At 37.6% G+C, this 174,811-nt stretch carries 163 protein-coding genes, 1 tRNA gene, 1 pseudogene, 1 riboswitch and 4 other annotated features (1 of these 170 only partly in view); of the genes and pseudogenes, 41 read left to right on the top strand and 124 right to left on the bottom strand.

Features of this window, described 5'->3' with window-relative positions:
* From AB3I00_RS06365 to AB3I00_RS06295, 15 genes are all read right to left on the bottom strand, one after another.
* Nucleotides 1-562 (bottom strand): ArdC family protein (locus AB3I00_RS06365; RefSeq protein ID WP_368024962.1); only part of this gene is annotated, 562 nt, incomplete at its 3' end.
* Nucleotides 563-667: 105 nt separating this feature from the next.
* Complete coding sequence (locus tag AB3I00_RS06360; RefSeq protein WP_368024961.1) at nucleotides 668-2,293, bottom strand: DUF3991 domain-containing protein; 1,626 nt, start codon at nucleotides 2,291-2,293, stop codon at nucleotides 668-670.
* A gap of 247 nt (nucleotides 2,294-2,540) precedes the next feature.
* Nucleotides 2,541-4,346 carry a VirD4-like conjugal transfer protein, CD1115 family gene (locus tag AB3I00_RS06355; RefSeq protein WP_368024960.1) on the bottom strand — a complete coding sequence of 602 codons (1,806 nt, stop codon included), beginning with the start codon at nucleotides 4,344-4,346 and terminating at the stop codon, nucleotides 2,541-2,543.
* A 9-nt stretch (nucleotides 4,347-4,355) separates the two neighbouring features.
* Nucleotides 4,356-4,862 carry a DUF3801 domain-containing protein gene (locus AB3I00_RS06350; protein ID WP_368024959.1) on the bottom strand — a complete coding sequence of 169 codons (507 nt, stop codon included), beginning with the start codon at nucleotides 4,860-4,862 and terminating at the stop codon, nucleotides 4,356-4,358.
* Nucleotides 4,863-4,978: 116 nt separating this feature from the next.
* On the bottom strand, nucleotides 4,979-6,184 hold the full coding sequence (locus AB3I00_RS06345; protein ID WP_368024958.1) for a hypothetical protein: 1,206 nt from the start codon (nucleotides 6,182-6,184) through the stop codon (nucleotides 4,979-4,981).
* Nucleotides 6,153-6,437, bottom strand: coding sequence for a hypothetical protein (locus tag AB3I00_RS06340; RefSeq protein WP_165007253.1), 285 nt, complete (start codon nucleotides 6,435-6,437; stop codon nucleotides 6,153-6,155). The genes AB3I00_RS06345 and AB3I00_RS06340 overlap by 32 nt, the downstream gene beginning before the upstream one ends.
* On the bottom strand, nucleotides 6,438-7,166 hold the full coding sequence (locus AB3I00_RS06335; protein ID WP_368024957.1) for a hypothetical protein: 729 nt from the start codon (nucleotides 7,164-7,166) through the stop codon (nucleotides 6,438-6,440).
* A 60-nt stretch (nucleotides 7,167-7,226) separates the two neighbouring features.
* Entirely contained in the window at nucleotides 7,227-9,953 is a 2,727-nt protein-coding gene (locus AB3I00_RS06330) for a phage tail tip lysozyme (protein ID WP_368024956.1), read from the bottom strand.
* 10 nt (nucleotides 9,954-9,963) lie between these two features.
* The gene (locus AB3I00_RS06325; protein ID WP_368024955.1) at nucleotides 9,964-12,339 is read right to left on the bottom strand and encodes a VirB4-like conjugal transfer ATPase, CD1110 family; all 2,376 of its coding nucleotides are present in this window, start codon (nucleotides 12,337-12,339) and stop codon (nucleotides 9,964-9,966) included.
* Nucleotides 12,293-12,649: a hypothetical protein gene (locus AB3I00_RS06320; protein WP_368024954.1), complete on the bottom strand. Its 357-nt coding sequence runs from the start codon at nucleotides 12,647-12,649 to the stop codon at nucleotides 12,293-12,295. Before AB3I00_RS06320 ends, AB3I00_RS06325 begins: the two co-directional genes overlap by 47 nt.
* Before the next feature lie 3 nt (nucleotides 12,650-12,652).
* Nucleotides 12,653-13,432 carry a hypothetical protein gene (locus AB3I00_RS06315; RefSeq protein ID WP_368024953.1) on the bottom strand — a complete coding sequence of 260 codons (780 nt, stop codon included), beginning with the start codon at nucleotides 13,430-13,432 and terminating at the stop codon, nucleotides 12,653-12,655.
* A gap of 18 nt (nucleotides 13,433-13,450) precedes the next feature.
* Complete coding sequence (locus tag AB3I00_RS06310) at nucleotides 13,451-13,678, bottom strand: hypothetical protein (RefSeq protein ID WP_165005792.1); 228 nt, start codon at nucleotides 13,676-13,678, stop codon at nucleotides 13,451-13,453.
* A 22-nt stretch (nucleotides 13,679-13,700) separates the two neighbouring features.
* The gene (locus AB3I00_RS06305; protein ID WP_368024952.1) at nucleotides 13,701-14,120 is read right to left on the bottom strand and encodes a type III secretion system protein PrgE; all 420 of its coding nucleotides are present in this window, start codon (nucleotides 14,118-14,120) and stop codon (nucleotides 13,701-13,703) included.
* Nucleotides 14,121-14,122: 2 nt separating this feature from the next.
* Nucleotides 14,123-14,278: a hypothetical protein gene (locus AB3I00_RS06300; RefSeq protein ID WP_368024951.1), complete on the bottom strand. Its 156-nt coding sequence runs from the start codon at nucleotides 14,276-14,278 to the stop codon at nucleotides 14,123-14,125.
* Between the two features lie 110 nt (nucleotides 14,279-14,388).
* On the bottom strand, nucleotides 14,389-14,697 hold the full coding sequence (locus tag AB3I00_RS06295; protein WP_368024950.1) for a hypothetical protein: 309 nt from the start codon (nucleotides 14,695-14,697) through the stop codon (nucleotides 14,389-14,391).
* A gap of 188 nt (nucleotides 14,698-14,885) precedes the next feature.
* Here AB3I00_RS06295 and AB3I00_RS06290 point away from each other — a divergent pair, with 188 nt between their 5' ends.
* Nucleotides 14,886-15,077 carry a hypothetical protein gene (locus tag AB3I00_RS06290; RefSeq protein ID WP_002300033.1) on the top strand — a complete coding sequence of 64 codons (192 nt, stop codon included), beginning with the start codon at nucleotides 14,886-14,888 and terminating at the stop codon, nucleotides 15,075-15,077.
* 143 nt (nucleotides 15,078-15,220) lie between these two features.
* On the top strand, nucleotides 15,221-17,278 hold the full coding sequence (locus tag AB3I00_RS06285) for a CAP domain-containing protein (RefSeq protein WP_368024949.1): 2,058 nt from the start codon (nucleotides 15,221-15,223) through the stop codon (nucleotides 17,276-17,278).
* A 35-nt stretch (nucleotides 17,279-17,313) separates the two neighbouring features.
* Here AB3I00_RS06285 and AB3I00_RS06280 read toward each other — a convergent pair whose 3' ends face one another.
* The 13 genes from AB3I00_RS06280 to AB3I00_RS06220 all read right to left on the bottom strand — a co-directional run bounded on the left by AB3I00_RS06280 (nucleotide 17,314) and on the right by AB3I00_RS06220 (nucleotide 30,016).
* Nucleotides 17,314-19,404 carry an isopeptide-forming domain-containing fimbrial protein gene (locus AB3I00_RS06280; protein WP_368024948.1) on the bottom strand — a complete coding sequence of 697 codons (2,091 nt, stop codon included), beginning with the start codon at nucleotides 19,402-19,404 and terminating at the stop codon, nucleotides 17,314-17,316.
* Nucleotides 19,401-19,661: a hypothetical protein gene (locus AB3I00_RS06275; RefSeq protein ID WP_002293489.1), complete on the bottom strand. Its 261-nt coding sequence runs from the start codon at nucleotides 19,659-19,661 to the stop codon at nucleotides 19,401-19,403. Before AB3I00_RS06275 ends, AB3I00_RS06280 begins: the two co-directional genes overlap by 4 nt.
* A 12-nt stretch (nucleotides 19,662-19,673) precedes the next feature.
* Nucleotides 19,674-20,435, bottom strand: a complete 762-nt coding sequence (locus AB3I00_RS06270; RefSeq protein WP_081156888.1) for a pilin N-terminal domain-containing protein — start codon at nucleotides 20,433-20,435, stop codon at nucleotides 19,674-19,676.
* 5 nt (nucleotides 20,436-20,440) lie between these two features.
* A complete protein-coding gene (locus tag AB3I00_RS06265) occupies nucleotides 20,441-21,202 on the bottom strand; it encodes a class C sortase (protein WP_368024947.1) in 762 nt (253 codons plus the stop codon).
* Nucleotides 21,203-21,216: 14 nt separating this feature from the next.
* Nucleotides 21,217-23,193 (bottom strand): SpaA isopeptide-forming pilin-related protein, encoded by a 1,977-nt coding sequence (locus AB3I00_RS06260; protein ID WP_368024946.1) that lies wholly within the window; start codon nucleotides 23,191-23,193, stop codon nucleotides 21,217-21,219.
* Nucleotides 23,194-23,244: 51 nt separating this feature from the next.
* Nucleotides 23,245-23,916 (bottom strand): class A sortase, encoded by a 672-nt coding sequence (locus AB3I00_RS06255; RefSeq protein WP_368024945.1) that lies wholly within the window; start codon nucleotides 23,914-23,916, stop codon nucleotides 23,245-23,247.
* A gap of 79 nt (nucleotides 23,917-23,995) precedes the next feature.
* Nucleotides 23,996-25,162 carry an EpaQ family protein gene (locus AB3I00_RS06250; protein WP_368024944.1) on the bottom strand — a complete coding sequence of 389 codons (1,167 nt, stop codon included), beginning with the start codon at nucleotides 25,160-25,162 and terminating at the stop codon, nucleotides 23,996-23,998.
* Nucleotides 25,163-25,167: 5 nt separating this feature from the next.
* The gene (locus AB3I00_RS06245) at nucleotides 25,168-25,857 is read right to left on the bottom strand and encodes a sortase (RefSeq protein ID WP_368024943.1); all 690 of its coding nucleotides are present in this window, start codon (nucleotides 25,855-25,857) and stop codon (nucleotides 25,168-25,170) included.
* A 571-nt stretch (nucleotides 25,858-26,428) separates the two neighbouring features.
* A complete protein-coding gene (locus tag AB3I00_RS06240) occupies nucleotides 26,429-26,701 on the bottom strand; it encodes a hypothetical protein (RefSeq protein WP_368024942.1) in 273 nt (90 codons plus the stop codon).
* Nucleotides 26,702-26,730: 29 nt separating this feature from the next.
* Nucleotides 26,731-27,033, bottom strand: coding sequence for a hypothetical protein (locus tag AB3I00_RS06235; RefSeq protein WP_368024941.1), 303 nt, complete (start codon nucleotides 27,031-27,033; stop codon nucleotides 26,731-26,733).
* Nucleotides 27,034-27,583: 550 nt separating this feature from the next.
* Nucleotides 27,584-27,871, bottom strand: a complete 288-nt coding sequence (locus tag AB3I00_RS06230; RefSeq protein WP_368024940.1) for a type III secretion system protein PrgR — start codon at nucleotides 27,869-27,871, stop codon at nucleotides 27,584-27,586.
* Between the two features lie 58 nt (nucleotides 27,872-27,929).
* Nucleotides 27,930-29,348, bottom strand: a complete 1,419-nt coding sequence (locus AB3I00_RS06225) for a primase C-terminal domain-containing protein (protein ID WP_368024964.1) — start codon at nucleotides 29,346-29,348, stop codon at nucleotides 27,930-27,932.
* Between the two features lie 230 nt (nucleotides 29,349-29,578).
* Nucleotides 29,579-30,016, bottom strand: coding sequence for a DUF1934 domain-containing protein (locus tag AB3I00_RS06220; RefSeq protein ID WP_002334869.1), 438 nt, complete (start codon nucleotides 30,014-30,016; stop codon nucleotides 29,579-29,581).
* Nucleotides 30,017-30,178: 162 nt separating this feature from the next.
* Here AB3I00_RS06220 and AB3I00_RS06215 point away from each other — a divergent pair, with 162 nt between their 5' ends.
* The 3 genes from AB3I00_RS06215 to yidA are packed head-to-tail and all read left to right on the top strand — an operon-like array spanning nucleotide 30,179 to nucleotide 33,188.
* Entirely contained in the window at nucleotides 30,179-31,009 is an 831-nt protein-coding gene (locus AB3I00_RS06215) for a lipoate--protein ligase family protein (protein WP_368024939.1), read from the top strand.
* Entirely contained in the window at nucleotides 30,993-32,360 is a 1,368-nt protein-coding gene (locus AB3I00_RS06210; RefSeq protein ID WP_002292830.1) for an HD domain-containing protein, read from the top strand. The genes AB3I00_RS06215 and AB3I00_RS06210 overlap by 17 nt, the downstream gene beginning before the upstream one ends.
* An 18-nt stretch (nucleotides 32,361-32,378) precedes the next feature.
* Nucleotides 32,379-33,188 carry a sugar-phosphatase gene (gene yidA, locus AB3I00_RS06205; RefSeq protein WP_002292832.1) on the top strand — a complete coding sequence of 270 codons (810 nt, stop codon included), beginning with the start codon at nucleotides 32,379-32,381 and terminating at the stop codon, nucleotides 33,186-33,188.
* 48 nt (nucleotides 33,189-33,236) lie between these two features.
* Here yidA and AB3I00_RS06200 read toward each other — a convergent pair whose 3' ends face one another.
* Complete coding sequence (locus AB3I00_RS06200) at nucleotides 33,237-33,680, bottom strand: NUDIX hydrolase (protein WP_002314659.1); 444 nt, start codon at nucleotides 33,678-33,680, stop codon at nucleotides 33,237-33,239.
* Between the two features lie 133 nt (nucleotides 33,681-33,813).
* On the opposite strand from AB3I00_RS06200, the gene AB3I00_RS06195 reads away from it, so the two are divergent.
* A complete protein-coding gene (locus AB3I00_RS06195; RefSeq protein ID WP_002308538.1) occupies nucleotides 33,814-34,185 on the top strand; it encodes a VOC family protein in 372 nt (123 codons plus the stop codon).
* Between the two features lie 167 nt (nucleotides 34,186-34,352).
* On the opposite strand, the gene AB3I00_RS06190 is transcribed toward AB3I00_RS06195, so the two are convergent.
* Nucleotides 34,353-35,135 carry a PhzF family phenazine biosynthesis protein gene (locus tag AB3I00_RS06190; RefSeq protein WP_368024938.1) on the bottom strand — a complete coding sequence of 261 codons (783 nt, stop codon included), beginning with the start codon at nucleotides 35,133-35,135 and terminating at the stop codon, nucleotides 34,353-34,355.
* Nucleotides 35,132-36,103 (bottom strand): ornithine cyclodeaminase family protein, encoded by a 972-nt coding sequence (locus tag AB3I00_RS06185; RefSeq protein ID WP_368024937.1) that lies wholly within the window; start codon nucleotides 36,101-36,103, stop codon nucleotides 35,132-35,134. The genes AB3I00_RS06190 and AB3I00_RS06185 overlap by 4 nt, the downstream gene beginning before the upstream one ends.
* 91 nt (nucleotides 36,104-36,194) lie before the next feature.
* Between AB3I00_RS06185 and AB3I00_RS06180 the strand changes: the two genes are divergently transcribed.
* A complete protein-coding gene (locus AB3I00_RS06180) occupies nucleotides 36,195-37,589 on the top strand; it encodes a PLP-dependent aminotransferase family protein (RefSeq protein ID WP_002320265.1) in 1,395 nt (464 codons plus the stop codon).
* 198 nt (nucleotides 37,590-37,787) lie between these two features.
* Here the strand turns inward: AB3I00_RS06180 and AB3I00_RS06175 are convergent, their stop codons facing one another.
* Genes AB3I00_RS06175 through AB3I00_RS06130 form a run of 10 tightly spaced genes read right to left on the bottom strand, consistent with a single transcriptional unit; the run spans nucleotide 37,788 to nucleotide 47,705 of the window.
* Nucleotides 37,788-39,143 (bottom strand): TrkH family potassium uptake protein, encoded by a 1,356-nt coding sequence (locus AB3I00_RS06175; RefSeq protein ID WP_002292840.1) that lies wholly within the window; start codon nucleotides 39,141-39,143, stop codon nucleotides 37,788-37,790.
* A 29-nt stretch (nucleotides 39,144-39,172) separates the two neighbouring features.
* A complete protein-coding gene (locus AB3I00_RS06170) occupies nucleotides 39,173-39,808 on the bottom strand; it encodes a V-type ATP synthase subunit D (RefSeq protein WP_002292841.1) in 636 nt (211 codons plus the stop codon).
* Nucleotides 39,809-39,814: 6 nt separating this feature from the next.
* Nucleotides 39,815-41,191 (bottom strand): V-type ATP synthase subunit B, encoded by a 1,377-nt coding sequence (locus AB3I00_RS06165; protein ID WP_368024936.1) that lies wholly within the window; start codon nucleotides 41,189-41,191, stop codon nucleotides 39,815-39,817.
* Nucleotides 41,184-42,965: a V-type ATP synthase subunit A gene (locus AB3I00_RS06160; protein WP_002292843.1), complete on the bottom strand. Its 1,782-nt coding sequence runs from the start codon at nucleotides 42,963-42,965 to the stop codon at nucleotides 41,184-41,186. The genes AB3I00_RS06165 and AB3I00_RS06160 overlap by 8 nt, the downstream gene beginning before the upstream one ends.
* A gap of 21 nt (nucleotides 42,966-42,986) precedes the next feature.
* On the bottom strand, nucleotides 42,987-43,298 hold the full coding sequence (locus AB3I00_RS06155) for a V-type ATP synthase subunit F (protein ID WP_002292844.1): 312 nt from the start codon (nucleotides 43,296-43,298) through the stop codon (nucleotides 42,987-42,989).
* Nucleotides 43,288-44,274, bottom strand: a complete 987-nt coding sequence (locus AB3I00_RS06150; RefSeq protein ID WP_368024935.1) for a V-type ATPase subunit — start codon at nucleotides 44,272-44,274, stop codon at nucleotides 43,288-43,290. The genes AB3I00_RS06155 and AB3I00_RS06150 overlap by 11 nt, the downstream gene beginning before the upstream one ends.
* A gap of 14 nt (nucleotides 44,275-44,288) precedes the next feature.
* Nucleotides 44,289-44,873, bottom strand: coding sequence for a V-type ATP synthase subunit E (locus tag AB3I00_RS06145; protein ID WP_002308528.1), 585 nt, complete (start codon nucleotides 44,871-44,873; stop codon nucleotides 44,289-44,291).
* Between the two features lie 20 nt (nucleotides 44,874-44,893).
* Nucleotides 44,894-45,364, bottom strand: a complete 471-nt coding sequence (locus AB3I00_RS06140; protein ID WP_368024934.1) for a V-type ATP synthase subunit K — start codon at nucleotides 45,362-45,364, stop codon at nucleotides 44,894-44,896.
* Between the two features lie 18 nt (nucleotides 45,365-45,382).
* A complete protein-coding gene (locus AB3I00_RS06135; RefSeq protein WP_002314651.1) occupies nucleotides 45,383-47,386 on the bottom strand; it encodes a V-type ATP synthase subunit I in 2,004 nt (667 codons plus the stop codon).
* Nucleotides 47,373-47,705 carry a hypothetical protein gene (locus AB3I00_RS06130; RefSeq protein WP_002320976.1) on the bottom strand — a complete coding sequence of 111 codons (333 nt, stop codon included), beginning with the start codon at nucleotides 47,703-47,705 and terminating at the stop codon, nucleotides 47,373-47,375. The genes AB3I00_RS06135 and AB3I00_RS06130 overlap by 14 nt, the downstream gene beginning before the upstream one ends.
* 99 nt (nucleotides 47,706-47,804) lie before the next feature.
* Nucleotides 47,805-47,852: a sequence feature (sodium ion sensor (DUF1646 type); this cis-regulatory element may regulate processes involved in with the transportation of sodium ions), on the bottom strand.
* A 189-nt stretch (nucleotides 47,853-48,041) separates the two neighbouring features.
* Here AB3I00_RS06130 and AB3I00_RS06125 point away from each other — a divergent pair.
* On the top strand, nucleotides 48,042-48,761 hold the full coding sequence (locus AB3I00_RS06125) for a gamma-glutamyl-gamma-aminobutyrate hydrolase family protein (protein WP_368024933.1): 720 nt from the start codon (nucleotides 48,042-48,044) through the stop codon (nucleotides 48,759-48,761).
* Nucleotides 48,762-49,429: 668 nt separating this feature from the next.
* On the opposite strand, the gene AB3I00_RS06120 is transcribed toward AB3I00_RS06125, so the two are convergent.
* From AB3I00_RS06120 to zapA, 8 genes are all read right to left on the bottom strand, one after another.
* Nucleotides 49,430-51,328, bottom strand: coding sequence for a fructose-1,6-bisphosphatase (locus AB3I00_RS06120; RefSeq protein ID WP_070769809.1), 1,899 nt, complete (start codon nucleotides 51,326-51,328; stop codon nucleotides 49,430-49,432).
* 160 nt (nucleotides 51,329-51,488) lie between these two features.
* On the bottom strand, nucleotides 51,489-52,751 hold the full coding sequence (locus AB3I00_RS06115) for an ABC transporter permease (RefSeq protein WP_002377488.1): 1,263 nt from the start codon (nucleotides 52,749-52,751) through the stop codon (nucleotides 51,489-51,491).
* Nucleotides 52,744-53,643 carry an ABC transporter ATP-binding protein gene (locus AB3I00_RS06110; RefSeq protein ID WP_002314648.1) on the bottom strand — a complete coding sequence of 300 codons (900 nt, stop codon included), beginning with the start codon at nucleotides 53,641-53,643 and terminating at the stop codon, nucleotides 52,744-52,746. The genes AB3I00_RS06115 and AB3I00_RS06110 overlap by 8 nt, the downstream gene beginning before the upstream one ends.
* A 143-nt stretch (nucleotides 53,644-53,786) precedes the next feature.
* A complete protein-coding gene (gene uvrC, locus AB3I00_RS06105; RefSeq protein WP_002320257.1) occupies nucleotides 53,787-55,565 on the bottom strand; it encodes an excinuclease ABC subunit UvrC in 1,779 nt (592 codons plus the stop codon).
* A gap of 181 nt (nucleotides 55,566-55,746) precedes the next feature.
* On the bottom strand, nucleotides 55,747-56,061 hold the full coding sequence (gene trxA, locus AB3I00_RS06100) for a thioredoxin (protein ID WP_002290803.1): 315 nt from the start codon (nucleotides 56,059-56,061) through the stop codon (nucleotides 55,747-55,749).
* Nucleotides 56,062-56,147: 86 nt separating this feature from the next.
* Nucleotides 56,148-58,508: an endonuclease MutS2 gene (locus AB3I00_RS06095; RefSeq protein ID WP_368024932.1), complete on the bottom strand. Its 2,361-nt coding sequence runs from the start codon at nucleotides 58,506-58,508 to the stop codon at nucleotides 56,148-56,150.
* A 142-nt stretch (nucleotides 58,509-58,650) separates the two neighbouring features.
* Entirely contained in the window at nucleotides 58,651-59,199 is a 549-nt protein-coding gene (locus tag AB3I00_RS06090) for a CvpA family protein (RefSeq protein WP_002333754.1), read from the bottom strand.
* Between the two features lie 57 nt (nucleotides 59,200-59,256).
* A complete protein-coding gene (gene zapA, locus AB3I00_RS06085; protein WP_002290800.1) occupies nucleotides 59,257-59,694 on the bottom strand; it encodes a cell division protein ZapA in 438 nt (145 codons plus the stop codon).
* Between the two features lie 201 nt (nucleotides 59,695-59,895).
* Here zapA and rnhC point away from each other — a divergent pair, with 201 nt between their 5' ends.
* The gene (gene rnhC, locus AB3I00_RS06080; RefSeq protein ID WP_002314644.1) at nucleotides 59,896-60,813 is read left to right on the top strand and encodes a ribonuclease HIII; all 918 of its coding nucleotides are present in this window, start codon (nucleotides 59,896-59,898) and stop codon (nucleotides 60,811-60,813) included.
* Between the two features lie 543 nt (nucleotides 60,814-61,356).
* Here rnhC and AB3I00_RS06075 read toward each other — a convergent pair.
* From AB3I00_RS06075 to AB3I00_RS06015, 13 genes are all read right to left on the bottom strand, one after another.
* The gene (locus AB3I00_RS06075; protein ID WP_368024931.1) at nucleotides 61,357-62,271 is read right to left on the bottom strand and encodes an N-acetylmuramoyl-L-alanine amidase; all 915 of its coding nucleotides are present in this window, start codon (nucleotides 62,269-62,271) and stop codon (nucleotides 61,357-61,359) included.
* A gap of 122 nt (nucleotides 62,272-62,393) precedes the next feature.
* Nucleotides 62,394-64,685: a glycosyl hydrolase family 18 protein gene (locus AB3I00_RS06070; protein WP_368024930.1), complete on the bottom strand. Its 2,292-nt coding sequence runs from the start codon at nucleotides 64,683-64,685 to the stop codon at nucleotides 62,394-62,396.
* A gap of 432 nt (nucleotides 64,686-65,117) precedes the next feature.
* On the bottom strand, nucleotides 65,118-65,696 hold the full coding sequence (locus tag AB3I00_RS06065) for a TetR/AcrR family transcriptional regulator (RefSeq protein WP_070769780.1): 579 nt from the start codon (nucleotides 65,694-65,696) through the stop codon (nucleotides 65,118-65,120).
* 19 nt (nucleotides 65,697-65,715) lie between these two features.
* On the bottom strand, nucleotides 65,716-66,384 hold the full coding sequence (locus AB3I00_RS06060; protein WP_002290906.1) for an ABC transporter ATP-binding protein: 669 nt from the start codon (nucleotides 66,382-66,384) through the stop codon (nucleotides 65,716-65,718).
* 14 nt (nucleotides 66,385-66,398) lie between these two features.
* The gene (locus AB3I00_RS06055; RefSeq protein ID WP_123837920.1) at nucleotides 66,399-67,469 is read right to left on the bottom strand and encodes an ABC transporter permease; all 1,071 of its coding nucleotides are present in this window, start codon (nucleotides 67,467-67,469) and stop codon (nucleotides 66,399-66,401) included.
* 197 nt (nucleotides 67,470-67,666) lie between these two features.
* On the bottom strand, nucleotides 67,667-69,031 hold the full coding sequence (locus tag AB3I00_RS06050) for an NAD(P)/FAD-dependent oxidoreductase (RefSeq protein WP_368024929.1): 1,365 nt from the start codon (nucleotides 69,029-69,031) through the stop codon (nucleotides 67,667-67,669).
* Nucleotides 69,028-70,587 carry a helix-turn-helix domain-containing protein gene (locus tag AB3I00_RS06045; RefSeq protein ID WP_002308495.1) on the bottom strand — a complete coding sequence of 520 codons (1,560 nt, stop codon included), beginning with the start codon at nucleotides 70,585-70,587 and terminating at the stop codon, nucleotides 69,028-69,030. The genes AB3I00_RS06050 and AB3I00_RS06045 overlap by 4 nt, the downstream gene beginning before the upstream one ends.
* Nucleotides 70,588-70,642: 55 nt before the next feature.
* Nucleotides 70,643-73,123 (bottom strand): WxL domain-containing protein, encoded by a 2,481-nt coding sequence (locus tag AB3I00_RS06040; protein WP_368024928.1) that lies wholly within the window; start codon nucleotides 73,121-73,123, stop codon nucleotides 70,643-70,645.
* Nucleotides 73,107-73,442, bottom strand: a complete 336-nt coding sequence (locus AB3I00_RS06035) for a hypothetical protein (RefSeq protein ID WP_002290899.1) — start codon at nucleotides 73,440-73,442, stop codon at nucleotides 73,107-73,109. The genes AB3I00_RS06040 and AB3I00_RS06035 overlap by 17 nt, the downstream gene beginning before the upstream one ends.
* Before the next feature lie 10 nt (nucleotides 73,443-73,452).
* A complete protein-coding gene (locus AB3I00_RS06030; RefSeq protein ID WP_002340910.1) occupies nucleotides 73,453-74,490 on the bottom strand; it encodes a DUF916 and DUF3324 domain-containing protein in 1,038 nt (345 codons plus the stop codon).
* Nucleotides 74,491-74,580: 90 nt separating this feature from the next.
* Nucleotides 74,581-75,261, bottom strand: coding sequence for a WxL domain-containing protein (locus tag AB3I00_RS06025; protein WP_002318581.1), 681 nt, complete (start codon nucleotides 75,259-75,261; stop codon nucleotides 74,581-74,583).
* Between the two features lie 283 nt (nucleotides 75,262-75,544).
* Nucleotides 75,545-76,648, bottom strand: a complete 1,104-nt coding sequence (locus AB3I00_RS06020; RefSeq protein WP_002314634.1) for an alpha-hydroxy-acid oxidizing protein — start codon at nucleotides 76,646-76,648, stop codon at nucleotides 75,545-75,547.
* 221 nt (nucleotides 76,649-76,869) lie between these two features.
* Entirely contained in the window at nucleotides 76,870-77,340 is a 471-nt protein-coding gene (locus tag AB3I00_RS06015; protein WP_002290894.1) for a DUF4809 family protein, read from the bottom strand.
* A gap of 328 nt (nucleotides 77,341-77,668) precedes the next feature.
* Here AB3I00_RS06015 and AB3I00_RS06010 point away from each other — a divergent pair, with 328 nt between their 5' ends.
* Nucleotides 77,669-79,309 (top strand): malolactic enzyme, encoded by a 1,641-nt coding sequence (locus tag AB3I00_RS06010; RefSeq protein WP_002295057.1) that lies wholly within the window; start codon nucleotides 77,669-77,671, stop codon nucleotides 79,307-79,309.
* A gap of 153 nt (nucleotides 79,310-79,462) precedes the next feature.
* Entirely contained in the window at nucleotides 79,463-80,785 is a 1,323-nt protein-coding gene (locus AB3I00_RS06005) for a 2-hydroxycarboxylate transporter family protein (protein WP_002308483.1), read from the top strand.
* 61 nt (nucleotides 80,786-80,846) lie between these two features.
* On the opposite strand, the gene AB3I00_RS06000 is transcribed toward AB3I00_RS06005, so the two are convergent.
* From AB3I00_RS06000 to AB3I00_RS05970, 7 genes are all read right to left on the bottom strand, one after another.
* Nucleotides 80,847-81,281 carry a GNAT family N-acetyltransferase gene (locus AB3I00_RS06000; RefSeq protein WP_002290890.1) on the bottom strand — a complete coding sequence of 145 codons (435 nt, stop codon included), beginning with the start codon at nucleotides 81,279-81,281 and terminating at the stop codon, nucleotides 80,847-80,849.
* A gap of 63 nt (nucleotides 81,282-81,344) precedes the next feature.
* Complete coding sequence (locus tag AB3I00_RS05995) at nucleotides 81,345-82,181, bottom strand: sulfite exporter TauE/SafE family protein (protein ID WP_368024927.1); 837 nt, start codon at nucleotides 82,179-82,181, stop codon at nucleotides 81,345-81,347.
* 189 nt (nucleotides 82,182-82,370) lie between these two features.
* The gene (locus AB3I00_RS05990) at nucleotides 82,371-82,676 is read right to left on the bottom strand and encodes a DUF1292 domain-containing protein (RefSeq protein WP_002308458.1); all 306 of its coding nucleotides are present in this window, start codon (nucleotides 82,674-82,676) and stop codon (nucleotides 82,371-82,373) included.
* A 25-nt stretch (nucleotides 82,677-82,701) separates the two neighbouring features.
* The gene (gene ruvX / locus AB3I00_RS05985) at nucleotides 82,702-83,133 is read right to left on the bottom strand and encodes a Holliday junction resolvase RuvX (protein WP_002290886.1); all 432 of its coding nucleotides are present in this window, start codon (nucleotides 83,131-83,133) and stop codon (nucleotides 82,702-82,704) included.
* Entirely contained in the window at nucleotides 83,130-83,396 is a 267-nt protein-coding gene (locus AB3I00_RS05980; RefSeq protein WP_002290885.1) for an IreB family regulatory phosphoprotein, read from the bottom strand. The genes ruvX and AB3I00_RS05980 overlap by 4 nt, the downstream gene beginning before the upstream one ends.
* Nucleotides 83,397-83,649: 253 nt before the next feature.
* Nucleotides 83,650-84,375, bottom strand: a complete 726-nt coding sequence (locus tag AB3I00_RS05975) for a DNA/RNA non-specific endonuclease (protein WP_002290883.1) — start codon at nucleotides 84,373-84,375, stop codon at nucleotides 83,650-83,652.
* A 365-nt stretch (nucleotides 84,376-84,740) separates the two neighbouring features.
* Nucleotides 84,741-84,811: transfer RNA gene (locus tag AB3I00_RS05970), tRNA-Gly, on the bottom strand.
* Nucleotides 84,812-84,927: 116 nt separating this feature from the next.
* On the opposite strand from AB3I00_RS05970, the gene AB3I00_RS05965 reads away from it, so the two are divergent.
* Both AB3I00_RS05965 and AB3I00_RS05960 read left to right on the top strand, forming a co-directional pair.
* Entirely contained in the window at nucleotides 84,928-85,680 is a 753-nt protein-coding gene (locus tag AB3I00_RS05965) for a threonine/serine exporter family protein (RefSeq protein WP_002308449.1), read from the top strand.
* 15 nt (nucleotides 85,681-85,695) lie between these two features.
* A complete protein-coding gene (locus AB3I00_RS05960) occupies nucleotides 85,696-86,175 on the top strand; it encodes a threonine/serine exporter family protein (RefSeq protein WP_002290881.1) in 480 nt (159 codons plus the stop codon).
* Nucleotides 86,176-86,436: 261 nt separating this feature from the next.
* Here AB3I00_RS05960 and AB3I00_RS05955 read toward each other — a convergent pair whose 3' ends face one another.
* The 3 genes from AB3I00_RS05955 to AB3I00_RS05945 form a co-directional block, all read right to left on the bottom strand.
* Entirely contained in the window at nucleotides 86,437-87,213 is a 777-nt protein-coding gene (locus tag AB3I00_RS05955; protein WP_002333150.1) for a LytTR family DNA-binding domain-containing protein, read from the bottom strand.
* A gap of 264 nt (nucleotides 87,214-87,477) precedes the next feature.
* Nucleotides 87,478-88,320, bottom strand: coding sequence for a TIGR03943 family protein (locus AB3I00_RS05950; protein WP_368024926.1), 843 nt, complete (start codon nucleotides 88,318-88,320; stop codon nucleotides 87,478-87,480).
* A 10-nt stretch (nucleotides 88,321-88,330) separates the two neighbouring features.
* Nucleotides 88,331-89,260 (bottom strand): permease, encoded by a 930-nt coding sequence (locus tag AB3I00_RS05945; protein WP_368024925.1) that lies wholly within the window; start codon nucleotides 89,258-89,260, stop codon nucleotides 88,331-88,333.
* A gap of 192 nt (nucleotides 89,261-89,452) precedes the next feature.
* Here AB3I00_RS05945 and AB3I00_RS05940 point away from each other — a divergent pair, with 192 nt between their 5' ends.
* On the top strand, nucleotides 89,453-89,806 hold the full coding sequence (locus AB3I00_RS05940; RefSeq protein ID WP_002308437.1) for a thioredoxin family protein: 354 nt from the start codon (nucleotides 89,453-89,455) through the stop codon (nucleotides 89,804-89,806).
* Between the two features lie 73 nt (nucleotides 89,807-89,879).
* Here the strand turns inward: AB3I00_RS05940 and AB3I00_RS05935 are convergent, their stop codons facing one another.
* The gene (locus AB3I00_RS05935) at nucleotides 89,880-90,536 is read right to left on the bottom strand and encodes a redox-sensing transcriptional repressor Rex (RefSeq protein WP_002287746.1); all 657 of its coding nucleotides are present in this window, start codon (nucleotides 90,534-90,536) and stop codon (nucleotides 89,880-89,882) included.
* Between the two features lie 225 nt (nucleotides 90,537-90,761).
* Here AB3I00_RS05935 and AB3I00_RS05930 point away from each other — a divergent pair, with 225 nt between their 5' ends.
* Together AB3I00_RS05930 and AB3I00_RS05925 are read left to right on the top strand one after the other, a co-directional pair.
* Nucleotides 90,762-92,696, top strand: coding sequence for an ABC-F family ATP-binding cassette domain-containing protein (locus AB3I00_RS05930; protein WP_104764632.1), 1,935 nt, complete (start codon nucleotides 90,762-90,764; stop codon nucleotides 92,694-92,696).
* A gap of 194 nt (nucleotides 92,697-92,890) precedes the next feature.
* On the top strand, nucleotides 92,891-94,504 hold the full coding sequence (locus AB3I00_RS05925; protein ID WP_368024924.1) for an FAD-dependent oxidoreductase: 1,614 nt from the start codon (nucleotides 92,891-92,893) through the stop codon (nucleotides 94,502-94,504).
* Nucleotides 94,505-95,154: 650 nt separating this feature from the next.
* Here the strand turns inward: AB3I00_RS05925 and AB3I00_RS05920 are convergent.
* The 6 genes from AB3I00_RS05920 to AB3I00_RS05895 all read right to left on the bottom strand — a co-directional run bounded on the left by AB3I00_RS05920 (nucleotide 95,155) and on the right by AB3I00_RS05895 (nucleotide 100,954).
* A complete protein-coding gene (locus AB3I00_RS05920; RefSeq protein ID WP_368024923.1) occupies nucleotides 95,155-96,285 on the bottom strand; it encodes a 5-methyltetrahydropteroyltriglutamate--homocysteine S-methyltransferase in 1,131 nt (376 codons plus the stop codon).
* 59 nt (nucleotides 96,286-96,344) lie between these two features.
* Nucleotides 96,345-96,572 (bottom strand) — a binding site (T-box leader).
* A 213-nt stretch (nucleotides 96,573-96,785) separates the two neighbouring features.
* A complete protein-coding gene (locus AB3I00_RS05915; RefSeq protein WP_024635596.1) occupies nucleotides 96,786-97,487 on the bottom strand; it encodes a thioredoxin family protein in 702 nt (233 codons plus the stop codon).
* Complete coding sequence (locus AB3I00_RS05910) at nucleotides 97,484-98,917, bottom strand: hypothetical protein (RefSeq protein ID WP_368024922.1); 1,434 nt, start codon at nucleotides 98,915-98,917, stop codon at nucleotides 97,484-97,486. Before AB3I00_RS05910 ends, AB3I00_RS05915 begins: the two co-directional genes overlap by 4 nt.
* The gene (locus AB3I00_RS05905) at nucleotides 98,898-99,665 is read right to left on the bottom strand and encodes an ABC transporter ATP-binding protein (protein WP_002308425.1); all 768 of its coding nucleotides are present in this window, start codon (nucleotides 99,663-99,665) and stop codon (nucleotides 98,898-98,900) included. The genes AB3I00_RS05910 and AB3I00_RS05905 overlap by 20 nt, the downstream gene beginning before the upstream one ends.
* Before the next feature lie 131 nt (nucleotides 99,666-99,796).
* Entirely contained in the window at nucleotides 99,797-100,009 is a 213-nt protein-coding gene (locus tag AB3I00_RS05900; protein WP_002308423.1) for a hypothetical protein, read from the bottom strand.
* Between the two features lie 39 nt (nucleotides 100,010-100,048).
* Complete coding sequence (locus AB3I00_RS05895) at nucleotides 100,049-100,954, bottom strand: PqqD family peptide modification chaperone (protein WP_368024921.1); 906 nt, start codon at nucleotides 100,952-100,954, stop codon at nucleotides 100,049-100,051.
* A gap of 207 nt (nucleotides 100,955-101,161) precedes the next feature.
* Here AB3I00_RS05895 and AB3I00_RS05890 point away from each other — a divergent pair, with 207 nt between their 5' ends.
* The gene (locus tag AB3I00_RS05890; protein WP_368024920.1) at nucleotides 101,162-102,061 is read left to right on the top strand and encodes a helix-turn-helix domain-containing protein; all 900 of its coding nucleotides are present in this window, start codon (nucleotides 101,162-101,164) and stop codon (nucleotides 102,059-102,061) included.
* Nucleotides 102,062-102,596: 535 nt separating this feature from the next.
* On the opposite strand, the gene AB3I00_RS05885 is transcribed toward AB3I00_RS05890, so the two are convergent.
* From AB3I00_RS05885 to AB3I00_RS05865, 5 genes are read right to left on the bottom strand one after another with little or no spacing between them, the layout of a single operon-like run.
* Entirely contained in the window at nucleotides 102,597-103,670 is a 1,074-nt protein-coding gene (locus AB3I00_RS05885; RefSeq protein ID WP_024635601.1) for an ABC transporter substrate-binding protein, read from the bottom strand.
* Entirely contained in the window at nucleotides 103,667-104,494 is an 828-nt protein-coding gene (locus AB3I00_RS05880; protein ID WP_002308417.1) for an ABC transporter permease, read from the bottom strand. Before AB3I00_RS05880 ends, AB3I00_RS05885 begins: the two co-directional genes overlap by 4 nt.
* Nucleotides 104,495-105,301 (bottom strand): ABC transporter permease, encoded by an 807-nt coding sequence (locus tag AB3I00_RS05875; protein WP_002287038.1) that lies wholly within the window; start codon nucleotides 105,299-105,301, stop codon nucleotides 104,495-104,497.
* Between the two features lie 11 nt (nucleotides 105,302-105,312).
* Nucleotides 105,313-106,398, bottom strand: coding sequence for an ABC transporter ATP-binding protein (locus tag AB3I00_RS05870; protein WP_002320231.1), 1,086 nt, complete (start codon nucleotides 106,396-106,398; stop codon nucleotides 105,313-105,315).
* Nucleotides 106,399-106,414: 16 nt separating this feature from the next.
* Nucleotides 106,415-106,957, bottom strand: a complete 543-nt coding sequence (locus AB3I00_RS05865; protein ID WP_002287040.1) for a helix-turn-helix domain-containing protein — start codon at nucleotides 106,955-106,957, stop codon at nucleotides 106,415-106,417.
* 268 nt (nucleotides 106,958-107,225) lie between these two features.
* Here AB3I00_RS05865 and AB3I00_RS05860 point away from each other — a divergent pair, with 268 nt between their 5' ends.
* The 6 genes from AB3I00_RS05860 (at nucleotide 107,226) to AB3I00_RS05835 (ending at nucleotide 111,866) form a co-directional block, all read left to right on the top strand.
* On the top strand, nucleotides 107,226-108,215 hold the full coding sequence (locus AB3I00_RS05860) for an oxidoreductase (protein ID WP_368024919.1): 990 nt from the start codon (nucleotides 107,226-107,228) through the stop codon (nucleotides 108,213-108,215).
* Nucleotides 108,212-108,949: a phosphopantothenate--cysteine ligase gene (locus AB3I00_RS05855; RefSeq protein WP_002312164.1), complete on the top strand. Its 738-nt coding sequence runs from the start codon at nucleotides 108,212-108,214 to the stop codon at nucleotides 108,947-108,949. The genes AB3I00_RS05860 and AB3I00_RS05855 overlap by 4 nt, the downstream gene beginning before the upstream one ends.
* Nucleotides 108,946-109,497 (top strand): phosphopantothenoylcysteine decarboxylase, encoded by a 552-nt coding sequence (gene coaC / locus AB3I00_RS05850; protein ID WP_368024918.1) that lies wholly within the window; start codon nucleotides 108,946-108,948, stop codon nucleotides 109,495-109,497. Before AB3I00_RS05855 ends, coaC begins: the two co-directional genes overlap by 4 nt.
* Nucleotides 109,498-109,513: 16 nt before the next feature.
* Nucleotides 109,514-110,146, top strand: a complete 633-nt coding sequence (locus tag AB3I00_RS05845; protein ID WP_002308409.1) for an ECF transporter S component — start codon at nucleotides 109,514-109,516, stop codon at nucleotides 110,144-110,146.
* An 84-nt stretch (nucleotides 110,147-110,230) separates the two neighbouring features.
* Nucleotides 110,231-110,878 carry an NAD(P)-binding oxidoreductase gene (locus AB3I00_RS05840; RefSeq protein WP_002334895.1) on the top strand — a complete coding sequence of 216 codons (648 nt, stop codon included), beginning with the start codon at nucleotides 110,231-110,233 and terminating at the stop codon, nucleotides 110,876-110,878.
* Nucleotides 110,879-110,882: 4 nt separating this feature from the next.
* On the top strand, nucleotides 110,883-111,866 hold the full coding sequence (locus AB3I00_RS05835) for an NAD(P)H-quinone oxidoreductase (protein WP_024635605.1): 984 nt from the start codon (nucleotides 110,883-110,885) through the stop codon (nucleotides 111,864-111,866).
* A gap of 528 nt (nucleotides 111,867-112,394) precedes the next feature.
* On the opposite strand, the gene AB3I00_RS05830 is transcribed toward AB3I00_RS05835, so the two are convergent.
* Nucleotides 112,395-113,909 (bottom strand): flavocytochrome c, encoded by a 1,515-nt coding sequence (locus AB3I00_RS05830; protein ID WP_368024917.1) that lies wholly within the window; start codon nucleotides 113,907-113,909, stop codon nucleotides 112,395-112,397.
* 138 nt (nucleotides 113,910-114,047) lie between these two features.
* Between AB3I00_RS05830 and AB3I00_RS05825 the strand changes: the two genes are divergently transcribed.
* The gene (locus tag AB3I00_RS05825; RefSeq protein WP_002340928.1) at nucleotides 114,048-114,854 is read left to right on the top strand and encodes a hypothetical protein; all 807 of its coding nucleotides are present in this window, start codon (nucleotides 114,048-114,050) and stop codon (nucleotides 114,852-114,854) included.
* A 174-nt stretch (nucleotides 114,855-115,028) separates the two neighbouring features.
* On the opposite strand, the gene AB3I00_RS05820 is transcribed toward AB3I00_RS05825, so the two are convergent.
* From AB3I00_RS05820 to AB3I00_RS05800, 5 genes and pseudogenes are all read right to left on the bottom strand, one after another.
* On the bottom strand, nucleotides 115,029-115,598 hold the full coding sequence (locus AB3I00_RS05820; RefSeq protein WP_368024916.1) for a GNAT family N-acetyltransferase: 570 nt from the start codon (nucleotides 115,596-115,598) through the stop codon (nucleotides 115,029-115,031).
* A gap of 82 nt (nucleotides 115,599-115,680) precedes the next feature.
* Complete coding sequence (locus tag AB3I00_RS05815; RefSeq protein WP_368024915.1) at nucleotides 115,681-117,744, bottom strand: bacterial Ig-like domain-containing protein; 2,064 nt, start codon at nucleotides 117,742-117,744, stop codon at nucleotides 115,681-115,683.
* A 265-nt stretch (nucleotides 117,745-118,009) separates the two neighbouring features.
* Nucleotides 118,010-119,488: pseudogene (locus AB3I00_RS05810) on the bottom strand (helix-turn-helix domain-containing protein).
* A 306-nt stretch (nucleotides 119,489-119,794) separates the two neighbouring features.
* The gene (gene murB / locus AB3I00_RS05805; RefSeq protein ID WP_368024914.1) at nucleotides 119,795-120,706 is read right to left on the bottom strand and encodes a UDP-N-acetylmuramate dehydrogenase; all 912 of its coding nucleotides are present in this window, start codon (nucleotides 120,704-120,706) and stop codon (nucleotides 119,795-119,797) included.
* A gap of 72 nt (nucleotides 120,707-120,778) precedes the next feature.
* The gene (locus tag AB3I00_RS05800; RefSeq protein WP_024634976.1) at nucleotides 120,779-121,699 is read right to left on the bottom strand and encodes a Gfo/Idh/MocA family protein; all 921 of its coding nucleotides are present in this window, start codon (nucleotides 121,697-121,699) and stop codon (nucleotides 120,779-120,781) included.
* Nucleotides 121,700-121,811: 112 nt separating this feature from the next.
* On the opposite strand from AB3I00_RS05800, the gene AB3I00_RS05795 reads away from it, so the two are divergent.
* Both AB3I00_RS05795 and AB3I00_RS05790 read left to right on the top strand, forming a co-directional pair.
* A complete protein-coding gene (locus tag AB3I00_RS05795; RefSeq protein ID WP_123838250.1) occupies nucleotides 121,812-122,564 on the top strand; it encodes an exodeoxyribonuclease III in 753 nt (250 codons plus the stop codon).
* 616 nt (nucleotides 122,565-123,180) lie between these two features.
* The gene (locus AB3I00_RS05790; protein WP_368024913.1) at nucleotides 123,181-123,714 is read left to right on the top strand and encodes a 3'-5' exonuclease; all 534 of its coding nucleotides are present in this window, start codon (nucleotides 123,181-123,183) and stop codon (nucleotides 123,712-123,714) included.
* 494 nt (nucleotides 123,715-124,208) lie between these two features.
* Here the strand turns inward: AB3I00_RS05790 and AB3I00_RS05785 are convergent, their stop codons facing one another.
* From AB3I00_RS05785 to AB3I00_RS05770, 4 genes are all read right to left on the bottom strand, one after another.
* A complete protein-coding gene (locus AB3I00_RS05785; RefSeq protein ID WP_104764873.1) occupies nucleotides 124,209-124,733 on the bottom strand; it encodes a GNAT family N-acetyltransferase in 525 nt (174 codons plus the stop codon).
* Nucleotides 124,726-125,199, bottom strand: a complete 474-nt coding sequence (gene tsaE / locus AB3I00_RS05780) for a tRNA (adenosine(37)-N6)-threonylcarbamoyltransferase complex ATPase subunit type 1 TsaE (RefSeq protein WP_002308391.1) — start codon at nucleotides 125,197-125,199, stop codon at nucleotides 124,726-124,728. The genes AB3I00_RS05785 and tsaE overlap by 8 nt, the downstream gene beginning before the upstream one ends.
* A gap of 124 nt (nucleotides 125,200-125,323) precedes the next feature.
* Nucleotides 125,324-126,304 (bottom strand): phosphate acetyltransferase, encoded by a 981-nt coding sequence (gene pta, locus AB3I00_RS05775; RefSeq protein ID WP_104764872.1) that lies wholly within the window; start codon nucleotides 126,302-126,304, stop codon nucleotides 125,324-125,326.
* A gap of 152 nt (nucleotides 126,305-126,456) precedes the next feature.
* Complete coding sequence (locus AB3I00_RS05770) at nucleotides 126,457-127,137, bottom strand: uracil-DNA glycosylase (protein ID WP_368024912.1); 681 nt, start codon at nucleotides 127,135-127,137, stop codon at nucleotides 126,457-126,459.
* A 125-nt stretch (nucleotides 127,138-127,262) separates the two neighbouring features.
* Between AB3I00_RS05770 and AB3I00_RS05765 the strand changes: the two genes are divergently transcribed.
* Together AB3I00_RS05765 and AB3I00_RS05760 are read left to right on the top strand one after the other, a co-directional pair.
* Nucleotides 127,263-128,132: a Cof-type HAD-IIB family hydrolase gene (locus AB3I00_RS05765; RefSeq protein ID WP_024635858.1), complete on the top strand. Its 870-nt coding sequence runs from the start codon at nucleotides 127,263-127,265 to the stop codon at nucleotides 128,130-128,132.
* A gap of 25 nt (nucleotides 128,133-128,157) precedes the next feature.
* The gene (locus AB3I00_RS05760; RefSeq protein WP_002375323.1) at nucleotides 128,158-128,673 is read left to right on the top strand and encodes an LURP-one-related/scramblase family protein; all 516 of its coding nucleotides are present in this window, start codon (nucleotides 128,158-128,160) and stop codon (nucleotides 128,671-128,673) included.
* 227 nt (nucleotides 128,674-128,900) lie between these two features.
* On the opposite strand, the gene AB3I00_RS05755 is transcribed toward AB3I00_RS05760, so the two are convergent.
* Together AB3I00_RS05755 and AB3I00_RS05750 are read right to left on the bottom strand one after the other, a co-directional pair.
* Nucleotides 128,901-129,245 carry a hypothetical protein gene (locus AB3I00_RS05755; protein WP_002308382.1) on the bottom strand — a complete coding sequence of 115 codons (345 nt, stop codon included), beginning with the start codon at nucleotides 129,243-129,245 and terminating at the stop codon, nucleotides 128,901-128,903.
* The gene (locus AB3I00_RS05750; RefSeq protein WP_368024911.1) at nucleotides 129,246-129,650 is read right to left on the bottom strand and encodes a hypothetical protein; all 405 of its coding nucleotides are present in this window, start codon (nucleotides 129,648-129,650) and stop codon (nucleotides 129,246-129,248) included.
* Nucleotides 129,651-129,789: 139 nt separating this feature from the next.
* On the opposite strand from AB3I00_RS05750, the gene AB3I00_RS05745 reads away from it, so the two are divergent.
* The gene (locus AB3I00_RS05745; protein ID WP_002308379.1) at nucleotides 129,790-130,284 is read left to right on the top strand and encodes a hypothetical protein; all 495 of its coding nucleotides are present in this window, start codon (nucleotides 129,790-129,792) and stop codon (nucleotides 130,282-130,284) included.
* A 236-nt stretch (nucleotides 130,285-130,520) separates the two neighbouring features.
* Here AB3I00_RS05745 and AB3I00_RS05740 read toward each other — a convergent pair whose 3' ends face one another.
* The 4 genes from AB3I00_RS05740 to AB3I00_RS05725 all read right to left on the bottom strand — a co-directional run bounded on the left by AB3I00_RS05740 (nucleotide 130,521) and on the right by AB3I00_RS05725 (nucleotide 132,382).
* Nucleotides 130,521-131,087, bottom strand: a complete 567-nt coding sequence (locus AB3I00_RS05740; protein WP_002346106.1) for an N-acetyltransferase — start codon at nucleotides 131,085-131,087, stop codon at nucleotides 130,521-130,523.
* Between the two features lie 54 nt (nucleotides 131,088-131,141).
* Nucleotides 131,142-131,321, bottom strand: coding sequence for a hypothetical protein (locus AB3I00_RS05735; protein WP_002308376.1), 180 nt, complete (start codon nucleotides 131,319-131,321; stop codon nucleotides 131,142-131,144).
* 76 nt (nucleotides 131,322-131,397) lie between these two features.
* Nucleotides 131,398-131,907: a hypothetical protein gene (locus tag AB3I00_RS05730; RefSeq protein WP_368024910.1), complete on the bottom strand. Its 510-nt coding sequence runs from the start codon at nucleotides 131,905-131,907 to the stop codon at nucleotides 131,398-131,400.
* Between the two features lie 94 nt (nucleotides 131,908-132,001).
* Nucleotides 132,002-132,382: a VOC family protein gene (locus AB3I00_RS05725; protein WP_002313429.1), complete on the bottom strand. Its 381-nt coding sequence runs from the start codon at nucleotides 132,380-132,382 to the stop codon at nucleotides 132,002-132,004.
* A gap of 330 nt (nucleotides 132,383-132,712) precedes the next feature.
* On the opposite strand from AB3I00_RS05725, the gene pnuC reads away from it, so the two are divergent.
* Nucleotides 132,713-133,462 carry a nicotinamide riboside transporter PnuC gene (pnuC, locus tag AB3I00_RS05720; RefSeq protein WP_002287078.1) on the top strand — a complete coding sequence of 250 codons (750 nt, stop codon included), beginning with the start codon at nucleotides 132,713-132,715 and terminating at the stop codon, nucleotides 133,460-133,462.
* Nucleotides 133,463-133,504: 42 nt separating this feature from the next.
* Here the strand turns inward: pnuC and AB3I00_RS05715 are convergent, their stop codons facing one another.
* Nucleotides 133,505-134,782, bottom strand: coding sequence for a hypothetical protein (locus tag AB3I00_RS05715; protein ID WP_368024909.1), 1,278 nt, complete (start codon nucleotides 134,780-134,782; stop codon nucleotides 133,505-133,507).
* A gap of 78 nt (nucleotides 134,783-134,860) precedes the next feature.
* Nucleotides 134,861-135,505: a pyroglutamyl-peptidase I gene (pcp, locus tag AB3I00_RS05710; protein ID WP_002344495.1), complete on the bottom strand. Its 645-nt coding sequence runs from the start codon at nucleotides 135,503-135,505 to the stop codon at nucleotides 134,861-134,863.
* 234 nt (nucleotides 135,506-135,739) lie between these two features.
* Between pcp and AB3I00_RS05705 the strand changes: the two genes are divergently transcribed.
* The 3 genes from AB3I00_RS05705 (at nucleotide 135,740) to AB3I00_RS05695 (ending at nucleotide 139,017) form a co-directional block, all read left to right on the top strand.
* A complete protein-coding gene (locus AB3I00_RS05705) occupies nucleotides 135,740-136,201 on the top strand; it encodes a lactococcin 972 family bacteriocin (protein WP_368024908.1) in 462 nt (153 codons plus the stop codon).
* Nucleotides 136,202-136,286: 85 nt separating this feature from the next.
* A complete protein-coding gene (locus AB3I00_RS05700) occupies nucleotides 136,287-138,323 on the top strand; it encodes a bacteriocin-associated protein (protein WP_368024907.1) in 2,037 nt (678 codons plus the stop codon).
* A gap of 7 nt (nucleotides 138,324-138,330) precedes the next feature.
* On the top strand, nucleotides 138,331-139,017 hold the full coding sequence (locus AB3I00_RS05695; protein ID WP_002344498.1) for a putative bacteriocin export ABC transporter: 687 nt from the start codon (nucleotides 138,331-138,333) through the stop codon (nucleotides 139,015-139,017).
* Between the two features lie 179 nt (nucleotides 139,018-139,196).
* Here the strand turns inward: AB3I00_RS05695 and AB3I00_RS05690 are convergent, their stop codons facing one another.
* Both AB3I00_RS05690 and AB3I00_RS05685 read right to left on the bottom strand, forming a co-directional pair.
* Nucleotides 139,197-140,141 carry a DUF979 domain-containing protein gene (locus tag AB3I00_RS05690; protein WP_002308361.1) on the bottom strand — a complete coding sequence of 315 codons (945 nt, stop codon included), beginning with the start codon at nucleotides 140,139-140,141 and terminating at the stop codon, nucleotides 139,197-139,199.
* 1 nt (nucleotide 140,142) lies between these two features.
* Nucleotides 140,143-140,829: a DUF969 domain-containing protein gene (locus tag AB3I00_RS05685; RefSeq protein WP_368024906.1), complete on the bottom strand. Its 687-nt coding sequence runs from the start codon at nucleotides 140,827-140,829 to the stop codon at nucleotides 140,143-140,145.
* A gap of 468 nt (nucleotides 140,830-141,297) precedes the next feature.
* Between AB3I00_RS05685 and AB3I00_RS05680 the strand changes: the two genes are divergently transcribed.
* The 3 genes from AB3I00_RS05680 (at nucleotide 141,298) to AB3I00_RS05670 (ending at nucleotide 143,454) form a co-directional block, all read left to right on the top strand.
* Nucleotides 141,298-141,618, top strand: coding sequence for a multidrug efflux SMR transporter (locus AB3I00_RS05680; protein ID WP_002308356.1), 321 nt, complete (start codon nucleotides 141,298-141,300; stop codon nucleotides 141,616-141,618).
* Between the two features lie 160 nt (nucleotides 141,619-141,778).
* On the top strand, nucleotides 141,779-142,684 hold the full coding sequence (locus AB3I00_RS05675; protein ID WP_070770404.1) for an ABC transporter ATP-binding protein: 906 nt from the start codon (nucleotides 141,779-141,781) through the stop codon (nucleotides 142,682-142,684).
* Nucleotides 142,681-143,454 (top strand): ABC transporter permease subunit, encoded by a 774-nt coding sequence (locus AB3I00_RS05670; protein ID WP_002308353.1) that lies wholly within the window; start codon nucleotides 142,681-142,683, stop codon nucleotides 143,452-143,454. Before AB3I00_RS05675 ends, AB3I00_RS05670 begins: the two co-directional genes overlap by 4 nt.
* A 175-nt stretch (nucleotides 143,455-143,629) precedes the next feature.
* Here the strand turns inward: AB3I00_RS05670 and AB3I00_RS05665 are convergent, their stop codons facing one another.
* Nucleotides 143,630-145,054: a basic amino acid/polyamine antiporter gene (locus AB3I00_RS05665; RefSeq protein WP_368024903.1), complete on the bottom strand. Its 1,425-nt coding sequence runs from the start codon at nucleotides 145,052-145,054 to the stop codon at nucleotides 143,630-143,632.
* Nucleotides 145,055-145,263: 209 nt separating this feature from the next.
* On the opposite strand from AB3I00_RS05665, the gene nrdI reads away from it, so the two are divergent.
* Complete coding sequence (gene nrdI / locus AB3I00_RS05660) at nucleotides 145,264-145,710, top strand: class Ib ribonucleoside-diphosphate reductase assembly flavoprotein NrdI (RefSeq protein WP_002308351.1); 447 nt, start codon at nucleotides 145,264-145,266, stop codon at nucleotides 145,708-145,710.
* A 69-nt stretch (nucleotides 145,711-145,779) separates the two neighbouring features.
* On the opposite strand, the gene AB3I00_RS05655 is transcribed toward nrdI, so the two are convergent.
* The 6 genes from AB3I00_RS05655 to AB3I00_RS05630 all read right to left on the bottom strand — a co-directional run bounded on the left by AB3I00_RS05655 (nucleotide 145,780) and on the right by AB3I00_RS05630 (nucleotide 153,424).
* The gene (locus tag AB3I00_RS05655; RefSeq protein ID WP_024634965.1) at nucleotides 145,780-147,762 is read right to left on the bottom strand and encodes a glucose PTS transporter subunit IIA; all 1,983 of its coding nucleotides are present in this window, start codon (nucleotides 147,760-147,762) and stop codon (nucleotides 145,780-145,782) included.
* A 13-nt stretch (nucleotides 147,763-147,775) separates the two neighbouring features.
* The gene (gene murQ, locus AB3I00_RS05650) at nucleotides 147,776-148,672 is read right to left on the bottom strand and encodes an N-acetylmuramic acid 6-phosphate etherase (RefSeq protein ID WP_002306098.1); all 897 of its coding nucleotides are present in this window, start codon (nucleotides 148,670-148,672) and stop codon (nucleotides 147,776-147,778) included.
* 2 nt (nucleotides 148,673-148,674) lie between these two features.
* Complete coding sequence (locus tag AB3I00_RS05645) at nucleotides 148,675-149,736, bottom strand: DUF871 domain-containing protein (RefSeq protein WP_024634964.1); 1,062 nt, start codon at nucleotides 149,734-149,736, stop codon at nucleotides 148,675-148,677.
* 211 nt (nucleotides 149,737-149,947) lie between these two features.
* Nucleotides 149,948-150,475 (bottom strand): histidine phosphatase family protein, encoded by a 528-nt coding sequence (locus AB3I00_RS05640; protein WP_104764836.1) that lies wholly within the window; start codon nucleotides 150,473-150,475, stop codon nucleotides 149,948-149,950.
* Nucleotides 150,476-150,541: 66 nt separating this feature from the next.
* Nucleotides 150,542-152,044 (bottom strand): ABC-F type ribosomal protection-like protein Eat(A), encoded by a 1,503-nt coding sequence (eat(A), locus tag AB3I00_RS05635; RefSeq protein WP_368024901.1) that lies wholly within the window; start codon nucleotides 152,042-152,044, stop codon nucleotides 150,542-150,544.
* A gap of 258 nt (nucleotides 152,045-152,302) precedes the next feature.
* Nucleotides 152,303-153,424 (bottom strand): glycerate kinase, encoded by a 1,122-nt coding sequence (locus AB3I00_RS05630; protein WP_368024899.1) that lies wholly within the window; start codon nucleotides 153,422-153,424, stop codon nucleotides 152,303-152,305.
* Nucleotides 153,425-153,549: 125 nt separating this feature from the next.
* Here AB3I00_RS05630 and AB3I00_RS05625 point away from each other — a divergent pair, with 125 nt between their 5' ends.
* Nucleotides 153,550-154,491, top strand: a complete 942-nt coding sequence (locus AB3I00_RS05625) for a 2-dehydropantoate 2-reductase (protein ID WP_368024897.1) — start codon at nucleotides 153,550-153,552, stop codon at nucleotides 154,489-154,491.
* Nucleotides 154,492-154,633: 142 nt separating this feature from the next.
* Here AB3I00_RS05625 and AB3I00_RS05620 read toward each other — a convergent pair whose 3' ends face one another.
* Nucleotides 154,634-155,530, bottom strand: coding sequence for a hypothetical protein (locus AB3I00_RS05620; RefSeq protein ID WP_010732040.1), 897 nt, complete (start codon nucleotides 155,528-155,530; stop codon nucleotides 154,634-154,636).
* A 268-nt stretch (nucleotides 155,531-155,798) separates the two neighbouring features.
* Between AB3I00_RS05620 and AB3I00_RS05615 the strand changes: the two genes are divergently transcribed.
* On the top strand, nucleotides 155,799-157,139 hold the full coding sequence (locus AB3I00_RS05615; protein WP_368024895.1) for an amino acid permease: 1,341 nt from the start codon (nucleotides 155,799-155,801) through the stop codon (nucleotides 157,137-157,139).
* A 438-nt stretch (nucleotides 157,140-157,577) separates the two neighbouring features.
* Nucleotides 157,578-158,021, top strand: a complete 444-nt coding sequence (locus tag AB3I00_RS05610; RefSeq protein WP_024634958.1) for a DUF305 domain-containing protein — start codon at nucleotides 157,578-157,580, stop codon at nucleotides 158,019-158,021.
* Nucleotides 158,022-158,215: 194 nt separating this feature from the next.
* Here AB3I00_RS05610 and nhaC read toward each other — a convergent pair whose 3' ends face one another.
* The 7 genes from nhaC to mgtA form a co-directional block, all read right to left on the bottom strand.
* Nucleotides 158,216-159,634 carry a Na+/H+ antiporter NhaC gene (gene nhaC, locus AB3I00_RS05605; protein ID WP_002293789.1) on the bottom strand — a complete coding sequence of 473 codons (1,419 nt, stop codon included), beginning with the start codon at nucleotides 159,632-159,634 and terminating at the stop codon, nucleotides 158,216-158,218.
* A 403-nt stretch (nucleotides 159,635-160,037) separates the two neighbouring features.
* Nucleotides 160,038-161,261, bottom strand: coding sequence for a M20 family metallopeptidase (locus AB3I00_RS05600; protein ID WP_002320010.1), 1,224 nt, complete (start codon nucleotides 161,259-161,261; stop codon nucleotides 160,038-160,040).
* A gap of 31 nt (nucleotides 161,262-161,292) precedes the next feature.
* Nucleotides 161,293-162,132 (bottom strand): MetQ/NlpA family ABC transporter substrate-binding protein, encoded by an 840-nt coding sequence (locus tag AB3I00_RS05595; RefSeq protein ID WP_081186096.1) that lies wholly within the window; start codon nucleotides 162,130-162,132, stop codon nucleotides 161,293-161,295.
* A 16-nt stretch (nucleotides 162,133-162,148) separates the two neighbouring features.
* Nucleotides 162,149-162,829 carry a methionine ABC transporter permease gene (locus AB3I00_RS05590; RefSeq protein ID WP_368024892.1) on the bottom strand — a complete coding sequence of 227 codons (681 nt, stop codon included), beginning with the start codon at nucleotides 162,827-162,829 and terminating at the stop codon, nucleotides 162,149-162,151.
* 1 nt (nucleotide 162,830) lies between these two features.
* A complete protein-coding gene (locus tag AB3I00_RS05585) occupies nucleotides 162,831-163,904 on the bottom strand; it encodes a methionine ABC transporter ATP-binding protein (protein WP_024634955.1) in 1,074 nt (357 codons plus the stop codon).
* Nucleotides 163,905-163,962: 58 nt separating this feature from the next.
* Nucleotides 163,963-164,201: a binding site (T-box leader), on the bottom strand.
* A 42-nt stretch (nucleotides 164,202-164,243) separates the two neighbouring features.
* Nucleotides 164,244-164,477, bottom strand: a binding site (T-box leader).
* A 76-nt stretch (nucleotides 164,478-164,553) separates the two neighbouring features.
* Nucleotides 164,554-165,225, bottom strand: a complete 672-nt coding sequence (locus AB3I00_RS05580) for an HAD family phosphatase (RefSeq protein ID WP_024636204.1) — start codon at nucleotides 165,223-165,225, stop codon at nucleotides 164,554-164,556.
* An 87-nt stretch (nucleotides 165,226-165,312) separates the two neighbouring features.
* Complete coding sequence (gene mgtA / locus AB3I00_RS05575) at nucleotides 165,313-167,961, bottom strand: magnesium-translocating P-type ATPase (protein ID WP_242617190.1); 2,649 nt, start codon at nucleotides 167,959-167,961, stop codon at nucleotides 165,313-165,315.
* A 341-nt stretch (nucleotides 167,962-168,302) separates the two neighbouring features.
* Nucleotides 168,303-168,477: riboswitch (M-box (ykoK) riboswitch) on the bottom strand.
* A gap of 171 nt (nucleotides 168,478-168,648) precedes the next feature.
* On the opposite strand from mgtA, the gene ndk reads away from it, so the two are divergent.
* Nucleotides 168,649-169,086 (top strand): nucleoside-diphosphate kinase, encoded by a 438-nt coding sequence (gene ndk / locus AB3I00_RS05570; RefSeq protein WP_024634952.1) that lies wholly within the window; start codon nucleotides 168,649-168,651, stop codon nucleotides 169,084-169,086.
* 21 nt (nucleotides 169,087-169,107) lie between these two features.
* Here the strand turns inward: ndk and AB3I00_RS05565 are convergent, their stop codons facing one another.
* From AB3I00_RS05565 to AB3I00_RS05545, 5 genes are all read right to left on the bottom strand, one after another.
* Nucleotides 169,108-169,974, bottom strand: a complete 867-nt coding sequence (locus AB3I00_RS05565) for a helix-turn-helix domain-containing protein (RefSeq protein ID WP_368024888.1) — start codon at nucleotides 169,972-169,974, stop codon at nucleotides 169,108-169,110.
* A gap of 218 nt (nucleotides 169,975-170,192) precedes the next feature.
* Nucleotides 170,193-172,286 carry an LTA synthase family protein gene (locus AB3I00_RS05560; protein ID WP_368024887.1) on the bottom strand — a complete coding sequence of 698 codons (2,094 nt, stop codon included), beginning with the start codon at nucleotides 172,284-172,286 and terminating at the stop codon, nucleotides 170,193-170,195.
* Nucleotides 172,287-172,599: 313 nt separating this feature from the next.
* Nucleotides 172,600-173,223 (bottom strand): hypothetical protein, encoded by a 624-nt coding sequence (locus AB3I00_RS05555; RefSeq protein ID WP_002346113.1) that lies wholly within the window; start codon nucleotides 173,221-173,223, stop codon nucleotides 172,600-172,602.
* 155 nt (nucleotides 173,224-173,378) lie between these two features.
* The gene (locus tag AB3I00_RS05550) at nucleotides 173,379-174,776 is read right to left on the bottom strand and encodes a glycoside hydrolase family 1 protein (RefSeq protein WP_024634949.1); all 1,398 of its coding nucleotides are present in this window, start codon (nucleotides 174,774-174,776) and stop codon (nucleotides 173,379-173,381) included.
* A 21-nt stretch (nucleotides 174,777-174,797) separates the two neighbouring features.
* Nucleotides 174,798-174,811, bottom strand: the end of a protein-coding gene (locus tag AB3I00_RS05545) for a LacI family DNA-binding transcriptional regulator (RefSeq protein ID WP_104764737.1). The gene runs 958 nt beyond the window's last position; only the last 14 of its 972 coding nucleotides appear in the window; its start codon lies beyond the right edge, outside the window; it ends in the stop codon at nucleotides 174,798-174,800.

The following is a 174,811-nucleotide window of genomic DNA, read 5'->3' as shown; positions in this document are numbered from 1 at the left end:
GCGCAATTTCGTGAGCAAGCGTTTTCAATGTCATTTCATGACCTAAACCTTCTTGAATGATAATCTCTTTTTCTTCCACACGATAGAATCCATTTGCCTCAGAATCTATTGCTTCAATTTTCACTGGCACAGGGGATAATTCACTTAATCCTTTAAATAATTGTGAGAAACGTTTTGGGTCTTTTAAATTATCTTCTAAATGATAAACAGGTTTTGGTATTTCTTTTTCTCCTTGTGTTTGACTAACATCAAACACAGGAACCAAAAAAAATCGCTGTTCTTTGATGATATTTCCATTTTCATCTTTAACAGGATTCCCGTCTTTATCTTTTTTTATAACTGTACTTGGCGCATAGACATAAATTGCTTTTGAACCTTTTTTTACCTTTCGCTCCATTTCATTCCATTTTTTAAAACTTGCAACATAACGTGCATCTGGCTTCTGTTCCAAAATCAAGCGAACATTTTTTGAAGAATATTTATGAAATTGAGAAATAAAATTCAGATAGTTTTTAAAAGTATCACTTTCAAGATAAGCACTTATGCCTTCTTTTAAATGCATAGACAATCCCTTATAGTTTTTTGATTTTATTAATTCTTGAATTGTTGGCTGTTCATTTTTTTTCGTAAGTTGCTGCATTTCAAAAAGTTGCTCCTCTCTATGTTTTTATTTTTTTCTAGTAGAGCCTTTTTTAACTTCAGGTGTTTCTTTTGAAAGAGTTGCTTGTTCTTTCTCTATGATTGCTTGTTTTGCTCTAGCTCGTTCAACACGCTCTTCAAATTTATTTTTTGGTCTGTTCTTTTTAGTGTTAGTCAAATGAATAGTAGTTTTATGCTCTTTACCATCAATTGTTTTGTTCTGTTCCTCAGAAGTAATTGCTGATTCACTTTTGTTCGTACTCCATTGTTGATATTTTTCATTTGGATGTACCCGATGAATTTTTTCTTCAATCGCAAATTTACGTTCTATTTTTTCCGCAAATTGTTTAATCAAGTCATTAATCCGAAGCATACGTTTATTAATGCCATTCTTTATAAACAAACGAAAATCGTCTACATGTTCTTGTAAGTTATAAACCACATCATTTTTCTTCATAATTAGAGCGGTTCTTAATGTATCAGTAAAACGTTCATTTTGATGTTTCAATTCTTGGGAGAGTTTTTCTGTGACTTCTACTGCTTGTTCAATCGTTGGCTCTTTTATTTCATCTACACTATTTATATATTTTGATAGTAGTTGTTCAATTTTTGAAAAATGTTCATCAAGCATTTTTTGAACTTCATCTTTTGACAGATAGTGATTTGCTGGTTGTCCTAATTCTGAAACAGTCTCTTCTAAACTTTTTTCAACTTCCCGAACAATTGCCTTATTTGCTTCTTCGATTTTCGATGAGGTAAAATTTTCTAAAACGGTTCCTTCTTGTGAATGTTTTTTTATTACGTTTTTTGATTCCATAGAAAGACCCTCCTTTTCTAATTGCTTTTTTTCTTGGTTTGATTTTTTTCGAACTAACACATCATTCCAATCGCTTTTCTTTTGTCCTGGCTCTAGTGGTGGTAAGGGAGTATCAACGGAAAAAGGCACATTCTGGAATTGATGAATAAATTCCTTGCCTGCTGAGTCATTATCTGTAGCCAAAACAAGTTGAATCAAATCATTCCTTTTCATTCTTTTTGATAGCGTATCAATAAACTCAGGCTTTTCTTCTTCAGATAAATCGACATTCATCTGATTAGCCAAAAGCTTGGCTATCGTGCTTTTTTTCAATCCATCCATCGCAAGTAGTATCACATCGCCTAATTTTTCCTTATACAGTTCGTAATAACTCATCAAATCGATAGGTGCTTCAAAGGCAATAATTCGTAACGGGCGCGCTTTTGAAATTTCTGCCCCTTCAGGAGGATTTCCTACTTTTAAAGTTAGTCCTGTGTATCCGTCTCCTAATACACGACGAAGATACCCATTCCCTTCATGCTTCTCTTGCTTCCAAAGACCACGCAATGAAACACTGGTAATTTTATTTTTACGATCTCTAGATTTAAACACCATTACTGGTTCCGTTTTACCGTCTCGTGGATCTCGATAGGTTGCTTGTGATAACAACCCTTGACGAATAAAGAAATCAACAGTTTCTTGACTGATTTTCCGTTCTTTCACCAAATAATCTTTTGTAAGAGTCATTTTTGTATGATCTTTCATAAAATAGTTGAATTCTTTTGTTTCATCTTTTCTAACTACTGCTTGACCTATCTCATAGGTAGGATCATTCAAAAACTGAATCGCTTCTTTCACACTGCACTCTTTCATTAATTGCACTAACTCAATTGGACCACCCCCTACTTGCCGAGAATTCCAATAAAAATAATTTTTTTTCAAATAAAAACGAAAGCTATCATGTTCAGCCCAATACAAGTGAGAGCCTCTACCTCCAATAGCCATACCAAGTGATTCTGCAACTGCAATAATGTCTTTTTGTCGTGCTTCTTTTAACTGCTTTTCGCGCTCATCATGCGTTCGAGTCATTTTATTTCCTCCTTATTTAACTTGCTTCAGATTCAACTGTGCCGTAGTCAATGACTTCAGGTTCCTTCGTTTGATCAAATAGTTTTTCAACCTCATTTCGATAACGTTTGTAGCGATACCAATTCGAATCTTTTGGACTATTTGCAAGTTGATCAGCCATCGGATGATTTTCCAATGAGTATTTACGATCTTTGAATACATTTTCTTTTGATATAAAAACCAAACATTCGTCACCTCCGATTCGGCTAATTTCATCTGGTGTAAGTAAATCCCTGCCTTGTCTTTGACGATTTTCCGAACCTCCAGATCGACTTCCTATACTATGATTACGAACAGAAATCGTTTGTTTTCCAGCTCTTTGAGAAAGATATTTCATAGTAGCTTCTTCCTCGCCGCCTAAAAAAAGTAAGCTAGCACAAGTAGTTACCATGGAAGCCCAAGTGTTCCTGTACATTCCTTTCAGCTGATCCAGTGCTTGTAAAACCATTACAATCGACATATTCCGACTCCTAAACGTTGATAAAAATTTCTCGATGTTCGGAATACGACCGATATTCGCAAATTCATCAAGTAAAAAACGAAAAGGGAGCAACTTCATATTATCGGGTAGTTTTGTTTCTCCAGTGAGAACTTTATCAATTTTAGAACGTAGAACTTCTGCCACTGTCGCAACAAAAATAGCTGATAAAAAGTTATAGGCTGCGGACGTTTCAGGAATGATCACAAAAACAGCTGTTTTCTTCTCTATCCAACTTTCAATATCCATCGTGTCCTCTTTGACCATATCGACAACTTGCTCATGATCGAAAACAGAATAGCGACCTGATGCTATTGCGAGTACACTTGCACGTGTTTCAGCTTCAAATAAATCGTTGAATAATGTCCACTGTTTATAAGCGTAATTATTTGGCCGAATCTGATTCTGTTCTTCAAACCACTCTTCAACTGGACTTGGTACCTTAGGATCTTTTCGTTTCGTAAACCGCAACATTTCCCCAATCATGGAAAGATTTGGCGTATAGTCATTGTCTTGACCGTCAAACCATAAAAAAGCAATGAAGGCACGAATTAAAAGGGCTTCTGCTTGAATCCAGAAGTCCTCTCCTTGTTGTTCAGTTTTTTTAGTCCCTTCTGTTATTGCTTCTAACACACGATCAATATCCAATTCATCATGGATATAATTAAATACATTGAAATGATCACTAGTGGTTAATCTCGAAAGATCAAATATTTTGATTTGATAATCATGATCTTTTAACATTTGCCCAGTTTCTCCAACTAATAAGCCTTTGGGATCTGTCACAAAAAAGCTAGCATTCATTTGCATAATATTCGGTTTAATATAATAACGTGTCTTCCCCGAACCTGGATCTCCGATAAGACAAGTGTTTTTATTCCGTTGTACAGAATAAGGTAACCGCTCATTTAACAATCCCATTGAAACCCGCTCAGATAAAATCATATTGTATGATTTATCTTTGTCCGAATACTTCTGCATTTCAGCTTCCGTTGCATAGCGCGCAGAACCATGTTCCTCATTCGGTCGATAAATTCCTTTATCGTTCCGATAAGAATAAGCCATCATACCAAGTAAGAACCCTGTCATACTGGCTATAATCGTTAATGGTTGAACCATTAATAAATAGGTTACAAACCCATGGATAAAGTGTTGTAAGCCCTTCGTAGAAAGAACAAAATTCATTTTTTCATAGAAATCTGAGAATGGAAGAGTCAGAATCCAATTACTCCCTGCCCAAAAGATAATTGCTAACACAATAGAAAAATAAAAATACGGTTTAAAAGGTTTCTTATAATGTTGCATGATTTCCTCCTATTTCGCTATTTTAGGGGCTTTTAAATTTGGTGCCTTTGAAAGAACACCCGTGTATTTTGCTTGGTGTTTTCGTGCATAAGCAATTCGTTCTTCAAAACTCATTGTTCCAGGGCGTTTTAATACTTTACGAGAAAAACTATCCAAATCTTTCGTAATATCCTTTAAAATCGGCTTTAAAGCTTCTGTAAGTAACTGCTGATCTTTCGTTTTAAAATACATTTTTACCCCATTCTCATCCTGTTTAAACGCAAATGAAATATCATGTTGATTTAAATACGAGCGTATTTTGTCTAAATCTACTTTTTGAGAAAGAAATTGGACACTCACTGGATCAGATTGATTTAGCAATTTATATAGCTTAGTTTCACCAGTAGAATAACGATTCAATACTTTTTCAGCCAATAATTCAGCTTTATCATTCATAATCAATAAAGACTGAAAAAATGCCTTCAGAGTGACAACTCCTTTCACATAAATTTCATGTATCGTTTCTTTTTGATCCACTCATAATCCCCTCTTTCAACTAAAAAAGACGCCAGTTGCTAAAATCGCAACTGTCGCCTCTTTTAATTCCATAGACTTTGAATTGTAAACGAAGTTAAATATCAAACTAAACGCCATTACATCAATACTTGCCGCTCTTCCATACTCTCAGTTTGTAGGGGTGGACTATTTTTTATTTGCTTCAAATGCTCCGAATCTTCTTCAGATACTTGATTTCCTTGTCGAACCGTACTAAGAATTGTATTTAATTTTTTTTCAAAGTTTTCTCCTAATTTTTCGCGTCTTTCTTGCAACATAGATATCCGAAGTTGAACAATCTGCTCTATTTCTTCCGTTTGACGTTGATATTCTTCAATAATCCGTTTTTTCGCTTCTTTTTCATATTGTCTTATTGTATCCATACGTTGCTTCTGTGTTTCCTGTTCAAAACATGCATTAATCGCTTCTAATTCCTTCTGATGCCTTAAATTTTCTTCTTCAATTGCCTTTACACGTTGATTTGTAAGCGTCTGATCAATCAGTTCCAACATACGTTCTTCCTCTTGACGAACAGTCGAGGAAACTTCTGTCTCAATTAAGTCTCGTTTATCGATCAACTGGATTTCATTCTGAATATTCTTCAACTCTTGATCAATAAAGGCATTTAACCGCTGTTCAAAACTCTTGGCTGTAAAAGTAGTCGGTTGCTTAATTACTTCTCGCTCAATGATTGTTAGTTTGCTCATTTCTTCAGACATTGATTCTTTAGTTAAAGGTTCAGAAACCAAATTTGAATGCTTAATTTCTGAAATAACTTCTGTTACAGGTAATTTTGATTCAAAATCTGTATTCGAATGTTCAATCGCTTCCACTTGCCAGTTCATATCCTTCTCGAGAGAAGATTTTTCATGAATTAATCTTTCTTCTTCAGATTCTTCTAAGGGACTATCTAGAATTTCAGGTACTGGGGCATAATCTCCTACTTCTTTTTGAGCAGAAAAAACAGAAGTAGACTCTTGTTCTGTTTTTTCTTCCACATTCAAGATAGATTGATCAAACGGTACTGGTTTCTTTGTATAAAATTCATACAAATGCTCATCAAAATCTGTTTCAAGAGATATAGGTAAGTCGATTTTAGTTGCAAATAAAGTTTTTCCTTTATGATTTTTTTTCACTGCTACAACAGAACCACATTCCCCTCGTTCAAAAAGGCGTGCATTTTCTTGTTCTACCCAAGAAATAAGTTCAGACACACTCGTAATTTCTTCTAATTCTAAGTTTTTTACAGAAATAAATTCGAAAATCTCTTTCTTACGATTCATTAGTAGTGATAATAGTTTCATGAACAAATTCCTCCTGAACCATACTTTCTTTTGAATCTATTCGGCCATTATTTTCTGAGAACATAGCGGTTAATTCTGACATAGTCATATCATTTTCAACCAAAAGACTAGAGATAAGATCTGCGTTTAAAAACTTCAACTCTTCTTCTTTTTTCTTTACCAGTTTTTTTGCCTTTTCTAAACCTATTTTGGCTTTTTCTAGTTCTTGTTCGACTTTTTGTTGCTTCTTTTCAAGATCTTTCAACTTAGCCATTTACTGTACACTCCCTTCTAACTGTTCGTTCCTTTCAACGGATTCCTTCGTTGATTGATTTTCTGTCGAATCAGATGTCTTTTTATCTGTTTGTTTTTCATCTGTGAATGTTGATTCTTCTGGGTACTCAACTTCCTCATACGTATTACTTGAACTTCTGACACCAGTAGAAGTCAATAGGACACTTTCAATCGCATTAACTAAATATTTGTCACCTTGCTTCGTGAAGGTAATTTTTAATGTTTCCTCTTCTTTATTATCGATCAAAGCTCCTTTTGTCGTGCCTTTTTCTAAAAGTTGTGTGTTATGATATTGTACTTGAGCAATTGCTACGGATTCTAATGGGTCAATGTAGATAGTTGCATTATCAAACACTTGATTGATCACATACCCCTTATAGGCTTGATTAATCGGTAAATCTTCGTTGCTTGTTTCTTGCTTGTACATTGCTTCAGTCATAAGCAGTTTATATCGATTACGGTTCTCGCCAAGATCCCGCTTAGTAAAATAGGCAATCAAGAAGGTTTCAACATCTTCAGTTTCCAATAATTTTTCGTCTGACATTTCTTGAATTTGTTGCTCAATTTTTTCCGCCTTTTTCGTCTCTTCCGAATTTTCTTTCATATTCGGACTCGCTTGTCCTAATACAAAACCAAACACAATTGAAATCGCAGCAACTCCGATTAAAATCGCTTTTTTTAATATCTGTATTCTCTTTTCGTTATACATAAAAAAGTCAAGGCCCTCTCTTTCAAGCATGGTCCTTAACCGTTTTTCCCTCCTAATCCATTATTTTTTTATGCCCAAAATTACAGCTGGATCCATCAAACTATTAACGGATAAATCCGTGGAAGTAGAATACTCAAGGTGCAAGTGAGCACCAAAACTATTTCCTGTATTCCCTACAAGACTTACGATATCTCCTTGCTTCACTTGATCACCAACTTTAACTTTCAGTTGAGAATTATGAGCATACAAACTACAATGACCATTTTTATGTTTTATTCGAACGTAATTCCCCCAAGAATAGTGATACTCAGCAGCAATAACTTCTCCATCGGCAATCGCTTTAACAGGAGTCCCTTGAGTAGATGCAAAATCAAGTCCTCTATGAAAATCTACAGATCCGCCTAAATATCGATTCCCATACCAAGAACTAATTTTCGGTGGATCAATCGGTAAAATATAATTTCCATCACCTGCAGTACGAGTGAAATATTGATACCAATTTTCAGCTGCTTGAATGCGTTCTTGAAGTTTATCTCCAGGGTTGCCTTCCCACCTCATCAAAAAATATCTAGTAAGCTCGGCAACGGTATCCCCTGCTTTAGCACTTAACGTGTTTTTCAATATTGTTCGATACCCTGGCGTATCTCCATTCAACATAAAATCTAGTTGTAATGGTAATGTATACCACTTCTTTTTCTTTTGCTTGGCAAAGTCCAGTAACAATGTATGGCGTGTGCTACCATCCGTTGTATCGGTCCATTGGCCTAATCCTAACCCTCGATGTAAAATATTAGGGTACTTCCCATAAATATCCATTCCGCCCATAGACAACCAAGCTGAATTATCCCAAGAATCTTTTGAGGCCCCAACTGGTGGAGAAAGATAGTCTCCCTCTGCTCGCTTAGGATTAATAGAACTTTCGACATCAAGATTCCCTAACATTGCCGCAATTCCTTTGTCGTCATAGCCTAGCTTTTTCAGTTGAGTACGAATATATTTCGCATTCTTTAAACGATCTCCTTCTGGTTCAAAATTTTCCGTTATAACTGTAGTTTGCAGATAAGTCACTTTAGGAAAATAAAAAGCAGGATTTACACGTCGCCACTTATTCTGTTCCGTATCATATTTTTCATATGATATGGTTATTACGTCACCAGAGGCACGACCAATCGTTTCCTCTGACTCAACAGTCTGATTGTTTTCATGTCGTGGAGCAGTAACTCCTGTAAGAAAAATTCTTTGATCCTCTTCACTTTCTATAATTACCTGCTTTTGATCCTGAGTCCATCGAATTTTTCCACTCATGGGTGCTAAAATATCTTTATTAGATTCTACCTTCACCTGTATGTTTTTATGAAGAACCAGTTGCTCTCCAGCTACTTCATACCCATATCTTCTAGCAATTGGTAAACTGTCGGTTTCATACGGAAAGCTTAATGAACTACTCATCAAATAACCAAATTCATTGACTAGCTCTCGAAGTTCCTCATATTCCTCTGGTTTTAAATAATAGGGCGAATCTTTATCCTTCATTAGGTCATCCATAGAGGTAAACGTATAGTCCCCCTCTAAATTATTCATATCTTTCCATAGATCAGATAAATATTCTTGAAATGTTTTGAAACGATACCAAGCAATTCGGTCTGTCAGTTTATAATCCTCATACTTATAATTCATATAAAACATAACATCATCAAAGTTCGTATAAAACAAATACGTATCATCACTATGTTCAGCATCTTCTTTTGTCATATAAGTCCAAGAGTCAGTTAAATCAAACTCATCTTGATAAATTGTACTTGGCATTGAAGAGCCGAAAATCGCAAACAAGAACATTAAGAAAAGAAGAACACTACCTATTATTGCTGCGTTTTTTAATTTTAATGGCGCATTGAGCACACGGACAATACTTCCAGTAATCCTTGAAGTACTCGAAGCCGTACGTCCCAATCGACTCATTTTCAAACGATGTCTGAAATTTCTTAGTTTTTTTGCTGTTTGACGTACTTTTGAATACTCGACTGGCGTTTTTTGAAATCCTTTTCCTCTAACAAAATTATAGGAACGATTAGCCACCCCATAAGTACCTTTCCCTGCTTTTATAGTAACTCTATGAGAACCTTTAACTAAATATTTTGTTGATTGGTAAATATGTGTGCGTTGCCGGCTTCCTTGGCGAATCTTTACTCCCTCGCCCAAAATATCATCTTGCCCAGCAGATTTTTCTACTTTTCGGCGAACTGCTGCAACCGTTGTTGTTTTTACTACATTGTTTAATCTTGTTGGATCAGCTTTTTTTGTGCGCATGTAGATGTTTTTAGCAACTTTACGATCAATTTTACTGCCTTTAGCAGTCGCTGCTGATTCTTCTGCTTTCTTTTCCAGTTTTTCTTTCGAATAATCAAATGCTTTTCGTATACTACTTGACTCATCTGGAGCAGATTTTGAAAAAGCATGAACTAACTTCCGATCCGCTTGTGCCTCTTTTTTCTTTAACTTATAATGTCTCTTTGCTTGTTTATAGCTTTTCCGACTATTTCTCGTTGCTTTTCTAGGATTTATGGTCATGTTCGCTTTTACTCCGAGCTTTACTCTTTCACGAACACTTTTAAAGTCACTTGGATGAATTTTTACTCTATTACGCGTTCCTTGGTATTTGTTAGAAACTTTATTGTTGGTAGATTTTTTCTTTTTTCTGCTAGATGAATAACTAGAAAAAGCAGAGGAATACTTCTTTCCTTCTGCTTTTTCCTTTTCAAAATAATCGAATTTATCTTTTTTACTCATAAGAAATTCCTCAATTAGCGTCCGTATTCATCAACTCAAACAATTCTGTATTTTCAGGAATAGGATTTTGGAATGGCACAACAACGCCTCCAGCTGAGATTAAACCTGTTCCTTTCGGGACTTTTTCCCCAATATATTTCATCAGATTTGGCGGAAGCTTGATTGCTCTTTGTAAATGCTCTTGATCAACTAATTTTTGTCGCAATAGAACAATAAATTCAGTATTCGAAATCATTTTTTGTCCTTCCGACGTTTCTAAAAGTGTAGAAATATTTTGAGTGATTCCAGTAGGAATTGCTCCATATTTCCTTACACGTGACCATAATTTCATGAACCATGACGCATTTGCTTCCGTATCAAAATTCAACTGCAATTCATCAAAATACAAGTATGTCGTTAACTTTCCTTGATTCATAACGACTTGCTTCCAAATTTGATCCAAAATAACTTTCATAGCGAATGGTTTCATGTGTTCATCTAAATGTTTGATATTAAAAATAATGAAAGGAGCATTCAAATCAATATTTGTTTGATGAGCAAATATATCTTGTGAACCAATTGCATAAGGCTCAACTTTGAGCGCTAGCTGCCTAGCTTCAGCTTCTGGTTGTTTTTTCAAAATTTCATACCAATCTACAAGTGTAGGTGTGTATTGGTTATCTGAAAATACCTTATATGTCTCACGAGTAACACGGTCAACAATACTCGCATCTAAATCAGAAAAGTCTTTTAGAACAGATTCAAATAAGCTAACAAGTAAATTCGCTTTTTCTTTTACTAAATCGTCCTTTTTATCTTCTTGATCTAGAAATCGCTGATCAGCCATATCTAAAATATTTAAATAGTGTTCTGTGCCTGTTGAAATTTCCAATATCTGCGCACCAAATGCTTTTCCGATTGGCAAATACTCACTTTCAGGATCTACAATGATCACATTTTCACGTCGATTATTTCTATTTTTCAATAAACCAAAAATCATCGACCATTTGACTGTCATTCCTTTGCCTGAACCTGAAGATCCTAAAATCAGACCAGACGGTGTGATTAAATCTTTTTTTCGATCAATAGTAATCATGTTATTACTCATTTGATTCTGTCCATAATATTGACCAGTAGGACTTTGCAATTCTATATTGGTAAATGGTATTTGCGTGACCACATTGCTTGTCGTCATATCTCGCATGTAATTTCTTTCCACATCTAAATACGGTTTTCCAATTGGTAAAATCGTATTTAATGCTTCTTCTTGCATCTTATAGACATCGTCAAATTCAACATGCCATGTATCTGCTATATCTTTGATTTCTTTTGCTGCTAGCCTCAACTCTTCCAAAGTATCCTCTAGTAATAACACAGCAAAAATACCTGAAAAAGTTTTTTGCCCATTTTCTCTTAATTCATTCGTAATTTCTTCTGTAGTGGACTGAATTTCAGCTGCTAGACCAGAAACCATGTCTTCCGATAATCCATCTTTGAAATTCTTACGTTGCTGATTAACGATGTCTTTTTTGTTCAACGCAGCTTTGTTTCTTAAATCTTTCTTGAATTTTGTCATGTCATAAGGCTTAGCATGAATTGAAATAGCTATTTCCCTTCCTGACTTACATAGTTCATGAATAAGTTTATCTTCTAAGTGCTTAGGATATTCTCGAATATATAGAATCTTTCCAAACTTGTTATCCATTTTGAAATGTTCATCAAAGAAATGGAATCGATTCGGCGCAATAAAAGCTTTACTTGATAACCCAGATAAAGCAATGTCCTTATAATCAATAGTAAAATGTTTATTAGGACACAAAATACCAGCCATCAGCTCTAATCTCTCAAGGCCATCCAATTTTTTCATAGTTAGATCAACATCTGTTTCGTTAAAACGTTTTTCAAAGTTCTGGAACATCGTTGAAAGTCTCTTACTAGCTTGTTTTGGATCTTTTGCTTCTGTAGAAAAGATCGCAAATTTTTTAATCTCAAAGTTCTTTTGATCATGCTCGAATCGGTCAGCAATAATTGTGTTGATTTCAGAACGATACAAATCAAATCCGTCTGATTCATAAGACAAAAGAATATCATCCAAAACAGACGATTGAATTCGTTTGTTTAAAACTAATAATTGATAGCGGGAGTTTTTATCAAGTGAATTTAAAGCTTCCGCATAGCTGACAACAATTTCTAATTGATCGTCTTCACTTGCTACTTCATAATCTAAGTTACCTAACTCATACATTTGTGAATATTCATTACCAACAATGTGCATGAGTCCTGACTGAAAATTACTAGTATAATTAATCGTATTTTGTGTAGTAGCTGCTTGTTTGATTAAACGTTCTTTTTTTCTTTTCTCAAAATTCGTCAGTTTCTTTGATTTCTTGTTTTGGAATAAATTCATGCTTTTCATACCTCCGTATTTGTCCTGATTGATAGAAACGTTCTTGATATTTGACAGAAAATTCTAATCCCCTTTGAATTTCAGTCCATTTTCCAAGACCAACTAAAACTGGATAACTTAAAAAGAGAATTGCCGTAATAATTGATAAAATCCAAAACGAAATTCCTTTAATAAATATTGCTTCAGCAATGATCAAAGCAATTCCTGGAATCATTCCTATTCCCATTTTTAATTGTCTTTTTGTGAAACTTCCTATAAAAGGCGGTTCATATTTTGACATATCTTTATGAAATTGTGATTGTATTGCCATGCTTTAAACTCCCATCCAGCGTTTAGCCATTTGTTGCGAACCAATTAATACAAATATCAGTACACCTGATTTTAATAATGTTAAGAAACATGTAGCTAAATTCTTCAAAAAGCTCCCTTCCGCAGCAATCTTAAACATATCGTTCGTCATTAGTGCGGGATAGAGTTTTAAAATGATTATCAATAAAAATCCTTGAATACATAGTGCTGAAAATTGTTTGATATAGCCAATTGCAATAGATCGCCATTCTTCACTTATATAACCGGCAACCATTATTGGAGCTGCAGCTTTATACAGAAATAGTTGGAAGAATCGTAGAAAAATCAATACTTTTACGACAATATCAGCAAACCATAATGTCATAGTAGAAATCCCCATCATAGCATTAATAAAAAGTCGCTCCATCATGCTTAGTTTTCCTTGAATCTTTGGAATGACTAATTCTACATTTGCATTATCAACCATTACTTTATCGATAATTGTGGCAATTGCGCCATTTAACCACATGATTGTGTCAATTAAATAGCCACTAGTCATCACTAATACATAGGCAACAACATATTTCCACATTACAGACATAAGCATGTCTACATTGACTTGCCCATGTTCTACTGCAACTCTTTTATTGTTTTCTGTTAATTCTACATACATCAATATAGATAAAATGACCAAACCAACAGGGACAAGCGCTGTAGCAACTTGTCCCATCAATTCGTATGCAGTTGGGTTATAGTCTTTTAGCCCTGAAACAAGAGTTTTTAATGTACTTTGATCGAGCTGCATACTTCCCATCCTTCTTTCTTAAAAATTGATTGCATTCATAGCGGCAATAACTGCAGCTGCAACCCCACCTGAAATTGCGGCCATTGTTCCACCAGTAATCATTGCTTCCATTCCGCTATCCATCTTTGTAGGATTATCATTTTTACGCCCACTAAAGAAATCCATTGCTCCTGTCATAACAGAAAACAACCCTCTTACTGCAAAAACTGCTCCTAAAATTCCTACCATTTTCACTGCAATATCCATATTCTTTTATCCTTCTTTCTTTTTATTCGTTTTCTTCTTCAGCATCTAAAATCGTGTCAAGTTCTTCTTGACTCAAAAATGTTTTTACTGAAGAACACAGTTCATCTTTGAATAATGATTCTTCGACTTTGATATAGACTTTTTTATTTTTCAAAAAATCAGCTGTTTCTTTGTTATACCCAAAATCAATTGACGGTATTTCTATGCCATTATCTTCAATACTCGCTATAAGAAAAGTAAGCGTTGTATCTGTAAAATCTGTCCCAAATGTTAAACAAAAAACGCCTGACTCGTCACCGCCAGCGTTTTCTAAAATAATTACAAACATATCTTTATCTTTTTTTGATTTTTTCATAATTACTCCAGTGATCATTGCTTCATGAACACCTGGAGAAAATGGAATCCTCACTTCTCTATTTTTTATTGGTCTTTGATATCTCATGTTCATTCTGACTCCTTGTCTTTGGTATTAAATTGTGATTTTGAATCCCAATTCATTTGTTGATCTGCTCGTCCTGCTACTACACAACATGCATATACAGCAATCAAAATGAGCCCCAACATAATAAGCAAACTAGCTATTAAAATAAATTTGCTCAAATCGTTTCACCTCCTCATAAACAATCAATAAGGTATAAAATTCTTAAATATTAAAAAAAGCACTCTTATTCTAAAAAAGACTGCTTATAGATTAACTAATTGTATTTAATTTAAATAAAATTTTTATCTTTTACAGTAAAGGGACAGGATCTATAAAACAATTCTTGTGCCAAAAATTGATATTCTGGTTTAATGTTTCTTCTAATTTTATCAAAAAGTTCTGGAATACTTTTATCAGAATCAAAAAAATCTCTATCCACAATTTCAAAGAACGGATCAACAATTATTCCTCTGTAAATAAAAAAAGTAGATTGATTTATCTTTTTTAAATATCGAAGCATTAAGTCTTTTTCATAAAAGAAAAGATGATCTTTAACATATTCATTTCTATAAAATTTTTGAACAATATACAATCGCATTTATTTTATTCCTCCTGTCAATAACCATCTTTTTAACAAAAAAATAAGATCGTTAACAAACCTCATTTTGATTCATGGGGAGCGAATCCTCATAACATTCCTTCCTTTCTATAGAAATTATTTTCTTGATATTTTGATTTATTACAAAAAAGAGCTATAATAAAGAAAAAATGAGAGGGAGCATTGCAATGTACGCTGATAAAGAGAAAATCGAATGGTTACTATTTGAAACTGGCAAGACAGCATATGAAATTAGCAAACATTCTTCAGTCGCAGAATCAACGATTGCGGATTTAATAAAGAAAAAAAGTGCGATTGAAAAAATGCGATTTGATAATGCTGCCAAACTAACCAAATACGCCGAATCCATTTCTTCATAGCATATAAACAGCCATCCTTACACTTTTCATAGGACGGCTTTTTTATTTCAAAATTTCCACGGTATACCGTTGACCACCTCGGCATACCGTGGTATATTATGAATGTAAACAAAATATTTAATCATTAAATAGGAGTTGAAAACATGAAATTATTAAACCCCAAAATTGTTATAGCTATTGGAACATTTGCTGCCACACTTGCACTTGCTGGATCTGTTGACGCTGCTTCAACTAACGTCATGTATCGCCTTTATAATCCAAATAACCATGAACATTTTTACACCTCTAGCACAAAAGAACGTGATCACCTGGTGAAGATTAAGTGGGGTAATTATGAAGGCCCCGCTTGGGAAGCACCGACTAGCGGTGGCCATCTTGTCTATCGCTTATACAATAAAGGCCTTCGTGATCACCATTACACAGCTAGTTGGGATGAAGTGAAATGGTTGACAAAAAATTACGGTTGGACTTATGAAGGGCCTGCATGGCGTTCTGCCGAAAAAAATAATAAACCGATCTACCGCCTTTTCCTTCCAGGTGTCACCTCTGGTTCGCATCACTACACTGCAAGTTGGAAAGAAGTACAATGGTTAACCAAAGACTATGGCTGGAAATACGAAGGTATTGGTTGGTATGGCGCTGACACCTCTAAACCCAAAGTGAATAAATCAGCTTTAGAAGCTCTTTATACAAGCGTTAAGGGAACGAAAAAAGGTGACTATACCGACAATACATGGAACGCATTTCAAACCGCTTTAAACAATGCTAAGAAAGTGTTAAATGACGCAAAAGCGACTCAAAAACAAGTGGATACTGCCAAAAACACATTAGATTCTGCTTACAAGGAATTAAAGAAAAAACCAGTACCTACTGTGAACAAAACGGAATTACAAGCCTTGTACAACCAAGTAAAATCGACTGCTAAAGGAGATTTTACAGAAGGATCTTGGAATAATTTTCAGATTGCTTTATCCAATGCTAAAAAAGTACTAGACGATTCTAAAGCTTCTCAAACCCAAGTAAATAATGCTAAAAATAGTCTTGATTCTGCATTTAAAGAGTTACAACACAAACCTAAACCTTCAGAATATGCGGTAACCGTCCGTCATATGAATCGACAAACTAGAACGCTGCTAAAAGAAGAACATATCTCAGTAAAAGCTGGTACAAGTTACACTGCAAAAGCTAAAACCGACTTGACTAACTTTGAAGCACCACAGTACCAAGTAAACGGGAATGAAACACAAACACAAACGATTAACACAAATACCACATTTACTTTTTACTACGATGAAGTCTTTCTAGTTGAAGTGAAAGCTCGTCCAAATAAAGTGTCGGATACTGATCCGAATATCCAAGAGCTCTATAATTATAGTAAGAGTTATCCTGTCGTTTATGGACAAAGCATCACAATTGAAGCACCTACGTTCACTAATTTTGTTCTTGACCCTAGAGAAAGCTCTAGCAACACTGTGACTTTAAACAACGTTACAAGCAATCAAGGAATCAATTTTGCCTATACTCATCAATACAACGTCACTGTGAACCATATAAACGTTGACACAAGCGCTGTTTTATCTACTGAAACACAAACAGTTTACGAGGGAGATAGTTTCTCTACTTCTTGGAAAAATATGACCGATCAAAACTACTTCTTGTGTAGAAATGACGATTCATCTGTTACCGTTGATAAAAATGGACAACGTATAATCAATAATGTTGACCAAAATCGAACGATCACTTTCAAATACAAAAATATCTCATTAAGTGATTTAAACAACTATGTGCGTCAAAAAGAACTTGCTTGGTTAAATAGCTACCGTCAACAAAATGGCGTTGCTCCAATGCAATTTAACGACGTCGTACAAAAAGCTGCCGATATACGTGCAAAAGAATTGCAAGTAAGCTTCAGTCACTATCGACCTGGTGGTGGTACATTCCAAGATCTCTTAGAAAGTTTAGGCTGCTACGGCGCTAAGGGAGAAAATATCAATAGTTTCTACCTTTACGTTGACGAGATCCTTTCAGATACAGGAGCAGTAAATGCTATGGTTATGTGGAAAGATAGCGCTGCTCATAACGCAAACTTGCTTTACAACAATCAAAGCATCGTTGGTTTATCCCATGCTTATGAAGTTTCTGCAGACGGATCACTTTCTTCAGATAATGTATTTATTAGCGCCAACCCAATTTTCAAATAGAAAAACAAGGCTGATTTTCAGCCTTGTTTTTTTGCTTAATTAAACTTAAGAACCACATAACTTAAAGTAGCTAACACAAGTAATAGTAAGCTGACCACTAAAGTTGTTACTAAATGTATAGAACCTGTTTTAGGAACAATAACTTGTGGCAAGTTAGGATCAACCCCAATTGTCACAACATTTGTTTTATTAGAAACATTATCTACTGCTACTACGGCTTGGTTATCAATATTTTTTTCTGATTGTAATGGAGTTTTAGCTGTGAATATCAGCTGGATTTCTCGTCCATCTAAAAGATTGTTACTTAAGAAATCAGCGGAAGCTTCCCACTTCAATGTTCTCGAATTGCTATCATAGGTTAGTGTGCCTTCAGAAGTAATATCTTTACCTGTACTCTTATCTATTACTTGCGCAGAGCCTTCTTTATACGTCAAACGAGCTTCAATCGGATCTTGAATACTAAATTGCTTGTAGTGATCTGACGCAGCGTCTACGCCTTTTGTGTGCCATTTTTGTGTGACTAGATATTGTACTTCAGACCCTGCATTTAAAGGAGCTGTCGGTGTACCCTTCTTACCGTCATTTCGTCCGTTTACATCTTTTCCAGCTTGTTGCACTTCTTTCACTGGAATTTTAGGGAAATAAACGGTAATGATATTTGTATCCTTTTCTACTTTATTAATGATCGAAGTTCCCTGATTTTTGGCTACACTATTTTGATTGGCCAATTCATTGACTTTTACATTAATCACTAATTCGTAAGTTTCACCGTTATACTTCATTCGATTTTTTAATGTATCAGCTTTCGCTGCATATTTTACTTGGTGTTTTGTTTTGTCATAGGTCACTTCACCAGATACATCGAATTTTTTATTTGTACCACTTTCAACGTGTGCATCGACGTAATCTACTTCTTTTGGTAAATTATCGATTAACTCAAATCGATCATAAACTGCTAGTAAATCCACTCCTAATCGATTCACCTTCTGTTTGATTCGATATTGAATCGTGTCTCCTATTTGCAACATTTTATCGTTCACATTACTTCCGTTTTTATCAACCCCTGTTTTTTCAGGTTGATCAGGAACAATGCTAAAGATTGTCGCAGAAGATAAAGTAAACCATGTTTGAACACTAGAAGAACCAATCACAAACGTCGGATTTGCTTCAGATATTTTAAAGGACACAGTACCTTGACCAAACTTCGAATCTCCTAATTTATCATGCGATTTATTAAACTCTTTAGCAGCAGCACTAAGCTTCGAATCACCACCAGGCTGTCCTCCTACAACGTTTAAATTATTATAAAAAGATTTAAATTCAGATAGTACGGTATCTTTTCTTACATACCAATCAATCGTATCCATTTTATCGTAGCGAGCATACTCGCCTTTTAAATCGGTACTTACACCTATAGCTGGATTTAATGAGTTAAAACTGATAAATGTATCTCCTGAGAATTGAACGGGACTACCGTCCTCATATGTGGCTACTAGTTGCACGTTCATTTGTGTTGAATGATAGACTATTCCTGAGAATAAATTATCAGAGATCCACAGCACTGTACGTTTTTTGGCTTTACTCATTGCACCGTTCGTATTTTTATAGCCATCATCTCGAAAATGAGTCTTTGTATAGTTGTTATCTAGGATATTCCATGGTAACGTATCTGAATATAAGTGGATATTAGATAGAACTAACTTGATATTCACTTTTTTCCCGTTATACGTACCGATTTTTCCATAGTCAATATTGACTTTGGTGTTGGTTGTTACGCCTTCTAAAACAAGGTTTGTTTCACCGTATTCTTTTTGGAAAGAAGGATAGCGTATATTTTTGTTTCCCTCCACTAATCCTACGTAGTCGTCTGTAAAACCACCTTTGTTGGCATCAACATGATATTTGTAAACTTTTGACGCTCCGTTTACAGTAATATTTGTTTTTGCATTAGGAACATCTTTTGGAATAATAAAATTATTCTTTACGTTCTGGATTGGATTTGACGGATCGACAATAACTTTTTCAGCAAAGACATTGGCTGTTTTTAACCCAAACAATGTACCTAACATTATCATTATGGGAAAAACATATTTTAACCGTCTTGTCCACGAGTGTTTAAAATTCATCCCTTCATCCCCTCTTTTTTATAAATGACTAGTGAAATTCCGACAATAACGATCAAATTAATCGTAGTAAATAATGGATTCCTAATGAGCTTTTCCATAATATCTAGCGGCATGGAAGCAGCTGGTATGTTTAAAATCCTCATTAGGTATAGTTGGTAGCTTGGCAAAATAGATAGTTGAGAAAATAATAAACCGCAGTACAAAAAGACTGCGGTTAAACAAGAAAGATTGAATAATAATAATTTGATCAGTTTCATCTTATTTCTTCCTTAATCTCTAGAAAACAAGTGAGTAACAAAATCCCAACAATTCTCAAAGAAGTTTTTCTTTACGCCAGTAGAAACGATTTTTTTTACTTCTTCTTTAGGTTGCGAAGCTTCTGATTTAGGATAAATCCACACATCTTTTAAGAATTCACCGTTTTTATCAGAAACAGGTGTTAATAGCAAAATATCCTCGCTATTAGAAATGTTTTCAGGACTTGATTCATTGACAATATAATAAGCTTGTTTCTGATTTGCCTGTACTTCTACCGAGAATTCAAAGACACCTGTTTGTTGACCAATTGTCTTTGTTTCTCCATTAGAAACTAGCTTCAATTGATCACTGGATAATTTTTTCACTCGATCTTTCAATTGGGATTCAATTTGGTCAGTAGTGAGATTCTTAACATCCATCTTTTGTAAAATGTCCGATACATCATAAACAGAAAACTTCGCGCCATTTACTCCTTCTTGTTTTTCAAGCTTTTGCCCCTGGTTGTCTAATTGTTCGGAAGAAATAATCTTTTGAACGTGAATAGTCTGTTTGACTATTTGATCGTCTTCAGCAATTTTCGGTTCTTCTGAAGAATCAACTGTTGACGAATCGACGGTTTCATCGCTGCTTTGAATCGTGCTGCTATCTGACGTTTGGATTGTTTGTTCTGTGCTATCCGTGCTTTCTTGACTGTCTGCAAACGTTAACTGTGTGTAGGCAGTGAAAGAAAAAAGAGCGGATGCACAAACAAATAGCCATTTTCTATTTCTCATATTGGTTACCCTCCTTTATTTTTCTTTTTATAAACAAATAGCGAACCAATGATCATGACTGAAAGAAAAACAGTACTTCCTAAAAGCCATTTCCAAGATAATTTTTGTTTCCTATTTTCTTCATCTTTTAATTCTGATTTTGTAAAGGTTACTCGTTTCCCATACACTAGGAAACGGTGTGTATTGATTCCTTTAGGCGTGCATGTCATTAGCGTTACTCGATCTTCATTGGGATTTGGTTCTAAGTAAGTGACAAAGTTTCTTTGTAGTTCGTCTTTTTGCACTTCCTCAATCCGATCGATTTGATAAGCGTGTTGCTCACCATCAACTTTGATATAAAACTTTTCTCCTTTTTTTACTGAAGGTAAATCATCAAAAAGATTATCTTTATAAAGTCCACTATGACCTGCGATTAAAGGATTTTTACCGTTTCCTCCTGCAATATCACCAGTTCCTTCCGTAATACCTACACCATTTTCTAAAATTTTGTCGGACGTTCCGTCATAAATTGGTAGTTTTAAAGAAATACTTGGAATTGTAAGAATACCAACAGGATCGCCTAACTCAATCTTAGCAACATCCAAAGAAGAATCCGTTTCTGCTGCCGTTCCTGTTCGATCGATTGCGGCAATCTGCTGATTTTGCTGGTATTTCGCTACGCTCGCCTCAGCAGGCATTAATAGTAAGACTCCTACAGCTGAAAGTAACCAAAAAGCAATAATCCACTTCCCCATGATTCGCCTTTTCTTAGGCTTCCTGATAATCATTGGTTTTGATCCTTTTAAGCTTTCTTCTTAAAGTAAACAACTGCAGAGATTGCTCCTGCGCCTAGCAACAAGCAAGAGATCAATGCATACGTTTGGAAACCTTTGCTACCGGTCATAGGTACAGAAGCTTTTTGATTATTCTTGATTGTGATACGGTTTTCTTCTTTGTATGAATCTTTGTTTACTGTGAAAGTGATCTCTTTCGTTAATTTTTGATAGTTTTCAGGCGCTTTTGTTTCTTCTAATGAATAATCACCTTCAGTCAAACCAGTAAGTTCAAAATGACCTTCTTTGTCTGATTTTAGGATCGCAGCATTTGCTACATCGTCAACCCACACAGCTTCTTTGACACCGTCTTTATCCGTATCAACTAATCCACCATAATATTTTCCTTCGGCATTTTTAGCGGCAAATTCTGCACCTTCAAGCGGTGTTGCTTTGATACCAGTTCCAAACAATCCGCTATCGACTTTTAAGAATTTTGCGCCATAAGTTACCACGTCTGCTTTTGTTTTCTCATGGTGTTCTTCCTGGTTAAATGGATTATTGTTATAGACAAAATCAACGCTATTTGTTAAAGGATTGGCAACAGCTGCGCTGTCATTTACATACATGTTATAAGTCATTTGAAGATCTTGCCCGTGTAAACTTGCGACAGTATCACTAACTTGACCATTATTCACGATAAAATCGATCACAAAGCCATTTTCTGAATTTTGAATCTTGTAATCTGTATTTTCTTTTAATACTACTGATCCATCTTTGTTTGTTACTTTGATATTTGCTTTAGCAGCAACATAAGAAAGTCCTTTTCCTGCCGTATCCCCCCATTTAAATACACTGTAAGGAGAAGTTTCACTTTTCACACCATTTACTGTAATTCCGTCTGTTCCACCTGCAATATCTGTTGGAATATGAATCGTTCCTTGATAATTAACGGCATCGCCAACTTGGAAAGAATGTTCGTCACCTGTTCCGTTGGTTACTGTCTTATCGATTATAGGAGCTTTGTAGTTTACGTAGGAAGCCTTTAGATCACTTGTCACACCGTCATTTGTAATTTCAAAGGTTAACTTATTATGTTCGTCGTTTCGAGCATCAGCTCCCAATAAATATTGATCAGCAGTAGGTTCTTGATCTGGTCCAACTACTACTTCTGAAAGAACTTCTACAAAATAGTATTTACCCAGTGTTAAATCTGTTGCAGTCAATTTTCCTTGATCATCCGATACGAGATCTCCTAATTTTGTTCCTTTTCCAGGTTCACCCTTGTATAGCTCAAATTTTGCCCCTTTTAAAGGTGTTTGCTTGCTTTGAGCTGTGCCATCGTCACCAAATTTCGTTAATTCAAAACTCAACTTAGAAACAATGTTCTTTGGATACAAATGGATATCTTTTAAAAATCCTGATCCTGTGTTGTCTGTCATTGGCGCAATCACAACCATTGGTTTTGCTTTTTGCGTAACTAATCCAGCAGCGGATTTACTTTCATAAACCACATAGACATTCCCTTTGGAATTGACATAGGCTGGTTGATCAGCAAAAGTGATTTCACCATTTTCATCTACAGCTGAAGTGATTTTGTTGATTGCATTCTTAACGTACTCACTGTTAGATCCCTTGTCTTCTACATCTTTAACGATTTCGTCCACTTTCGCGTTGGTTAGATCAGAATCTTCAGTCGGTAATACTTGATCCGTAATATTTCCTAACGTAAACTCAACATCACCATAATCTGCTTTGTTGTATTTCGTTACACCTGTAGGGTATTGATCATGCGTATAACCATCATTTTTGATCCCGTCAATATCAACGTTCAATTGTGTATCTTGATCATACATTAATTTATGAACCGTGATATTGATCTTTTCTGGTGGTGTTTTTTGCGTTACATCTTCTGCATATGCTCGATACCCCTGAAAGCAGCCTGCAATGATTCCTACCATTCCAACAAGCATTCCAGCTTTTTTTAAATACCGATTGATTGTCATTTTTTATCTCCTTATTTTATATTTCAACGACTCACGTTGATTAAAATCTTGTTATTGTAGCTCTCCCTGTACCACGTATCTTTCTTTTCCTTGTGACGTATAAACACAAGTAAACAATGTTAATAAGGGTTTCTCTCCTTTCTTTGGCAAAGACAAGAAAGAGTTCTCTTCAGGAACGCCATCGATTAATTTAAAGTACTCAGGTACGATAAATTTACGCGTTACCTTGTAACGATAGACGCCATCGTTACTAACTAAGTCCATCACCTCCCCTACTGATAACTTTTGAATATCTGAAAATAAAACACCTGGCATTTCCATGTTATGACCTGCTAGGACATAGTTTCCTTTGCCCATTTCAGCATCCTCATAAAAATAGGTAGCCGCTCCAAGACTCAACGTGTATTGATTGGCGCCTTTAAAAATCGGTAAGGCTAAACCAAGTGCAGGGATCTGAAGTTGTGCAAAGGTTTGTTTATTGACACCCATTTCGATTGCTTCTTTTTGTATGGACAACATTTGACCCAAAGACATATCATTATTGACGTTTGTTGCATCGTCTTTATAACTCTTTGCATGTGCATTGATTTGATTTATGGGCATCTTTGTTTCTATATTTTGCTTAAACACCTCTCCTTCATGTTTTTGGTAGCTAACATAGCCAAACACACTGCAAAATACGATTAAAGTAACTCCTAAAAAAACAAATAACCATTTTTTCATCCATCTGCCTCCTTTCAGACAAAACAAAAACACTTTTTCACAACGAAAAAGTGTTTTCTCTTATGTTTTTCTATTTCATTTATCTGGTGGTTTTATATTGATGTGTTGCCATTGCTAACATTAAGAACACAATTGGTACCCAACTGATTGTAGTTAATGTTTCTTCCATGAATGATTGACACATGATCGCTAAAAAAGCCCACAAGAATGTTAGTTGTCCATTTGTCAGCTCACATTTTCTTACGAGCAACCATAAGAAACTAAGCAAAAGAATAATCGATAGAACAAAACCAATCAATCCATAGTGATTGACGAGTGCGTGATACGTATTATGATTACCTAGAATCTGATTTCCTCTATGGAAAAAGAAAGGTTTCATCCCTACAAATATTTGTCCTGTTTTTTCGCCTAATGTTTCATAGAATTTGCGCCAAATTTCTTCTCGTCCTGTAAATAAGTGAACTTTGTCTGACATTGCAGCAAAATAAGAAATCGGTAAAGCTAGAACCGAAACTGCTGCATACATCCAAAAGAACAAGTGTGTATTTCGAAAAACCTTCTTAGGTAAAATTTCTAAGATAATGAAGATAACAAGCGCATATAATGCTGCTTTCGATTGGCAAACCCAAATCGTTGCCCCAGCAAGAATCAACGCTGGTAATGATAGCAATCGCATGTACCATTTTCCAAATGAACTAGCAAATCCTGTGATAAGAAGGGCTAATGTCATTAAAGAACTACCTATCGTATTTGTATTGATCCAAATATCTGATAATTTGTTCGATGGATTCCAAATACTTTGTCCTTCTGGTACTGGTATCTCGGTAAATACTCGATAAACCGTTACGAGTAAAAAGACATAGAATACTACAAGATACAAGCTACGATCAAATACAGTAAATTCCGTCCATTTTACAATCAAAATAATGGCAATAATTGTCGGAACGATCAGATCACCATAGAAAGTATCTCCTCGGTAGCTTCTAAAAAAAGAAAAGAAAAGGTAAAAAAGAATGCCTGCAACAATGAAGAATAGATCGTTTCTCTTTACCTTGTATAGATTCAAAAGAAACAAACAGCCTACGAAAAACGTCACTAACTGTGCAGCATTATCATAAATAAATAATATCATAGGAGGATTTAATCCCACCGTCCATATTAAATATAGAATCGATACCAACAGTAACAGAAAAATGGCACTCATTTTATTGATCAATTTTTCTACAAGTTCTTGAATGTGACTCACTTCCCTTAGTTATTGATTTTTTCTACATTGACTAATTCACACTGGATAACATCGCACTTTTTCATATTATTTGCTTGAAAGCCTAACAATGTGAGTAGCGGTTTTTCCCCTGCTTTTGGCAAGGATAAAAAGGAATTGTTTTCCTTAGCTTGAGCGACCTGGTTGTAATCAGAAATTTTTCCTCTTTTGGAGAATTCATACTGATACTTGTAATGCGCATCGAATAAATCAATTTCTTCTCCTTCAGATAAATCAGTCATATCAGATAATAAAACGCTTGGTGTATCTACGTTATAACCAGCAAGAATATAATTTCCATTTCCCATTTCAGCATCTGAATAATAAGTAGAAGCTACTCCTAAACCAAGCGTGTCGCTATTCGCTCCTTGAAAAACAGGGAGAATAAATCCTGTAGAAGTAAAAACAAGTTTTCCAGCAATTTCACCTTTGAGCTCCTTTTCTAATGCCTGTTTTTGATTAGTAATCAGTTGTCTCTTAGAAATATCCGTTAAACTGGTTAAATTATCTTGATAGGTTTTAGCCTGTTCCTGAATATGGATTGTTTTTGTTATACCATCTACTTTTTCAGCGATTTTGTCCTTTTGATAACCTTGATAAGCAAAATAACTAAAAAGGAAAAAAACAATGATTACGCCCACGTAAGGATTAAATAAAGTTTTATTGTTTTTATTCATCTATCTACCTTCTATTTTTAAATTAATTTACGTATATTTAACCAAAATAAACCACATTCAATTTTACTATTTTTTCTATTTAATAACAATAAAAATTGCTAAACGAATACTTGCAAACAAAAAAAATGAAACACAAGCAAAACTTCCATATTCTAAAACTCCCTTCCTAAAAACTTCACCCCCAGCCATGACAAACACGTCGTCAATCGACTTTTAATAGATTCTCAAACTTCCTTTGCACAATATAATAAATACCTATAAAAATAAAAAATGCAATCCATTGACTAATCATAGTGTATTTAATACAAAACACACATCCCATAAAAATACCTTAGAAGAAAAAATCACCCCCTTTTGTTCAAGATAATAAACATACTCTGTAGAAATTTCTCCAATACGAAAATCATCTGGATCCGAACCTTCTCTTCCTAACATTTCACAAATTAAAAAAATGCTCTTTCTCAGTCGTATCAGGAAATTGATTAATGCTTTCTAACGTCAATAAATTCCCTTCAAATTGGCGACAAACCGCATATTCTGACATAAAAACACCTCTTTTTTATCTTTATCCTTACGCTATAATCAAATATTGCCGCGTCATCCCTTCTTCAAAGCAATAACTGATTTTCACATGCTCAAACCGTTTAATTAAGCCTAGAAAGCGTCGCTTTTCTTTTGGTGATAAATCAGATATATATTTGTTTACAGACACTTGTTTTTCTTTACTACAATTGATTTTTCGTAAAATATCTGACTCATAATATCTAACACTTTGTTGCTCTTTTTTTAAATCACATGATTGGTCAAATCCATCAATGAATGAATGATAATTATAATTTTTCATCAACTTGTACTCCCCTCATTTTTTTCAAATTAATTCGGATTTTCACAACGTACATATTTCAACGCATGCTTAAATAGTGTCATATATATGCCTGTTCGCTGTTGCGTTTCTTTTTCTAATTGTTCAATCATGATATCGTACGTAGAAATAAATGCTAAAATTCCCTCTATTCGCTTACTATCCATGGTCACTACAGTTACTTTTCTGTTCAAGAAAAAGTTCAATCCTGACGGCGTGCGTTTAAGTCTGCGCTCGTCCGTTAGAGTGTTTACTGGACTTTTGCTTTTCATTTTTGGACGTTGGTTCGTATTCGTTACTTTTTTATTCGACATTCTTTCGTTCCTTTCGATTTTTCATCATTTTCTTTATTTCCCTAGCCTTTTTTCGTTTGCTAGTTTATCTTTTTCACTTGTTTTAACAGAAAAAAATGTCTGACTTCGCAAGGTTTCTAGCGTTCGCAACCTCAAACTCGTAGAAAGAAAGAATTGCTCCCTTGAAAACGAGCGGACGATTTCTCGTCATCTTTTGTTTTCGTGCTAACTGAGTCTTCGCAATTCCTCTTTCTAGTATGTGCCTCACCCATCCAAACGCACCGCTTCTTCTAGCCGTACTATTTTAGGCGTTTTATCCTTCCTAAGCCCCGAATAGGCACGCTGATCAGCTTAGAAAGTTCTGTTCGTATTCAGTTGTCAAGGATCTGGAAAAGCACATCAAAAATCAGTGTACGTGTGTCGCTTCGGTTCAACTCTCGTTTAAGAGATCTCCTCCACCCACAAATAAGGCCTATCTGCTTCGTGTACGTGTGCTGCTTTTAATAGCTTTTCCTTTGCTAGTTTGAGTAAACTAACAAACGAAAAAAGGCTAGGGCGTTGGTTCAATGGTTTATCTTTGTTTTAATTTTGCATAGTTTTCACGCAAAATTTTTAAGGGTTGTTGTGAACAACCACGACAAGCCACAATCTTTCCATCTAGAAAAATAGACTTGATTTGTGTAAAAAACAATTCCACATCTTCGTCGATACCTAGTTCTCTTGTGACAATTACTTGCTTATTTCCTGAACTATCCACAATAATTCGTTGAACCTTTTGTTGAGAAATCCTCCATCGTTGGCGATTAAATAAAGTAACCTCACAACAGATTCTTTCTAAATGTAAATGCGTTAATTCCATTGAAATACTCCCTCCTTATCATAGATATATTGTAAAAGGCAATTGGCGCATTTTATTTTTAGCCTGTATTAGCTTCAAATAAATCTAGTTGTTCACTTTTATATTCTTGCTTCGCATAAGGTGCTAGAAGCATTTCTAACTCTTCGGGCATTACTGAGAACAACTGTTTCAAACGACACAAATACGCTTGTTGTTTCTCTCGTGTCCGTTTCAAGCACTGCTTTAAAAACATTCGTATCGACATCAGAATAATTCCTCCTCCTTTTCCACGCTTGCTATAATAGAAGATTTTTCTTTCTTTTCTCAATTCCTTCAAGAGCCGGTCAAGACTCCGTGTAGGAATCCCAATCTCTTCTTGTAGCTCTTTCCTTGTACTCTCTATGTAGCCTTCCCCTTGAGCTTCTACTTGATCCAAATAGCTCATAAGATCCGCTTTCCATTCTTGTTGGTGGTTGTATTTTCGTTGATCTCTTGGCTTTTTGAATTTCCACCATCCCCGACGTTGGGTAAAAAGCTCTTTTTCTTGAATATCTGAAGCAATCCATTCCTGACATAATTCCAAGATAAAATCTCGTTGAGCTGCTTGATAATTGCTAGAATATGCGCTCTTTATAATTATTTCGACTTCTTTTTCAGTCAACGGTTCTTTTAAACGTTCGTTAAACTCAAACATGTTATACGCACATGTTTCTTGACTATAACCAGAAGAGAAATAGGCAAGTGAAAGTGTAAAGATCACATTATTTCGTCCTAATCGTCCCTCCCCACCGATAATATCTGCTTTTCGTAACAAAAGATCAAACCAAGGTTCATCAACTTGGCAATAAGCCTTTTTCTCTGGAAAAACAATCAACTTCCCTTTCTTCTCTGTCTTTTGATCAGACGCTTGTTTCATCGACCAATTGATCCACTCTGAAAAAGAATACTGATTCTCTGATTCGTAATACACGATATTTCTTTTGCTCGGAAATCGTGCAATACCAAAATGGTTGCAGCCAATATCTACACCAACTAATTGTTTTGCCAACTGTGATCGAATAGTCATTGAAATTCGCTTTGCTACTTCTATCACTTTGAAATTGCTTTTGCTTGTAACATAAGCAGGTGTACTTAATACAAAATAGACCTGATAACCAAAATCTGATTCTAAAATCAACGTTGGCATGAAACCTAGCTGATCGATACATGCGAGAATGATCTCTCCTTCGTGATTTTCTTTTGAATCGATATCAACGACAAACGTATTGATTTGACGTAGATTTTTTTCAAAATGTCCTTTAACAACTAATCGGCTGGAGTCAGTATATTCTCCATATCGATAAACATTTGGCGTCCAATGTGTAATTTGGTCAGTCTGTTCTTCAATCGCTTCTAAAGAAGTAATGACGATCCCTCTTGAAACAGATAATGCTTTTTTTGAATAATAAATAAAAATTGATCCTTTCTTTTCTTCTTCAACAAAGCCTATCGGCTTCAGCTGGCTATTCCTAAATTTGTAAGTACGCAATCCATTCTTCAAAAAAATCTGAAGCACTTTTTTCCCTCCTTTCTGTTTTGAAAATTTAGCAAACAAAAAAACTCTGTATAAGGTTGCTTACACAGAGTTTTTAATCATTGTTATTTAATTTTCCGAGAGAATTCCAATCATTAAAATCTTCTAATTTTACGATTGACGTTCGGGTAAAAACTAGACACTTACTTTTATATTTACGCTGTAAAATCCAATGTCAAATAATATTCGCCGATTTTTTCTAGTCCCATGAACAAATCATAATCGATCCGAACCTTTCCTGCTGTGGGACGGTCTTTCAAACTTACATGCAGTTCTTTCGTAAAGGTAGCAATCTGGATCATACCGTATGGTGTTCGATAGGCTGTTTCTAATCGTTCTTTGTAACCAAATTTCAAACGCATTCGCATTTCTCCTGCACGGATCAGCTGTACATGACCATCTGGAACTAATTTGATCGTTACAGGGATTTCATCGCCTGTTTCCTCCTGAATCTCTTTATACCGTATGTACAGCGTATCGCCAATCGTCACCATTTGCCCTTTCAAATCAAAATAAAAATCTTGCACTTCCCCTTGTTGTTTCACTTTTGTACGCAATTTGATCGAAATCGGTGTTCCTTGTGATAATTCCATTCTTCATTCTCCTTTACTTCTCATAGCTACATTGTTCCTAGTTTCTTTTGTTTTGTCAACCAACTTGTCCATTTTTACAGAAAACCTTTTTTTCAAAACAACTCCTTGAATTTAGAGTATAATATTGTAGAAAATATGAATTTATAAAAAGGAGCCGGTTGAATGAACCCTGCGATTCGACTAGATCAGCACATTTATCGAAAAAACGACTTTTCCCCTTTCGCATTAACAGATATATTAACGGAATATTCCAAAGAACACCAGCAGATCTTTTTGCATTTCTGGCAATATGACTGCACCGTCATCTTAGGTATGAAAGATGTTCGGACACCTTTTCTTAGAGACGGGATCCAAATACTGAAAGATGCAGGTTATGCTCCGGTAATCAGAAACTCAGGTGGATTAGGAATCGTATCAGACGAAGGGATTTTGAATATTTCTTTGATTTTCCCCCAGAATGACAAAAAAAAAATAACCATCGATGAAGCTTACGAGCAAATGCTTCGATTGACTAAATACGCCTTTCCGAAGGCACCGATTCAAGCATTCGAAATCACCCATTCTTATTGTCCTGGAACTTATGATTTAAGCATACATGGCAAAAAATTTGCCGGCATCGCTCAGCGTCGCATCAAAAATGGGATTTCTGTTATGATGTACTTAAGTGTCAACGGTAATCAGGAAAAGCGCGGGCAAGTCATGAAACGGTTTTATCAATCTGCTTTAAAAGAAGACTTTGGTACAAATGGCTATCCTGCAGTTGATCCTGCCACAATGGCAACACTTGAAGAATTGCTTGACCACCCCCTTCTCGTAAAAGAAGTCAAAGAAGCATTTGCAAAAGCTTTTGAAAAGCTGTATTCTGCAAGTGATTTACTGGATTCTACCGACTGGCTAAAAAAAGAAATCCAGCTGGAGCAATGGAACAACCAAATCCAGAGAATGGAACAACGCAATAACATAAAGGAGCTACAATATGACAACCCCTTATAAATATCAAATGCTGCCTATGGAGAAAGTTTTTCGTGACCCAGTCCATAACTATATCCATGTCCAGCATCAAGTAATCTTAGATTTGATCAACTCGAAAGAAGTCCAACGTCTGCGACGAATCAAACAATTAGGCACTGCTTCTTTCACTTTTCACGGAGCAGAACATAGCCGTTTTACCCATTCATTAGGTGTTTATGAGATTTCAAGACGAATTTGCGATATCTTTTCTCGAAATTTTCCAAAAGAAAAGATAGGCAACGGAGGCTGGGATGATCAGGAACGGCTAGTAACTTTATGTGCGGCACTATTGCATGATGTCGGTCACGGTCCTTACTCTCATACATTCGAGCATATCTTCCACACGAATCACGAGGCTATCACTGTAGAGATCATTACTTCTCCAGAAACAGAGGTGTATCAGATCCTTAACCGAGTAGAAGAAGGTTTTCCTGAAAAAGTAGCGAGCGTGATCCAAAAAACCTACCCTAATCCGCAAGTTGTCCAAATGATTTCCAGCCAGATCGATGCAGATCGAATGGACTATTTACTTCGGGATGCTTATTTCACTGGAACGGAGTATGGAACATTTGACCTTACCCGAATATTACGTGTGATTCGTCCATATGAAGGTGGGATCGCCTTTTCCATGAGCGGCATGCATGCAGTGGAAGATTATATCGTTAGCCGATATCAAATGTATGTGCAAGTGTACTTCCATCCTGTTTCCCGTGGTATGGAAGTGATCTTAGAGCATCTGCTTCATCGCGCGCACGAGTTGTATCAAGAAGATGCCAGCAGTTTTGAACTTCACTCTCAACTACTCTTGCCATTTCTTGACGGAAGCTTTACTTTAGAAGAATACCTCAAACTTGATGATGGGGTCTTGGGTACTTACTTTACTCAATGGTCTGAATCTGCTGATCCTATTTTAAATGATTTAGCTAAACGTTTTTTGAATCGTAAACCACTGAAATCCGCCACTTTTTCTGGCAACCGGGATTCAAATTTGATTCAAAAACTCACTTTGTTAGTAGAAAAGGTCGGCTATAACCCTGTTTATTACACTGCTGTCAACTCTAGCTACGATCTGCCTTATGATTTTTATCGCCCAGAACAAGGCAGACATCGCACGCAAATCGAGATTTTGCGAAATGACGGAACTTTGATAGAATTATCACAGGTTAGTCAGCTTGTTGCCGCTTTAGCGGGACAAGAACAAGGGGATGAGCGATTTTTCTTTCCAAAAGAAATGGTTGACCCATCCTTGCGTGATCATTATGATTTATTTGATGAAACTTATCAAGAATTTGCCAGCCATATCCGTAATGGCGCATTGATTGAAATAAACTGAAATATATTGGAGGAAATTATGGCTATCAAACTAGTCGCTATCGACATCGATGGTACTTTATTAAATGAGAAAAGAGAAGTAACAAAAGAAGTAAAAGAAGCGATTGCCGCTGCTGTTGCAAAAGGGGTCTCAATCGTTTTATGTACTGGTCGCCCCTTACCAGGTGTCCAAGAACAGTTAAATGAGCTGGACCTTTTTCAAGATAATGATTACGTTATTACTTATAATGGGGCACTCGTACAACAAACAAAATCAGGTAAAATCATTGCCCGTCACGGTCTGACTCATGAAGATTTTCTAGAGATCGAAGTGATGGCACGCCGTGTTGGCAGTCATCTCCATTCGATTGATGACAAAGCGATCTACACACCTAATCGAGATATCAGCGCTTATACGATCCACGAAGCAAGTTTAGTCAAGATGCCGCTAAAATATCGAACACCTGAAGAAATGACACCAGACATGAACATCGTCAAAATGATGATGATCGACGAACCAGAAATTTTAGACGCAGCAATTGCACGCTTACCACAAACTTTCCGTGATAAATACACAACGGTCAAAAGTGCACCCTATTACTTTGAAGTACTAAATAAAGAAGCAAGTAAAGGTGCGGCAGTTGCGAATCTCGGACAGCATCTTGGTATTGATCAAGATGAAATCATGGCTATCGGAGATAACGAGAACGACTTATCCATGATTGAATATGCTGGTCTAGGAGTAGCTATGGGAAATGCCGTTTCTCTTGTCAAAGAAGCAGCAAATGTCATCACTTCATCGAACGACGAACACGGCGTAGCTGAAGCAATCAAAAAATACGTTCTGTAATAAATAAAAAACTGAGAGAAAGCTGGTCTACTCGCTTTCTTTCAGTTTTTATTTTTTATTTTTTTCGACCCATCTCTCGACTGCCCATCGATGGCTGCCACGTTTCAATTTTTCAAGTGCTTCTTGGGGGCTGACCCACCAGATTTTATTGGTCTTTTCTGTGGGTTCTCCTATACGCTTCCAAGAATCAGCAGCAAAGAAATATCCTGGATTATAGTAATAAGTTGCACGATAATTCGAGTAAAAGTACTCATCTGCTTCTCCCAGATAGAAAGCAATTTCTGCCGCAATCCCCATTTCTTCTACTAGCTCACGAACGATTGCTTGTTCTTTCGTCTCATCTCCTTCAATTTCCCCGCCAGGAAGAAAAAAAGCACCATTTGGAGCCTCGATTACTGCAATCTGCTGATCTCTTTCTATGACGATATATGCTGCATAACGGGTTTGATAATCAGCAAATTGCTTTTTTTCACCAAAAATTGGTTTATCCATGAATAGTTTCCACCTTAACAGTTTTATTTTCTATCCATTTTACATGAGAAATTTCTCATGAACAAGCACAAATCAACTATTTCCTTACTTCTTTTTGTTATGATTAAATAAAAGGAAAGGGAGAGATGAATCTATGAAAATGGCTCACACATGTGTTCGAGTGAAAGATCTTGAAGCATCGATCGAATTTTATCAAAAGGCATTTGGTTTTGAAGAAAGCCGCCGCCGTGATTTTCCAGAAAACAAATTTACACTTGTTTATTTGACACTTCCTGGGGATGACTATGAATTAGAGTTGACTTATAACTACGATCATGGTGCCTATGATTTAGGAAATGGTTATGGTCATATCGCTATTGCAGCTGATGATTTAGAAAAATTACATGAACAGCATAAAGCTGCAGGTCTTGAAATTACTGACTTAAAAGGATTACCTGGCACTGCGCCTTCTTACTACTTTGTCATTGACCCTGATGGTTATAAAATCGAAGTCATCCGAGGCTAGTTAGTAGGGGGCATTTTGCTCTTGATTGAACAAAAAACAAACGCCAATAATTAAAATGAGACGCAAACTTTCTTTAAATTGAAAAAGTTTGCGTCTTTTTTTAACAACTATTGTAGCTATAAGGCTGCCACTCTACACTTATTTATTTTTAGTTCATTTGAAAGAAATCAAATAAACGAGGTACCTTTAGAAAACAAAACTGCTTTTCCTCCTATTATCACACGATCTTCTTTTAATTCACACTCTAGATACCCGCCCCTTGATGACATTTGGTAAGCTGACAATTTTGTTTTACTCATTCTTTTTGCCCAATAAGGAATAAGATTAGAATGTGCTGATCCACATACTGGATCTTCATTAATTGTTAATTTTGGAAAGAAGGTTCTAGAAACAAAGTCTTCTTGCACACTTTCTGCTGTCACGATGACCCCTATTCCTAAATCAAAATTTTTGATACTTGTGAAATCTGGCTGCAATTTAGCCACTGTTTTTTCATCTTCTAATACGAAAAATAAATCACGTGCTAAGTAGGCTTCTTTAATCTTAGCCCCAATCGCTTCTTCATATTCAGACAATATCGATACTTTTTTTGGCATAATACTAGGAAAATCCATGTAATAATAATCATCAATTCTTGTCACAAATAGATTACCGCTTTGAGTAGAAAATTTAATCGTTTCATCAAGTATTTTGTAATAGTTAAATAAAACAAATGCTGTTGCTAATGTCGCGTGACCACAAAGATCGATTTCTCGATCTGGTGTAAACCATCTAAGCTCAAATCCTTGATTTTTCTTCACTGTAAATGCTGTTTCAGATAAATTGTTTTCAATGGCAATTTTTTGCATCGTACCTTCTGGCAGCCATTCTTCTAGAACATACACTGCTGCTGGATTTCCTTTGAACACCTCATCTGCAAATGCATCAACTACGTAATAATCTAAGTTCATTTTAAAGATCCTCTCTCTAATTTGTTATAAATATATTCTGCACAGCAAAGATCTTCAACAGCTAGACCAACTGCGTCGAAAATCGTCGGACTCGATTCTCCTTTGTAAACTGTTTTTTTCCCAGAAACTAATTCGCCTAATGTACCAACAATACAAGATTCCTCTAAATCTCCTTCTGACATGGCTATAAGTAGGTCTCCGCTTTCTGTTAAGGCAGCTGAGTAATCATCTACATAGATTTGAGAAGTTTCCATCAATGGTGTACTTATCTCTCTTGTATCAGGAGTAAACGTGCCCACAGCATTGATATGTGCGTCTTCCCTTACCCACTCTTTTTGAAGAAATGCCTCTTTACTAGGGGTCAACGTACAAATGATTTCCGCTGAGCGTACTGCATCTTCTACTGATATTGCATTTATAAACGTCATTTTAGGATACTGATTTTTAGCATTAGCGATAAAAGCATTTCGTCTTTCTTCTAAAATATCGTAAACAAACACTGTAGTGATGCGACGAATGGTAGAAATCGCAGCCAAATGCGACAATGCTTGTTGACCAGCTCCAATTAAAGCAAGTGTTTCTGCATGCTGATCTGCTAAGTAATCTGTTGCTAGCGCAGATACAGCAGCTGTTCGAATCCAAGTGACTGCATTTGCGTTTATCAATGCTCTGGGTAGTCCGTTTTGAGCATCAAACAAGAAAATCTCTCCTAAATGAGAAGGTAAATGATACTGATGATTATCCGGGAAAGCGGTAATGACTTTTGTTCCAAAATATCTATTCTCTCCCAAATAGGCAGGCATCATCGCAAACACATTTTTGTCTTTTCCGTCCGGTAAAATTTCCACCAATCGAGGATTTTGGCTGATTTTACCACTTTCATAATCAAAGAAACATTTTTTAATTACTTGGATCGCTTCTTCAAAACTAAAAGAAGCTACTACTTCCTCAAAATTAATAATTTTCATAGACAATTCCCTCCTCACAAAAGATTAACTTCTAAAATCAATACAATCAATGGTAAAATTGTATGGTATACAATTTTAAGGAGTGGAGAAAATGCCTATTAATTCTTATGACAACTACCCGTTAACTTGGCGGCCAGACAAACAAAAATTGAAGCGTCCTTATTATCGATCATTGATTCAACAATTAGAACAAGATATTTTAAAGAATAAATTACAGAAAAACACTCAATTACCCTCCCAAAGAGAGCTAGCTGATTATTTAGATTTAAATTTTACTACCGTTGGCAAGGCTTATAAATACGGAATTGAGAAAGGTTTGCTGTATACGAATATTGGAAGTGGCACTTTTATTTCTCCCAATGTCTTTGAATCCATTACCATCTCTACCAATGAAGTAACCGAACATATCATTGATTTTGGTCTGGTTAGTTCTTTTGAAGAATGTAATAAATTCGTTGTCCCGTTTATTCAATCAACTGGTAATAACCCAAATCTTGTTGGTTTGCTTAATTACCAAGATCCCAAAGGCACAAATTTTCAATTGACTACTGCAGCAAATTGGTTAAAAACTCAAGGAGTCATTCCGTCTTTAGAATCTCTGTCTATTGTTTCCGGTGTTCAAAATGGATTGGCTATCACACTTTCTGCACTTTTCTCTCCAGGTGATAGAATAGCAACAGACCGATATACGTACGCTAATTTCATTGAATTGGCTCAATTATATCATTTAGAGATCGTTCCAATTGATTTTGACGAGCAAGGAATGCGACCTGATATATTGATTCAGGAATGTAGAAAAAAGAAGATCCATGGTGTCTTTCTTATGCCTTCTTGCAATAATCCTATAGGGTTTCAAATCTCTCACCAAAGACGAGAGCAATTAGCCGAAGTAATTGAAAAAGAAGGTCTATGGGTTATCGAAGATGATATCCATTCTTTTTTAACAACTTATTATCAACATAAGATCATTCCTCCTTTCCAAAAATTGTTACCTAACCAAACAATCTACTTAGCTGGAATGACAAAATTTATTTGTTCTGGATTGCGAGTTGCTTATCTTGTAGCCCCAGTACATGTCCAAAGCAAGATAGAACAAGCAATTTTTAATATAAATGTGAAAACTTCTGGATTAGATGTGGAGGTCATCACTCAAATCCTCCATTCAAATGAAGCAAATAGAATCTTAGAAACTAAATTAAATCTTACGAAAAGAGCTAATCAGCTTTTTGATTCTCTTTTCAAAGTAGAAAAACCAACGAATCGTGTTCCTTATTATCGAATTCTTCCAGTTGATCCTGAGATTGATCCTAAGAGGATTGAGAATGACTTTCTGTCTAACGGCATCCGACTCTATCATTCCCGACGCTTTACTACGCGAGCACAACCGGATGCATTCGTTCGTATTTCCCTATCTTCAAACAACCTTGAGATTTTAGCTTCTGGACTAAGTATCGTAAAAGAAAAAATAAAAAAATATGAATTATAATCTATTGATAAATAAAGGAATCATAGCTGATTGATTCCTTTCGATAAAAAAGAGGCACTACCCGAAGTTCAACAACGGATAGTGCCTCAAAAAGCAAATGAACATTTTGCACTTAAAGTAACCAAACAGCAAAAAAATTTGTCTTATATTTTATTTTCTTATTTTGCTAGATCACTAGATTTCTGTCAGAAGATGAAATTATCCAATCATGACACTTTCTTCTGGATATTTGTATTTTGATTGAGTTCTTTGTGCTTTTGTCATCAGAGAGAAGACCACAGTCAATACCCCAACTCGTCCAATGTACATAAGCGCTATAATGATCAATTTCCCTATTGCAGTCAAGTCTGGCGTCAATCCCATCGTAAGTCCTACTGTTCCAAATGCAGAGAAGACCTCAAAAGCAATATATTCGATGCCAGAAGTTTTAGGTATCGTTTCAGTCACTGATAAAATCATGATGGCGACTACACACAGTGTCAACGTGATAAAAAACAACGTGAGTGCTCGCAACACTGCGCCTTGACGGATTGTACGGCCAAATGCTTCCGCTCTCGTACGTCCTTTAAGCATCGAACGCATCTGGATCAGCAACACACCTAACGTAGTTGTTTTCAATCCGCCGGCAGTCGACCCAGATGTTCCGCCAATGTACATCAAAAACATCGTTAAGATCAGACCAGCATGACTCATATGGAGGTAATCAACTGAATAATATCCAGCCGTTCTAGGTGTTACACTCATAAAAAAAGTATTTGCCAATCGTTGAAACATATTCCCTTCCACTAATGTTGCCCCATTGTGTTCTGTGAAAAAGAACACAACGAAACCGCCTAATAAAAGGGTACCTGTAACGGTTAATGCGATTTTTGAATGAATCGTCATCTTCTTTTTCTGATGATATTCCAATAAGTCACGCCAAACGATAAAGCCTAATCCGCCAGAAATAATCAAAGCAGATACCACCATAATCAAATAAACATTTTGCTGGTGATTGGCTAGACTGTCTCCTAACAAATCAAACCCTGCATTACAAAAACTAGAGATTGCGTGGAACAAACTGTACCAGATCCCTTTCAACCAGCCAAATTCAGGCACGAATACAAAAGATAAAGCAACCGTACCAATCAATTGGATCACAAAGGCCAATTTCAGGATGTAAAGCATGAGCTTCATCACACCTGATACTTCTTCTAGATTTAGCGCTTCTTTTAATATAATACGTGTGCTGAGACTGACTTTTTTCTTTATCAATGCAAAGCATAGAATCGGAACCATCATAAAGCCAAGACCGCCAATCTCAATCAAAAGCATGATCAAAAACTGACCAGCACTGTTCCAATGTTCTGCTGTATTCAATGTCGTCAATCCCGTCACGCAGACGGCAGAAGTTGCAGTGAAAAGCGCATCGATAAAATTTGTCCCATGCCCACTATTACTAAAAAATGGCAGGGTAAGTAGGCCGCCGCCAACTAAAATCAGGAGAAAAAATCCTAATGCGAGAAGCTGAACGGCCGGCAAGCGTTTCTTTATTTGTTTGTTTTGTTTAATCATCGTTTTCCTCTTTTAAAAAAGGATACCACTTAGTCAGTGGTACCCATATTTTTTACTTTGATCAACCTTGTTACTTCTGCGCGCTCGTTTTCTTCTAGCTTCATACGAATATAATAGATCGTTTCTTCTAATTGAGGGATCGTCATATATTCTAATGCATTGACTCGCCGACGTGTCTTTTCGATCTCACTTGCCATTAGCTGACAAGTTTTTTCGATTTCTGTCAGTTCCAAAAGTTTTGGAAGCAAGGTAGTAAACCGATCGATTGACCGATCCAGTTCGGCACTGGAATTCAAATACCCGTATTCCAAAGGGGTGTCTGTCAGCTGTTCATCATATTCAAAATTCATCACAGGTACTTTTACACTCATGATATTTTTGTCTACGATAGATAAATCAACGTTTTCCGCCGGCAAAGCAAACAATTCTTCGATGAAAGGTTCCGTGATCGAAGCATTTGCCAATACAAAATCAGACATTGCTTCTGTCATGGACTCTTCCATTTCTTGACGCAGTTGGTTGTTCTTTCGAATCAACAGAATGAATTGACGCATCAGTTCATCTTGCTTATCTTTTAATAATTTATGCCCTCTTGTGGCAGTTGTCAACTGTTTTTTCAATCGGGTCAATTCCATGCGGGTCGGATTCACATTCAATCGTGCCATCAGAACTCACTTCCCTTCTGGCAGATATTTGTCCAGCATGTCGTCTTTGATTCGTTTTAATTCGGTTCTTGGCAACATCGATAGCAGTTCCCACCCTAGATCAAGTGTTTCAGTAATCGAACGGTTCGTGTGGAATCCTTGATTGACATATTCTTTTTCAAACCGCTCAGCAAACTTCGCATAGATCTTATCTACATCAGATAAAGCAGATTCTCCTAAAACTACGGCTAATTCTTTTGCCTGTTTTCCTTGTGCATAGGCTGCAAAAAGCTGATTCATCGTAGCCGCATGGTCTTCTCTTGTCTTTCCGGGTCCAGTTCCTTTATCTTTTAACCGCGAAAGAGACGGAAGTACATCAATTGGTGGTTGTATCCCACTCTTGTAAAGCTCTCTAGTCAAGATGATCTGGCCTTCTGTAATATAACCAGTCAAGTCAGGGATCGGATGAGTCTTATCGTCTTCTGGCATTGTTAAAATCGGAATTTGAGTAACTGATCCTTTTAGTCCGCGGATCCTTCCTGCTCGTTCGAACAAAGTAGCTAAGTTCGTGTAAAGATACCCAGGATAGCCTCTTCTTCCTGGAACTTCTCGCCGTGCTGCAGAAATCTCTCGCAATGCCTCTGCATAGTTGGTCATGTCTGTCATGATAACCAATACATGCATTCCTTTTTCATAAGCAAGATATTCTGCAGCAGTCAAAGCCATACGAGGAGTAGCAATACGTTCGATTGCAGGATCGTTTGCTAAATTCATGAACATGACAGAACGGTCGATTGCACCAGTTTGTCGAAAATCTTCCATGAAAAATTCTGCTTCTTCAAAAGTGATCCCAATAGCAGCAAAGACTACGGCGAAATCATCTGATGAATCAAGTACCGTTGCTTGTCGCGCGATCTGAGCAGCTAATTCTTTGTGAGGAAGACCAGAACCAGAAAATACTGGTAATTTTTGTCCACGAATTAATGTGTTCAAATGATCGATTGCAGAGATACCTGTTTGGATAAACTCATCTGGGTAATCCCGAGCTACTGGATTGATTACTTCTCCGTTAATATCCAAATACTTTTCAGGCAGGATTTCTGGTCCATTATCTTTTGGACGTCCCAAGCCATCGAATACTCGACCGATCATGTCTTCCGATACACCTAGTTCTAAAGGATGTCCTAAAAATCGTACAGAAGAGTCACGTAAATTGATTCCACTTGTTCCTTCAAATATTTGGACCATTGCTTTATCTTCTTGGACTTCCAATACTTGTCCACGACGAATCTCGCCATTTTGCATACGGACTTCGATTAATTCTTCATATTTGACACCAGCAACTTTTTCAACCGCCATCAATGGACCGACGACTTCACCGATCGTACGATATTCTTTAATCATTGCTCATGCCTCCTTCTGAAACGATTGTTTGCATCGTTTGTTTGATTTCACCGATAATTTGATCTAGTTTTTCTAATTCTGTTTCCGGGATATATTTGCTTCGTCCGATTCTTTCACGAATCGATACGGTACCGTCCATGATCTCACTTAAATAAGCACCTAACGACAACGCACGGCGTCCTTCTTCACCAAAGGTCAAGATCATCTTCAACATTTTGAATTGTTTCTCTCTTGAAGTGAATGTATCGACATCATCAAAAGCATTTTGCTGCAAATAATCTTCACGAATGGATTTTGCCACTTCTAATGTCAGACGGTCATTATCTGAAAGGGAATCAATCCCTACCAAACGCACGATTTCATTCAGCTGCTGTTCTTCCTGCAAAATACGCATGCCCTCAGTGACCATGGATGCCCAGTCAGCTTGAAGGATATGATCCATGTACTTCCCTACTTCTGTTGAATAAAGAGAATAACTTTGGATCCAATCGATCGAAGGAAAATGTCTTTTTTGGGCTAAAGTCGAATCAAGTCCCCAGAATACTTTTACGACCCGCAATGTATTTTGTGTGACTGGTTCCGAAATATCTCCTCCAGAAGGCGATACAGCACTGATTGCGGTTATACTTCCTTCGCGACCTTCTGATCCTAAAGCAATGACTCTTCCAGATCGTTCATAGTATTCCGCAAGACGGGAACCAAGATAAGCTGGATAACCTTCATCACCAGGCATTTCTTCCAAACGTCCGCTCATCTCACGAAGTGCTTCTGCCCATCGCGAAGTGGAGTCTGCCATGATAGCAACGTCATAACCCATATCACGGAAATATTCCGCAATCGTGATTCCCGTATAGATAGAAGCTTCTCGAGCCGCTACCGGCATGTTAGATGTATTGGCAATCAATACCGTACGTTCCATCAATGATTCTCCTGTATTAGGGTCAATCAATTCAGGAAATTCATTTAAAACATCCGTCATCTCATTTCCGCGTTCACCGCATCCCACATAAACGACCATGTCCACATCGGCCCATTTTGCGATTTGATGCTGAACGACTGTTTTTCCTGCACCAAATGGACCAGGAACAGCTGCTGCTCCCCCCTTTGTCACTGGGAAGAACGTATCGATCACTCGCTGTCCGGTGATCATCGGTGCATCAGGGTTTAATTTTTCTTTGATTGGCCGACTACGTCTGACTGGCCATTTTTGGAGCATCGTCAAGTTTTTGTCACCATTTTCAGTTTCAACGACACATACGGTTTCATCAATAGTGAACGATCCTTTTTCGATTGTTTTGATCGTACCTTTTATCCCATTTGGCACCATGATTTTGTGTTTGATAACTTTTGTTTCTTCTACGATTCCAATCACATCGCCAGCACTAACCGTTTCTCCGGCTTCTAATGTTGGTTCGAACCACCATTTTTTCTCATGATCCAATGCAGGCAATTGGACTCCCCGTCCTAAGAAATTACTTTGTGTGATTTCCATAAAGGTATCTAATGGCCGTTGGATTCCGTCAAACATTTGTGAAATGATCCCTGGTCCTAATTCAACAGATAAAGCTTCACCAGTAGAGCGAACCGGTTCGCCTGGACCAATTCCAGAAGTCTCTTCATATACTTGAATAGACGCCACATCGCCACGCATCTCGATAATTTCTCCGATAACTCCTAGATCTCCCACTAGACACATGTCTTGGATACTGGCATCAGACATGTTCTCAGCCATTACAAGAGGTCCGGAGACTTTTATGATTTTTCCAATTTGCAAAATTTCTATCTCCTTTTCATACTATAAGATATTTTGACCTACTGCTTTTTCTACGTTCTTTTGAATTTCTTCCAGCCCAATCCCTAATGATCCTTGATGATTGGGAATCAATACGATAGCAGGTATCATTTGTTCCTTGTAACGTTCGATCGTTTCTGGGCTCAATGCTGCACATTGCTCCGTGACATAAATCACGCCATACTCATTCTTTGCCATTTCTTCAATTGCCTGACGAACGGTTTGCTTGGTTGTACCATAACGAACATCAAAGCCAAACAATTTGAATGGCAAAACAGAATCTTTGTCGCCAACTACACCGATCTTATGCGTCATAGACTTGTCTCACCCGCTTTCTGATTGTTTCTGGTTCGAAATGGCTTCTTTTGCCGATAACCAGTAAACGAAGGTTTTTGCTTTCTACCTCTTTTGCGTTCAAAAAGGCTAGTAGTGGCAGTGGTCCGAAAGCCTGGGTTTGTGCTTCTTGATACAATGAACTTAGATAATCATCTTTCAACTGTTCAAGCTTTACGAGATCAAGATTTCCCTCACGGATGACAGGACGCAGAAACTCAGCATAATCTGTCTCTAATAGAAAATTCGTGTAAGCTTCCATGTCTTTATCTACAAAGTTCAAAAATACTTCTTTTTCGATACTTCCCGAACTGGAAAGCACCGTCGTCATGAACCCATATGTTCTTTTCTGCAATATTCCTCGAGCCATCGTTGTGATATTGGTCAAGTCAATAAAAGCAATGACTTCTGTCAGCAATTCTTGATATCCTAGCTTATCGGCAAGCCGTCGCTGCTCTGTCAAAAACTGTCGATCATAGATCACATCGATTCCCTGAAGAATGGTAGACTCTTCAAAATAATCGCGGACTTCTCGTATACTGTCCATAATGCTTTCAGGGAGTTCATTTGAAACTTGCGTATGAACGGCATCCTTCAAGGTTTCTAATGAATAAAACCCATCGTCGATATACAAATGGTCCAGATTTTGATTTGTCATCTCGGCTTTTGTCAAAACCTTCAGATTATGGAAAGTATAACGCATCGTATAGATCCAAACGATTTCAGGCTCCGGTGCTGATTCCTTTAACCAGCGAAATAGACGGCTCTGCTCCTTTAAAAGATTCTGTTCGAAGTCATATTCATATCCGTCATAGATATATGGACTGTAAATCGTGGATTTCAATATTTCACCAAGTGCTTCGACAGAATTGGTTTGAATCATCCGTTCAAATGTCTCATTGGACAAAAGTTCAAGCTCTCTTCCGCGAATCAAGGGATTTAGTTCGTGGTATTCCATACACTGATCCCTCCTTATTCGAATAATTGATTGGCAATCTCAAAACTCATCGTTCCTTGGATATCTTGTACAAGGCTGCTGAAAAGAAAATTATACTGAACTCCTTGATCGTTTATCAGAAACCCAGCTTGACCAGCAACAGATTCATCGCTTAAAACCATCGTAAAGGGAAGTTCATTGTTCCATTCATCCAGCAATGTCTGAGAAAGATAAGCTGCTGATTTTTCTCCAGCAATGAATGTTACTTTGCCTGTCAAAGGTAATGAATACAATGAATTTTTGATAAACTGGATTTGTTCAGATTCATCCCAATTCTCCATTTCAGCTATTGCATCTGCAAACAATCGTCGTAAAAATTCCTGCTTCGCGTTCAAATTTTCTTGTCGTACTTCTACTTGTTGGCGATTCCTAAGCTGACGGTATTTTTTTTCAAGTAATTCGATTTGTTTTTCTTTTTGTTTTTGATGTTCTGTTTCGATTTGCGTACGTTTTTGTTCAAAGTTTTGATCGATCTTCATTCGCTCTTCTTGCTCTAACGCCGCTCTTTCTTGCTCTGCTGCTTCATTCATCTGAGAGATGATTTTTTCAATGGCGTTCATCTGCTTTTCCTCCTTTATGCTTAGGCATTCAATACTAATAGGAAGGAAATAACGAAACCTAAAATCGCATATGTTTCAACCATCGCAGCAAAAATGATTCCTTTTGTAGCATGTTCAGGTTTTTTCGCTAAAATTTGGATACCTGCTGCTGCAACTTTCCCTTGGGCAATACCTGAAAACAAGCCTGTAAAAGCAATCGGCAGAGAAGCGCCTAAATAGTTCAAACCTTGTACAACTGACATATCATTTCCTAAGTTGATAAAAATCAAAAAGGCGATAACGAATCCATACAACCCTTGCGTACCTGGAAGCAATTGCAGAATCAGAGCCTGTCCGAATTTTTCGGGTTGACTTGTTGTTAACGCTGCTGCTGCCTCACCTGTCATTCCAACACCTTTAGCTGAACCGATCCCTGAAAAAATCGTCGCTGTTGCCATCGCTAATACTGCAAATACCATTCCACCATTTTGACTAATTAAGTAATCCATCATTGTATAAAAATCCTCCAATTATTTATTGTTTTTTTTCTTATGATTGATGTTGACGTATTTTTCCGCCGTTTTCAGCGGGTCAAAGGCACGTCCGCCTCCTGTATAAAATTTTCCAAAAAATTCGACATACTGCAATCGTGCACCATGGACATAGGCACTCAACAGTGTCAAAAACATATTCAGTGCGTGTAAAGCGATGATCAAAAGGATCCCTACACTGAATCGAGCGGCTGGCGGCATGAAAGCAACCAGCATATTGAATGCCGCGCCAATACTTCCGCCTGAAATACCTAATGCCATCAAACGTGTATAACTGACTAAATCACCGATATAACCCGTCAATCCGTAAAGATTATACGCTCCTTTGGCAGCACCCTTGACTTTAGACGGCGATTGGATAATCGGCACGATTAAGATACATAAAGCAGCAATGATCGATAGCCCCGCGCCAAGATAAACAAATGCTGTATTTTTTATCAACATGGCACCAATCAATGCAATAACGATCCCAATCAGGATCCCTTGCCAGGCAAATCCATCACTGACAGCACTCAAGTAATCTTTTCTCCTGATATTTTCCTTTGCTGCCACAAATAATCCAACCAAGATCTGTATCAGACCGAAAATCACGGATAAAATCAAAATCGTATTGACGTCATCCGTTGTAGATAGGATTGGGAAAGGCAAGCGGATGCCAAATAGTTCTTTTGGTAATGCCTGTCCGAAAAATGAACTGTAGATCAATCCCCAGATGATCGATGGTACCGAGAGAATCTCAAAGAATTTTACGAAACGTTTCATCCCACGTGGTAAAACAAGTAGTTTTTGAGCTAGTATTGTCCCAATGAGCATCAGCAATCCGTAACCAACATCTGCGACCATCATCCCGAAGAAGACAAGATAAAATGGTGTCATCCAAGGCGTTGGATCTACTTCTTCATATTTTGGCAGACTGTACATTTCAGTCAGCAATTCAAAAGGTTCGATAAGCGGATGGTTTTTCAATTTAGTAGGGACTTCCTGCTGAATCTCTTCTGAGTTTGGTGTTTCGAAACTAATATATATATCTTCTTCTGATACAGTTTCGGTTAACACATGCATCAAATTCTGTTTTTCTTCTGCATCTACCCAACCTTGCAAAACGATCAGATAAGTCGCATGGATAAACCGTTCTTTTACTTTTTCCCGTTCTGCAACGGCAAGTGTGACTTCTTCTACCCATTCAAATTCTTGGATATAGCCGCTGCACTGACCTAACGCTGTCGTTATCTTCTTTTGGTGCTCGTGAACAACGGACAATTGCTGTTTGGTTTCTTGCAGTTTTTCTTTAGGATTTTGTTCATAAGGATACGTTTCTTTATTGAACCCGTATTTCCCAGCAATTTCTTCTATAGCAGCAGCTGATTTTTTTAAAGCAACATACGAAAGATAAACTTGTTTTGGCGTATAATCTATTTCTTCCATATAAACGTCATCAAGCTTACTTAGTTCTTCCTTGAAACTTTCAAAATTTGCTGCACTCACAGTCCCCATCTCAAAAATGGTCGTCTTACTTGCATACATACTTGGAGCAATATCCAGCTGTTGCCAATGAAGAAGCCATTCTTCCTCTTCTTCTAAACGATCACGTTTTTCAGTTAGCTGTTCCCACTTTTCTTTTAAATCAAGGACTTCTTCTAATTTATTCATGAAATTTTCTTCGGAATAATTTGCTTCCAAGTCTTGTAAGGAAAGTTCTTGACGTTTCAAATGGAGTTTCTTTTGACGGCTATCGCCGTGGTGTTGTATGAATTGGATAGCTTCTTGGATGTCTTTCAGCCGATTGCCTAAAGCGCTTAATTTTGCTTCTTTATCAATAATCGTGGTATCTGGAAAATATTTTTCTACCCACTGGTTGTTTGTTCTATTTTGATACAGATCCCGGATTTCAACATTTTGGATTCCTTGTACTGCTTGTAAAATCCTCTCCTGATTTCTTTTATCTGAAATGAGGGTCACTTTTTCCATCTTAGTGACGGCCATAAGTTTCTTTCACCCTTTCAATGATTGCACCGATTGCTTGACTCTGATGCTTTTGATATTGGTCTTTCAAAGTTGCTTGCACCTTGTCTGCTTCTGCTTTCAATTTCATTTTTTCTTTTTCTAATTCTTGCTTTTCGAATTGTTCTTTTTCTTCTACCAACTGTTTCAGCTGTTGCCGACTGTTCGTTTGGATTATCTCCAATTCTTGCTCTTTTTCTTCTGCATAGGTCTTCAACTGCTGCCGTAGGGTTCGAGCACGCTTCTCATTTTCTTCTTCTGCTTTTCGGATTTGTTCCAAAGCTTCTAACACTTGCTTCACTTCCTTTCGATTTAAAAAAGAGGTACATGCTTTCTTTTTTCATTGAAAGTATGTACCTCTAAAGATAACTTAGTATAGGCAGGCCCCTTCAATAAAATGTCCTTCTCACCCCTTGAAGAACTAGATCCTTGAAGCTTACGCCCAACCTTTTTATTTCTGCTTACTTTTTATTATAACAAATTAAGCAATATTTTCAACTATCGTCATGAATTTCACACGAAAATTCTCTTTACAGATAGTAACACAGCAAGAACAGATAAGTATAGGGGCAAGTCTTACATAGTTTAAATTTTTTTAAATCCTTGTTACAATTAGTCTACTTTAGGGGGAATAAAAATGAAACCAATCATCGGCATTGCCGGGAATCAACTGATTCGAGCGACAGATACTTTCCAAGGAAATCAAGTAAGCTATACACCGCAGGGATTTGTGGATGCAGTTTTAGATGCTCAAGGATTACCTCTTATTCTGCCAGTCATGTATCCAGATTCAGCGCCTCAACTAATTGAGAAAATCGACAAACTCATTCTTGCAGGCGGTCAGGATGTTAGTCCGCAACTTTACATGGAAGACCCTCATCCCAAACTGACGGAAACAAATATTCAACGAGACCAATTCGAACAGGCATTGATCTTGGAAGCATTGAAACAAAGAAAACCGATTTTTGCAGTCTGCCGAGGACTTCAACTATTGAATGTCGTGTTGGAGGGAACACTTTATCAAGATCTTTCATTATATCCAAAATGGTCCGTAAAACACGAACAACAGCCCACTGCCCCGCAGTTTGCAACTCACGAAGTCAAAATCGTTTCGGACAGTTTATTAAGTGACCTTCTCCCTGATTCATACTTTGTGAATTCCTATCATCATCAGGCAGTCAAAGATCTTTCTCCTTTGTTAAAAGCCATCGCCTTTTCCAACGATGGACTCATTGAAGCAGTCCAAAGTAAAGATAATATGCACAAAATCCTTGGTGTCCAATGGCATCCGGAACTTTCTCATCGTGTAGTTTCATCTGAACAGCGTTTATTCGATTTCTTTGTGAATGAATTTTAATCGTTTTTCTGAGGAAGTTGTGAAAAAGCTGTTTAGTTTCGAGTATTAAGAAAAATTTTGTGAAAATGGCTTTCAACATTTTTACATAAATTTGGCTTAATACCGAGAAACTGGCTTTTGAACACCGTTTATACCAAGAGGTCGTGAGCCTGCCGTTTAACTCTGAGTCACAAGGAGCAATTTCAAAAAACAGCTTCTCATGTTTGTTGGATATTGTGACTTGTGACCGAGGAGTTGGCAGGAGAACGCCGTTTAAGGAAGAGGTTGTGAAAAAGCTGTCCTGCATCAAGTAATAAGAACAGCCAAGTAAAAACAGCTCCTTATGTTTTTAAATTGGTTGGACTTATTACCGCAGATGCAAGCTTTTGAACACCGTTTAAGGAAGAGGTCGTGAAAAAGTCGCTTAGTTTCGAGTATGAAGAAAAATTTTGTGAAAATGGCTTTCCACATTTTTACATAAATTTGGCTTAATACCGAGAAACTGGCTTTTGAACACCGTTTACCCAGAGGTCGTGAAATCAGCGCCCTGACCTGAGTATTAGAGAAATAAACGGAAAAATAGCTCCTCATATTTTTCCGTTTTTTGAGCTAATTCCGAAGGAGACTGCGACACGCCTTTTGTTGCAGTCCTTTTTTAGTCTATTGAGCAATGTTGGCTAGCATTTTTCTCAATCGTCCTTTCGATAATCCAACAGCCTTTGGAGCTGAGTAATCTGTTGCTGTAATTCCATTCCTTTTGTCGTATCCCGATTAAGTTTGCGTGGGAGCTGCTGCTCGATCACTTTTTTTACATTCGTTTGATCAGATTTTTTTGCAAATTGTTGTTCAATAGGCAAGAACGGATAATGTGTCACGATTTGGAAACCGTAAGAATTGCATAGTAATGAGTAGCCAGCAATCCCGGTTGTTTTTTGATAAGCTTTGGATAGACCTCCGTCAATAACAAATGCTTTTCCGTTTGCTTTGATCGGTGACTCCCCTTTTTTTACTTTTACTGGCGTGTGCCCATTGATGATTGCTGAACCTTCTTCTTTTGCATCGAATTCTGCCAAAATTTTTTCACTGAACCACTCTTCATCTCGCAAGTGATAATAGGGATTGCTTTTTTCGACGTGCGTATGAGGCTCTGTGAGAAAATAGCGCTCAAAAGTGGCCATTTTACTCTTGCCGAATAAAGGCGAAAATGGCCCGCTCCACGCATACCAAATCAAATCGGTCGCCAAATCTTCTTTTGCAGTCAAATCTTTTGCGCTTTCAGTTATCTGTTTTTCAAAAAATCCCAGTAGTTCTCTTCCGCGATAAGATTGGTCTAATTCAAATGCTAAGAGCTGCCCCTTTTCATCTACAGGTATACAGCCATGAAACAGTACATGCTGATTGTTTGTGAGATACATTCCCCCTTTTTCAATCAAAAACGTCATGTGTTTTTGCATTCTTAACGAGTGCTGGAATGAATACATCAAACTATCGATCACTTTTTGTTCCTCTTCCAAGAACTTTTTAGGATCATCTGGCTGGATCGTTTGAAAACAAGTCCCTTTCAACTCATAAAGCTGACCTTCTAAATCGATCGTTGATTCCTCATAGTTGATTTTTTCCAACAATTTACGATCGTCCATTTTAAATTCAGGTCGTCGATCCAACAACTGATGTTCTGATTTGAATTGGAGGATAGAAAGTGCTTGATGGATCTTTTCTAATTCTTCTTGCTCTCTTTCAGATAGATCTTTCCTGTTTTTAGGGGTAAATACTGGATTCTTCTGATAGGTTTGATGGGCAAAAGAAAATAATGGACGTAAATTTAATCCATATTCTTTCTCTAATTCAAATAAATAGTTGTAGCGTGCGGCAATCCGTAAAAGCGTCAATAAACATGCCTCAGAGCCGCAATACGCACCAATCCACAAAATATCATGATTCCCCCACTGGATATCTACAGAGGAAAAATCCATGATTCGATCCATTACTTTGGCTGCTTGAGTTCCTCGATCAAAAATATCACCCACGATATGCAAATGATCGATGACAGATTTTTGGATCGTCTGCGCAAGTTTTGTTAAAAATTTTTCTTCTTCCTTCATCAAGACAAGTTGTTCAATGATTTTTTTTACATAGTCTTTTTTCCCGTTGATACGATCATCGATATACAAGAGTTCCTCAATGATATAGCTATATTCTTTCGGCAATCCTTTTCGAACTTTTGATCGAGTGTATTTGACTGTCGTAAACCGTAAAAGATCGATCAAACGATGGATCAGCTGGGATTTATCTTGTTTTTTGTACCAATCAGTCGTCAATACATATTCTGGATAAGCCGTAAAAATAGTGAATTGGCTGATCTCCGTTTCCGTCATTTGTTCAGAGAAAAGGTCTTTGATCTTTTCTTTAAGATTTCCTGAACCGATACGCAGAATATGATCAAAAGCAGGAAATTCGCCATGTATATCGCTCAAAAATAACTCTGTTCCTTTTGGAAGCTGCAAAATTGCTTCGAGATTGATGATTTCCGTGATGACATCTTCCGTTGTAGGGAACTTCTCTGAAAGTAAATCTAAATAGCGGTCCATTAAAACGCCTCCAAAAATTGGTATACTCAACATTATAAAGTTGTTATACGCTATTTTCAATGAATATATATCCAATATAATAAAAAAACAGAAATAGGTCTATACAAAAAAGAAGCTGGGAACAATAAATGTCCAGCTTCCTTCTATATTTTTCTATATTTTATGCTTTTTTTCGTTCATTTCTCATAATTGAAATCGATTGTTTCAATGAACTCCATAATCCGCCTTCGCTATACACGAGTACATTCGATTTGTACATGTTTGCAGACAAGATCATCAATAAGAATGTCACGGCTACAAGTACCAACAAGGAAATCAATGCTCCACCCATACCGACTGTCTCATTTGCCAAGCGAACCGGCATAATATAGGAAGATAAGAATGGAATATACGAAGTGATCCGAATAACGATATTATTTGGATCTGACGCACCTAATATCAACCCAAGCATGTATCCGCCTAAAGATAAATAAGTCACTGGCAAGATTGCTTTTGCTGTATCTTCTGCTTTGTTGACCAAAGAGCCACATAAAGCTGCCAAAACAGAAAAAATCAAAATGCCAAAGATCATAAATAGAAGAGAATACCACAAGAATGGTCCAATCAAATTATCTAATGAGATACCGTCCAATATATTCTTGACCATTTCCATATCTTTGAATTGATTGTATCCTACACCAAAAATAATGCCGTATAATGCCATTTGCGTTAATGCAACAAGCAAAACACCAGTTAGTTTCCCGTAAAAATGCTTTTGTGCAGTCGTACTGGACAGGATCACTTCCATGATCCGCGTGCCTTTTTCAGAAGCAATCTCTTGTGCAATGATTTGTGCATAAGTCAGAATGATAATGAACAAGACAATCGTCGCCACATAGCTGACGACATATTGGACTGTCGAATTATCTTCTCCTACCGACATTTTTCCTTTTGAATCAAAGTTGACTTTTTGTCGAGTCAAACTTGCCTGTTGGCTCAAACTTGCCACTTCTTCTGGAGAAATGCCTAATTCACTTGCTCGAATCATTGATTGCAAGCCAGTCAATTGTTGTTGTATCAGCAGTTGTGTACTTTGTCCCAATGAATTTTCACTATAAAGCGTCCCATTTACTTTATCTTTATCAGTTGAGACTACTAAATAAGCATCAATTTTTTCTTCCGAAAGGTCTTTTTGTGCGTTTTCTTCAGAATCCACTGCTTTGAACTCAAAATCATCTGTTTTGACTTGGCTCAATTGCTGACTGATTTGCTCATTATCAGCCAATACGCCGATTTTATTGACATCACTATTTTGCTGGGCAAAGTTTCCTGCTACATAAATAATACCTAGCATGATGAAAGGGACTAATATCATAATCAAGAAAGAAATCGACTTGACATTTTTTAAATAGACATCTTTGGTAATAATCCAAAACTTACGCATCGATTTCACCTGCTTTCAATTTGAAAATCTCTTCCAAAGTTGGCGGCTGCTGGTTGAACATAGGGATATAGCCGAATTGTGTCGCACGAGTAAAGATTTCTTTCCCAGCTTCAGGATCTTCTAATGTGATCTCTAACGTATTATCCTCACGAAGGATCACTTTTTTCACGCCTTCGATTTCTTCTACTTCCTGTTGACTTAATCCAGATTCCAAGAATAACTTCGTACGGCCAAATGATTCACGGATCTCATGGACTTTTCCATTTAAAACCATTTTTCCGTTTCGCAGCATGATCAAATGATCACAGATTTTTTCTACATTATCCATATTATGGCTAGAAAAAATGACACACGAACCGTGTTTTTTCAATTCCAATATTCCATCTTTCAGTAATTCCGCGTTTACCGGATCTAACCCGCTAAATGGTTCATCCAAAATGATCAATTTAGGTTCATGGATCAATGTGGCGATGAGCTGGACTTTTTGCTGATTCCCTTTAGACAAAGATTTTACTTTATCCGTCTTTTTCCCTTTTACCTGAAATTTTTCCATCCAAAAATCGATTTTTGGTTCAATTTCTTTTCTTGATTTCCCTCTAAGTTCTGCAAAATAAAGCAGTTGGTCTTGAATCGTTACTTTTGGATAAAGTCCTCGTTCTTCTGGAAGATAGCCGATGATATCATAATCTTTCTCCCCAAGATGATGACCATTCCATAACACTTCTCCCTGATCTTGTGTCAAAAAATCCAAGATCAAACGAAAAGTCGTTGTCTTCCCAGCACCGTTTTGACCAATCAGCCCCATGATTTTTCCGTCTGGGATTTGGAAAGAGACATGATCGACAGCTGTGTAGTTCCCAAAAGTTTTAACAAGATCCTTGACTTCTAACATTTCTTCACTCCTTCTTCAATAAATCCATATATCCTAAGATACCAGATGTAAGCGATTTATTATTTACCAACAAAACGTATACTCTCTTGTTGTTGTAAATAAAATGATAGGACACTTTACTTTCTTTGTAAAGTGCCCTTTTCTCATTCCTGATGTAATTTATCAAATACGTTTTGTGCGACATTTTTCGGTAGTCCGATTTCTTGTAATTCTTCTATCGTAGCTGCTGTGATATTTTTCAATGATTTGAATTCTTTAAGCAACATTTTTTTTCGTTTCGGTCCTAGCCCTTCGATTTCGTCTAATCGGGAAGCAAAACTGTTTTTACTACGCAGCTGCCGATGGAAAGTGATCGCGAATCGATGGACTTCATCTTGGACCCGCTGGAGCAAGAAAAACTCAGGTGAATTTCGTTCAAGTGGTACTACAGCCAAATCTGTACCGAATAGCAACTCATTTGTTTTATGTTTATCGTTTTTTGCCATACCAGCAATAGGAATATCGATTCCTAATTGATTTTCTAAGACATCTTTTGCTACATCGACTTGTCCTTTTCCTCCATCGATCAAGATCAAATCAGGTAAAGGCAACCCTTCACGAATCACTCGTGAATATCTGCGATAGATGACTTCTCTCATCGATGCATAATCATCCGGTCCGTTGACTGTTTTTATTTTATATTTCCGATATTCTTTTCTTGCTGGTTTTCCATCAATGAATACGACCATCGCAGCCACAGGATTCGTCCCCATGATATTGGAGTTATCAAATGATTCAATGCGTATTGGGGTCGGGATATTCATTGCGTTTCCTAAACGTTCCACTGCTCCGATCGTCCGTTCCTGCTTTCTAGCAATCAGATCAAATCGTTCATTCAAAGCAACTGAGGCATTCTTATTCGCCAATTCCACTAATTTTTTCTTTTCGCCTCGTTTCGGTTGTAGAACTTTCGTATCCAACAAAGCTTCTACACTTGGCTTGTCGATCGTATCAGGAATCAAGACTTCTTTAGGAATGAAATGTTCATTTTCCTGATAAAACTGACCAATATAAGTCAAAAAATCTTCTTCTGCTTCGTTATAGAAAGGAAACATTGAAACATCTCGTTCAATTAACTTTCCTTGTCTTACAAAAAACACTTGGACACACATCCAGCCTTTATCAATCGCATAACCAAATACATCTCGATCCAGTAAATCAGTATTTGTCATTTTTTGGCGAGTCATGATTGTTTCGATAGCACGGATCTGGTCTCGGTATTCTGCGGCTTTTTCAAATTCCATGTTTTCAGCAGCTTTTACCATTTTCTGATGGATCTCTGACTCGATTTTTTCGTGTCCTCCGTTTAAAAAGTTTTTCACTTCATCAACGATTTTCGTATAGACTTTCGGATCTACGTCGAAATAATAAGGACACAGACATTGCCCCAAATGATAGTAAAGACAAGGCTCCTTCGTCTGACTAGGTTTGCATTTTCTCAGAGGAAATAATCGGTCGAGGATCTTCTTTGTCTCATTCGCCGCACCGACATCTGGATATGGTCCAAAATACAGTGCTTTGTCTTTTAGTACTTTGCGAGTAATCACCAAACGGGGATATTTTTCATTCGTTATCTTAAGGAAAGGATAGGTTTTATCATCCTTTAACATAATATTGTATTTAGGATCATTTTTCTTTATCAGATTGATTTCTAAGAGCAAAGCTTCTATATTCGATTCTGTAACGATGTATTCAAAGTCTTCAATTTCACTAACAAGCCGTTCCGTTTTCGTATTATGGCTGCCAGTAAAATATGAGCGGACGCGATTTTTCAATATTTTGGCTTTTCCGACATAAATGATCGTTCCATTTTTATCTTTCATCAAGTAACAGCCGGGCTGATCAGGAAGTAAAGCTAGTTTGTTTTTGATTCGTTCGTTCATCTGGTACTCCCCTTCATATTCAATTAAAGTTATTATAGCATGACTGTCAAAAAAACAATCCAGCCTGACAACGTAATTATACTCAAAAAATGTTAATTTGAATAACCTTAACTCAACCGCAAAAAAACTGAGGACGGAACTGAATTCAGTCCCATCCTCAGCTTATTTTTGCTTTAAGCTTTTATAAATATTGGTCGATCATTTGACGTAGTTGTTCTTTTGAATGAACACCAACAGCTTTTTCTACTACTTGACCATCTTTTTTCAACATTAATGTTGGAATACTCATGATTCCGAATTGTTGAGGAGTTTCTGGATTTTCATCCACATCCATTTTAGCAATTCTGAATTCTTCTTCATCATATTCTTGTTCCAATTGATCCAAAATCGGTGCCTGCATACGACATGGACCACACCAAGTTGCCCAAAAATCAATTAATACAAGTCCTTTGTCTGTTTCTTCATTAAATGTCTTATCTGTAATTACTTGTGACATATCAAAGACCTCCATTTTTAAAATCTATGACCAGTATAGCATTTCTATCCTTGGATAGCGAACCATCTGCTTACCTTTAGTAAGTTTTACTTAAATTTAACAATTGTTGCACCATTTCCGCCTTGATTTGCCGGTGCAAACTCAAAGCTTTTGACGCTCCGATGGTTTTTAAGATAATCAGTAATTCCCTTGCGAAGTGCGCCTGTCCCCTTTCCGTGGACAATAGTCACTTGAGGATAACCTGCTAGGATGGCAGAATCCAAATACTGATCTACTTCACTTAGCGCTTCCTCATATCGTTTTCCTCGAAGGTCCAATTGATTTGGCACATGACTGCTAGATTCAGAGCGTACAGCATGGACAACTCGTTGTGTCGGCTCTTTTTGAGGAGCAACAGGCGTCAGTTCGTCTTCGGACACATTCATTTTTAGTATACCGATTTCTACTTGCCACTGATTCCCGTTTTTACGTAAAAGCGTCCCTCTTTGGCCGTAAGTCGTAACCAACACTTCGTCTCCCGGTTTTAATGTTTTTTGTTCTTTCGCCTTCTTCAATACTTTATTTTTCTTCAATGTTTCTTCTTGATGTAGATTTGCTAATTGGGTCTTTGCATCGATCAACTGATGCTCTTTCACATTTCCTTGCCCGATCTGCTGTTGCATTTTACGAATATCAGCAATGATTTTTTCTGCTTTTTCTTCCGCCTCTGACACGACTTCATTTGCTTTTTTCTTTGCCTTCTCTATTTCTTTTTCACGTTCTTCAAAGAAATAGCTGTAAGCTTCTTTCAAATCATGATGCAGTTCTTGTGCCTCAGAAACAAAATGTCGCATTTCCAGATATTCGGTCTCTGCCATTTTCCGGCGATTCTCTAAATCTGTGATCATTTCATTTAAATCTTGACTCTCATCATTCATCAACTGCTTTGCTTCATTAATAACATCTGTATCAAGGCCTAATCGGCTGGAGATTTCAAACGCATTGCTTCGTCCAGGCACACCGATCAGTAAACGATACGTTGGACTTAGTGTATCCACATCGAACTCCATACTAGCATTAATCGTATTTGCCCGATTGTATCCATAAACTTTCAATTCAGGATAGTGTGTTGTTGCCATCACATAAGCAGACTTTTTACCAAGATCATCTAAGATCGCGATTGCTAGAGCAGCACCTTCTTGCGGATCTGTTCCTGCACCAAGCTCGTCAAATAGTACCAGACTTTTTTCATTGACTTTTGATAAAATCTCTACAGTGTTCGTCATATGAGAAGAAAAGGTCGATAGACTTTGCTCAATCGACTGTTCGTCTCCTATATCCGCAAATACTTCTTCAAAAATACCGATTTGGCTTTCTTCTCCTGCAGGAATCGGCAACCCTGCTTGCCCCATCAGCTGTAACAGACCTAAAGTCTTCAACGTGATCGTTTTCCCACCTGTATTAGGTCCTGTAATGACAATGGCTTGATAGTCTTTTCCAATTGCGATGTCATTAGGAACTACTTTTTCCTGATCGATCAGCGGATGTCTTGCTTGTTTCAAGACGACATGATTGTCTTCACTGATTCCCGGCACGATGGCTTTTACTTCTTTACCAAATCGTGCTTTTGCATTCATCAGGTCCATTTTACCAATCACATAAGCATTGTGGATGATTTCTTGACGATGTGGAACAAGTTCTGCAGAAAGTTCACTTAAAATACGTTGAATCTCATTTCGTTCAGCGATTTGATATTGACGCAAACGATTATTCAAATCCACCACTTGTTTTGGTTCAATAAATAAAGTCTGTCCTGAAGCACTTTGATCGTGGACTACACCGCCAAATACACCGCGGTATTCTTGTTTGACTGGGATAACGTAGCGGTCATTTCGCATGGTGATGATTGCATCGCTCAAATATTTTGCGTTCTTCCCGCGGACGATTCCGTCTAACTGTTCACGAACAGCTTGTTCACTGCGACGAATGTTCTGTCTTATGATTTTTAGCTCAGGAGAAGCATCGTCGGTCACGCGTCCGTCTTCATCGATTGCTTCCTTTAAACGGCGACTTAAAACAGGAATCGTGACTAGCTGATCTGCCCACATATACAAACGCGCAAATTCAATTTCACTGTCAGAAAGATCATCAATGAACCGATGCAATTCACTTGTCGTAGATAACACTCTGGAAACTTGTGCAAGCTCCACTCCATTCAAGTCTGCCCCGATTTCGATCCGTTTCATATGAGGGCGGATATTTTCAAGTTTTGGTATAGGAATCCCGCCTCGCAGACGTTGTACTTTCAACCCATCCTCAGTTTCTTGAAGCCATTCTGTGATCGTTTGTTTCTCGCTCACTGGTACCAATTCTGCCAGTTCTTCTTTTCCTTGTGCAGTCACTACAAATTGTTTGACCATCTGTTTGACTTTTTCAAATTCCAATGTTTCAAGGATTCGGTTATTCATTTTATCACCTTATCTTTCACTATGAAAAAAGGGCTGTGCCGGACATACGTTGCGCAGCCTTCTTAAATAAACTACTGTGTACAAAAAACAAAACATTCTTGTAAAAGTTTTTCTAAAAAAATATTTTCTAGCCCTATTTTCCTTAATTCAAAATATTCGTTACCCAAAGCTCATACATCTTGTTGGTAAGAAAGGGCGTTCTCTCAACGATAAAACGAGCGAAACTATGCTCGCCGAATTGATTTTGGACCACATCTAATGGAACAAAGGCAAGTAACTGCAAAATCAAAAATATAGTAACGTAAGCCATGATTAGTGACAGGATACCTCCTGCAATCCAGTCTACCTGTCTCAAGATCGGCACATATGTCAATCCATGGACAAAGACCCCCACAAATCGGGTGATCAGCCAGCCAATCAGCAAAATGATCAGAAAAGCCGTTCCTGCATAAAAAGCTTCATCTAGGTGAAAGGCAAATACTTGATCAAAAAATGCTAACTTTGATGTCGGGGTGACAGCTGGGTATGGAATGTATAATTCCAAATGACTTGCTAATGGTTTGTAAAAATGCTGGGCAGCAATAAATGACAACACATATCCGATTGCGAATATGACTTGTAAAGCAAACCCGCGACGTGCTCCAGAAAAAAACGCAATTAGCAATAAAAATAAAATCAGCAAACTCAGCATGCTACGTTCCTTTCTCTTCTAACTTTTTTAAATTTTTCTTATTTTGATAAAAGGATCTTAATTAGAAGATTTTTGTTTGATTTGTCCTTTTCGTTTTTCATTTAAAATCTGTTGTGCTTCCACATGATTTTTAATAGTATAATCTGCTTGACCATTTTCTTTCAGTACTTCTCGAGCTTCATTCTCGATTGCTTCCATGCGTTTTACGCGATTTTCAAGCTCTGTAAATTTGATCATTTTTTTCTTTAATTCTGCTGTTTCTTCTTCTAGCTCCAAGATTCTTTCTTGTTTCTTCAATTGATCCGAAAGCGCATTGACAGCCATCAAGATCGCTGCTTGTTCATTATCCATTTGTGGTGATAATTGTTTCAATTCTGCTAACTGCTCATTGATCAGCTTCGTTACGATATCCATATGATGCTTGGTTTCCCGTCCGATAATAGTATATGTTTGGTTGGCAATCACTGCTTTGTAGCGTGTTTTTTCGTGCGCCATACGAATCATTTCCTCCTATTTGATGAAAGTTTTATTTAGTGTACCATGAAGTTGGTTCTTTCACCGTTCTCCACAAATATTTTTCACATACTTAACTATTATATGATAAACTTTAAAAAAATGCTATGTCTCGCAACCTCTTAGAAAACGAAAAGTCAGGAGTTGCGGTATAGATTTATGTATAAAAACGAGGAGAATTTTATGAGCAACGTCATTATCAAAGCAACGAACGACCAACTTAGTCAAATGAAAGCATACTATCGCTCTTATTTGTTAAATAAACAGATTCCTTATACTATCTTTGCTGCAAAAAAAGACGGGACGACCATCACTGCTTACACATCAGGAAAAGTGATGTTCCAAGGGGCAAACGCAGAAACGGAAGCTCAGCGCTGGGGACAGGCACAGGATAAACAGGCCAAACCAGCAAGAACGGTCTCTTCTTTGCCAAAAAATATCAGTCAATTATCCGTTTTAGGTAGCGATGAAGTCGGAAATGGCAGCTATTTCGGTCCACTAACAGTATGTGCTGCTTATGTGAAACGTGATCAGCTTGCAGAATTACGTAAACTTGGTGTTCGAGATTCAAAAGAGTTAAAAGATAGCCAAATCATCCAACTTGCTGATATCTTAAAAGAAACTATCCCTTACAAACTACTTGTCTTGCCCCCAGAAAAATACAATGAGATCCAGCCAAAATACAATGCCGTTCGGATGAAAGTCGCTTTGCATAATCAAGCAATCCATTTGCTGTTAAAAAAAATCGCACCAGAAAAACCAGAAGCGATTTTGATCGATCAGTTTACACCAGAAGCAAATTTTAAAAAATATGCGCGTTTAGAAAAAAATCACTTGCAAGAAAAACTGTACTTCGTTACTAAAGGAGAACAATATCATTTAGCTGTTGCTGCTGCTTCTATCATCAGTCGTGCCAGCTTTTTAGAAGAGTTAGACAAAGCATCAGCTGAAGCTGGAATCACCCTTCCCTCAGGAGCTGGAACGAAATCTGATCAAGTAGCGGCAAAACTATTGGAAAAAGGCGGCATGCCTATGCTTGAAAAATATGCCAAACTTCACTTTGCCAATACAGAAAAAGCGTTGAAGCTACTAAAAAAATAAAAAAAACTGTGACATAAATCGTGTCACAGTCCCTTATTCCGAATAAACGGTGTTCAATTAGCTGACCCTCGATATTAGCTCAACAAACGGCAAAATATGAGGAGCTATTTTTCCGTTTGTTTCTCTAATACTCAGGTCAAAACGCTGATTTCACGACCTCTTTCCTTAAACGGTATTCAAAAGCTTGCATCTGCGGTAATAAGTCCAACCAAACGAAAAATATGAGAAGCCATTTTTGTTTGGCTGTTCTTATTACTTGATGCAGGACAGCTTTTTCACAACCTCTTTCCTTAAACGGTGTTCTCCTGCCAACTCCTCGGTCACAAGTCCCAATATTCATCAAACATGAGAAGCTGTTTTTTGAAATTGCTCCTTGTGACTCGGAGCTGAACGGCAGGCTCACAACCTCTTTCTTAAACGGTGTTCCAGAAGTAGCTTCTTCGAAAAATAAGCCGAAATTTTACAAAAATTTGAGAAGCAATTTTCGTAAATTCCTTCTTATTTCTTGAAGCTGACCACTTCTGTCACAACCTCTTTCCTTATTTATTGCTGAAAATAGGTGGTCAATGCTTGTGTCAAACTTGCAGCGATCTGCTGCTGATAACTGTCTGTTACTAATTCCTCTAAATCACCATCATTATTCATATAACCCATCTCGACTAAAATAGAAGGTTGAAGATTTTCTCGAAGAACTTGATAGTTCCCAGTGGAGATTCCTCTTGAATCCAGAGGCAGATCAGTGAAGGAATCAGCGATTGTTTGTGCTAATGTTTCCTCTTGTCCATAGTAATAATATGTCGTGATCCCAGTTGCTTCATTCGCATATTCCGTAGAGTCTGCATGTAAGCTGATAAAGACATCTGCCTTTTTTTCTTCACTGTAGTCGCATATATCTCCAAGCTGTACTAATTCATCTGTAGTGTGGGTCAAATAAACCGTTGCTCCAGCATCCTCTAGCGCCTTTTTTACTTTTATGGCTGTACTTAATGTTATATTCTTTTCTTCTGTTTGTTCATCATTGCTTAATGCCCCAGTATCATTTCCGCCATGCCCAGGATCTAATACAATCACTGCATCAGATAACTCTTTCGGTTTTGTTTGTATATTCTTTGTGACTTTGGTTCCATCTTCGAGGGCTAAATATCCAGTATAGCCATCATTTGTCTTGATCTGATAAGCATTTTTTGTTTCGGAAAGAAACTCCGTCAGTTCTCCGCCGTTTATAGTTGCTAATGGGGTCGTTAGCGAGTCATCTGTATATAGTGTACGGTCATTTTTTCCGATTTTGACTAATGTCTCTTGTTTTGTGTCATCAGATGATTCCTTTGTCTTTGTAACCGTACTGTTCGTACTGCTGACTGTTTGCCCAACTATCTTTTTTTGACCAAAAACATCTATTTGAAAACAGATAATAATGATAATGATTGCACATACAAAAGCTCCAATTATTTTTTTCATGCTTGACTCTCACCTCGTAGATCCAGACTAAGGGTCAAAACTTAAAATCAGCTTAAGTACGCAAAAAAGGAGCTGCGACAAACGTTTTGTCACAGCCCCGTGTTTTCAAATAAACAGCAAATTTAACCAATCAGTTCCCATGCGCCCCACTCATTAGAACCTGGTTCTTCCCCTTGATTCCACCACTTTGCCTGATAAACTTTCCCTTTATAAGTGACGATGTCTCCCTTGACATAAGCTTTTTCTGGGTTCCATTCTTCGTATCCTGGAGCAGGGTCTTCGCTTTTCGTTGTGATCGTTATCGGCAAGCTTTTCTCAGATACATTTCCAGAAGCGTCAAATGCACTGACTGTATAAGTGTACGGTGTATTTGTCTCCAAACCTGTATCTGTATATCGAGTATGAGCTGTTTGTGCTACACGCTGACCATCACGATAGATGTAATAACCTGCCACCTGATTATTGTCTGTTGATTCTTCCCAACTCAAAGTAACTTGTGTTCCTTGAATATCTGAAACAGCTAGATTTTCGGGTACAGATGGGGGTTGCGTATCGGATGGATCCGGTATCAGTTCTTTTCCATAGATGACTTGCCGATTGATTTCCGCTCCTTCATCTCCGATTCTTTGGACTAACGCAATATGGCCAATTCGATCGACTGTTGGATTTTCATCACTTGATCTTAATCTAAATTCATAAGAAGCATCTGGCTCGATATGTTTACCGTCATATACAGAAGCTAAATCAATCACGACATACCCATTTTCTATCGTTACTGTTCCAGCTTTGTAATCTCCGGCACTTAGGCTTTCAGCTGAATGGATTGGAATATATAGTTTAGGGAATTTGATTGTTTCTTGGGCTAATTCCACTGCACTCAATACACTAGAAGTTTCGTTAAGCTGCTCGTTGTTCTTGATAGTGATGTTATAACCATTCGCACCATATTCACTATAAGTAGAAATATCCACATCAATCGCTAACGGGGAGGAAACTATTTCTTGTTCTGACAGTTTTTCGTCACCGAATAATCCTTGTTTGATCGCATTAGTCAGCTCGTCTCTCTTACTACTGTTGGTTTCCTTATCTTGTGATTGCATCCAGGAGATTACTCCACCTAATTCATTTTCTTTTACATATTCTGCTTTGTAGCTGACAGATTTGACATTGTCATAAGTAAAGAATTCTCCTGTTGTTTTACTGTACATATAAGGTGCTTTCGCTACATCATCCCAATATTCTTTTAAGTCTGCTGTTTGATCAATCAAATCAGCGATATTCCGATAAGGCCAGACGCCGCCAGCTCTACCACCATTTCCTGAAACGAGATCGTTTTTGTTTTTGGCACCGTAAGAAGGTGTTTGATCGGCATCTTGGTTGCTTGCTTTTGCTGATTGGAACAAACCAGGTAGCTCTTTGTTATCCCCGCTTTCTACCTCATGCCAGCCGCGTGTATAAAAAGCTGCACCAATCACGATTTTGTCGGAAGGAGCTCCTTCTTTTTGTAAAAATTTGACTGTCTGATCGACAGAAAGACCTTCTTCATAATTAGGATCAGCTGGATTGCCATATAGTGCCGTATGGTGAGCACTGTTTGGACTCCATGCCCCATTCAAATCATAGGTCATGATATTGGCAAAATCGACCACAGAGAATAATTTAGGAATGTCAATCCCATCATTTAATTTTTCTCTGGAAGAAGGAAGCGCTACAGATAATTCATATGTTTTCCCTAACTTTTTTCCTTGTTGATCAATTGACTCGCGAATCTCTTTTAAAAGCGTGATGTAATTCTCTTTGTCTTCCGGTTTGGCATGTGGTGTTCCTTCATCGTTTACATTATCTACTAGATCTGGCTGACGGACATCAGCTGGATATTCCCAATCGACATCGACAAAATCCATATTGGTGTACTTAATAAATTTCGTGATATTTTCTACTAGATTTTTACGTTTTACTGGATCAGCTGCCACTTCTGAAAAGTCTCCTGATTTTGACCATCCGCCTAAAGATACGCCTATTTTTAGATTTTTATTTTTGCCGCGTAAATCTTGAATTGCATTCAAAATCCCAGAACTTGGTGTGTTCCATCCTACGCCAGGTTGTTCTAAAGATGCACCTACAGCAGCATCTGCATCTGTAAATGTCAGATTCCCCTCGCTATCAAAATCTAAAAAGGCAAAGTTCAAATGTGTTAGCTGATCCGCTGGAATATCTTGAGGAAGAAATTTCCCTTCACCATCCCAGATGGACCAATCTCCATAATACATGACATTCCGGTATTCTTTTGCTTGAACAACTTGAGCTGTTTCTTCGGCATAGACAGAGTCTTTTTGTCCTAATAACGGAGATGTGACAGACATCACCGAAGAAAATAACATTACGGCTAAACTGATTTTTTTCATTTTTGACATATTTTGAACCCTCCTTTTGTCTATTCGTTATGATTCATCCACCAAATAAATAGTTTCTTTCATTCTACAACTAATTAATTATTTGTGTTATTAAATAAAAACACCTCCTAGATCACCGACAGAACAAACGCACCAGAAACATTGACTTTATAATTACAACTAAATAGTAACATTCTGGAATTCTGTTTGCAAACGTTTTCTTTTATATTGTTTGCGTTATTTATAAGTAAACAAAAACTACTTTTTAGTTAAATCCCTTTTGATAACGATTCAATTAGAATGAAATAATAAATAAAATATCCCTTGATAATTATGAGAGAATAACAAAGTTTTATGCATGAAAAACTAGCCGTATAAAAAAGAAACAAGATACAACGATTTTCGTCATATCTTGTTTCTTTACCTAACTGTTTTTCTCCACATATAACAGCTTTACGTTTGTCCTAATACACCATTCAAATATAAATCGATCAATTGTGCCACATTTAGCGGTTCTTCTACAGGTCTTTTTGATCGAGTGATGTACGGTGCCAACACTAAGAAAAAATGCCTTGCTGCAATTTCTTTGGAAATCCCACTTCTTAACACGGATTGGTTTGTTGAAAAAATTTCTTCAAATGGTTCACGATAATTTTTCTTCCATAGAAAGAAAAGATGATCTCTCGTTTCATTGGAAAGATTGCTTTCAAGGTCGTGAAGCATCAGAAATAAATCAACAAGATGCGTCTCAATCAAAAATTGAGCCATTTTTGTCAACATCACTTGAAATGTCGTTTCGCTTGTTTGGACGATTTCTCTCAACGCTTTCCCAACATCTTCTAAGTGCTTTTCTAATACTGCTGTATATAACTTTTCTTTATCACTAAAATAGTGATAAAGATTGGGCTGGGTGATCCCAACTTTTTGTGCGATCTCTCTTGTTGAAGTACCAAGATAGCCCTTGGACATGAACAAGTCAGCCGCTTCTTTTAAAATTTTTTGTTGCGTGTCTTTATTGTATCGATGGACCATTTTTCCACCTACTTTTTGGTTATTCTTTTTCTTTCAATACACCATCTTCCATCATAAATATTCTATCGCATTTGTCAATCAACCGTGTGTCGTGCGTCACCATGATCGTTGCTTTATTTTTTTCTTTTGATTCTTTTGCCAAAATATCGACTACTTCTCTTGCCTTTTCTGAATCCAAACTGGCAGTTGGTTCATCTGCTAGAATAATAGACGGATCATTGTACAATGCACGAGCAATTGCCACCCTTTGTCTTTCACCACCAGATAGTTCTTCTGGATACTTGTTGATCAGCTTATCCACGCCAAGCTGCTCAAATAATTCTTTTGCTTCTTTTTGCCGATGTTCATGTTTGATTTTATCTACTAATAATAACTGCTTTTTTACTGTCAGAAAAGGAACCAGATTTGATGCTTGCAAGATAAAACCAATTTCTTTGAAGCGGAGTTTAACACGTTCGCTTTCTTTTTGATTACTGAATTCCTGATCATTGATAAATACAGAGCCGCTGCTAGGTGTCTGCAATCCGCCTGCTAAAGTCAAAAAGGTACTTTTTCCTGAACCCGAAGGACCGATGATCGCAACAAATTCCCCTTTATCGATACTCATTGTTGTTTCTTTCAATGCTTTTACTACTTGGTCGCCATCTTGGAAACTTTTTTCTACTTCTTTAAATTCTATTGCTTTCATGTTCTTCCTCCTTCTTATCCAATGGCCTTCAGCGGATCGATTTTCACGATCGTCCGAACAGAAAATAGTGCGCCTAACACAGCCACTACCAACATCAACAAGCTAATGACGCCAAAAAATAGCCAATTGCTTTGGAATGGAACCGCATCAGGTAGAACAAGAGATGTTCCCACTGTTCCCACTAGACCAAGAAGAATACCAACAAAGGATAAAATGAATGTTTGTGCCACTACAGAGCGTGCAATAAATCCTCCCGTGATTCCTTGGGCTTTCATTACACCAAAGATATTGATTTTTTGCATCGTCAGTACATAAATAAAAATCCCGATCACGATAGCCGCAATAACAATCAAAAAGCCAATCATAAACCCAAAAGTCAATACTTGTGCATTGTATCCAGGTAATTCATTGATGAATTTAGAAATTTTGATCTGTTCCAAGTCTTCAGGTAAATCGTTGATTTTTCCTCTGACAACTATTGCATTGATCCGTGCATTCTCACTTGTGTCTTCTTTTTCGAAACGGATTTGTTGGTAAGCATTAATGGTCGTATAAAGAACCGGTGAAACATTAAACTTGGCATGATCCGTAAAACCAGTTAGTTTAAACGTCTTATCACTACCAGATAACTTGACCGTATCTCCTACGGCTAGACCATATTCTTCCTTCAGGCTACTATCGCCTATTGCCTCATCATCGTTATTAAAAGCTTTTCCTTCAACAAGATTCGGCATGATGAACTGATCTTTATCGATACCAAAGAAGCTAACATTGATTTTTCCTTCTTCTGTACTGTCTTTACTAGTCACGACTCCAGGTGTTTGGGCAAGATACGCCACTTTCCCACCTTCGACTTCTTCTGCGGTCTTCTTAGTAATCATGGACATCCCTAGATTTGAATTTGCATCTTTTGAAAGAACGATCGAATCTGCCTCCCACTTGTCAACCGCCGTTCGATTGTCTTGAGCTAAGCCATAAGCTAACCCGGTCAAAAAAAATACCAAGTAGGCGATTAAAAACATCACCCCTGCAACTAATGCGTAACGTAACTTTGAATGCATAATTTCATTTAATGCTAAAAACATTTAATTCCTCCTCTTGAAATAATTATTTTATACAATAATTTTATCACTTGATAAATTTTTGGCGAATATTATGCTCAAAATACATTTTCGCTTTTTTATTATCTCTCCTTATGATGTCTAAACGCTTTTTAGTTAGTAGTTTTCAGTTTTTTTATTATAAAAATAGCATTTCACATAATAAAAGACCGTGATGTTTCTCACGGTCTTTTTTCTACTCTATTGCGATTGGCTCTCTTAGCTAGTACTTTAAAAGCTAACTCATTGAGATAGTGAAAACGTGGGGTATATTCAGCCAAAAATCCAAAGTTTTCAACTGCTAACTCTGGAATCGTGGTTTTTTGTTTCACGATATCAGCAAGCAAGTTCAAATCTGATAATAAAAATTCTTTGCTTATCAGCTGTCCGCCAATGATTTCTAATGTATCTGGATGATAGATCAGCTTTGCATTTACTGTTTTATTTTCTTCATAGTATTGTGGAAATAGGTCAAACTCTCCTGAACAAGAACAGGCACTTTGTTCCAAAAATGGTGCTTCGTCTTCTGTCAACCCAACAGTTCCTAAAAAGTGGTCGGTAATGACCGTTGCTGTTATCTTTTGTTTGAGATCATAAGCAGTCGGCTGCTCGCACAAAGTCAACGCTACCGCTCTCGCCATATGTACAGCTCGAGTAACTAAGGGCAAAAAGAGATGCCGTTCTTTTTTGTCAAAACTGACTGGAACGATATCGCCAATCGCATAGATATCCGAATCACTTGTCTGCAGGTATTCATTGACCATCACAGTGTCGTCCTCATACAATGCCACTTTGTCTTTTAACAATGACGTATTTGGACGAGTTTGAGCAGAAAAAATGACGATATCTGCCTTCAGTGTTTGAGACAAAAGTTGTACGGATACTACTTCTTCTCCTGATTTTTTCCAATCAATCAAAAATTCATTTGGATGAAAGTTGATTTGCTTGGTTTTCAGCTGATTTTGAAAACTGCCAATCATATCTTTATCGAAATATCTTGATAAAACATTCGGCATGTAATCAACTAAATGAATCATATGTCCCTTATTTCTCAAAGCATCTGCTAATTCTAACCCAATATAACCAGCACCAAAAATCACTACTTCTTTTGCTTCTTTCAAAGCGGCAAGTACTTGTTTAGATTGCACTAGATTTTTATAGGTGTAGACATTTTCAGCTTCAATTTGTTTATATAAAGTAGCAGGAGATGAACCTGTTGCCACGATTAGTTTATCATAGGTTAGGGTTTCTTTTTTTCCTTCCTCAGAAGTAAGGATGAGCTGATGTTTGTCTGGATCAAGTTCAGTTACTCTCCATTCGGTGATCAGTTTTGCACCACTTGCTTGAAGAGTCCGCTCGTTGTTTGCAGCTTCAGCTAAACTATGTATCTTTCCTTTTAAATAAAGATTGATCCCATTTGAAACATAGCCTAATCCATCTTTGTGATCTTCATCGATCAACAGAACTTCTGCCTCCGGTTGAAGTTTGCGTAGATTTAGGGCAGCGGTGATGCCTGCATGGGAAGCACCAATGATCACGATTTTCATGTTTTATTCATCCTTAAATTCAATTTTTCTAAATAGCATTCTTTTAAAAATTGGTTCAAATAGGGAAAATCATAGTTAAATTCATTACTCGTAAATACAAAAACTTTAGCGGACTTCTGTGACGGGTATTCTTTCAATTGGCTAGTCAAAATAACATCATATTGCTTGTCTTTCTCGTATTCCACTAAATCATATTTGATCGTATTCAACAATTGTTCTTGAATGATTTCTTTCACGATATCCGCCATTAGCCTTTCGTACGGAAGATCATAAGCAATTTGCAAGCGCAATTCCAATTGCTTGATTAGCGTTCGTAAAATAGATGCATAGCGAGCAAATAATTCAAAACGGGCATTTTCCTCGTCTGCTTCAGTAAAATCCACAATAGCAAATGTTTGTCTGACCAGTCTTTCACATAAAACAAGGAATTGTTTATCTTCTACTTCAGTTAACCGTTGTTTCAATCCTTCTTGACCAAAAATATTCATCCATCCTCTAAAATAGGCAAAATGAGCGTGATTTTGCATCACTGTCAACGCAATCTTTTGCGAAATCTCTTCTGGAAAAACATAGAAAGAAAAATATTCTTCTATCGATTGTTTAAACGTTCGATTCAATTGAGCCACTACGTCATCTTTGTATTTTTCGCTTATCAAAAATTCCTGAACATGTGAATTATGTGTATCTAATGTAAAGTTACTGATCATGAAAAGATAAAAAACCAACGTTTCGTTTTGATCCCAAGGAAAGGCATATTGAAAGAAATAACGAGTCAAAAATGTATGGAGCTCCAATAAAAATTGTGTCGTTTGAAACAATCCAACAGGAAGATTACTATAATCTGGTTTGGCTTTTTTCGTACAGCGCATCCGTTTCTTCATAATGGAAAGCCATATTTCAAATTTCAGTCGCCCTTCTTCTGTAATGGCAAAACTGAACTCTTTTTGTAGCAGATCTAAAAAAGTGTTTCCTGATAAATCGCTGTATTCTTTTTTATTTTCAAGGTAGGGGCGACCAAACCAAAATAATTGAAAATAGAAATAGCGGATTTGATTTTCTGGGCCAGTCAAACGCCCGCTTTTTATTTTCAAATGAAACTCTTTTAAAGAATCATTTAATTCCTTCACTCTACGCGACAAAGTAGCCGAACTGATATTAAGTTCCATAACAAGTTTCTGCCGATCAAATGAGCCATATTCTAACAGATAAAGAAGGATTTGATATTTTGTAGAATAGCGCAAATAGCAATGATAATAAACATCGATAGCTGCTATATTGCCATGTCTGATCAATAAAATGTATCCTTCTTGGATAACGATTTCCAGTTGTTCGATGTTTTCTAAACTAGCTTGTAAATAAAATAAATCTTCTTTCAAGGTAGACCGATCGATTGATAAGCGGGCTAGTACGTTATTAACAGAGATCTCTCCTTTTTCCTCTAATAAAAGTTGAAAAAGTTTGATTTGCCGTTGTTCATTTTTTTCAAGCAAACTGAAAAGTTCCAAGTCCACTCCTCCAAGCATTTCTGATTTTAACAGCAGAAGTTTCCTTCTCATCCTTGAAAAAGAGGATCTGCGACAGTTGTCACAGATCCATACAAATTCTGATCACTTAGCTGATTGGCCCAGCTGACAGTTCCCATGTGATCGTGCCTTGATACCTTACGCCAGGTTGAGCGTTCGTACTGCTATTTACCTCTAAGAGTAAACCATCGGTATCGGGAAAGTCAACGAGAACCTCTCCTTTAGCTGTGCCATCACTTTGATAAATCATCGTGTTTTGTCCTTGTTGGATCAATTGCTTTGATCCAGCATGATTAAAGTACAATTTTGTTCCGCTTAATTCTTGACCTTGATCATTCTTAAATGAAGAAGTCAATGTACCTGTCAGTTGCCAAGGAGACGTGCTTGGAAGCCGAGTATCCCGTACATCAAAAGAAAAATCGCCTTTTGCTTCATAATAACTTGTCTTCAACGGTTTGGGGAGATCGTTGCCAAATGTAAAATCATCTGGTACATCAACTAATGTCAATTCTTGTTTGGGGACAAGAATTGTTTTGGAAGATGTTTGGACAACTGGATTAGGAAGCTTAGCACCATCTGCTAATGTAATATTGCTAGAAAGTACAGCTGCCTTTGTCGGTATGCTGACAGATTGCACAGAAGTATCTACAGTATTTAATTGATAGTTGTAAGTAAGATGAATAGTATCGCCGACTTTGCTCAATAAATCTGCTGGGACAGATACTCCTTGTTGAACGCCGGTATCTGCGACAGTTGTACCATTTAATTTTAAGGTACCATTGATATAAGTAGTATTTTCTGGAAGTGAGATCGTGATTTTTTTGTCGGTGATCGCATCCCCAGATTTTGTCAACGTGAATGTCACATTTTCTTGTATCGTATCCCCTGATAGTGCAGATAAGGGAGTTCCTTCATCCGGTTGTCTGCTAAGATTTTTTAGCTGGCTGTCTGCACTCACTGATGGAAAATTAGCCACTGTTATTTGGGGAAGAGTGGTGATTCCCGCTTGTTCAGACTGCCATTTGTACGCAAAAGAAGGATACAGGTTAGTAAGTACGTCGTCCACCAAGCGATAATCAAAATAATATTGCCCTGAAGCCAATGCAGGTAGTGTAGAAGTAGCTGTAGTTGTGCCGCCATTATTTGATGAGATCGTTTGGAAAAGTTGATCTGTCCATCCTGCCGCTAATTTTTGGGTTCCTTTCGAATAAAGCCTGTAATGGATCGACCCCGTTTTTAATTCAGTTGCTGACCAATTGGCCGTGACTTGGTACGGCGCAGGAGAAAGGAGCTTTCCCCACTGACTATCGGCTGTTAAGTTTGTTGGTAGAACCGTACCGTCTAGCTTGTACTGCTCCAATACCTTTAAAGCAACGGGAGAAAGCAATCCACCTTGCGCATCTTTCCCGCTATATACAATATTGGTTGACTGATTCAATCCACTTGTGCCTGCTGGAGTATGAGTCAGTGTTGCTCCTTGTGTGACGTTTTTCCCTGTAAAATAATTGACTACACGTTCAAAGCGAGTAGACGGTAATTGATCAAAACGTCCTTCAGTCAACCCCATCGTTAGTGTTCGATTATTGGTTGAGCCTGGAAGGTTCTGGTTATTCCCATCCACGTATTCTGTAGTATCAGCAAATGTATTATATTTTCCTGTTGAATCACTTGGTGAAATGTAACTATTCCACGTATTTATCTCTGCACTTGCAGAAAATGCATACGCTCCTGGATTCAATTTTCCACCAGTTAATTTAGGATAAAATCTACCTGCAGCTGGAGCTAAGATCGAATTGAACATACGATCTTGGATAATATTATTCGAGTCATAAAAATCAACAGAAAAAATAGCTTTTTTAGATATAGAAGGTTGTAATTTACCTTTGGTCAAAATTTTGTTTGGACTCGTATCATATTTATCTCCGTTTTCTGTCATCTTCGCGACATTAGCTGTAATATCAAATTGAAGCGGGACATCGTCAACATTGAACTCGCCTCGCGTAATAATAGCGATGATATCTGGCAGGAGAGTATTTGTATCCCACGAACCCATCCCAAAACGTAAAGTATGGCTTCCTGCTGATAATAAACTTCCGCTAGTAACCTTGATGGGGGCACCGGCAATATACAAGTAGGCGTTGTTCCAGTCAATTGCTTTTAATACATCACTACTTGATACATGTTCCGGTAAATTGATGATTGCAACGAAGGCAAAACCTTGTGCAGTGATATTCACCAAATCAAGTACATTTGTTAGTTTCACATGACTTTCCCAATGAAAACGGACCGTGCCACCTTTCCAAGGATCATTTGAACCATCGTTTAAATAAGTAGCAGTCAATTTAGGCAACTGGTTAGCCCCAGTTAGTTGGACAAGCTTCCCGCCATTCACTGCACTACGTCCACCATTTGGAGGTACGATATTTTCGTATGTGTACGGATCATAAGAAATGGTAGGAGGCGTTGCTCCAACAGCTTCTGCCGAAGGTGAAAAGATAAATATACTTAAAACAAAAAGCGAAGTAAAAAAGAAGGAGCGAAAAAATGTAAATTTATTTTGTAGCAACATGTTCATCCTCCTTTTCCTTTCTTCTCCATAACAACAACCACACAAGAAGCCATAATTCTATACCAATGATCAAATAAAGAAAACGGATCCTTTGTTCATTCGTCTCCGGAAATACGCCATGTTGATTAGCCTCTTTATAAATCGATGGCTGTGTCTGCTGTTTTGATGTGCCATTGACTGAACCACTTGGATGCGGAACTGGACTTAGATCATAAAATGTAATCGTGCCTGAACTTTTGGTATCTGCTTGGACTGGCTCTTGCCAGCTGAAGAACAGCAAACTTGCAATAATCCCTCCTAATAAGATTGATGCTTTCAACGAAATCACCTCATCGTGTTGTTTCTCCTTTTTTCTTTTTCTTGTGGATCCACAAAAACAGCAAAATCAACAGTAATACAAGAACTGCAGCAACCAATCCTGCATAAAGCCATGGGAAAGATTGTTCTTGTACTGCAAAAACGGAATTTTCATTTACTTTCTGTGCTTTTTCTTTTTTGATCGTAAAGTTTTGTGTAAATCGCCATTCATTACTGTCACCTGATTTTGCTATGATTTCTGCGCGGTAATCGCCGGCTTTTGCTTTATCACCAGCTAAATCAAGATTCAAGTGAAAATTCGAATTTGGTGCAACTAAAAATGCATTAGACGTATTTTCAATATAAAGCTGATTTTCATAATAGATCTTGCTCGTAAATATCAAATTGCTGATAATCGTAGGCTGAGGATTTTGGAAACGAAGCTGGACAGTGGGCTTTGCATTGACCTCGTTCAAATCTCCTGATAAAAGTTTCAGATCCGGTTCTATCGTCTCTTGACTTTCTTGTAAAACGACTGCGAGATTATAAGCAATACGATTTTTTATTTGTGCACCTTCTGTAGCATTTTCTGTTTCAGCTTCTTCTTTAGGTGAAACATGAATACCCGCTAATACACGTCCCTTAAAGCTTTTAGCTGGGATTTTTACTTCTACAGGTACAGTTGTTTCAGCATGCGCTGGTACATTGACTTCCTTTTTGGCAACGGTCAAAACGTCACGGACATCAAACGGCAAGGTCCCATCTAGCGTTGGATTTTTTTGACTATAATCGATCGTTCCACCATCACTCGTTACCGCCGGATTAACAGAGACCTCAAATGTTCGTTCTTGATCTAAAGAATTGCTGATAATTACTTCCAGTGTCTGATTTTGTTCCGGTGCCACTAATAAATCAAAATAACCGATTGCTTTATCTATTTGATTCTCTGGAAATACCGGTTTGATCCCAAAGTCTCCTGCTGAATCCTCTGCTTGACTGATTGACGGAAAAATGAAAAATAGACTTAAAATAGAAAAAAACGAAACAAACAGTCGTTTACTTTGATTCATTGTCCACCACATCCTTTCAACAACAACTGCGGTAAAAAGATTCTTCACCCATAGTATTTTCACCGCAGTTTGTTGAATTCATTTCATATTCTATGCTACTGGGCCAGCCACGAGGTTCCAAGTCAAATCAGCCGTGAATGTTCCAGCTGCTGCTTTAGGTACTTTCAGCGTGATATTTGCTGGATCATAAACAGAAAGCCATGTTCCTAGACCTTGGTCTTTTGCTGCTGTAAATATTGGTGTCGCTGCACTTGCTTTACTTAATCCAGTCACAGCTTGACTAGTTGGGGCAGTGGCTTCGTTATCTGAGGTACTTTTCACAGTGGATGTCCCAAAATCCAATTCAGCCCCTTGCAAAACTTGTGAACCGTTTACAAAATCTGAAACCGAAACTGTCACGTTCCATCCTTGCGCTTGCCCGTCTGCACCTACACCTCGACGATCTGATACTTGAAGATAAGGTGTATCATTTTTTGAAGCGTCTATTTGATATGTTTTTGTTCCGCTTTCAATCTCGTGTGTACCAAACGGCAATTCGGGAACTACATCCAGCGTTAAAGGACCTGTCTGGCCAGTTCCTGGATTTTCCGGATCTGCCGGCTCTACTGGTTTAGAAGGATCAGTAGGATCAAGGGGTACGACAGTATTTGTTGGCTCAGTAAAGGTAATATCTCCTTTTGAAGTTGCTTGACCTTCAGCAAAAGCTGGGGTTGCCAAGCCGCCTAGAAGAAGTGTTGAAAGTAATAATGTCCCAATCATGTTCTTTTTCATAATAAATCACTCCTTTTTCTTAGTGAGCTAAGTATAGTAGAGACAGCATGCAAAAAATCCTCATGAATTCATCCGCTTACTTGAAATTCTGACCCTTTTTGTATAAAAGAGAAAAAAGCAATAAAATCGTTTACATGAATATTCTTATTTTTTTATTAAGTATGAAAAAACATTTCAATTTTCTTTTTTTCATTTCAACTTATTCTATTAATGCTTCTCTGACCCATACAAATAGGAGTACGGCATCAACTGCCGCACTCCTATTGTTTTCGTCATTTGTATCTTAAATAAAACGATTCTCACGCAATTTTATTTTTTTGATATCTTCTACTGTTTGTGTTCCAGCTAATTGCATGACCATTTCCAATTCTGTTTTAAAGAAATCAAACACTTGACGGACTCCTGTGCTTCCTCCTAAAGACAATCCATAAATAACGGGTCTGCCAATAGCAACAAGATCTGCACCTGATGCGATTGCTTTGAAAACATGCTGTCCGCGTCGTACACCGCTGTCAAACACGATTGGTACACGTTTATCTACTGCTTCTGCCACATATTGCAACGAATCAAACGCTGCTGGACCACCATCTAGTTGACGGCCGCCATGATTAGATACCCAGATTCCGCCAGCACCAGATTCTAATGAACGATAGACATCTTCTTCTGACTGGACACCTTTCACATAGACTGGCAAATCAGAATGAGCAGCAATAAATTCTACATCTTTTGGACTAAGCTTCTGTTTGGAAGATTTGTACACAGCATCCATCGTTTGGCCTACTCCTGATTGATAAGCCTGAACGATCGGCATTGGCAGTGGGAAGGTAAACCCATTTCTGCGGTCTGTTTCACGGTTTCCGCCAACTGTTGCATCCGCTGTCAATACGATTGCTTTTGCTCCATTACGCTTGGCCACTTCAAGAATATCCAAATTGATCCCATCATCTTTGCTCATATAAAATTGAAACCATTGCGGTGCTTTCTCCCCGCCTGCTTCTCTTATCTCTTCTAATGTACAAGAAGCGTAAGAACTTGCTGTATAGATCGTCCCAAAATCTGCTACACCTTTTGCAGAAGCTTTCTCCGCCTTCACATGAGCTAAGCCATGAGCAGCAACTGGTGCCATGATGATTGGTGCAGTCAGCGTTTCTTCGTCAAAATGTGTAGTTGTATCGGGTAATTCTACATCTCTTAATACATGAGGAATAATCAGCTGATGATTGAATGCCCGTTCATTTTCTTGATAAGTAAATAAGTCGCCAGCACCACTGCTGATGTAACCATAACCACCAGCTGGAATCACTTGTGAAGCGGCTATTTCTAAATCTTCCATATTGATAAAATCCACTATTCCTTCATTTGTACCTGCTTGATACGTTTTTTCCATTTCAATGCCTTCCCTCTATAAAAAATTGAATGAATAATATGATAGCGTTTACACATTTTATATTACTCTTCCGTATTGATACAGGCAAATAATCTGTTTACATTTCAGTCATTCCAGTTGTTACTACTCTGAAAGAAATGTTTAGAACACAAATAGATAAAAAACGATGGGACTTTGACAAAAGTCGTGTCAAAGTCCCTTTTACGAAATACTGTGGATGCCTATTGAAATAAGTGCGGGTTGTTTCTTTGTGTTTCAATCGTTTCTTGCCATTCTTCGTTTAATTTTGGATTACCGTTTTCTTCCTTGAACGCATAAGGTCCCAATCCAAAAAGCTCAGTTAGTATTTGATTCACGATTCCATATAGCTCGGTGTGATCGGACACATGATTATTGAAGATCATCTCATTATCACCACGTTTGAATCTCACATTCGGGCTCTCATGATGAACCTCTATGCAGTTTTCCCCTTTTTTTAACTGACGGATTTCTGAAAACATCTCATAAATATCTTCTCCAATAAAACCTTCAGCAAGCGCCAGACTGTCCACAAGACCGCCTACTGTCAACTCAGAGATTATCGCTTTGTTGGCACCAAGCTTTAATGTATAGCTTGTTGCTTCTACTACGCCGCATGCATTGCAACCACCTTCTGATAGTTCGCTTTTTCTGATCAATTGAACTTCTTTCATTTTCTGTTCCTCCTCTTAGTTTTCTACTTATGTATTTTTTATCATCTGACGTAAGTGTATTTTATCGTCACGATCACGTGATTTATTCTTCAGAGATTCTATTTATCTATCTAACATATCCTTTATTCTTCTACTTTTCTTTAGCATATAAGAGATACGCATAGTAATCAAGCAAGGATTGTTGATATAAAAAGAACAAATACCGCTATTTTGATTTCTTTTGACTCTATTACTCATATAAATAAAATTTATTATACCTGCTCTTTTTGACTATAACCTCATCTGACTCCTATACTTCGTTTGTATTAAAACTTAGGAGGAATCATTCATGCTTACAGGGTTAAACTTATTAAATAATCCTTTTCTAAATAAAGGAACAGCTTTTACAAAAGAAGAACGGGCAAAATACGGAATCACTGGTATGCTTCCAAGTACTGTCCAAACATTGGAACAACAATCTGTCCAAGCTTACGGTCAATACTTAAGCAAACAGACCGATTTGGAAAAACGTATCTTCTTAATGAATCTATTCAATACGAACCGGACATTGTTTTATAAATTGATGGGCGAACATTTAGTTGAATTCATGCCTGTCGTTTATGATCCTGTCGTTGCGGATTCAATCGAACAATACAACGAAATTTTCTTGAAACCACAAGATGCTGCATTTCTTTCAATCGACGAACCAGAAAATATCAAAGCAAGTTTGAAAAACGCAGCAGATGGACGCGACATTCGTTTGATCGTTGTGACAGATGCAGAAGGAATCTTAGGTATGGGTGACTGGGGTGTGAACGGTGTTGACATCGCTATCGGTAAATTGATGGTCTACACTGCTGCGGCTGGTATCAATCCTGCACAGGTCTTACCTGTATCGATCGACGCTGGTACTAATAACGAAGAATTATTGAATAATCCATTATACTTAGGGAATCGTCATGCTCGTGTAGAAGGCGAAACTTACTACGAATTCATTGATCAATTCGTTCAATCAGCTACTGAATTATTCCCAGAATTGTTATTACATTGGGAAGATTTTGGACGAGGAAATGCTGCAACGATCTTAGAAAAATACGAAGATAAAATCACTACTTTCAATGATGATATCCAAGGCACAGGAATCGTTGTACTAGCTGGTGTATTAGGTGGATTGAATATATCAGGTGAGCAATTGAAAGATCAAACAATCTTGACATTTGGTGCTGGTACTGCTGGTGTAGGTATCGCAAACATCCTTTTAGATGAAATGATCCGTCAAGGTGTACCTGAAGAAGAAGCACGCCAACATTTCTATCAAGTAGATAAACAGGGTTTATTGTTTGAAGATACAAAAGGATTGACTCCTGGTCAAATCCCGTTTGCTCGTAAACGCTCAGAATTCACTAATGCTGATGAATTGACAAACTTAGAAGCAGTTGTAAAAGCAATCCATCCAACGATCATGATCGGTACTTCTACCCAACCTGGAGCATTCACTGAAGAAATCGTGAAAGAAATGGCGGCTCATACCCCACGTCCAATCATCATGCCTCTGTCTAATCCAACAAAATTGGCAGAAGCAAAAGCAAAAGATTTGATTGAATGGACGGACGGAAAAGCTTTAGTTGGAACTGGTATCCCTGCTGCTGATGTGGAATATAACGGTGTAACTTACCAAATCGGTCAAGCAAATAATGCGTTGATGTACCCAGGTTTAGGGCTTGGTTTGATTGCTTCAACAGCTACACGAGTAAATGCTGAAATCATTTCTCAAGCTAGTCGAGCATTAGGCGGAATCGTTGATGTAACAAAACCAGGAGCAGCTATCTTGCCTCCAGTAGCAAAAATCACTGAATTCTCTCAAACGATTGCTGAAACTGTCGCAAAATCAGTTGTTGCACAAAAATTGAATCGTGAAGAAATCACGGATATCAAAGAAGCTGTTGAATCTGCTAAATGGGTTCCTGAATATAAATCTTTAGAAGATTAAGATTGTTATAGTAAAAGAACATACAGAAACTTTGTATGACGTCTAAAAAGAAAAAAGCGACTGCGGCAAAACAGCAGCCAGCCAACTACTGCTCTTTTGCCGCTTCTCTTTGGCTTTTTTCATACGATACAGAATAAGAAAGGATCTGTAAAAATGGCACAAAAAACAACAACTGCAACTGCAGTTGAGGAAAAGAAAAAAGAAGGGTTTTGGTCAACAAAAATTACCGGCGTAAGTTTGCCCCTTTATTTGATCATGGTCCTTGTCCTGATCATTGCAATGGCTTTAGGAAAATTACCGACGAATATGATTGGCCCAATCGCTGTTTTGGTCATTTTCGGTAATTTATTTCATTTTATCGGAACAAAAATCCCTATCGTCAAAAGTTATTTAGGTGGTGGCTCCGTTTTTGCGATCTTTGCCTCTGCCGCGATTGCTACATTTGGGATCTTACCTGAGTATGTAGTAAAATCCACAGAAAACTTTGTCAGCAATATGGGCTTTTTAGACTTTTATATTGCTGCCTTGATTACTGGTAGCATCCTTGGTATGAACCGTAATCTATTGATGAAAGCTTCTGTTCGTTTTATTCCCGTTGCACTTATTTCAATGGTCGTCTCCTTTTTTGCCGTAGGACTCGTAGGTATGCTTATCGGAAATGGTTTTGCAAATTCCGTTTTATATATCTCATTGCCCGCAATGGCTGGTGGTGTTGGAGCCGGAGCTGTACCTTTATCAACGATTTATGCAAATGTTTTAGGTACGGACGCTTCTTCTATCATTTCCCGCCTGATTCCTGCTACAGCAATGACAAATGTCCTAGCTATCATTGGTGCAGCGTTAGTTGCTCGTGCGGGACAATCAATGCCAAAATTCAACGGTAATGGTAAATTAATGGAAAAAGGCGACCTTGGCGATGGAAAACCTAGAAATGTAAAACCTTCCATTCCACAATTAGGTGTCGGCTTGATGGTATCATTGACTTTCTTCATCTTAGGACAAATCGGTAACTATTTTGTTCCTAAAGTCCATGCTTACGCATTCATGATCATTATCGTTGTTATCTGTAAAATCGCAAACCTATTACCAGAATATTACGAAGATGCAGCTATCATGTTCAACAACTTGATTGTCAAAAACTTGACAGCAGCTGTTCTTGCCGGTATCGGTATTGCGTTATTGAATCTAAATGTATTGGCTTCTGCTTTGACATGGCAATTTGTTGTCTTATGTTTGACAAGTGTTATCGCGATTTCAGTAGTTTCAGGATTTGTCGGTCGTTTGTTTGGTTTATATCCAATCGAATCAACTATTACTGCTGGCTTATGCAACAACTCGATGGGTGGTACAGGAAATGTTGCTGTCTTATCTGCGGCTAATCGGATGGAACTTATTGCTTTTGCTCAAATGGGCAATCGGCTTGGTGGTGCCATCGTTTTGATCATCTCAGGTTTCTTGATGCAATTACTTTCTTAGTCAAAAAAATACCTGATCATCAAGTATCGGCTTGATGATCAGGTATTTTTTTGATAAAAATTTACAGGATTTTCAAAAATCTTTTTTGCATTTTATCGGAATGATAACCGATGCGTTCATAAAATCGGTGTGCTTCTACTCTGTATTCTGCAGAATTAAGTCTTATTGCTGATATTCCTCGTCTTTTCGCTTCTTCTTCTACGCCAGTCATCAAGGCCTTTCCGATTCCTCTTTTTTCAGCATGTTTAGACACAGCAAGTGCCATAATATTGAACATCGGATCGCTGAAAATCGATTCATAGGACTCCGCTTGTACATAGCCAGCTGCTTTTTTAGAAGTAGGATCTTCATAAACCAAGAAAAAATTTTTTTCTGGCTCCTTCAACAGTTTCTTCATTTGTCTCACCGTAACGGTTAATGGTACATCATATCCTAATTGTTCCGCATTGATTTCTCGTAGTGCTTCTGCATCTCCTAAACGCATTTCCCGCAACATCCAAATCACCAGCCAATTTTTATTTTTTTAAATGAATTTTTTTATCACAGTATACTCCTTTTTTCACTTAAAAAAAGACTTTTCAGTGATTTTGACTTGCTTGAATCCAGATCCTTCTAATGTTTGCAAGATGACGAAAGCATTGTAAAGATTGATCAAAAGAACCACGATGACAATCGCTTGAAAAATAAAGGTCACTTTTTTTGGAGACAAAATCCTGCTAAATCTTGCTCCCCACAAACCTCCAATGATAGCAGCGGGGATAACATAAAACAACATAGATAAATCAAAGCGCATAAAGCTACTTGTTAAAGCAATCGTTACCAATTTTGCCAGTTGAGAAAAGAAAATCGTAGATAGAGAATATAGTGTTGCTTCTTTTATTGGCAATGCAAACATCAGCATCAACAAAGAAACATTGACTGGTCCACCACCAATACCTAAAAAACTAGCTAAAAAGCCCAGAACCACCCCACATATAAGGTACCAAGTCCATGACGTCAAATGAAATTTTGGCTGATGATGCTTGGTGTAGAAGAACGCAAAAACCAAGGTCAATATCGTCAAAAAAATTTGGATCAGCTGCACATGCTTCTCGTTTTCAAATAACTGTAAAAAAACTTCGAATACAATGTTGCCGACTACTCCTCCAACAACAGCTCCACTAGATACCCAACCGACAATCTGCCAATTCAGTGATTTCCCGCTTGATACTTGTCGCACAGTCGAAACAATGGACATCGTGAATACCGCAACTGTTGAGTAAAAAGAAATCCCTGCAACAGAATGGGCACCGATAAGATCAAGAATCGGTTTGATCAACACGCCTCCACCCATCCCGGAAATAGCGCCAACTGTGTTCGCCAGAACGATCACCACAAAATAAATCAGACCAATCATCTTGTATTTCCTTTCTCTTGTTTATATCTTTTAGCGATTTTTACTCTTTTCTTTTATTATACAGTAAAAGAAACAAACGAGGCTTCGAAAGCTTTTCTACTTTTTAAGGAAATTTAGTGCTAAACGAAAAAACCGGGCTCTACTTTTCAGAGAGTCCAGCTTTTCTTACACCTTATCGATTCTTTTATTCTATTCTTCTTCTTCCGCCATGAATGTATTGAATACTTCTTCGATCATATCCCATTCTGCGTCTGTTTCGATTTGTTCTAACTCGCCTTCTGTTCCATCTTCGTTTTCGATGTATGCATAAGCTTGTAATTCTACATCTTCATCTTCTGAAACACCAGCTGGATATAAAAGAACATAGTTACGTCCAAATTCTTCTTGTCCGTCAACTGTTAGCAAGATTTCGTATAATGTTTCATTTCCTTGGTCATCCACCAATGTGATGTGTTCGTGTCCTTCGTGTTCGTGGGAATGGTTATGTTCTGTCATAAGATTACCTCTTTTCTTTTTATTATTAAAATAATTGCTTACCTGAGCCGTCTAAATAATTTTGTAAAATCATCACAGCTGCTAATTTATCGATGACTTTTTTTCGTTTCGCTCTTGAAGTATTTGCCTGCTCTACTAGCATACGTTCTGCCTGAACAGTGGTTAGTCGTTCATCTTGATAATCAACCGGCAAGGAGAATAGTTCTTTGATCTTCTCTCCATATGACATGGAAGCTTCTGCCCTTGGTCCGATGGAATTGTTCATATTCTTAGGTAATCCAACTACAAAACGGTCTACTTCGTACTGCGCCACTAATTCCTTCAACCGATCAAAGCCAAACTCTTCTTCTGCCTCATTGATTCGAATGATTTCTACTCCTTGAGCTGTCCAGCCAAAGGGATCGCTCACAGCAACGCCTACTGTCTTAGAACCGACATCCAAGCCCATTACTCTCATAAATTCACTCCATGATTTGAGAGGTAGTCTTTGACAATTACTTCCATGATTTCATCGCGTTCGTGACGGCGAATCAAATTTCGTGCATCACGATAACGAGGAATGTAGGCCGGGTCTCCAGAAAGCAAGTAGCCGACAATCTGATTGATTGGATTGTAGCCTTTTTCTTCCAAAGCCCGATAAACAATCGCTAATGTTTCGCTCACTTCTTTTTTGCGACTATCGTCAAAACCAAAACGTACGGTTTCATCTGTAAAACCCATGATTCTACACCTCTTTCCCGCAAGGTAATTCCAGCTTACCTTCTACACCCTTATTTTACTCGAAGAAAGGGAAAACTACAAACAAATATTCCAAACTTCTGAATAAATTAAGAAACACGATTTGTCTGATTTTTCCTTTTTTCTGTGGCTTTTTCAAAAGCCCTCTTTCCATAAAGTATACGCTATATTTCTTTGAAAGTATGTTTTTACACAATTTTTTCATAAAGTTCATAAAAAATTCGAATTGCTGCTACTAATTTTTCGTTTTCGTTGCTTGCCCTGTCTCATAATTGATGGTGTAGCCATCTTGAACATTGTAGATAAAGACATTGAATTCAATTTTTTTGTCTTCAATGCTTTCTGCTTCCAACTGCACACCTCTTGCTACCAGTTCATTTCCCTCGAAATGAGGAGTGACACGATAGCGTACATGATGATTTGTTTCCTTGATATATGCCGCAATATCATTTTCGTGGGCAAGCATGTACGGAGCATTCAACGAACGTGTCCCTGTCATTAAGTTTTTAATGTTATTATTTTGACCAGTCAACTGGAAACCAATCAAATGGCTGCGGTTATATAACCATTGTCCGTCACTTAATTTCTTTTGTTTCCAACCTGTCGGATCAATATACAAAGGTTCTCTCTTTTCAGTAGGAAACAAGTCTTTTCCCAACATCGCATTGGCTTGTCCTACTCTGTTCAATTTGTCTATATTTGAATAGCTTTCCCATGTCCCTTTGGAAAGACTAAGATCCTCTTTTGTAAACTCCGGCTGATTCCCATTGATTTCTATTTCTTGATGTTTTCCATCATATTCTGGCACATCCGCTACTTGAGAAGCTTGCGGTGTGGAATCAAAAATGGTTGTAATTTGTTGGAAGATATCTGAATCTTTTTGTGTGGTGGAAATACCGAGTGCCCCTGCAATCACAGCAGCGACGATCCCCACGATCGCCTTGGTTGTTTTTTTGCTCATTTCTTTACTCCTTTACTAACAGCTCCCTAAATCTTAACATATGTTCCCCTATAAATAAATACTGGAAAGAAATAGAAACAGTAAAAAAATAAAACCAGTTTTTAGACGGCTTAAGAATACAAAAAAAGAGACGGATGCATCGTCTCTACTCAATCACAAAACACTATTTACAAGGTATTTATTATCATTCAAAAAATTTTTCTTAATACTCAAAACTAAACGGCTTCTGTACGACCTCTTGGTAAACAGTATTCAAAAGCTTGCATCTGCGGTAATAAGTCCAACCAAGTCAAAAACATAAGAAGCTTTTTTGCTTGACTATTCTTATTACTTGATGCAGGGCAGCTTTTTCACAGCCTCTTTTAAGCGGGTGACGGGAATCGAACCCGCGACATCAGCTTGGGAAGCTGGGATTTTACCACTAAACTACACCCGCGACACAAAAACAGTATACGCCTCTTTCACTCCTTCCTCAAGTTTTTTTATTCTTTACGCTTCCGATATGTTTTGTAGTAAAATAAAACTAATCAATCAATTATTGGAGAAGATGCTATGACGGGAAAAGAATTAGATCTGCTGCTAGACACTTGTCTACTCGCTGGGAAAATCATGATGGAAAGCAATGCAGAGATGTATCGGGTAGAAGATACGATGAGTCGAATTGCTTTAGCTTCTGGAAATTTCCGTTTGGTCAGCTATGTCACGCAGACTGGTCTCTTTATTGGTCTTGATCGTACCTCGACCATTCGAATGGAACAAATCACCAACCGTTCGATCAATTTAGAAAAAGTAGTAAAAGTGAATGATCTTTCACGTAAGTATGTTGCTTCAGAACTAACATTAGAAGAACTTTACAGTGAATTGCAGGCAATCGACCGAGACCGTTCGTTCTTTCCTGTCTGGTTGCAGATTGTTAGTGCGGCAGTTATCAGCGGAACGATCATGGTGTTATTCGGCGGAAAGATGACCGATTTGCCTGTGACTTTAGTTATTGGTGGATGGGGATACGCAGTTTATCTGTATAGTTTGAAATTTTTTAGAATCAAATTTTTATCGGAATTTTTATCTTCTTTATTGATTGGCATAGCTGCTATCTACAGTGTTCGTTTTGGCTTAGGAAGCAATCAGGATTTAATTATTATCGGATGTGTGATGCCTTTGGTTCCTGGGGTTCAAATTACGAATGCTATCCGTGATTTGCTAGCTGGTCATTATGTGTCAGGGGTTTCTCGCGGAACAGAAGCGATGATGACTGCTACGATGATTGGTTTTGCGATTGCTTTTATTTTCCAGCTTTTTTATTAAGAAAGGAGCACGAGTATGGGCACGATATTTATTCAATTTTCTTTTAGTTTTTTAGCGACTGCGGCATTTGCCATTGTTACAAATGTCCCTAGGCGTTCATTGATTTGTTGTGGTCTTTCTGGTGCTTTCGGCTGGATGATCTACTGGATCTGTGTTCAAATGGGCGGATCTGCTGCTTTCGGTTCATTGCTTGGCTCTTTAGGAGTTGCATTCATCAGTGATCTTTTCTCTAAGCGTTTGAGAATGCCTGTAACGATTTTCAATATTCCTGGGATGGTTCCTTTAGTTCCGGGTGGTTTGGCTTATCAAGCGGTTCGGAATCTCGTTACTGAATCCTATCAAGAAGCAGCTCATTATGCGGTCCAAGCAATCATGATAGCTGGAGCAATTGCTTTAGGTCTCGTATTATCGGAAGTCTTTAACCATAACATCCGCAACTTCAAAGTAAAGCGTGATGCCATCATGTTGAAACGAAAAAAACGGCTTTTTAAATAAACGAAGTGTAACAAAGAAAAGGTTGTGACAGAAGTGATTAGCTTCACGAAATAAGACAGGATTCACGAAAATCGCTTCTTAAATTTTTGTGAATCCTGTCTTATTTTTCGAAGAAACTACTTCTGGAACACTGTTTAGTAGAAGGGGTGAGATCAGCATCTTGGTCCGAGTATTAGAGAAACAAAATGGAAGAAGGAACTTGCATGATTAACTTAAGTCTGTTTACTAAAAAGTGAGATATGATCCTTTATTTTTAATTTTTTAAAATGATTCATTCCTTATCTTTTCTTGAATAAATTTCTTTAGTTTATCAATACTTCTCTTACCCATCTCTAGTTGTTCTCCATTCGTAAACGTTACTACTTCATTTACTCGGCTAATAGATGTAATGTTTTCAGTATTAATGATGTAGGCTTTTAAATCTTTACATAAATACTCATATTCCAGTGTTTTTTTATATTTTTTTATTGTGCCGTTTATGAGTGTCTCTTCGTCTTTCAATACCAAGCCTATCTTATTTTTATAGCCTGGCATGCTCATTAGATAAAGAATCTCATCGTAATGGATATAATGATCGCTATTGCCATAACGAACAGACGTCCACTTTTTTTTGTTCGCTTGTTGAACAGGCTCGTTCTCTTTTTCTTTCAATAAGTAACTTTGGATGTTTTTTTTATTTTTTTCATAAGTGAATTCTTTTATCAAATACCCGCTAGGCGTAATATTTCGGTTAATAACAGCTATTGCTTTATTCGGATGAGAGGTCAAATAAACAATTTTACACTTCGCGTTCTTTTCTCTAAGCATTTCTCCTAGTTCAATCCCGCTGTGATAAGCGTTCAAATCGATATCAAGAAAAAAAATATCCGATGAACGAATGTCATTGTTTTTGACAAATTCAACAAACTGCATGACGTTCAATCCCTTGATTATCTCGAAATTCCAAGGAATCAGTAAATTTCTGGATTCTTCCAAAATATCTTCTATCATTTTTTCAAAAACCAAACTGTCATCCAAAATAAATATACGTGTTATCATACAAATTACCTCCACTCGATATTTTACTATCAAAATCATTTCATACAACTTTTCAACATACATGTTAGGAATAAATTGTAATTCTCTTCACAATCTTTTCCAACACCTTTGAAACCGCTATTAACTACATTCAGCATGCAACTTCTAAAATAAATATCATTTTACAAAACATATCAAATAGTCAAATATCTCATACAAAAAAAGCCAGACAACCGACGTCCTTACACGTCAACTGTCTGAGCTATGTTCATTTATTTTTTTCTTTTAAAAAGAACGATACACATACTGATTTTTCGGAGCAGCGACTTTCTCTGCGTTTGTCACAACTACAGATGGAATTTCACGCTTGAATGGTTGATAATAGTCCGATTGGATGGTTCCTTCTATTTTATACCACTCATCATTTTTAACCGTTACTCCTTCAGGCATATGTGTTAACAAGCCAAAGACTCCTGAATCTGCCACACAATGGATAATACCGAATCGGAACAAGAAGACATCTGCATTGCTATCGTTCGGTGTTTGGTAAACAAATCCTTCATAGCTGATTTTTTTACCAATGAATTCGCTAGGGTAATTATAGATTAGCTCCATGACTTCTAAATAATTTTCATCTGTGATCTCGATAGTCTGCTTATCCCCATACTTCTCTTTCAGTTCATTCATTTGGTCTAAGTAGTCTGATTTGTTGAAATAAATACTTGTATCTGGCTTTAGGTATTGCGTCTGCATCTCCGGGTCCCCTACTGATTCTTTGCTTACCGGAAAATTAAATCCTTTGGCTTCTACGATCGTAGTATCCAGACTAACTGTTGGAAACAATGTACCAACGATCACTGGCAAAGCAAGCAGTACGTAGGCGATCCCACGTTGATAAGGTTTCGATAACCCATGGTCATGATTATGATCATACTCGTGCGTCTCTTCCTCTGCTTTTCCGTTTTTGACCCACAAATACAGCTGAACTAAAGCCAAAAGAGCAGATAAAATCATCGAAAGAATAGCTAAATAACGATAGTGGACATTGATATATTGATCAAGTTTGCCAGAAACTTGCAAATACATCATCAATTCGAAATAGCCAGATAAAATCAAAAACCGCAGCATATTTTTCCTCCTAGATAAATAATGTGAATCCAACAACGCTAAGGGCAATCAGTCCGATCAGCGATAGAATAAAACGTCCTGTAAAATATCGTTTCATCATCAATAGATTTTTGATATCGACCATTGGACCAAAGACCAAAAAGGCAGCTACAGGTGCTGTGCCGAACAGACTTAACAATGAAGACCCGATAAACGCATCTGCTTCTGAACAAAGAGACATCGTAAAAGCTAATAACAGCATGATAATGATGGCTAAAATCTTTGTTGAGCCGAGCGTTAGCATCACTCTAGTTGGTAAATAAGTCTGCATCGCAGCTGCGATTAACCCACCAATGATCAAATAACGACCTGTATCAAAAAATTCATCGATTGAATGTGTCAACACATGCCCCGTTTGATGGATCAGCCGATTTTTTGGTTCATTCTTATCACTGTGTTCTTCTTCATTGACATGATGGTGGTGATCTTCTGCTACTTTAGAGGAGATTTTTTCTTTCAATACAGCGTCTTTTTGAAAATAGGCAAGCCAGACACCAATCACAAGGGCAACAAAAAAGCTGCCTATCACCCGCCAGCTTGCCATCTGCCAAGAATTGCCAAATGCGATAAACGTGGAAAAAATCACGATTGGATTGATGATTGGCGCTGTCAGCATAAAAGCAAATGCTGTGTGGACCGGCACGCCTTTTTTTACAAACTGATGAACGATAGGTACGATGCCGCATTCACATGAAGGAAAGAAAAATCCTAAGATCGAACCAGTAAAAATAGAGAATATACGATTTTCAGGAAGCCATCGCTTCACACGTTCTGGGGTCAAAAATACTTGTAAGGCGCCTGAGATAAGACAACCTAATAGTACAAAGGGCAATGCTTCGATAACGATCGATAAGAAAATCGTACTCATCTGCAAAACCGAATTGGGAATAAAAGAAAACATGAGTTTCCTCCTTTTCATTTCTAGTTCATTCGCTTTGCAAATATACGCTTTTATTCAAAAAAAAACAAGTTGCTCTGTCAATTTTTACACAACTCTTATTTTTTATCGAAGCAATTCAATTGACTTTTTCTATTATTCCCATTAAATTAAGGTCTCGTACATATCACTTCTATTACAAAAGGGAGAATGAAAATGAAACAAACCACTAACTTGTCTGAAGTTCAAGACATACTGCAACAATCATCCGTTGCCATCGTTTATCTTTCGATGCCTAATTGCAGTGTTTGTCACGCTGTTCGTCCACGATTGGAGGAGCTGCTCACCCATTATGATATTCCAGCACTTCATTTGGATGCATTCGAAACACCAGAAGTAGCTAGCAGATTTGAAGTATTGACTGCGCCAGTTGTTCTGATTTTTCATCAAGGAAAAGAGGTCTTTCGGCAAGCGCGGTTCATCGACTTTAAAAAAATCCGGCATTTACTAGACGAACTGACAGCAGAAGATGATTCTCTTTCTTATGAAGAAATCTTTCGAACAGAATAATCATTATCCAAACAGAAAAAAGCGATTGAACAAGTGAAAGTTTTGCCTTCATTTGTTCAATCGCTTTTTATTTTTATTCTGCTGTATTTTCGGAATGCGCATTTGCGTCAGAATGCAAGAAATAGATCAAGGTTTGCAATTCATTCGTCAAATCAACATTTTGGATCAATACATCTGACGGAGCATTCAATCGAGCAGCGGTAAAGTTCAAGATTCCTTTGATTCCTGCTTCCGTTAACTGATTGACTACTTCTTGTGCTCTTTCAGCGGGAATCGTTAAAATCGCTACTTCGATTTGCTGGATCTTGATTTGTTCCGACATATCTTCCATTGGATAAACGGGGATACCGTCTACGATGCGTCCAACGATTTCTTCATTCACATCAAAAGCACAACTGATACGTATGCTATTACTTTGATGGAATTTATATTTTAGTAAAGCACTTCCCAAGTTCCCTACACCAATCAGCGCAACATTTGTCAATTGATCATCATTTAATGTCTTCGCAAAAAAGTGCATAAGATCTTCTACATCATACCCATACCCACGTTTTCCTAATTCGCCAAAATAAGAAAAATCTCGACGGATCGTTGCGCTATCTACTTGAACGGCTTCACTTAATTCAGTTGAAGACACTTTTTTCTTTCCAGCATTATTTAAAATCCTTAAATAACGATAATACAAAGGCAGTCTTTTAGCTGTCGCCTTTGGAATAATATGATCTTTCACGAAATGACCTCCACGTATTGTCTAATTACATCTTTGATTTCTCCATCATAGCAGTATTTATAGGAAAAAATCAATTCCATTGCTCAGATATTGTGAAATTTTATTCTTTATTCATTTATTTATCATTTCTGCAAATCTCGCAGTATGATGGAATTTATGGTAGACTACTAATTGAAAAATAGTTTTTTATTTGAGGAGAATTCACAAAGTAGAAAAGAGGATTCCATGATATTATTACAAGCCAATCAGATTGCTCGCCATTTTGGTGCAGAAGTCTTATTTGAAAACATACATTTAGAAATCAGTACAGGCGCTCGTGTCGCTTTAGTTGGCAGAAATGGCGCTGGAAAATCGACTTTATTGAAGATCATTGCTGGAATTGAAGCACCAGATGAAGGAAAGATTGCTAAAAATAAAACAGCGACTCTCGGATACCTCGCTCAGGACACAGGACTTGATTCCAATGAAACAGTGTGGAACGAGATGCTGAAAGCTTTTGAACAAGTTAGACAAATGGAACAGCGGATGCGCGAACTAGAGATTTTCATTAGCGAAGGTACGCCAGATACACCCGCTTATACTTCTTATTTAAAAGAATATGATCGCCTGCAACACGATTTTTCGGATCGAAACGGCTATGGTTATGAAAATGAAATTCGTTCCGTATTGCATGGTTTTAAATTCGATTCTTCCTTTTATGACCAGAAAATCGATACTTTATCAGGTGGACAGCGTACACGTTTAGCTTTAGCTCGCATGCTTTTGCAACACCCTGACATTTTGATTCTAGACGAACCCACGAACCACTTGGATATCGAGACACTTTCCTGGCTTGAAAATTATCTGCAAAGCTATACCGGTGCATTACTGATTGTTTCACATGACCGTTATTTCTTAGACAAAGTAGTCAATGAAGTTTATGAACTAAGCAGAAGAAAAATGCGCCATTACAAAGGCAACTACTCGAAGTATCTAGACTTGAAAGCAGAACAGCTGACAAGTGAATGGAAGGCTTATGAAAAGCAGCAGACAGAGATCCACAAATTAGAAGACTTCGTTGCTCGGAATCTTGTTCGTGCCTCTACCACTAAACGGGCGCAAAGTCGCAGAAAGACATTAGAAAAAATGGAACGTCTGGATCGTCCTCAAGGGGATGAGAAACAAGCAAACTTTCTTTTCAGTATAGAAAAACCTTCTGGAAATGTTGTCTTGCAAATCGAAGATGCCGCTATCGGATATGATGATGTCACCTTATCTGAACCAATCAATTTGGATATCCGCCGACAAGAAGCGATTGCTCTAGTAGGTCCGAATGGTATCGGAAAATCGACGTTGCTGAAATCGATCATCCACCAGATCCCTTTTATCCGTGGCAAAGAAACGCTAGGGACAAATGTCACCATCGGCTATTATGATCAAGGGCAAGCTGATCTGCATACAAACAAGACGATTCTAGCAGAATTGTGGGATGAGCATCCTACCACTCCTGAAAAAGACATTCGAAGTGCTTTAGGTGCTTTCTTATTTTCTGGCGAAGATGTAGAAAAACCAATTCCTCTGTTAAGCGGCGGTGAAAAAGCACGGGTTGCTTTAGCCAAGCTAGCGATGAACAAAGAAAATTTTTTGATTTTGGATGAACCAACAAACCATTTAGATATTGACAACAAAGAAGTATTAGAAAATGCATTGATCGATTACGATGGCACACTGCTTTTTGTTTCCCATGACCGATATTTTATCAATCGGATCGCGACAAAAGTCGTCGAACTCTCTGAAAATGGCAGTAAAGTCTATCTTGGAGACTATGATTATTATTTAGAGAAAAAACAAGAAGAAGAAGAAATCGCCGAATTATTGGCACAAGATGAGCCAGAATCCGCTCCTGCTCCTACGAATAAATCCGATTATTATCAGAGCAAAGAACAGCAAAAGCTTATCCGCAGCCTTCAACGAAAAATCACTCAGATTGAAGAAGAAATGACGCGGATCGATGAATGGATCGATCGGTTGGAACAAGAAATGGTCGCACCAGAAAATCTGGAAGATCACGTAAAACTCAATGAGCTGAACCAAGCTTTAGAATCAGCTAGACAAGATCAAGAAACAAAATTGTCGGAATGGGAAGAACTAAGCTTGGAATTAGAAGAATACGAGAATTAAAAGCCAATGGAAAGAGGTTGTGACAGCCGTGTTGTCATAGCCTCTTTCTTTTTTATGCAGAAACATAGCGAAACCGTTCTCTTTTTTCTTACTATTTTTCTCTACTGACAAAATAAACAATAATTTTCCGGCACAATTATTTGCTGTTTTTTGCCATAACATAGTACGATCAACATAGAAAAGGAGATGTTTTTATGAAAGTTGTTGTCATTGGCGGTGTAGCTGGCGGTCCTTCATTTGCCACTAGACTCCGTCGATTGAATGAAGCACACGAAATCATTATCTATGAACGCGGAGAGAATATTTCTTACGCAAGTTGTGCTTTGCCTTATTATTTAGGTGGTGTGATCACGGACCGTGACTCGCTGATCGAACGTACAACAGAAATATTGAAAACAAAAAACAACATCGACGTATTTACTAAACACGAAGTAACAGCAATCGATCCTTCCGCTAAGCGATTACTAGTTAAAGACCTATCTACAAATAAAGAGATAGAAACGGATTACGATAAGTTGATCATCTCTTCTGGTGCTAGACCAGCTTACCCAGATATTCCCGGAGTTTTTGAAGCAGAAAACGGCTTTGTCCTTCGCAGTGTGACGGATGCGGATCGAATCAAATCGTTCCTGGAAGAAAAAGATCCACAACATGTCGTCATTCTTGGCGCAGGTGTCATGGGTCTGGAATTAGCTGAGAATTTCAAGCATCGCGGCTTAGACGTGACTTTAATCGATCAATTGCCGCAAGTCGCTTTCCCTTATGATCCAGAAATCGCTGATCTAGTTTATGACAAATTGCTAAAAGAAGGACTAACCGTTCATTTAGAAACAACAGTTACTGAGATCCGTGAAAAAGGTCGAGAATTAGTATTATCAGATGGCTCCGTCCTTTCCACTGATATGCTTGTCTTTGCTGTTGGCGTTTCTCCGAATAATGAAGTGGTGAAAGCAGCCGGCATACAATTAACTGATACAGGACAGATCATTGTTGATGACCAGTTACAAACCAATCTTCCGGACATCTATGCGATTGGCGATATTATCGAAACGACTAGTGTAGTGACTGGGCAGCCGATTCAAAGTATGCTTTCCAGTGCGGCCAATCGTCAAGGACACATGCTGGCAGATATTTTAAATGGTACGCCTATGCGCTATCGCGGATATATTGGTGCGGGTGTCGCAAAAATCTTTGATCATACAGCAAGTTATGCTGGAATGACAGAACATGCACTAAGAGCATCAGGCATAACGAATTACAAAACTGTTTTTATCACTCCTTTTGACCATGCCTATTTCTATCCAGGAGCTACAAGATTAAATCTAAAGCTGATTTTTGATGCAGATAGCGGTCGGATTTTAGGTGGACAAGCATTTGGAGAAAAGGGCGTCGATAAACGGATGGGAGAACTTTCTGTAGCGATCACCGGAAACTTGACAGTCTTTGATTTGCCCGATCTTGAGTTGCCTTACTCTCCCCCATATTCTACTACCCGTGACCCGCTGAATATAGCTGGTTATGTCGCAATCAATCAAATGACAAATATCGTAGAAACAATCAAAGCAGGCGATATACCCGAAAACGATTTGAAAGAAGCATTCTTTTTAGATATACGTGAACCTAATAAAGCACCTTCTGGCAGTATCTCGGCAACAAAAAATATTCCAATGAATGAATTACGAGATCGAATCAATGAAATCCCAAAAGATAAAAAAGTTTACATTACTTTTAGAAGAGGATTGAATACTTATACTTCTGCACGAATCTTGTCAGGTTTGGGTATCAAAGCGATTTTGATCGAAGAATAAAAAAACGACCGCGGTGGGTAGCCGCGGTCTAGGAGTTATTTTTACTTGAGGAGTAAAAATGAAAAAGTATATAGGGTTGTTGGTTGGTATGTATATAGAATAGAAGATAAATGTGAAGAAATTGTGCATTATTTCTTCACATTTATTAGGTTATAGTTTAAGAAAGTTTAAACATCCCGCAGTTTGGTTATTTTAGGCGTTTCTTTTCATAAAAAAACATGTTGTGACTCTGAGACAAATCATAGTCCATAGTGATGTCTCTAGAGTAACTACGCCTAATATTACGAGGCATAATATTAATTCATCAGCACTAGTACCTAAACTAGCATCCCTTTCGAATATTTTTTCTTATATAATAAAGTTTGCTTTCACTCCTCTAATCTCACCAAATCGACTGGCTTGCGTTGTGTGATACTAGGAACTGATTTGTTTAGAACGACTTTTCTATTGTAATCATATTTTTCGCCATCCTCGTTGTCTTCTAATCCTTCAATGAATGATCCCTAATGTGTGTATTAAGTAATTTAATTTTTTTGTTCCTATTTATTTAACAAATAAATAATATAAAAGGTAAATAAAAAAGAGTGGATTTCTCCACTCCATGAAAAGGCGACTTTTTGGGACGCTTTTTTTTGCCAAGCCTCACATTTTTATAGCCAAACTTCTTTTGCGACTTGCTGCAATAATTGGATTTTCTTCCATTGTTCTTCTTCTGTTAAATGGTTTCCTTCTTCTGTTGAAGCAAACCCACATTGAGGACTGATACTTAGATTTTCCAACGGTATAAATTGTTGTGCTTCTTTTATTCGTTCTTTTATCTTCTCCGTATCTTCCAAATCTGGAAACTTAGAAGTAACTAATCCTAAAACGACTTTACTTTCTTTGTTATTCCAATGTCTTAAAGGGGTAAAATCACCTGCTCGTTCAGAATCGTATTCCAAAAAGAAACCATCATAATTCGTTGAAAACAACTCTTCTGCAATGGGTTCATATCCACCGGAGAACAGCCAAGAAGAAGCGTGATTACCACGGCAGATATGTGTCGTGATCGTCAAATCTTCTGGTTTGTCTTCCAGTGCGTTATTGATAATCTCTGTACAAATATGGGCCATTTCTTTCGGATCAATTCCTTTTTGAAGAAGTGTTTCTCTTTTAGTTTGATCAGCTAAAAACGCCCAATTTGTATCATCGAATTGCAAATAGCGACAACCTTTTTCATAAAAAGCATGGATGGCTGCTTTGTAAGTAGATGACAAGTCCTCATAAAAATCAGATAGATCAGGATAGATCTCATTGATTTTTGAAGAACCATCGTTAGATAGAATCTCTTGTCGTAAAATCATCGTGGGACTAGGGATCGTTGCCTTTGCGACAAAAGTATCATCTGTTTCCACTACTTCTTTCAGAAAAGCAAAATCTTTTAAAAATGGGTGGTTTGGATTGAAAGATAATTTATCTACTACCCGAATATTATAAGCTGGAGCTGCTTTCCCGTGGAATGTTTGATTATATCCAGTTTCTGGAACATAGCCTTCGATACCATTTAGTTCTTCTAAAAAATCAAGATGCCAAAATCCGCGCCGAAATTCGCCATCCGTAATTCCTTTGATGCCCACTGCTTTTTGATCTTCTACTAATCTCTTTATCTCCTGATCTTCGATTGTACGAAGTTCTTCTTTTGAAAGTAAGCCTTCTTGAACTTTTTTTCTTGCTTCTTTGATCGATTGCGGACGTAAGAAACTTCCGACATGATCTACTGTAAATGGTTTGTTTTTGCTCATTTCACTCACTCTTTTCTTTGTTTTTTGTAAAAAAAAATCCTTTTACTAGCAAATACTAGTAAAAGGACGATTATACTCGTGGTACCACCTTTTTTCAGAAAAAACATTCTTTCTCTCAGCCTGACAATAAAATCAGTGGTCTTGGTAACGAAAGACTGTTCGTTTTTGCCTACCTTTCGACAAAAAATCCTCTAAGGCCATTTTCGACAGTCAACTTCTAGCTTTTTACACCAATCAAAGCCTCTCTTGAACCATTTCCTGTCTACTTTCCTTCTCATCGGATACTATTAGAATAAAATTAGAATAGCATGTTTGAAAGAAAAGTCAATAGGGGATAAGAACAAACAAAAACTAATTTGTTATCTTTAGATCACTTCCTTAAAATAATTATACCCGTTTCAACTACATAAAAAGGACCTAGTTTTGAAAAATTTCCCATCAAAACTAGGTCCTTTTTATTATAGTTATGCAAATTTGCTGATTTCTTCATTATTTCCGTCTTATGAGGTTTTAAAAAGTTTTATGGTACGTTCTATATTTTCAGCTTCCTTATCCCCATATAAGATGCGTTCTACTTTACCATTTTTTATAAAAATTACAGCAGGAATACTTTCGACACCTAATTTATTATAATATTTTCTGAAATTATCAACATCGGTTTTATTTCCAGTAGTATCTAGGTAATTAATTTCTAGTTTTTCCTTTTCCAAATAAGAAATTAATTTTGGTTTATATAATATACAGTCTGGACAATTTTCTCTACCAATGTAAACAATACTATTCCCCTTACTATCCATGATAGAGTCTATACCTTGAATTGTAGTTGTTTTTAAAGGCTCCTGTTGAATTCTTGATAATTGAGTAGAACCTAATACAAGTGTAACCATTGCTGCTAATGATATTACCAAATAAACAGCTTTTTTATTTTTTTTAGCATACACTATTCCAAAAATCATAAATGTCAAACAAGTATATAAAAGTAATATTTGCCAAAAAAAGATTCGTGTAAAATGTATTTCTAATGAATTTTCAGAGCCATTTGCAATTCCTGATATAGTTAACAGGTTCAATGGTGCCTGAAAAGTTGTTCCGTTTAAAAAACTATTTACTCCATTAGGAATTATCAACGCAACTAGAATTGAAAATGTTGCAAAAAATGAAACGCCGCTATATTTAAAGATGTCAAGAATTATTTTTTTCATAGTCGTTCTTTCTCCCATTTAGTATTAAATACGTGATTTGTTATGATAAAACCAGTAACAATAAAAATTGTTACTAATGTGATTTGGATAATACTAGAATAACTATTAAAAAGGTTAATTAAATAAGTAATCGGAAATAAGCCTAGTACACAAACCAATATAAGGCTAGTTTGCGATAATGGATTTTCTTTACTGTATGGAAAGAAAACACCCAAAATAATAGAACTAAGAGTAGAAGTTGCTAAAATTCCTAAACCAAAAAGGCATTCTCTTAAACTTGGAACTTTAAAAAGAAGCATTAATAAAAAGAAGAAAGAGGTAACAACAAATGTGCTGATAAACTTCCCTAAAAAATATTGACTTCTCTTAACTCCTAAAATTCTATAAAAACTTAACATCTTTTCATCAACGCCATAACTCAGAAAACCAAGTGTACCTAACAAGCCTGCATCTATCTTAATAAGAATACCTAATATTGGAAGATGACTCAGTAGTGTAAAGGTATTTAATCCTAATAGTAGAAGAATTAAAAGAATTGTATTTTCAGAGCGTAACAATAATTTCATATCTTTAAGAATAAGACTAATATTTAAGCTTTTGGAATTATTGATTTTAGCAAATACTTTTGATTGATATTCATTTTTATCTTGAATGGAAGAAAGCAAAGCAAAACTATGGATACAAGCAATAAACATTACTAATTCTACTAAAACAAGAAGTAAAAGATTAACAGAAAAGGTATTCTCTAAAATAATATGACCTAAAAATCCCAAGTTCCAGAATAAGATATTATAAGAAAATGTTTCGTAATTTAGTAAGATATTTTGAATATTTTCAAGCAAAGTAACAACAATTCTCAATATAATAATCGTTTGCACCAATAAAGAAACACTTTTAGCAAAGGGAATTTTCATGCGTATTCCTAAAAAAAATAAAATATTATAAGACAAATTCATTAATAAAGTGATAAATATTGATTGTAATAAGAAAATTCCTGCTATTCTTAATGACAGAGAAACTGATATTCCATTTGTTACAAGTTGTGGAATGATAATTATAGAAAATAAGATAGAAGGTATTGCTACCTGTATGCTTAACGGAAAAGAATAATATCCAATATACATAGCTAATTTAGATATAGGCAACCTATCCAAGTTTTTTAAAATTTTAGATTCATCTGGATCAAGAAATTTTAAAACAATAAAAAGAGAAAAAGTAAAGATTGATAGCGATATTAAATAGGTTAAATTTGCAGAATAAAGTATCTCTAAATTCCCATTTAAAAAAATAGATACAACATCATGTGTTAGAATATTTGCTAGTAAAGCAGAAATTCCGATTATGATAAAAACAGAAAGAAACATTCCAATTCTCTTTTCTTTTGAATTTAGAACTTGATTGATTTTATTTCTATATACTTTCGATAACATCGAAATAATCTTCAAGATAACAATCAATTTCATTCTCCCTTTCTTTCAAAAATGCCGCCTCAAGAAATGCCTCTTCTATTTTATTTTTTTTATATTGGGATTTGATTTCTTCAGGAGTACCACCTCCTACTACTATTCCACGAGTTAAAATTAAAATTTTGTCACATATTTCTTCAATAAAGAGTAAATCATGACTAGTAATAAGTATCATTTTCCCCTTGCGTTTAAACGAATCCACTATTTTTTTCAGAACATAAACAGCTTCGACATCTAATCCTCTACAGGGTTCGTCTAAAACTAAGACGTCAAATGGTTTCATAATCATTGAAATAATCTGCAACTTTTTCTTCATACCGTGAGAATAAGAACTGATTAGCTTGTCTATATCTTTTTCCAAATCAAATATTTTTAATAATGTAATAATCTGGTTCTTATTGATTCCCTTATACATACTTTTTATAAATGCAAGGTACTCAAAACCTGTCAATTCCTCGATTAAGATAATTTCATCAGAAATATAGGCAAATCTATTTTTTATAGCATCATTATCAACATTTTGTCCAAATAAAGAAATACTTCCTTTGTCTTTCTTTATTATTCCGAGAATAGAATTTAGTAAAGTTGTTTTTCCTGAACCATTCGGTCCTGCCAAACAAAGAATTTCTCCTTTTGAAATTTGAAAAGAAATTTCTTTTACTCCATTTTCAGAGTTTTTGTATATTTTATTTAAATCATTAATAGCTAACATATTTTATCCTCTACATCCAATAGAATTGATTAAACAAAAGAAAAGCTATCCGATTAAATAAAGATATGGATAGCTTCTAACAAATTGCATACTTTCACATGGGCTAAATAAATGATCGTAGACAGTAATTGCTACTTACAGCCCAGTCTTACAGACCCACTTCCGTTTACATAACTCCAAGAACCAGTGAAACTCTTCCCTTTAGTCAAGCAATACAAAACACAAGCCGCAACAATTGTAACAGCAAGTAATAGAAGAATAGCAATTGCAACGGTATACCAAACAACTTGATCTTCTGCCAAATAAATATTTTGACTTGTAATAGTTGGTGCTGAATAATCCATAATAGAATCTCCTTTAATTTTTTTATCATTTCAAAACTACTAATCATTAGAATTTAGTAGTTCTGTAATAATCGTATGTCCGTCACCAAAAAAGGGCAATAAATTGATAATGTGAGACATAAAAATAAAAGCAGGTATTCTTATCCACAAATTATCTGATAAGAAATAGAGTAGAACACCTAAAAAGAAAACAAAAAACGCTCCTGAAAACGTAATGAGGATATTTGATTTTCTATCTAATACTTTTTCTCTAACAATTGACATAGATAAAGTTTTTATTGATAAATACCCGTGATTATGATGAGTGATCTTCCTATATAAAATCAAATGAGTGGTTTCATGAAGTATGATGCTCATTAGCAAAACGAGATAGGAAAAAGCTGGGAATAGAATCCATAAAAACTCTAAACGAATTTCTTGAAAAGATAAGAACAGAAAAAGTAAACATAATAAATTTACTCCACATATGAAAGTAATTATTGGGAAATTCTCTTTTAAAACATGAAAGCACACTTCCAAGAAAATTTTTAACGTTTTTTCGTTATGAATACTATGACTGCTTCGCAAATTTTTTTGAATTTTTTTAATACTACAAGAGATTTTTTCTTTAATAGAGGTTCTTTTAGGAAGTGTATAATTGATAATCCCCCTATTATTTAAGGCTTGTAGAAAAACTACTAGGTCTTTTTTTAAATTTTCTTTTGGCACATCAGGAAATTCTTCTTGAAACCATTGAAATAGTTCTTTCAAACTGATTTTCTTGGTTTCTATTAATTTATTGCAAATTAGCAATCCTATTGAATCTACTATCATTTCCAATTTGGGAATTCTTTTATCAAATATTCTTTGATTTTCTATATAAATCTCTGGATGTATAAAAATATCAAAACTAAAAATTGTGTTATCATTGAAAAAAATCACATTTCTTATCTTTTCATTTATCAAAAAATTTTCTCCTTACCCTTAAAAAATCAGCGAACATCAATGAACCAATCTTTGAATGATTTAAAAAAAATAGCAAACATATTTTCACCACCTCTTTGTTTTGTTCTTTGCATGTTTTATTTATGTGTTATTATAGTAGCTAAGAAACAGAAATTTAAATTATGGTCAAAATTTTCACATCATAAAAATTAAAATAACGGAGGAAATATGGAAATTCATAAATTATTGAGAAAACTCCGTGTAGAAAGAGGGCTTTCTCAAAAAGAGTTATCAAAGGGAATAATAACTAGAGAAACGTTTGTAAAATACGAAAATGGCAGAACAAGGATACCCTTTTTTGTTTTGATTGAATTATTGGAAAGAATGAATCTGAGTTTAGATGAATTTATTTTTTATTTAGATAAAGATAATGTAAGAGAAAAAAATTGGAGTTTAAAGAAACTAATAAGAAAACTCAGAGAAGATAAATCAAATTTTCACCATACATTACGAACACTTCGAGAAAAAGCTAAAGATACAAACAACATAGTAGACATCAGAAATTACTTAGTCGCTAAGACGATCGGTTGGTATCAATTAGCAGATAGCGAAAGAAAACTAAACAACTCTGATAAAGAATATCTATCCGAGTTAAAAAATTATTTGGAAGCTGTTGATGATTGGGGAAGATTTGAAATGGCAACCTTTACTACTCTTTTATTTGTTTTTGAAACAAATTACATAAACGGTAGATTATCAGACATTGAAAGAAAAATAGAAAAAAATAAAGATTTTGAGATTTTTCATTCCATATTGATTGGTATGTATAACAATGCTTTTTTATTAATGCTCGAACGAAAAGAAACCGTTTTAGCTAAAAAATATTTAGAGAAGATAGCTGATGTTCGTCACAGACTGTTATTTTTTGGAGATACAGGTGTTTACTGTAATTTTTATAAATTACTTTTCGATCATTTAACAGAAGAATCTGGACGAGCAAATGATTTATTAGAATATTTTCAAGGATTAAAAATGATTGGTTCACATAACCTATCTAAACGTTTCAAAGACGACTTAAAGAAATTTGAGCTTATTTACAATATCACACCAATAATTTTTGTAGATTAATCATTGTAGGCAAGTAGTAAAAATGGGAACAATCACTGTGAATTTAAACAATTATGTTTTTTATTATGTATGTAGAAAAACGGTGAAACAACAATAATGAATAAAAAGAAGATATTTAATGACCAAGTAGTAATAGATTCCGTTAAAATAAACAAAAATAAGGAGTTGAAAGGCAATAAATTACACTGAGCTATCAGTTACAGGACTCACTTTTTCTGAGTTAAACTGAGAAATTGGATACTAAAAAGTACTAAAGCTAAAAATTTAGAAGCTTTAGTACTTTTTATTTTCTCTTTATTTCTGTCTTCATATTCCTACCAACTGATACATGAAAAACTGTGACGACGTTTGCTACAATATTTTCAGAAAAAATCAAACCAACTTTGTTTATTGTTCTTTCTATATATCAAATTATCCCCTACCTTATGGAATTTTCAGCCGCTTTTGGTAGAAAATTGGAAAAATCAGGTAGAAATAGGTCGCTTTTTCTCTTTTTAGAAGGTTGATAAATCCCAAGTTTTACTGAGTTTTGCCATCATTTCCGATACATCTTGAATTCTAAGAATAGATCATTATAGATGCCTAGGTATTTCGATCCTAGATCTTCGTAGACTTCAAGATGAGAGATCGTGTCATCAGATGGATAAAATTGTTCGTCCGACGAAATGTCTTTTGGCAATAACGCTTTTGCTTTTTCGTTTGGTGTAGAATAACCAATATACTCTGCATTTTGTGCCGCGTTTTCCGGTTCTAGCATAAAGTTGATGAAATCATAGGCACCTTCTTTATTTTTCGCGGTTTTTGGCATAACGATATTATCAAACCAAAGATTGGACCCTTCTGGTGGGATCACGTAATGTAAATGTTCATTTTCCCACATCATATCGGCAGCTTCGCCAGAAAATGTTACTGCCACGGAAGCTTCTTCATTGATCATGTACATTTTGATCTCATCAGCCACGATTGCTTTGACATTTGGTGTTAGATGATTCAATTTATTTGCTGCTTCTGTCAGCTGTGCCATATTCTTACTATTCAAAGAATAGCCTAAACTATTCAAAGAAAGCCCCATAACTTCTCGTGCACCATCAATCAGCATCAAACTGTCTTTCAATTCCGGCTTCCACAAATCATCCCAATGCTGGATTTGATCTGCATCAAAGAATTTATCATTATATACGATCCCTAAAGTTCCCCAAAAATATGGAATCGAATACTGATTATCTGGATCAAAATCCAAATTTAAAAATCGTGGATCGATATTATTTAATCCTTTGATCTTTGAATGATCTAAGGGTAGCACTAGTTTTTCTTTGATCATTTTTTGGATCATATATTCACTTGGAATAGCGATATCATAGTTTGTTCCACCTTGTTGGATCTTTGTGAACATCGCTTCATTAGAATCAAATGTTTCATAATTTACTTTGTATCCATATTCTTTTTCAAATTTCGTGATCAAACTAGGATCGATATAATCCCCCCAGTTATAGATCGTCAGTACCTTCGCTCCACTCATGCCACTTGTTTTTTCAAGTTGACGTACACCAAGCAGCAGCACCGCAATAATGATGAGAATACCTAAAAACAGAGATTGTAATTTTTTCATCGTAGCCGTGCCACCCCCTCGCGTACCCTTCTGTTTTTCTTCAACCGTTTTGGACGGTTCTCTTTACTAATGAAGTAGTAACCAATGACCAATATCATGGAGAACAAGAAAACTAATGCACTTAGCGCATTGATTTCTAAACTGATTCCTTGTCTTGCACGAGAGTAAATCTCTACTGAGAGCGTCGTAAAGCCATTTCCTGTGACGAAAAACGTAACCGCAAAATCATCAAGAGAATAGGTAAATGCCATAAAATACCCAGCTATGATCCCTGGAGAAAGATAAGGCAAAATGATATTTTTGACTACTTGCAAATTATTCGCACCAAGATCTCTAGCCGCATCAACCATTGAATCGTTCATTTCTTGCAATTTTGGCAAGACCATCAAGACGACGATTGGAATGCTGAAAGCAATATGGGAAAGCAATACACTCTGAAAACCTAATCCGAACCCTAGTAGTGTAAAGAAAATCAAGAAACTAGCACCGATAATAACATCAGGAGAGACTAATAAGATGTTATTCATGCTCAACAACGCTGTCCGTGCACGTCGTTTCTTCGTGTAATAGATCCCCATAGCCCCAAATGTCCCGATGATCGTGGCGATCAATGCAGATAAGAAAGCCAGCATGAACGTATTCAATACGATAATGATCAAACGAGTATCTTCAAAAACAGCTTCATAATTTTCCCAAGTGAACCCTGTAAAGCTGTTCATCGTTCCTCCTTCATTGAAGGAATAAAAAATCAGATAGAAGATCGGTGCATATAAGAATAAAAAGACGATCCCTAAATAAAGATACGACCATTTAAATTTTTTCATTTATGAGCGACCTCCTTTTTTCTTCTCGCCTGTCAGGAGCATCACGATAAACATAGCAATGATTAAAATCACACCGATCGTAGAACCCATCCCCCAGTTTTGCGTAACCAAGAAATGCTGTTCGATAGCTGTTCCTAAAGTGATCACTCGGTTTCCACCAATCAGACGAGTGAGCATGAATAAAGAAAGAGAAGGAATAAAGACTGCTTGGACGCCGCTTTTCACACCATTTAATGATAATGGAAAAATCACTCGTCGGAAGGTCTCAAAGCTATTCGCTCCTAAATCTCTGCTGGCACTGATCAAAGAAGGATTCATCTCTTCCAATGCATTGAAAATCGGCATAATCATAAATGGAATCTCGATATACGTTGCGACGAACAAGAAACTGAAGTCTGTGAACAATATCTGTTTCGGTCCGATCCCGATAAAATCAAAGAAATGATTCACGCTGCCGTGAACACTGAAAATTCCAATAAATGCGTAAGCTTTAAGCAGCAGATTCACCCATGTAGGCAAAATAATCAACATCAGCCATAATTGCTTGTGCTTCAGTTTTGTTAAAAAATAAGCAGTCGGGTAACTAATGATCAGTGTAAAAAACGTGATCAAAAATGCATACCATACAGAATTGATCGTCATAGAAAGCGATGTCCCCGACGTAAAATAAGATAGATAGTTATTCAGCGTGAATTGCCCATTCATATCAAAAAAAGATTGATAAATGATCATTAATACAGGCGCGATCACGAATAAACCGAGCCACAAAATATAAGGGACGGAATAGATCCTGCGCATTGTTTTCATTCTTGTCCCCCCTATTCTTCGTAACTGTCAAGACGTGCATCGAATTCTTCTTCAGACTCGTTGAAACGCATGACATGGATATCTTCTGGCTCAAAGGCCAATCCTACTTTGCTTCCTTCTTTAGCTTTTTTCGTCGAATGGACCATCCATTCATTTTGCTGTTCATCATAACAGATGATTTCATAATGGACACCACGAAACAGCTGAGTATCGACCGTTACGACTAGCTTTCCTTTATCTGGTGTCGTGATCGTCAAATCCTCTGGGCGTAAAACAACTTCAACTGGCTCATTCGGGCGCATCCCGCCATCGACACATTCAAATTGCTTACCAACAAACTCAACTAGATTATCTTCGATCATCACACCGTCCACGATATTGCTTTCCCCAACAAAATCAGCAACGAAATGATTGATTGGCTCATCATAAATATCTACAGGCGTACCACTTTGGACGATTTTCCCTTTATTCATGACAAAAATCTCATCACTCATCGCCAACGCTTCTTCTTGATCATGAGTCACAAAAATAAACGTGATCCCTAATCGTTGTTGCAGATCCCGCAGTTCATACTGCATATCTGTACGTAGTTTCAAATCAAGCGCCGATAACGGTTCATCTAGTAACAATACTTTAGGTTCGTTCACGATTGCTCGTGCAATCGCTACACGCTGTCTTTGACCACCAGACATTTCACTGATCTCCCGTTTCTCATATCCAGGAAGCTGAACCATACGCAATGCATCTTTTACCTTCTTTTCGATATCAGATTTGGACATTTTTTTGATCTTCAATCCAAAAGCAACGTTATCAAAAACATTCATATGAGGAAAAAGTGCATAATCTTGGAAGACGGTGTTTACTTGTCGCTTATTAGCTGGCAAATCATTCAACCGTTTCCCTTCAAAATAGATGTCCCCTTCTGTAGCTTCAGTGAATCCAGCTATAATACGTAGGATCGTTGTTTTACCACAGCCGGAAGGACCAAGCAGTGTATAAAATTTTCCTTGTTCGATCTCAAAACTTACTTTTTTTAATACTGTTTCATCATCATAGCTTTTCACTACTTGATCAAATGAAATGATTGGTTTCCCCACGTTTTTACCCCCTATATTACAAATATGATTGTGTCGCGACAATCAATACTTTTGTTCGTTTTTTGAGATGATTCCTTAATTGATGTTGTTTTGTCGCTTGATAATAGATCGACTGTCCTGCTTTTGCCACATAGACCGTCTCTCCTAAGCTTAACTCTAATTCCCCTTCTAATACAAAAATAAACGTTTCAGATAATGAAGGTTCAAACGTCTTATATTCTCCTGCACCTTCAAAAGTTAGTAAAACAGGCTCCATTTCTTTTTCATTCGAATCAGCCACTAGCCATTCCAATTCATACCCGTTTTCTTCATCGAAATAAACCGTATGATCTTCTTTTGAATAAACCACTTGCAGATTCGCTGCTTCTTGATGAAAAAATTCTTCTGGAGTGACACCTAAGACTTCAAGAATAGAAAAGAATGTTTCCATTGATGGTGAACTTAAATCTCGTTCCAACTGGGAAATATACCCTTTTGACAAATCTGTGCGTTCGCCTAGTTCTTCTTGTGTCAAATTCTTTTGGATGCGCAAATTTCTTAACTTCTCACCAATTTCCATAATTTCCTCCGTATGAAGTTTTCTAATAGTAAACTTCTGGTTTACTACCACTCGTATTAGTATACGAATTTTATTGCAAAAGGCAACCCTTTTTAACATTTTTTTTGCTGAATATTTCTTTATCTTTTCGAATCATTTCTACTTATTCGATTCTTTCTTTTTTCTGCCTCTTTCACCTAATTTTTGTCTAAATTTAAGGAAGAACCAGAATAAAAAAGTAGGCTTTGTGGTATGATAAAAGAAAATTTTTAAAAGGAGTGTCTCACGAATGAACGCTTTTCGATCTTTTCAGGTAATAAATGAACCTGTTTTCCATACAGCAATCAGTGATCTGCCATTTACTGAATTGGCTGAAAATGAAGTCTTGGTAAAAATTGCCTATTCTGATGTCAATTATAAAGATGCATTGGCAATGAGCGAGTCTGGTCAGGTGATACGAACCTATCCGATGACTCCAGGGATTGATTTATCCGGAACTGTCATCCAAAGTAAAGATTCACGTTTTTCAGAAGGAGATCTTGTACTTGCTACTGGTTTTGGGCTTGGTGTCACCTATCCAGGCGGTTACAGCCAATACCAAAAAGTACCAGGAGACTGGTTAGTCCCTCTACCGAAAAATATGACACTGCGTCAAGCGATGATTTTTGGTACAGCAGGGTTTACTGCTATGTTGTGTGTGAACGCTTTAATCCGTCAAGGCATAACCTCTAATAAAAAAATTGTCGTTACTGGTGCTTCTGGCGGTGTAGGCAGTGTAGCTGTCGCCCTGTTACATAAACTCGGATTCCAGTCAATCATTGCTTTTTCCAGAAAAGAAGAGTCTGTCACATGGCTAAAAAGTCTAGGTGCTTCTCAAGTCGTACGACCTGATGAATTTCTGCCAGAAACAACAAAAGCTTTAGGAAAACAGCAAATCGATGCTGTCATCGACACAGTAGGTGGTGAGCAACTAAGTAGTCTTCTTCCATTGATCTCTTATAACGGTGTAGCAGCTTTATGTGGCAATGCAGGGGGAATCAAACTAAACACGACCGTTTTGCCTTTTATTCTGCGAAACATCCAATTGATTGGCATCGATTCTGTCAATGTACCTATTGAACAACGTCCTTCTTTATGGCAACAGATGGCAGATTTGCAGATAGCAGATGACTTAGTTGCCCAAGAAGTTACTCTGGAGCAGTTGCCTGAAACAGCAACTAAACTACTTGCTGGGACACATCAAGGAAGAACACTGGTAAATGTAGGTGACCAAAAATGAAGGTTCTGATCACAGCTGGAGGGACAACTGAAAAAATCGATCAGGTACGTGCTATTACGAATCATTCGACAGGACGATTAGGACAAGCTTTAGCTGATCACTTAGCTGCCAACCCAGATACCACAGTCGATTACGTGACTACGAGACAAGCACTGAAACCGGAAAGACGTTCCAATATAACGATCTATACGATTGAGTCTGCCCAAGACTTGTTTTTGCAATTAGAAGTACTCACAAGAGAAGAACACTATGATGCAATTATCCACAGTATGGCAGTCAGTGATTTTACTCCTGCTTTTAGTTTTTCAGAAGAACAGTTGGCAAAAAAACTACCCGCTTCTTCAACGCAAGAAGAACTGGCCAATTGGTTTGCAGAAAATGAACAAACAAAGAACTCTGCTTCAAAAATCTCTTCTGACACTGAGCATCTTGTGCTCGTTTTGAAGAAAACGCCAAAAATCATTTCTTATCTGCGTGAATGGCAGCCGAAAGCGAAAATCATTGGTTTCAAACTATTAGTAGATGTACCAAAGGAATCACTTCTTACAGTCGCCAAAAACAGTCTGATAAATAACAAAACTGATTTTATTTTCGCAAATGATTTGACAGAAATCCATGGCGAGACACACCACGGCTATCTCTTATCTAAAGATGGGACAGTGGAAGAAGCACAAAGTAAATCAGAGATTGCTGCATTGATTACTGAAAAAATTAGATTGGAGGAATCAAAATGAAAAAGATCTTATTAGGCGTTACCGGAAGTATTTCTGCTTACAAAAGCGCCGATCTTACAAGTCAATTTGTCAAATTAGGTGTCCAAGTAGATGTGATTATGTCTAAAAATAGCACACATTTTATCACGCCATTAACCTTGCAATCTCTGTCGAAGCGAGCAGTCCATACAGATGTCATGCAAGAATCAAATCCACAGGTGATCAATCATATCGAACTAGCCAAACAAGCTGACTTGTTTCTCATCGCCCCTGCTACGGCGAACATTGTCGGCAAGCTAGCAAACGGCATTGCAGACGATCTCCTTTCAACAGTCGCAATGGCGCTTCCGGCGGGAACACCAAAACTGATTGCCCCTGCCATGAACACGAATATGTATCAAAACCCGATCACTCAGCGTAATCTGGAAACATTGAGATCTGTCGGCTATCAGGAAATCGAACCAAAAGAATCTCTTTTAGCTTGCGGAGATTTTGGAAAAGGTGCCTTAGCTGATATTCAGACGATCATCGAACAGGTCATGCTGACTCTTAACGAAAGAAATGCTTAGTGAAAAAGGAGTACTTATGAAAAATACAAAAAATTTTACTTTGACTGCGATGTTTTTAGCTATTTTGATTTTATTAGCTGTTACGCCTCTAGGGTTTATTCCTATTGGCCCAATAAATGCAACAACCATGCATATACCTGTAATCATTGCTTCGATCGTTTTAGGACCAAGACTAGGTGCTTTTCTTGGCGGTACATTTGGACTGATCAGTATGATTCGAAGTACGGTTATCCAAACACCTTTGTCTTTTGTCTTTTCTCCGTTCATCCCAGTCATCGGAACTGAACATGGAAGCTGGAAAGCCTTGTTGATCGCGTTTATCCCTCGGATCTTGATTGGTGTTGTTCCTTATTTCGTTTATAATGGTCTGCGCAAACTGATGAAACAAAAAGCAGATACCGTCTCTTTATTCTTAGCAGGACTTGCCGGCTCATTGACCAATACGATTTTAGTGATGAATATGATCTACTTTTTATTCCAGCAAGATTACGCCAAAGTCATCGGGACAAATTTAAATGCTGTTTATTCAGCTATTCTTGCAGTTATTTTTACAAGTGGCGTACCTGAAGGAATCGTCGCTGGTCTTGCGACTGCAGCAGTATGCAATGTCTTGTTAAGATACTTCAAGCGCCCTTCTCTTCATCACTGATAGTCATCGTAGCCGATGTCTGATTTTTTTCTCTTTTGGTGTTACTATTAAATAGTAAGATTTGACGTCGAAAGGATGATCCAAATGAAAATTTTTGTTGTAGGTGCAAACGGACAGATTGGCCGACACCTGATAAAAGATCTAGCTTCAAGTCCCCACGAAATTTTTGCTGGGGTAAGAGATGTCGCTTCCCAGACATTAGTGAAAAAAGAGAATGTTTCGTATGTCTCTTTTGATTTGACTTGGTCCGTGGAAAAAATGGCTGAAGCATTCAAAGGTATCGATGTATTGATTTTTGCTGCCGGTTCTCAAGGAAAGAATCTTCTGCAAGTAGACTTGGATGGTGCAATCAAAACAGTTATCGCAGCTGAAAATGCGCATGTCTCTCGTTATCTGATGGTCAGTGCTGTTTATGCAGATGAACCAGCAAAATGGCCTGAGTCCATGACAGATTATTATATTACTAAACATTATGCAGATGAATGGCTGAAACGAACTAACTTAGATTTTGTCATTCTTCAACCAGTCACATTGACGAACGATGAAGAAGTCACCTCCATTCAATTGACTAAGCCTAATGAAAAAGCAGCCAAAACGATTTCTCGTTCTACAGTTGCTGCTGTACTTGCCGCTCTTGTGGAAGAAACGGATATTTCCCGTACGACTCTAGTACTTTCTGAAGGTAGCAAAGAGTTGAATACAGCATTCCAAGAATGGGCAAAGGAGGAATAGATCCATGCGTGCCATTTCAATCAAGCATCCTGGTTCTGTAGATGTATTAGAACAAATAGAAGTGCCTGTTCCTGAACCAAAACAAGGCGAATTATTGATAAAAGTCCATACAGCAGCGGTCAATCGAACAGATATCATGAAAAGAGAATCAGTCTCTTTAAAACCTCCCTACCCTATTTTGGGTGTCGAAGTAGCTGGAGAGGTAGTTGAGAATAAAAGTGATATCTCCACTTTTACTCCTGGGACAAAAGTGTACGGATTAGTCAATCTAGGTGGTTATGCTGAATATGCTGTGATGCCTGCCGATCGAGCAATCCTTCTCCCTGATACGTTAGATTATGTTTCTGCTGCTGGAATCTCAGAAGTTTTTCTGACTGCTTATCAAACACTTTATTGGCTTGGAAAATTACAAGAAGGCGAAACTGTTTTGATCCACGCAGGAGCAAGTGGTGTTGGAACAGCAGCGATCCAATTAGCTAGACAACTTTCTCACGCGAAAATCATCGTTACTGCAGGATCAGAAGAAAAGCTCGCCTTTTGTAAAGAACTTGGTGCAGATGAATTGATCAACTATAAAAAACAAGATTTTCAAGAAGAGGTAAGAAAAATCACTGATGGTCGAGGAGTCGATGTTATCTTGGATTTCATCGGCGCTTCTTACTGGGAAAAGAATTTAGCTTCTATAGCCGTTGATGGTCGCTGGGTCTTGATTGGTATGCTTGGCGGAACCATTGTGCCTGAGATAGACCTTGGTGTATTGATTGGGAAACGTGTCCAACTTCTTGGTACATTATTGACACCTAGAAGTGATCAGTATAAAGCAGAGCTCGCACAAACTTTTATGGAAAAAGCGGGGCCTTTTCTAGAAAGTGGCAAGATTCGGCCAATCATTGACCGTACATTCCAATTCAGCGAAGTCAAACAAGCGCATGAATATATGGAAGCAAACAAAAACATCGGAAAAATCATTTTGAAGATAACTGAATAAAACCATGCTGATCAAAAAAGAGACTGGGACAGAAGCGTTTAACTCCAAGAAATAAGAAGGAGTTGCTTCTGCTTCCGCCGTTTATACGTGTTTAGAGCGTGGGACAAAAGTGTTCTTTACTTTTGTCCCACGCTCTTTTTCCGAACAAACGGTGTTCAAAAGCTTGCATCTGCGGTAATAAGTCCAACCAAGTCAAAAACATAAGAAGCTATTTTTACTTGGCTGTTCTTATTACTTGATGCAGGGCAGCTTTTTCACAACCTCTTCACTAAACGGTGTTCTACTGCCAACTCCTCGGTCACAAGTCACAATATTCAATAAACATGAGGAGCTGTTTTTTGAAATTGTTCCTTGTGACTCGGAGCCGAACGGCAGGCTCACGACCTCTTTCTTAAACGGTGTTCAATCAGCTGACCCTCGGTATTCGCTCAACAAACGGCAAAATATGTGGAACTATTTTTTCGTTTGTTTCTCTAATACTCAGGTCAAAACGCTGATTTCACAACCTCTTTTTATTTACGTTCTATTTCATTCATTTTGCGAAGCAAACCGAGCTGCTTGTATGCCCGCTTGTCGCCCAAAAATAATGATTTCTGCAACTGAGTTTCCACCGATCCGATTGTCTCCATGTAAGCCACCTGTGACTTCTCCGGCAGCATACAACCCGCTGATTGGCTGATTTTCTTTATCCAATACTTCGGTATTCGTATTGATTTTCACACCACCCATCGTATAATGGATCCCTGGCGCGATTTTGATTGCATAATAATTTGGAGACGATAGATCATGTTCCATGGCTGTGGCACGATTGAATTGAGCATCTTTTTTCTCCGCAACATCCGCATTCCATCCATCAATTGTTTTTGCTAATGTTTCTTTTGGCAAATCAATTTTTTCTGCTAATTCTTCCATTGTTTTTCCAGTTGTGACATATCCTTTTTGGTCATAAAATTCAATAGCAGTGGCACGATCACGCACGCCTTGATCAAAAATCAAATACGCTGATTTTTCAGGCAACGCTGTGATGGCTGCAGATACTTTATCCCTTGTATCCATTTCATTCACAAATCTTTTGCCTTCTTGATTTACCAAGATTGCTCCTTCTCCGCGAACCACTTCACCGATCAAGATTCCCTCATCCTGTTGCACGGTTGGATGGATTTGTATTTTATCCATGTCAACGGTTTGTCCGCCTAAGTTTTCGATCATGGTAATACCATCTCCAGTTGATCCTTCTTGATTTGTCGTAATATAATCAGCTAAATCGGGACGATATCTTTCAATAAATTCTTTGCTAGCACCAAAACCGCCTGTAGTGACGACGATTGCTTTACCGGTGATCTCTTTTGGTTCTTCTCCTTGGACATGTACAGTCACTTCATTGACTGTTTCGCCATTTTTCTTAATGTCTGTCACATCTGTGTTGACAAAAATCGGTATTTTTCGCTCATGGACGCTGTTCAATAATCCATCCACTAAATATCCACCGATAGCCGAGCCATCAGACGGACGATGCGTCCTCTTCTCGCTCATCCCTCCAGTGATCGTTAAATTATCTAGTTTGATCCCATTTTGATCCAACCAATCGATTGCATCAGCAGAGTGATCGACAAAGTAACGAAGCATTTCTTTATCATTTGTTCCTCCGCCACCTTTTAGCGTTTCTTCATAGAATGCCTCATTTGAGTCTTCGATTCCCTCTTCTTTTTGGAATTTGGTTTCAGAAGCGTTCATTCCGCTTGATGATTTAGACGTATTTCCTCCGGCAACAGGCATCTTTTCGAAAATCACTGGGTTCAAGCCAGCATCTTTTGCTTCGATAGCGGCTGCCATCCCTGCACCGCCAGCTCCCACGATTACGATATCATAAGATTCTTTCATTTCTTTTGGATCAGTATATGCTTGTTCAGAAGCACCTGATGACACTTCGGCAGATTCCTTCGTACTAGAACTTGTCTGTGCTGTATTTTTCTGATCTGCGCCACATGCACTCATGGCAAGAAGCGAAACCGCCGTTAATAAACCAACAACTAATTTTTTCATATTTATCCCCCTTTTCTCCTTATGCTTATATTAAGTGATTTTTTTCACAATATCAACTCTGTTTTTCTTTAAGACATATAGTTTTGGTAATCGCACGCTTCTTAGTATAATTAAGGATATACATGAAGGAGTTATTTTATGAATCATTTGAAAACCTTTTTTACGAACAGTACAAAAACTGCTGGCAGAATCACAAATGGAATCTATATTTTATTACGTATCATCGTTGTTATTATGTTGGCTGATCAGATTTGGAACCAACATTGGGGAAATACGATGCTTTTATTATTGACACTGATTTTATTTGAAATTCCTTATTTCCTGGAAAAGATATTAAAGATACAGATTCCAAATATGTTAGAAATCATATTGTTATCTTTTATTTTCAGTTCAACGGTTTTAGGAGAATTAAGCGATTTTTATGGCTATTTTTCAATGTGGGATACTTTTCTACATGCATTCAGCGGATTTTTAGCTGGGGGTGTCGGTTTTTCACTTGTTTATTTGCTCAATAAAAATACAAAAACGATGAACTTGACTCCTTTGTTATTAGCAGTCGTTTCCTTTTGTTTTTCGATGACAGTTGGTGTTATGTGGGAGTTTGTTGAATTTTCAGCAGATAAATTGCTACAATTCGATATGCAAAAAGATACGATCGTCCAGCAAATCAATAGTGTGGAGTTAAGCAAAGACGGAAACACTGTCTATCATGTTCCTGATATCACTCGGACAATCATTGAAAGTCAGAATGCAGACGGTAAAACAGATAAAATAATCATCCAAAATGGTTATTTAGATGTGGGAATCATGGATACTATGAAGGATTTATTTGTTAATTTTATTGGAGCAGTCGTTTTCAGTATATTTGGTTACCTTTATAGTCGAAATGATTACCAAAAATTTACTTTCATCAAGAATTTTATTCCCAAGAAAATCAAACGATAAACATACTAAAGAAATAAGAGAAGAGGCAGTGACAAGACTTTTGTCACGACCTCTTCTTTTTCGAATAAATAGCGTATCATCAGCTAGCCAACAGGATGAATTCAAAAACAGTAAGATAGAAAGAACTACTTTTCCGTTTTTCTTCTAATATTGTGAGCTGATTTCACCATTTTTTTATTTATCTAATTTACTTAAAACCTGCATAACTTTTTCATAGTCTGGATTAGGTGTGCCATCTAGATTTTCAGCAATAAAAGAAAAACCCATTTTTTTATAAAGAGCAATCGCCTGATGGCTCCATGTCTGGGTGTGAAGATAGATTGGTCCATCCGTATGGAGAGTAGAAAATTCTTGTAAGACTTTAGCAGTCAATGCTTTTGCGAGCCCTTTTCCTTGGTAAACTGGTTTAACTGCCAACCAATGAAAAACCGGATACACTCGCTCTCTTGATTTCTTTCGCCAAGCGGTACAGGTTGCTACTTTTTCTCCATTTTTTGTCTCTACAAAAAACATCCTTCTTTCAAGTTCTTCAGGATAAGGAGCAAAGTTTTTTTGAAAATACTCAAGTGCTTCATCTGTCGTTTGAAATTCCCCAACGGAAGTTTCAATCTCTGACCAAGCAGATTCGTCCCCTTTTTGATAGGTTCGAAATTCAAACCCTTCCGCTAAAGGTGTCATTGGCACAGGCAGTTGAAGTGGTCTTGTCATCCATATTTCTGCGTAAGGCAACGTTTTATCTAACATTTTTCTATCCCTCCTCGTATCCATTATGCCAAATAACAGATAACTCAGCTACTTATTTGACTATAACAGATAGGGGAATGAATCAGAACCAGTCATCTGCGTCAAATTCATTTCGATTAGCGTATACCCATGTTCCTGCCATACCTCGCATGACATCTCCTAAAGCGGAAGAAGAAGGGACACCTCCACCAGGTGCGGGTGTTCCCGGACTAGGAAGTGGTACTTGCGGCTGCAGATGCTCATCGGTGGAATCAATAGTTGACAAGCGTTTTTTCTTCGTTTCCTTGTGGTTCTCTGATTCATTTTGATCTTCCGGCTGTTTAGCAACAATTTCTTTTTCTAATTGTTGTTCTATGTTAGACTCTAACATTTCATTTTCCGATTCAGAAACTTGTGGGATCAAACGATCTTCTTGCCTTATCGTTTTGTTAGATTCTGAACTTTTTATAGATATTCTTGCTGGTTCTAGGCTTCTTGTTTGTTTTACTTCCCCTGTTGGAGAAACTGTAGGAGCCATTTGTTGTTTTTTTTCTGACAAGCTTTCTTCTTGTTTTTTTTGTTCTTTTTGGTTTATCTGTTTATTTAATGGTAAAACATGTAATAGCGACTGAGCGTGGAGTTCTTGGAGTGAATACGGATCATGATAACTATACATAATCGTAAAATCGCCTGTTTGTTTGGTCAAATAACCATCCTCCAATGGTTCTCCGTTGATTATAACCGCTACATCTTTTAACGGTACGGGTTTACCTAAGGAGTTTGTTGCGGATTGGATCAACTCTTCTTTACTTATTTTTTCATTTGGCTGAGCGATAACAACGTGACCTTCTAATGAACTATTATCCGGTACATAAACATAAGTGAAGGTAATTTCCTCTCCTGATTGCTTTCTATTATTCATCAGTTCTGAGTGAAGGGCTTCAAGGATCACCGACCAGTTACTATTTCTGTCTAATCCGTTTGCTTGCATCCAGTCAGAAATATAAGTGACTTTTCCGTCTTGTTCATAAGTCGACAAATCTACATTTGGCACTCGATCAGAAAATTCAGCAGGGAGTTGTAAATCTGGAATAAGTTCTACACTACTTATGCGTGTTTCTGCTTGCAGTTCTTTATTCGTTTGACGATCAATAAAATGAGTGATGACAGTCGATGAAGCAGCAGGTGCTTCTACATAAACGACAGCTGTTGTTTCCACCGCTTTTGATGTAAGAGGGTCTACATAAGTTAATACGACGGGATATTCTCCCGGTGTGGTAGGATCTACTGTCCCGCTCATTTTGATTTCTTCTTTATTCCCTGAAGTTCCATCGCTTTTTGTTACATATTCGATAAGAGCTTTAGGGTCGTAATTCTCTCCTGTTATTAGATGAAGATCTTTACCTTTGATAGCTGTTTGATCAGCATGAACATGAATCACAGCAGATGCAGTCATTGTTTTTAAAGCAATTGGATCAAAATATGACAAGTCAATAGTAGATACACCTGTATTGGTCGTGTCTATGATATTCCCATTGTTTGAAATTACTTTGGACATATCTCCTTGTGTTCCATCTGCATTCCTCAAGCTTTCTACCAGATTCGATATCGAAATTTTTGTCCCTGCCAGAACGTCGATTTCCTTTCCTTCGAACTGTGAATAATCTTTTCCATATACATAAGAGACTTGTGCACTTCCACCGTCCTTCACACCTGTCAAAGCATGATTTAAACTATCAATGATCTGTTTTAGCTGATCCCCTTTTGTTGGATCAGTCATACCGGAAAAGACAGAAAGCGGCACGCTGCTTCCAGTTTCTGATGTCCATAATGTTTTGTTAGGAATTAACCAATAGTGGTTTATCGTTGGAGGATAACTGACTTTATTATAGGAATTCAAAGAAGGAAGTAGCTGTGTTCCACTTACATCAGTGAAAGTATGGGTAATAGTAATAGGGGAATCAGTCGTCTCAGAGACAGATGTACGTACGATCTTGATGGTTTGTGCCGTTGCCTGAATGGGTACATTCATATAGACACCTACAGATAAGCTGATCAGCATCGTACGCATCACAAATTTGACGTAGCGGTTTTCAGAACACGATCGTTCTTTGTCTAAACGGCAAGCGTGTTTATTTAGTTTTTTAGGTTGTCTTTTTGAACACATTTATTCTTAGTCCTCCCTACTCTTGCCTCGGCATGAAGTAGTAATTTTCATAAGATGATTTTATTATATAGATAAAATCAAAAAAAGATGGTCAATTGGGACAGTATTTTTCTTGATTTTTTATTGTTTCAAGAAAATCGGAATAATAACTTATGTACTTTTTAATTTTGTCAAGCAATATCTCTCGAGATCTAGTCATCTTTTCTTTGAAAAAACACATAAATCAGCTAATAAATAGGTGAGACAAAGCTGTCATCCATAAATATTAGCTGATTTTTTCAGTTAAATGTCTATTTTTTTCTCTGATAATGATATTCCCAAAATATTCCCAGTCATCTGGAGTCGGCGGATTTTTCCATATTATCTGCTCTTTGTTGAATTTTTCAAGCAAACAATCAGATAAATAAATATCCGTACGGGAAGTGATTCGATTTTCAATCACAATATTGTAATTTTTAAATCCCTTCACTTGAGAAATAATATAATCGGTATAGGCAGATCCTTGAGAAAAATCAATACAGACATAGATTGGTGATTCAAAATAAGAGACTGGACAAATACCGACCAATAAAAAAAGATAATCATAAAATAAGCGAATCATGAAACGTTCATCTTTTTCCAAGAAATAGCGTTTATTATCTTGTATGACATTTTGGATCGCTGTACTGAATATTGGATACGTTTCGAAGAAAAACTGCAACTGCTTTTTAGACGTAAAACTAGTCATCTCAAAGTCGAATATCCAATTTTTCCGATTGACATGCATCATCCCCATACGAAGTTCTTTTCGTATATGGAGTCTTTCTTCTTCAGAAACTTCAGTTGAAAATGGTAATTGATCAATCAATTCCACTGACATTTTTTGACTAATCATATGGATATCATGGAAATGAGCTTCCGCAAGTCCAAACGCACCATCTAATTCAAATTCTTCTTCCGTAATCAAAAATAACATGATATAAGAAATCTCATCAATAATCTGCTCTTTAGGGATATGTAGAAAAGAAATATGCGATAAATCCTTAATAATCTTCATTCCTTATGAGCTCTTAAAGTATTCATCTGAAAAGAAACGTTTTCCTATTGGTTGATTTCCATAAATCCTCAACAAACTAACAGTAGTTAGCAAATTGAATTTGATTCGCTTTGTGGCAGACAACTTTAAATTGAACAGATATTCAAAATATTGCACGATACTTTTTGCTTCATTCATGACGCTTTCTCTAAATGGCATAGAAAAACCATTAAAGACCCCAAAATATACCCCAAATAATACGTTCCGTATGTTTATTTCTTCCCCAACTAATATGTTTTTCTTTAACTTTATTTGATGCTGTTCAAGAAAAGAGACTAATTCTCTTCTTTTTACATAAGCTCTTGATATGCTTAAAAAATGGTTCTCTGCAAATTTTTCAATTGTTACTTTTGAATCCACGATCTCCGTTAACAGTCGAGCAATTTTTGATCGTTGAAAGTAGATTCTTCTTAAATTTTTGATATCCGTCAAATTTAGCCGTTCAACATGAATCTCTCCTTCTTCTGAGATTTGGATCTCTGGCTTTGATTTGAATTCAGAAAATTCTTTATTTAATTCTATGATATAATTTCTTGTTTTAAATTTAGATAAACCTAATGTTTCATATAACTTAGACAACACGACGTAATTCTTTTTCTCAAATTCTAAATATCTGGCTAACAGCAGTTTTTCTCTATCTTCCTCTTCGATAAGGTAATCCAACTTCATATCCTACACCTCAAAAAAATGCCTCATACCAATCACTTGATATGCAGATGAAAGTTCATCTTTTCACCTATACTGATTTTATGATGGATTACACCTGTTTTTTCATCAGTTATTCTCATTTTTTATCTTTTTTTTGAGAATATTGCAAAAAATGGAAAAATTTACGGGAAAATATTCTATATTTTTTGTTTTATTGTGTTAAAATGTACAAGATTTGCACCATTTGCGTAAACAACCACAAAAAAGAGCAGGGCGTCCACCGTCCTGCTCTTTTACTTATTTTAAGTGCAATTACTTATTAATTCGCTAAACTTCTGCTTGTTTCTCTCCAATGATCCGCACTTCTGTTTCTAAAGACACATCAAATTTTTCTTTGATTACTTCTTGGATGTGCGCAATCAATTCAATATAATCTGTCGCTGTCGCATGATCGATATTGACGATGAATCCAGCATGTTTTTCAGAGATTTGTGCACCGCCCCATTTCAGACCTTGCAATCCTGCTTGCTGGATCAGCTGACCCGTATAATGTCCTACTGGGCGCTTAAAGACACTGCCGCATGAAGGGTACTCTAATGGCTGTTTTGATTGACGCAATTCTGTCAACTCATCCATTCGTGCTTTGATTGCTTCATAATCCCCTGTTTGCAAACTGAATCGAGCTTCCAATACGATAGCACGTAGTTCTTGGACTTTACTGTGACGATAAGAAAATACCATTTCTTCTTTTGTCAAAGTTTTCAATGTTCCATCTTCAAGCAAAAGATCCACTTCAGCAAAAACATCTTTGATCTCTCCGCCATACGCACCTGCATTCATATAAACCGCTCCACCGACACTTCCAGGGATGCCGCAAGCAAATTCAAATCCAGTCAATGATTCGGCCAAAGCTGCATAAGTCGTATCAATCAGTGAGGCACCTGCTTCCGCAATGACCATCGTTCCTTTGACATGAATCTGTTTCATTTCAGTCAGCATGATGACTACACCGCGGATTCCGCCATCTTGAACGATCAGATTGCTTGCGTTTCCTAGTACCATCCAAGGTATATCATGGATTCGGCAATAATCGATGATTTGCTTTACTTCTTCTTGCTTTTTCGGGAATGCAAGGACATCAGCTGGTCCGCCTGTTTTCGTAAACGTATAGTTCATCAATGGTTCATCAAACAATAAAGTGATCGTGGCTAAGCTTTCAACTATTTCTTCTTTATTCACTGAGGATTTTCCTTTCTTTTCTCAAACGTCCCCATTATTCTATCACGCTTAATACAATCTTGCCAGTCTTGTTCAAAGTTGATGACGGTAGTGCTCTTTAAGCACTTCCTCGCATAATTCATGACTTCTTACAACTTCTTGCTGTTTAAGCAGTTCTGCTTCCGGTTTACCTGAACGTACCTGAGATAAGAAGGCCTCTACCATTGGCTCAAATCCGCGTTTGACTAGCGTGTTCGTCCAGTCGCCAAATTCTTTCACCTTTTTTCCATCAGCATCTTGAATGACAAGCTGGGTCAGGTCGCTTACTTCATAAGTACCATTCTTACTTGTTACTTGATATTTTTCTGTATTAGCACCACTTGCCAAATCCATCGTTAATATAGCCGTTTGATTTTGTGTTTCTAATTGTAAAATGGCATATTCCAAATATTCCTTTGTTTCTCTTATCTGATATTTTGTTCTCAAAATGGGTTCATCCAATAAATACACCGCTGTATCAATGAGATGTAAAAATAAATCATAAAGGACGAATTCTGTCGTCTCTTTTGCCGCTATTCGATTTTTTTGCAGTTGGATCAGCCGCTTCTCTGGAATACGTTTCAATTCTTCTACCATAGGAGCAAAGCGTCGGTTAAAACCGACCATCAAGATCACTTGGTTCTTATCAGCCAATTCTTGCAATTCACGCACTTCGTTTAGATGGACACTCAACGGTTTGTCAATATAAACATGGATACCATTTTCTAGACATCTTTTTGCTAGCTCATAATGTACTTTTGTTGCTGCGTGGATCATGCATGCTTCGATTTTTTCTTCTAAGAGCTCATCGATCGTTTCATATAGATGTTGGAACCCATATTCTTTTTGGATTCTTTCTTTTGTTTCTTTATTTCGTGTTGCAAAATAAAAATCAACTGTTCCTTGTTTTTTCGCATAGGTTGGTAAATATGCTTTTTCTGCAATATTCCCTACACCGATTACACCAATCTTCATCGACTTTCCTCCTGGATCATTTAGTTACTTTCATCTTACACCATTTTTTACTAAAATGAGGTACAATAGTATCGCAAAGGTAAGGAATTTAATTTGAAGGAGTGTGCTTTTATTGAAATTTATCTCTTGGAACGTCAACGGGCTTCGTGCCATCGTAAATAAAAATTTTTTAGAAGTTTTTCATGAGTTAGACGCCGATTTTTTCTGTTTGCAGGAAACAAAGCTCCAAGCAGGACAGATCGATTTAGATCTTCCTGGTTATTATCAATATTGGAATTATGCGGAACGAAAAGGCTATTCTGGTACAGCCATTTTTGCTAAAGAACCTGCATTGAATGCCACTTACGGAATGGGTATCGATATCCACGACACAGAAGGCCGTCTGATCACTTTGGAATATTCCGATTTCTTTCTTGTAACTTGTTATACGCCAAATTCTCAAAGTGAATTGAAACGTTTAGATTACCGATTAGAATGGGAAGAAGCCTTTTATAATTATTTGGAAAATCTAAAGAAACAAAAAACAGTCATCGTTTGCGGGGATCTAAACGTCGCGCATCAAACGATCGATTTGAAAAACTGGAAAACGAATCAAAAAAATGCTGGATTCACTCCGGAAGAAAGAGCGGCTCTTTCTCGACTGTTGGATAACGGGTTTATCGACACATTTCGTTATTTTTATCCAACCCAAGAAGGTGTTTACTCTTGGTGGAATTACCGATTCAATTCAAGAAAAAACAATGCTGGTTGGCGGATCGATTACTTTTTGACGAGCAAAGATTTAGCGCCAAGACTGGCTGATGCAAAGATCCATACGGACATTATGGGCAGTGACCATTGTCCAGTAGAATTAGATTTAAAATAAAGAGGTTGTGAAAAAGCTGTTTAGTTTCGAGTATGAAGAAAAATTTTGTGAAAATGGCTTTCCCATTTTTGCATAAATTTGGCTTAATACCGAGAAACTGGCTTTTGAACACCGTTTACCAAGAGGTTGTGAAATCAGCGTTTGACCTTAGTATTAGAGAAACAAAGGGCAAAATAGTTCCTCATATTTTGCCGTTTGTTGAGCGAATACCGAAGGTCAGCTGATTGAACACCGTTTACCAAGAGGTTGTGAGCCTGCCGTTTCACTCTGAGGCACAAGGAGCAATTTCAAAAAACAGCTTCTCATGTTTGTTGGATATTGTGACTTGTGACCGAGGAGTTGGCAGGAGAACACCGTTTATCAAGAGGTTGTGAAATCAGCGTCCTGACCTGAGTATTAGAGAAAGAAAACGGCAAAATAGTTCCTCATATTTGCCGTTTTCTGAGCTGATACTCAGAAGTCATGATCCTCTCGTCTAACTCCGAGTCGCAAGGAATGAGTTCAAAAAATAGCTTTTCTCTACAAAAACTACATAAAAAATCCGATGTTTTTTGTTAAAACTATTTGTTTTTTTCAAAAGTATGTTACAGTAATTTCCCAAGGAGGTTTTACAGAAATGAATTTTGTTGCCATGGATTTTGAAACTGCCAATCATCAGCCTTATAGCGCTTGTTCTCTTGCGCTAGTCATGGTAAAAAACAGCCAAATCGTCGATGAATTCTATACATTGATACAGCCGGAAACTCCTTTTTTCTGGCGAAACGTCCAAATTCACGGAATCCATCAAGAAGATGTACGCAATGCGCCGAAATTTCCAGAAGTCTGGCAAACTATCCAGCCATATTTTCAAAAAAATCGTTTAATCGTTGCACATAATGCTGCTTTTGATACAAAGGTCTTAGCAGGTTGTTTAGATTATTACCATCTCGAACAGCCTAATTATCTTTCTTTATGTACAGTGAAAAGCAGTCGTCGCTTGTTTCCTGAATTTCCAAATCATCGATTGAACACTGTGTGCGAAAATTTGAACATCCAATTAGATCATCATCATGATGCATTGGAAGATAGTCGTGCGTGTGCGGAAATCCTGCTTTATCAAGAAAAAAAATTCGGGACAGATCCATTGAAAAAACTCGTGACTATAAAGTAAAATAATCATTTACTTATGAAACGCACAAAGAGGTTGTGAAATCAGCGTTTTGACCTGAGTATTAGAGAAACAAACGGCAAAATAGTTCCTCATATTTTGCCGTTTTTTGAGCTAATACCGAAGGTCAGCTGATTGAACACCGTTTACCAAGAGGTCGTGAGCCTGCCGTTCAGCTCCGAGTCACAAGGAGCAAGTTCAAAAAACAGCTTCTCATGTTTGATGAATGTTGTGGCTTGTGACCGAGGAGTTGGCAGGAGAACACCGTTTAAGGAAGAGGTTGTGAAAAAGCTGTGCTGCATCAAGTAATAAGAACAGCCAAACAAAAATAGCTCCTCCTATTTTTCGTTTGGTTGGGCTTATTACCGCAGATGCAAGCTTTTGAACACCGTTTATTCAAAAAAATGGACTGCGACACGACTTTTGTCACAGTCCATTCGTGCGTTTTTCTGCCTTCCCAAAAGGTTGACAGTTTCTTAACTCTTTTCTTATTTTTTCTATTCAATCAAATAACTCATTTTATATACATCTAAAAATTCACCTAAATCTGTTCTTGCCCCTCTAGGCATGACCGCTTCGATTTGGAAACCCATTTTCTGGTAAAGGTGTACGGCTCTTTCATTACGAACTTGAACATCCAGCTCCAATCGAAAAAGTACACCCATTTCCTTCGCCCAATTGATGATTTCTTCTAGCATAAGAGTACCTAGTCCCATCCCCCAATATTCCTGCAGGATACTGATACCGACTTCTCCCACGTGAGATAAACGAAATTGACTGTCTGCTTTGACTGATGCTGTTCCAACAATCGTCCCCTCATTGAGAGCAAGCAGCAATAAATTATTGTTGCTTTCGTACATATAACCCAACTCTTCTGCTAAAGTTCCTGGGGGTAAAAGAAGTTCAGCTTCGTCTAAAGCTAAAAATTCTGTCTCGCTATTGACTTGTTCCATCATCGAAAGAATATCTTTTGCATCTTTTGGCACTGCTTCCCGCAAGATGATTCCAATTTCTTCACTCATGGTTTTCAACCCATTTTTCTAGGATTCGCTGTTTGAATGTTTCACTTTGTTCACCATATGAGATCAATTTCACATAACGCTTTTCTAAATCTGTATCACTTTTTTCTAAAATCAGTTCCAAATAATCTTCTGGCAGTGCTTCTTCTAATAGATTTCCCCATTCGACAACGGAAAGTCCATCTCCTTCAAAATATTCATCTAACCCTAAGTCAGCTCCGCTAGCTGCTACCCGATAAATATCCATGTGATACAACGGAATCCTGCCTTGATTATATTCTCTAATAATCGTGTATGTCGGACTTTTGATCATTTGCGTTATTCCCAGTCCTTGGGCGATACCTTTCGTCAATGTTGTTTTACCCGCACCTAGATCACCAGTCAATATCAGATTATCACCTGGCATGGCGGAATGACCAATTGCCTCTGCAAATTGTTCTGTCATTGTTAATCCTGATAGTTCAATCATTTTTCATCTTCTCCCGCTCTTCTTTCTTTTTGCCAGTATATCGCGTAATGAAGTTTTTTTAAAGAAAAAAACGAACTAGTCAAGAACAGCAGCTGCCGTTTTTGGACTAGTCCGTGTGTATTTATTAATCAATCAATGTCTGTGCTGCTGTGATAATCGATAATTTATATACGTCTTCTTCATTTGCTCCACGAGACAAATCAGAAACCGGTTTGTTCAAACCTTGCAAGATTGGTCCGATTGCTTCAAAGTTACCGAAACGTTGAGCAATTTTATAACCAATATTTCCTGATTGCAATTCTGGAAATACAAAGACTGTTGCTTGACCAGCTACTTCTGAATCTGGCGCTTTCAGTTGTGCAACTGAAGGAACATAAGAAGCATCAAATTGCAATTCGCCGTCGATCAAATATTGCGGTGCTAGTTTTTTAGCGATTTTAGTGGCTTCAACTACTTTGTCTACTTCTGGCGATTTCGCTGAACCTTTTGTCGAGAAGCTCATCATCGCCACTTTTGGTTCGATATCGAACAGTTCAGCTGTTTTTGCAGAATCTACAGCGATTTCTGCCAATTCTTGTGCAGTTGGATTCACATTGATTGCACAATCAGAAAAGACATATTTTTCTTGGTCTCTTCCACGTACCATGATCATCGCACCACTTGTCCGACTGACACCAGGTTTTGTTTTGATGATTTGAAGTGCTGGACGAACAGTGTCACCAGTCGAATGGATTGCTCCAGAGACCATGCCGTCTGCAACGCCCATATACGTAAGCATCGTGCCAAAGTAATTCACATCTTTTAAAATCTTTTCTGCTTGTTCTTTGGATGCCTTTCCATTTCTACGTTCGACAAACGCATCTACCATTTCACCCCACTTATCGTAAGTATCAGGACTAATGATCGTAAAGCTAGATGTTTTGATTCCTCTGGCATGTGCTGCATTTCTTATTTCTTCTTCGTTTCCTACTAAAATGGGTTCCACCAGTTCTTCTGCTTTCAACCGGGCAGCTGCACCTAAAATTCGAGCATCAGTAGCTTCCGGGAAAACGATTTTGATCCCACGGCGAACAATCTTAAATCTTAAACTATCAAACAATTCCACAAGATGACCTCCAGACGTTTTTATATGTATTATCATACACTATTCCATAAAAAAAGAACAGTTTATTTTATCTGTATCAGTCAAAAATGCCGGAAAAATGAAGTTTTTCACATATATGGCAAACTGCGCTATAACAGGAAAGCGCTGTTTTATTACACTGTTTCAGGCAGCTGCCAATTAATCGGTTCTTCTCCTAACGCAAGGAGTGCATCATTCGTTTTCGAGAAGGGTTTGGAACCGAAAAAGCCACGGCTTGCAGATAGCGGACTGGGATGTGGAGATGTAATGATGATATGCCGGCTCTTATCGATCATTTTGATTTTTTCTTGCGCCGGTTTTCCCCACAAGATAAACACGATTGGTTTTTCTCGTTCATTTAATTTTTCAATGATCGTGTCTGTTAATCTTTCCCAACCTTTCCCGCGATGTGAATATGCTTGCCCTTCCCTAACAGTAAGGACAGTGTTGAGTAAGAGGACTCCCTGTTTAGCCCATGATACTAGGTTTCCATGTTGAACAGGTACGATACCAAGATCATCATGAAGCTCTTTGTAGATATTTCTTAAAGATGGCGGGATCTTCACGCCAGGCTGCACAGAAAAAGATAATCCATGAGCTTGGTTTTCTCCATGATAAGGATCTTGTCCTAAGATCACTACTTTGACTTCTTCATAAGGAGTCAATTCCAACGCTTCATAGATATGATACATATCTGGATGGATCTTTTGGGTCGCATATTCTTTCTTTAAAAATTCTCTTAGATGCAGATAATAATCTTTTGAAAATTCTGAGGACAAAACTTCTTGCCAACTGTTATGAATGATTTCTTTCAAAACCTCCACCTCCTAATAAAAAGAATAACTCACATTTTCTTCAATCACAAGGGACAATCTTCCCCCTCAGCACTTGATTAATATGGTAAACTAGGAACAAGAAGCAGAAAGGAACGATAATCATTATGATCAAATTAATTGCATCAGATATGGATGGTACATTATTAGATGCCCATATGAGTGTTTCTCCTGAAAATGCCGAAGCGATACATTTTGCAAACGATGCCGGCGTTGAGTTCATGGTCGCTACTGGACGAAACTATCAAGAAGCTCGCGCCGCTTTGGATGAAGTAGGAATCGATTGTGCGATGATCACTTTGAACGGGGCACAAGTATTTGATAAAGAAGGAAATTCCTTGTTTACCGTATCCATCCCAACTAATCAAGCAACCTCTGTTTTGGATATTTTAGACGCTAACGGTATTTACTATGAAGTAGCAACCAACGATGGTCTTTATTCTGAAAATCAAGCGAAGCGGATCGAAAGCTTTGCTTCCATGGTCGCTACCCATTTACCTCACCTTACGTATAAAATGGCGATTGCCATGGCCTCAGCTAAGCTGGAGTTGTTGCACATCACATATGTAGACAGTATTCGTACCATTTTGGAAGAAAAGAATCTGGAAGTCTTGAAAATCATCTGTTTTCATACGGAAGGACCTGCCGTGTTAGGACCAGTTGGTAAGCAGATTTCTCTTTTAGGTGATTTAGCTGTCACTTCTTCTGGTCAAAACAATATTGAAGTGAACCATAAAAACGCTCAAAAAGGGATTGCCGTTGCCCATGTCGCGCATGAGCGTGGCATTTCTTTAGAAGAAGTCATGACGATTGGTGATAATTTTAATGATGTCAGCATGCTGCAAGTGGCTGGAGTCAGTTTTGCAATGGGAAATGCAGAAATCGAAGTAAAAGATTATGCCAAATATACAACGGACACGAACCTTGAATCTGGCGTAGGAAAAGCCATATTGCGCGCGATTGCAGAAGACTTATAGTTTTATCTAGAAAAGAGGGAGATAGATGTCAGAATTTTTCATTCAGGAAAAACAGCTTGGACGTGCAACTCGGACAATCGTCAAAAACGAAAAAGGGCATTCCCTGTTTTTGATGGTTGGTCGCTGGGGAACAAAGGGCGATGCGTTGTCTCTTTATGCCATGAATGGCGATCTTGTTGCCCACATCAAGCAAATAAGCCTGACATTCGGTACGCGTTTTGAACTGTATAAGGAGTTCGAAAAAGTGGGAACCATGCAGAAAATATTCAATTGGCCCGGTGATTTTTATTATATTCGTAGGCTTCACTGGACAGTCCAAGGTGATATCTATAATCATCAATATCAAATCCATCATTTCAATCAACAAATCATGAAGATGGATAAAGCTACGCTTTTTTCAGGAGATTACTATGTACTGGATATCTCAAATGATGAAGATGCTCCTGTTTGTATTTGTATTGCTGCGGTTTTAGATTACTGGCTTTACCGAAAGAACAAAAACAAAGAAAAGCCTTTATCCTATCGATTTGATGTGAATTAGAAAAAATAAAAGCAGCATGAAAGCAAGCTAACAATAAACAACCTCAACATCTAAGTCAAAATGAAGAATCTACGATATTGGGAGTCGTTACTTGATCGAGTAACGACTCCCAATATTTCTTATCAATAATAGAAAATACCAAAATTCCCCACGAAGCAGAGGTATTCAAACACTCTTGATGAACTAAAAAAGTGCTATTTCATCCGTCTATATTCTCCTATCACATATTAAAACTTTAATCGACCGATAGGACATCCTCCATTCGATCTGACCGTCCCTCTGTATATCCCTACATACCAGAATCTTCCTGTAGCAAAATCTTTGTCGTAAGACCAACTTTGTAAATATAATTGCCCACAATAAATACCATCATTATATATAATTGTATTTGTTAGACCGCTTAAAGTAGCCGATCGTCTTGTATGGTAGATAACTTTACTACCTCTGCTATTGATAGTACTCATTACTTGCTCAGCACTTAAATCATTTGTATCGGCATGTATTTTTTGTGAAAAAGCGGTTAATCCCCATATAACCATTGTTAAAATAAATAAGTTCTTAAATTTTTTCACTTATATATCTCCTTCCCTGAAATTTATTTTTGAAGGAATCGGTAAAGGTAAGGAATGGTGATAAAAATATCCCTCATAATATCCTCGAGTTCCATTTGAAACAGGCATTTCCCTATATTTTCCAAGCCAACCTCGATAGGCTCCAGATTGGAAGAATGCAACAGCTGGAGCAGGATTTCCAGTCGTTGTCCATCCACTTGTCCAATAACGTGTCAATATAGCTTGTGGAGAAATAGTGATAAACTTCATTTGATCGAAATCAAAAATAGTGGTTTCTACAATGTGAGAAGGAGCATCCTCACCATAGCTAAAATATTTTGTTTCAGCATGGACACCGTTATTACTTAATAAAAAAACAGCAACGGACAGTAAAAAACAACTAGATAAAAAAACATTTTTAATCATAAAAAACCTCCATTTCTATTTTTACACTCTGATCATACATTGAATTTTTATGCACATCAAACAAAACTTCAATTATATTACCATCATTTTTCAAATATGGTAAAATATAAGAAAAATAGAGGTTAAAGGAGACGATCACATGAAAAAAAAGTTATTAAAAAGAACTATTTATACATCACATTTGTTATTATTATTCATAATCAGCGGTTGCAATTCGAATTACAATAAAATAACTTATGTCACAATAGAACAAATTACAGCTAATGGAACCTTACAAACTAGAGGAACTTATATTTTAGATAATGGGTATTTAGAAATCAGTAAAGAATTTAAACAAAATATAAATTTAAATACCTCTCCAACAAAATTGTTAAGCGAAACCGATCGACTGTTACTGGCTGAAATGATTAAAGAAGACTTTCCTTCCGAAACTATTTCTACTGAAAATCCAGAATTACTGCAAAGTTTCAACAGGAAAGTCAAAAATGGAAGAGTGGAAATCGATTCTGATAATAAAAAAACTTATCTAATCGGAAAAGATTACAAAAAGGAATTTACATGGGTAGCTGACAATCAAGCAAGGCTAAAAGATTCATTCGGAGTCGAATACAGTTTTACAACGGATAGCAAATAGGACTGTGACAAAAATCGTGTCACAGTCCTTTATTTCGAACAAACGGTGTTCCAGAAGTAGCTTCTTCGAAAAATAAGCCGAAATGTTACAAAAATTTGAGAAGCAATTTTCGTAAATTCCTTCTTATTTCTTGAAGCTGACCACTTCTGTCACAACCTTATTAAAACCTATTCAATTTTTAGTAACAATTATTCTTCTTTACACTATTATTATTTTTTACTATTTGACCATTTAAATCAATTTAATTTCTTTTGCATATGATCATAAAGATGACCACTGATCATCCGCTGACCGACCACTTTGAAGCCATGGCGTTCGTATAATTTTTTAGCCTTTGGATTTTTTTCATCCACACTTAGTCCGATGACGGAGCGATTCGCTTTCTTCGCCAATTTAGGTAATGCTTCTAATAATCGTGAACCGATGCCTTGCCCTCTAAAATCTTCTGATACACTGATAGAGTCCAAATACCATTCATTGGGAAACGTTTCTTTATCAATGAACAAACGTGTAGACGCATCTAACTGATATTTTTCTAAGATAGGTACTAGCGGCTGATCGATGATTGCTTCTTCTTCATCTGTATAACCGTAAGCAACTCCTGCAACTTTACCGTCTATTTCTTCTACGATACCTCGTGAATAACTGTAGCGATAATTTGGATCAGTGATTGCTTCTTCTAAAATCTCTAAAGTTTTTTGTTCCCCTGTCTGCTTCAAAAATGGCAATTCCATGTCTTTTAGAATCACTAAGATCAATGGAGCGATTTCTGGAGCATCTTCTTTTCTCGCAAAACGAATCATAGTTTCCTCTCCTTTTCTCCATTCTAACATGCAGAAAAAGAAATCGCAAAATCGTTATTTTAAAAAATCTTCTATCTTTTCAGTAATGAAATAACCATGAGTAACGATTCTTGCCGCTTCAGTTCGGCAATAAGGGCAGACGATTGGCATTTCTTTATCATTATGTTCGACTACATTATTGACTTCTTCGTATGCAAATTTTTTTCCGCAATTAGGGCATTTCATTTTTTCCATGTTATCTCAACTTCCTTTCATCTTTACCCTCTTAGCTTACTCTTATATTGAAAAAAAGAGAAGCGATAGCCTTTTTCTATGCAGATATCCATACCTGTTGAGTCTGTTTTCCATCAATTAATTGGACTTGATAATACGGACGTTCATCTTTAACTACAATTGCCCACTCTTTCACTTTTGCTTTTTTCCCGTAGTAGCTGACTGCTTCCTTCATCGCTGCTTGCGGTTGCTTGAACTCTTCCGTTTTTTCTATGTCAAATAGAGGTTCTGCTGTTTTTTCTGTATGATTCCTTACAGTTGCTTTCCCAGTGGACGGATTGACTGCTATGACTTGTCCTTTACAAAAAAACTGGTATTCATATGTCGCATTCGTAGGATTATCCAATTCTTTTTCCACTGCAAAATGGATAGAAGATATATTATGTTTTTTTGTTTCTTTTTTAGCGATTGCTGCTGCTTCGTTCAATGAGATCCGATATTCTTGATCACTAATATCATCCAAGTGAAAAGCGGCGCTGAGCAATCCTGTCATACCGGTAAACAATATTACGATGAGGGCAGCAGCACCAAACATCATTTTTTTCATTCTTCATTCTCCTGTTTCTTTTTTTAAAGAATATCAAGAAATGAACGAACGAAAAATCGAATGAAACGAAAAAAAAGTGACAATTTTGTTATCTTTATTCGTGTAGTTCTAACGGCAACCCGTCTGGATCAAAGAAGAACGTCATTTTTTTCCCTGTAAACGTATCTTCTCTTACCGGTTCAGATTCGATCCCTAGGGAATGCAATTCTGCAATCGTTTCTTCGATATCGTCTACTTTGAAAGCAAGATGACGCAAGCCACAAGCTTCTGGATAGTTTGGTCGTTGTGGTGCATTGGCAATTCCAAAAATCTCCAATTCGGCACTTCCTAGTTTCAGATCTAATTTATAGTCATCTCGTTCTTTGCGGTAGTTTTCTCTGATTACTTCAAATCCTAATTTATTAACATAAAAATCACGTGATTTCTGATAATCTGAAACAATGATGGCTACATGATGGATCGTTGTAAGGTTCATATAAGCACTCCTATTCTTCGTTTAAATTCGTATCTATCTTATTCTCCAGCTCTATTGTAAATGTGTCAGCTTGAAAAAAATAGCTGTTTTTTCTTTTTATAAGAAAAAAGGCAAAAAAAAACAGAAAGTAGGTCCTCCAAGACACTCTTCCTGTTCCCAATATAATAAATGAAAGTAAGAAATTATATTTTCAAGAAAACAAACAGAAAATTATCATAACACAAATTATTTATAATTGAAAGACTAGTTTTTTTTTAAGAAAAGCATACAATAGATTGTGTTAGTAAATACAGAACACACTACATTTAGTGTCTTAAGGAGTCCTCATACATGAAGTCATATTTTCAGTTTTTAGCTCATCAGCTAAAAGGCTGGCCGCAACAAAATTATTATCTTTTCTTTTTCAGTCTTGGCTGTCAGGTCATGACTCTTGTCAATAGTCCCATCACTTGGCTGTCCGTTATCACATTTATCGGTACCACGCTTGGTGTATTGTGTATTTTATCCATCAATGCGGCAAAATCAGTCAACGGTATTTTAGGTATTTTGTCTGCGATTTGTTTTATTATCGTTGGATTTTCAGCAAAAAACTATTTAAGTATCGGTGAACAGATTGCTTATATGATCACATTGGATATCCCCGTATTGTTAAGCAAAGAATGGAATCATAATATGGCTTCAAAAATCCGAAAATTCACTGGAAAAAGCTGGTTTATCGCAATCATCAGTACTTTCCTTGTCTATCTTGTTTCAGGATTCCTGATTGGTCGTTATACAGATGATCCTCGCCCATGGGTAGATGCCATTGCTTTTTCCATTAGCTTGACTGCTGGTATCATCAGTTTCTTGCGTTACAATAACCAATATTACTGGTGGTTAGCTTCAGGGCTTGCACAAATGGTCCTTTGGTATATTTCATTTACGCATGGATCTGCAAGTTTGGCGATGTTCGTGAACAGCTCTGTTTACTTGCTGAATGATGTCCTTGCATTCACCGTTTCTCCTTGGTATAACCAAAAAGAACGTGAACGTATGCAAAAAATGGAAGAAGAATACTACAACGCACAACAACACGCATAAAAAATAGGCTTTCTCTCTATTTTTAGAGAGAAAGCCTATTTTTTATAGTAATTCCTTCAGATACTTTCTTGCCTCATCATTGAAACGCAGTGATTCTTCTAACTTCTGATAATATTCTAACGCTTGTTTTTGCGCTTCAGTAAAACGATAATGTTTTCCTTTCCATTTGTCGATCGTCTCTTGTACATTCCCAGAATGGATCTCCTTCACCACTAGCTGCCATTTTTCTTTTGAGACTGTGTGCTCTTTCTTATCAGCAGATTGTACGGCTTCTCGTTCTTTACGCAATACTTTTAAAAAACCATTTCTGACTATCCGAGGAATGCTGTCGAAGAATCCTTCCGTAAAACCATAGCGACAATATTGCTTCCAAATAAATAGATAGATTTTTGGTTGGATGAACCGTTGTTTTTTCGCAAAATATTCCATCTGAGCAATGACTTCTGGTGTTCGCTGACGTTTTGTCTTTCTCAATGCGGAAATAAACGTTTCAAAATAAGCATTAGGATGCGCTGGTACTTCTTCATAAACGATGGATTGCCAATCTTTACGTAAAAATGTGCGATAGTTGTTCAAGAATTCTTCTACATCCTTTACTAATTCTTCTGCAAAGTCGTCAAACAGTTCTTTCTTTATCTGTCGCTTTTTTGGCTGCCCGTTGATGTGTTCACTGATTTTCTTGATTTCATTTTCCAATGCTTGATAATCCGCTATGTAAATCGGCATTTCTGCTTGGCGAAATTCTGCGAGACGCTGTGCTAATTTTATATCCGGTAAATACGGCTGTTTCATCCGTCGATTTTGGTACAGGACAAAACAGTATTTTTGCCATAGTTCTTCAGGAAAATCGATATTCTTTTGCTTAAGCCATAATAATTCATCTAAGGCCAGATCGACTTTTGTCATTCCCTGATGGATCGAAGCTGCTACTGTCGGAGAAACATGCAGGTGATCGGCAAAGTGGTTGATACCTAGCTTTAGGGTCTTTCCGGTTTTTGGCGATTTGACGATATATTGCACTTTTAATTCTCTCCCACATTCGCAATACAATTTTTGCTGGCTTCGTTTTGTTCGAAAAAACGGATTGATCTTGAAGTCAGAAAACACCCAATCTGTTGCGGCCAAATAATGTTCTTCCATAAAACGAGAGCTGATTAGATATCGGCGGTGCTTATCGACTAGTTCCCGCTGTTTTTTTGTTAATTTTGCATATATCTCCCAACGTTGACTGCTTGTGTATTGTTTAGAGATCTTAATAGGATAGCTTTTGTTGATTTCTTTTGGAAACCATTCTTCAAAGACGGATTGCCATTCTTCCACGGCTATTTCTTTCCTTTCTAATTACAAAAAGCTGGCTACTAACATAACGTTAGCAACCAGCCAGTGTTTCTTGCTAAATTAGTGAGTTGTTCCGGCATTCCCGGAAATATCTTCTTTATTTTCTACTGCTGCTTCAACTGCATAAGTCAAAGAAGAAGCAATGTCTTCCAGAGACATAGAAGGTGTACCCACTGGACGATCGATCACTTGATCTGGTGAGAATGGTACGTGGATGAACCCACCGCGAATTGCAGGGAATTGCGTTTCGATCAAATGAAGCAAACGATACATGATATCGTTGCAGACAAATGTTCCTGCTGTATAAGAGATGTACGCTGGTAGACCATGATCTTGTACATTTTTTGTCATTGCTTTGATTGGCAATGAAGTAAAGTAAGCGGCTGGACCGTTTTCTTCTAAAGCCGTATCAAATGGCTGATTTCCTTCATTATCAGGAATTCTTGCTTCTGCTAGATTGATTGCGACACGTTCGAACGAGACTGCTGACCGTCCGCCTGCTTGTCCGACACAGATCACGACATCTGGTTGGTACTGTTGGATGGCTTCTTTGACTACTTGACTGCTTTTTTCGAATACGGTCGGTACTTCCACTTTGATGATTTCAGCACCGCTGATTTCATCTGGCATTTTCTTTACTGCTTCATAGGCTGGATTCACTTTGTCCCCACCAAATGGATCAAAACCTGTTACTAGTACTTTCATCTGTTGTTCCTCCGTCCGATTGATTTAACATATGGTTATCTTTTATCTTACCATTTTCCTTGAACAGCGTAAATAAAGGAAAGAAGAGTTTAAATAACATAACAGAGCAAACTTAATATATTCTTATAAAAAAATAGTGTTCCGCTACTTTGAAAGCGGATTATTTTACTATAAAATAAAGATTGTCTGATGGAAATATCACCTATACCATTTATCGAAGAAAGGAAGTGAAAAATGAAAAAAATAACATTAGTTTGCAAAATAGGACTTCTTTTAGGAAGTACCGTCACTAGCATGGTGCAAGCAGAAGTACATGCTGACACAGTCACAGACTCAAAAAACGAAATACGGATAACCGAGCAAATGCCTCGATCAGGCGGGGTCATTTTGGATGATAGCGGGAAAGTGATTGGCACGACAGATCCCTCTCTCATAACGGATGCCCCTTTAGAAAGTAGAGGATCTGTCCATATCCACCGCGGACATTGGACATACGGGACACATAGTTGGCCTGTTATGCCAATAGGACAAAAACGTGCTTGGTCAAATTTCAATCATTATGATAAATTCCACTATGCAACAGCAGTGGTTGGAGGTAGAAGATATACTGCTTATGCTGACCGTAACATGTATGCCTATGCCACTGTAGTAGGTGATAGCAAACACACAGGCTTAGCGTATTACGGCTGGTGGTAATCCATCTTTAAGTAACTACACTGATGTTTTCATCAGACATCATTAAAAAATTGCTACTTATTTTAACAGTAAAGGATCACATTTCATGAACAATAAACTTATTCGGTTGAATTTATTCGTCCTTTTTTCTATCCTTTCATTTATGATTTTCTTTTATGTCCAAGAGGTGGCACAAGAAAGAATCATCGCCGACAGCTATTCGCTTCCTGAACAATACCGATCGTTCGATCTACCTCGAACGATCCAAGACGATCGACAAAATTTTTCGAGAAACCTGTCCATTTTGCTCGAAACGGCAGAAGAAGAACAGTTGAACGTACTTTTTCGTGAAACAAATTTCACACCCAAAATCACGAACGGAAAGCCTGACCCAAGTGTTGATTTAGTCGTGATCGACTACTTTTCCAATGAGCCTGATTTGAGAACGCTGCTGAATCATCCTTCAGCAAAACACCTCTCAACCCAACACTATACGATCAATTATGCTTCGTTCAACAATCATCCATTGATAGAGCTGCCTTCCTTTAAAGAAGCGACGAAATTTGTAGAGAGCCAAAATACAGAGCAGGTATCCGCGTTCATCGAAAGCTTGACGACTAAGTATAATGAACTCTATCAACCTTCATTCACGGTGCAGGATTTTCAATATACAGATTATTCAGAAACCATCATGTTGCTTGATTTTCGTCCTGTGAGGAATTTGATTATTATCAGTCTGGTCTTCTTTCTGTTATTCACCGCTCTATGGCTATTCGACAATGCAAGAAAGTTATCGATCCTACGATTGAACGGACTCTCTTGTGCGACGATCTTGTATAAAGTACTGATAAAACATCTACTTTTCCTGTTCGGATCGTGTTGTTTGGTCCAGCTAATTTTTGATCCATCGATTTTCCTTTTGAACATGTTCCACCAATTCGCTTTTTTTACCGTATCTATCATTAGTTTGCTATGTGTTGTTTATTTCTTATGCACCACTTCTTTTGTGGAGAATCTAAATAGGAAATCGTATGCCAGAACTTTTATTTTTTCACTTTATTTCTTCAAGACCATCGCCTTCGTCTGGTGCTTGGCAAGCGTCCTTACACTTGTAGAACTGGTCAATCTGTCGCTTCTTCCTTCTACGTATCCGGATGAATTTTCTGAGTATGCAGTATTTTATAATACCTATTCAGGGAAAAACAACCATGAAGTCATCAGTATCGAAAACAATGTATTAAGCGCCCAACAAGACCGCTTGTATCAATATCTAGAAGAAAACGGGATGCTACTGATTGGTACCATCAGTTACTTTATGGAAGAAGAAGAAATCAACCGCAAAATTTGTGTAAATGTCAATTATTTGCAAAAATACCCGATCATCAGCGTAACTGGACAAAAAATAGCGATCTCTCCCGAGGAAACACAACGTGTCTTTTTAGTACCGGAAAGATTGGAGAATCAGTTCCAAGAAATCAAAGAACATTATTTGCATGGCTACTTTCTGGATGAATCACAAGCTGATTTTTATCTCATCCGGTCCAAACAAGAGATCCATACATTCCATCCAGATGAAGAAATCATTTACTATCCGAATGTCATCGAAGTCCAAACAAGAAATAACAGCGCGGGGAATCTCCGGCAAATCATTACTGGTGGTGGATATTTCGACCCAGTCAAAGTTCCTATCACTCAATCGGTCGAGAAAACATTCGAACCGATCAAAAAGGTACTGGAAGAAAATTATTTATTGGACAACTACCCAGTCCTCACTCCGCTTTCAGAAATCAAAAAAGTAGATTTACATTTCGGAATCAAACGACGTAGCCTGGAAATTCTCTTCGCTCTTTATCTTTTGATCACCATGATTGCTTATCTCGTGCTGATTTCTTTGAAGATCAAAAAGCAGAAATATACGATTTGGCGATTGAATGGTATTTCCATGATCAAAACTTATCGTATGATTTTCTTGCCGTTTTTCATACAATATGGTGCATTGGTTTTATATACGACTTTCATGGATGCGCCTTTTGCTTGGATCCAAAGTCTGATTCTTTTTTCTATCTTAGAGATGGGAATGATTTTCTTCACCTTGCACCGTTTGGAAAGAAAAGAAAAAGCAACTATATTAAAAGGAGAATGATAGCCTGATGCCTCTCATCCAATTAGATCATGTAACGAAAACCTACAAACAAAAACTTGTCCTGGATGCTGTCTCCTTGTCGATCGATCAAGGAGAATTTTGGACGATCCACGGAAAAAGCGGTGCAGGAAAATCCACCCTATTGAATCTTTTGGGACTCATTGATTCATTCGATGAAGGAACGGTCTCGCTCTTTGGAAAAAATGCGCCGAAAATCAACAGCAAAGCAGCTCTTTTACTACGGAGAAATAAAATCTCCTATCTTTTCCAAAATCATGGATTGATTGAAGATGAAACGATCATGGACAATTTAAACATCCCCTTCATCTATCGAAAGACCAGACGAAGAGAAAAAATCAAGCTGCAGCAAGAAGCTCTTGCCAAGGTTTCCTTAGACTATCCATTGAAAACAAAAGTTTATCGTCTTTCTGGCGGAGAAAAGCAACGCCTAGCTTTTGCCAAACTCCTACTAGAAGACAAAGAATTGATCCTAGCAGATGAACCCACTGGCTCTTTAGATAACGAGAACCGTAACCATATCTTGGATCTGCTATTCCAACAGCATCGCGCGGGGAAAACAGTCATCGTTGTGACCCATGATCCTTATATCATCGAAAAAAGTCCACGCTCTTTTTCAATTGATTCTTGGCAGGAAACTAAAAAAAGAGGTTGTGAAATCAGCGCCCTGACCTGAGTATTAGAGAAACAAAAAGGGGATGTGACTAGTGTCACACCTCCTTTTTCCGAATAAATGGTGTTCCAGAAGTAGCTTCTTCGAAAAATAAGCCGAAATGCCAAAAAAATTTGAGAAGCCATTTTCGTCAATTCCTTCTTATTTCTTGAAGCTGAACACTTCTGTCCCAACCTCTTTTTTTATTTAAATAAAATCATGTAAGCAATTTGGAAAACAAGCATGAACAAAGCAATGAAAAGTTGATTTTTGATCACACCGTATTTATCTTTCATCTCCAGCATCGCCACTGGCACGATATTGAAGTTAGCAGCCATTGGTGTCAGCAAGGTTCCACAAAAACCGCAAGTCAACGCGACCATTCCTATTAATGCTGGATTCGCTCCATGGCTAAATACGAATGGCGCACCGATACCAACCGTCATCACGGTGATAGCCGCAAATGCATTCCCCATGATTACCGTAAATATCACCATGCCAAGAGCGTAAATGATGATACCGATGTTCACATTTCCTTCTGGAACGATCGTACCTACGGCATTGGAAATCACTGTCCCAACTCCGGCACTTGTAAATACCGCACCAAGAGAAGCTAAAAGCATTGGCAACATACTTAACGGCCCTACTGTGCCCAGCATATCTGCTGCGTCATCTAAAAATGTGCTTGGGCGATTATCTCGAGAAAAGAACATCAAGATCAGCATAGCCGCAAACACACCGACACCCACACCGACTAAAGCACCTAAATTGGTGAATAGAGCAAACAAAATCGCAAAGACACCGATACTCAAAGCTGGAATAAATATTTTCATTCCTAGTTTGTCTGACATTTTTTCCATATATGCTTTTGATGGAAGCCGACTTTCTCCTTTGCTGACTCTCTTAGCAATCGCCGGTATGGTCATCGCAAAGATCAAGCCGCCGTTCACGATTGCCGGAAGCCATCTTCCTCCTGCAATAACTACCCCTAAAACCGTCCAGAAAAAGGCTGAGCCGTAACGATGAGGATTGGTTTGATCTGTTAAGTTTCTTACTCCAGTGTAAATCAACACAAGTCCCATCACGATATAAAGAATCTCCAATAATTTATCGCCTAACAAAATATCAGGATTTGTAAAAAAGTCCATCTTATTGCCCCTTTCCTGAATAATATTTCTTCGCTAGCTTCTTTTCTTTAAGATAGAAGTAGACACTTGCCACGACTAAAGCTGTGATGGCCACTGGAACTTCCACTAAAGCAAGCTGTCCCAATGTTACGTCATATCCTAGATCTTTCAATGTGGATTGGACTAGCAATGCCCCTGCTCCTCCGATGAACAGTACTTGTCCAAAGAACCAGCAGACATTTTCCATAGCTGAAGCCATCCCTTTTAGTTCTTCTTCATGCTTCGGATGGACTTCTAACCCTTTTGATTCGATGGTCCCCAATGCCATAGGTAGAATGATCGGACGAACAAATCCAGCAACTCCACCAAAACTCACGTTAAAAGCTGCAAAGATCATTCGAAAGATCCCATAAATATCTACGATCATGCCAGCAGATACTTTCTTGAATCGCTTGATCAAGGAAGCCGCTGATTCTTTCAGACCATTTCTTTCAAGTGTTCCTGTCGCCAACATAATGATGATGAAAATCGCCATCCCACGATTGTTCACAAAACTTGTGCCTAAAAGTTCTAACATTCCTTGAATGCCAAGACCGCCAGTCAAAGCTGTCACAACTAAAGCAACCATTACGATCAATATCGAGTCTAATTTAAATGCGAACCCGAGAATAACGATCAATACGCCTAAAAGGCTAAGATAATTTCCCATGTACTTTCCTCCATAAAATGACAATATTTTTTTAATTATAATGCAAAACACATAAAAAATATAGCTGTTTTCTCACGAAATAGACACTATTTTTAAATATTTTTCGTTATTTTTTTATTATATAATTTACCTTACTTATTGTAAGATAAAGCTTTTTTCAATCTAATGCTTGATAATAAATAAAAATAAGGAACAGCTACCGTTTTTTTTAAATGATTTATAAATAACAGATTAGTTCTATGCTGTTGAAAAGTATTTATTTTCCGCTAATGATGTATCTGTCAATGCTTGATACACCTTACTAAAAAGTATGAGATTGCCGATATCTGGATAGGTGTGCTATACTACAGAAAAAGATATACGAACTGCCACCGGGTAGGATAAAGAGGATGATCATTCCATTAGGTCTTTGAAGGGATGATTTTCCTCTTTTTGTGTATTTTTTTATAGTTAAGGAGGAATGTCAGTATGGCATGGATGGAATTAATCATAGCAGGGATTTTGGAAGTATTCTGGTCAACGATGATGAAATGGAGTGATGGTTTTTCCAAAGTCAATTATTCTTTCTACACAGTGATTGGCATGATTGCTAGTTTTTACTTTTTGTCAAAGGCAATCAAAAGTTTGCCGATGAGTCTCTCTTATCCTATTTGGACAGGGATTGGCGCGGTTGGTTCGGTCATTATTGGTGTGGTCTTGTTTCATGATAAGCTGAATCTTTCCACTTGGTTCTTTGTCGGGTTGCTGCTCATCAGCATCATTGGCATCAAGATCACTAGCGGTCACTAGATACTTAGACAAGCAGACAAGGAATGATCAGAAAAAGCGGGGCTTTTTATTTGATATTCCTCTTTCGATGAAAAAACAAGAAAATAAGACTAATGACCTAGCGACTTCTCTACTCATCAGGTGTATGCTTGTACTATCTATAGAAAAGGAGTGAATATTTTTGAAAAGTCTTTCGGTCCAAGAATTATCCAAGAACTTTGGTCACAAACAAGCCCTCAGCGATGTCAGTTTTAGCTTATCTCCTGGCAAAATCGTTGGATTAGTAGGTCCTAATGGCGCTGGAAAAACAACGATCATGAAAGCTATTTTAGGACTGATCCATTACTCAGAAGGAACGATCCGTATTGGTGAAAATGAGATTTCTCCCTCTAGTCATAAAGGATTAGAACAAGTAGGAGCATTGATCGAATATCCGGGTATCTATCCATTCTTAACAGGTTATGATCATCTGAAGTTATTCTCTGAAACAAACGATGTATCTGCTATCGACACTATCGTGAATCAGCTCAAGATGGAAAAGTACATTCACAAAAAAGCGAAATCCTACTCGTTGGGAATGAAACAAAAATTGGGAATTGCTCTTGCCTTACTGAACCATCCGTCTATCGTTATTTTAGATGAGCCGATGAACGGTTTGGATCCACAAGCAACAAGAGATGTGCGAAAAATCATTACCGACTTGGCTACTCAGGGCACCTCTTTCTTGATCTCCAGTCACTTACTCAGCGAGCTTGAAAAAATGGTCGATGAGCTGATCCTGATCAATCAAGGAAAGATCATCAAACAATGTACAATGGCTGAATTGAACCAAACAGCGCAAGATTTCATCGTTATCTCTACAACAAATGATCAAGCTGCTCGAACGATCTTGACAGACGCTGGATATCCCTTGGAAGATCCTGATAAAATCAAGCTTCTAAAAGAAAACGAAGAATTATTAGGAACTGTGATCCAGTTATTGTCTGCAGAAAATATCCATGTGACAGATGTCCAGCATCTGACGAATGATTTGGAATCTTCCCTATTGGAAATTCTGGATTCAGTAAAGGGGGAAGAAGAAAAATGACATTGCTTGTAAAACAAGAATTATTTAAATTGATCAAGAAAAAGTCGACTGCTGTTTTATCTGTTCTATTAGTCGCTTTGCTCATAGGAACAGCACTTCTAGCCAAAAAATACACGACGATCATTGATCCAGTTGAAATGACTGCTCAGCTTTTCAGTGCCACATCTTGGATCGTCTTTATCATGATTGCTGCTGCAAGTACGATCATTTCAATGGAATCACAATATGGTACATTGAAAAATCTCCTTTATCGAAAGTATTCTCGAGGAGAAATATTAGTAAGCAAATGGATCACATTAGTTATTTATTCTATTTATTTATACCTTTTAGCTATTATTGTCACCGTGTTGATGAAACTGATCCTTTTCCCTTCGATTTCCTTTACGGAGAAGATTTCTACTGGTCAGACACTAATCCAAAGCTTGTTCACTTATACTTTGGGTAGTTATATCGGTTTATGGCTGATTTTAAGTTTAGTGTTGATGATTGCTTGTTTTATCAATAGTTCCGGTGCCTCCATCTCAGCAGGGATCGTCTTTTATTTTGCTTCATCAATCATATCTGGTATCCTCATCGCACTCATTCAAAAATGGGAGTGGATCAAATGGAATCCAATCAGTATGCTGAATCTGCAAAACCAAATTGGCAACGAAGAGATCATGAAGCAATTGACTCATCTTTCTACTAATCAAATGCTGTTTGGCAATTTAGCTTACATTGCTTTGTTCTTAGCATTGGGATACCTCGTATTCAAGCGAAAAAATGTATGATGGTCCATTAAAAAAGAGGTTATGACAGAAGTAGTCAGTTTCAAGAAATTTCGGCTTATTTTTAGAAGAAGCTACTTCTTGAACACCCTTTATTCGGAAAAAGAAGCGGTGACACGAATGTTGTCACCGCTTCTTTTTTGAATAAACGACAGGCTCACAGCCTCTCTTTATACTTTTATATGTGAAGCATCCCAGTGGCAAATAAAACCATTGCGATTACTCCGACCATCGTCACACAGATAAGTAAAATCTTATCTAAGTGGATATGTTGTACAGGTTCGTTTTGCTCTTTACGTGCTTTGAGGTAAAAATAAATACCTGGTAAGAAAAGAACAAGAACAAGCATCACTTCATTAAAGGCTACGACTAGCATGGCCCATACTTGAAAAGCACTTGCTAAAAGCCCTACTAAAAATTGGACCCATTCTTTTCGCTGATAAGAAAGCTTCATTTGGTACAGTCCTAAGAAAAGCCACGTGAAGAAAATCGCTGCTGTACCAAGTGTATAAGCAAAGTTATACGCACTGTCAGTGAATAATAATGAAAGTAAAAAGACATTCGTACATAACGTCGTCAATACGATAGCATAAGTTGGTGCACCATTTTTGTTGAGTTTTCCCCATGCTTTAGGCAAAAGTCCGTCCTCAGCCATATTCCCCATTGTTTCAATCGGCAAGATCGTCCATGAGAGCCAAACCCCAACTAAAGAAATGATCAAACCGCCGTTGATCACGACCGCCCCCCATTTACCAACCATCATTTCAAATACATATCCCATAGCAGGTTGCGCTTTGATCGTTTGCAGCTGATTCATCGTCATTGTGCCATATGGAAGCATGGAAACCAAGACGTAAATAATGATCAAACCGAATATCCCTAGAATCGTTGCTTTCCCAACATCCGATTGTTTTTTTGCTCGTGAGCCTACGACAGAAGCTCCTTCAATACCAACGAATACCCAGAGCATCACCATGATGCAGCTCAATACTTGACTAGAAAACGGGATCGGCTGCCCATTCGCATTCAATATGATATCGCTAGAAAAGTTATTAATGAATTGTTGGATCGAAAAGGTGCTGATAGCTACTACAATAAATAAAAATAATGGCACTAATTTACAAAACGTGACGATAGCATTGACAAAGCTAGCATTTTCAACTCCCCGATTCACTAGCCATGCATATCCCCATAAGAAGATCGTACTCATCACGATCGATGCCACATTTTGACCACCTTCGAATACGGGGAAGAAATAACCTAATGCACTCATCAACAATGTTGCGAACGCCACGTTTCCTAACCAGCATGTTAGCCAGTAACCCCAACCGCTGATAAAACCAGCGAAACGGCCAAAACCTTCTTCTGCGTAACTAAAGATTCCGCCTTTTAAATCTGGACGTTTTTTATTGATATTATTGATCGATAAGGAGAGCATCAACATTGCTGTTCCTACGAGTACCCAGCTGAAAATAGCTGGGCCGCCAGCCGATCCGGAGATGTCCGTCATAATACCAAATACGCCACCTCCAATCGCTGAACCAATCACTAAGGCAGCAAGTGGAATCAAACCAATTCCTTTTTTCTGTTGCTCTGTATCCATGTAAGCATCCTCCAAAGTAAAACCGCTTTTATCAAAAAGTATAACAAACCTTTTTTATTTTTACTTAATTAATAAAAACTTTAATAGAAATATAATTCTACCGACTTTTTTCTCATTATACAAGCAAAGCGCCTAGTCCCTTTCCAAATTACACCACCAAAAAACTTAAAAAGATGCTATACTAAAGGGAAAGAATTGGGGGATGATCCATGAACATTTTATATATATCGATTTCAGGAAATACGCGTGCTTTCGCCAAACATCTAGCAGAATATGCTGAAAAAATGCATGCAGAAGATCCTGTCAATCCTGAAGTTACTTTAAAAGAAATCCATGAAAATAGTGATTTTACGAAAGAAACAGAACCATTTTTTACTTTCGTTCCTACTTATTTAGACGGTGGGAATGGGTTAGACAACGGTGACACAGAAATCTTGACCGAAACGATGCGCGAATATCTGGAGTACGAAGACAATCATAAACTTTGCCTTGGTGTAGTCGGTAGCGGTAATAAAAACTTCAATAATCAATATTGTCTGACAGCCAAACAATACGCACAAAGATTCGGCTTTCCTTTCTTGGCAGATTATGAATTACGGGGAACACCATCTGATGTGACACGCGTTTATCAAATTTTAGCAGAAAAAAATAAATAACACAAAAGAAGAAGCTGAAAAATAAATTTTGGCTTCTTCTTTTTATGTTCTCTATTGTTTCTATTCTTATTAAGCTTTGACATCCATCACAGGTGCTTTTGCTTTCGCTTTACCTGTTTTTTCCAAGACAAAGTTTTTTACACGATCCATATTGGTTACCAAGACGATCATGGAGGTTTCTTTGTCTGCTGCTTTAATTGCTTCTAGGTCAGCTTCTGCTACAAGCGTATCAGGTGTCACTTGCTGTCCTTCTGTTACTTTCACATCAAATGGCGTACCGCCTAAGTCAACTGTGTTGATACCCATATGAAGCAAGATTTCTAAGCCGTTTGGTGTCGTAATGCCGATAGCATGTTTTGTTGGGAAGACAGAACTTATTACTCCAGTAACCGGAGAATAGATATGTCCGTTTTCTGGTTCTACAAAGTAACCTTCACCCATCATTTTTTGTGCAAAAACTGGATCACTTGCTTTATCTAAAGAAACAACTGTTCCGTCAGCGACTGATGAGAGGATAGTCACACTTTCAGCTGAAGCTTGAGGTACTGCTTTTTCAGGCACTTCATTTACTGTGGCTGTTTCGGTCGCTAGTTCTTCTTTTTCTAAACGGTCTTTAGGAATACCGAAGAAGAATGTAGCAACGAATCCACCAGCGTAAGCGGCCAATAAACCAAGGATATAGCCTAACCATTTACCGTCAGAGATCAATGGGATCAAAGCGGCTCCTGAAGGTCCAATAGCGATTGCTCCGACATTTCCGATCATTCCGATCACTGCCCCACCGATACCTCCACCGATACAAGCAGTAATAAATGGACGTCCTAGAGGTAATGTTACTCCGTAAATCAATGGTTCGCCGATTCCTAAGATTCCGACTGGTAAAGCCCCTTTGATCATTTCTGTTAATTCTTTGTCTTTTTTGCAGCGGATCCATAATGCCAATGCTGCACCCACTTGTCCTGCTCCGGCCATCGCAAGAATTGGAAGCAATAAGGTACGACCAGTTTCATCAATCATTTGTACATGGATTGGCGTCAAGATCTGATGTAGTCCGAACATGACCATTGGCAAGAATAATGTACCTAGAACGAAGCCGGCAAATGCTCCTCCAACACCAAGTACCCAGTTGATCCCACCGACCATGCCGTCAGAAATGAACCCTGCTAAAGGCATGATGAAGAAAATTTCGATCAGACCGATGGCAATCAGTGAAAGAGTTGGCGTAACGATGATATCTACCGCATCAGGTACTACTTTATGCAGTTTTTTCTCAACGATTGACAATAACCAAACTGCGAAGATAACACCTAAGATCCCGCCTTGTCCAGCTGCAAGAGCTTCACCGGTAAACAAGTTTTTCAGTGGTGCTTCCGGATTCATCCCTGTCAGCATCACAACGGCCCCGATAACTCCACCAAGCGTTGGCGTTGCACCAAAAACTTGTGCAGCATTGATACCTGTATAGATAACTAGATAGCTAAACATCCCGTTTTTCAAGATGTTCATCACATCGATATATTGTTGCCATGTTCCTGCGTCTAGTGTCCCAGCTGTGACTAAGTTTGCTAAAACTGCGGCAATCCCTGCTACGATCCCAGTGCCGACAAATGCAGGGATCATTGGTACAAAGATATTAGAGATGTCTTTTAATACCGATTTGATTTTAGAGGGTTTTTGTTTCGATTTTTGTGCCGCTTTCATTTCTTGTGCCCGTTCGTTTACACGGTCTTTTCCAGATGCAGAAGAACTTGTTGTAGTCGCACTTGCAGAAGGAAGTTTTTCTCCTAATTTCACGCCTGCTAAGTCAACCATTTCTTGTGCTACTTTGTTCACTTTCCCAGGTCCGATGATGACTTGGAGCTGTTCATCCTCTACTACGCCAAGTACTCCTGGAATCGCTTTTAATTCCGAGACATTTACAAGATCATCATTGATGACCTTCATACGTACACGAGTCATGCAGTGGACAATGCTTTCAACATTGCCCATACCGCCTGCTCCTTGATAAATTTGTTTTGCCAGTTCTTCCAAAGTCAATTCGTTTTTTGCCATGGTCTTTTCCCCCTCATAAGGTTCCTTTTACAAAACCGTTTGCTTCAGCTAATTTTGCTTGAGCTGCCTCTTTATCACTATTTGTCAAAATCATGACGATAGCCAGTTTGACATTTTGATCTGCTTCTTCAAAGTACTTTTCAGCTGTTTCGTAGTCAGCTTCTGTCGCTTGCATGATGATTCGTTTTGAGCGTTCGATTAGTTTTTCATTTGTTGGTTTGACGTCGACCATCAAGTTATTGAATACTTTACCGATACCGATCATACTGATAGTAGAAATCATATTCAAAATCAGTTTTTGTGCTGTTCCTGACTTCAATCGAGTAGAGCCTGTCAAAAATTCTGGTCCTGCATCGACTTCGATTGGGAAATCCGCATGCTTGCTGATTTCTGCTTGTTTATTGCAAGAAATCGTTCCTGTAACAGCACCAATCGATTTTGCGTAATCTAATCCACCAATCACATATGGTGTACGACCGCTAGCTGCGATACCAATAACTATATCATTTTTTGTTAAATTCAGCTTGATTAGATCTTCTTGCCCTAATTCATAAGAATCTTCGGCTCCTTCGACGGCTACCGTCATTGCTTCTTCTCCACCAGCAATTAGACCTATGACCATTTCCGGTTCTACACCGAATGTCGGTACACATTCAGCAGCATCTAATACACCAAGTCTACCACTCGTTCCAGCTCCCATATAAATCAAGCGACCACCTTTTTTAAAGGATTCAATCGTGTTGGCGATCACTGGCTCGATACTTGTCAGTTCTTTTTCAACAGCAGCGGCCACTTTCTGATCTTCTTTGTTCATTAGTTGGACTGCTTGAGAAATACTCATTTCATCTAATCCAAAAGTTTCTTGGTTTCTGCGTTCCGTTGTTAGGTTCTCTAAATTGATTTTGCTCATTTTTATCTTCCTTCTTTTCTTATAAATTGATAGTTCATACCAGCTTTGATTTGGTTGATCAGCGGTAGTTCTTCTTTGATGACTTTGGCTACTACATTCACTTTTTCATCCGCTGGCAAATCATATTTAGTTAATTGGATCTCGCCCATATAGCGCAAATACTTTTCGTTATCTAAAGTAATAGATCCTTTCATACGCTTAGCTGTATTTCTTACTGGGATTGGCGGAATCTCTCGAAAACGCGCATCTGCGCTTCGTATGACATCTCTTGCATCATCTTGCCGATTCGTATGTTTTCCTAATATATATTCGTAAAAATCTTCATCTACAGATTCCGTATGCAGCAAGACTGTCTGTTCTTTTTGGAAAGAAGCAAATTGCTCCTGAACGTGTTCTGACAGACCTGCATCTCCGATATAAACAATATCCGTGTTACTTGCTAATAGATCAAGAGCGCCTGCTAGAGGATGGATCCCTCGATGTTCTTCCAAAGTCGGTAATCCTTGATACAGTGGACCTCTCAACTCTGTATCTCCTGGTACAAAGCCTTGGACAAGGAATCCTTGAGTTTTGAGCCATTGATTTTTTTCCTGATACCATTCTTTGTCCAGCCCTGTTTCAGGACGTGGATAATAATTATGCCAAGCTTCGATTTGTGAGAAATCAGCCGCTGCTTCTTTCAACTCATCGATATCTTTAGGCGTGATCGTGCTGGCGTTCAAACTGATTTTCAATTGATGTGACCAGTCGGCGATCTGCTGATTAGAAATATGATAATCCATTCTTAACCCTGTTACACCAATTGCTTTCAAGGGTGTTAGATCTTCTAGTGAAAAGCCAGCTCGTTTCAATGCCTCTCCTGAAATATCGACCATCAACTCTAGTTTATTCTTTTTCGCTTCGCTTCCTAGTTCGATCAATCGATTTTGATAAGCCGAAACATCATCTTCCGGTATATGCATGGAAGTGAAAATACCGACAAAGCCATTGGATGCCATTTGGCGGATATACTGTTTCTTCTCTTCTGACAAAGAATCATTCATAAATATTGAAAAGCCAAACATATTATCCCTCTTTTTCTGTATCCGTCTTCATTTCTATGACTAGAGTATATATCTAAAGAAACAAAATTTCAATACTTTTGTTAAAATAATTAAATTTTATTTCTAAAAATTGGATTTATATTGCCAAAAGAATTGACACAGCCACAAAAAAGGCACTGCTAAGCAAAAGCAGTGCCTTGAAACATTTTATTTAAATAACACAAAAGCCTAATTACTCATAAGAAATTAATTCTGTATTGTCTACCATGAATGTAAAGAACCCTTCATTAGGCATTGGATGAAAATAAGCATTGATCACTCTTATCAAGGCATTATGACAGACTAACAAGTAGACATTTTCTTCGTCTTCCATGCATTCTTTCAATAAAGGAACGATTCGTGCGTACACATCTAAGACCGACTCTCCATTTGGGAAACGTACAGCAAACGCTAAACGCGCTTTTTGAAAGTTTTCATCTTTGCTTGGCAGTCCATCATAATCCCCAAAATCCATTTCTACCAATCGCTCATCAGCGGTCATCGACAAATTGAGACGATCAGCTACTGCTTGTGCTGTATCTCTTGCTCGTTGAAGAGGGGAATGGATGATTTTCGTGATCGGAACAGGCAAATCTACTACCTTTTCTGCTAGTGCCTGTGCCTGCATCTGTCCTTTTTCAGTCAGCGGCACATCTGCCCGCCCGCAAACTAATCCTTGTGCGTTCCAAGTTGTTTCTCCGTGTCTCGTTACATAAAGCATGTGATTCTCTCCTTCGTTGACAAAGTTCTCCTTAACCATACCTTGTTGTCTTTGAGATTACAAGGTTTAGATTTTCTCAAGAGAAATAATCTCAGTAGATACTTTATCTAGAAAGGTTTGATCATGTTCCACTAGTAACATAGCAGGTTTCACGTTCAAAATCAGTTGTTCTAATTGTTCTTGATTGAAGACATCCAAATAATTCAATGGTTCATCCCATATATATAGCTCAGCTGGTTGTGATAAAGATTTAGCCAATTCCACTTTTTTCCGTTGTCCCATACTCATCTGTTCGATTTTGTTATGAAAAACATCTCTTTCCATCCCAAGCTTTCGGAGATTATTCAAAAATGCTTGGTAGTCTACTCGGTTTTTCTCCGCGAATTCCGCCAACGTCCCTCGATTGTCTTCATAATTTTGGCGTACGTAACTAATGGTCAAATGTTTGGGCTGGGATTTTTCTCCTACAACCTTGCCGCTGAATGTTCCCAGAAGATAATGGATAATGGATGACTTTCCTGCGCCGTTAGGGCCTGAAATCGCCACCCGCTGATGTGGTTCGATCGTAAAATGAACTGGCTCGAATAACAGATTTTCATACCCTAATTGAAGATTTTCTACGCTTAACAGCCGTTTATGATGAGACACTTGGCTATTCATCGTCAAAGCATCGATATACTCGATATCTTTTAATAATTTTTCTTTCTCACTGATCTGGGTTTCCATCCGATTCACGATTGCTTTAGATCGTTTCATCGTCCGTGCAGCATCAGCGCCTACTGCTCCTTTATTCACTCGCCTAGATTCCGTATCGATGAATCCGACTTTTTTCTTTGTTTTGTCTCCTTCACGGGAACGAGACCATTCTGCTTTTTCTGCCGCTGTTTTCTTTAGCCTGCTGACTTCTTTTTTCAATTTTTCATTTTGAGCTATTTCAAATTCATCACGAAGTTTTTTCTGTTCTTCATAGATAGAGAAATTCCCTTGATAAAGTTCCAGTTGGCTCTTTTCGATTGCTAAAACATGGTCCACTACTTCATCGATAAATCCCCGATCATGACTCACCACGATGAATCCTTGTTTTTTCTTTTTCAAGTAAGCAGCTACTTGTTTTCTGCCAGAGATATCCAAATGATTCGTTGGTTCATCGATTAACGGGAAATGAGTGTCATCCACAAATAAGAGTGCCAGTAGGACTTTTGTCTTCTCTCCTCCTGATAGTGTGCTGAATTCTCTCCATAAGATTTCAGGATCTGTTTGCATCAGTTGGAGCTCTCTTTCAATTTCCCATATCTCAAAATCCGTAATCTCATTTAACACATAATAGGTCAAACGCTCTTTATCTTTTGTTTGCTGCGGGAAATAGACAAACGCTTGCTGATGGATCACTTGCCCTTGGTAAGGGAGTTTGTTTTGCAGGATATTCAGTAAAGTTGTCTTTCCTCGACCGTTTCGTCCGATAAGTCCTAGTTTCCATTGGGTGTCAAAGTTTAGATTGGCTTGTTCAAATAATAATGTGCCTTGGCTGTCATAGCCGAATGTCAGATTTTTTATTTCGATTTTAGACATTATTCCATCACCTCGTAAAAAAAGACCAGTCCTATTTTCAGAACTGGCTAAAGAGGATGCAAGGGTTTGGTGCACACAAAAAGACCCATACATCGAAAGAACCAAGCCAATCCTGAAAATCTGCACACTGCTCCCTTGTCTCCACAAGGTACAGTCTGAATGCAGCTTTCATCAATCGACTTAATTTTTCAATGCACGGATCCCTCACTTTGTCCTATATTTGAAGTTACGATAGCATAAAGAAATTGATTTTGTCAACTACTTCGGGAGGATGGTGAAAAATCTGCTGAGTGTCTGTCCTAAGATTTTTGTTTTTTCTAATGTTTGCCTGTGTTCCATTGCTTCCTCTAAATCGATTGGTCCTAATTGAATGCTTAAGACAATGGGGAGAAAATCAGAGAGTCCTTCCAACTCTTGGTCCCTACTTCCGCAAATAGCGATTATTGGTTTTCGATATTTTTTTGCCAGCACTGCTACGCCATATGGAACTTTTCCGTGAATTGTTTGCTGATCAATCCGCCCTTCTCCTGTAATGATGACATCTGCTTGTTCGATCTGTTTTTCTAATCCAGTGATTTGGCTGACCAACTCAAAACCAGAGACCATCTTCGCTCCTAACAAAAAAAGGGCTCCGCCGATACCGCCTGCTGCTCCGCTTCCTGGGATGTTATCTAAATCCACCTCCCAAACATCTTTTATCTGCTGAGCAATCTTTTCTGCTTGTTTATCCAAGAAAGCTAACGTCGTATCCGTTCCTCCTTTTTGTCTTCCAAATTGCCAAGCAGCTCCTTGTTGACCTGTATATGGATTGGTCACATCTGCAGCGATGATCACTTTTGCTTTAGAAACAAGAACGTTCCTTCGATCCAAATGAAGTTTTTTAGTAGATAACAAAGGATTTCCTTCTGTGTACCCTTCTAAAGAAGCACCCAAGGATTGGAGTAATCCTAGACCACCATCGCTACATCCGCTTCCTCCTAAAGTGACAATGATTTGTTCCACTTCTTGAAGCAGTGCATCTTTGATAAGCTCTCCCAAGGCATAACTAGAAGCAAGTCGGATGGTTTGATCCGTTGGTTTATCAAGTAAATCTAATCCTAATACTTGTGCAGATTCAATGACTGCGGTATTTTTTCCTTGCCAGTTCGTCAATAAATAAGTGATTTTTCGCTGACGAAATAAGAAATCCATCCCATCAATCGTACGCCAGGTTCCCCCGAGCGCGTAATAGATTGCTTCTGCAGTATTTTCTCCGCCATCTGCAATCGGCACATTGATTTTTCTTCCTTTACGGTCTTCCCAGCCATTTAGAACTGCCTGATTTAATTCAAATGAAGAAGCACTTCCTTTAAATGAATCGATTGCCGCCAAAATATCCATCTATATCCCTCACTTTCTTCTTAAGTAAGACACTTTTTTTCACTTTTTTCAAACAAAACAATGCTATTTTCTTCTGTTTTTCTATATACTAAAAGGGAACTCATTGAATAAAGGAGAGAAAAAACATGAAAATCGCAATAGCTGGAGCCGGAGCAATGGGCAGCCGAATCGGATTGATGTTGCATCAAAGCGGAAATGAGGTCGTCTTGATCGATCGCTGGCCTGCTCACATTGAAGCCATTCGTACAAATGGATTGATTGCTGACTTTAATGGCAAAGAAGTAGTTGCAAAACTGCCAATCTATTCACCAAAAGAAATCATCGAAAGCAACGAACACGTGGATTTGATCGTAGCCTTGACAAAAGCGAATCAATTAGATGATATGTTTCGTTCAATCCAATCCATTATTACTGAGAATACTTATGTTTTGTGTTTACTGAATGGATTAGGTCATGAAGATGTACTGGAAAAATATGTACCAAAGAAAAATATCTTATTTGGGATCACGATGTGGACAGCTGGTCTAGCTGGTCCCGGAAAAGTCACATTATTAGGTGATGGAGAAATCGAACTAGAGAACTTGGAACCAGAAGGCGAAGCATTTACAAAAAAAGTTGTAGAAGTCTTTCAAGAAGCAAGATTGAATCCAATCTATAGTCATAATGTTCGTTATTCCATTTGGCGAAAAGCTTGTGTAAACGGAACATTAAATGGATTATGCACGATCTTGGATTGTAATATTGCTGAACTAGGTGCGCAAAAAGCGGCAGAGGGCATGGTTCGAACGATCGTATCTGAGTTTGCTTCTATCGCAGCAATAGAAGGAATCACATTAGATCAAGAAGAAGTGTACCAGCATATTGCTTCTACTTATGATCCTGACAACATCGGGTTGCATTACCCATCTATGTACCAAGACCTGATCAAAAACCATCGTTTGACTGAAATCGACTACATCAATGGTGCCGTTTGGCGAAAAGGACAAAAATATGATATTGCTACACCATATTGTGCCTTTTTGACCCAATTAGTCCATGCAAAAGAAGGAATCCTTGGCGCAGAATAAAAGGCTCTCTGATGAGAATCAGCTGGATCAGCAGCTGGTTCTCATTTTTTTACCCCCACGAAAGATCAAAAAGAAAAACACAATTCTCATGTTGCCATAAGAATTGCGCTTGTTTATTTTCATCTATGATTGGTTGGCACTTTTATTTATTTTTAACAGAGGAAAGATCGTATTCATATTGTTCATAAATAGCGGAGTCAGTAGTGAAAAAACGTTTTGCCCAATTTTCTGCATCAAAAAATTCCAACAGTTCTGATGGGATTGGCTGAAATGGCGTATGCAGAAATTCCGGTAATTCATCTAAATCACGTTCTTGAAGCAAAAAAATGTTTTCAGGATGATAAAACTGATAATGAGCTATGGCTTGATTATCTGTCACTAGCTTCTTTTGAAAATACATAGATTCAAACGTTCGCAAAGTCACTCCTTGCTGCCCTTCCCGCAACAGTTCTAGAATCCCGCTCGATTCCCCAGTTTTTTTCAGATACTCTTCATAAGTAAGGTATCCAGGTTGTTCATTTCCTCGAAGCGGAAGAATAAAGTAATTGGTCGTAACACCTCTTTTTGTAAATTCCTGCTTATATTTTTCTGCCCGTTCTTTTCTGCCGTTATTTGTTGCACCAAAAAAAAGATCCGTCTTTGGTTCGCTAGAAGAAAAATCCATATGTTTCGAATAAAAGGAACTATTATGTTTTAGTCCAAGTTCTTTTGCTTCCAAAAAATCAAAATGATAAATCTCATCGATTGCCGGTTCATCTTGTGCCTGTTTCAGCATCGCCTCGTGTTCTGCTTTGAAGTGGTTCCAAAAAAATAACACGATTTTTGCATTGGTAAATGGACGCACGCGTCGAGCCATCTCCATATCAAATCCATAATCTAAAAAAACGATCAGCTGATAATTTGCCAACTGTTGTCGAGCCGATTTAATGAATTCCGACTGTAGTAAATCTTTTCCGGACCAAACATCTAAAGAGCGGATGGAAGGGAAAAAATAAAGTGATTTATTTTTCGCAACTAGCAATACGTCGTTTTTGTTCATCTGTTCCGCCTCACTTTCTCTGTCACTTTTTCCTATGATAGCCTGTTTAAATAGTAAAAAGCTAGTAAAACGCTTCCTATTATTTTTATAAAAATTTAACATTTCTATGAAAATACGATGAAATAAATCATTCTTCCATTAAAATATGCCTAAGAGTTTTCTGAATAGTTGTAATTGTCTGAAAATTTGTTATCATTAGTCATTGTTATTATTGCTATTTATTCTTACTATACATTTTGATTGTGAATTTAAAAGAAAGAGGTTATTTATGGAAGATAAAAAATTGAAAAAACAACTTAGCTCCCGACATATCACCATGCTAGCTTTGGGTGGAGCGATTGGTGCAGGTCTATTTAAAGGAAGTGGCGAAGCGATTGGAATCGCCGGCCCTTCTGTATTGATCGCTTTTTTGATTGGCGGAATGATTTTATATATCGTGATGAAAGGTCTGGGAAAAATTGTTTTAAGTGGTGGCGATACGCACCACGGATTATCTGGATTGATTCGTCCATATCTAGGTGCTCATTCTGCCGATTTTACCGATTGGGTCTACTGGTCCATGTGGATTATCAATATCATTGCTGAAGCTGTTGCAGCTGCTTCCTTTTTACAGTTGTGGTTCCCCCACGTCCCAGCTTGGGTATTTGTTTTTATGTTGGCTGTTTTAACTACTATCATCAATCTTTATTCGGTACGATTATTCGCAGAGACAGAATATTGGCTGGCCTTTGCTAAAATCAGTGTCATTATCCTATTAATCATTTTTGCTGCTTATCTTGTTGGTCAGCAAATGTTGGGTACTGGTGTTTTCCCTACCCTTCAACAATTGACTGATCATGGTGGTTTTACTCCTCATGGTATGAAGGGAATCATCAGTTCTTTGCTTGTAGTTATCTATTCTTACGGCGGTTCTGAGCTGATTGCTATCACAGTAAGCGAAGCAGATGATCCTAAACGTGCGATTCCTAAAGCAATCAAAGGCGTTATGGGAAGAATCATTTCCTTTTACATTATTCCTTTATTTTTGCTTTTGATTATTTTTCCTTGGAATACATTAGCAGGTACGAACGTTAGTCCTTTTGTGATGGTATTTGAAAAAATGAATATTCCATTTGCAGCAGATATCGTCAATTTCGTGATTGTTCTTGCTCTGTTCTCGTCTATTAATTCAGGTGTGTATGCTTCTTCGAGGATTTTGTTCTTCCGCTTGAAAGATCGAAAAGGTTCCTCTAGAAAACTAGCTGTTTTAAACAAGCATCAAGTACCGCAACGTGCTGTACTGTTTTGTACCAGTGTTCTTTATCTAGGTGTGGCTCTTTCTTATTTTGTCGGTGACAAATTATTTGGCTATCTGGCAGGTTCTCTTTCCTATACAGTATTATTGATCTGGATCATTATCAGTGCTGCGTCCTTTGTACTGGCACTAAGGAAAGGAACGTTATGGGACAAAGGAATCAGCTTTTTTGCATTAGCAGTCTTAGGGTTGATTTTCCTTGGTATCCTATTCACGAACTCCATTGGGGTAACTGTATTGACCGGTCTGCTTTACCTGTTCATTTATTTCAGTTATCAAAAAAAGAATGATGCTTTCGTCTTGACGAATGAATGAAACCAATAGAGAATTTTATTCTATTTATATTGAATAGCTGGAGCTATTGAAAAAGGAGCTGCGACAAAAATTGTTGCAGTTCCTTTTTCCGAATAAACGGTGTTCAAAAACTTACATCTGCGGTAATAAGTCCAGCCAAGTTAAAAACATAAGAAACTGTTTTTACTTGGCTGTTCTTATTACTTGATGCAGAACAGCTTTTTCACGACCTCTCCACTAAACGGTGTTCTCCTGCCAACTCCTCGGTCACAAGTCACAATATTCAACAAACATGAGAAACTATTTTTTGAATTTGTTCCTTGTGACTCAGCGTTAAACGGCAGGCTCACGACCTCTTGATAAACGGTGTTCAAAAACCATCTGTGCAGATTAATTGATTGTTCTCCACGCTCATGACATGATAGAAGAAAGGAATGAAGAAAAAGGAGTTTGTTTTAAATGAAAAAGTATTGGAAGTTTTTGTTGATGATTGGTGTTTCGACGGTAGTCATGTTTGGTATGATGTATTTGAATGTTTATGCGCTCGACCATATCTTCTTCAGTCGCACACGTGTATTCATGGCGCTGATGATGGGTGCAGTCATGGCAGTCATCATGTTGTTGTTCATGTGGAAAATGTATGAAAACAAAAAGATAAATGCTATGATTTTAGTGGCAAGTCTTCTTGTTTTTGCTGGTTCCTTATTTATGGTACGAAGCCAAACAACTGTCAACGATACGGCGTGGATGAAGGCAATGATCCCTCATCACTCTATTGCTATCTTGACAAGTAAACGAGCTGATTTAAAAGATCCTGAAGTAAAAAAATTAGCGGAAGAAATCATTCAGGCACAAGAAGAAGAGATCGATAAAATGAAAAAAATGATCAAAGAAATGGAATGACCATTATCTATCCAAACAGAAAAAGAGGTTGTGAAAAAGCTGCCCTGCATCAAGTAATAAGGACAGCCAAACAAAAATAGCTTCTCATATTTTTCGTTTGGTTAGGCTTATTACCGCAGATGCAAGCTTTTGAACACCGTTTATTCGTAAAAGGGAGTGTGACAAGACTTTTGTCACACTCCCTTTTTCCGTTTTTATTGTTCCAATTGCGCTGTCTTGCTTACTGCTTCTTGCGGTTTCACAAATTTCTTTGAGATCCCCCAACCTGTAAAGGCACTGACCATCGAAAACACAGGTGAAAGCAAACTGAAAAACACGAATGGCAAGTAAGTGAGTGTAGGAATGCCAAATGTACTTGCTACGAAACTTCCGGCGATCCCCCAAGGCACTAAGTAATTGATCACTGTTCCACCATCTTCTAGTGTTCTCCCTAGTACAGTTGGATCAAAGCCTGCTTTTTCGTAAGTTTCTTTAAATGCATTACCAGGCAGGATAACAGATAGAAATTGTTCTCCAATAAAGATATTTACTCCGATGCTTGTCATCAATGTTGTAAAAATCAATTTGGGGGTGTTCGTCATCTTTCTTGATACTCGTTCCATAACGGTTGAGATCAACCCAAATTCGATCAACAAACCACCTAATGACAATGTTAGAATAATCAATGACACAGTTGGCATCATACTTTCGATTCCTCCACGGCTAAGCAGTGAATCGATTTGTTGGTTTCCAGTATTTGAAACAAATCCAGATTCGATGACCCCTGCCAACTTTGTTAAGGAAGTTTGTGGGTTTTGAATAAAGATCATTCCTACTGCTACAGCGATATTCAACAAAATCGTCAAAATTGCCGGCACCTTTTTCCATGCACACAAGAGCATTAAAAATAGAGGAATCAGTGACCAGATTGAAATAGTAAAGTTTGCTTCTAGAATATCGGTCACTTCACGAATAGATGAAAGACTTGCGGCTTTACTTGTGTGTCCTAAAATCATGAATAAAAAGAAAGAAACAACAAATGCCGGAACAGTCGACCACATCATATGCTTGATGTGTTTGAACAAATCGGCATCAACAATAGCTGCTGCTAAATTTGTTGATTCGGATAATGGAGACATCTTGTCTCCAAAAACGGCACCTGAAACAATGGCTCCAACTACAAGGGCTGGATTTAGTCCTAGTGTTGTCCCAATACCGAAAAATGCAATCCCAATCGTTGACATAACAGTAAAGGCACTCCCTACAGCGCTACCTACGATTGCACAAACAACAAATACAGAAGGGACGAACCACTGGACACTGATCAATTTAAATCCAATGACCATGAGGGTTGGAATAATTCCTGCTTGTATCCATACAGCAATCAATGAACCGACTAAAATAAAAATAAAGATTGGAATGATCCCCGGTTTGATGCCATTGATGATCCCTTCGTGCAGCCAATCTGTCGGGTATTTTTTTATCACTGCGTACAACATGACCATTCCGATAGCTGCCAAAATCGTGATATTAGGTGAAACCTTTAATCCGACAACGCCAATCGCAATGCCTAAAACAATGACCATTAATACAAGTGTTGCTTCTAAAAAACTTGGTGTTCCTTTTTTTTCCATGATAATCTCTCCTTTTTTAGTTGTTCTTATGTTCTAAAAAAGTTAAGATATCGGATTACTCCGCCACAATTCATCCGCGATTCCTCCTTTATAAAAATAAAAAGACCTGCTTTCAACTAAGGACGAATGACTCCGCGGTACCACCTTAATTAAAAACAGATCTGTTTTTCACTTTCAAACGATTATTCAAATGTATGGACTTTCCATGTAATTCGTCAATTAGGCTTGATCGGTTCGCAGCGACCACCGACTTTCTGAACAAAACACCTAACCGCTACTGCGTGAAAAGTTGACTTGTATGAAGTTTACCTTCCATAAGATCATTTGTCAATGAAAAAGAAAATATTTTTTCATTTTTCTGAAAATTATTTTTATAACTTTCACGCACAACTTTATCTTTTTACTAGAAAGTAGCGCCCTCTTGTTTTTTTCTTGCTACTATTTCTTGATGTTCTTGTTTGATTTTTTCTAATAGCTTGGGTTCTCTCAATAAATCTAGAGCTGTATTGGCAAGTAATTCCGCTGCAATCGCAATAGAAGCAAGTCCTTTTTCACTTTTAGCAGCAGCTTTGAATTCTTCTGTATGTCCGGCAATGTATGTCTCAGAGATTGCTACAGTAGGCTGTATCGTTGGAATGACTTGGCTGACATTTCCTACATCAGAAGAACCTAGACTTGTTCTTTGTTCCGTTTCTATTTCTTCATCAGGAACACCTGCTTCTTTTGCATGTTGGAAGAATAAGTCATCGAAAGAAGGCGTGACGATGACATCATCGACTGCATTTTGGAACAATCCAAACTCAAAAGTCGTACCCGTGCTTAATGCAGCACCTCGTACGATATTTTCCACTTTTTCATATACTTTGTCTAATGTTTGTCGATTTCCTGCACGTAAATAGAAACGTCCAGCAGCGTAGTCTGGTATGACATTGGCCGCCACGCCTCCATCTGTAATGATTCCATGGATATTGACATCTTTTGGCAATTGCAAGCGTAGAGCGTTGATTCCGTTAAACACTTGGATCAAGGCTTCCAAAGCATTTACTCCTTTTTCAGGTGCTGCTGCTGCATGAGAAGCGACACCGTAAAATTTGATATCAACTGGATCATTTGCTAAAGATTCTGTCGTTTTCCCATAACGAAAAGCTGGATGGACACATAATGCTGCATCGACATCCTCAAAAAACCCTTCCCGAACGAAGCTGCCCTTAGCTGATCCATTTTCGCCTCCTTCTTCCCCCGGAGTACCATACACACGGATTTCTCCACCAATCTCATCAATGAATTGTTTCACTATGCTGGCTGCTAATACGGAGTAAGTACCAAATAAATTATGTCCGCATGCATGACCAATACCTGGTAAAGCATCAAATTCTGCCAAAAAGGCAATTGTCGGACCTGGTTTATTGGAAATATAACGTGCATCAAAGCCTGTTCGGTGCCCAGCTACTTCTTTTTCTACCCAGAACCCTTCTTTTTCCAATTGTTTGATTAAAGCTGCTGAGGAATAAAATTCATAATTACTTACTTCAGGATGATCGTGGATAGCTAGTGCAAGTGCTTGATATTCTGGTAAACGGTATTGGATCAGATCCTTCAATTGATTTGTTGAGAGTGTTGTTGTCATAAAAATTTCCTCCTATGCTAGTCGTTTTTTCTTATTTTCTCCCGAATGTTTCCCACGCAGGTACGCTTGAACCTTTTGATGTTTTTTCGATTACTTTGGCTGTTTCTTCTGTTTGATAGGCATCTACTATTTTTTGATACGTTTTATTGTCTTCATCTTCTTTTCTTGCAACGATGATATTGACATAAGGACGTGCATGGTCATCGACTGGTTCTAAGAAGATTGCATCAGAAGCGGGATTAAATCCAGCATCTACAGCTACACCGCTATTGATGACTGAAATGTCTACATCCGACAAAGCACGTGCTGTTTGGGAAGCATCTAACTCAGAAATGTCTAGATTTTTTTTATTCTCGGTAATATCAGAAACGGTAGGCGCTTGGCCTTTTGCCTTGTCCACTTTGATCAATCCAGCAGTTTGCAATAACAGAAGAGCTCTGCCGCCATTCGTGACATCATTAGGGATTGCAACTTTCGCTCCATCTTTGATATCAGCCACATCTTTTAACGTATTGGAATAAATTCCCAACGGTGCATTAACCGTATTCCCAATCGATACTAAATCAGTTCCGTGTTCTTCATTGTAATTGTCTAAAAAGAATTGATGTTGGAAGGAGTTCAAATCGATCGATCCATCTGCTAAAGCCGCATTTGGCTGATTGTAATCTGTAAATTTCACATATTCCAAATGGATGTTTTCCTTTTTCAAACGCTCTTTCACATCGTCCCATACATCTGTATCTTCCCCAATGATCCCTAGTTTTACGGTCGTTTCTTTTTTGTCAGTTGTAGCTGCTTTTCCTTGGCTGCACCCTGCCAACCAAATAATTGCTACAAATGTAATGACTGCAAAACGAATAATTTTTTTCATTTTTTCTCCTCCACTTTCAATGTGTGATTTTTTTAATCAGTTGATTACTGATAAATTGACTCAAAAAAACTAAGATCAGAATCAATAATGTAGCGACAATCGTTACATCTGTTTGGAATCGATTATATCCTCTCGATATAGCAAGATTCCCTAATCCGCCGGCACCTACTGCTCCGGCCATGGTAGTCAGTCCGATCACATTGATAATCGTCAACGCTGAGACCCGAATGATACCAGGTAACCCTTCTAACAAATAAACACGTAAAATGATGCCGATTGGGCTCGTGCCCATCGCTTCTGCTGCTTCGATCACCCCAGGATCAACTTCTAGCAGTGCATTCTCGATTTGACGGGCAAAAAACGGGACAACGCCAAAAATCAAAGGGACTAAAGCTGCTTTGGCACCGATCGTCGTTCCAACTAAGAAACGAGTAGTCAAAGCTAAAAGGGAAAGCAAGATAATAAAAGGGATGGAACGAATGATATTGATCAACTTATCAAGTATTTCGAACAGCAGCCTGTTAGCTAGTAATCCATTTGGACGCGTCACTACTAACGTCACACCTAGGATGATTCCGATAATCCCACCAATGAATGCCGTCCAAAAAGACATATATAGTGTTTGCTTTGTTGCTTCGATGAATTCATCCGGAATCAAATAGACATTCGGCAAATATGTTTTAAAAAATTCAGTCATTTTAGCTTCCTCCTTCGATGACTTTGATACGGTTATCTAATTCGTTTTTTTGTAAAATAGTTACTTTTACACCAGATTTGATCAAATAATCCAATGCTTTTTGCCGCTGTTTGGTTTCTCCAGCTAAAGTAACAATCAAACTTCCTAAGGGTGTTTCTTGTAATAGCTCTACATTACCGTATAAGATATTCGCTGTTACTTGGTACTTGCTGTAAAGATGAGCGATTAGAGGTTCGTTCGTCTGGTTGCCGATATAACTTAATTCCACCAACCATTTATTTGCAATCTGATCGGCAAAAGCAGCATGGGCACTGATTGTTTCCAATGCTTGGTCAAGGTGTGTCGCTGTCCGAATAAAATCTTTAGTCAATTCTTCTTCAGGATGACTGAAAATCTGGATGCTGCTGCCTTTTTCAATGATTTTTCCCTCTTCCATAACCGCCACCTTGTTGCAGATTTCTTTGACAACTTGCATCTCGTGAGTAATCAGGACGATCGTTAGACCTAGTTGACGATTTAGTTTTTTTAACAGTGCAAGGATCTGAAGGGTCGTTTTCGGATCAAGTGCACTAGTTGCTTCATCGCATAACAACACTTTAGGTTCATTTGCCAGAGCTCGTGCGATTGCCACTCGTTGTTTTTGTCCCCCCGACAGTTGTTTAGGATACGCAGATGCTTTTTCTTCCAGACCGACAAGTTCCAGTAGTTCATTCACTTTTTGACGACGTTCCTGTTTTGATTTTCCAGAATACTTTAGAGAAAAATCTACGTTGTCAAAAATCGTTCGACTTTCCATTAGATTGAAATGCTGAAAGATCATACCGATAGCCTTTCTTTCTTTTCGCAATTCTTTTGGAGAGAGCTGGCTTAAATTCGTCTGATTGACGATGACTTCTCCTGCTGTTGGTTTCTGCAACAAATTCATCACGCGGACTAACGTACTCTTTCCTGCACCTGAGTAACCGACGATCCCATAAACATCCCCTTTTTCAATCGTTAAATCTACAGAATCTACTGCCTGTATCTCTTTTTCTTTTTGTTTGAAACATACAGAAACATCTCGCAATTCAATCATTAACATTCCTCCTTGTCTATAAAAAAAGCATCCTCAAGAAAATGAAAATAGTCATTTTCTTGAGGACGCCTTTTTGCGTGTTACCACCTCATGTTCAAGCTGTGTTCACACACAACTCCTCTTCAAGTACCATCATACTCTAGCAAGATATCGGTCGCAGCCGTCATCGCCTTACATCTATGCTCGGGATGAATTGCTCGATGGCCATTTTCCAATAGTCGTTCCTTGCTTCTTCTCAGCTACCGAAGCTCTCTGTCAAAGGTTCTTCTATCGTACTTACCATTTCAATGCAAATAATATTCAAAAAAAAAATCCTTTTACTAACATAAACTATGTCAGTAAAAGGACGACGTATCGTGGTACCACCTTTTTTCGGAAGTTTTCTTCCCTCAAGCCCAACATCTCAAAAAGAGAGATTGGCGTTCGTTTTAACGGTCGAACATTTCCGAATTTGCCTACTTATCGACAAATTATTCTCCAAGGCCATTTTCAGCTTTTCTTACTTGACTCTTCACACCAGCCAGAGCCTCTCTGCAAAGTTTCCAAACTTACTTTCCTTCTCAACGAAATCAATATTTTGTTGTTGGGAATAATCTACAGGAGGAAAACTGAAAAGTCAAGCATGAAATCCAAATTATTTTTTCTATATTTATTTTTCTGTTTTTTTATCTAACATTTCAATAACAGTTCGAAGATCTTTCCCTTCCGCAAGAAGGTTCAGTTTTTCCTTTTCTTCGACGCTATAATTTCGAACGAAACTGGAATCGGGTATCAAAACAACACCTAGTCCAGCACGTGAAGCGGCTGTCGCTCCTACTAAAGAATCTTCCACTGCAAAAGCTGAAGGAGCTTCTAATCCTGTTCGTTCCAAAGCTGTCAGATAAGGGACCGGTGAAGGCTTGTTCTCCGATACTTCATCTCCGAACGTAAACGTATCAAAGTAATCGGCTAATTGAAAGTGATCCAAGATATCTGTTGCTCTTTTCGTAACAGTTGTTGTAGCAATCCCTAGTTTCATATGACGTTCTTTTAAGTCTGTCAATATTTCTTTTGCGTAGGGTTTCAATTGGATAGCTCCACTTGTCAGCTGTTGATAAAAATATTCTTCACGCTTTGCTCGGACTTCCTGCACTTTTTCAGGACTGCCTGCTGCCTGCACTAAAATATCAAAACTTTGTTTCCAGTTTTTTCCGCCCCAAGCGTCAACGATTTCTTTCGGGATATGAATATCAAATTGCTGGAATCCCCAAAGCCAACCATCCCGATACGTTCTTTCCGTATCCACTAACAAACCATCTAAATCAAATATTGCACCTTTCATCTATACATTAATCCTTTCCAAAACAATACACCTAGTTTAGCATGATTGATCCAAAATGAACAGAAGCATAGAGCCCAGCCGCATCGCTTATAAGAGTTCTTGGAATCGACGGATATAGATTTTCTTCACAGCTGTCACAAGCGCCAGATAAGCGACGACTGTTACAAGCAGCCATAACCAGTAATTGCCAGGGAGCGGCATCAAGCCTAACTCAGCACCAAATCCTGTGAATGGAAGGACTGAACCGACAATGATTCCTAATGTAGTGATAACCAGCATGGCAAATGTTGCATTGCTTTGGATAAATGGTATTTTCGGTGTACGCAATGCATGGAGCACTAATGTTTGTGTCCACAGGGATTCGACGAACCATCCTGCATGGAATAATGCGATAAAAATCACTTGTTGTGAGCTATCCAATGTATGGAAACTTCCACCAACTACAGCAGGACAAATAACAAAATACATCAACAAGTAAGTAGTGATATCAAAAATCGAACTTGTTGGACCAAAATAAACCATGAATTTTCCAATACTAGATGCATTCCATTTCTTTGGCTCATCCAAATATTCTTTATCCATCCGATCCCATGGTAAGGAAATGCAAGAAACGTCATAGATCAGATTCAAAAATAGAAGTTGCAAAGGCAACATTGGTAAAAATGGTAAGAACGTACTGGCAATCAGTACGGAAAACATATTGCCAAAATTAGAACTTGCTGTAGCCTTGATATATTTCATGATGTTTCCAAAAGTTTCTCGCCCAGAAAGAAGGCCTCTTTCCAAAATCGTCAAATCTTTTTCTAAAAGGATCACGTCTGCTGATTCTTTTGCGATATCCACAGCTGTATCCACGGAAATACCGATATCAGCCACTTTCATTGCTGGAGCATCATTGATACCATCTCCTAAAAATCCGACAGTATGACCATTTTTACGTAAAGCTGTCGTCAATCGTGCTTTTTGCTGAGGATTCAATTTTACGAATACTTCATGGTCTTCAGCTACTTGCGCTAATTCATGATCATTCATTTCCGAGATTTTCTCACCAGTAATCAATTCATTGATTTCTAGGCCTACTTGACGGCACACAGACCGTGTGACTAATTCATTGTCCCCAGTCAGAACTTTTACAGCTACACCATGTTCTTTTAAAGCTTTCAACGCTTGTTTTGTTGTTTCTTTTGGTGGATCAAGGAAAGCAAGATAACCAATCAGAACCATGTCTGACTCATCTTTGACTGAAAATTCTCCAACAACGCTTGGATTGGTCTTTTGTGCGACACCAATCACTCGCAAGCCGTCTTCATTAAGTGATTGTACTTTTGCAAGCACCGCTTCTTTTCGTTCTTTTGTTAATGGTGCGACAATACCACCAAGATCAATAAATTTAGAAATGTTCAACATTTCTTCAATCGCGCCTTTTGTGATCATCTGTGTTTTGCCAGCTGGATCAGCGACCACAACACTCATACGGCGACGTTCAAAATCAAAAGGAATTTCATCTACTTTTTGATAATTGATCGTATCTGTATCTAAAGTTTCTGCTGCTTCATCAATGATAGCCACATCTAACAAATTTTTCAGCCCTGTTTGATAGTAGCTGTTTAGATAAGCATGGCGCAAAACACGATCATCTTCATTTCCTTCACAATCCATATGATATTCAAGAATGATTTTGTCTTGTGTCAATGTTCCCGTTTTATCCGTACATAACACATCGATCGCACCAAAATTCTGGATAGCATTTAAATTTTTGATGACTGTTCCTTTTTTGGCCATCACACTTGCTCCTTTGACCAAATTCGTCGTAACGATCATTGGAAGCATTTCAGGCGTTAAACCAACTGCTACAGATAATCCAAAAAGAAAAGCTTCTAACCAATCTCCTTTTGTAAGCCCATTGATAACGATAACTGCTGGAGCCATCAATGACATAAATTTGATCAGCAGCATGGATGTTTTGTGGATGCCTAATTCAAAACTTGATTGGATGGGTTTTTCAGATAGCGTTTCTGCTACATGCCCAAATAGTGTGTCATTTCCGACAGAAACAATGATTCCTTCCGCGCTTCCACTGATGACATTGCTTCCCATAAAGACAAGATTTTCATAACTTGTTTCGCTTTGCTGATCGTCTTCACATACTTTCGCATGCTTTTCTACTGGATAGCTTTCCCCTGTCAGTGCTGCTTGGGAAATGAATAGATCCTTTGCGGACAATAAACGCATATCCGCTGGTATCATATCTCCTGCTGAAAGCCGCACAAGATCTCCGCAGACGATTTCTTCCATAGGAATCTCTGTATACTCGCCATTTCGTTTGACAGCTGCCGTTACTTTCACAAGTGATTTCAGTTTTTCAGCTGCTTGATTAGAACGCACAGACTGGATCAACGTCATCGTCCCACTGACGATAACCATAGTGAAGATAATGGCTACACCAAAGAGATCTTTATCTCCTGGAGCGGCTAATACGTATTCCGTAATGAATGAAATAATTCCTAATGCAATCAACACTAATGTAAAGGGTGTGATGTATGCTTTCAATATTTCTATAATGAATGGTGTTTTTTTGCCATATGAAATCGCATTTTCACCATAAGTTTCTCTTGAACGCTCGATTTGTTCTTCTGACAATCCATTTGCTGATGCATGGAACAATTCAAATAATTCTTGCTTCGTTTTTCCAGCAAAAGCTGCATAGATTTTTTGTGTATCTTTCTTTTTTTCCATCTCAATCTCTCCTTTGTGTCCAAAAGACAGCTGTTTTCGCTGTTTCTGGTCTTTTGCTATTTATCGGATCGATAGAGAAAATGCTGAAAGGGGCTGAGAACAGATAGATAATAGCCCTGGCCTTTCCTCTAAATCCTTGTTTTTCGAATGACTGTCATCCATTTGTTCTCATCTCCTTTACTAAGTAATTTTAATTCATGACTTCCAATCATTTTTCGAATAGTTATTTTCCCAACTCGCTCACCCCCCTTTTTGTTTTTTCACCGATGGGATTTGCGGCAACAAAAAAACCTCTCGCCAAATACTCAGCGAAAGGTTTGAAAAAGCAAATCAAAAAAGCTTCTCAGATCTCATCGTTGAGTTTTGACACTGTACAACGTAAAAAGCAGATGTCTGCTTTTAGCTACCTTATGAAAAGCCTTATCTCGACAATTCCTGTTCTACCCATTGGCGTCTCTCGACGTTTTTGGGCAGTAGCCTATGTTTGTATAGGAGCCTCACCTAACAAATCCTATTCGGTTTTCCTTCGTTAATATAACAACTAAAAAAGAGGATGTCAAATCAATTTTCCATGTTTTTCATACTTTTTTAAAATACACGTGTTATATTTCCGTCTCACGCAGTTTTATTTGTCTCATTTTCCACCTCCAGCTATAATAGAATTATAGTAGGAAACGAGGTGCTGTTATGGAACGAACACTTGTTATTATCAAGCCAGACGGCGTAAGACGCCATTTGGTCGGAAGCATCATCCAACGTTTTGAAGCAAAGGGACTGGCCATTGCTGAAATGAAATTTGCAACGATGACACCTGAACTAGCAAAAGAGCATTATCAGCACTTGACTGAACGCAGTTTTTTTGATGAACTGATCGATTACATGACTTCTGGTCCGGTCGTTTATCTTGTGCTGGTCGGCGAGGAAGTGATTGATATCGTCCGTAAGATGGTCGGAGCAACAAAAGCGGCTGATGCCGTTCCAGGTACGATCCGAGGAGATTATGCACTGCCGGGGACTGAAAACATCATCCATGCTTCTGATTCCCGTGATGCTGCAACAAAAGAGATCGCCCGCTTTTTCCCACCATTCGATACAAACAAACCGGCTGAAAAAGCGGCGAAGTGATACAAATCCTAAACTGTTGGTCTAACTGCTGGATTTAGCAATGGCCAGCAGTTTTTTCTCTAAAGAATTCCTTTGATTCTTCCCTAATGTATATTCGATCACTGTGAAAAACTCTTGGTAGTCTTCCGATTTTTCTTCCCCTAAAGCAGCGGAAATCAGTCGTTGGTAATAGTCCGCCATCAATGTTTCATAAACCACTGTACTTCTTTCTTTATGCGCTAAACTCCGTTTCATATCTTCATTCACGCTACGTGCCTTTTTTAAGCGACCATTTTCTATATAAAACAAAGTCAGATTCGTCAAAAAAGTAAAAAGATACTGCTCGTGATTATTCAGTTGCGCGATCCGTCGCATTCTTTTTTTGATTTTCAAATAATTATTCTCAATAAACCGATCACTGAATATCCAAGGAAAATCAGCTAGAATAGATACTTCAAATTGACCATACTCTGGTACTTGCATCAAATATTCTTCAATGATACGACATTCATAACGCAAAAATTCGAATTCCGTCTCAGATACTTCTGTTTTTTTGGACATGTGCAGATTCAAAACCAAATAGTACAGATCTTCTGTTTTCTTATAGTGCCTGCGGTTATTAGCAATTTCTTTGTAAGGATCAAAGCTGTCTTCTTGAATCCGATCTAGCATTCGTCTTTTTTTCTTTAATTTTTTTGGCTCATCAAGCTGATTTCGTATCCATTCATATTCGGCAAGTGTCATGTTCATTCGCTCTAAAAATGATTTCAATGTTCCAAACGATACTTTTTTCACTGAATTCGTCTCGATCCCGACTAGCGAAGTTTTAGAACAGATTCCTTCCGCTAATTGGGACTGCGTCAGCTTTTTGTTGACTCGAAGCTTCTTGATCAATTCTCCATCATACATAATAGTTCTCCTTTTTTAATTGAAATTAACCCTTGGCTTTTCCAGAATGCTTGCCAATAAGAGGAATGATTATTTCAATTTAAATTTTCCGCATTCAATAAATAGATACGTTAAAAATAAAAAATACACGAAAAAAATAAAAAAATGTTTTTCTCATAAAAAATACCAACCTTCAAGCATGAGACTGCTGTCTAATCCCTGAAGGTTGGTTTGATTGTTTATTGATTATTTTTTTGCTGCTCCGCATTGGTTCCTGTTACTGGATATAGGTTAGTCGTTGTTTTATTGCCGTTTTTTGAAAAGACACTGGTCGAATGTTCACCCTTTTGCTTTTCGATTGCTTCATTACGTTCCGCTTCGTTTTTATAATCATATTTTTTCGGATCAATCGTCTCAAATCCGTTTGGCACATAAAACCGCAAGAGATTTTCCTGATTCAGCTTATCTGAAAGACTTAACGCAGTCTTGACTTTTTCCTGATCTTTGGAGATTTCCTCGTCGATTCCTGCTGCTTTCGTATCGATGATTTCTCCTGTCTGATTATTGTAAGCTTTTCCTCCTAAGACGGTATATTGGGGTGTCACGAAGTTCCCATTTCGAAAAGCAACTACTTGATCGTGCTGAGAAGATAATAAGTCTGTACCAAAATGAAGATAATCTTTATCATCGATTCCCAATAGATGTAGTAATGTCGGCAAAACATCGATTTCTCCACCGTATTCATGATTGACTGTCCCTTTAGTGTAACCAGGCATATGGATCATCAATGGCACTCGTTGCATCTGTGCGTTGTCAAATTCATCCCATGTATCTGGATCTTTACCAAGAGCACTTGCTAAATCTTTATTATCTGTATTCGAGATCCCAAAATGATCTCCGTAAATCACAAAGATTGAATTTTGGTAAATACCAGATTTTTTCAAATACGTAAAAAATTGTTCCAATGATTGATCCAGATAATGGGCCGTTCGAACATAATTATCTACTGTGCTATTGCCAGTATTCAAAGATGGAAAGTCGAAATTCTTGTCATCCGTATAATAAGGCGTGTGGTTGGTTACGGAAAGAAATTTCGTGTAGAACGGCTGTTGTAGATGTTCAAGATATTGGGCAGATTCTCTGAATAAATCTTTATCTAATATCCCATAACCTAACGTTTCGTCGGATTCATCAAAATAAGATCGATCAAAGAAATTGTCATACCCTAAATTTTTATATACATGATCTCTATTCCAGAAACTAGCTACATTCCCATGGAAAACAGCACTTGTATAGCCTTCTGTTTGTCCAAGGATCGCTGGTGCTGCTTGAAAGACATTATCTGACCCAAGTTCTGTGAATAATGAGCCTTGAGGTAAACCAAATGTGCCAGTTTCCAACATGTTTTCAGCATCACTTGTCTTTCCCTGTCCTACTTCATGAAAGAAATTGTCAAAGCTGATCGTTGCTTGATTCTGGAAAATACTATTTAAAAACGGCGTGACTTCTTGTCCGTCTACCTTCATATTGATCAAAAACTGTTGAAAACTTTCTAAATGAAGGACAATCACATTTTTTCCTTTAGCGAGCCCAAATGTTTCAGGATTTGGCTCTGCATAATGTTTCTTTGTATAGTCTAAAACTTCATCAATTCCATTACTGCTTGCATGCGCGCGAACACTGCTGGTCATTCCTGTTTTGATCCCGTCATAAATAGTGTACGCATCGATTCCTAGATATTTGACAATATAGGAACGGTCAAATGTCCGCTGCAGTAATTGTGGACGGTTGGCTTCGCTCAACGCTAGATTTCCTGAAAAAATCAATCCTGAAAGACAGGTAACCGCGATAGCCATCGGTTTGCTGACAGGGTTGCTTTTGATAGGTATTTTCTTGACCTTCAACCAAACCAGTAGCCCAATGAACACAGCGATATCCAACCAGTAGATGACATCATGGGGTTTCATCAAAGAAAAGGAGCTTCCTGACAACCCTTGCGACACTTTCGAAAAGCCTAATACAGATTTGACTGTAATGAAATCTGTGAATTCTCGATAAAAAATAATATTCAAGTACAACAAAAGCGTATTTAAAATATCAATGATCAAAAGAATGGCTAACGCTGGCTTTGGCTTTTTAATATACAAAGAAAGGCCAAAAAACAATAAGGTAGTCGCAATCGGGTTGATCCACAAGATAAAGTACTGGATCGTACCTTCCACACCTAATGAAAAATCTGCATAGTAAGCAATGATCGTCTTCAGCCAAAAAAAGAAAACAGCTGTCAAAACGATTGCTAAACGATTTTGGCACAATTTTTTAAGTTGTGTCACGTATATCACTTCTCTCTATTCACATTTTTTCTTATTTTGCTCCTGAAAAATGAAAATTTCCTAAAAAAATTGTTATCTTAAGATTTTTTTATTCTTTCTAAAGATTATTCCGTCCATTTTTCACAGCATAAAACCGCTGTGATGTAAGCGATTAAACGAATGGAGAGATAAAAGTCTTGTGGTGACCGCTTCACTCCACGGTATTCAAAAGTAGTTTCTCGGTATTCGTACAAAAAAAAAGAGGCTGAGACAAAATTCTTGTCGCAGCTCCCTATTTCTTGATGCAGGACAGCTTTTTCACAACCTCTGTTTTTCATTGTCCATAGGTTTGATATTGTCCTTCTGATGACTCATTCGTAATGATTGAGGCTTGATTTTCTTCATTTCCCGTTATCGTTTGTCCACTGCCAGAATCTGAAGGGCTTGGTTCTGTCGACTCGTTTTTTTGAGAAGAAGCAGTTGTTTTCTTGACTTGTTCATTGGTTTTTTTCCATTCCGCTAGTCGATCGGCCACCACTTTTTTGTCCACTTTTTCAGAATAAGCTGTGACCACTTTTCCATTTTTCAAACGAGCTACCTTGTCGCCATCATGAGTCAAAAGCAAAACGGCCAAATGTTTGTCTTTGAATTGATATTGTCTGAGAGAAATCGCACTAAGTACGTCATCGATATTGATAAATTGATTTTCTTCTTTTCCTTTTGGCAAATAGATGTCCAATTCACCTTTTTCGTAATTGGCAGTTAATTTATATTCCTCCCACCAATAAGTTGAGAATTCTTTTTTGAAATTATCTACTGATTCTTTGCTTGCTACGATTTTTTCTGTTTCTTTCTGAGCAAGATCTGCTGTCATTTTTCCTGAAAATGCTGCGGATAAAATAAGCAGTAAGAAAAAACCGAATAACCAAAAGAGAAGAAACGGTCTTTTTTTCCTCATGCCTTCCTCCACTCCTATTTAATTTTGACTATTCTATTATATACAAAAAATGAAATAGAAAGACAAAAAAGTTGAAAAAGATCGTAAATAATTGAACTTCTTTTTCCTGAAGCGGTAAGAACGGGAATTTTCATACATTCTCTCTTGGCTATTCTTTAAGCTTCAAATCCATTTCTGTCTGATACATCTTTGAACCAATGACCCGATTTCTTAATCGTTCTTTTTCCATCTTGTGCTAAATCTACTGAAATAAAACCGTAACGATTCTTATAGGCATTGGTCCACGACCAGTTATCCATGCATGTCCACATATGATAACCTAAACAATTGGCACCTTCTTGAATGGCTTGATGGACATATTTCAGATGAGATTGAACAAATTCGATCCGATAATCATCGTGGATCATACCATCTTCCTTGATAAATCGTGCTTCATTTTCTACACCCATGCCGTTTTCAGAAATAAAACAGTCGATATTCCCATAATGATCTCGTACATTGATCAAAATATCATAGATTCCTTTTTCATAGATCTCCCATCCGCGATAAGGATTCATTTTACGACCAGGCATTTCATAATTGTCGAAGTAATCCTCAGGCATAGGACCGTTTTTAGTATCGATTGGTGTTTCTTTTGCTTTTATTCGGCGTGGCTGGTAATAATTAATTCCCAAAAGATCTACTGTGTTTTCTTTAATGATCGCCAAATCATCTGGATGGATCTCCGGCATTAGATCGAGTTCTTTTATTCTTTCGATCAATTCACTTGGAAACTCGCCTTTTACAGCTGGATCAAGGAATGAACGATTGAAGAACGCATCTGCTATTCGTGCTGCTTTAACATCTTCGGGATTTGATTCGTCTCTTGGATAACTCGGTGTCAAATTCAAGATGATTCCGATGACACCGCTTTGGTCCATTTCATGGTAAGCTTTGATGGCTAATGCTGAAGCCAACGCTTCATGATAACCAACTTGGATTGCCTTTTTCATATCTGATTCTTCCGGATAATGCCATCGATACAAATAGCCTGCCTCGACTGGAACGATTGGTTCATTATGGGTAAACCATTTTTTTACTTTCGAGCCAAACAACTGAAAACAACTTTTTGCGTATTTTTCATAGGCTTCAACCGTTTCTCGGTTCAACCATCCGCCTTTTTCTTGCAGATACATCGGCATATCGAAATGATACAGATTAACAAAGGGTTCGATACCGTTTTCAATCAACTCATCAAAATAGCGATGATAGAAACGAACGGCTTCTTCGTTGATTGTTCCAGATTCATCAGGTATCAAACGGCTCCATTGGATAGAGGTTCGAAATGAATTATGCCCAGTCTGTTTCATCAACTGTACATCCTCTTGATACTTCGTATAAACTTGCGAGGTTTTTTCCGGTCCTACTTGATCAAAGAACTTTTGCGGTTCGTTTTTGTACCAATAATCAAAAATGTTCTCTCCTTTTCCATCGCCTGAAATTCTTCCTTCTGTTTGTGGACCACTTGCTGCAGAGCCCCACCAAAAATTTTCTGGAAATTGATATCTTTTCATCAAAGCACCTCTTTTTCTTTTTTAGTTGATTCCAT

The organism is Enterococcus sp. C76 (genome assembly GCF_040886985.1).
Lineage (GTDB): Bacteria > Bacillota > Bacilli > Lactobacillales > Enterococcaceae > Enterococcus_B > Enterococcus_B lactis.
Note: the sequence above shows the minus strand (reverse complement) of the source record. Positions and strands in the feature narration are given on the sequence as shown.

What these genes read in the sequence shown, in the direction of transcription:
- AB3I00_RS05830 (WP_368024917.1), bottom strand. Translation starts at nt 113,909, where the DNA reads ATGAAAAAATTAGTTGTTGGTTTATTAACGGCGGTTTCGCTTCTTGCC.
- pnuC (WP_002287078.1), top strand. Translation starts at nt 132,713, where the DNA reads ATGAAGTCATATTTTCAGTTTTTAGCTCATCAGCTAAAAGGCTGGCCG.
- AB3I00_RS06040 (WP_368024928.1), bottom strand. Translation starts at nt 73,123, where the DNA reads ATGTTGCTACAAAATAAATTTACATTTTTTCGCTCCTTCTTTTTTACT.
- AB3I00_RS06180 (WP_002320265.1), top strand. Translation starts at nt 36,195, where the DNA reads ATGCCTATTAATTCTTATGACAACTACCCGTTAACTTGGCGGCCAGAC.
- AB3I00_RS06145 (WP_002308528.1), bottom strand. Translation starts at nt 44,873, where the DNA reads ATGAACGCCATTGAAAAAATCATCTCTCAGATGAATGAAGCAGCAGAG.
- zapA (WP_002290800.1), bottom strand. Translation starts at nt 59,694, where the DNA reads ATGGCGCACGAAAAAACACGCTACAAAGCAGTGATTGCCAACCAAACA.
- nhaC (WP_002293789.1), bottom strand. Translation starts at nt 159,634, where the DNA reads ATGGAAAAAAAAGGAACACCAAGTTTTTTAGAAGCAACACTTGTATTA.
- AB3I00_RS05925 (WP_368024924.1), top strand. Translation starts at nt 92,891, where the DNA reads ATGAAAGTTGTTGTCATTGGCGGTGTAGCTGGCGGTCCTTCATTTGCC.
- AB3I00_RS06030 (WP_002340910.1), bottom strand. Translation starts at nt 74,490, where the DNA reads ATGAATCAAAGTAAACGACTGTTTGTTTCGTTTTTTTCTATTTTAAGT.
- AB3I00_RS06185 (WP_368024937.1), bottom strand. Translation starts at nt 36,103, where the DNA reads ATGAAAATTATTAATTTTGAGGAAGTAGTAGCTTCTTTTAGTTTTGAA.
- yidA (WP_002292832.1), top strand. Translation starts at nt 32,379, where the DNA reads ATGGCTATCAAACTAGTCGCTATCGACATCGATGGTACTTTATTAAAT.
- AB3I00_RS06215 (WP_368024939.1), top strand. Translation starts at nt 30,179, where the DNA reads ATGAACCCTGCGATTCGACTAGATCAGCACATTTATCGAAAAAACGAC.
- AB3I00_RS06045 (WP_002308495.1), bottom strand. Translation starts at nt 70,587, where the DNA reads ATGAGAAGGAAACTTCTGCTGTTAAAATCAGAAATGCTTGGAGGAGTG.
- AB3I00_RS06220 (WP_002334869.1), bottom strand. Translation starts at nt 30,016, where the DNA reads ATGGAATTATCACAAGGAACACCGATTTCGATCAAATTGCGTACAAAA.
- AB3I00_RS06270 (WP_081156888.1), bottom strand. Translation starts at nt 20,435, where the DNA reads ATGAGAAATAGAAAATGGCTATTTGTTTGTGCATCCGCTCTTTTTTCT.
- AB3I00_RS05595 (WP_081186096.1), bottom strand. Translation starts at nt 162,132, where the DNA reads ATGAAAAAAATTATTCGTTTTGCAGTCATTACATTTGTAGCAATTATT.
- AB3I00_RS05940 (WP_002308437.1), top strand. Translation starts at nt 89,453, where the DNA reads ATGAAACAAACCACTAACTTGTCTGAAGTTCAAGACATACTGCAACAA.
- AB3I00_RS06055 (WP_123837920.1), bottom strand. Translation starts at nt 67,469, where the DNA reads ATGTTTTTAGCATTAAATGAAATTATGCATTCAAAGTTACGTTACGCA.
- AB3I00_RS05655 (WP_024634965.1), bottom strand. Translation starts at nt 147,762, where the DNA reads ATGGCAAAAAACGAATTGACTTTGGAAGAACTGGCAAAACAAATTTAT.
- uvrC (WP_002320257.1), bottom strand. Translation starts at nt 55,565, where the DNA reads ATGAACGAACGAATCAAAAACAAACTAGCTTTACTTCCTGATCAGCCC.
- AB3I00_RS05680 (WP_002308356.1), top strand. Translation starts at nt 141,298, where the DNA reads ATGGCATGGATGGAATTAATCATAGCAGGGATTTTGGAAGTATTCTGG.
- AB3I00_RS06150 (WP_368024935.1), bottom strand. Translation starts at nt 44,274, where the DNA reads ATGGAATACCACGAACTAAATCCCTTGATTCGCGGAAGAGAGCTTGAA.
- AB3I00_RS06115 (WP_002377488.1), bottom strand. Translation starts at nt 52,751, where the DNA reads ATGCGTAAGTTTTGGATTATTACCAAAGATGTCTATTTAAAAAATGTC.
- AB3I00_RS06110 (WP_002314648.1), bottom strand. Translation starts at nt 53,643, where the DNA reads ATGTTAGAAGTCAAGGATCTTGTTAAAACTTTTGGGAACTACACAGCT.
- AB3I00_RS05920 (WP_368024923.1), bottom strand. Translation starts at nt 96,285, where the DNA reads ATGAGCAAAAACAAACCATTTACAGTAGATCATGTCGGAAGTTTCTTA.
- AB3I00_RS05785 (WP_104764873.1), bottom strand. Translation starts at nt 124,733, where the DNA reads ATGAGTGAAGAAATTGGAATCATCTTGCGGGAAGCAGTGCCAAAAGAT.
- tsaE (WP_002308391.1), bottom strand. Translation starts at nt 125,199, where the DNA reads ATGATTGAACTATCAGGATTAACAATGACAGAACAATTTGCAGAGGCA.
- nrdI (WP_002308351.1), top strand. Translation starts at nt 145,264, where the DNA reads ATGAACATTTTATATATATCGATTTCAGGAAATACGCGTGCTTTCGCC.
- AB3I00_RS06005 (WP_002308483.1), top strand. Translation starts at nt 79,463, where the DNA reads ATGGCACAAAAAACAACAACTGCAACTGCAGTTGAGGAAAAGAAAAAA.
- AB3I00_RS06120 (WP_070769809.1), bottom strand. Translation starts at nt 51,328, where the DNA reads ATGGACCGCTATTTAGATTTACTTTCAGAGAAGTTCCCTACAACGGAA.
- AB3I00_RS05820 (WP_368024916.1), bottom strand. Translation starts at nt 115,598, where the DNA reads ATGTTAGATAAAACGTTGCCTTACGCAGAAATATGGATGACAAGACCA.
- AB3I00_RS05670 (WP_002308353.1), top strand. Translation starts at nt 142,681, where the DNA reads ATGACATTGCTTGTAAAACAAGAATTATTTAAATTGATCAAGAAAAAG.
- AB3I00_RS05860 (WP_368024919.1), top strand. Translation starts at nt 107,226, where the DNA reads ATGAACGCTTTTCGATCTTTTCAGGTAATAAATGAACCTGTTTTCCAT.
- AB3I00_RS06125 (WP_368024933.1), top strand. Translation starts at nt 48,042, where the DNA reads ATGAAACCAATCATCGGCATTGCCGGGAATCAACTGATTCGAGCGACA.
- AB3I00_RS06195 (WP_002308538.1), top strand. Translation starts at nt 33,814, where the DNA reads ATGAAAATGGCTCACACATGTGTTCGAGTGAAAGATCTTGAAGCATCG.
- AB3I00_RS06235 (WP_368024941.1), bottom strand. Translation starts at nt 27,033, where the DNA reads ATGTCGAATAAAAAAGTAACGAATACGAACCAACGTCCAAAAATGAAA.
- AB3I00_RS06285 (WP_368024949.1), top strand. Translation starts at nt 15,221, where the DNA reads ATGAAATTATTAAACCCCAAAATTGTTATAGCTATTGGAACATTTGCT.
- AB3I00_RS06070 (WP_368024930.1), bottom strand. Translation starts at nt 64,685, where the DNA reads ATGTCAAAAATGAAAAAAATCAGTTTAGCCGTAATGTTATTTTCTTCG.
- AB3I00_RS05555 (WP_002346113.1), bottom strand. Translation starts at nt 173,223, where the DNA reads ATGAGGAAAAAAAGACCGTTTCTTCTCTTTTGGTTATTCGGTTTTTTC.
- AB3I00_RS05630 (WP_368024899.1), bottom strand. Translation starts at nt 153,424, where the DNA reads ATGGATATTTTGGCGGCAATCGATTCATTTAAAGGAAGTGCTTCTTCA.
- AB3I00_RS05590 (WP_368024892.1), bottom strand. Translation starts at nt 162,829, where the DNA reads ATGACTGAATTTTTTAAAACATATTTGCCGAATGTCTATTTGATTCCG.
- AB3I00_RS05790 (WP_368024913.1), top strand. Translation starts at nt 123,181, where the DNA reads ATGAATTTTGTTGCCATGGATTTTGAAACTGCCAATCATCAGCCTTAT.
- AB3I00_RS05840 (WP_002334895.1), top strand. Translation starts at nt 110,231, where the DNA reads ATGAAAATTTTTGTTGTAGGTGCAAACGGACAGATTGGCCGACACCTG.
- AB3I00_RS05975 (WP_002290883.1), bottom strand. Translation starts at nt 84,375, where the DNA reads ATGAGCAAAAAAACAACCAAGGCGATCGTGGGGATCGTCGCTGCTGTG.
- AB3I00_RS05800 (WP_024634976.1), bottom strand. Translation starts at nt 121,699, where the DNA reads ATGAAGATTGGTGTAATCGGTGTAGGGAATATTGCAGAAAAAGCATAT.
- AB3I00_RS06315 (WP_368024953.1), bottom strand. Translation starts at nt 13,432, where the DNA reads ATGCAGCTCGATCAAAGTACATTAAAAACTCTTGTTTCAGGGCTAAAA.
- coaC (WP_368024918.1), top strand. Translation starts at nt 108,946, where the DNA reads ATGAAAAAGATCTTATTAGGCGTTACCGGAAGTATTTCTGCTTACAAA.
- AB3I00_RS05825 (WP_002340928.1), top strand. Translation starts at nt 114,048, where the DNA reads ATGAATCATTTGAAAACCTTTTTTACGAACAGTACAAAAACTGCTGGC.
- AB3I00_RS06065 (WP_070769780.1), bottom strand. Translation starts at nt 65,696, where the DNA reads ATGGTCCATCGATACAATAAAGACACGCAACAAAAAATTTTAAAAGAA.
- AB3I00_RS05585 (WP_024634955.1), bottom strand. Translation starts at nt 163,904, where the DNA reads ATGATTGAATTGCGAGATGTTTCTGTATGTTTCAAACAAAAAGAAAAA.
- AB3I00_RS06325 (WP_368024955.1), bottom strand. Translation starts at nt 12,339, where the DNA reads ATGAATTTATTCCAAAACAAGAAATCAAAGAAACTGACGAATTTTGAG.
- AB3I00_RS05945 (WP_368024925.1), bottom strand. Translation starts at nt 89,260, where the DNA reads ATGTTTTCTTTTATTCCCAATTCGGTTTTGCAGATGAGTACGATTTTC.
- AB3I00_RS05725 (WP_002313429.1), bottom strand. Translation starts at nt 132,382, where the DNA reads ATGAACCTTACAACGATCCATCATGTAGCCATCATTGTTTCAGATTAT.
- AB3I00_RS06335 (WP_368024957.1), bottom strand. Translation starts at nt 7,166, where the DNA reads ATGTATAACGAAAAGAGAATACAGATATTAAAAAAAGCGATTTTAATC.
- AB3I00_RS05645 (WP_024634964.1), bottom strand. Translation starts at nt 149,736, where the DNA reads ATGTTTGGCTTTTCAATATTTATGAATGATTCTTTGTCAGAAGAGAAG.
- AB3I00_RS06015 (WP_002290894.1), bottom strand. Translation starts at nt 77,340, where the DNA reads ATGAAAGAAGTTCAATTGATCAGAAAAAGCGAACTATCAGAAGGTGGT.
- AB3I00_RS06165 (WP_368024936.1), bottom strand. Translation starts at nt 41,191, where the DNA reads ATGATTAAAGAATATCGTACGATCGGTGAAGTCGTCGGTCCATTGATG.
- AB3I00_RS05600 (WP_002320010.1), bottom strand. Translation starts at nt 161,261, where the DNA reads ATGACAACAACACTCTCAACAAATCAATTGAAGGATCTGATCCAATAC.
- AB3I00_RS05760 (WP_002375323.1), top strand. Translation starts at nt 128,158, where the DNA reads ATGTCAGAATTTTTCATTCAGGAAAAACAGCTTGGACGTGCAACTCGG.
- pcp (WP_002344495.1), bottom strand. Translation starts at nt 135,505, where the DNA reads ATGAAAGTACTAGTAACAGGTTTTGATCCATTTGGTGGGGACAAAGTG.
- AB3I00_RS05835 (WP_024635605.1), top strand. Translation starts at nt 110,883, where the DNA reads ATGCGTGCCATTTCAATCAAGCATCCTGGTTCTGTAGATGTATTAGAA.
- AB3I00_RS05845 (WP_002308409.1), top strand. Translation starts at nt 109,514, where the DNA reads ATGAAAAATACAAAAAATTTTACTTTGACTGCGATGTTTTTAGCTATT.
- AB3I00_RS06255 (WP_368024945.1), bottom strand. Translation starts at nt 23,916, where the DNA reads ATGAAAAAATGGTTATTTGTTTTTTTAGGAGTTACTTTAATCGTATTT.
- rnhC (WP_002314644.1), top strand. Translation starts at nt 59,896, where the DNA reads ATGAGCAACGTCATTATCAAAGCAACGAACGACCAACTTAGTCAAATG.
- AB3I00_RS06155 (WP_002292844.1), bottom strand. Translation starts at nt 43,298, where the DNA reads ATGACGCATAAGATCGGTGTAGTTGGCGACAAAGATTCTGTTTTGCCA.
- ruvX (WP_002290886.1), bottom strand. Translation starts at nt 83,133, where the DNA reads ATGAGAGTAATGGGCTTGGATGTCGGTTCTAAGACAGTAGGCGTTGCT.
- AB3I00_RS05915 (WP_024635596.1), bottom strand. Translation starts at nt 97,487, where the DNA reads ATGAAAAAAATAATTCTTGACATCTTTAAATATAGCGGCGTTTCATTT.
- ndk (WP_024634952.1), top strand. Translation starts at nt 168,649, where the DNA reads ATGGAACGAACACTTGTTATTATCAAGCCAGACGGCGTAAGACGCCAT.
- AB3I00_RS06345 (WP_368024958.1), bottom strand. Translation starts at nt 6,184, where the DNA reads ATGAAACTATTATCACTACTAATGAATCGTAAGAAAGAGATTTTCGAA.
- murQ (WP_002306098.1), bottom strand. Translation starts at nt 148,672, where the DNA reads ATGAGCAAAATCAATTTAGAGAACCTAACAACGGAACGCAGAAACCAA.
- AB3I00_RS06175 (WP_002292840.1), bottom strand. Translation starts at nt 39,143, where the DNA reads ATGATTAAACAAAACAAACAAATAAAGAAACGCTTGCCGGCCGTTCAG.
- AB3I00_RS06310 (WP_165005792.1), bottom strand. Translation starts at nt 13,678, where the DNA reads ATGGATATTGCAGTGAAAATGGTAGGAATTTTAGGAGCAGTTTTTGCA.
- AB3I00_RS06050 (WP_368024929.1), bottom strand. Translation starts at nt 69,031, where the DNA reads ATGAAAATCGTGATCATTGGTGCTTCCCATGCAGGCATCACCGCTGCC.
- AB3I00_RS05700 (WP_368024907.1), top strand. Translation starts at nt 136,287, where the DNA reads ATGAACAATAAACTTATTCGGTTGAATTTATTCGTCCTTTTTTCTATC.
- AB3I00_RS06000 (WP_002290890.1), bottom strand. Translation starts at nt 81,281, where the DNA reads ATGTTGCGGGAAATGCGTTTAGGAGATGCAGAAGCACTACGAGAAATC.
- AB3I00_RS05615 (WP_368024895.1), top strand. Translation starts at nt 155,799, where the DNA reads ATGGAAGATAAAAAATTGAAAAAACAACTTAGCTCCCGACATATCACC.
- AB3I00_RS05950 (WP_368024926.1), bottom strand. Translation starts at nt 88,320, where the DNA reads ATGCTGCGGTTTTTGATTTTATCTGGCTATTTCGAATTGATGATGTAT.
- AB3I00_RS05665 (WP_368024903.1), bottom strand. Translation starts at nt 145,054, where the DNA reads ATGGATACAGAGCAACAGAAAAAAGGAATTGGTTTGATTCCACTTGCT.
- AB3I00_RS05745 (WP_002308379.1), top strand. Translation starts at nt 129,790, where the DNA reads ATGAAAAAAAAGTTATTAAAAAGAACTATTTATACATCACATTTGTTA.
- AB3I00_RS05625 (WP_368024897.1), top strand. Translation starts at nt 153,550, where the DNA reads ATGAAAATCGCAATAGCTGGAGCCGGAGCAATGGGCAGCCGAATCGGA.
- AB3I00_RS05995 (WP_368024927.1), bottom strand. Translation starts at nt 82,181, where the DNA reads ATGATTGGTCTGATTTATTTTGTGGTGATCGTTCTGGCGAACACAGTT.
- trxA (WP_002290803.1), bottom strand. Translation starts at nt 56,061, where the DNA reads ATGTCACAAGTAATTACAGATAAGACATTTAATGAAGAAACAGACAAA.
- AB3I00_RS05815 (WP_368024915.1), bottom strand. Translation starts at nt 117,744, where the DNA reads ATGTGTTCAAAAAGACAACCTAAAAAACTAAATAAACACGCTTGCCGT.
- AB3I00_RS05885 (WP_024635601.1), bottom strand. Translation starts at nt 103,670, where the DNA reads ATGAAAAAATTACAATCTCTGTTTTTAGGTATTCTCATCATTATTGCG.
- AB3I00_RS05890 (WP_368024920.1), top strand. Translation starts at nt 101,162, where the DNA reads ATGGAAATTCATAAATTATTGAGAAAACTCCGTGTAGAAAGAGGGCTT.
- AB3I00_RS06260 (WP_368024946.1), bottom strand. Translation starts at nt 23,193, where the DNA reads ATGACAATCAATCGGTATTTAAAAAAAGCTGGAATGCTTGTTGGAATG.
- AB3I00_RS05910 (WP_368024922.1), bottom strand. Translation starts at nt 98,917, where the DNA reads ATGTTATCGAAAGTATATAGAAATAAAATCAATCAAGTTCTAAATTCA.
- AB3I00_RS06170 (WP_002292841.1), bottom strand. Translation starts at nt 39,808, where the DNA reads ATGGCACGATTGAATGTGAATCCGACCCGCATGGAATTGACCCGATTG.
- mgtA (WP_242617190.1), bottom strand. Translation starts at nt 167,961, where the DNA reads ATGGAAAAAAAGAAAGATACACAAAAAATCTATGCAGCTTTTGCTGGA.
- AB3I00_RS05865 (WP_002287040.1), bottom strand. Translation starts at nt 106,957, where the DNA reads ATGGAAATTGGTGAGAAGTTAAGAAATTTGCGCATCCAAAAGAATTTG.
- AB3I00_RS06305 (WP_368024952.1), bottom strand. Translation starts at nt 14,120, where the DNA reads ATGAGATATCAAAGACCAATAAAAAATAGAGAAGTGAGGATTCCATTT.
- AB3I00_RS05695 (WP_002344498.1), top strand. Translation starts at nt 138,331, where the DNA reads ATGCCTCTCATCCAATTAGATCATGTAACGAAAACCTACAAACAAAAA.
- AB3I00_RS06075 (WP_368024931.1), bottom strand. Translation starts at nt 62,271, where the DNA reads ATGAAAAAAATAATTGGAGCTTTTGTATGTGCAATCATTATCATTATT.
- AB3I00_RS05900 (WP_002308423.1), bottom strand. Translation starts at nt 100,009, where the DNA reads ATGGATTATTCAGCACCAACTATTACAAGTCAAAATATTTATTTGGCA.
- AB3I00_RS05610 (WP_024634958.1), top strand. Translation starts at nt 157,578, where the DNA reads ATGAAAAAGTATTGGAAGTTTTTGTTGATGATTGGTGTTTCGACGGTA.
- AB3I00_RS06140 (WP_368024934.1), bottom strand. Translation starts at nt 45,364, where the DNA reads ATGATGGATTACTTAATTAGTCAAAATGGTGGAATGGTATTTGCAGTA.
- AB3I00_RS05880 (WP_002308417.1), bottom strand. Translation starts at nt 104,494, where the DNA reads ATGAAAAAATTTAAATGGTCGTATCTTTATTTAGGGATCGTCTTTTTA.
- AB3I00_RS05640 (WP_104764836.1), bottom strand. Translation starts at nt 150,475, where the DNA reads ATGCTTTATGTAACGAGACACGGAGAAACAACTTGGAACGCACAAGGA.
- AB3I00_RS05580 (WP_024636204.1), bottom strand. Translation starts at nt 165,225, where the DNA reads ATGAAAGGTGCAATATTTGATTTAGATGGTTTGTTAGTGGATACGGAA.
- AB3I00_RS06135 (WP_002314651.1), bottom strand. Translation starts at nt 47,386, where the DNA reads ATGGCCGTCACTAAGATGGAAAAAGTGACCCTCATTTCAGATAAAAGA.
- AB3I00_RS05735 (WP_002308376.1), bottom strand. Translation starts at nt 131,321, where the DNA reads ATGGAAAAAATGAAATGCCCTAATTGCGGAAAAAAATTTGCATACGAA.
- AB3I00_RS06010 (WP_002295057.1), top strand. Translation starts at nt 77,669, where the DNA reads ATGCTTACAGGGTTAAACTTATTAAATAATCCTTTTCTAAATAAAGGA.
- AB3I00_RS05905 (WP_002308425.1), bottom strand. Translation starts at nt 99,665, where the DNA reads ATGTTAGCTATTAATGATTTAAATAAAATATACAAAAACTCTGAAAAT.
- AB3I00_RS06210 (WP_002292830.1), top strand. Translation starts at nt 30,993, where the DNA reads ATGACAACCCCTTATAAATATCAAATGCTGCCTATGGAGAAAGTTTTT.
- AB3I00_RS06090 (WP_002333754.1), bottom strand. Translation starts at nt 59,199, where the DNA reads ATGCTGAGTTTGCTGATTTTATTTTTATTGCTAATTGCGTTTTTTTCT.
- AB3I00_RS05965 (WP_002308449.1), top strand. Translation starts at nt 84,928, where the DNA reads ATGACGGGAAAAGAATTAGATCTGCTGCTAGACACTTGTCTACTCGCT.
- AB3I00_RS05955 (WP_002333150.1), bottom strand. Translation starts at nt 87,213, where the DNA reads ATGATAACACGTATATTTATTTTGGATGACAGTTTGGTTTTTGAAAAA.
- AB3I00_RS05980 (WP_002290885.1), bottom strand. Translation starts at nt 83,396, where the DNA reads ATGGGTTTTACAGATGAAACCGTACGTTTTGGTTTTGACGATAGTCGC.
- AB3I00_RS06060 (WP_002290906.1), bottom strand. Translation starts at nt 66,384, where the DNA reads ATGAAAGCAATAGAATTTAAAGAAGTAGAAAAAAGTTTCCAAGATGGC.
- AB3I00_RS06265 (WP_368024947.1), bottom strand. Translation starts at nt 21,202, where the DNA reads ATGATTATCAGGAAGCCTAAGAAAAGGCGAATCATGGGGAAGTGGATT.
- AB3I00_RS06340 (WP_165007253.1), bottom strand. Translation starts at nt 6,437, where the DNA reads ATGGCTAAGTTGAAAGATCTTGAAAAGAAGCAACAAAAAGTCGAACAA.
- AB3I00_RS05990 (WP_002308458.1), bottom strand. Translation starts at nt 82,676, where the DNA reads ATGACAGAACATAACCATTCCCACGAACACGAAGGACACGAACACATC.
- AB3I00_RS06230 (WP_368024940.1), bottom strand. Translation starts at nt 27,871, where the DNA reads ATGGAATTAACGCATTTACATTTAGAAAGAATCTGTTGTGAGGTTACT.
- AB3I00_RS05750 (WP_368024911.1), bottom strand. Translation starts at nt 129,650, where the DNA reads ATGATTAAAAATGTTTTTTTATCTAGTTGTTTTTTACTGTCCGTTGCT.
- AB3I00_RS06320 (WP_368024954.1), bottom strand. Translation starts at nt 12,649, where the DNA reads ATGGCAATACAATCACAATTTCATAAAGATATGTCAAAATATGAACCG.
- AB3I00_RS05855 (WP_002312164.1), top strand. Translation starts at nt 108,212, where the DNA reads ATGAAGGTTCTGATCACAGCTGGAGGGACAACTGAAAAAATCGATCAG.
- AB3I00_RS06025 (WP_002318581.1), bottom strand. Translation starts at nt 75,261, where the DNA reads ATGAAAAAGAACATGATTGGGACATTATTACTTTCAACACTTCTTCTA.
- AB3I00_RS06095 (WP_368024932.1), bottom strand. Translation starts at nt 58,508, where the DNA reads ATGAATAACCGAATCCTTGAAACATTGGAATTTGAAAAAGTCAAACAG.
- AB3I00_RS05960 (WP_002290881.1), top strand. Translation starts at nt 85,696, where the DNA reads ATGGGCACGATATTTATTCAATTTTCTTTTAGTTTTTTAGCGACTGCG.
- AB3I00_RS06200 (WP_002314659.1), bottom strand. Translation starts at nt 33,680, where the DNA reads ATGGATAAACCAATTTTTGGTGAAAAAAAGCAATTTGCTGATTATCAA.
- AB3I00_RS05930 (WP_104764632.1), top strand. Translation starts at nt 90,762, where the DNA reads ATGATATTATTACAAGCCAATCAGATTGCTCGCCATTTTGGTGCAGAA.
- AB3I00_RS05740 (WP_002346106.1), bottom strand. Translation starts at nt 131,087, where the DNA reads ATGATTCGTTTTGCGAGAAAAGAAGATGCTCCAGAAATCGCTCCATTG.
- AB3I00_RS05765 (WP_024635858.1), top strand. Translation starts at nt 127,263, where the DNA reads ATGATCAAATTAATTGCATCAGATATGGATGGTACATTATTAGATGCC.
- AB3I00_RS05685 (WP_368024906.1), bottom strand. Translation starts at nt 140,829, where the DNA reads ATGGGAAATTATCTTAGCCTTTTAGGCGTATTGATCGTTATTCTCGGG.
- AB3I00_RS05550 (WP_024634949.1), bottom strand. Translation starts at nt 174,776, where the DNA reads ATGAAAAGATATCAATTTCCAGAAAATTTTTGGTGGGGCTCTGCAGCA.
- AB3I00_RS06240 (WP_368024942.1), bottom strand. Translation starts at nt 26,701, where the DNA reads ATGAAAAATTATAATTATCATTCATTCATTGATGGATTTGACCAATCA.
- AB3I00_RS06295 (WP_368024950.1), bottom strand. Translation starts at nt 14,697, where the DNA reads ATGCGATTGTATATTGTTCAAAAATTTTATAGAAATGAATATGTTAAA.
- AB3I00_RS06020 (WP_002314634.1), bottom strand. Translation starts at nt 76,648, where the DNA reads ATGGAAAAAACGTATCAAGCAGGTACAAATGAAGGAATAGTGGATTTT.
- AB3I00_RS05705 (WP_368024908.1), top strand. Translation starts at nt 135,740, where the DNA reads ATGAAAAAAATAACATTAGTTTGCAAAATAGGACTTCTTTTAGGAAGT.
- AB3I00_RS06330 (WP_368024956.1), bottom strand. Translation starts at nt 9,953, where the DNA reads ATGAGTAAAAAAGATAAATTCGATTATTTTGAAAAGGAAAAAGCAGAA.
- AB3I00_RS06355 (WP_368024960.1), bottom strand. Translation starts at nt 4,346, where the DNA reads ATGCAACATTATAAGAAACCTTTTAAACCGTATTTTTATTTTTCTATT.
- AB3I00_RS06275 (WP_002293489.1), bottom strand. Translation starts at nt 19,661, where the DNA reads ATGAAACTGATCAAATTATTATTATTCAATCTTTCTTGTTTAACCGCA.
- AB3I00_RS06290 (WP_002300033.1), top strand. Translation starts at nt 14,886, where the DNA reads ATGTACGCTGATAAAGAGAAAATCGAATGGTTACTATTTGAAACTGGC.
- AB3I00_RS05565 (WP_368024888.1), bottom strand. Translation starts at nt 169,974, where the DNA reads ATGTATGATGGAGAATTGATCAAGAAGCTTCGAGTCAACAAAAAGCTG.
- AB3I00_RS05730 (WP_368024910.1), bottom strand. Translation starts at nt 131,907, where the DNA reads ATGAAAAAAATGATGTTTGGTGCTGCTGCCCTCATCGTAATATTGTTT.
- AB3I00_RS06245 (WP_368024943.1), bottom strand. Translation starts at nt 25,857, where the DNA reads ATGAATAAAAACAATAAAACTTTATTTAATCCTTACGTGGGCGTAATC.
- AB3I00_RS06190 (WP_368024938.1), bottom strand. Translation starts at nt 35,135, where the DNA reads ATGAACTTAGATTATTACGTAGTTGATGCATTTGCAGATGAGGTGTTC.
- AB3I00_RS05620 (WP_010732040.1), bottom strand. Translation starts at nt 155,530, where the DNA reads ATGAACAAAAACGACGTATTGCTAGTTGCGAAAAATAAATCACTTTAT.
- AB3I00_RS06280 (WP_368024948.1), bottom strand. Translation starts at nt 19,404, where the DNA reads ATGAATTTTAAACACTCGTGGACAAGACGGTTAAAATATGTTTTTCCC.
- AB3I00_RS05875 (WP_002287038.1), bottom strand. Translation starts at nt 105,301, where the DNA reads ATGAAAACAATGCGCAGGATCTATTCCGTCCCTTATATTTTGTGGCTC.
- AB3I00_RS05690 (WP_002308361.1), bottom strand. Translation starts at nt 140,141, where the DNA reads ATGGACTTTTTTACAAATCCTGATATTTTGTTAGGCGATAAATTATTG.